235 protein-coding genes, 7 tRNA genes, 3 rRNA genes, 1 pseudogene, 1 riboswitch and 2 other annotated features (2 of these 249 cut by a window edge) are annotated in these 230,686 nt (G+C 42.2%); of the genes and pseudogenes, 47 read left to right on the top strand and 199 right to left on the bottom strand.

Translation table 11 applies throughout. From position 1 onward, the window contains the following. From AC0VYC_RS01840 to AC0VYC_RS01800, 9 genes are all read right to left on the bottom strand, one after another. Nucleotides 1–1,245 carry the 5' portion of an MFS transporter gene (locus tag AC0VYC_RS01840; RefSeq protein ID WP_268438513.1) on the bottom strand. Its footprint begins 66 nt before the window's first position, so the window shows 1,245 of its 1,311 coding nt (coding positions 1–1,245); its start codon is at nucleotides 1,243–1,245; the stop codon falls past the left edge of the window. A gap of 45 nt (nucleotides 1,246–1,290) precedes the next feature. Beyond that, nucleotides 1,291–2,493 carry a CaiB/BaiF CoA transferase family protein gene (locus AC0VYC_RS01835; RefSeq protein ID WP_475389274.1) on the bottom strand — a complete coding sequence of 401 codons (1,203 nt, stop codon included), beginning with the start codon at nucleotides 2,491–2,493 and terminating at the stop codon, nucleotides 1,291–1,293. An 87-nt stretch (nucleotides 2,494–2,580) separates the two neighbouring features. Beyond that, on the bottom strand, nucleotides 2,581–2,961 hold the full coding sequence (locus tag AC0VYC_RS01830) for a cupin domain-containing protein (protein ID WP_024718975.1): 381 nt from the start codon (nucleotides 2,959–2,961) through the stop codon (nucleotides 2,581–2,583). Nucleotides 2,962–2,984: 23 nt separating this feature from the next. Next, nucleotides 2,985–4,745, bottom strand: a complete 1,761-nt coding sequence (locus tag AC0VYC_RS01825; RefSeq protein ID WP_047945860.1) for a thiamine pyrophosphate-binding protein — start codon at nucleotides 4,743–4,745, stop codon at nucleotides 2,985–2,987. Between the two features lie 38 nt (nucleotides 4,746–4,783). Continuing rightward, nucleotides 4,784–5,557, bottom strand: a complete 774-nt coding sequence (gene aroD / locus AC0VYC_RS01820) for a type I 3-dehydroquinate dehydratase (RefSeq protein WP_426578980.1) — start codon at nucleotides 5,555–5,557, stop codon at nucleotides 4,784–4,786. A gap of 9 nt (nucleotides 5,558–5,566) precedes the next feature. Next, nucleotides 5,567–7,000, bottom strand: coding sequence for an aldehyde dehydrogenase family protein (locus AC0VYC_RS01815; RefSeq protein ID WP_335350184.1), 1,434 nt, complete (start codon nucleotides 6,998–7,000; stop codon nucleotides 5,567–5,569). After that, on the bottom strand, nucleotides 6,997–7,854 hold the full coding sequence (locus tag AC0VYC_RS01810; RefSeq protein WP_096880972.1) for a citryl-CoA lyase: 858 nt from the start codon (nucleotides 7,852–7,854) through the stop codon (nucleotides 6,997–6,999). The genes AC0VYC_RS01815 and AC0VYC_RS01810 overlap by 4 nt, the downstream gene beginning before the upstream one ends. Nucleotides 7,855–8,178: 324 nt before the next feature. Further along, nucleotides 8,179–9,000, bottom strand: coding sequence for an ammonia-dependent NAD(+) synthetase (gene nadE, locus AC0VYC_RS01805; RefSeq protein ID WP_024718980.1), 822 nt, complete (start codon nucleotides 8,998–9,000; stop codon nucleotides 8,179–8,181). A 195-nt stretch (nucleotides 9,001–9,195) separates the two neighbouring features. After that, nucleotides 9,196–9,792: a DUF1989 domain-containing protein gene (locus tag AC0VYC_RS01800; RefSeq protein ID WP_024718981.1), complete on the bottom strand. Its 597-nt coding sequence runs from the start codon at nucleotides 9,790–9,792 to the stop codon at nucleotides 9,196–9,198. An 82-nt stretch (nucleotides 9,793–9,874) separates the two neighbouring features. Between AC0VYC_RS01800 and AC0VYC_RS01795 the strand changes: the two genes are divergently transcribed. Beyond that, nucleotides 9,875–11,224 carry an amino acid permease gene (locus AC0VYC_RS01795; protein WP_475389269.1) on the top strand — a complete coding sequence of 450 codons (1,350 nt, stop codon included), beginning with the start codon at nucleotides 9,875–9,877 and terminating at the stop codon, nucleotides 11,222–11,224. On the opposite strand, the gene AC0VYC_RS01790 is transcribed toward AC0VYC_RS01795, so the two are convergent. The 7 genes from AC0VYC_RS01790 to AC0VYC_RS01760 form a co-directional block, all read right to left on the bottom strand. After that, nucleotides 11,219–11,977 carry a YqcI/YcgG family protein gene (locus AC0VYC_RS01790; RefSeq protein WP_035703119.1) on the bottom strand — a complete coding sequence of 253 codons (759 nt, stop codon included), beginning with the start codon at nucleotides 11,975–11,977 and terminating at the stop codon, nucleotides 11,219–11,221. The two genes, AC0VYC_RS01795 and AC0VYC_RS01790, sit on opposite strands and share 6 nt — an antisense overlap. A gap of 504 nt (nucleotides 11,978–12,481) precedes the next feature. Further along, entirely contained in the window at nucleotides 12,482–12,865 is a 384-nt protein-coding gene (locus AC0VYC_RS01785) for a UPF0715 family protein (protein ID WP_138278070.1), read from the bottom strand. A 121-nt stretch (nucleotides 12,866–12,986) separates the two neighbouring features. Then, on the bottom strand, nucleotides 12,987–13,616 hold the full coding sequence (locus AC0VYC_RS01780; protein ID WP_081114636.1) for a LysE family translocator: 630 nt from the start codon (nucleotides 13,614–13,616) through the stop codon (nucleotides 12,987–12,989). A 125-nt stretch (nucleotides 13,617–13,741) separates the two neighbouring features. Beyond that, nucleotides 13,742–14,929 (bottom strand): MFS transporter, encoded by a 1,188-nt coding sequence (locus AC0VYC_RS01775; RefSeq protein WP_369456767.1) that lies wholly within the window; start codon nucleotides 14,927–14,929, stop codon nucleotides 13,742–13,744. A 57-nt stretch (nucleotides 14,930–14,986) separates the two neighbouring features. Further along, nucleotides 14,987–16,033: a Gfo/Idh/MocA family protein gene (locus AC0VYC_RS01770; RefSeq protein ID WP_007498302.1), complete on the bottom strand. Its 1,047-nt coding sequence runs from the start codon at nucleotides 16,031–16,033 to the stop codon at nucleotides 14,987–14,989. Beyond that, nucleotides 16,030–16,896, bottom strand: coding sequence for an HAD-IIB family hydrolase (locus AC0VYC_RS01765; protein ID WP_203144078.1), 867 nt, complete (start codon nucleotides 16,894–16,896; stop codon nucleotides 16,030–16,032). The genes AC0VYC_RS01770 and AC0VYC_RS01765 overlap by 4 nt, the downstream gene beginning before the upstream one ends. Continuing rightward, complete coding sequence (locus AC0VYC_RS01760; protein ID WP_256688979.1) at nucleotides 16,871–18,196, bottom strand: DegT/DnrJ/EryC1/StrS family aminotransferase; 1,326 nt, start codon at nucleotides 18,194–18,196, stop codon at nucleotides 16,871–16,873. Before AC0VYC_RS01760 ends, AC0VYC_RS01765 begins: the two co-directional genes overlap by 26 nt. 109 nt (nucleotides 18,197–18,305) lie before the next feature. Here AC0VYC_RS01760 and AC0VYC_RS01755 point away from each other — a divergent pair, with 109 nt between their 5' ends. Next, nucleotides 18,306–19,295, top strand: a complete 990-nt coding sequence (locus AC0VYC_RS01755) for a LacI family DNA-binding transcriptional regulator (RefSeq protein ID WP_255816840.1) — start codon at nucleotides 18,306–18,308, stop codon at nucleotides 19,293–19,295. A gap of 52 nt (nucleotides 19,296–19,347) precedes the next feature. On the opposite strand, the gene AC0VYC_RS01750 is transcribed toward AC0VYC_RS01755, so the two are convergent. From AC0VYC_RS01750 to AC0VYC_RS01740, 3 genes are all read right to left on the bottom strand, one after another. Next, nucleotides 19,348–20,970 carry an L-lactate permease gene (locus AC0VYC_RS01750; RefSeq protein ID WP_475389265.1) on the bottom strand — a complete coding sequence of 541 codons (1,623 nt, stop codon included), beginning with the start codon at nucleotides 20,968–20,970 and terminating at the stop codon, nucleotides 19,348–19,350. Nucleotides 20,971–21,013: 43 nt separating this feature from the next. Continuing rightward, entirely contained in the window at nucleotides 21,014–21,961 is a 948-nt protein-coding gene (locus AC0VYC_RS01745; protein WP_475389263.1) for an L-lactate dehydrogenase, read from the bottom strand. Nucleotides 21,962–22,177: 216 nt separating this feature from the next. Further along, nucleotides 22,178–23,608 (bottom strand): YfcC family protein, encoded by a 1,431-nt coding sequence (locus tag AC0VYC_RS01740; protein ID WP_007498311.1) that lies wholly within the window; start codon nucleotides 23,606–23,608, stop codon nucleotides 22,178–22,180. Between the two features lie 153 nt (nucleotides 23,609–23,761). Between AC0VYC_RS01740 and AC0VYC_RS01735 the strand changes: the two genes are divergently transcribed. Continuing rightward, nucleotides 23,762–24,889 (top strand): M20 peptidase aminoacylase family protein, encoded by a 1,128-nt coding sequence (locus AC0VYC_RS01735; protein WP_144679683.1) that lies wholly within the window; start codon nucleotides 23,762–23,764, stop codon nucleotides 24,887–24,889. A gap of 47 nt (nucleotides 24,890–24,936) precedes the next feature. On the opposite strand, the gene AC0VYC_RS01730 is transcribed toward AC0VYC_RS01735, so the two are convergent. From AC0VYC_RS01730 to AC0VYC_RS01660, 15 genes are all read right to left on the bottom strand, one after another. Continuing rightward, nucleotides 24,937–25,659 carry an SDR family oxidoreductase gene (locus tag AC0VYC_RS01730; RefSeq protein WP_110487696.1) on the bottom strand — a complete coding sequence of 241 codons (723 nt, stop codon included), beginning with the start codon at nucleotides 25,657–25,659 and terminating at the stop codon, nucleotides 24,937–24,939. A gap of 85 nt (nucleotides 25,660–25,744) precedes the next feature. Then, on the bottom strand, nucleotides 25,745–26,551 hold the full coding sequence (locus tag AC0VYC_RS01725; RefSeq protein WP_475390001.1) for an alpha/beta fold hydrolase: 807 nt from the start codon (nucleotides 26,549–26,551) through the stop codon (nucleotides 25,745–25,747). A 108-nt stretch (nucleotides 26,552–26,659) separates the two neighbouring features. After that, entirely contained in the window at nucleotides 26,660–27,541 is an 882-nt protein-coding gene (locus tag AC0VYC_RS01720) for a glycine betaine ABC transporter substrate-binding protein (protein WP_024718998.1), read from the bottom strand. Next, complete coding sequence (gene opuAB, locus AC0VYC_RS01715) at nucleotides 27,541–28,386, bottom strand: glycine/proline betaine ABC transporter permease subunit OpuAB (protein ID WP_024718999.1); 846 nt, start codon at nucleotides 28,384–28,386, stop codon at nucleotides 27,541–27,543. Before opuAB ends, AC0VYC_RS01720 begins: the two co-directional genes overlap by 1 nt. Nucleotides 28,387–28,396: 10 nt before the next feature. Beyond that, nucleotides 28,397–29,662 carry a glycine/proline betaine ABC transporter ATP-binding protein OpuAA gene (gene opuAA, locus AC0VYC_RS01710; RefSeq protein ID WP_017358586.1) on the bottom strand — a complete coding sequence of 422 codons (1,266 nt, stop codon included), beginning with the start codon at nucleotides 29,660–29,662 and terminating at the stop codon, nucleotides 28,397–28,399. Nucleotides 29,663–30,062: 400 nt separating this feature from the next. After that, complete coding sequence (locus AC0VYC_RS01705; RefSeq protein ID WP_024719000.1) at nucleotides 30,063–31,157, bottom strand: toxic anion resistance protein; 1,095 nt, start codon at nucleotides 31,155–31,157, stop codon at nucleotides 30,063–30,065. A 14-nt stretch (nucleotides 31,158–31,171) separates the two neighbouring features. Then, a complete protein-coding gene (locus AC0VYC_RS01700; protein ID WP_039166379.1) occupies nucleotides 31,172–32,788 on the bottom strand; it encodes a YceG family protein in 1,617 nt (538 codons plus the stop codon). Nucleotides 32,789–32,858: 70 nt separating this feature from the next. Then, entirely contained in the window at nucleotides 32,859–33,674 is an 816-nt protein-coding gene (locus AC0VYC_RS01695) for an HAD family hydrolase (RefSeq protein WP_034647502.1), read from the bottom strand. Further along, nucleotides 33,671–34,780, bottom strand: coding sequence for a cysteine protease StiP family protein (locus AC0VYC_RS01690; RefSeq protein WP_058336321.1), 1,110 nt, complete (start codon nucleotides 34,778–34,780; stop codon nucleotides 33,671–33,673). Before AC0VYC_RS01690 ends, AC0VYC_RS01695 begins: the two co-directional genes overlap by 4 nt. Further along, nucleotides 34,773–36,104: a phosphoribosyltransferase family protein gene (locus tag AC0VYC_RS01685; protein WP_256689332.1), complete on the bottom strand. Its 1,332-nt coding sequence runs from the start codon at nucleotides 36,102–36,104 to the stop codon at nucleotides 34,773–34,775. The genes AC0VYC_RS01690 and AC0VYC_RS01685 overlap by 8 nt, the downstream gene beginning before the upstream one ends. Next, the gene (locus tag AC0VYC_RS01680) at nucleotides 36,088–37,281 is read right to left on the bottom strand and encodes an HpcH/HpaI aldolase/citrate lyase family protein (protein WP_256688975.1); all 1,194 of its coding nucleotides are present in this window, start codon (nucleotides 37,279–37,281) and stop codon (nucleotides 36,088–36,090) included. The genes AC0VYC_RS01685 and AC0VYC_RS01680 overlap by 17 nt, the downstream gene beginning before the upstream one ends. An 82-nt stretch (nucleotides 37,282–37,363) precedes the next feature. Next, nucleotides 37,364–38,143, bottom strand: coding sequence for a TerC family protein (locus tag AC0VYC_RS01675; RefSeq protein ID WP_007498342.1), 780 nt, complete (start codon nucleotides 38,141–38,143; stop codon nucleotides 37,364–37,366). Between the two features lie 140 nt (nucleotides 38,144–38,283). Then, the gene (locus AC0VYC_RS01670; protein ID WP_007498343.1) at nucleotides 38,284–38,862 is read right to left on the bottom strand and encodes a TerD family protein; all 579 of its coding nucleotides are present in this window, start codon (nucleotides 38,860–38,862) and stop codon (nucleotides 38,284–38,286) included. Between the two features lie 41 nt (nucleotides 38,863–38,903). Beyond that, nucleotides 38,904–39,485 carry a TerD family protein gene (locus AC0VYC_RS01665; RefSeq protein WP_008342133.1) on the bottom strand — a complete coding sequence of 194 codons (582 nt, stop codon included), beginning with the start codon at nucleotides 39,483–39,485 and terminating at the stop codon, nucleotides 38,904–38,906. Nucleotides 39,486–39,505: 20 nt separating this feature from the next. Next, nucleotides 39,506–40,108, bottom strand: coding sequence for a TerD family protein (locus AC0VYC_RS01660; RefSeq protein ID WP_017358594.1), 603 nt, complete (start codon nucleotides 40,106–40,108; stop codon nucleotides 39,506–39,508). A gap of 417 nt (nucleotides 40,109–40,525) precedes the next feature. Between AC0VYC_RS01660 and AC0VYC_RS01655 the strand changes: the two genes are divergently transcribed. Beyond that, nucleotides 40,526–41,518 carry an LLM class flavin-dependent oxidoreductase gene (locus AC0VYC_RS01655; protein WP_039166397.1) on the top strand — a complete coding sequence of 331 codons (993 nt, stop codon included), beginning with the start codon at nucleotides 40,526–40,528 and terminating at the stop codon, nucleotides 41,516–41,518. A 213-nt stretch (nucleotides 41,519–41,731) separates the two neighbouring features. Then, entirely contained in the window at nucleotides 41,732–42,772 is a 1,041-nt protein-coding gene (locus AC0VYC_RS01650) for an acyltransferase family protein (RefSeq protein ID WP_017358596.1), read from the top strand. A 19-nt stretch (nucleotides 42,773–42,791) separates the two neighbouring features. On the opposite strand, the gene AC0VYC_RS01645 is transcribed toward AC0VYC_RS01650, so the two are convergent. Together AC0VYC_RS01645 and AC0VYC_RS01640 are read right to left on the bottom strand one after the other, a co-directional pair. Next, entirely contained in the window at nucleotides 42,792–43,574 is a 783-nt protein-coding gene (locus AC0VYC_RS01645) for a glucose 1-dehydrogenase (RefSeq protein WP_072367531.1), read from the bottom strand. Nucleotides 43,575–43,686: 112 nt separating this feature from the next. Continuing rightward, the gene (locus AC0VYC_RS01640; protein ID WP_008342138.1) at nucleotides 43,687–44,115 is read right to left on the bottom strand and encodes a cell wall hydrolase; all 429 of its coding nucleotides are present in this window, start codon (nucleotides 44,113–44,115) and stop codon (nucleotides 43,687–43,689) included. Nucleotides 44,116–44,654: 539 nt separating this feature from the next. On the opposite strand from AC0VYC_RS01640, the gene AC0VYC_RS01635 reads away from it, so the two are divergent. Next, nucleotides 44,655–45,716: a DUF4352 domain-containing protein gene (locus AC0VYC_RS01635; protein WP_024719008.1), complete on the top strand. Its 1,062-nt coding sequence runs from the start codon at nucleotides 44,655–44,657 to the stop codon at nucleotides 45,714–45,716. A 30-nt stretch (nucleotides 45,717–45,746) separates the two neighbouring features. Here the strand turns inward: AC0VYC_RS01635 and AC0VYC_RS01630 are convergent, their stop codons facing one another. From AC0VYC_RS01630 to AC0VYC_RS01615, 4 genes are all read right to left on the bottom strand, one after another. Next, nucleotides 45,747–45,980, bottom strand: coding sequence for a hypothetical protein (locus AC0VYC_RS01630; RefSeq protein WP_427243967.1), 234 nt, complete (start codon nucleotides 45,978–45,980; stop codon nucleotides 45,747–45,749). 42 nt (nucleotides 45,981–46,022) lie between these two features. After that, nucleotides 46,023–46,178 carry a hypothetical protein gene (locus AC0VYC_RS01625; RefSeq protein ID WP_230677034.1) on the bottom strand — a complete coding sequence of 52 codons (156 nt, stop codon included), beginning with the start codon at nucleotides 46,176–46,178 and terminating at the stop codon, nucleotides 46,023–46,025. Nucleotides 46,179–46,311: 133 nt separating this feature from the next. Further along, nucleotides 46,312–47,493, bottom strand: coding sequence for an ABC transporter permease (locus tag AC0VYC_RS01620; RefSeq protein ID WP_017358600.1), 1,182 nt, complete (start codon nucleotides 47,491–47,493; stop codon nucleotides 46,312–46,314). Next, entirely contained in the window at nucleotides 47,493–48,233 is a 741-nt protein-coding gene (locus AC0VYC_RS01615) for an ATP-binding cassette domain-containing protein (protein ID WP_007498365.1), read from the bottom strand. The genes AC0VYC_RS01620 and AC0VYC_RS01615 overlap by 1 nt, the downstream gene beginning before the upstream one ends. Nucleotides 48,234–48,393: 160 nt before the next feature. On the opposite strand from AC0VYC_RS01615, the gene AC0VYC_RS01610 reads away from it, so the two are divergent. Continuing rightward, on the top strand, nucleotides 48,394–49,095 hold the full coding sequence (locus tag AC0VYC_RS01610; protein ID WP_024719011.1) for a LytR/AlgR family response regulator transcription factor: 702 nt from the start codon (nucleotides 48,394–48,396) through the stop codon (nucleotides 49,093–49,095). An 11-nt stretch (nucleotides 49,096–49,106) separates the two neighbouring features. After that, the gene (locus tag AC0VYC_RS01605; RefSeq protein ID WP_475389253.1) at nucleotides 49,107–50,072 is read left to right on the top strand and encodes a sensor histidine kinase; all 966 of its coding nucleotides are present in this window, start codon (nucleotides 49,107–49,109) and stop codon (nucleotides 50,070–50,072) included. A gap of 35 nt (nucleotides 50,073–50,107) precedes the next feature. Here the strand turns inward: AC0VYC_RS01605 and AC0VYC_RS01600 are convergent, their stop codons facing one another. Next, a complete protein-coding gene (locus AC0VYC_RS01600; protein WP_407708178.1) occupies nucleotides 50,108–51,037 on the bottom strand; it encodes an aldo/keto reductase in 930 nt (309 codons plus the stop codon). Nucleotides 51,038–51,535: 498 nt separating this feature from the next. Here AC0VYC_RS01600 and AC0VYC_RS01595 point away from each other — a divergent pair, with 498 nt between their 5' ends. Then, entirely contained in the window at nucleotides 51,536–52,576 is a 1,041-nt protein-coding gene (locus tag AC0VYC_RS01595) for a DUF4352 domain-containing protein (protein ID WP_159145364.1), read from the top strand. Nucleotides 52,577–52,624: 48 nt separating this feature from the next. On the opposite strand, the gene AC0VYC_RS01590 is transcribed toward AC0VYC_RS01595, so the two are convergent. The 3 genes from AC0VYC_RS01590 to AC0VYC_RS01580 form a co-directional block, all read right to left on the bottom strand. After that, the gene (locus tag AC0VYC_RS01590) at nucleotides 52,625–53,716 is read right to left on the bottom strand and encodes an SEC-C metal-binding domain-containing protein (RefSeq protein WP_475389250.1); all 1,092 of its coding nucleotides are present in this window, start codon (nucleotides 53,714–53,716) and stop codon (nucleotides 52,625–52,627) included. Nucleotides 53,717–53,909: 193 nt separating this feature from the next. Further along, the gene (locus AC0VYC_RS01585; RefSeq protein ID WP_058336311.1) at nucleotides 53,910–54,848 is read right to left on the bottom strand and encodes a response regulator; all 939 of its coding nucleotides are present in this window, start codon (nucleotides 54,846–54,848) and stop codon (nucleotides 53,910–53,912) included. Nucleotides 54,849–54,852: 4 nt separating this feature from the next. Further along, a complete protein-coding gene (locus AC0VYC_RS01580; RefSeq protein WP_475389248.1) occupies nucleotides 54,853–56,139 on the bottom strand; it encodes an ATP-binding protein in 1,287 nt (428 codons plus the stop codon). Between the two features lie 517 nt (nucleotides 56,140–56,656). On the opposite strand from AC0VYC_RS01580, the gene AC0VYC_RS01575 reads away from it, so the two are divergent. Next, complete coding sequence (locus tag AC0VYC_RS01575) at nucleotides 56,657–57,637, top strand: glutaminase (RefSeq protein ID WP_047945838.1); 981 nt, start codon at nucleotides 56,657–56,659, stop codon at nucleotides 57,635–57,637. Between the two features lie 33 nt (nucleotides 57,638–57,670). Further along, nucleotides 57,671–59,098 carry an alanine/glycine:cation symporter family protein gene (locus AC0VYC_RS01570; protein ID WP_024719017.1) on the top strand — a complete coding sequence of 476 codons (1,428 nt, stop codon included), beginning with the start codon at nucleotides 57,671–57,673 and terminating at the stop codon, nucleotides 59,096–59,098. 39 nt (nucleotides 59,099–59,137) lie between these two features. On the opposite strand, the gene AC0VYC_RS01565 is transcribed toward AC0VYC_RS01570, so the two are convergent. From AC0VYC_RS01565 to AC0VYC_RS01550, 4 genes are all read right to left on the bottom strand, one after another. Beyond that, nucleotides 59,138–59,998: an alpha/beta fold hydrolase gene (locus AC0VYC_RS01565; RefSeq protein ID WP_024719018.1), complete on the bottom strand. Its 861-nt coding sequence runs from the start codon at nucleotides 59,996–59,998 to the stop codon at nucleotides 59,138–59,140. Between the two features lie 113 nt (nucleotides 59,999–60,111). Next, entirely contained in the window at nucleotides 60,112–60,477 is a 366-nt protein-coding gene (locus tag AC0VYC_RS01560) for a VOC family protein (RefSeq protein WP_008342155.1), read from the bottom strand. 100 nt (nucleotides 60,478–60,577) lie between these two features. Beyond that, the gene (locus tag AC0VYC_RS01555) at nucleotides 60,578–61,960 is read right to left on the bottom strand and encodes an amino acid permease (protein ID WP_475389244.1); all 1,383 of its coding nucleotides are present in this window, start codon (nucleotides 61,958–61,960) and stop codon (nucleotides 60,578–60,580) included. A gap of 67 nt (nucleotides 61,961–62,027) precedes the next feature. Next, on the bottom strand, nucleotides 62,028–63,536 hold the full coding sequence (locus AC0VYC_RS01550) for a class I adenylate-forming enzyme family protein (protein ID WP_475389242.1): 1,509 nt from the start codon (nucleotides 63,534–63,536) through the stop codon (nucleotides 62,028–62,030). 262 nt (nucleotides 63,537–63,798) lie between these two features. Here AC0VYC_RS01550 and AC0VYC_RS01545 point away from each other — a divergent pair, with 262 nt between their 5' ends. Then, nucleotides 63,799–64,236, top strand: coding sequence for a MarR family winged helix-turn-helix transcriptional regulator (locus AC0VYC_RS01545; RefSeq protein ID WP_007498406.1), 438 nt, complete (start codon nucleotides 63,799–63,801; stop codon nucleotides 64,234–64,236). 21 nt (nucleotides 64,237–64,257) lie between these two features. On the opposite strand, the gene AC0VYC_RS01540 is transcribed toward AC0VYC_RS01545, so the two are convergent. From AC0VYC_RS01540 to AC0VYC_RS01525, 4 genes are all read right to left on the bottom strand, one after another. Then, nucleotides 64,258–65,391: a zinc-dependent alcohol dehydrogenase gene (locus AC0VYC_RS01540; protein WP_035390568.1), complete on the bottom strand. Its 1,134-nt coding sequence runs from the start codon at nucleotides 65,389–65,391 to the stop codon at nucleotides 64,258–64,260. A 161-nt stretch (nucleotides 65,392–65,552) separates the two neighbouring features. Beyond that, nucleotides 65,553–66,575: a quercetin 2,3-dioxygenase gene (locus tag AC0VYC_RS01535; protein WP_144679707.1), complete on the bottom strand. Its 1,023-nt coding sequence runs from the start codon at nucleotides 66,573–66,575 to the stop codon at nucleotides 65,553–65,555. Between the two features lie 80 nt (nucleotides 66,576–66,655). Continuing rightward, complete coding sequence (locus AC0VYC_RS01530; RefSeq protein ID WP_024719023.1) at nucleotides 66,656–67,219, bottom strand: TetR/AcrR family transcriptional regulator; 564 nt, start codon at nucleotides 67,217–67,219, stop codon at nucleotides 66,656–66,658. Nucleotides 67,220–67,262: 43 nt separating this feature from the next. Next, nucleotides 67,263–68,747: an amidase gene (locus AC0VYC_RS01525; RefSeq protein WP_475389238.1), complete on the bottom strand. Its 1,485-nt coding sequence runs from the start codon at nucleotides 68,745–68,747 to the stop codon at nucleotides 67,263–67,265. Between the two features lie 188 nt (nucleotides 68,748–68,935). On the opposite strand from AC0VYC_RS01525, the gene AC0VYC_RS01520 reads away from it, so the two are divergent. Beyond that, the gene (locus AC0VYC_RS01520; RefSeq protein ID WP_475389236.1) at nucleotides 68,936–70,549 is read left to right on the top strand and encodes a S8 family peptidase; all 1,614 of its coding nucleotides are present in this window, start codon (nucleotides 68,936–68,938) and stop codon (nucleotides 70,547–70,549) included. 37 nt (nucleotides 70,550–70,586) lie between these two features. On the opposite strand, the gene AC0VYC_RS01515 is transcribed toward AC0VYC_RS01520, so the two are convergent. After that, entirely contained in the window at nucleotides 70,587–71,123 is a 537-nt protein-coding gene (locus AC0VYC_RS01515; RefSeq protein ID WP_268373637.1) for a ribonuclease FAU-1 family protein, read from the bottom strand. A 114-nt stretch (nucleotides 71,124–71,237) separates the two neighbouring features. Between AC0VYC_RS01515 and AC0VYC_RS01510 the strand changes: the two genes are divergently transcribed. Next, on the top strand, nucleotides 71,238–71,444 hold the full coding sequence (locus AC0VYC_RS01510; protein WP_008342164.1) for a hypothetical protein: 207 nt from the start codon (nucleotides 71,238–71,240) through the stop codon (nucleotides 71,442–71,444). A gap of 57 nt (nucleotides 71,445–71,501) precedes the next feature. On the opposite strand, the gene AC0VYC_RS01505 is transcribed toward AC0VYC_RS01510, so the two are convergent. Then, a complete protein-coding gene (locus tag AC0VYC_RS01505; protein WP_008342165.1) occupies nucleotides 71,502–72,038 on the bottom strand; it encodes a GNAT family N-acetyltransferase in 537 nt (178 codons plus the stop codon). A gap of 210 nt (nucleotides 72,039–72,248) precedes the next feature. Here AC0VYC_RS01505 and AC0VYC_RS01500 point away from each other — a divergent pair, with 210 nt between their 5' ends. After that, on the top strand, nucleotides 72,249–73,466 hold the full coding sequence (locus AC0VYC_RS01500; RefSeq protein ID WP_024719029.1) for a multidrug effflux MFS transporter: 1,218 nt from the start codon (nucleotides 72,249–72,251) through the stop codon (nucleotides 73,464–73,466). Nucleotides 73,467–73,675: 209 nt separating this feature from the next. Here the strand turns inward: AC0VYC_RS01500 and AC0VYC_RS01495 are convergent, their stop codons facing one another. The 4 genes from AC0VYC_RS01495 to AC0VYC_RS01480 all read right to left on the bottom strand — a co-directional run bounded on the left by AC0VYC_RS01495 (nucleotide 73,676) and on the right by AC0VYC_RS01480 (nucleotide 76,260). Continuing rightward, entirely contained in the window at nucleotides 73,676–73,846 is a 171-nt protein-coding gene (locus tag AC0VYC_RS01495) for a hypothetical protein (RefSeq protein WP_162835678.1), read from the bottom strand. Next, nucleotides 73,843–74,430, bottom strand: a complete 588-nt coding sequence (locus tag AC0VYC_RS01490; protein WP_072367545.1) for a DUF1700 domain-containing protein — start codon at nucleotides 74,428–74,430, stop codon at nucleotides 73,843–73,845. Before AC0VYC_RS01490 ends, AC0VYC_RS01495 begins: the two co-directional genes overlap by 4 nt. Next, the gene (locus AC0VYC_RS01485; protein ID WP_008342169.1) at nucleotides 74,423–74,740 is read right to left on the bottom strand and encodes a PadR family transcriptional regulator; all 318 of its coding nucleotides are present in this window, start codon (nucleotides 74,738–74,740) and stop codon (nucleotides 74,423–74,425) included. The genes AC0VYC_RS01490 and AC0VYC_RS01485 overlap by 8 nt, the downstream gene beginning before the upstream one ends. Before the next feature lie 689 nt (nucleotides 74,741–75,429). Continuing rightward, nucleotides 75,430–76,260 carry a YitT family protein gene (locus AC0VYC_RS01480; protein WP_058336350.1) on the bottom strand — a complete coding sequence of 277 codons (831 nt, stop codon included), beginning with the start codon at nucleotides 76,258–76,260 and terminating at the stop codon, nucleotides 75,430–75,432. Between the two features lie 336 nt (nucleotides 76,261–76,596). Here AC0VYC_RS01480 and mmuM point away from each other — a divergent pair, with 336 nt between their 5' ends. Both mmuM and mmuP read left to right on the top strand, forming a co-directional pair. After that, nucleotides 76,597–77,535: a homocysteine S-methyltransferase gene (gene mmuM / locus AC0VYC_RS01475; protein WP_039166445.1), complete on the top strand. Its 939-nt coding sequence runs from the start codon at nucleotides 76,597–76,599 to the stop codon at nucleotides 77,533–77,535. 46 nt (nucleotides 77,536–77,581) lie between these two features. Further along, nucleotides 77,582–78,985, top strand: a complete 1,404-nt coding sequence (gene mmuP, locus AC0VYC_RS01470) for an S-methylmethionine permease (RefSeq protein ID WP_178896788.1) — start codon at nucleotides 77,582–77,584, stop codon at nucleotides 78,983–78,985. A 101-nt stretch (nucleotides 78,986–79,086) separates the two neighbouring features. On the opposite strand, the gene AC0VYC_RS01465 is transcribed toward mmuP, so the two are convergent. Beyond that, nucleotides 79,087–79,569, bottom strand: coding sequence for a DUF2059 domain-containing protein (locus AC0VYC_RS01465; protein WP_007498435.1), 483 nt, complete (start codon nucleotides 79,567–79,569; stop codon nucleotides 79,087–79,089). 108 nt (nucleotides 79,570–79,677) lie between these two features. Further along, nucleotides 79,678–82,344 carry a S8 family peptidase gene (locus AC0VYC_RS01460; RefSeq protein WP_475389231.1) on the bottom strand — a complete coding sequence of 889 codons (2,667 nt, stop codon included), beginning with the start codon at nucleotides 82,342–82,344 and terminating at the stop codon, nucleotides 79,678–79,680. 242 nt (nucleotides 82,345–82,586) lie between these two features. On the opposite strand from AC0VYC_RS01460, the gene AC0VYC_RS01455 reads away from it, so the two are divergent. The 6 genes from AC0VYC_RS01455 to AC0VYC_RS01430 are packed head-to-tail and all read left to right on the top strand — an operon-like array spanning nucleotide 82,587 to nucleotide 90,076. Then, nucleotides 82,587–83,045, top strand: a complete 459-nt coding sequence (locus tag AC0VYC_RS01455) for a PTS sugar transporter subunit IIA (protein ID WP_475389229.1) — start codon at nucleotides 82,587–82,589, stop codon at nucleotides 83,043–83,045. Beyond that, nucleotides 83,042–83,371, top strand: coding sequence for a PTS fructose transporter subunit IIB (locus tag AC0VYC_RS01450; protein ID WP_007498438.1), 330 nt, complete (start codon nucleotides 83,042–83,044; stop codon nucleotides 83,369–83,371). Before AC0VYC_RS01455 ends, AC0VYC_RS01450 begins: the two co-directional genes overlap by 4 nt. Nucleotides 83,372–83,407: 36 nt before the next feature. Continuing rightward, on the top strand, nucleotides 83,408–84,526 hold the full coding sequence (locus AC0VYC_RS01445; RefSeq protein ID WP_017358746.1) for a PTS fructose transporter subunit IIC: 1,119 nt from the start codon (nucleotides 83,408–83,410) through the stop codon (nucleotides 84,524–84,526). 28 nt (nucleotides 84,527–84,554) lie between these two features. Then, nucleotides 84,555–87,218, top strand: coding sequence for a mannosylglycerate hydrolase (mngB, locus tag AC0VYC_RS01440; RefSeq protein WP_475389226.1), 2,664 nt, complete (start codon nucleotides 84,555–84,557; stop codon nucleotides 87,216–87,218). Between the two features lie 57 nt (nucleotides 87,219–87,275). After that, the gene (locus tag AC0VYC_RS01435) at nucleotides 87,276–88,160 is read left to right on the top strand and encodes an ROK family protein (RefSeq protein WP_427243954.1); all 885 of its coding nucleotides are present in this window, start codon (nucleotides 87,276–87,278) and stop codon (nucleotides 88,158–88,160) included. Then, nucleotides 88,157–90,076, top strand: a complete 1,920-nt coding sequence (locus AC0VYC_RS01430) for a BglG family transcription antiterminator (protein WP_041091186.1) — start codon at nucleotides 88,157–88,159, stop codon at nucleotides 90,074–90,076. Before AC0VYC_RS01435 ends, AC0VYC_RS01430 begins: the two co-directional genes overlap by 4 nt. Nucleotides 90,077–90,137: 61 nt before the next feature. Here AC0VYC_RS01430 and arr read toward each other — a convergent pair whose 3' ends face one another. After that, complete coding sequence (gene arr / locus AC0VYC_RS01425) at nucleotides 90,138–90,554, bottom strand: NAD(+)--rifampin ADP-ribosyltransferase (RefSeq protein ID WP_041508172.1); 417 nt, start codon at nucleotides 90,552–90,554, stop codon at nucleotides 90,138–90,140. Between the two features lie 139 nt (nucleotides 90,555–90,693). Here arr and AC0VYC_RS01420 point away from each other — a divergent pair, with 139 nt between their 5' ends. Further along, nucleotides 90,694–90,861: a DUF3967 domain-containing protein gene (locus AC0VYC_RS01420; protein WP_203144059.1), complete on the top strand. Its 168-nt coding sequence runs from the start codon at nucleotides 90,694–90,696 to the stop codon at nucleotides 90,859–90,861. Between the two features lie 132 nt (nucleotides 90,862–90,993). Continuing rightward, the gene (locus AC0VYC_RS01415) at nucleotides 90,994–91,329 is read left to right on the top strand and encodes a hypothetical protein (protein ID WP_203144058.1); all 336 of its coding nucleotides are present in this window, start codon (nucleotides 90,994–90,996) and stop codon (nucleotides 91,327–91,329) included. A gap of 15 nt (nucleotides 91,330–91,344) precedes the next feature. On the opposite strand, the gene AC0VYC_RS01410 is transcribed toward AC0VYC_RS01415, so the two are convergent. The 4 genes from AC0VYC_RS01410 to licT all read right to left on the bottom strand — a co-directional run bounded on the left by AC0VYC_RS01410 (nucleotide 91,345) and on the right by licT (nucleotide 96,631). Next, complete coding sequence (locus AC0VYC_RS01410) at nucleotides 91,345–92,082, bottom strand: hypothetical protein (RefSeq protein ID WP_203144057.1); 738 nt, start codon at nucleotides 92,080–92,082, stop codon at nucleotides 91,345–91,347. 176 nt (nucleotides 92,083–92,258) lie between these two features. Further along, a complete protein-coding gene (locus tag AC0VYC_RS01405; protein WP_024719045.1) occupies nucleotides 92,259–93,680 on the bottom strand; it encodes a glycoside hydrolase family 1 protein in 1,422 nt (473 codons plus the stop codon). Nucleotides 93,681–93,698: 18 nt separating this feature from the next. Further along, entirely contained in the window at nucleotides 93,699–95,558 is a 1,860-nt protein-coding gene (locus AC0VYC_RS01400; protein ID WP_427243951.1) for a beta-glucoside-specific PTS transporter subunit IIABC, read from the bottom strand. Between the two features lie 236 nt (nucleotides 95,559–95,794). Further along, on the bottom strand, nucleotides 95,795–96,631 hold the full coding sequence (gene licT, locus AC0VYC_RS01395) for a BglG family transcription antiterminator LicT (protein WP_008343858.1): 837 nt from the start codon (nucleotides 96,629–96,631) through the stop codon (nucleotides 95,795–95,797). A 185-nt stretch (nucleotides 96,632–96,816) separates the two neighbouring features. On the opposite strand from licT, the gene AC0VYC_RS01390 reads away from it, so the two are divergent. After that, nucleotides 96,817–97,017 (top strand): hypothetical protein, encoded by a 201-nt coding sequence (locus AC0VYC_RS01390; RefSeq protein ID WP_035390601.1) that lies wholly within the window; start codon nucleotides 96,817–96,819, stop codon nucleotides 97,015–97,017. A 34-nt stretch (nucleotides 97,018–97,051) separates the two neighbouring features. Here the strand turns inward: AC0VYC_RS01390 and AC0VYC_RS01385 are convergent, their stop codons facing one another. Both AC0VYC_RS01385 and trhO read right to left on the bottom strand, forming a co-directional pair. Continuing rightward, on the bottom strand, nucleotides 97,052–98,671 hold the full coding sequence (locus AC0VYC_RS01385; RefSeq protein WP_024719047.1) for an APC family permease: 1,620 nt from the start codon (nucleotides 98,669–98,671) through the stop codon (nucleotides 97,052–97,054). A gap of 343 nt (nucleotides 98,672–99,014) precedes the next feature. Then, on the bottom strand, nucleotides 99,015–99,983 hold the full coding sequence (gene trhO, locus AC0VYC_RS01380) for an oxygen-dependent tRNA uridine(34) hydroxylase TrhO (protein WP_427243950.1): 969 nt from the start codon (nucleotides 99,981–99,983) through the stop codon (nucleotides 99,015–99,017). Between the two features lie 199 nt (nucleotides 99,984–100,182). On the opposite strand from trhO, the gene AC0VYC_RS01375 reads away from it, so the two are divergent. Continuing rightward, the gene (locus AC0VYC_RS01375) at nucleotides 100,183–101,265 is read left to right on the top strand and encodes an iron-containing alcohol dehydrogenase family protein (protein WP_327872072.1); all 1,083 of its coding nucleotides are present in this window, start codon (nucleotides 100,183–100,185) and stop codon (nucleotides 101,263–101,265) included. A 51-nt stretch (nucleotides 101,266–101,316) separates the two neighbouring features. Here AC0VYC_RS01375 and AC0VYC_RS01370 read toward each other — a convergent pair whose 3' ends face one another. The 3 genes from AC0VYC_RS01370 to AC0VYC_RS01360 form a co-directional block, all read right to left on the bottom strand. Next, nucleotides 101,317–102,144 carry an aldo/keto reductase gene (locus tag AC0VYC_RS01370; RefSeq protein WP_008343867.1) on the bottom strand — a complete coding sequence of 276 codons (828 nt, stop codon included), beginning with the start codon at nucleotides 102,142–102,144 and terminating at the stop codon, nucleotides 101,317–101,319. A gap of 180 nt (nucleotides 102,145–102,324) precedes the next feature. Beyond that, nucleotides 102,325–102,786 carry a 2-thiouracil desulfurase family protein gene (locus AC0VYC_RS01365; protein WP_041091698.1) on the bottom strand — a complete coding sequence of 154 codons (462 nt, stop codon included), beginning with the start codon at nucleotides 102,784–102,786 and terminating at the stop codon, nucleotides 102,325–102,327. 348 nt (nucleotides 102,787–103,134) lie between these two features. After that, the gene (locus tag AC0VYC_RS01360) at nucleotides 103,135–103,593 is read right to left on the bottom strand and encodes a MarR family transcriptional regulator (RefSeq protein WP_024719151.1); all 459 of its coding nucleotides are present in this window, start codon (nucleotides 103,591–103,593) and stop codon (nucleotides 103,135–103,137) included. A gap of 207 nt (nucleotides 103,594–103,800) precedes the next feature. On the opposite strand from AC0VYC_RS01360, the gene AC0VYC_RS01355 reads away from it, so the two are divergent. Beyond that, nucleotides 103,801–104,568 carry a GNAT family N-acetyltransferase gene (locus AC0VYC_RS01355; RefSeq protein ID WP_216895592.1) on the top strand — a complete coding sequence of 256 codons (768 nt, stop codon included), beginning with the start codon at nucleotides 103,801–103,803 and terminating at the stop codon, nucleotides 104,566–104,568. Nucleotides 104,569–104,706: 138 nt separating this feature from the next. Next, entirely contained in the window at nucleotides 104,707–105,084 is a 378-nt protein-coding gene (locus AC0VYC_RS01350; RefSeq protein WP_039169314.1) for a hotdog domain-containing protein, read from the top strand. A gap of 53 nt (nucleotides 105,085–105,137) precedes the next feature. Here AC0VYC_RS01350 and AC0VYC_RS01345 read toward each other — a convergent pair whose 3' ends face one another. Beyond that, nucleotides 105,138–106,310: an MFS transporter gene (locus AC0VYC_RS01345; protein WP_045034654.1), complete on the bottom strand. Its 1,173-nt coding sequence runs from the start codon at nucleotides 106,308–106,310 to the stop codon at nucleotides 105,138–105,140. Nucleotides 106,311–106,387: 77 nt separating this feature from the next. Continuing rightward, a riboswitch (purine riboswitch) is annotated at nucleotides 106,388–106,487 on the bottom strand. A 400-nt stretch (nucleotides 106,488–106,887) separates the two neighbouring features. On the opposite strand from AC0VYC_RS01345, the gene proS reads away from it, so the two are divergent. Both proS and AC0VYC_RS01335 read left to right on the top strand, forming a co-directional pair. Next, nucleotides 106,888–108,321 carry a proline--tRNA ligase gene (gene proS / locus AC0VYC_RS01340; RefSeq protein ID WP_041091701.1) on the top strand — a complete coding sequence of 478 codons (1,434 nt, stop codon included), beginning with the start codon at nucleotides 106,888–106,890 and terminating at the stop codon, nucleotides 108,319–108,321. Nucleotides 108,322–108,629: 308 nt separating this feature from the next. Continuing rightward, nucleotides 108,630–108,806, top strand: a complete 177-nt coding sequence (locus AC0VYC_RS01335) for a hypothetical protein (protein WP_017358723.1) — start codon at nucleotides 108,630–108,632, stop codon at nucleotides 108,804–108,806. Nucleotides 108,807–108,858: 52 nt separating this feature from the next. Here AC0VYC_RS01335 and AC0VYC_RS01330 read toward each other — a convergent pair whose 3' ends face one another. The 10 genes from AC0VYC_RS01330 to AC0VYC_RS01285 all read right to left on the bottom strand — a co-directional run bounded on the left by AC0VYC_RS01330 (nucleotide 108,859) and on the right by AC0VYC_RS01285 (nucleotide 114,382). Further along, on the bottom strand, nucleotides 108,859–109,635 hold the full coding sequence (locus AC0VYC_RS01330; protein ID WP_475389218.1) for a sulfite exporter TauE/SafE family protein: 777 nt from the start codon (nucleotides 109,633–109,635) through the stop codon (nucleotides 108,859–108,861). A 58-nt stretch (nucleotides 109,636–109,693) separates the two neighbouring features. Continuing rightward, on the bottom strand, nucleotides 109,694–109,924 hold the full coding sequence (locus AC0VYC_RS01325; RefSeq protein WP_008343881.1) for a sulfurtransferase TusA family protein: 231 nt from the start codon (nucleotides 109,922–109,924) through the stop codon (nucleotides 109,694–109,696). A 34-nt stretch (nucleotides 109,925–109,958) separates the two neighbouring features. Further along, nucleotides 109,959–111,086, bottom strand: coding sequence for an MBL fold metallo-hydrolase (locus AC0VYC_RS01320; RefSeq protein ID WP_475389216.1), 1,128 nt, complete (start codon nucleotides 111,084–111,086; stop codon nucleotides 109,959–109,961). Nucleotides 111,087–111,101: 15 nt separating this feature from the next. Beyond that, entirely contained in the window at nucleotides 111,102–111,662 is a 561-nt protein-coding gene (locus tag AC0VYC_RS01315) for a sulfurtransferase TusA family protein (RefSeq protein WP_024719146.1), read from the bottom strand. 46 nt (nucleotides 111,663–111,708) lie between these two features. Then, on the bottom strand, nucleotides 111,709–112,071 hold the full coding sequence (locus AC0VYC_RS01310; RefSeq protein ID WP_475389214.1) for a rhodanese-like domain-containing protein: 363 nt from the start codon (nucleotides 112,069–112,071) through the stop codon (nucleotides 111,709–111,711). 14 nt (nucleotides 112,072–112,085) lie between these two features. Continuing rightward, nucleotides 112,086–112,568 (bottom strand): DsrE/DsrF/DrsH-like family protein, encoded by a 483-nt coding sequence (locus AC0VYC_RS01305; protein WP_008343885.1) that lies wholly within the window; start codon nucleotides 112,566–112,568, stop codon nucleotides 112,086–112,088. Nucleotides 112,569–112,694: 126 nt separating this feature from the next. Then, nucleotides 112,695–112,955 carry a metal-sensitive transcriptional regulator gene (locus tag AC0VYC_RS01300; protein WP_003217059.1) on the bottom strand — a complete coding sequence of 87 codons (261 nt, stop codon included), beginning with the start codon at nucleotides 112,953–112,955 and terminating at the stop codon, nucleotides 112,695–112,697. 122 nt (nucleotides 112,956–113,077) lie between these two features. After that, a complete protein-coding gene (locus AC0VYC_RS01295; RefSeq protein ID WP_138278038.1) occupies nucleotides 113,078–113,542 on the bottom strand; it encodes a DMT family transporter in 465 nt (154 codons plus the stop codon). A 13-nt stretch (nucleotides 113,543–113,555) separates the two neighbouring features. After that, nucleotides 113,556–113,984, bottom strand: coding sequence for a DMT family transporter (locus AC0VYC_RS01290; RefSeq protein ID WP_008343887.1), 429 nt, complete (start codon nucleotides 113,982–113,984; stop codon nucleotides 113,556–113,558). 83 nt (nucleotides 113,985–114,067) lie between these two features. After that, the gene (locus AC0VYC_RS01285; RefSeq protein ID WP_008343888.1) at nucleotides 114,068–114,382 is read right to left on the bottom strand and encodes an ArsR/SmtB family transcription factor; all 315 of its coding nucleotides are present in this window, start codon (nucleotides 114,380–114,382) and stop codon (nucleotides 114,068–114,070) included. Between the two features lie 118 nt (nucleotides 114,383–114,500). Here AC0VYC_RS01285 and AC0VYC_RS01280 point away from each other — a divergent pair, with 118 nt between their 5' ends. Beyond that, on the top strand, nucleotides 114,501–115,007 hold the full coding sequence (locus tag AC0VYC_RS01280) for a hypothetical protein (protein WP_217967595.1): 507 nt from the start codon (nucleotides 114,501–114,503) through the stop codon (nucleotides 115,005–115,007). A gap of 145 nt (nucleotides 115,008–115,152) precedes the next feature. Here AC0VYC_RS01280 and AC0VYC_RS01275 read toward each other — a convergent pair whose 3' ends face one another. Together AC0VYC_RS01275 and AC0VYC_RS01270 are read right to left on the bottom strand one after the other, a co-directional pair. Further along, nucleotides 115,153–115,362, bottom strand: coding sequence for a hypothetical protein (locus tag AC0VYC_RS01275; RefSeq protein WP_217967596.1), 210 nt, complete (start codon nucleotides 115,360–115,362; stop codon nucleotides 115,153–115,155). 196 nt (nucleotides 115,363–115,558) lie between these two features. After that, the gene (locus AC0VYC_RS01270) at nucleotides 115,559–116,395 is read right to left on the bottom strand and encodes a helix-turn-helix transcriptional regulator (protein ID WP_008359338.1); all 837 of its coding nucleotides are present in this window, start codon (nucleotides 116,393–116,395) and stop codon (nucleotides 115,559–115,561) included. Between the two features lie 103 nt (nucleotides 116,396–116,498). Between AC0VYC_RS01270 and fabF the strand changes: the two genes are divergently transcribed. Further along, on the top strand, nucleotides 116,499–117,731 hold the full coding sequence (gene fabF / locus AC0VYC_RS01265; RefSeq protein ID WP_178896782.1) for a beta-ketoacyl-ACP synthase II: 1,233 nt from the start codon (nucleotides 116,499–116,501) through the stop codon (nucleotides 117,729–117,731). Nucleotides 117,732–118,119: 388 nt separating this feature from the next. On the opposite strand, the gene AC0VYC_RS01260 is transcribed toward fabF, so the two are convergent. Both AC0VYC_RS01260 and AC0VYC_RS01255 read right to left on the bottom strand, forming a co-directional pair. Continuing rightward, a complete protein-coding gene (locus AC0VYC_RS01260) occupies nucleotides 118,120–119,019 on the bottom strand; it encodes a hypothetical protein (protein WP_268414125.1) in 900 nt (299 codons plus the stop codon). Then, the gene (locus tag AC0VYC_RS01255; protein WP_475389209.1) at nucleotides 118,997–120,841 is read right to left on the bottom strand and encodes an AAA family ATPase; all 1,845 of its coding nucleotides are present in this window, start codon (nucleotides 120,839–120,841) and stop codon (nucleotides 118,997–118,999) included. The genes AC0VYC_RS01260 and AC0VYC_RS01255 overlap by 23 nt, the downstream gene beginning before the upstream one ends. 1,151 nt (nucleotides 120,842–121,992) lie before the next feature. On the opposite strand from AC0VYC_RS01255, the gene AC0VYC_RS01250 reads away from it, so the two are divergent. The 4 genes from AC0VYC_RS01250 (at nucleotide 121,993) to AC0VYC_RS01235 (ending at nucleotide 127,506) form a co-directional block, all read left to right on the top strand. Next, nucleotides 121,993–124,056: a thioredoxin domain-containing protein gene (locus AC0VYC_RS01250; RefSeq protein ID WP_475389207.1), complete on the top strand. Its 2,064-nt coding sequence runs from the start codon at nucleotides 121,993–121,995 to the stop codon at nucleotides 124,054–124,056. Between the two features lie 152 nt (nucleotides 124,057–124,208). Further along, entirely contained in the window at nucleotides 124,209–124,979 is a 771-nt protein-coding gene (locus AC0VYC_RS01245) for a SurA N-terminal domain-containing protein (protein ID WP_008359353.1), read from the top strand. Between the two features lie 218 nt (nucleotides 124,980–125,197). Beyond that, nucleotides 125,198–126,532 carry a glycerol-3-phosphate transporter gene (gene glpT / locus AC0VYC_RS01240; RefSeq protein WP_008343899.1) on the top strand — a complete coding sequence of 445 codons (1,335 nt, stop codon included), beginning with the start codon at nucleotides 125,198–125,200 and terminating at the stop codon, nucleotides 126,530–126,532. A 92-nt stretch (nucleotides 126,533–126,624) separates the two neighbouring features. Then, nucleotides 126,625–127,506 carry a glycerophosphodiester phosphodiesterase gene (locus AC0VYC_RS01235; RefSeq protein ID WP_017358710.1) on the top strand — a complete coding sequence of 294 codons (882 nt, stop codon included), beginning with the start codon at nucleotides 126,625–126,627 and terminating at the stop codon, nucleotides 127,504–127,506. 37 nt (nucleotides 127,507–127,543) lie between these two features. Here the strand turns inward: AC0VYC_RS01235 and AC0VYC_RS01230 are convergent, their stop codons facing one another. The 12 genes from AC0VYC_RS01230 to AC0VYC_RS01175 all read right to left on the bottom strand — a co-directional run bounded on the left by AC0VYC_RS01230 (nucleotide 127,544) and on the right by AC0VYC_RS01175 (nucleotide 137,226). Beyond that, on the bottom strand, nucleotides 127,544–128,932 hold the full coding sequence (locus AC0VYC_RS01230) for an amino acid permease (protein WP_041091711.1): 1,389 nt from the start codon (nucleotides 128,930–128,932) through the stop codon (nucleotides 127,544–127,546). Between the two features lie 219 nt (nucleotides 128,933–129,151). Next, nucleotides 129,152–129,934 carry a DUF4097 family beta strand repeat-containing protein gene (locus tag AC0VYC_RS01225; protein ID WP_475389204.1) on the bottom strand — a complete coding sequence of 261 codons (783 nt, stop codon included), beginning with the start codon at nucleotides 129,932–129,934 and terminating at the stop codon, nucleotides 129,152–129,154. A 3-nt stretch (nucleotides 129,935–129,937) separates the two neighbouring features. Continuing rightward, nucleotides 129,938–130,609: a hypothetical protein gene (locus tag AC0VYC_RS01220; RefSeq protein ID WP_045034667.1), complete on the bottom strand. Its 672-nt coding sequence runs from the start codon at nucleotides 130,607–130,609 to the stop codon at nucleotides 129,938–129,940. Between the two features lie 28 nt (nucleotides 130,610–130,637). Next, nucleotides 130,638–131,270, bottom strand: coding sequence for a TetR/AcrR family transcriptional regulator (locus AC0VYC_RS01215; protein ID WP_045034681.1), 633 nt, complete (start codon nucleotides 131,268–131,270; stop codon nucleotides 130,638–130,640). 129 nt (nucleotides 131,271–131,399) lie between these two features. Then, entirely contained in the window at nucleotides 131,400–132,290 is an 891-nt protein-coding gene (locus AC0VYC_RS01210) for a helix-turn-helix domain-containing protein (RefSeq protein ID WP_475389201.1), read from the bottom strand. A 93-nt stretch (nucleotides 132,291–132,383) separates the two neighbouring features. Then, entirely contained in the window at nucleotides 132,384–133,331 is a 948-nt protein-coding gene (locus AC0VYC_RS01205) for an alpha/beta fold hydrolase (RefSeq protein WP_327868384.1), read from the bottom strand. A 55-nt stretch (nucleotides 133,332–133,386) separates the two neighbouring features. Next, a complete protein-coding gene (locus AC0VYC_RS01200; RefSeq protein ID WP_327862483.1) occupies nucleotides 133,387–133,686 on the bottom strand; it encodes a hypothetical protein in 300 nt (99 codons plus the stop codon). Then, nucleotides 133,683–133,898 carry a helix-turn-helix transcriptional regulator gene (locus AC0VYC_RS01195; protein ID WP_039176085.1) on the bottom strand — a complete coding sequence of 72 codons (216 nt, stop codon included), beginning with the start codon at nucleotides 133,896–133,898 and terminating at the stop codon, nucleotides 133,683–133,685. Before AC0VYC_RS01195 ends, AC0VYC_RS01200 begins: the two co-directional genes overlap by 4 nt. A gap of 184 nt (nucleotides 133,899–134,082) precedes the next feature. Beyond that, the gene (locus AC0VYC_RS01190; protein ID WP_159145338.1) at nucleotides 134,083–134,688 is read right to left on the bottom strand and encodes an ABC-2 transporter permease; all 606 of its coding nucleotides are present in this window, start codon (nucleotides 134,686–134,688) and stop codon (nucleotides 134,083–134,085) included. After that, nucleotides 134,672–135,547, bottom strand: coding sequence for an ABC transporter ATP-binding protein (locus AC0VYC_RS01185; RefSeq protein WP_159145337.1), 876 nt, complete (start codon nucleotides 135,545–135,547; stop codon nucleotides 134,672–134,674). The genes AC0VYC_RS01190 and AC0VYC_RS01185 overlap by 17 nt, the downstream gene beginning before the upstream one ends. 5 nt (nucleotides 135,548–135,552) lie before the next feature. Next, nucleotides 135,553–135,924, bottom strand: a complete 372-nt coding sequence (locus AC0VYC_RS01180; protein ID WP_008343911.1) for a GntR family transcriptional regulator — start codon at nucleotides 135,922–135,924, stop codon at nucleotides 135,553–135,555. A 174-nt stretch (nucleotides 135,925–136,098) separates the two neighbouring features. Continuing rightward, on the bottom strand, nucleotides 136,099–137,226 hold the full coding sequence (locus tag AC0VYC_RS01175) for a DUF418 domain-containing protein (RefSeq protein ID WP_475389197.1): 1,128 nt from the start codon (nucleotides 137,224–137,226) through the stop codon (nucleotides 136,099–136,101). A 386-nt stretch (nucleotides 137,227–137,612) separates the two neighbouring features. Here AC0VYC_RS01175 and AC0VYC_RS01170 point away from each other — a divergent pair, with 386 nt between their 5' ends. Beyond that, nucleotides 137,613–140,615 (top strand): non-ribosomal peptide synthetase family protein, encoded by a 3,003-nt coding sequence (locus AC0VYC_RS01170; protein ID WP_475389195.1) that lies wholly within the window; start codon nucleotides 137,613–137,615, stop codon nucleotides 140,613–140,615. Between the two features lie 119 nt (nucleotides 140,616–140,734). Here AC0VYC_RS01170 and AC0VYC_RS01165 read toward each other — a convergent pair whose 3' ends face one another. The 28 genes from AC0VYC_RS01165 to AC0VYC_RS01030 form a co-directional block, all read right to left on the bottom strand. Continuing rightward, the gene (locus tag AC0VYC_RS01165) at nucleotides 140,735–140,932 is read right to left on the bottom strand and encodes a hypothetical protein (protein WP_073415172.1); all 198 of its coding nucleotides are present in this window, start codon (nucleotides 140,930–140,932) and stop codon (nucleotides 140,735–140,737) included. A 23-nt stretch (nucleotides 140,933–140,955) separates the two neighbouring features. Next, the gene (locus tag AC0VYC_RS01160) at nucleotides 140,956–141,375 is read right to left on the bottom strand and encodes a TlpA family protein disulfide reductase (protein WP_073415170.1); all 420 of its coding nucleotides are present in this window, start codon (nucleotides 141,373–141,375) and stop codon (nucleotides 140,956–140,958) included. After that, nucleotides 141,375–141,890, bottom strand: coding sequence for a HEAT repeat domain-containing protein (locus AC0VYC_RS01155; RefSeq protein WP_024719127.1), 516 nt, complete (start codon nucleotides 141,888–141,890; stop codon nucleotides 141,375–141,377). The genes AC0VYC_RS01160 and AC0VYC_RS01155 overlap by 1 nt, the downstream gene beginning before the upstream one ends. 18 nt (nucleotides 141,891–141,908) lie before the next feature. Continuing rightward, nucleotides 141,909–143,330, bottom strand: a complete 1,422-nt coding sequence (skfF, locus tag AC0VYC_RS01150) for a sporulation killing factor system integral membrane protein (protein WP_472594648.1) — start codon at nucleotides 143,328–143,330, stop codon at nucleotides 141,909–141,911. Beyond that, nucleotides 143,323–144,045 carry an ABC transporter ATP-binding protein gene (locus tag AC0VYC_RS01145; RefSeq protein WP_475389192.1) on the bottom strand — a complete coding sequence of 241 codons (723 nt, stop codon included), beginning with the start codon at nucleotides 144,043–144,045 and terminating at the stop codon, nucleotides 143,323–143,325. The genes skfF and AC0VYC_RS01145 overlap by 8 nt, the downstream gene beginning before the upstream one ends. A gap of 17 nt (nucleotides 144,046–144,062) precedes the next feature. Continuing rightward, nucleotides 144,063–145,553: a CPBP family intramembrane glutamic endopeptidase gene (locus AC0VYC_RS01140; protein ID WP_268360552.1), complete on the bottom strand. Its 1,491-nt coding sequence runs from the start codon at nucleotides 145,551–145,553 to the stop codon at nucleotides 144,063–144,065. Then, entirely contained in the window at nucleotides 145,546–146,781 is a 1,236-nt protein-coding gene (gene skfB, locus AC0VYC_RS01135) for a sporulation killing factor system radical SAM maturase (RefSeq protein ID WP_138278025.1), read from the bottom strand. The genes AC0VYC_RS01140 and skfB overlap by 8 nt, the downstream gene beginning before the upstream one ends. Before the next feature lie 64 nt (nucleotides 146,782–146,845). Next, complete coding sequence (gene skfA, locus AC0VYC_RS01130) at nucleotides 146,846–147,013, bottom strand: sporulation killing factor (RefSeq protein ID WP_017366484.1); 168 nt, start codon at nucleotides 147,011–147,013, stop codon at nucleotides 146,846–146,848. Between the two features lie 262 nt (nucleotides 147,014–147,275). Then, entirely contained in the window at nucleotides 147,276–147,674 is a 399-nt protein-coding gene (locus AC0VYC_RS01125) for a RidA family protein (protein WP_039169392.1), read from the bottom strand. A 127-nt stretch (nucleotides 147,675–147,801) separates the two neighbouring features. Further along, nucleotides 147,802–148,314, bottom strand: coding sequence for a PadR family transcriptional regulator (locus AC0VYC_RS01120; RefSeq protein WP_041508142.1), 513 nt, complete (start codon nucleotides 148,312–148,314; stop codon nucleotides 147,802–147,804). Between the two features lie 5 nt (nucleotides 148,315–148,319). Then, complete coding sequence (locus AC0VYC_RS01115) at nucleotides 148,320–150,785, bottom strand: FtsX-like permease family protein (protein ID WP_475389188.1); 2,466 nt, start codon at nucleotides 150,783–150,785, stop codon at nucleotides 148,320–148,322. Beyond that, entirely contained in the window at nucleotides 150,754–151,473 is a 720-nt protein-coding gene (locus AC0VYC_RS01110) for an ABC transporter ATP-binding protein (protein WP_047946097.1), read from the bottom strand. The genes AC0VYC_RS01115 and AC0VYC_RS01110 overlap by 32 nt, the downstream gene beginning before the upstream one ends. A gap of 155 nt (nucleotides 151,474–151,628) precedes the next feature. After that, entirely contained in the window at nucleotides 151,629–152,393 is a 765-nt protein-coding gene (locus AC0VYC_RS01105; RefSeq protein WP_058336268.1) for an ABC transporter permease, read from the bottom strand. Beyond that, a complete protein-coding gene (locus tag AC0VYC_RS01100) occupies nucleotides 152,390–153,307 on the bottom strand; it encodes an ABC transporter ATP-binding protein (protein WP_475389185.1) in 918 nt (305 codons plus the stop codon). Before AC0VYC_RS01100 ends, AC0VYC_RS01105 begins: the two co-directional genes overlap by 4 nt. A 14-nt stretch (nucleotides 153,308–153,321) precedes the next feature. Then, complete coding sequence (locus AC0VYC_RS01095) at nucleotides 153,322–153,513, bottom strand: PLD nuclease N-terminal domain-containing protein (RefSeq protein WP_003217265.1); 192 nt, start codon at nucleotides 153,511–153,513, stop codon at nucleotides 153,322–153,324. Nucleotides 153,514–153,673: 160 nt separating this feature from the next. Continuing rightward, complete coding sequence (locus AC0VYC_RS01090) at nucleotides 153,674–154,030, bottom strand: DUF2200 domain-containing protein (protein WP_475389183.1); 357 nt, start codon at nucleotides 154,028–154,030, stop codon at nucleotides 153,674–153,676. 482 nt (nucleotides 154,031–154,512) lie between these two features. Further along, nucleotides 154,513–156,315 (bottom strand): glutamine--fructose-6-phosphate transaminase (isomerizing), encoded by a 1,803-nt coding sequence (gene glmS, locus AC0VYC_RS01085; protein WP_008360582.1) that lies wholly within the window; start codon nucleotides 156,313–156,315, stop codon nucleotides 154,513–154,515. A 579-nt stretch (nucleotides 156,316–156,894) separates the two neighbouring features. Next, nucleotides 156,895–158,241 (bottom strand): phosphoglucosamine mutase, encoded by a 1,347-nt coding sequence (glmM, locus tag AC0VYC_RS01080; RefSeq protein ID WP_008360584.1) that lies wholly within the window; start codon nucleotides 158,239–158,241, stop codon nucleotides 156,895–156,897. A 25-nt stretch (nucleotides 158,242–158,266) separates the two neighbouring features. Beyond that, nucleotides 158,267–159,673, bottom strand: coding sequence for a CdaR family protein (locus AC0VYC_RS01075; RefSeq protein WP_335352685.1), 1,407 nt, complete (start codon nucleotides 159,671–159,673; stop codon nucleotides 158,267–158,269). Further along, nucleotides 159,666–160,487: a diadenylate cyclase CdaA gene (gene cdaA, locus AC0VYC_RS01070; RefSeq protein WP_008344027.1), complete on the bottom strand. Its 822-nt coding sequence runs from the start codon at nucleotides 160,485–160,487 to the stop codon at nucleotides 159,666–159,668. The genes AC0VYC_RS01075 and cdaA overlap by 8 nt, the downstream gene beginning before the upstream one ends. A gap of 203 nt (nucleotides 160,488–160,690) precedes the next feature. Next, nucleotides 160,691–161,317 carry an anti-sigma-W factor RsiW gene (gene rsiW / locus AC0VYC_RS01065; protein ID WP_008344028.1) on the bottom strand — a complete coding sequence of 209 codons (627 nt, stop codon included), beginning with the start codon at nucleotides 161,315–161,317 and terminating at the stop codon, nucleotides 160,691–160,693. A gap of 14 nt (nucleotides 161,318–161,331) precedes the next feature. Further along, nucleotides 161,332–161,895 (bottom strand): RNA polymerase sigma factor SigW, encoded by a 564-nt coding sequence (sigW, locus tag AC0VYC_RS01060; protein WP_007498553.1) that lies wholly within the window; start codon nucleotides 161,893–161,895, stop codon nucleotides 161,332–161,334. 185 nt (nucleotides 161,896–162,080) lie between these two features. Continuing rightward, nucleotides 162,081–162,992, bottom strand: a complete 912-nt coding sequence (gene rocF, locus AC0VYC_RS01055) for an arginase (protein WP_475389181.1) — start codon at nucleotides 162,990–162,992, stop codon at nucleotides 162,081–162,083. Nucleotides 162,993–163,128: 136 nt separating this feature from the next. Further along, a tRNA-Gln gene (locus AC0VYC_RS01050) sits at nucleotides 163,129–163,200 on the bottom strand. A 4-nt stretch (nucleotides 163,201–163,204) separates the two neighbouring features. Further along, nucleotides 163,205–163,289, bottom strand: a tRNA-Tyr gene (locus AC0VYC_RS01045). 28 nt (nucleotides 163,290–163,317) lie between these two features. Next, nucleotides 163,318–163,390 (bottom strand) — tRNA-Thr (locus AC0VYC_RS01040). A gap of 3 nt (nucleotides 163,391–163,393) precedes the next feature. Further along, nucleotides 163,394–163,469: transfer RNA gene (locus tag AC0VYC_RS01035), tRNA-Val, on the bottom strand. A 6-nt stretch (nucleotides 163,470–163,475) separates the two neighbouring features. Beyond that, a tRNA-Glu gene (locus tag AC0VYC_RS01030) sits at nucleotides 163,476–163,550 on the bottom strand. A gap of 220 nt (nucleotides 163,551–163,770) precedes the next feature. Here AC0VYC_RS01030 and murQ point away from each other — a divergent pair. From murQ to AC0VYC_RS01000, 6 genes are read left to right on the top strand one after another with little or no spacing between them, the layout of a single operon-like run. Continuing rightward, nucleotides 163,771–164,682: an N-acetylmuramic acid 6-phosphate etherase gene (murQ, locus tag AC0VYC_RS01025; protein WP_047946090.1), complete on the top strand. Its 912-nt coding sequence runs from the start codon at nucleotides 163,771–163,773 to the stop codon at nucleotides 164,680–164,682. Between the two features lie 12 nt (nucleotides 164,683–164,694). Next, the gene (locus AC0VYC_RS01020; RefSeq protein ID WP_007498558.1) at nucleotides 164,695–165,564 is read left to right on the top strand and encodes a MurR/RpiR family transcriptional regulator; all 870 of its coding nucleotides are present in this window, start codon (nucleotides 164,695–164,697) and stop codon (nucleotides 165,562–165,564) included. Beyond that, nucleotides 165,561–166,940, top strand: a complete 1,380-nt coding sequence (locus tag AC0VYC_RS01015) for a PTS transporter subunit EIIC (protein WP_017358875.1) — start codon at nucleotides 165,561–165,563, stop codon at nucleotides 166,938–166,940. The genes AC0VYC_RS01020 and AC0VYC_RS01015 overlap by 4 nt, the downstream gene beginning before the upstream one ends. A 12-nt stretch (nucleotides 166,941–166,952) precedes the next feature. After that, nucleotides 166,953–168,308 carry a penicillin binding protein PBP4B gene (pbp4b, locus tag AC0VYC_RS01010; protein ID WP_060832001.1) on the top strand — a complete coding sequence of 452 codons (1,356 nt, stop codon included), beginning with the start codon at nucleotides 166,953–166,955 and terminating at the stop codon, nucleotides 168,306–168,308. A 13-nt stretch (nucleotides 168,309–168,321) separates the two neighbouring features. Next, nucleotides 168,322–170,241, top strand: coding sequence for a glycoside hydrolase family 3 protein (locus AC0VYC_RS01005; protein ID WP_475389178.1), 1,920 nt, complete (start codon nucleotides 168,322–168,324; stop codon nucleotides 170,239–170,241). Nucleotides 170,242–170,291: 50 nt separating this feature from the next. Continuing rightward, nucleotides 170,292–171,500 carry an exo-beta-N-acetylmuramidase NamZ family protein gene (locus tag AC0VYC_RS01000; RefSeq protein WP_370539176.1) on the top strand — a complete coding sequence of 403 codons (1,209 nt, stop codon included), beginning with the start codon at nucleotides 170,292–170,294 and terminating at the stop codon, nucleotides 171,498–171,500. Between the two features lie 38 nt (nucleotides 171,501–171,538). On the opposite strand, the gene AC0VYC_RS00995 is transcribed toward AC0VYC_RS01000, so the two are convergent. The 7 genes from AC0VYC_RS00995 to AC0VYC_RS00965 form a co-directional block, all read right to left on the bottom strand. Further along, nucleotides 171,539–172,504, bottom strand: coding sequence for a bile acid:sodium symporter family protein (locus AC0VYC_RS00995; RefSeq protein ID WP_237562576.1), 966 nt, complete (start codon nucleotides 172,502–172,504; stop codon nucleotides 171,539–171,541). Between the two features lie 61 nt (nucleotides 172,505–172,565). After that, the gene (locus AC0VYC_RS00990) at nucleotides 172,566–174,005 is read right to left on the bottom strand and encodes a SulP family inorganic anion transporter (protein ID WP_047946085.1); all 1,440 of its coding nucleotides are present in this window, start codon (nucleotides 174,003–174,005) and stop codon (nucleotides 172,566–172,568) included. A gap of 362 nt (nucleotides 174,006–174,367) precedes the next feature. Beyond that, nucleotides 174,368–174,440: transfer RNA gene (locus AC0VYC_RS00985), tRNA-Thr, on the bottom strand. Between the two features lies 1 nt (nucleotide 174,441). Continuing rightward, nucleotides 174,442–174,516 (bottom strand) — tRNA-Asn (locus AC0VYC_RS00980). A gap of 43 nt (nucleotides 174,517–174,559) precedes the next feature. Beyond that, nucleotides 174,560–174,675 (bottom strand): 5S ribosomal RNA (gene rrf / locus AC0VYC_RS00975). 61 nt (nucleotides 174,676–174,736) lie between these two features. Beyond that, a 23S ribosomal RNA gene (locus tag AC0VYC_RS00970) occupies nucleotides 174,737–177,667 on the bottom strand. Nucleotides 177,668–177,848: 181 nt separating this feature from the next. After that, nucleotides 177,849–179,397 (bottom strand): 16S ribosomal RNA (locus AC0VYC_RS00965). The 16S, 23S and 5S rRNA genes sit together here with 2 tRNA genes alongside, the layout of an rRNA operon. Before the next feature lie 375 nt (nucleotides 179,398–179,772). Here AC0VYC_RS00965 and pdaB point away from each other — a divergent pair. Further along, nucleotides 179,773–180,537, top strand: a complete 765-nt coding sequence (pdaB, locus tag AC0VYC_RS00960; protein WP_039170433.1) for a polysaccharide deacetylase family sporulation protein PdaB — start codon at nucleotides 179,773–179,775, stop codon at nucleotides 180,535–180,537. On the opposite strand, the gene AC0VYC_RS00955 is transcribed toward pdaB, so the two are convergent. Next, nucleotides 180,530–181,132 (bottom strand): KinB-signaling pathway activation protein, encoded by a 603-nt coding sequence (locus AC0VYC_RS00955; protein ID WP_008345196.1) that lies wholly within the window; start codon nucleotides 181,130–181,132, stop codon nucleotides 180,530–180,532. The two genes, pdaB and AC0VYC_RS00955, sit on opposite strands and share 8 nt — an antisense overlap. A 90-nt stretch (nucleotides 181,133–181,222) precedes the next feature. Here AC0VYC_RS00955 and gerD point away from each other — a divergent pair, with 90 nt between their 5' ends. Continuing rightward, complete coding sequence (gene gerD / locus AC0VYC_RS00950; RefSeq protein WP_007496366.1) at nucleotides 181,223–181,801, top strand: spore germination lipoprotein GerD; 579 nt, start codon at nucleotides 181,223–181,225, stop codon at nucleotides 181,799–181,801. 38 nt (nucleotides 181,802–181,839) lie between these two features. On the opposite strand, the gene AC0VYC_RS00945 is transcribed toward gerD, so the two are convergent. The 3 genes from AC0VYC_RS00945 to AC0VYC_RS00935 all read right to left on the bottom strand — a co-directional run bounded on the left by AC0VYC_RS00945 (nucleotide 181,840) and on the right by AC0VYC_RS00935 (nucleotide 184,217). After that, on the bottom strand, nucleotides 181,840–182,898 hold the full coding sequence (locus AC0VYC_RS00945; protein WP_475389174.1) for an Mrp/NBP35 family ATP-binding protein: 1,059 nt from the start codon (nucleotides 182,896–182,898) through the stop codon (nucleotides 181,840–181,842). 103 nt (nucleotides 182,899–183,001) lie between these two features. Further along, a complete protein-coding gene (gene cwlD, locus AC0VYC_RS00940) occupies nucleotides 183,002–183,715 on the bottom strand; it encodes an N-acetylmuramoyl-L-alanine amidase CwlD (RefSeq protein WP_017359175.1) in 714 nt (237 codons plus the stop codon). Nucleotides 183,716–183,773: 58 nt separating this feature from the next. After that, complete coding sequence (locus AC0VYC_RS00935; protein ID WP_035389125.1) at nucleotides 183,774–184,217, bottom strand: YbaK family protein; 444 nt, start codon at nucleotides 184,215–184,217, stop codon at nucleotides 183,774–183,776. Nucleotides 184,218–184,364: 147 nt separating this feature from the next. Here AC0VYC_RS00935 and AC0VYC_RS00930 point away from each other — a divergent pair, with 147 nt between their 5' ends. Further along, nucleotides 184,365–184,934 carry a DUF4825 domain-containing protein gene (locus AC0VYC_RS00930; RefSeq protein WP_342462179.1) on the top strand — a complete coding sequence of 190 codons (570 nt, stop codon included), beginning with the start codon at nucleotides 184,365–184,367 and terminating at the stop codon, nucleotides 184,932–184,934. A gap of 37 nt (nucleotides 184,935–184,971) precedes the next feature. On the opposite strand, the gene AC0VYC_RS00925 is transcribed toward AC0VYC_RS00930, so the two are convergent. The 63 genes and pseudogenes from AC0VYC_RS00925 to gltX all read right to left on the bottom strand — a co-directional run. Then, nucleotides 184,972–185,970: a serine hydrolase gene (locus AC0VYC_RS00925; RefSeq protein WP_475389171.1), complete on the bottom strand. Its 999-nt coding sequence runs from the start codon at nucleotides 185,968–185,970 to the stop codon at nucleotides 184,972–184,974. A gap of 99 nt (nucleotides 185,971–186,069) precedes the next feature. After that, nucleotides 186,070–186,543, bottom strand: coding sequence for a GNAT family N-acetyltransferase (locus AC0VYC_RS00920; protein WP_178896493.1), 474 nt, complete (start codon nucleotides 186,541–186,543; stop codon nucleotides 186,070–186,072). Between the two features lie 32 nt (nucleotides 186,544–186,575). Then, nucleotides 186,576–187,328 carry an amidohydrolase family protein gene (locus AC0VYC_RS00915; RefSeq protein WP_178896494.1) on the bottom strand — a complete coding sequence of 251 codons (753 nt, stop codon included), beginning with the start codon at nucleotides 187,326–187,328 and terminating at the stop codon, nucleotides 186,576–186,578. Between the two features lie 97 nt (nucleotides 187,329–187,425). Then, nucleotides 187,426–187,950, bottom strand: a complete 525-nt coding sequence (locus tag AC0VYC_RS00910) for a GNAT family N-acetyltransferase (protein WP_178896495.1) — start codon at nucleotides 187,948–187,950, stop codon at nucleotides 187,426–187,428. Between the two features lie 177 nt (nucleotides 187,951–188,127). Continuing rightward, a complete protein-coding gene (gene rpsI / locus AC0VYC_RS00905) occupies nucleotides 188,128–188,520 on the bottom strand; it encodes a 30S ribosomal protein S9 (RefSeq protein ID WP_007496354.1) in 393 nt (130 codons plus the stop codon). Nucleotides 188,521–188,540: 20 nt separating this feature from the next. Beyond that, nucleotides 188,541–188,978, bottom strand: a complete 438-nt coding sequence (gene rplM, locus AC0VYC_RS00900) for a 50S ribosomal protein L13 (RefSeq protein WP_003217042.1) — start codon at nucleotides 188,976–188,978, stop codon at nucleotides 188,541–188,543. Between the two features lie 164 nt (nucleotides 188,979–189,142). Continuing rightward, nucleotides 189,143–189,886: a tRNA pseudouridine(38-40) synthase TruA gene (truA, locus tag AC0VYC_RS00895; protein ID WP_110487780.1), complete on the bottom strand. Its 744-nt coding sequence runs from the start codon at nucleotides 189,884–189,886 to the stop codon at nucleotides 189,143–189,145. 11 nt (nucleotides 189,887–189,897) lie between these two features. Beyond that, entirely contained in the window at nucleotides 189,898–190,695 is a 798-nt protein-coding gene (locus tag AC0VYC_RS00890; RefSeq protein ID WP_008345215.1) for an energy-coupling factor transporter transmembrane component T family protein, read from the bottom strand. Next, entirely contained in the window at nucleotides 190,692–191,561 is an 870-nt protein-coding gene (locus tag AC0VYC_RS00885; protein WP_024718300.1) for an energy-coupling factor ABC transporter ATP-binding protein, read from the bottom strand. Before AC0VYC_RS00885 ends, AC0VYC_RS00890 begins: the two co-directional genes overlap by 4 nt. Further along, entirely contained in the window at nucleotides 191,537–192,379 is an 843-nt protein-coding gene (locus AC0VYC_RS00880; protein WP_008345218.1) for an energy-coupling factor ABC transporter ATP-binding protein, read from the bottom strand. The genes AC0VYC_RS00885 and AC0VYC_RS00880 overlap by 25 nt, the downstream gene beginning before the upstream one ends. A 124-nt stretch (nucleotides 192,380–192,503) precedes the next feature. Beyond that, nucleotides 192,504–192,866 (bottom strand): 50S ribosomal protein L17, encoded by a 363-nt coding sequence (gene rplQ / locus AC0VYC_RS00875; RefSeq protein ID WP_003216944.1) that lies wholly within the window; start codon nucleotides 192,864–192,866, stop codon nucleotides 192,504–192,506. A gap of 75 nt (nucleotides 192,867–192,941) precedes the next feature. Further along, complete coding sequence (locus tag AC0VYC_RS00870; protein ID WP_003217009.1) at nucleotides 192,942–193,886, bottom strand: DNA-directed RNA polymerase subunit alpha; 945 nt, start codon at nucleotides 193,884–193,886, stop codon at nucleotides 192,942–192,944. Nucleotides 193,887–194,061: 175 nt separating this feature from the next. Next, nucleotides 194,062–194,457, bottom strand: coding sequence for a 30S ribosomal protein S11 (gene rpsK, locus AC0VYC_RS00865; RefSeq protein ID WP_003217231.1), 396 nt, complete (start codon nucleotides 194,455–194,457; stop codon nucleotides 194,062–194,064). A gap of 20 nt (nucleotides 194,458–194,477) precedes the next feature. Then, nucleotides 194,478–194,843, bottom strand: a complete 366-nt coding sequence (rpsM, locus tag AC0VYC_RS00860; protein WP_003217023.1) for a 30S ribosomal protein S13 — start codon at nucleotides 194,841–194,843, stop codon at nucleotides 194,478–194,480. A gap of 21 nt (nucleotides 194,844–194,864) precedes the next feature. Continuing rightward, entirely contained in the window at nucleotides 194,865–194,978 is a 114-nt protein-coding gene (gene rpmJ, locus AC0VYC_RS00855) for a 50S ribosomal protein L36 (protein WP_003156543.1), read from the bottom strand. 31 nt (nucleotides 194,979–195,009) lie between these two features. After that, nucleotides 195,010–195,228 (bottom strand): translation initiation factor IF-1, encoded by a 219-nt coding sequence (infA, locus tag AC0VYC_RS00850; protein WP_003217190.1) that lies wholly within the window; start codon nucleotides 195,226–195,228, stop codon nucleotides 195,010–195,012. Between the two features lie 310 nt (nucleotides 195,229–195,538). Then, nucleotides 195,539–196,285 carry a type I methionyl aminopeptidase gene (map, locus tag AC0VYC_RS00845; RefSeq protein WP_007496338.1) on the bottom strand — a complete coding sequence of 249 codons (747 nt, stop codon included), beginning with the start codon at nucleotides 196,283–196,285 and terminating at the stop codon, nucleotides 195,539–195,541. Continuing rightward, nucleotides 196,282–196,935, bottom strand: a complete 654-nt coding sequence (locus tag AC0VYC_RS00840) for an adenylate kinase (RefSeq protein ID WP_007496336.1) — start codon at nucleotides 196,933–196,935, stop codon at nucleotides 196,282–196,284. Before AC0VYC_RS00840 ends, map begins: the two co-directional genes overlap by 4 nt. 55 nt (nucleotides 196,936–196,990) lie before the next feature. Continuing rightward, a complete protein-coding gene (secY, locus tag AC0VYC_RS00835) occupies nucleotides 196,991–198,283 on the bottom strand; it encodes a preprotein translocase subunit SecY (RefSeq protein WP_007496334.1) in 1,293 nt (430 codons plus the stop codon). A 1-nt stretch (nucleotide 198,284) separates the two neighbouring features. Next, the gene (rplO, locus tag AC0VYC_RS00830) at nucleotides 198,285–198,725 is read right to left on the bottom strand and encodes a 50S ribosomal protein L15 (protein WP_003216888.1); all 441 of its coding nucleotides are present in this window, start codon (nucleotides 198,723–198,725) and stop codon (nucleotides 198,285–198,287) included. Nucleotides 198,726–198,755: 30 nt separating this feature from the next. Further along, a complete protein-coding gene (gene rpmD, locus AC0VYC_RS00825) occupies nucleotides 198,756–198,938 on the bottom strand; it encodes a 50S ribosomal protein L30 (protein WP_003217067.1) in 183 nt (60 codons plus the stop codon). A gap of 13 nt (nucleotides 198,939–198,951) precedes the next feature. Further along, on the bottom strand, nucleotides 198,952–199,452 hold the full coding sequence (rpsE, locus tag AC0VYC_RS00820) for a 30S ribosomal protein S5 (protein WP_007496332.1): 501 nt from the start codon (nucleotides 199,450–199,452) through the stop codon (nucleotides 198,952–198,954). A gap of 24 nt (nucleotides 199,453–199,476) precedes the next feature. Next, nucleotides 199,477–199,839 carry a 50S ribosomal protein L18 gene (rplR, locus tag AC0VYC_RS00815; RefSeq protein WP_003216951.1) on the bottom strand — a complete coding sequence of 121 codons (363 nt, stop codon included), beginning with the start codon at nucleotides 199,837–199,839 and terminating at the stop codon, nucleotides 199,477–199,479. 32 nt (nucleotides 199,840–199,871) lie between these two features. Next, nucleotides 199,872–200,408, bottom strand: a complete 537-nt coding sequence (rplF, locus tag AC0VYC_RS00810) for a 50S ribosomal protein L6 (RefSeq protein ID WP_008345395.1) — start codon at nucleotides 200,406–200,408, stop codon at nucleotides 199,872–199,874. A 31-nt stretch (nucleotides 200,409–200,439) separates the two neighbouring features. Beyond that, the gene (gene rpsH, locus AC0VYC_RS00805; protein ID WP_007496327.1) at nucleotides 200,440–200,838 is read right to left on the bottom strand and encodes a 30S ribosomal protein S8; all 399 of its coding nucleotides are present in this window, start codon (nucleotides 200,836–200,838) and stop codon (nucleotides 200,440–200,442) included. 31 nt (nucleotides 200,839–200,869) lie between these two features. Further along, complete coding sequence (rpsN, locus tag AC0VYC_RS00800) at nucleotides 200,870–201,055, bottom strand: 30S ribosomal protein S14 (RefSeq protein ID WP_008356542.1); 186 nt, start codon at nucleotides 201,053–201,055, stop codon at nucleotides 200,870–200,872. 22 nt (nucleotides 201,056–201,077) lie between these two features. Continuing rightward, nucleotides 201,078–201,617, bottom strand: a complete 540-nt coding sequence (gene rplE, locus AC0VYC_RS00795; protein ID WP_003217159.1) for a 50S ribosomal protein L5 — start codon at nucleotides 201,615–201,617, stop codon at nucleotides 201,078–201,080. 25 nt (nucleotides 201,618–201,642) lie between these two features. Then, the gene (gene rplX / locus AC0VYC_RS00790) at nucleotides 201,643–201,954 is read right to left on the bottom strand and encodes a 50S ribosomal protein L24 (RefSeq protein ID WP_007496325.1); all 312 of its coding nucleotides are present in this window, start codon (nucleotides 201,952–201,954) and stop codon (nucleotides 201,643–201,645) included. Nucleotides 201,955–201,989: 35 nt separating this feature from the next. Beyond that, nucleotides 201,990–202,358 (bottom strand): 50S ribosomal protein L14, encoded by a 369-nt coding sequence (rplN, locus tag AC0VYC_RS00785; RefSeq protein ID WP_003216882.1) that lies wholly within the window; start codon nucleotides 202,356–202,358, stop codon nucleotides 201,990–201,992. A gap of 39 nt (nucleotides 202,359–202,397) precedes the next feature. Then, nucleotides 202,398–202,661, bottom strand: coding sequence for a 30S ribosomal protein S17 (gene rpsQ, locus AC0VYC_RS00780; RefSeq protein ID WP_003216906.1), 264 nt, complete (start codon nucleotides 202,659–202,661; stop codon nucleotides 202,398–202,400). Between the two features lie 25 nt (nucleotides 202,662–202,686). Beyond that, on the bottom strand, nucleotides 202,687–202,887 hold the full coding sequence (gene rpmC, locus AC0VYC_RS00775) for a 50S ribosomal protein L29 (RefSeq protein ID WP_003217155.1): 201 nt from the start codon (nucleotides 202,885–202,887) through the stop codon (nucleotides 202,687–202,689). Next, complete coding sequence (rplP, locus tag AC0VYC_RS00770) at nucleotides 202,877–203,311, bottom strand: 50S ribosomal protein L16 (protein WP_003225801.1); 435 nt, start codon at nucleotides 203,309–203,311, stop codon at nucleotides 202,877–202,879. Before rplP ends, rpmC begins: the two co-directional genes overlap by 11 nt. Nucleotide 203,312: 1 nt before the next feature. Continuing rightward, the gene (gene rpsC, locus AC0VYC_RS00765; protein ID WP_003217241.1) at nucleotides 203,313–203,969 is read right to left on the bottom strand and encodes a 30S ribosomal protein S3; all 657 of its coding nucleotides are present in this window, start codon (nucleotides 203,967–203,969) and stop codon (nucleotides 203,313–203,315) included. A gap of 3 nt (nucleotides 203,970–203,972) precedes the next feature. Beyond that, a complete protein-coding gene (gene rplV / locus AC0VYC_RS00760; RefSeq protein WP_007496316.1) occupies nucleotides 203,973–204,314 on the bottom strand; it encodes a 50S ribosomal protein L22 in 342 nt (113 codons plus the stop codon). A 17-nt stretch (nucleotides 204,315–204,331) separates the two neighbouring features. Then, the gene (gene rpsS / locus AC0VYC_RS00755; protein WP_003216920.1) at nucleotides 204,332–204,610 is read right to left on the bottom strand and encodes a 30S ribosomal protein S19; all 279 of its coding nucleotides are present in this window, start codon (nucleotides 204,608–204,610) and stop codon (nucleotides 204,332–204,334) included. 57 nt (nucleotides 204,611–204,667) lie between these two features. Next, on the bottom strand, nucleotides 204,668–205,501 hold the full coding sequence (rplB, locus tag AC0VYC_RS00750; RefSeq protein WP_007496314.1) for a 50S ribosomal protein L2: 834 nt from the start codon (nucleotides 205,499–205,501) through the stop codon (nucleotides 204,668–204,670). 28 nt (nucleotides 205,502–205,529) lie between these two features. Then, a complete protein-coding gene (gene rplW, locus AC0VYC_RS00745; protein ID WP_003217016.1) occupies nucleotides 205,530–205,817 on the bottom strand; it encodes a 50S ribosomal protein L23 in 288 nt (95 codons plus the stop codon). Continuing rightward, on the bottom strand, nucleotides 205,817–206,440 hold the full coding sequence (gene rplD / locus AC0VYC_RS00740) for a 50S ribosomal protein L4 (protein ID WP_007496312.1): 624 nt from the start codon (nucleotides 206,438–206,440) through the stop codon (nucleotides 205,817–205,819). Before rplD ends, rplW begins: the two co-directional genes overlap by 1 nt. Before the next feature lie 27 nt (nucleotides 206,441–206,467). Next, entirely contained in the window at nucleotides 206,468–207,097 is a 630-nt protein-coding gene (rplC, locus tag AC0VYC_RS00735; RefSeq protein ID WP_007496311.1) for a 50S ribosomal protein L3, read from the bottom strand. A 37-nt stretch (nucleotides 207,098–207,134) separates the two neighbouring features. Continuing rightward, nucleotides 207,135–207,443 (bottom strand): 30S ribosomal protein S10, encoded by a 309-nt coding sequence (gene rpsJ, locus AC0VYC_RS00730; protein ID WP_003156464.1) that lies wholly within the window; start codon nucleotides 207,441–207,443, stop codon nucleotides 207,135–207,137. 218 nt (nucleotides 207,444–207,661) lie between these two features. Then, a complete protein-coding gene (locus tag AC0VYC_RS00725) occupies nucleotides 207,662–208,621 on the bottom strand; it encodes an alpha/beta fold hydrolase (protein WP_427244177.1) in 960 nt (319 codons plus the stop codon). 108 nt (nucleotides 208,622–208,729) lie between these two features. Next, nucleotides 208,730–209,920 (bottom strand): elongation factor Tu, encoded by a 1,191-nt coding sequence (gene tuf / locus AC0VYC_RS00720; protein ID WP_007496302.1) that lies wholly within the window; start codon nucleotides 209,918–209,920, stop codon nucleotides 208,730–208,732. Between the two features lie 117 nt (nucleotides 209,921–210,037). Beyond that, entirely contained in the window at nucleotides 210,038–212,116 is a 2,079-nt protein-coding gene (fusA, locus tag AC0VYC_RS00715; RefSeq protein ID WP_007496301.1) for an elongation factor G, read from the bottom strand. A gap of 54 nt (nucleotides 212,117–212,170) precedes the next feature. Next, nucleotides 212,171–212,641: a 30S ribosomal protein S7 gene (gene rpsG / locus AC0VYC_RS00710; protein ID WP_003216884.1), complete on the bottom strand. Its 471-nt coding sequence runs from the start codon at nucleotides 212,639–212,641 to the stop codon at nucleotides 212,171–212,173. Nucleotides 212,642–212,762: 121 nt separating this feature from the next. Continuing rightward, nucleotides 212,763–213,182 (bottom strand): 30S ribosomal protein S12, encoded by a 420-nt coding sequence (rpsL, locus tag AC0VYC_RS00705; protein WP_003216962.1) that lies wholly within the window; start codon nucleotides 213,180–213,182, stop codon nucleotides 212,763–212,765. Nucleotides 213,183–213,295: 113 nt separating this feature from the next. Then, a complete protein-coding gene (locus AC0VYC_RS00700) occupies nucleotides 213,296–213,544 on the bottom strand; it encodes a 50S ribosomal protein L7ae-like protein (RefSeq protein WP_008345416.1) in 249 nt (82 codons plus the stop codon). Nucleotides 213,545–213,690: 146 nt separating this feature from the next. Further along, nucleotides 213,691–217,290 (bottom strand): DNA-directed RNA polymerase subunit beta', encoded by a 3,600-nt coding sequence (rpoC, locus tag AC0VYC_RS00695; protein ID WP_007496298.1) that lies wholly within the window; start codon nucleotides 217,288–217,290, stop codon nucleotides 213,691–213,693. Between the two features lie 61 nt (nucleotides 217,291–217,351). Beyond that, nucleotides 217,352–220,933 (bottom strand): DNA-directed RNA polymerase subunit beta, encoded by a 3,582-nt coding sequence (gene rpoB / locus AC0VYC_RS00690; RefSeq protein ID WP_475389159.1) that lies wholly within the window; start codon nucleotides 220,931–220,933, stop codon nucleotides 217,352–217,354. A gap of 255 nt (nucleotides 220,934–221,188) precedes the next feature. Beyond that, nucleotides 221,189–221,794, bottom strand: a complete 606-nt coding sequence (locus tag AC0VYC_RS00685) for a class I SAM-dependent methyltransferase (protein WP_135010469.1) — start codon at nucleotides 221,792–221,794, stop codon at nucleotides 221,189–221,191. Between the two features lie 96 nt (nucleotides 221,795–221,890). Continuing rightward, a complete protein-coding gene (gene rplL / locus AC0VYC_RS00680; RefSeq protein WP_008345418.1) occupies nucleotides 221,891–222,256 on the bottom strand; it encodes a 50S ribosomal protein L7/L12 in 366 nt (121 codons plus the stop codon). Between the two features lie 42 nt (nucleotides 222,257–222,298). Then, nucleotides 222,299–222,799, bottom strand: a complete 501-nt coding sequence (rplJ, locus tag AC0VYC_RS00675; RefSeq protein WP_003217048.1) for a 50S ribosomal protein L10 — start codon at nucleotides 222,797–222,799, stop codon at nucleotides 222,299–222,301. 69 nt (nucleotides 222,800–222,868) lie between these two features. Beyond that, nucleotides 222,869–223,009: a sequence feature (ribosomal protein L10 leader region), on the bottom strand. Nucleotides 223,010–223,055: 46 nt separating this feature from the next. Continuing rightward, nucleotides 223,056–223,754, bottom strand: a complete 699-nt coding sequence (gene rplA, locus AC0VYC_RS00670) for a 50S ribosomal protein L1 (protein ID WP_017359164.1) — start codon at nucleotides 223,752–223,754, stop codon at nucleotides 223,056–223,058. 99 nt (nucleotides 223,755–223,853) lie between these two features. Next, the gene (gene rplK, locus AC0VYC_RS00665) at nucleotides 223,854–224,279 is read right to left on the bottom strand and encodes a 50S ribosomal protein L11 (RefSeq protein ID WP_003216956.1); all 426 of its coding nucleotides are present in this window, start codon (nucleotides 224,277–224,279) and stop codon (nucleotides 223,854–223,856) included. Nucleotides 224,280–224,450: 171 nt separating this feature from the next. After that, on the bottom strand, nucleotides 224,451–224,984 hold the full coding sequence (gene nusG, locus AC0VYC_RS00660; RefSeq protein ID WP_003217197.1) for a transcription termination/antitermination protein NusG: 534 nt from the start codon (nucleotides 224,982–224,984) through the stop codon (nucleotides 224,451–224,453). A 171-nt stretch (nucleotides 224,985–225,155) separates the two neighbouring features. Beyond that, nucleotides 225,156–225,332, bottom strand: coding sequence for a preprotein translocase subunit SecE (secE, locus tag AC0VYC_RS00655; RefSeq protein ID WP_008345422.1), 177 nt, complete (start codon nucleotides 225,330–225,332; stop codon nucleotides 225,156–225,158). Between the two features lie 34 nt (nucleotides 225,333–225,366). Further along, the gene (gene rpmG / locus AC0VYC_RS00650) at nucleotides 225,367–225,516 is read right to left on the bottom strand and encodes a 50S ribosomal protein L33 (protein WP_008356502.1); all 150 of its coding nucleotides are present in this window, start codon (nucleotides 225,514–225,516) and stop codon (nucleotides 225,367–225,369) included. Between the two features lie 76 nt (nucleotides 225,517–225,592). Then, nucleotides 225,593–226,249 carry an RNA polymerase sporulation sigma factor SigH gene (sigH, locus tag AC0VYC_RS00645; protein ID WP_008345424.1) on the bottom strand — a complete coding sequence of 219 codons (657 nt, stop codon included), beginning with the start codon at nucleotides 226,247–226,249 and terminating at the stop codon, nucleotides 225,593–225,595. A 63-nt stretch (nucleotides 226,250–226,312) separates the two neighbouring features. Beyond that, nucleotides 226,313–226,825, bottom strand: coding sequence for a ribosome-dependent mRNA decay endonuclease Rae1/YacP (rae1, locus tag AC0VYC_RS00640; protein WP_007496285.1), 513 nt, complete (start codon nucleotides 226,823–226,825; stop codon nucleotides 226,313–226,315). 2 nt (nucleotides 226,826–226,827) lie between these two features. Next, nucleotides 226,828–227,577, bottom strand: a complete 750-nt coding sequence (gene rlmB / locus AC0VYC_RS00635) for a 23S rRNA (guanosine(2251)-2'-O)-methyltransferase RlmB (protein ID WP_017359163.1) — start codon at nucleotides 227,575–227,577, stop codon at nucleotides 226,828–226,830. After that, entirely contained in the window at nucleotides 227,561–227,992 is a 432-nt protein-coding gene (locus AC0VYC_RS00630) for a Mini-ribonuclease 3 (RefSeq protein ID WP_008345428.1), read from the bottom strand. Before AC0VYC_RS00630 ends, rlmB begins: the two co-directional genes overlap by 17 nt. Before the next feature lie 3 nt (nucleotides 227,993–227,995). Next, entirely contained in the window at nucleotides 227,996–229,396 is a 1,401-nt protein-coding gene (gene cysS, locus AC0VYC_RS00625; RefSeq protein ID WP_024718297.1) for a cysteine--tRNA ligase, read from the bottom strand. Continuing rightward, nucleotides 229,393–230,045 (bottom strand): annotated as a pseudogene (gene cysE, locus AC0VYC_RS00620) (serine O-acetyltransferase). The gene cysS and the pseudogene cysE overlap by 4 nt, the downstream one beginning before the upstream one ends. An 81-nt stretch (nucleotides 230,046–230,126) precedes the next feature. Beyond that, nucleotides 230,127–230,356 (bottom strand) — a binding site (T-box leader). Beyond that, nucleotides 230,357–230,686, bottom strand: partial view of a glutamate--tRNA ligase gene (gene gltX / locus AC0VYC_RS00615; RefSeq protein ID WP_327872199.1) — the 3' end only. 1,122 nt of this gene lie beyond the right edge of the window; only the last 330 of its 1,452 coding nucleotides appear in the window; its start codon lies beyond the right edge, outside the window — the gene reads right to left on this strand; its stop codon occupies nucleotides 230,357–230,359.

The raw sequence follows: 230,686 nt of genomic DNA, 5'->3' as shown, positions 1-230,686 counted from the left end.
CACTAGGCTGACGAATAAAATACCGCCGTTGTAAGAGCCTGTCGCCGATACAATGAATCCGATGATCAGCGGGGTGATGATGCCGGATAAGTTAGCAAAAAAGTTGAATACGCCGCCAGCCAGCCCGACCATTTCTCTTGGTGCTACCTCAGACAGCATGGTCCAGGAGATATTAGACAGTCCTTGCGCAAAGGACGCGATGGATAAAATAGTCAGCACAAGCGGGATATTCGTTGTAAAATTCGCTAAAACAATGGTACTTGTCAGAAGCAGACCGACCACAACCGGCAGCTTTCTCGCTACATTGACCGATACACCCTTTTTAAGCAGCCAGTCAGACACATAGCCTCCAAACAGCACTCCAAAGAATGCAGCGATGTATGGCAGGGATGCCGCAAAACCCACTTTGAGAAAGGCCATATTTTTCGCCTCTGCTAAATAGGTCGGAAACCATGTTAAAAAGAAAAAGAGGGTAGACGCAACAGAAAATTGACCAATATAGAGTCCAATCAATTTACGATATTTTAAAAGTGCGGCAAAGTCTGCCCATTTCAGTTTCTCCTGTGATGCCACAGTCAGTCCTTCGCCTTGACGGATCAATTCTAACTCATCTTCATTGATCTTCGGATGCTCTTTTGGTTCGTGATAAAACTTGTACCAAAAGAAAGCAAATATAATACCGAGCGCACCAGCAGTGATAAAGACGGTTCTCCAATCGAAAGTTGTCATGATCCAAAAAAGAAGAGGTGTCGCAAATGCAAGCCCCACATACTCTCCAGCGGTATAAACCCCTGTTGCAAATGCGCGTTCCCGCCTTGGAAACCATGTGGTCACAATGCGATTATTCGCAGGAAATGCGGGAGATTCTGTAATTCCGATAAACAAACGGCAGCCAAATAAGAAGGCAAAGCTGTTCGCAAACGCCTGTAAACCGGTGAAAATAGACCAAGTAATGAGTGATATTCCATACGTTACCTTTGATCCAAACTTATCAAGAATAAAGCCGCCAGGGATCTGCATGGCTGTATAGGTCCAGCTAAATGCTGAAAAGATGAGGCCTAATAAGGCAGGGTTTAATTGCAATGAAGACTGAATCGCAGGTGCAACAATGGATACACTGGCTCGATCAATATAGTTAATAGCGGTAATAAAAAACAACAGAATCAAGATGCCGAAACGAGCTTTTGTTGGTTTCACATAAGCAGGCCGCAAGTCGTTCCCCTTCAGTTCTGAATGCACTTTCATAACCATCCTCCTTTGTTTCCGCAGCGTGCGGATCGGTTGAGTGTCTTAAATGACCCCTTTTTCTTCTAACTGTTTACACTCTTCTGCTGTGAAGCCAAGCATATTCGTTAAGATTTCATAATTATGTTCACCTAAATCAGGCGCAATATGGCGAATACGGCCGGGGGTTTTTTCAAACTTCGGAATGATTCCAGGCACCTTCACTTTTCCAAGACGTGGATGATGCACCTCGACAATATTTTCTCGTGCTTTAAATTGCGGATGCTCAAAGATATCCCGAATGCTTAGAATCGGACTCACAGGCACACCATGTGTATCTAGAATGTCTAGGACGTCATCTCTTGTTTTGGACGCAATCCACTGCGAGACGATCGCATCCATTTCATCGTTATGCTTCAGCCTGGCTGCATTCACAGAGAATTTCTCGTTCTGTAGTAAATCTAAGCGATTCATCGCCTCTGCCAATCGATTAAAGGTCGAATCTGTACTCGTCACAAGAACCAAATAATGCCCGTCCTTTGTCTCATAGGTGCCGGCAGGGCTTGAATGACCGCTTAACCCTGGTGAACGCTCACGCACCTTCCCTAGCTTGTCATATTCAGCAACCAAAAATTCTAACATGCGGAATACAGATTCATAGAGAGCCAAATCCACCATTTGCCCTGTTCCTTCTGGATGTGTGTCACGGTAATACATCGCTGTCACAGTGGCAAACGCCACATAGATTCCTGCGATATAATCCGTAAGGGAAAAGGACGGGCTGACTGGATGCCGATCTGGAAACCCTTGAATATATGTAAAGCCGCTAAATGCCGTCGCAGGTGTACCAAATCCCGCCTTGTCCTTAAATGGACCGGTTTGCCCATAACCCGAAACTCGAATCATAATTAAACGAGGGTTGATTTCTTTTAATACATCGTACCCAACGTCCCATTTTTCAAGTGTGCCCGGACGAAAATTTTCAATGATCACATCAACCTGCGCTGCAAGCTTTTTAAAAATGTCTTTTGCTTCTTCTTTGTGTAGATCGAGTGTAAGAGATTTCTTATTCCTTGAAAGCCCTGACCATCTCAAAGGTTCACCATCTGCAAAAGGGCCAACATGCCGCAGTGTATCCCCTTTTCCAGGAATCTCGACTTTAATGACCTCTGCACCGAAATCTCCTAGAAGCACCGCGCCGTATGGTGCAGCAATCATCGTTGAAACATCTAATATTTTGATTCCTTCAAGTGGTGTATTCTTATTCATTGCTTGACTCCCTTTCGTTCAATTGATAAAGGGCTAAAATGCTTTCTATTTTAGCCCCTTTTCTTCTTTCTCTCGTGCAAGGTTTCTTTAGTCCTTCGGCAGCTGCCCTTGCGGTGTATAGAGCCAAATCAGCCATAAAGGTTCGTCCCCTGTGTTCACATGCTGATGCGAGACACCGTCTGGAATAAACATAAAGTCATTTTGTTTAAATGATTGTCTTTCTCCATCGCAAATGACTTCGCCAGACCCTTTAATCACATAATCAAATTCCTCTGAACCCGGGTGATTGTGTACTGAGCTTGCTTCTCCCGGCTCAAAAATAGTGAGACCTGCCATCATATGCTCTGATCCAACGGTATCTGGTGTGATCGTTTGAAACACCTTCCGAATCATGTTCTCTTCTGGATGATCTAAACCTAACCATAATGGATGACCGTCTTGAAATGGATTTAACACTTTAATTTTCATTGTTGATTCCTCCCTAGTCATGTTTAGTTCACACTGACATGTGAACGTTTTGTATTTGGTGAATAAATATCATTAATGTTCCAATGTCCATCAGTAGGCACAGGATCATTTTTCATCGCTACATCAATGACACACGGTTCCTGAGAAGCGATCGCTTCCGCCAAAGCTTCTTTGAATTCAGAAGCCGCCGTAATTTTGATCCCCTTCATCCCATAACCTCTTGCAATGGCTGCAAAATCAGGCGAATAGCTTTCTCCATCTTTTCTAAAAACAGTGCCGTATGTCGTTTCATAGTGTGCCATTTGCAAGCCGGCGATCGTTCCAAACGCACTGTTGTTCATCACAATCCACACGACAGGAATGTTTTCTTCCATAGCTGTTGCGAGAACAGATGGATTTTGACCGAAGCCGCCGTCCCCAACAAGTGATACAACGACACGGTCAGGCTGGGCAATCTTTGCTCCAAGTGCAGCAGGAGCGCCAAATCCCATCGTCGCAAAACCACCTGGGGTTAAAATAGTGCCTGGGGTGAATACAGGAAATTGCTGTCCGACCCCATTTTTATTCCAGCCAACATCGGTTGTAATGAAGGCATCAGGCGGCAATACTTCCCGCACTTCCTGCAAAATACGTTGTGGTTTCATCGGGAAAGACTCGTCTTGAATATTCGTCAAATTGCTCTTCTGAAATTCCTCACGATATACCGCAATATCCTTTTTCAATTGAGGGCGATCCAGACCTTCTGGCAGCCTTTCTTTCGCCACACGATTGAGTACGGTCAGGGCCTGTTTGAGATCTGCTACCGCTCCAATTTCCACAGGATAATTTCGGCCAATTTCATTCGGATCAATGTCAATATGAATGAGCTTGGTTGATTGGAAATTGAACGTATACTCCGATTCCCACGAACTCGCATCTGCTTCAGCAAAACGGGTGCCTAAAGCCAATATATAGTCCGCTGCTTTACACTGATCATTGATAAATTTCGTCCCCCAAAATCCTGTCATCCCAAGGGTCATTGGATGATCATCTGGCATCGCCCCTTTCCCCATCAAAGAATGGGCAACAGGGATACTCAAATGGTCAGAAAATGCCTTTAACTCTTCTGCTGCATCGGCTAGTAAAATGCCTCCCCCTACATATAAAAGCGGTTTGTCTGCCTGCAGCAATCGATCTAATATCCGATTCGCTGTTTGATCATCAATTGATGGTTTTTCAACGGTGTGTGTATGATGAGCGATTTGTTCAAATAACGACACATCTAAGTCTTTTGAGAACACATCCATCGGAACTGAAATCAGGACTGGCCCAGGGCGGCCGCTTTCAGCTAACTGAAACGCTTTTGATAGAATTTCTGGAAATAATTCTGGAATGTCGACTCGCCATGCTCTTTTCACAAACGGGCGATAAATTTCGTATTGAGAAGCATCGGAATGAAGATTGATTTCTTGGTGTGGGTGCTTTCCGTAGTAATGACTTGGAACATCTCCTGCAATGACAACCATTGGAATGGAATCGAGTGCGGCATTCGCTACGCCTGTTGCCGCATTGGTGAGTCCAGGACCTAAGTGACTGAGCACAACAGCCGTCTGTTTTTTCGCTCGTGCATAACCGTCTGCTGCATGCGCAGCTATCTGTTCATGTCTGACATTCACAAATTGAATACGGCTTTTTTCTAGCGCTGATAAAAAAGCAATATTCGTATGACCGCACAGACCGAAGATATGCTCAACTCCTCGATTTTCTAAATACTGAATGACCTGTGTAGATATATTCTTCTTCATGTTTCTCTCCTCTCACGGTGCAGCTATGAATCTGCTACTCACTGATTCTTTGAAAACACAATCGATAGAACGGTATTCAAATCCTGTATCGCAACTTGTCCAGGTGCTGAGCTTTCTTTCCCTACAGCAAAGGTCATGATAGACCCAAAGAGTCCACCTACCATTCTTGTGAAGGCGCCATATTCCCCCATCGCCATCGAAATAACGGGGATGGACAGATGCTTGTTCGCCTTGCCCGTCGCAGAAAGCAGTGTCAATGCATCCTCATAGGAATGCGGCATGACGGCGATCTTTGCGATATCGGCGCCAACCGATTCTGCATGGGTGAATAGCTCCACGAGCCGATCCGCCGCAGGGGTACGCTGGAAATCGTGGTACGACACAATCAAGATGACCCCGTTTCTCTTAGCCGCCTGACTGACTTGCTGGATATGCGAGACATCATGCATTAATTCAAAATCAACGGCAGCCACAAGCTGAGTGGCACAAAGCTCAACAAGCAGGGAAACCTTTTCACCCTCTGAGAGTGAGATGCGTTCGCCGCCCTCTTTTTCAGAACGAATGGTGAATAAAAATGGGATGTTATCTGCCTTTTCGATCATCCCTTTTAGGGTGTCGATGACTTGTTCCTTGTCATTGAGGTGATTGAAAAAATCCGCTCGCCACTCTATCACATCAGGCTTTTTCTCAGCTAACACCTCAACTTCAAGAAACAATTCTTCCTTTGTTTGTCCAATGAGCGGCGTACAAATCATTGGCTGACCGCCTGTCTGCGCACTCTTTACCTTTTGCTGAAAGACATTCACAACCATCTGCCCCCTTTATAGCCCATTTGGCAGCACAACCATTTTGGTTTCGGTCATCTCCTCGATGGCGAAACGCGGGCCTTCCCTTCCAATACCACTTCGTTTAATCCCGCCATATGGCCAGTGATCTAGTCTGAAATTCGATGTCCCATTGATGACTACGCCGCCAGTTTCAAGCTCTTTTGCTGCGTGTAACGCAACATCTAGCTGATTCGTAAAGACACCTGCCTGCAAACCATATCGACTATCGTTTGCTTCTTTGATTGCCTCATCCAGCTCCTCATATGGGAGAATGCTGACAACTGGACCGAACACTTCTTCACAGACGACCTTGGCTTGTTTTGGCGGGTTTAGCAAAATAGCCGGTGTGATGCTTGCGCCATTTCGTTGTCCTCCAGATAGAAGCCCGGCACCCATTTTCTCTGCCTCTTGTATCCAAGCCTCCACACGTTTTGCTGCCTGTACATCAACCATACAGCCGATATCACTTTCACTAGACAGCGGATCTCCAACGACGAGCTGCTCTACTTTTTGTTTAAGTGTCTCAGTAAATGACGACATAATTTGCTTGTGAACATAAATTCTTTGAACAGAAATACAGCTTTGACCAGAGTTGCTAAAGCCCGTTTTGGCACAAAGAGATGCGGCTTGCTCGATATCTGCATCATGATGAACAATCGTCGCTCCATTTCCTCCGAGTTCCAGTAGTACCTTTTTTAATCCAGCAGAGTTTGAAATATGTTCTCCGCCCACCGCACCGCCAGTAAAAGAAACAAGATTGGTTCTTTCATCAGTGACTAACTGTCTGCCGGCGTCTACTCCTCCAATCACAAGCTGCAGGCTCTTTTCAGGAAACCCTGCTTCAAGCAGGAGCTTAACAAACGCTGTGGCAACAGCTGATGTTTGCGGTGCTGGTTTTAAAATAATGGCATTCCCTGCCGCAAAAGCTGGACCGATTTTGTGACAAATTAAGTTGAGAGGCGCATTAAAAGGCGTAATCGCCAGCACAACCCCAACCGGTACTTTAAATGTCATCGCCATTGCTCTCTGTCCACGGGAAGATACATTGCCAGGAATGGTCTCACCGATTAGTCGATTGGCTTCTTCGGCTGACTGCGCCAGCGTTTCAATTGATCGTGAGACTTCATCTCTTGTATTTTTAAGCGGTTTGCCTAATTCTAAAGAAATGAGTTTTGCAAAATGCTCTTTTTGTTCTTCCAATAAGGCAGCTGCCTTTGTTAGAAGCGTTGAGCGTTCTAATGCTGATATTGCCGCTAATTGTTTTTTAGCTTGCTGCGCAATAGAAAGCGCCTGTTCTATATCTTCTGAGGATGCAAGATAGGATGTACCGATCATTTCCCCAGAGTATGGATTGATAATGTCTTCTTTGACATGGTTTGCATCCAGCCATTCGCCGTTTATATATGACAACGCTTTCAATTCACTCAAATTCTCTCACCCTCCTTCAAGTGACGCGTCCCGACCCCCGCATAACGAACAAGTCTTTCTTCATTCGGACAAGGACCTTTCACTAGGGCACCTTTTGTCAGCTCTTCATATGCATGCGCCACGATGCCCATTCCTCTGGATAAGGAAAAGATGCCTTTTGCCGCTTCAGCTGGAATGTTTAATTCACATTGGATCGCAGCAGATACACCATCTATGTTCATCGTGATTTTTTTCCCTTTTAATTGTTCAAGTTCATGTCTAATCGCCTCAGCTAACCGTAAGTACGTTCCGCTGATATCACCTTGCTGCACATATGTTTGACTCAGCTCATACAGCCGTCTCACTCTCGGATCATCATCATGCAGCTGATGACCGATTCCCGGAATTTTTTCCTTGCGGGCTAACCACGTCTGACATACTTGCTTTGCAGCAGACTTGATATCCTCGTGTTCATCGTAGGCTGCTTTGGCTTCATATAACATACGCATCGCCTTTTCACCAGCTCCGCCATGAATATCACCTAATAGATTCACCCCTGTTGCAACAGAAGAATTAAACGAAATGCCGCACGTAACCGCCATTCTTGCCGCTGCAATAGACGGTGCTCTTGGCCCATGATCCGCACCTGCGACAAGAACACTTTCAAAAAGAGCTGCCTTCGAATCATCTAGTAATTCACCAACAAGCAGTAGATAAAGCATCTGTGGATACGATAATTGACCAATAAGCTCTTCAATTGGATAGCCCCGAAGTTCAATTGAATTTTTTTGAATATGACTAATCTCAGTCTCCCACCAAGCGCCTCCTTCTTTGTATATTTCCAGTGCACTTCGATTTTTCATTGTGTGAATCATTCCTTTAGCCACTTATTTGGAGATGAACGACTCCTTTTATTCCGTCTAGTGGAATTCAATTTCACTTTTTGGAATGTGTTTTCATTGTAAGCGCATTCGTTTTTATCGTCAATCATTTTTTCTGAAAATACTGTCTTTTGATGAGAAATTAAGTGAATCGAACTAATTATTTCACCACTTATTCTTCAATTTATCCTTTATTTAGTCAAACAGACTTATGTAGATCGTTCTACTAATTAATGAACCATTTTCGTTTCATTCTGTCAAATTCAGCTGAAATTTGACATAAAAAAACCTCTCCATCTTCTGGAGAGGTCACTTATTTTATTTCCACCAGTCATCAAACATAGAAGCTGGTACTTGACGTTTATGTTCTGATTGAACATAGCGTTTTTCAATCGCTTCTGCTGCTTGATCTGAAACTGGTTTTCCTTCTAAGTAATCATCAATTTCATTGTACGTAATACCAAGTTCTGTTTCATCCGTTTGCTGAGGTTTATCATCAAGCAGATCGGCTGTTGGTTTCTTTAAGTATAGACGCTCTGGTGCTTGCAGCGCTTCTAGTAGCGTCCGTCCTTGGCGTTTCGTCAGACCTGTAAGCGGAAGGACATCTGCACCGCCATCACCATACTTCGTGAAGAACCCAGTGACAGCTTCAGCTGCATGATCCGTTCCAATGACAAGTAAGCCTTCCTGTCCACCGACGGCATACTGTGCGATCATTCTCATGCGTGCTTTGACGTTCCCTTTATTAAAATCAGACAGCGCACCGCCTGTTTCCTTTTGATATTGTTCACTGAATGCCGTCACGGCAGGCGCGATATCATATTTCCAAGACTTGTCCGGCTGAATAAATGATAGAGCCAGCTGCGCATCGTCTTCATCTTGCTGCGTGCCATGCGGAAGGCGGACTGCAATAAAGACAGCATCCTCTTTTCCTTCTTGACGAAGCTCACTTACAGCGAGCTGAGCGAGACGGCCGGCAAGCGTTGAATCCTGTCCGCCGCTAATACCGAGAACGAATCCTTTTGCACCGGTCTTTTTCAAGTAAGCCTTTAGAAATCCAACCCGTTTTTCGATCTCCTGCTTTGGGTCAATTGAGGGCTGCACATGCAACTCTTGGCTGATTTTTTTCTGCAAACTCATACACTTTTCCTCCTAAGCATCCTCTACATGAAGAGAACAGGTTTTACTTCCATTTCAATTGATTTACCTACGATTTTAGCCACTTTATTATATCATGTTTTGAAAAAAGATATTTTTTAGACGTTCCCCTTTTTCATAAATGATCAAACATTCACAAACGAAATAGACCAAGTCTCTTTGACTGGTCTTTCCTTTTCAATCAATCTCCACCCGAATGGATGTACAGCTTGAGCCATTGCATTTTCCAATGTCGGCAGGACATGCAGACACCGCGACGATGAGGTCCATTTCTGCACGCAGACGAATGTAATCACCAGGGAGCGATTTTGGTAGCTCGACAGACAGTTTTCCTTTCTCATCAATGACTGTATTCATAAACGCATTAAAAGGATAATACATATCCTCCTTTGGAATCCCGAATGGCTCAAAAGCCGTTCTGAGATTATCGTAGCATGTATGCATGACCTCTAGGTGCGTACGCCCATATAAGAGCTGATACATTTCTTGCCGGCACGCAGGCATATATAAATCATGACATTCGACTGTATCTTCGATGACCGTAAACATTGGTTTATATAAATTAGAATAAAGCTGATCTCCCTTTTTCACCTTGGAAGAGAACAGGCTATCCATTGTAGCGCCTTGATCAAATTTTTCATAAAAATCCTTTTCATGATAGGCCATCACGTCTGCTACTTGCTGCCCTTCGACATCAACCACTCGCATACATTGTCCTTTTCCTAACCGAAAGCCAAATCCATCCTTTGGTAAAATCACGTATTCTCCGTTCATCACATGCACTCCTTTCCATGTTGACAGTATGCCCAAAACGTCCTCTTGATCATGTATAAAAAAAAGAGGCGGTCACAAGCTAATGCTATTGAATCAGAAAGGTGTTGCACACAAATTGAAAGAAGAACAATCTTTATCTTGGTGGCAGCTTTCTCTTATCGGAGTCGGCTGTACAATCGGCACTGGTTTCTTCCTTGGTTCCAGCATCGCCATTACAAAATCCGGTTATTCCGTCTGCATTTCATTTTTGCTTGCGGCAGTCGGCACATATCTCATCTTTAAACACCTGGCTGCGATGACAGCCGAGAACCCAGATAAGGGATCATTTTGTTCCTATGCCCGAAAAGCCTATGGGCGCTGGGCGGGTTTTAGTAATGGCTGGGTGTATTGGTTTTCAGAAATGCTGATCACAGGGAGTCAACTGACGGCGATTTCTCTTTTTACTCGTCACTGGTTTCCATCCATTCCACTTTGGGTATTTTCAGCGATTTATTCCGCTCTTGCCCTGCTTGTGATTATCATTGGGCTTTCTTCTTTTCAAAAGACGGAAAATGTTCTTGCCGTGCTGAAAACCGGGGCGATCCTATTGTTTGTCGTCCTTGCCGTTCTTGTTTTATGCGGCATTCTCACAGAGCATAGGCCCACCCTCCACCTGCCAAATAAAGACCATGAATGGATGCCGCTCGGCCCACTCGGTCTATGGAATGGGCTGATTTATGCGTTTTATGCTTTCGGGGGAATTGAAGTCATGGGGCTGATGGCGGTTCATTTAAAAGACCCGAAAGACGCCGCAAAATCTGGACGTGTGATGCTGATCATTCTTGCTGTCATTTATATCGTCTCCATCGGACTTGCGCTTTTGCTTGTGCCAGTGACAGCCTTTAACGAGAATAGCAGTCCATTTATTACATCACTGGAACCATTTCATTTATCGATTTTCCTTCATATCTTTAATGGCATTTTCATTATTGCCGGGTTTTCAACATTGGTTGCCTCGCTCTATGCGGTCACGACACTGCTTGGCACGATGTCGGAGCATCAGGATGCACCTGCTTGTTTTAAACAAAAAGAACCATCTCATGTCAGATGGTCTTCGATCTTGTTAACTGCTGCTGGATTGATTGTCTCGATTTTGCTGGCACTCTTTTTGTCCAAACACATATATGAGCATCTCACAACAGCAGCCGGTTTAACTCTTTTATACACATGGGTGTTTATTCTGCTTTCGAGCAAAAAGCTGTCAAAGCCATCCACTCGCCAAACGTGTGAAACGGTTCTTGCCCTGCTCTTAATTGGTGCGGCTGTTTCAGGCACTCTGACAGAGGCAAGCGGACGACCCGGCTTTTTTATAAGCATTGGGATCATCGCCGTGATTGGCATCATGGTACTCTTTATGAGAAAAAAGTGGAAACAGGATCAGGCCGCATCATAATTTCATCATGTTTTTTAAAGCAGTAAATGGGCATTTGGCGGAGGCTGGTTTCTCCGCCTCTTCATCTGGGAGAAAATATTGCTTCCATTCATGATTTGTTGGATCACCGTACCATTTTAACGATGGATGGACGTCAACTTGATCATATGCTTTGAGCCGCTTGCGAACGAGCTGGCTCATTTTTTGTCCAAACTTGGTCGATCCATTCAATTTTTCGAACACCCATCTGGGCTGAAATGCCATCATGACATATGGAAAGTGGCGGCTCTTTCTGAGCTTATGAGCTGGTGTTGAACACAGAATAAAATAAGCCTCGCCATGAAAACAGTACTCCCATTCATGGTGATGAGGGTCCAGTGGAATCTCCGCTGGCCATGGCACTTCATCTTTTTGATGTAACCGTTGAAGCAATGACCAGAACTGCTGCTCAAATTCTTCAATTGGGCTTTCCTTTAAATCCTGCGGAGTTTCAAAAAAGCAGATAAATGAAGCGTATTGACCAGTTTGTTTAGCGCAGCCTTGATATTCTTTTAGCAGCTCTGCTAACTCATTCACTGCCCCGTCTCCCCGCAGGTCACCGACAAATCCATAGCGTAAATGATCGAGAAAAAATCCTTGTCTGCCTGGTACACACGGAAATGTATCTGCCTCATCCCCTACCATCTCTCCAAACTGTGTGAAGGCATCCTGCTTCCATTCTTCGAGTGATCGTAGATTTTGATCAAGGCAACTTTTTGCATACAGCTGGGCCATTTTCTTCCACCTCGTTTTAGCGTCTTCTCCATAGCCTATGAGGAGGAAAAAGCTGTGGTGACTGTCCTTCAACGACTTTCACGGACATTCACAAGGTAGTTGATTTGCCAGATGAGGCAGGAATTCACTTCCATTTATCTAATCATGTATGAGTATGCTTCTGCATATCATCATTTAGCCGCCTCTATCTAATAGAGTTGGTCATTATAAAAGAAATGGGTGAATGACATGCGTCTTCTTTTTCTCCATCCGATGTATCTGATCTTATTTACACTACCAATGATGGCTTTCCTTTGGGGATTTGTTGGTTATCTGCTATTTAAACGGATATGGCCTGTCCTCATATTAACGTCCGTGATTTCGATGATTTTCATCTTCGCTTATACTGGATTTGACCTTAGCAATCTATATTGGGTCCTTCTGATGACGGCTTTTGCTTTTGTATCAAGCGGATTCTCGAAGGTCATACACGTTCATGTTCAAGAGAAAAAACGGGAAAAGCCTTTATGATTGTTTCTTCTTTAAAAAGGCGGAATCAAGCAGCCAATAAATGAAGGCCGCGCAAAAGCTAAATAGATAAACTTTGTAGCTAATAAAGACGACAACACCATAATCAATCCATAATGCGAGCGCCGTACAAACCACCCACGCCCCGATAAAATAAACCAATAAATCACGGCGTCGAAACTTCTCAGGATGACGGTGTAAAACCATTTGGATAGGTGTAGCAAATAGGACATAAGCGATCAAAATGAAAAGACTGGTGACCTCCACATAACTGAATCTGGATTCAGGTGGGGCAAACAACATGGTATAAACAAATGTCGCTGTGATCACAGACAAAATCAGCATACACACATAGTTGAATGCTGGCAGGAACATACGCATGGCAAAAACTCCTTCAATTTTATGTATCTCTTCCATCATTATTGAAGAGTGTCCTATTTCTGTCAAATATAAAAAAGGGCTAAAATGATTTAGATTTTAGCCCTTTTTCTTATCAACCTTTCTATCCAATGAGCGCCATGATTCCTTGATATCCAAAATAGGCACCGAAGCCAAGTAAAGAGAGACCTGCCAGAACGGATAAGCCGTGCAAAATTCGTTCATTTAAATACCGTCTAAACGTACTGGCAAGCAGCGCCATACAGAAATCCCATATGAGCATGCCGATAAAAATAGCCATGCTGTACATCAGCATTTGAGATGCTCCATACTTTTCAATCGTATTGGCCAAAATACTTCCATAAATTCCAAGCCAAAATAAAATACTAAGCGGATTGGAAAGAGAAATAAAAAATCCCGTCATGAACGAATGCCCGATCGACGTGTTTCCTCCATCCTTCTTTGGGCTTTCCTGCAAATTGATTTTACGAAGGCTTTCAATACCGGTATAGGTCAGAACGAAAAAGCCGAACAGCCACAAAAAGGTTTTCACAAGAGGTGCAGTCAAAAGCTGGGCGACACCAAAATAGATGAGGAGCATATAGACAATATCCGCAGCCATAGCCCCCACACCAAAAATCCAAGCGTGCCAAAATCCACTTTTAATTCCTCTGTCGATTTGGGCTGCATTGACTGGCCCAACAGGCGCTGAAAGTGACAACCCTAAAAAGATATAACCAAAAAACACCGCCACATAGACGTCCTCCTTTTGATGCTGACTTGTACATGTTATTCACGCTTTCGTTGTTTTAGTACAAGTCCTTCGTCACCTTTTCTGAAGATATGCTATACAAAAGGAGGAGCCACCAGGTCAGCTGTTTATCGATCGGCTTTCATCGCCGGCGGCTGTGTGGGTATGGTTTCTTTTTTCCAAGATCGATTCATTTGAATGGCAGCCGCAAAAAGGAGAACAGCTAAAAAGGCGAAAACAAAGACGGCGCTTGCCGCACCTGCCCACTCAAGGCTAAACCCAATCAAAAAGGACAAACAAGCTCCACCTAAACTAGCGGCGGCAATAAAATAACTCGTGGCCTCGTCGATGGCATTTTCAATCATTAATGCAGATGCCGTCAAGGCAATGGGGAACATGCCAGCTGCGCACAGACCGATGAAAAAGATAAGAATTAGCTGCGCGGCGATGTGGGTGGCTAGAGCAAATACGGCGAGCAGCACAATCATCAGCGCTGCGCTTAACTTTAAAAAACGCAGCGGATGCAACTGATCGGCTTTTCTCGCAATGACAGTTCTGCCAATGACGATCGCTGTCCAAAAAGTAGAGACCGCAAAAAGACCCCAGTTGTCTCCCCCTTTTTCTAGCATGATCGACGGTAAAAAGTTCGCAAAGTTCGTTTCAATTCCTGCGTAGAAACACGCAAAACAGATCATAATCACCACAATCATTCGATTCCCTCGATCAAACAGCAAAGATGGTTTCTTCATGTCTTGAGAAGGAGCTGCCATCTGTCCACGAGGGAGTTTATTCATAAAAGTAAGCCACAGCATAAGGAAAAAAGTCAGTGCACCGACTTGAAATAAAAATACATAATGCCACGTTTCCTCTGTCACAGTCAGCAGAATCAATAGTGGAAATAATAATGCACCTAATCCAAAAAAGACCTCCATGATGCTGATTCGCTTTGCACTGTTTGCCATTGAAATGACATACGCCCCGGCCGTTGTCTCAAGACTGCCAGCACCGCTCCCAAGGAAAAAACCTGCCACCACAAGAATCGTCCAACCTGGCACCAAAAGGCCAAGAAGAAGCGCTCCGATCATCAGCAGCAATCCCATCGTCAGAACAGCGCCGTAGCCTTTTTTCCTCACAAGAATGGGCGACAAAAGAACGCCTGTCAAAAAGCCAATAAACTGAAAGAAGATTAAAGAAGATAATTCCCCAGGACCCTTATCATAACTAGACAGCAAATAAGGCGTTAAACTGCCAAAAAACACATGAATGGTCCCAATAAAAAAATAAAAGATACAGCCAAAATAAAACACCTTTTTCATCTTTTCACTTCCTCTAAAAAGGAGCGGAGTCATGATATCCTCCGCTCCACCTCTTCATTAATATGCGCGGGCAGAGACGACAGCCTCTTCCCTCTCGAAGCACGTATTCAGCGCAGCCTGCGCGCGATAACCATCTTCAAAATCAGCTACCTTCATATGAGATGGATATGAGTTTGTATTTACCCAATGCATCAGCTGATCACGGAATGTATCAGACCATCCATAAAATTCATTTGGTGGATCTGTCAGCAATGTTTGCGGCATTTGATGACGCTCTACACACAAACCATCACTGATCTCATATTCGTTTTTCATGTTTGTATGGTATTTAAAAACCTTGTCATGCCCCACTACTTCTACACTAAATCCACATTCCTCCGGCTGCGTACTTTTGGACGTCACCAAATGAAAGAACACTTGATTCTCCATTTGCCCAAAAATTTCGGTATGGTCATCAACCTGTACCTTTTTCTCTTCTTTTTCCTTTACATGTGTCAGCATCTTCGTATTAAGGGATTCTTTTTTCATTTCACTGCCAAATAAGTACCACAGCATATCAATCAAATGAATCCCTAAATCTCCTAAAGCCCCGCTTGTACGCAGACTTTCGCCGCTGTCTCTCCACGAAAATGTCTTTCTTCTAAGAGCACTATTTTTCTTAAAATGTGTCCGTACTGTCAAAACGCGTCCTAATTCACCATTGGCGATCAAGTTCTTCAAAATATTCACAAAGGATAAATAGCGATAGTTAAAGCCCATACTGGCTTGAACCTGGAACTGTTTGGCTGTCTCCACCATTTCCTTCGCTTCTTTTAACGATACAGCCATCGGTTTTTCACATAAAATCGGCTGTCCTGCTCTAAGCGCCTGAAGGGCATGGTCCTTGTGACAGAAGTTAGGGGAAGCAATGATCAATCCATCTGATGCATCCGCTAGTGTTTCGATACTGGCATACACCCGTCCGCCGTACTGTTTAATAAATCCTTGTGCGACGGATTCGTGCAAGTCATAGACCCCAGATAATTCTGCACCTTTGATCGTTGATAATGCTCTAGCATGTGCTTTTGCAATATTCCCTGCTCCAACAATTCCAATTTTCTTCATGAATGTGCCTCCTCATGTTTATACATCACTGTTTTCAATGTTTCATAGATTCCTTTTGCATACCCATGATGACAAATTTGATGATGGTGCCGTTTGGCTTCGGCTGTTGCATTTTGGACAAGAAAGCCGTGCGTGACGGATTGAAGCATCCGCAGATCATTCCCACTATCACCAAAAGCAAAGCCCTTATCTTTTGACAGGTTATATTGATTCAGCATAAACCGAACGATTTCATCCTTTCCTGTTCCCACTGGTAAAAAATCAACGTCATAGCAATCCGCAGGGTCACCCGCAAGTGGGTTGCATTTGTTGATGTTCACCGCCACACCCTGCTCCTTCGCAAGTGTTTGGATGAACGATAGATGATGGAGATCTGTTCGTTCATCCTGCTCCTGATAATAGAAATTCTTTTTATACCCAGAGCTGCCTAGCTGCGTTTGCGGCCTAAGGGTGATCCCCTTTTCACGTACGGCTTGCAGAATACCTTCAATTTTTTCGTCTGAAAAGCCCTGTGCATCAAGCCGTTTCATCCATTCTGCATCCGGCTGTCCAAATTTCCCATCTGATGTATACACGATTTCAGTTCCTAAATTCGACGCAATAAAATGCGGGAATTGATAGAAACCGCCTTTCTCCATTTTGCTCGTAACAGAATCAAGGCTGCTTCCCGTCACCCAGCCCAGCATGAGCTGGCCGGCTTCGCTCTTTTCTGCCACAAAAGCTTCCAGCCGTTTTACATCCTCTCTCTGCTCCTCGGTCATTCCGTGAGAATAGTAGGTCTCATCGAAATCACAGAAGACGATCCACTGCGGATGTTGCGGTTGATGCAAAAGCTTTTTATTGAATGGAAGATTTGATAACATGATGGACCCCCTCGATGACTTTCTCCTGATCTTGCAGCGGCATACCTGGGTAAAGCGGTAAGTGGAGTAATTGCTGTACGGCTTTTTCCGTATGTGGAAGTGCCGTTTGTTTATACTTTTGAGAAACAAGATTCGTTTGATGCTGATGCGATAAAATTGGGTAATAGACGTCTGTTTCTATGCCCATTTCCAGTAATTTCTCTGCCAGCTCATCTCGGCTCCCCTTCACCACTCTGATCGGGAATAGATGCCATACATGATCGTCTGTCAGCTTCGGAAGCTTAATATAGCCTTCGTCTTCCAGCGTTTGCAGCTGATCTATGTATCTCTTTGCCAAGTAAAAGCGTTTAAAGTTTTGCAAACCTAAATATTTCATTCGTTCTAGTCCGATTGCGGCCTGTAAGTTATCAATCTTGGAATTAAAGCCATAGTCACTGCGCTTCACGTTTTTCTTTCCTGGTTCAAAACCGTGATAGCTGATTTCCATGCATTTTTCGGCTAGGGCTTCATCATTTGTCGCGATGGCTCCTGCCTTTCCGCAAACTCCAAGGTTTTTGTAAGGATTAAAGCTGAGAACAAGTCCATCCCCAAATGCCCCAAGCTCGCTGCTGCCAATCGCCTGACAGCCATCCTCAATGATCGATAGACCATGCCGTTTCGCAATTGTCGAAATGGCCTTCATATCCGCTTGCTTTCCATACAAATGAACCGGGAGAATACATACTGTCTTATCTGTGATATGCTTTTCTATTTCATTCGGCGCTAGGCAGTAGGTGTCTGGATCAATATCGGCATAGACTGGAACCGCACCAATCGCAAGCACTGCATTTTCTGTTGCAGCAAAGCTGTTGGCAGGTAGGATGACCTCATCTCCAGGATGGACGCCTGCTGATATTAAACTGATCATCAAGGCATCTGTTCCACTTGATGTGGCAATGACATATTTTTTCCCTAAGTACGCTGCGAGCGTCTTTTCAAACTTTGGAATATAAGGGCCTGATGTAAAACGGCCTGAACTTAATACTTCTTTCAGCACCTGCATAATATCATCAATCTCATCCTCTGAAATCAGTTTATCGACCGGCAGGAACGGTATCTTTTTTTCCTTATTTTGTTTATAATGGAAGAGAATTTTTTCCAAACCTGTACGCGCAATATCTTGCTCAAGGAACGCAGCAAGCTTATCATTCGCTAGATTCTTTTCAACTGAATCAGCCTTTACTTGAACACCTTGATTGATCATATCCAGCAACGGTAGATAATCCTTGCTTTTACCTGATATCTTCGTCAATATTTGCATTCCATTCCCTCCAATTAATCAATTCCATTTGTTAATATTTAACTTGTTTCACATTGTAAATGATGTTATCGATTTCAGAACAATAACTTTGTGTAAAGGATTTGTTAATATGTGTACAATTTATGAAATTGCCAAACGCTGCGGAGTTTCAACGACCACTGTTTCTCGGGTGCTGAACAACCATCCATATGTATCCGAAGAAAAGCGCCAGCACATTTTACAGGTGATGAAGGAAATGGAGTATACACCAAGCTCAGCGGCCCGCACCCTTCGGTCACATCAGACAAAAACCATTGCTGTGTCTGTTCCAGCTGTGGACCATCCTTTTTTTGCACAATTGATTAAAGGCATTTCAAAGGAAGCGCTGGATCAAGGGTATAAAGCCATCGTGCTCCAGACGTTTTATCAAGAATCAGCAGAACTTGAAGGGCTTCAATTATTAAAAAGAAAAGAAGTAGATGGTGTCATATTGGGGGCGTTAGAAAATAAGTGGGCAACAATCGAGCCATTTTTAGCAAACGGCCCGATCGTCATGGCAAATGAATTTCATCAAACAGCAGACATTCCGATTATCGGATATGATGAGCGGGAAGCTGCTTATAAAGCGGTTGACTACTTGATTCAATCAGGGCGTACATCCATTGGATTTTGCTTTGATACAGAAAGCAGTGAAGCGCAAAAACAAAGAAAGCAAGGCTATCTTGATGCGCTTTCTGATCACGGTTTGCCGCTTAAAGAAGATTGGCTGTTCGGCGAGGCTTTTACCATTGAGGACGGCTTTCGTTTAATGGACTTAATCCACCGGATGCCGGATGCGCCGGATGCGATTTTCACCGGCAATGATCAAGTGGCAGCAGGCCTCATTAAACAAGCCATTTCATATGGATATCACATTCCTAAGGATTTAGCGGTGATCGGTTATGACAATCAAGACATTTGTGAGGTGACAGCACCAACGATCACGACCATCGACATCCCCATCGTCGAGCTCGGCCAGCAGGCTGTAAAACAAATGATTCAGCTGCTCCAAGATCAAAAACCATTACAACGTGAACATATTCAGCTACCTACTCGGCTTGTCACACGAGAATCCACATAAAAAAAAGACTGAGAAATCTCTCAGTCTTCCATTTTTCAATCAATCGATCAACCTATATAAATTGAGCAAGAATGAATGTCCATATACATACGATGCCGAGCAAAATGAAGCTGTACTTCACTGTTTTTTGGAAGAGCTCAGATTCTTTACCTGTTTCTCCAACAGCTGCTGTTGCAATGGCAATGGATTGTGGAGAAATTAATTTCGCCATCACACCACCGGTCGTATTTGCCCCGATTAACAAACCTGCCTGAGAGCCGATTTGAGAAGCGGTGACTGCTTGAAGGTTACCGAATAAGGCATTGTTACTCACAACAGATCCCGTAATAAACACGCCGATCCAGCCAAGCACTGGGCTGACAAGCGGGAATAAATCGCCTGTTTTAGCAAGCGCTAGTCCGATAGCAGAACTTAGACCTGCAAAGTTCGCCAAGTTGGCAAAGCCCATGACAAAACAAATCGTAAGAACAGGGACCCAAAGCTCTTTGACCGCTGCATTTAAGCAGGCAGCCCCTTCTTTTAATGTAATATGTCTGCTGAACAATCCTGTCAGCATCACTGCAATTAGAATAGCGGTACCTGTTGCACTAATAACATCAATTTTAAAGATCGCATCAATCGGTGTTTCTGTTTGAGCAATTGGCGGTAATTTCACAATTTGCTGATGCAGAAACGGCATTTTCACTAAAATGGTTGTCCAGTTGAGCAGTCCTCCTTCAGCAAATAATGCTTTAAAAGCTGGTAGGCTCCATACAGTAATGACGGCAGTTAAAATATAAAACGGAGACCATGCTTTCAGCACCTCAACCCCGCTATACGTTTGTTTCTTCTCAATGGCTGGTGCCCCTGCTTCACGATAAATATGTTTCGGCTGCCATTTTCGAAGAAATAAAGCCAAAATTCCCATACTCGCTAAAGCTGAAATAATATTGGCAAGCTCAGGACCCATCGTGACCATTGTAACAGCCTGCAGAATCGCATAGCTTCCACTCACAACAAGCAAGGCTGGAAGTGTTTCTTTGATCCCCTTAAAGCCGTCTACAATGAGAATAAGCAGAAACGGAATACAGAAAGAAATAAACGGAATGGTGTACACAAGGGTTTGAGACAGCTCAAGCGGCGTCATATTTCCCATTTGCGCCCCTGTAATAACCGGAATACCTACTGCACCAAAAGCGCCAGACGCAGCATTTGCAATCAAGCAGAGCATGGCGGCTTTCAGTGGTTTAAACCCAAGCTCTGTTAAAAGAGCGGCACTAATCGCAATCGGTACACCGAATCCAGCGGCTCCCTCTAAAAATGCGTTAAAACTAAAACCAATTAATAAGAGCTGTAACCGTTGATCTTGAGAAATTCCTGCAATACTAGAACGAATGACATCAAACTTTCCAGACTTCACAGCAATTTTATAGAGCCATACGGCCATGATGACGATATATCCAATCGGCCACAGCCCATTAGATACACCGAGCACCACAGCAGAGAATGCTTTTTCAATTGGCATATGAAAGAAGAAAACAGCTGTTACAAAACTGACGATCAAGGTAAAACAAGCGGCTAATACACCTTTTAACTTAAATACAGTTAATGCAAGTAGAAAAAACAAGATTGGAAGCATGGCCACCAATGCACTGACGAACTCATTACCAAACGGATCATATATTTGCTGCCACATAGTGATTCATCCTTTTCTGCTCAGATAGGTTGCCTTTGATTGATTAAAAATGAGGAGCTAAAATTTCTTTTAACACATTCACACTGTGTGCGAACTTTTCTTTTTCTGTGTCATTCAGTGCGAGCTCCATCACTTCTGTTGCACCATTTCGGTTCACGAGGGCAGGTACACCAATGTAGACATCTTCTGCTCCGTATTCTCCATCTAAATAAGTGCTGACAGTCAAAATGCTGTTTTCATTGTGTAAAATGGCTCTAGTAATACGGGCTAAACTCATCGCTACACCGTAATAAGTCGCGCCTTTTTTCTCAATGATTTGGTAAGCGGCATGACGGACATTTTCCATGATGTCGTCTAAATCTTCTTGTTTGTATTGGTCATTTCTCTTCATTAATTCTGTGATCGGTACACTTCCGATATTCGCATGGCTCCAAACAGCAAGCTCTGTATCCCCATGCTCTCCAATGATGTACGCATGCACATTGTGCGCCGCTGCTTCAAAGTACTCACTAAGCATGTATCTGAATCTTGCCGTATCAAGCGTTGTTCCACTACCAACCACTCGTTCTTTTGGCAGTCCGCTGAATTTCCAAGTCGCATATGTCAAAATATCAACTGGGTTCGTAGCAACTAAGAAAATACCATCGAATCCGCTTTTCATCACATTGTCTACAATGCCTTTAAATATATTTAAATTTTTCTCAACAAGATCAAGTCTCGTTTCACCTGGCTTTTGGTTTGCACCAGCGCAGATACATACAATGTCAGCATCCTGACAATCCTCATAATCTCCATACCAAGTATTCACAGGATGCGGGGCGAATGCTTTCCCGTGGTTTAAATCCATGACATCACCCATTGCTTTATCTTGATTCAAATCGATGACTACCAATTCATCTGTGATCGCTTGATTTATTAATGTAAAGGCATAACTGCTGCCGACAAAACCTGCTCCAATAAGTGCTACTTTGTTTACTTTTTCGTTTGTCATTTATCTCATCCTCCTGAGTAAAACTAGGTTGTTTTTATATGTGAAGTATTTCACATTCTTATTGTGCAATACTTCACAAACTTTTGCAAGGGGATTGCTCAAAAAAATAATGTAGCCATTTTGTGAACACTCTTATTGTGGTTTTAAACTGCTGTCCCCATACATTTTCTCATAAGAAAAAAGCCGCCAAACACTCTTTGGCAGCTTCTTTCTTATTTAATAAGGTCCCCAATTGATCATGACACCGATACAAATAAAGACAAGGCCGATGACGAACCAAATGAGCGCAAGCGGCACCATAAAACGCAGCCATTTCACGTATGGAATCCCACTTGCAGCCAAGACAGCCATCAACACACCTGAAGTCGGATTCACGCAGTTGACCACCCCTTCACCGAGCATCACTGCTTCTACCGCTACTTGTCTCGTGATACCCATTAAATCAGCAAGCGGCGCAAGAATCGGTATAAAAACAACCGCTTCTCCTGATCCTGATGAAATCAAAAAGTGAAGGAGCGCACTGGCGATATACATGCCGATCGCACCAGCGATTGGACTAAACCCTGTCAGCATACTCGCAAGCCCATTCACCACAGTATCAAGCAGCTTGCCGTTTTCCAAAATGACTGAAATGCAGCGTGCCATGCCGACAATGAGTGCGCCGTATACAAGGCTTTGACAGCCGACAATAAACGTTTTTGCAATATCATTGGCAGCTAATCCCCCAAGCAGACCAGCAGCAATTGCCATGAAAATGAATACACCAGCCATTTCCTTATCGGTCCAGCCGAGCTGAAGCGCACCATATAAAAAACCCCCAAGCGACAAACCGCACACCGCTAAAATCAGCTTATGTCTACCGGTGAATTCAGGCTTGTCCACAGATTCCGCATCAGCTCCTCCTAGCCCTTTAGCTGGAAACCACTCGTCACCAAGCAGGCTTCCCTTTTCTTTATTTTTCAAGCGTTTTGTATATAAATAGATGTACACAATACTAGATAGGAGAAAACAAAGATAAATGATGACACGCAGCCCAATACCAGAAAAAATCGGCAGTTCTGCAATCGTTTGTGATAAACCTAATGGAGATGGAGACAAAATAGTTGCGTTAAAACCTGCATAACAGCCGATGTAAATAACCGCCGCTCCCGCCACTGCATCCCACTTTAAAGAACGTGCCACAATGATCCCAATAGGAATAAAACCAATGACCGAGTTCACCACAATTCCGGTCGTCCCAAGTACAGAAAACAATCCGCCAACAATACAAATAAACAATAGCTGTTTCGTTTGGAACCGGCTGATGACATTGTGAATCATCCCGTTAATGGCACCTGTCTTTTCTAAAATCGCAATGGTTCCGCCAGTAAAAAGAATCAGAAAAATAATAGAGGATGAACCAACCATCCCTTCTTGAATCGCTGTAAAAAAACCAACCGGACTAACTGGTGATTGATCAATACGGTGATAACTGCCAGGAACAGCTGTTGTGATCTCTCCTGACGTTTTCCGATCAAATTCACCGGCTGGTACAAAATACGTTGCGATCGTACAAATTAAAGCAATCATAAATAAGAGTACATATGCATCCGGCATCTGAAGTTTTCTTTTTTGTTTCTCAGGTGCTGATACTGTCGCTGTTTTCATCTGTCAAAACCCCTTTGTCCCGATCGGAATTTCACTTAATTTTCTGAATAATAAAATGATGTGTTATATTATAAACACTGATGATATTTAAGATCAATATTATTTCACTAAAAGAATGTTTTGGCAGATTATCTGTCAGCAAGGAGGCTTCTCATGACAACTTTGACAAACGAGATGAAACAAACCGTAACAGACATCTTTGAACATCTGCACGCCCATCCAGAAATCAGCTGGGAAGAGACAAATACGACAGCTTATATTGAAGCTCTATTAAAGAAATTAGGCTGTAAAACGAGAACATTTGAAGACTGTACAGGGGTAATCGGTGAAATTGGGGAAGGCGCACCAGTGGTTGCTGTGAGAGCCGATATTGACGCACTGTGGCAGGAAGTAGATGGTGTATTTCAAGCCAACCATTCATGCGGACACGATGCACATATGACGATGGCACTTGGGACATTCATGGCATTGAAAGAAAAAAAACTCCCAAGTGGCACGATCCGATTCATTTTTCAGCCTGCCGAAGAAAGAGGAGGCGGCGCTTTAAAGATGATCGAAAAAGGTGTGTTAGCTGACGTCGATTATTTATACGGGGTGCATGTGCGCCCAATTCAAGAAACCTTAAACGGACGCTGCGCTCCTGCCATTTTGCACGGATCAAGTAATCATTACGTCGGGACCATTCTAGGGGAGGAAGCACACGGTGCACGCCCGCACCTTGGGGTCAACGTCATCGAAGTTGCATCTACGCTTGTGCAGAGACTGGCGCATATCCATGTCGATCCACGAGTCGCCCATTCTGTGAAAATGACCAATTTAAATGCAGGCGGTGGCAGCTCCAACATCATCCCTGGCAAGGCCTCTTTTACACTCGACGTTCGGGCACAGACAAACGAAGTGATGGATGAATTAGAAAAGGAAATTGAAAGAGCATGCCATTCTGTAGCGGATGCTTTTGGCGCCTCTATCACACTTTCAACTGATCATCGTCTTCCAGCTGCGACATTAAATGAAGAAGCTGTGGAGATCATGTCACATGCCATAGAGCAAGTGCTAGGCAAAGAACAGCTCGATCCACCGATCGTGACGACAGGCGGAGAGGACTTTCATTTTTATGCAGCTGAAGTTCCGCATATTAAATCGACGATGCTTGGTTTAGGCTGTGATTTAAAACCAGGGCTTCACCATCCTTATATGACATTTGACCGCTCTGCCATTTTTACCGGCATTGAGATTTTGACGGAAGCTGTATACGAAACACTTCAGCAGCATTCATCGTAAAATAAAAAAACCACCCGTCTTTCCTGAAGAGGGTGGTCTCCTTTATTTTACGCATTCACATCTGTCATTGCCGGTACATTGATTTCTTTGACACAGGACACCCTGGATAGATGAATGACACACCTTGCCAGCTCGACAATATCTTGTACAGGTATTCTCGTTTCATCATACAGAGCAATGGCTTTTTCAGCGCCATCTTCGTACGGAACTTCTGCCGCCAGCTCTCCTGGATTGATACAGGTAACGGATATTTTATCTTTCCTCACGTGCTCTCTTAGTGCGTTCACAATACCACGAAGCCCAAATTTAGAAGCAACAAAAGAAACCTGAGACAAATTCGTATGGTCAAGTCCCGCAGTAGAACCAATGACGATGATCTTTCCATTCTCAGATGTCCTTACGTGCGGAAGCAGAGCTTGGATGTAGGTAATCGTTGAGGTAACGTTCACATTGATTAAATGAGCGATATCCTCCGGTTGATCAAAATCGAAAGAATAATCATCTTCAAAGCCGCGTTTTTCCCATAAACCGACGTTATAAATGAGTACATCAATTGTTTGATTCTTCAATGCTTCGAGCATAAAAGGGATATGGGTTTGGCTTGATAAATCGATCTTCAGCCAGATTCTACGCACTCCGTCATCTATATTCAAACTGCTTGGTTCACTTCGTGACACAATCCATACTGTATCTCCACTTGAAGGAAGACCTTTTACAAAGGCATCCCCTAATCCTTGACTCGCACCAAATATGATATAGTTTTTACTCATGCTTCCTCCTTCATGGCTCACTTACGAGCTTCCATCCATACACCCATGCATCTGTAAGCGTTTTATACCTATATCATACAATGTCTTATACATGCCTGCCCCTTTTATGCTCATCTTCACTTTCTAAATGGCCTAGCTTCCTTATTTCCTTTAATTCCGCTGGTAACGCACGCTCTTCTATAAAGCTTTTGATCATGTCGACAAAAAGTTCTTTCTTTTCAAAAGTAAACGTATGTCCAATGTCAGGAACGATGAACCCGGCTGCATTCGGGTGTGCATTCGTGATTTTCTCTGCTGACCTAGTCATAATGCTCTTTTCCTTTTCTCCCACTGTCACAAGAATCCGTGCCTTCGCTTGTTGAAACGTCTCAGGGAGCTTGTAATGAAGATTTTCTTGAAACATCGTAAGCAGCGTCTTCTTCTGCAATTGTTTGGAATCCGCTGCATAATAATCCAGTACATCGTTTGGAAGTCCCATCTTTTCTGCTTGCAGCTGGATGAACCAATCTTTTTTTAATAACGGATATGTAAGAGGTAAAATGGGCCTTACCATCAAATAGAGCCATGGTAATGGCAACACAAGGGCGCTATTGATAATGGCGATGTCTGCGATGTCTGGCTCTCTCGATAACACATCAACGGCTACCTGTGCACCTAGAGAGAAGCCAATTAGAATGACTGTACGACCATGTGCATGCTCCTTTATCCATGAAATGATTTCAAAAGCACTTTCTCGCATGGAAAACGATGTTTCATTTGCTCTTGTCCCGTGACCAATAAAATCAGGGGTATAGCATTCATACGTTTCCTTGAATATTTCCATATGCTCCTGCCACATCCAGCTGCTTACGCCTCCACCGTGCAGGAAAATCATCATTGGTTTTTCCACCATCGACAACTCATCCACCATCCTTATATATAAGAAAAAGCAGTCGCTTTTTGAGCAGACTGCTTTTTCCATATGCTCCCTTCTATTATAAGGGAACTGTTATACAATTGGCTATTTTTTCAAATCTTCGATCGAGTTGACGTTTTTCATATAAGTCGGAACAACGAGACCCATGCGAAGACCCTTCATACTTGTACCAAGATCATCATATTTTCCTTTAAACTTCGCTGCATACGTTTTATGCGTATTTGGAAGCCATGCAGATAATGATGCATCAGCACTTCCGGTTGCAATTGCTGTCCACATTGGGCCTGCTTCAACCTGAGTCAAGGTCACTTTAAAACCAAGCTCACGCAATACCTCTGCGGCCACATTGGTACTTGCAATCTCACTATCCCACGCAACGTAGGCAAGATTGATTTTGTCACCGTTTGACTTTTTCACGCCTTTTGTCCATTTCGCTACTTGATCTTTATGCTTTTTCACATATTTAACAGCAGCATCCGTTGGTTTGACGCCATCTTGAATATCAAGCATCACTTCGCCCATATCATCTTGAGACCATTTAAATTGACTGAGCATTTTGGCTGCTTCCGGCTGATCCTTCGCAAATCCTTTACGTGAAATGGTGTGAATTTCTTCTTCCTCACCATATGATTTTTTCGGATCATCTAAATATTTTAAATCGTAGCGGGAAAACATCCAGTGAGGATTCCAGCCAGTGATGATAATCGGTTTTTTACGGTCATACGATTTCTTCAATGTCGCTGTCATCGCTGCACTTGAGGCAGACACAACCGTCCAATCCTCTAAACCGTAGTCCTTTTTCGCTTGATCCGTCAGCGCCATAATACCTGAACCCGGATCAATACCGATAATGGTTTTATTCACTTGCTGTGCTGCACTCGCATTTGAGTCCGACTTTGCACCACAAGCGGCTAGTAAAAAGACAAGCAGGGCGGTCATCCCAATGTAGAGAGACTTTTTCCACATTAAGCATTCCCCCTGGTTTTTTTCGTTTTAATGTTTTGTGTAATACGATCCAGTGTAATCGCTACGATAACAATGGCAATACCAGCTTCAAAACCAATCCCTGTTTTCAGCTGCGTTACTGCACTATATACTTCCGAACCAAGTCCTGGTGCACCTACCATTGCCGCAATGACGACCATGGATAGAGCAAGCATGATACTTTGGTTAATCCCAGCTAAGATGGTTTTTGTAGCAAGTGGAAGCTGAACTTTGAACAAACGCTGGAATGTCGTTGAACCAAAAGCTTCTGTTGCTTCAATTAAATCAGATGGTACTTGTTTAATCCCGAGAATGGTCATACGAATCGTTGGCGGCATAGAGAAAATAACCGATGCCACAACGCCAGGTACTACTCCAATGTTAAAGAAGAAGATTGCTGGTAAAAGATAAACGAATGCAGGCATTGTCTGCATTAAGTCTAAAATAGGTGTGACAATTTTACGCACTGTTTCCTTCTGTGATGCCCAAATACCGATCGGAACCCCGATCACGATAGAAATGACCACAGCTGTCAGAACGAGCGCAAGTGTTTGCAGCATTGGCTGCCAGTAGCCTAAATAGTCGATCAGTAAGAATCCAATAAGTGTGAAAAGAGCAACTCCTCTTGTACTGATCCACCAAGCAATGCCGGCAAAGATAAGCGTTAAAATAATGGATGGAATGACGCCAAGTGCAGCTACAATACCATTTACTGTTCCAGCTAATCCATTTGTGATGCCATCAAAGAAACCACCAAAGGTTAATGTTAACCAGTCAACAAATTGATCGATATAATCCGCGAACGGAATTCTAGGTAAATCACTCATACTAAACATCTTATTCTACCTCCTGTGCAGAAGGCTCTTGTGCTTTAATTTCCTCTAGCTTGTTAGAAGACATGTTGATATATTCATCATTACCTGATAATGCACCAATCAATGCACCTCTGACCACAATACCCTTCATTCTGTTTTTCTCATCTACAACGGCAATTGGAATGTTCGCATCAGACACCGCGTCAAAGATCTCTGTTAAATACGTTGATTCCAATACTGTCGTAAATTCTTTATCAAGAACAGTTTCTAGCGACGCACCCGTTTCTGCCGCTTTTTTCGCTGCTTGTGCAGAAATAACACCTAATAAATGCTTTTTCTTATCTACTGCATAGATAGACGAAATACCAAGGTTCTTCATGAGCGTGAGCGCAACACGTGCCCCTTTATCAATCTGAACTGTTTCTGCACGTTTCATAATATGACCAGCGGTTAATACTTTAGAAAGGTCTACATCTTCAACGAAACGTTCAACATACTCGTTCGATGGGTTCATCAGAATTTCTTCTGGTGTTCCGATTTGAACGATATTCCCGTCTTTCATGAGGACAATGCGGTCGCCAATACGAAGCGCTTCATCTAAATCATGCGTGATGAAAATAATTGTTTTTCCTACAGACGTATGAAGCTCAAGCAATTCATCCTGCATGTCTTTACGAATTAATGGATCTAGTGCGCTGAATGCTTCATCCATTAACAAAATATCAGGGTCATTAGCTAGTGCACGTGCCAATCCAACACGCTGCTGCATACCGCCACTTAATTGATTTGGGTACTGCTCTTCAAAACCTTCAAGTCCAACAAGCTTTAAAGATTCAAGCGCTTTAGAGCGGCGCTGTTCTTTTTCTACACCTTGCAATTCAAGCCCGTATTCTGTATTCTCCAGAATGGTACGATGCGGGAACAATGCGAAGTTTTGGAAGACCATGCTGATCTTTTTCCGTCTAACTTCACGCAATTGATCCTTTGACATATTTGTTATCATATCCCCATCAATATAAATTTCGCCGGAGGTTGGTTCGATTAACCTATTTAGCAGCCGCACAAGTGTGGACTTTCCGCTCCCTGATAGCCCCATGATGACAAATATCTCGCCGTCATACACATCAAAATTTGCTCGATTGACACCAACTGTTGCGCCGGTCTCTTTTAGGATTTCTCTCTTTGTCTTCCCTTTTTCAAGCATTTGAGATGCTTTTTTAGCATTTTTACCGAAAATTTTAGATACATTATTTATCTTGATTTTGATCTTTCTCTCTTCAGAATTCATTTTTTCCCTCCAAATTAGCATCTTTATAACCGTAACATAAGCGTTATGATGCGAACAATCTTTAGAATTCGCTTATTTCCGTACAATATGTATGAATTCCATATAGAGGTCTGGTGATTACAGTTTATACGCCGTATTACTCGTAAATCCTATAGAATGCTTCATAAACTACATATTTTACGGGGTATTTTCTCTCACCAGACAATATTTTACTGGAAATTCCTTATTGTGCTAAAAAATAAGTCGAATCCTTGTGATAGCGGGCTTTTTCTTTCATGGGTGAACCATGCCCCTGAACAGGATTTACCCGAAAAAGGTCACATAAAAACCTTTTTTCTCAAATTTTAATCAAATTCATGAAAAAACTGCCTGCAACTTTCGTTACAGACAGCCTGTTTTTTTAGGACTCTAGGGCAGCTCTCTTAATATTATCTTGAAGTTCAAGCATACGTTTTGTTCCGTCCTCACGTAATCGTTTGTTTTCTTCTTCAATCTGCTTCGTCTCTTTCATCCCTTGTACAATCGTATTAAAGGATGATTCGATCGTTTCAATGTCGATGCTTGGACGACCTGATAATTTAGCAATCTCAACACTTTGACTTGAGATATTTTCAGCATTTCGTTTCAGCATTTCATTCGTTCTTCTGTCCAGCTCACTCATGGAATCAGCCACAAGCTTTTGTCTCTTCGCTGTTACCGCTTGAATGATTCCATTTTTGAAAATTGGAATCGTAATGATGAAGGCAGAGTTAATTTTCCCGATTAATTTCGTATTACCACGCTGCAGCAAACGGATTTGCGGTGCCGTTTGAAGTGCCACCATCCGTGCCATATCAAGATCATATACACGTTCTTCAAGCGCTTGAATCCCATTACGAAGCGTATCCAGCTCCATTTGTGCCAGCTGGTTTCCCCCCGCCGCTTTTTCTTCATAAGAAGGAACCAATTGTTTTAATTCTTCGATCTTCATTTGCCCTGCGACGACATACTTTTCAAGCTCCATATAGTATTGAATATTATGCTCATACATTTCTTCAAGCGTAACCGTCGATTTGGTCATTTCATCTTTGTATTTACTAATTTCCACATTGATTTTTTCAATTTCTGCACCGAGCGTTTGATATTTGCTGAAAATCTTCTCGATCATGCTGCCGCCGCGTTTAAAGATTTTTGATAACAAACCGCCCTTTGGCTCGTCAAAATCATTTTTATCAAAACGATCCATAATCTTTCCAAGCTGTGTAAGCATCGTTCCTGAGTCTGTGACACTTGTTGAACGCATCATAGAGAGGATACGGTCAGAAAACTTAGAGATTTCGACAGCCGGCTGTTTTCCGTATTCAAGCAGTTCAAGCTGATTTTTGGCATCAATCTGTCTCGCAATGTTTTGGACTTCTGGTTCATTGCGCAGTTGAACGCGAATATCGTCTGCCTTTTCAATCGTGATTTCCTCTTTATCAATTGAAATGATGTCATTTCCGTTTGTATTTGTCATAAGCTTTGATCTCCTTATCGGTTTTTAATGGATTGAAATAACTTTCTCACAATGGACGGCTCTTTAAACTCTTGGTTCATGACCATTTCATCAAGCCAATGTGTATCAAATAATTGATCGTCTATATACCGCTCTATACACTGATAGCCGGCGGGATGATACACGAAGAGATCCACACCCATTTCATTTAGGAAAATCAGGGCAGCCGCATCAGAACGAGTCAGCTCACCATTATATTCCGTATGGTATAAAATCACTTTCGGTACAGTCTGGGCATAATCAAAGGTTTGAATGAGTTCAATTACATCTTGGTTCATATGCAAAAGCTGCTTGAATAAATAAATACGCACATCTAATTCGGTCTCATGACCTTCTTTTAACAGCTTCGGATGCTGACAAATTCGAGAAATGGCCTCTGCGATCGCACGCTGCGTGCCCTCATATAAATGCGAGAACTGCCACACATTGCTTTTCATTAACAAACCAGGGTCAACCTCTCCTGCTTTAGAGAGTGCATGCTGATAATGAAATTGATAATTCGAAGACACTTCTTGTGTGAAAGGGAAATGACGGATCGTTTTCGTTTCTTTCCCCTCCATTAGCGTATGGATACGGTCCCAATATTCTCGCTTGTCTCTCGTCACCCCCATCATCTTCGCAAAAAGATTCGGAATCTGTATGGTGTCACGGTCTGCTTTGAAATTCGGGCGGATAAACGACCGTTCCTTTGCAATTAAAAACAGCTCATCATACGTTGTCTTTAGCGTAATAGAATGAGGGGTATGATCTCTGAATTGCCATGGCTTATATAGCATGGAATCTTCTGTGTGAAGTACCTCTTCAAGCTCTCTTGTCGAACGGTACGCCACCGTTGATTTCCTCTCAGGCTTTTCAGTAGGGAACGGTTCAAGCTTTGACGTCCCTGGATACTGATCAATAAAAGTCAGCTTTTCTTCTGGATCTAATTCACGAAATTGATCCTTGCCTTCTGGATGAAACAGCACCACATCACAGCCAATCAGCATGACATAGTAAAGAAAATAAAGCTGACTTTTATTCGCCTCTCCATACCAAATGACAGCTGGCATTTTTTCTTCCATATTGCCTTCCTTCAGCCATGGTCCTAGATGATTATTTGAAAACTTCACCACATCTAGCAACACACGGCGGAAATCAGGATGCTGGAATCCCCCTTCATGCAGCTGCTTGAAATGTTCAAACACCTGGATTAACGAAAGGCGGATATGCCGGTTCATCACTGGGTTTGGATGACGGACAATGAGCTGTTCACCGTCTAAGAAAGCCACAAATCGATTCACGGACAATCCCTTTTCTTCCTGATTGATCATATGAATCCGCTGGAGCGCTTGAAAGTGCTCCGGCTCAATATGCCGGTTGAGGGTTTCACTTAAAATATGCATGCCGTCAGTTTCGTATAATTCATGCAAATAAATAAAATAATCGGTTGCATCATGCGGAGTTCCAAGGACACGGGCGGCGAGACGCGGCAAGGATAAGGTGTGCTCGTCCTTGACGTAGCCGTCTCGTTCAGGGAGCGGCTTTTTCAGCAGGTTTTTCCAGGCTTCCTGTTTCGCCCGTGTCTGGGTTACGTTGATTTCTTTATAGCTCACGCCGCTCCTTCCTTTCTCCTATATTTTCTCGAAAGCTACTACTATCATATCATTCAGCCTTCTACTTCTGCTATCGAATCGAAGGCTTTTTTGCTGTGTTCATCTTCTTTGCGACAGAAGCGGCGATTTCGTCTGCCGCCGCCATGCCAGAGGCTGTCGTCGGTTCAAGCGATAGATCAACATCTAAGACTTCCCCATGACTCGGAGCGAAGCCTTTATCCGCTTGACGTATGAGATCAGCATCTAACAAGGAGTCGCCCGCACCATATACATATTCAAGGTGTAGCCTTTCTTTTAGAAAAGCAACAGCAGCCCACTTATTGAGCGGCTTTGGAATAAAATACAGCTTTCGACCCTGAAGGGAAACTTGCCAGCCTCTCTCCTCACCCCACAGCCTTAATTCAGCGAGCGGAATATGAGAAAGAAACTCGTCTTTCATAATTAAATAAAGAAATCTTCCCTCAGCTGTTCGAGTACGTTTCACCCAAGCGGCAACCGGAAGTTCAGAGATCGCCCGCAGCATATCTCTCACCGGCATACACTCTTGCAGTCTCTCATCTACAATCGCCTGCCACTCCTCAAGCGGCTTACCGTGATGAAGGATACAGCCGCCGTTTGTCGTGACGGCATACTCTGGTTTGATCTCTTGCTGAAAGAGAGTGATTCGTTCAAATTGTGCTGTCGTTCTTGTCGTCACTGGGATAAACCAGCCTGCTTGATGAATTGCCTGTAAGGAGGCTTTCGTTTCAATAGACATGTAGGAAAGCGGCCGGTCGTCCAGCACCTCAATTAATTCGTATGCTCCCTTGTATGCATACTGCTCCAGCATTCGATGTGAGTATATCAGTGTCCGGTCTAAATCACTGGCAAATGCGATATTCTTCATGACGATTGCTCCAACGGGCGGATGAGTCCGCAGCATGTGTAGGACATGTTGGCATATTCAATGACGGGCACGCCTCTGTCCTCTGCGAGTAGTAAAATGTGCTTGAGCTTCTCCCGAGATCCAGGCTGAATGAGTATTTTCCAAGGGACTCTTCTGAGCAGCACACGGGTCGTCTCACCGACACCCGGCTTAATCAAATGTGTATTGTCTATTTTGAACTCCTGACCAATTGCTTCAATGGAGGTCATCCCCCGCCAGTCAGGAGGCGTTCCTTGTGCGAGCAGAGTCTCTGCTTTCTCTTGTACATTTGCCTTAAGTTCAGAAAATGCTTCTTCAATTGTATTCACGTACAGATTAGAGACATCCTCATCAATGAGCTCTTCATAATACTTGGCCCCATGAAAATCATCGGCTTGGATCCAGCGGTTGTTTAGCACCGTTCGACTAACTAGGCCAGAGACCGTTGAATTCAAGCAGGCACTTGGAATGAGGAAATCCTCTCTCGTTCCGTAAACACTCGTACAATAACCAGGATCAGCAAGCACAGCTAGCTCACTCGAAAGACGAATTCCATATTTCTGTTCAAAATCAAGCACCGCTTTTTGAAGCTCTTTAGAAATAGCACCTTTTCCGGTCCAGCCGTCAATAAAGGCAATCTCAAAACCTGGATGTTCTTTGAGGATATAATGTAGCGCATTTTCATCTATTCCACGGTCACGAATAATAGAGATGCTATAATGCGGCAAATCGAGACCATACGTCTTTCTGATATACCGTTTAATGAGCACCCCGATTGGTGTCCCAGCCCGTGCCAAGCTGCAAAGAACGGTTTGAAATCCTCGCTTTTTCACAATTTGTTCTGCGACAACCGCTACGGCTTCCGCTACCTTTTGCTTACTTTCTTCAAGAGATTGATAGAATAAGTCCATATAAGATGCCGTCGGCTTATATTCAATTGGCAGCATTTCTGAGTAATGGGCACCGCTCTGAATAGAGCGCTCCCGCTCCTCAGTACTTTTCTCCATCTCAATCGACGATAAATCCTTGAGTAAGAAGGTTACGTCCTGCTCTGGATAGCTTCCCATCTTTGTATACACGTTAGTCATTCACCTTCACCTCATCTGATAAAGTCACAATATGCACATGCTTCACATGCCGCTCAGCAAATAAGTGGATCAGCGGCATCAAAGCTTCTTGAGACACCTTTTTCTCAAAAAACAAAAAGACATCATCGTACTGATCTTTAGGGATATTGTACACGTAGTGCTGAATGCGGGCATCTTCTGGACTCAAAAATGCGAATCCGTTTTGAACAGCGTACCCTTCCTTTTCAACCGGATGAATCGGACTTCTTGTCGTCGAATGAAAAAGGACACCTTCGCCCATATGAGCTGCAAGTCTCATCGGCACATACATCAATTCTCCTGTTCCTAAGCAGAGGGTCTGTTTTCCTTTTCGTTTTCGCTGAAGCTTCAGCCCAGCCTCAGCAGCTGCTTGATCAATGGCATCCGTGTCCGCTGCGCTTAAACCGAAACGACCTGTTTCATGGATATACGGCGAATGCCCCGCCGGATTGACTGCATGGGAAAGTGAATATGGCACTTGCTTAAAGAAGGATTGAAGAGAATGAAAAGAGAGTTCAGGTCTTTTCTCTTGCTCAGCAATTTCATACGAATAAGCAGGCTCATCCAGCGTTGTCCCCCGAAACATCATCTGCCCTTTTAATAAAGATAATGATGTGATATTTACCCCTAGCTCCTCTTGAAGCTGAAGCATCGCTTCCTCGTGCTCCTCTGTTCTCCAATCTAAAATGGATAGAATCGTATAAGAGGACCTAGGGTGCTTTGCGTGCAGATCCCGAATGATATTCATATTTGTCCGACCTGTCGTGACCTCATCATCTACTAGCACAATCGGGCGATCCGTCCGAAGTAAGGCGTCGTCTGCGTAGCAAAGCTGATCTGTCGCATGAGAATGTTCCTCTTCAAATACGAGTGAAGGATCAAGATCCAACAGCTGTTCACGTGTCGTATGAATGTAAGATGCTCCTTCTATGACGTCATACACACCATGACCAAGCGCAGTTGCCGTTTCAGCAAAGCCGATCATAATCGGCTCGTTTACCGCAGAAAGCTTCTCTTTTTTGAGCACAGCATAGGCTTCGGTTAACTTAACATGATCATTCGTTTTTAGTGCTTCTACTATATCGTCTTGATGCGGGGGCGTCTTGCCTGTTTGTTCTTTTGCATAAGCCATTGCCAAAAGACCTGAGATGAGGAGTGGTTTCAACGGGTGAACAGGCATATGTTTCCCGAGCACCTTACTAACAAATAAAAAGGCTCTCTTTTTGTTCACCCGTGCCGCCATGTCAAAAAGATGTTCTTTTTCAAGCTGAAGCGTACCCTCTTTGAGGTTAAGCTCCACCTCCATATGTTCCAAGATGTTCAGCGTATGCGGCTTCTGATTCTGTGAGTATGTCGATATAGCTTCTATTTTCATGAAACACCCCGTAAATGTCTGACTTCATTAAAATGTTTTCCGCCCAGCGATAGTGCGGCTTCGTTTCGTTCATTTTATTAGAGAAGGTACTCTTCATCACGCCGACTGTACCATCTGCATGTTCTAAAATACTTAATGCATCCATGTACTCTTCCTTTGTGACAACGTACATGCTTTGAACTGGCTTGAGATGTGTTGGATGGATGACTGTCTTGCCATGAATACCGTTTACCACATCCAGCCTTGTCTCTTTGAGCAGACCTTGCATATGATCGAGTTCAGATGAGGAAGATTCACCGCTCTTAGAAATTGCACGGATGAATGGATTTTGTTCTTTTCGTGCCGGTCCAAAATGCTCCCATACAGCTCCTGATATCACAAAAGAACGACCAAAATAATTGATGATATCTGTGATCAACTCAGCAATGACTCTAATCTCATAAATGGTGGTCTCGCGATCACGGCGAATGCCGTATAATCCACACAGATCCGTTGCCCCAATGCGAATATTCAAAATATATTCCTCATCATTCAGCATGATCTGCTTTAATTCAGACAACACCTGATATCTCGTTTCTTTTTCCAGTAAATCTGGTGTTTCTAAAATGGGCATTCCGTATAGTGTTTTCTGAGTTTGTGCTGAAGCCTGTTTCAAACTGTTCACATATTCCTTTGCATTGTGAACGGAGCACTTTGGAAACACAAAACCAGTCAGTAAATGAAGAGAGGGACCGAGCAAATCTGCCATTTTGAGCAGCTGTTTAGGCGAACGAACCCGAATAAATAAAAGCGGCAAATGCTCAGCTATTTCTGGAGAGTGATGAATTGTCTCAGAAAGGCAGGTCAATTGTGCCACTATATTCTGTTCAGCCATGTCCACTTCCTGATCACCAATGGCGTCCTCCAAGCAAAACACAACAGAGCAAAGCGCTTCATATTTCTGCGAAAGCAGCATGTCTGCTACATCCTGTCTTGTCGCAGGCATATATAAAGTAGCACCTAATGCATGCGCAAGTACATGCCTTGGCGTCAATGAATGAACTGCCGCCGGCCGCTTAAAAAAAATATCGTGCTGCCTCGTCTCTGATAAAAAACGAAAATATCGCATGCAGTGCCACCTCCTGTTGTAATGACTTGATGATTCAAAAAAGGATGGAGCCGCTAGTCAACTCCATTCCTTTTTGATCGTCCTATTCTTCTTTTGAAGCCGCAGCTTCGTTTGTTACACCTTGATGCTTCTTCTTATTGATTTTATGAACAATAAACGTTCCGATAAACGCTAGGATAATAATCGCAAAGAATGCAAGATGCGGGATTTCAATATGAGCAGCACTTAAGCCCATTTTGATGGCAATAATTCCAATGAGAATAAATGCCGTATTCTCAAGCTCTGGTATCCGGTCGATGAGCACAAGGAATAATTGTGCCACTGTACGCATCATGAGAATTCCAAGCATTCCACCTAAAAGAAGAATCCATACTTCCTCAGATACAGCAAATGCAGCAAGAATACTGTCTACCGAGAAGGCAAGGTCCATAATTTCTACAGAAATAACAGTTGCCCAGAAGACGCCAAATACACGAATCATCCAGCCTTCTTTTTTCAATTCCTTCGCTTCGTCATCTCCGTCACCTAACCAGAAGTGCTTAATGACCAGCCAAGCTAAGTATGCAGCGCCTAGAACCTTAATCCACCAAAACTTAATAAGCAGCATCCCTACGCCAATAAATAGAAAACGGAAGAAATAAGCGCCAATTAATCCGTAGGTTAATGCCTTTTTACGCTGCTTTTCAGGTAAATGTTTCACCATAACAGCTAATACAAGTGCATTATCCGCTGACAACAAACCTTCAAGCACGACAAGGGTCCCAATAAGTCCCCAAGAGACAGGGTTTGTTAATACCTCTGCCCACATATGCCAATCAAAAAACGAGGCATACGTATCCAACATATGTTTCAAAATGTCCAACTGGTTTTCCTCCTATAAGTGTAGAAGCATCAGCAGGCTTTCGCCTGCTGTTATTCTTGATCGCTGTTTCTTTCTCACTTTGGAAAATACCCTCATATGAGTCATTGGCAGCGCCTCTTGAATGAAGTTGTTTCTTCTCTTTACACTTCTAACCCATAATTTTGACAAAGAGCTGCAAGTCCGCCAGAGAATCCGCTTCCGATTGCGTTAAACTTCCAATCGCTGCCGTGTCTGTATAGTTCGCATACAACGACAGCTGTTTCAATTGAGAAGTCCTCGCCTAAATCAAAACGAATCAATTCTTCCCCGCCCTCTTCATTTACAACACGAACAAATGCATTAGAGACTTGTCCAAAATTCTGGCTGCGCGCCTCTGCATCATGAATCGTAACTGTAATTCCGATACGATCAATGTTAGCAGGAATTTTCGAGAAATCAACGAGAATTTGCTCGTCATCTCCATCTCCCTCACCCGTACGATTATCACCGGTATGAGTGACACTGCCGCTTGGATGCTGCAGATTATTATAAAACACAAAGTCTGTATCTTGTTGACAACGATTGTTTGCATCTACTAAGAAAGCCGAAGCGTCCAAATCAAATTCGGCTCCGCCTGAATATTTATTCGTATCCCAGCCAAGTCCGATCATCACTTTTGTCAGCCCTGGGTTGGTTTTCGTTAAATCGACACGTTGTCCTTTTGAAAGCTGAATCGCCATATTCGTATCTCTCCTATCTCCTGAAAATATGAAAACGGGCGTTACCCGATATCTAAGCCGAAGTCTGTTGCAATGCGAGCAAGTCCGCCTTGATAGCCTGATCCAACAGCTGAGAATTTCCACTCTCCGCCATGACGGTATAATTCACCTACAATAATCGCTGTTTCAATTGAAAAGTCTTCTGCCAAATCATAGCGAATGAGCTCTTCATTTGATGCCGCATTTAAAATACGGACGTAAGCGTTAGACACCTGTCCAAAGTTTTGGCTGCGTGCTTCTGCATCATGGATTGTAATGACGAAGGAGATTTTCTCAATACTTGCTGGTACAGTTGAAAGATCAACATTGACCTGCTCGTCATCTCCGTCTCCTTCACCTGTACGGTTATCGCCTGTATGTACGATACTTCCGCCACCGCCAGTTGTTTGATTGTAGAAGACAAAGTCAGATGGAGAGTTTGCTTTCCCTGCTGCATCTAAAAGGAATACGCTTGCGTCTAGATCAAAGTCATGTCCGCCATCATACTTGTTTACATCCCAGCCAAGACCTACGACTACTTTTGTTAAACCTGGATTCGTTTTTGTTAAATCGATTTTTTGACCTTTCGCTAAAGAAATTCCCACTAGGAACCTCTCCCTTCTAATTAAATGTAGTTTCTCGTAATATCGGCAAGCTTCGCATCGTTTGTACCATTTCCTACAGCTGCAAATTTCCACTCATTCTCGTGGCGATAAAGCTCTCCAACGATTAATGATGTTTTACCTGCATATTCATCTTTCAAATTATATTTCACTAACTCTTGATTGTTTGAACGGTCAACAATTCGGATGTAAGCATTTTGAATCATACCAAAGTGTTGGTTTCTTCTAAGTGCATCATAAATGTTCACAACGAACACCAATTTATTCACATTGCCTGGCACCTTGCTTAAGTTGACGAGGACTTGTTCATCATCTCCGTCTCCTTCACCTGTCAGGTTGTCACCTGTATGCTCAACACTGCCGCATTTGCTTTTCAAGTTACCAAAGTAAATCAAATCTTTATTTTCAACAAACTTATCATTTTTCAGCATCAGCACTGAAGCGTCACAATCAATATCAGCGCCGCCTCCGCCGCCAAACAGCTTTCCAAGAAAACCGCCGCCTTGTGACACAGGGTCCCAGCCAAGTCCAACTAGAATATTGGTTAGTCCTGCTTTTCCTTTTGTTAAATCAATACGTTGACCTTTTTCTAATGTAATCGCCAAATCAATCACTCCTCCAGCATAATAAAAATCTATTTATTAAGCGATGGACCCTATTAAAATCATCATACATGAAAATTCGACAAAATTCATGAAATGACATTGGAGCCTCTTACTCTTTTTTCTATTTACTAGTATATACGATCTATGTATAAAAGAGGTTTCAATATGATGATATTTTTTTAAAGAAAGATCCATGACAAAAATGATTCATGTCGTAAAAGAAGTGTTTCATGTGAAACATTGTCGAATGTTCCCGTTACACAGCCTCTCGCTTAAAAACAGGGCGCGCACCCACTTCATATGTTGATATAGAAAATTCATGTACATAGCTGTGATAAACCCTTTCATTTCCTTCCGTTCCTGACTTTCTTTATACTTATGAATAGAATTCAACGTATTGATGAAAGGGTGTTGATGATGCCATCACTTCATATATTAGATCAAGTCGCCATCCCTAAAGGCCAATCCGCACAAGAAACATTGGTTCATACGACAGAGCTGGCCAAGCTTGCGGAAACACTGGGGTATGAGCGATATTGGTTTGCTGAACACCACAGCACGAGAGGACTCGCGAGTACAGCGCCTGAAATATTAATGGCACATATTGCTTCACACACATCGACATTGCGCACAGGCTCTGGGGGGATTTTACTCCCGCAGTACAGCCCTTTTAAAGTAGCAGAAGTCACCCGCCAGCTTGAAGCCCTTTACCCTGGGCGGATTGAGATCGGGGTTGGTAAATCCCCAGGCGGAATTGAAAGGACGAGACTCGCTTTGACAGACGGCGTCAAGAAAGAACTGTCTCAATTTGACCGTCAGCTGGAGGACCTTCTTTTTTACTTATCTGACAGCCTGCCTTCTGGTCATCGGCATGCAGGAGTGAAAGCGGCTCCGCTCGTTGATTCTTATCCGCCAGTCTGGTTGCTTGGACTCGGGGAAAACAGTGCCATCCAGGCGGCATCACTTGGAATCAACTATATTTTCGGACATTTTATTCATCCTGCACGAGGCCGGCAAGCTTTTGAAGCGTATCGGTCACACTTTTCTCCATCCGTTTTCTCACGTCAGCCTCAGTCTATGTTTGCTGTCTTTGTGATCTGCGCAGACACAGACGAGGAAGCAAGCCGCATTGCCACCAGTACAGATTTATGGCTACTTCGGGTTGAAAAAGGGCTGGACAGCCGCGTTCCTTCTATAGAAGAAGCAGAGAACTATCATTACACTGAGCAAGAAAAGAAAAAAGTGTTACAAAACCGCCAGCGAATGATTGTTGGCTCAAAGCAAACAGTGAAAGAACAGCTACAAATCTTAATGGACCGCTATCAAACGGACGAGATCATGATATTAAACAATTCATTTGATCCAATGGAAAAACAGCGTTCCTTTGAACGAATCGCAGAACTATTTTGAAGCCAATCTCTCATTGGCTTCTTTTTTTACATTGTCATAAAAAATGGGAAATGTAACATCGAGATGTCAAAAAGCTTCCTTCTGTCATCTGATCGCAAATGTGTCTTCTAATCGTTAGCGAACTGTAAACGCATGGTAGGTGTACCTTTTATATAGTAGAGGTACATATGAAGTAACGGTTTACAATGCTGAGAAGGAAGGAGATGACTGGCCATGAATAAGCGACTCGACTGGGTGGATGCGGCTAAAGGAATCGGCATTCTGCTCGTCGTTATGGCACATGTACCCATTCCTGATTCATTCAAGCAATTTATATACTCTTTTCATATGCCACTCTTCTTTTTACTATCAGGTATGATGTTTCGATCATCCTCACAACCTGCTATGTCATTTATACAGAAAAAAGCAAAAAGCTTGCTCTTACCTTATCTCTATTTCTCCATTATTACGTACGTTTTCTGGTTCACGGTGACCCGATTTTTCGCCTTTAAGGGGCAAACAGATATTGATCCCTTCGTTCCTTTTACAGGGATTTTCATTTCAAATGCCGATGAAGCAAGACTGACGCATAACCCAGCCATCTGGTTTTTAACGACGCTCTTTTTAGTGGAAATGTTGTTTTTCTTGATGCATCGTCTGACAAAAGGAAAACCAGCTGTATTGATTTTACTGACCGTCCTTTGCGGCGGAGCCGGATATGCTTCCACGCTATTGTTAAACCAGAGTCTCCCTTGGAATGCCAACGTTGCGTTAACGGCTGTTGTGTTTTATTCAATCGGATTTTTAGCAAAACAATGGTTTGTGGAATTAAAAACAGATCCTACCCTTCTGTTATGTACAGGTCTGCTTGTACTGACTGCATATATGCAAAGCTTTAATTCACGAATTGATATGCGGGTCAATGACTATGGGGATCTATTCATTTTTTATGCTTGTGCACTGCTCGGTTCAGCTGCTGTTATTTATTTAAGCTTCAAATTGAAAACGTCCACGATATTGACGTATCTCGGACGTCATTCCATTGTGATTCTCGTCCTGCAATTTGCCGGTATCGATATCATGAAGGCATTTGTTTATTACGGACTAGGCATCAATATCTCTGATACAGCGCAGCTTTCTTGGACGCTCTTTTATACGATCGGTACATTGCTGCTCATGGTGCCATGTATCTCTTTCTTGAGCAAGTATCCTATGCTGCTCGGCAAACCAGCAAAGTCAGCACACCGCTACAAAGAAAAAACATCCGCCGGCTAATGGGGCGGATGTTTTTCTATTATTCATCATTTAATTGAGATGGATAAAGTGTCATTCCTCCATCAACAAATAATGTAGTACCTGTAATATAGGCAGCTTCTTTCGATACGAGAAATGCAGCGGCGGACCCAATCTCCTTTGGCTCGCCAAACGTTCTCATTGGAATTTTCTCAAGCTGCTTTTGTTTTTTCTGTTCATCTTGAAGGTCGTCATTTGATTCCGTTGCCATCGTACCTGGTGCAATCGCATTGACCCGAATACCCGCTTCGGCATAATCAAGAGCCAGCGTCTTCGTCATCATATTCATTCCTCCTTTAGAAGTAGAGTAATGAACATTGAACGGACGCGGGATCTCTTGATGGACACTGGATATATTCAAGATTGATCCTTTCACATCATGCTCCATCATATAGGCGATTGCTGCCTTTGCTCCTAAAAATGAGCCTGTGATATTCACATCAATGACCTTTTGCCATTGTTCCAACGTCATTTCATGCGGCATTGCTTCTTCACCATTAAATCCCGAATTATTGACGAACACATCTAGTGCGTTAAAATTCTCCAGCGCGGCATCCATTAACGCCTGAATCCCTTCCTCTTTGGAGACATCTGCGTGTACTTTCACCGCCCTACCTCCATGCTGCTGGATGGCTTGTACTGTTTCTTCAGCACCCTCTTCATCACCTTTATAATTCACAACCACGTTCATTTGTTCTTGTCCAAACCTCAAGGCGATGGCTTGTCCAATCCCTTTAGAAGAACCTGTCACAATGGCTGTTTTCCCTTTTAAATCTTGATACATCTTCATTTCCTCCAATCACGTGCTTCATCTTGTTGATACACAATGGTTACCCATTTTGAAAAAAAGAAAAACACAATCCTCTTGAATACAAAGGATTGTGCTGTTCATCAAGCTAAAAGGTGTTATAAACATTCTCGCAAGTTTCAGCTGTGGGCTGGTAAAAGCAATGTGACTTATACCTTGCCACAAACGGCTGATTGTACCAAGTGGATGGACAATTTCCAGGCGGTTTGAAATACCAAAGACTGAATTTCGCAGGCCAAAATCGTTCACCATTAATGTTCCTCCGTGCAAGTGTCTTTTCACTTTCTCGTGCTCGCTGATAAAAATAGCCATGCGTGACTGCCTCAAACGCATGCTCCTGATAAATCATTTGTGGAATCGTACGCAGCCCTTTAAAGTCAGAACAGTTGGCACGCAAACGATTGATGCCTACATTTCCTACAAGCAGCATCCCTTGTTTCCCTTCACCTTCCGCTTCGGCTCTCAGCAGTCTGGCCATTAAATCAATATCAGAGCTTGTCGCTCTTACCACTGCCATACATCCACCTCCCATTCATTTCTCTTTTATTTTATGTAGGGTTTCTGTGTAGATGACTGCCATTTTGAAGGGAAAAGACACATTCCGTGTCGAGAGCCTGTCTAAATACCTCAACATTTCGCTGGACAAGTGTCTCTATGTCAACAACACACAAACCTAGTGATCATACACATCACAGGAAAAAATATTCATTACTAACGACTCATTTACAAGTCATAAAAATCCTTCTATTTGCTACATCTTCTTCAAAAACAGTCATTTGAACCTATTCAATAATCCGACTCAAAACCTTAAAATATAAAATGTTGAGTTTTTACAGGAGATTTCAAACAATAAAATACACATTTCTCCTCTCAACATAGTGTCATTTTTACTACTTGAAGTGGATGAACCTTTCGAACGCACTGAGGTATTGACAGTACTTTCGCTTCATTCTACAGTAAAAAACATACAGTATTTTTCTTTTTGTGCAAAAAGAACGATATGAACTAAAGCTTTCCAATGAAATTCACCATAAAACCCGAGGAGGAAAACATCTCATGTTTAAAAAGAAATTATCCCTGTTTCTTCTGATTTTGTGTGTAACTGTTGTCGCTGCTGCTTGTAGTGGTGGAAAAGACAAAACTGCTGCGAAAGAAAGCGATACAAAAAAATCCCTTGATGCAGCTGAAGTAAAAGTAGAAAGTGCTGAGTACACTTTACCACCTCAATACGATACATCTGTTCAGGATGATCAATATGTCCTAAAAGTGAATGTATCTGTAAAAAACATCAGCAAAGAACCATTGAATGTGGATAAAAGCAACTTTACGCTTTACCAAGATGACGCTCAGGTGTCTACCATCTCTCCTGATGACTACAACGAAGTATTATCTTCCAGCTCTCTAAATGCAGGTAAAGTATCAAAAGGTGGTCTTTTCTTTGTGGTTGATAAAGAAAAAGACTATCAATTGGTTTACACAGAGCCTGGTACTGGATCGAAAAAAGATGACAAAACACTAGAATTCGATATTAAAGGAAAAGACTTGATGAAAAAGGCAGATACACTTCAAGCGTCTGCAAAAGCCCTTTCTTCTTATATTGATGTCATGATTTTTGGCAAGAAAAATGACGATTTCGAAAAACTAACAGGTGATAACAAATCAACTGTCGTAAACGAATTTGATAAATCATTCAAACAAGGCTACATTTCTTCTTCTGGTATTTCATCTAGCTCAGCAAAAGACGAAAACCTTGATAAGCTTCTAAAAGCTGTAAAAGAAACATTAGCTGAAAAATCAAAAGTATCAACGAAAACAAAATCAATCAGCGGTGATAAAGCTGTCGTGACTGTGACACTTACACCAATTGATGCAAGCCCGCTTGTCGATCGTTTAAAAGAAAAAGCAACTGAATTCTACAGCAAAAACCGTACAGCATCTTATGATGATGCACAGAAATATCTACTTTCTATCTATCCAGATGAATTTAAAAAATTAGGACCATCATCTTCTGAAGAAACAGTAGAAGTGAACATGAAGAAAAACGATATCGACCAATGGAAACTTGATTTGAACGACTACAAAACAAGCTCGTTGGTTGAAAAGTTCATCAAGAACTAAAGAAAAACCCCCGGTTTCCGGGGGTTTTCTTTAGTCTTTTTTTGATTGATGTCTATATTTGATTCCGACATACAAACAAGTAAGGAAGAAAATGGTGACCCACACCCACAAGACATTCACCATCAATAATGTGGTGGCTACTACAATCAAAATTGTGAGATCTAGTTTTTTTTCTAGTTTTTTATGGGTGATAACGAAAATGATTAGTAGAAAAGCGATGAAACAGATGATTCCATAACTGAAAGCTGCGGGCAATTTTCGCACCTCCTTATTGTAAGGCGTATACTGACAAAAGGATACAACATACTATGAAGATAAATTCCCCTTTTCAGCATCATATCCTTTTATGATGTCAATCGGATCAACTGCATCATCTTCTTGTATGTATTCCTCTACATAAGGAGTGATTAATTTCTCGAACCTTTGCTCATCGCCTTCATAGTCAGATTGATAAATGTGCAACAGAACCTAAAGCTCTATCAATTGCATTTCTCAATTCTATCAGCCCTTTTTTATCACTCACTTAAACATACAAAACAAAAAACTTGTAGAAAAAATCTACAAGTTCTTCATTTCTATCAATGAAATGTTCTTTCTATTTCGCAAGCATCCATTTCTCTTTCATAAACAAACTTCTCACGATGACAAACAATATCATCACTGTCAGCGCCGAGGAGCCGAGCGTCAGGGCAATCGACATCGGGTCAACGATGCCAAACATCAATTGCTTGCATAGTGCGTGAATATTAAGGAATGGGATCGCAAAGTAATACGTATCTAGCTGCGTAGCGCCTGCTCTCATGGTGAAAAACATCGGAATCACACCTAGTGTAATGATCATGGACATGTACGATTGTGCTTCTTTCACTGAGCTTGAAACGACACTGAGCAGCAGTTCAATCATGGATACCATGAATGAGAAGATAATTAATGCCGCAAACATAACGCCGATGATGCTCCACACTTGATCTCCGAAGTTCAGCGCTTGTTTCAGTTTTTCTGTAAAGAGCAATGTAGAGAGCAGCAGCATGCCAATCGCCACAATGCCACTTAATATACCAAACATAGAAACAGCTAGCCATTTTCCAATTAAAAGCTGAAGTCTGCTGGCCGGTGTCAGGAATAAAGCTTCAATTGACTTTCTATCCTTTTCACCTGCTACGATATCAAGCGCAGCTGGCAAAGCACCTGAGATCACAGACGTCACTAAAATCATTGGAAGGAGAATCGACAGCAGCATGGTGGTCACCCCGTTTTCTCCATCCCCGTCCTCTCCTTCTTGCACATCAACCGATTGTACCTCAAACGGATGAATCACTGACGATTTGATCTGATCCTGTGCCAAACGCTTTTCTACGACTTGATTTTGATATTGCTCCAGCAACGATTGCAGCATTTGAACCGCAATCACTGAATCATCATCTGTTGGATACCCATGGACTTTAATGGCAAACGATGTTTGATGCTGAAGCATATCGCCTGCATCTTTTGGCATTTCTAGATAAGCATTTGCCTCACCGTCTTTAACGGCTTGCTGCGGGTCATCAAATGTTTCAAGTTTCAGGTTTTTCACTTCTTTGATCATGTCATTCATATCGGACGGAAGCTTTTCATTGATTGCGACTGTATACGTTTTATCGCCTGGATCAGCGATCATGCTTTCGTAGAAAAACACGAGTCCGAGCATCGTCAAAAGAGGGATCAACACTGTTAAGAGCAACGTTTTCCTGTCTCTGAGCGAATCTGTCATTTCTTTTAAAAAGACGGTTTTCCACATTATGCATTCCCCCTTGCGAGCTTCGACATAAAGATGTAATTCAAGTCTTCACTTTGTTCTTGTGCATATAATTCTGGAAGCGTTCCTTTGTACACGAGCTCCCCTTGATGAATCATCATGACACTGTCACAAAGCAGGCTGACTTCTTCCATGATGTGGCTTGAAAATAGAATCGTTTTATTTTGCTGTTTCAACTGATGAATAAACTCTCTGAAAATATTACTCGATGTGATATCTAAACCTGTTGTCGGTTCGTCAAACAAAATAATGTCAGGGTCATGAATCAATGTTCTGGCAATCGCCACCTTTTGCTTCATCCCTCTTGAAAATCCTTTTACCTTGCGATCCATGTACTGCCTCATCCCGAATCGCTTTGCTAAATCCTCAATTCTTGCTTTGATCTCATGCTGATCCAAGCCATATAATTTCCCAAAGTATTCAAGGTTTTCACGAGCCGTCAAACGGTCATAAAGTCCCGTCTCGCCGCCAAATAAGACCCCAATTCGCTTCTTCACTTCAGTTGCTTCTTTGACTGTATCAAAGCCTGCAACATTGACTGTTCCATGAGTAGGCTCCAATAATGTCGCAACGGCGCGTAATAATGTGGTTTTCCCCGCTCCATTTTCTCCTAAGATGCCGACGACTTCTCCTTCCTTTACGGAGAATGTCATATGTTTCATCGCCTTTACGACTTTTTTCTTATCTGTAAACCAGCAACTACAATCGCTGAGAGTAATCATTTGGTTCGCCCCTTTCGACTATCTACGTCTATGATAGAAAAAATACCGCCTGTCTGACATAAAAATGTCGCGAAACGTCCTTTTTCTGTCTTGAAATGATCCATTTTAAAAAACAAATGGTAAAATAGACAAATAATAAGAAGAGTCATAGGTGATTTTTATGATAAAAGTAGGTCTTGTCGATGATTACCGAGTGGATTTAGAAAAGCTGCATGCCATTGTCGGCAGAATGGATGCCGTTGACATCGTTTTTGTGACGCAGTCAGCGGAGGATGCATATGAGAAGGTCAAACAGGGCGACATTGATCTATTGTTTGCAGACATTGAGATGCCTGGCATGTCAGGCTATGAATTAGCAGACCTTATTCACTCTCACGCACTGAATGTGGATGTTGTATTTGTGACGGGAAACAGTGGGTATGCTGTCCATGCCTTTGATTTGAATGTCCATGATTATATTATGAAGCCTTATCAAGCTGATCGAATCGCCAAATCCTTAGAGCGCTACATGTCCACCAAGCAGGAGAAAAGCATTCACGGACGGCTTCTCATCAAGCAGCAATCAAATATCCATGTACTGCAAAAAAAGGATGTCATCTTTGTTGAACGTACTGGCAGGTCGACGACCATTGTCACAACAACAGGAGATATTCAAACATACCAAACTCTCAACGAGTTAAAAGGTGATTTAGCTGAGAAAGACTTTATCCGCTCCCACCGCTCGTTTATCATCAATATTCATTACATTAAGAACTTTTCGGCGTATGCCAAAAATTCATTTATCGTGTCTTTTGAAGGGACTGATAAAAAAGCCATGATGACGAAGCAGCAATTAGAATACTTTAAGAAATACTACTTTTAAGGAGAACGAACGTGAACGCTTTCTATCTTGGATTTCGCATATATACGCTCATCTGGCTCGGTCTTGCAGTTCAAGCTGCTGCTAAAGCTGTTCTGCCTTTGTCATCAAGCATGGTGTGGCTTCTTACCTTTTGCATCTTGTGCCTTTACACCTTTTTCATTTACAAAAGGTTTTGGCTAGGTATGAGTGGTTACGTGATATTAGGCGCTTTTGTGCTCATCACCTGTTCAGGCATTTCACTTTTTCTCACGCACGGAAATGGACTAAGCCATCTTTTAACTGTCATCATCATTTTGACAGCCGATCTCCTTTCCTTCAAGGTGATGCAAACGGAGCAACGATTAAATGGACGGCTTCAAGAGCTGATTCATGCTGAGTCGAGGACCAATGACTTGCTGCTTGAGCTGCGAAGTAAACACCATGAAACAGCTAGACATTTAAATGCCTTTTCCGCATCGAATGACGAGCATGAGATCAAAGATTTGATTCAGCAATACGTGAAACATTTTCCTTGGATCAAAGGGGAAAATGCTTATTTGGCCTCCACCCTTCATTCCTTTTTCCAACGGGCTGAAAAAGAGGACATTGCCCTTTCACTAGATCTTCAAGCACCCTTTTCTTCTCTTCCTTTTTCTAAAGCGGATCAGGTGAGTTTTACCGGCAACCTGCTTGATAACGCATTAGACGCCGCTATTGAAGCGAAGCAAGCTGGGAACGAGGGAAGCATCTCGATCACGACTTCCATACGGAGCGGGCTCTTTTTGATTCATTGTGAAAACAGTACTAAGGGCATGGAAAAACACGTATTAGATCATCTGTTCAAGACGTTTGGCCGCTCGACAAAAGGCGGTGATCATCAAGGTATGGGTACTTATATCATTCATCAGCTTGTTGAAAAGGCAGACGGCACGCTTGATTTTACGTATCGTTCTCCAAACCTGAGGCTCGTGATCAAGATTCCTCTCACAATGGCATAAAAAATAAGGTGCTACTTGGCACCTTATTTTTTATATTATGAAAAGATCTGATCGATTTCGCTAATTTCTTCTTTTGTTAATTGAACATCGTTTGTTTTCAAGTTTTGTAAGACTTGCTTGGCTCGTTTTGCACCAGGAATAATGGCATCAATGCCATCCTGCGCCAATAGCCACGCCAGCGCTACATGGGCTGTTTCGGCATGTTTTGATTGCGCAATGGCCTTCAGTTTGTCTACTTTTTCGAGGTTTTGAAGGAAAGCATCACCTTGGAAAAGCGGGTCCTTTGCTCGAATATCATCAAATGTCGCATCCTTTGTAAACTTCCCAGTCAACAGGCCTGACGCCAATGGAAAATAAGGGATAAAGGAAATCCCATGCTCCACGCAGTATGGGAGAAGGTCTTGCTCGGCCTGACGTTTCAGCAGAGAATACTCTGATTGAAGCACGTCTAGGTATCCATCTCGATTAAAGGTTTGAAGCTGTTCAAAATCAAGGTTTGATGCCCCAATTGCCCGGATTTTCCCCTCATCCTTCAATTCCTTTAAAGTACCTGCCACTTCATCCAGCGGCGTGCGGCCGTCTGGGAAATGCATATAGTACAAATCAATATAATCGGTTTGGAGCCTCTTCAGGCTGTCTTCGACCTGCTGTCTTAAGAAATCACGGCTATTGTCCAGTTCGATTTGTCCGTTTACTTCTTTATGAGCCCCTTTTGTCGCAAGAACCAGTTCGTCTCTGCCGCCTCTTTTGGCAATGATCTCACCAATCAATTCTTCTGAACGGCCCAGCCCATAAATAAAAGCAGAATCTAAGAAATTGACACCATGATCAAGAGCAGTTTCTACTAGCTCCCGCCCTGCATCTTCACTCAGATTCGGGAATAAATTATGGCCACCTACTGCATTTGTTCCAAGCCCTATCGGATTCACCTGTAAATCAGTTCGTCCAAGCGTTACTTTTTTCAAAAGCTCATCTCCCTTATCTGCTTAATCATCCTTATTTTCCCATGAATCATTTTCAACATTCAAGTATTCTGCTCTCTGAAAATCAATCTGGAGGTGGACGCTTTGAAAGAAAAAGATTCGTATGATGAAGATATACTTAAACGAAAAGCTTTGTGATGTGAATCCTAACACATCTTTTAAAATGAAAACTACCTCCATTTCAAGATTTTTACACACAAAACATTTAAAACTTATGATAAATAGATAAATTAATTCTTATTGACTAGTATATTCTACTTATTAAATTCCGTTTTTTATAGGTATTTGTGTAAAAATCTATCAAAGATAGGGACTACAACCTATTCCTCATCACGAATGAAATTCGATAGAATGAATAGTGCAAATCGTCATTAGGAGATTTTCCCCTTTAACACCCGAATATACCATTCTATCTGTTTCTTTTTTCTCAGTCAGATAGCGGGAAGAAAATGACGAAAGAAAAGCAAAGGAGCATCAACTGTGAATCTTAAAAAAATAAGTGCACTCCTCATGATTTCATTCGTGATGATCATCTCTGCAGCCTGCCAGAGCTCAGCAAAATCAACAAAGGCTGACCAAAAATCAACAAAAACTGCAGAGGTAAAAGTGAATAGCTACGAATATACGTTACCAGAAGACTCAACAACTACCTTGCGAGACAATGAATTGGTGTTAAAAGTCAACCTGACGATCACCAACAAAGGTGACAAAGCCCTTTCACTATATAACTCTGATTTCACCCTTTATCAGGACGATGCCAAAGTCTCTGATTTAAAATTCTACGGCAGTAAAGACCGCCTTGATCTTGGGTCATTGAACAAAGGGAAATCACTATCAGGAGCGCTTTATTTCCTAGTAGATAAAGGCAAAAAATATCAGTTCGTGTACCAAGATAGCATCAAGAAAAACAGCGATTCGATCGAAATTGAACTAGATGGCGAAAAGATACTGGATTCAGCGAAAAAGCTAGATAACCCAGCAAAAGCACTATCTGCTTATACAGATATCATTGTTTTTGACAAAAAGAATGATCAATTCTCAGAATTAACAGGTGACAATCAATCAGATGTCGTTAATAAATATCACGAAATGTTTGTGAAAGACTTTAAGAGAAGTGCAGGCATATATGGAAATGAAGTCAGTGACCGCGATATTTTATCCATGTACAAACGCATGCAAAATACAATGAAGGATAAAACGAAAGTGGAAACAAGTGTGAAAACCATCTCAGATGACGAAGCGAAGGTTGTCGCTCAAGTAACCGGTATTGATGCTTCTAACTTAAAAGACAAACTAGACAAACAAAGAGATGAGTTTTACAACGGCAAAATCCGTTCGAAAGAAGAATTGTATAAGAAAAGCTTGAATATGTACGCATCTGAGTTTGAAAAGCTTCCTCCAGTCTCAAGCCCTGCTGAGTATGAAGTGAAAATGAAACGTAACGGAGATGGTCAGTGGAAAATTGACCTCAATGATTATAATACAGAGCAATACATGAGTGGTTTTATTAAAACAAGATGATGAAAAAAAGACGCTGGCTCCTTGAAAGGTACCGCGTCTTTTTTCATGCTATGATACAGTCGTCTCTTGCTCTTCTTTGACCGCTTTTTCAATGTCTTTAAATCGGCTCGATACAGTGGACGCACTAATACCATACTTTTTAGCAACTTGTGCTTGAGAAAGCGGGGCATCGCTTGCAAGTGAATGAATATAATATTCGATTCCCGCAGCAAATGACGCCGCTTTACGGATCACAGGTGCTTTCTGATCACAGTAAGCTTTCCAAACTGTTAAAGCGCCATCTGTCAGGCTTTGGTCACCGTGCTCTTTCATCCCGTCTTCAATCAGCTTGGCTGTTTCCAACTGAACGTCACTAGCCCAGTCCATCCGATCTGCTGATAGTTCTACTGTACTTCCTTCTGTTTGAGCAGGCGCTTCTGTTTCTTCAACTTCTTGCTTCGCAAACATACACTTCAGCACTTCAGGGAAGGCTTCTCTCATAAATGTACTACGTGCTCCTCCGTTTGCCTCATGTGCTTCAACGAGCTGGCGAACCTGAAGAAGAAGCGTATCAGTAAACTCTTTCGCGAACATCGTATATTGAATGAAAAACTCTGCTTTTTCTTCAAACTGAACAGGGAAACCTAGAACAAGACTACCTTTCTCTGGCAGCACGGTTTGATCCGGCTTCACATCAACTTCAACCTTCTCAGCTGTCACCATATTCTCAAAGTAAAGAGACTCGTCCGTTTTTTCATTTAATAAAAGCAAAGATGGCTCCATGTCTGTCCAAGATTCAACCACTTGTCTTGTTTTAGGACGGGTAATATCTTCTGCTTTTTTTGTCAGGAATTCTTGGAAGATAGTCTCTTTCTTATCTGTTAATGGGCGGAAGAAAATGCCCCATACACTCAAATGAAAGACTGAGATTTGTTGCGTTTCTTTATCCATATCTGCTAGGAAAGAGAACTCATTAATGAATTGATTGATCGCTCTCTGATGCTTAGAGAACGCATAATTCATTAAATCCTTTTGAACTTGTACAGCTTCCTTAAACACAAGCTCAGACGTTTGTTCTCCGCCTGACTTTTGACCACAGCAATGTTTATATTTTTTTCCGCTTCCGCATGGGCAGAGCGCATTTCGTTTAATTTTTCCCAAAATAAAACCTCCGACATTCTAGTCTAACCTCACTATTTTAACAAACGATTGCACAGGAGAGTTTTATTTTCAAGAAAAAAGAAAAATCAGAATGATCAGATAAATAACAAAGACGTCTAAAAGAGCAAGGCGGCTCATAGTCAAAAGCACTCTGTCTCTGTTTATTTTCTCCAATCATTCCAATAGATTTCCCTCAGCTCATCCCTTCGAATAGCTGCTTTGCTTCAAAATAAAAGATTTGCACGAACTTTTTCGTATTGACTCTGCCTGTTGACCCTGCGGGCGAAGAAGTCTTCTGCATTTCTTTCATTCTTTGGCTGACATCAGTGAAATCAAAAAACTTCGACGCATAGTGCTCAAATTTAGGATTTGAAAAATCTGTGAGCCCAAGTGATGCGAAATGATTTAAGGAATGATGGATGGCTCGTCTAATTCGCTGCTCTGCTGCTTTCACTTCCCGCATCACTTCCACATCCGCCGCACCACGACCAAGCTTTCGTTCCGCCGTTTTGATAAATAGCTGCTTTAATGGCGGAAAATTCACCTCATGAGAATTGGCTGTCTGCGTTTCATGTAAGTAGATCAATATCTCTAGTAAATCCTTAGAGCCACTCTCTCCGACAATTCCTAATTCAGATAGGAGGAATTCCCCTGCCTCTTTCATCGTTCTTCGCTTTGATCCAGTACCTATCTCATGAGAAATCACTGGCTCTAATGGCAGCACATGCCGAAGAGAAGCTTGAATATCGTAAATTGATTTTTCGAGCTTGATCCGCTCCATGACCTTTCGAATGACACTGACAATCTCAATTCGATTGACGGGTTTATGAATATAATATTCAATTCCAAGTTCATAGGCTTCTGCCATCATCTCTTTTGCTTCTACTTGAGATATCATGATGACCTTTCCTTTGAATTCAGGGTGAATATGACGTATGGTTTGAATGCCGTCTCTAGCTGGCATTAAAAGATCAATCAGAAGGATGTCTACTTTTTTCAAGTTCAATGAATTCGCTTCTAATCCAATGCCGTCATCAGCTTCATCCACGACCTCTCCTAGATCCTCATCCTCAATGATCTGACCTAAAATCGAGCGTATTGCACGATCATCATCTGCAATGAAAAATCGCATACACTCACCCTCTCTGTATTAAATTTTTTATCGGAAGGACAAGCTGAAAAGCTGTTCCTTTCGTTTCTTTCTGCTCAATCTGGATTTGACCGTCCAGCTCTTGAACCAGCTCTCTCACATAGGATAAGCCAATCCCAGTTGACGGTGTTCCATATGCATCAAATTTTGAGGTATATCCCGGATCAAATACAATCTCTCTCAATTTCTCAGGAATACCCGGTCCATCATCCTCAACCCGAATCTCTATTTTATCATGACTCCCTTTTAATACGAGTGAGATGGCTCCATCATCCTTGATTGCTTCAACTGCATTTGCCATTAAATTATTAATCAGCGATAAGAAAATGAACACATGATACTCATGCAAGTGAATGCCTTTTATATCAGATGTAAAGGAAATGTTCTTCCCGAGAGATAGCGCATATTTCTCTTGAATGCGAATCACGATTTGAACAAGGTCCTCTGCCCTCATATAATCTTGCATATTTTCCTTTGAAATCAGCTTTGAAAGCCCGGCGTAAATACGCTGATTGTCCTTTTTAACTTCATGTATTTCCCCTGCAAGCTTCAGCAGCTCCTGACTCACTTTCTTTCCTGCCTCATGTTCATTCAGCAGACGATAGAGCCGATAGGATTCTTGGGTTATGTGCTCTGTATGATTTAACGTTTTCTTTAAATGAATTGTTTCCTCATATAAATTTGAAATGACCATCATCATATGCTCATTTTGCTTCATGATTTGTTTCTCTCTTGATTGTGCCTCATACAGCCTCATCATATTAAAAAAGCTGATGACCACGAAGCTGTGAGCAAATGCAATGAGGATCATATCACTCAGCTTTGAGAAAGTCATGGTTGTATCAAACACTAAAAATTGTACAAACAGCTCAACAAAATCAGCAAGCAGTTCAATCATCAGTCCGATCAGCCCAATAAAAATGGAACGTTGCTTGAAACGGCCTGTACGGACAACAAAGAAAAGAAAAGCATAAGTAAAGTAAAAAAAGAAGCTCGGAAACTGCTGATAAAATGACAGAGCCAGATCAGCTTTTTGCTGAATAAGATCTAAACCTACCCGAAATAGGACAATGGCTACGCCTGTTAAAAACCCTGGCAGCAATGGTCTTGATTTTCTTAAAAGTAATAAGCAAAAGAAAAACGCAGGTGCCCCAAAACTAATACGAAATGTTTCATTCACAGGATAAAACTTCAGCTCTCCCGCAAGCGGCACAATGACGATCATAAAAATCAAAATAAATGCGTCTTTTTTGACAAGCTGGTTTAAACTCAAATGACTGACATCCCTTCCCCTGTTTACATAGCCACAGTATACAAGGAGACTCTTTGCTTCACAATGAGCAAAAAAATTATTTTCACGGCTACTTCTCTCTTCAAAATCATTTTTTATGACTATTCTCCGAGAAGGCATGGTGACCTTTCAGCTATTCTACGATTTGGAGATTGTCTACAATAATGGGAATTGTTTAGACAATTACATGCAGACTGATTTTTATTTGTAAGTTTTTCTGTAGATTTTCGTCAGATTGTGTAGTTTCCAAGATAAATTGAATGAACAATTTTAGTGAAACTATATGTAAGCGTTTTCTGAATTTTCACTAAAAACCCTTTTTGTTGTTTCGCCGCCAAAGCCTTCATTTGAACATATATTTAGGTGTAAAGGAGTGGTACAAGCAGCGCATGACAAGTTCTTTGAAGATGTGTAACATGTTTTCGTGCCTATTTGATCGCATTTTTTGTCATCCGCCAATTCAATAGGGTACTTTTTGATTTTTGATTGGAGGAATCGTATGAAAACAGCAATTTCTAATAATACACAACACGCATGCCAGTCTTCTGTTGATCAATGGGCAGAAGAAATACGTCCGTATTACAAAAACGGGCAGAACGCTGGCTACATTCCAGCACTCGGAAAAGTAAATTCCTCTCAACTTGGTATCAGCGTGATAGGCCCAGATGGATCATCTGTACGTTATGGTGATTGGGACGTTCCCTTTACCCTGCAAAGTATCTCAAAAGTCATCAGCTTTATAGCTGCCTGTTTAGGAAGAGGCGTTCCGTACGTCTTGGATCGGGTAGATGTAGAGCCAACTGGTGATGCATTTAATTCCATCTACCGCCTTGAGATGCATAAACCAGGGAAGCCCTTTAATCCAATGATTAATGCTGGAGCTATTACCGTATCCTCCATCCTTCCTGGAAAGACTTCTACAGAAAAGCTAGCATATATTTTCGATTTAATCGAAAACTTAATAGGTAAGCGTCCTTCTGTTAATGAAGAGGTTTATCAATCAGAATGGGCAACGGCACATCGCAACCGGGCACTTGCTTATTATTTAAAAGAAACCAATTACTTAGAATCAGATGTCGAGGACACGTTAGAAGTGTATTTAAAGCAATGTTCCATTGAGGTTACAACAGAGGACATCGCCTTGATTGGACTGGTTATATCAAGTGATGGCTACCATCCCTTTAAACAAGTCCAAGTCATCCCAAAAGATATCGCAAGACTAACAAAGGCATTGATGCTGACATGCGGCATGTACAATGCGTCTGGTAATTTTGCTGCATTCGTAGGTGTTCCAGCCAAAAGTGGTGTGTCTGGAGGAATCATGGCTTGCGTTCCGCCAAGCGCAAGAAGAGAATTCCCATTTCAGACAGGCTGCGGGATCGGCATTTATGGTCCTGCCATTGACGATTGTGGAAATAGTATTACCGGTGTCATGATGCTGAAGAAACTCGCCAAAGAGTGGGATCTCAGTATTTTTTAAAAAGAACAGTGATGAATTCGAAGAGGTGATGTTATGAACGAAAAAGCTTTGCTATCTTATTTAACAACTACAAATGATTTTATTTGGACTTATCTTGTCATTGCTCTGTTACTTGGAGTAGGGGTCTACTTCACATATAGATCACGCTTCCTGCAAGTTAGAATGCTGAAAGAAATGCTGCGTGTTCTAAAAGAAGGAAGAAAAGAAAAAGAGGGAATCTCACCGTTCCAAGCATTTGCCATCAGTATGGCAGCACGTGTAGGAACAGGGAATATCACAGGGATTGCCATCGCTATTGCGATCGGTGGACCTGGTGCAATCTTCTGGATGTGGATCGTCGCGATTATCGGTTCTGCCTCAAGCTTTGTTGAAAGTACATTAGCTCAGGTGTATAAAGTCAAAGATAAAACAGGATTCCGCGGGGGACCTGCTTATTACATGGAAAAAGGGTTAAACAAGCGCTGGATGGGGATTTTATTTGCCATTCTGATCACGATCTCTTTTGGGATTGTCTTTAACGCAGTGCAATCAAATACCATCACAGTTGCTTTTCAAAACTCTTTTGGTCTAGATCGCCTAACTGTCGGCATCATTATGGCTGTTATTTTTGCCGCCATTATTTTTAAAGGTATCCAAGCGATTGCAAAAGCATCTGAATATATTGTCGTTGTCCTTGCCGTTGCTTACATCGGGATTGCTTTCTTTGTGATTGTCACAAATATTACTGAACTGCCAGGTGTCATCAGTACGATTGTGAAGCATGCTTTCGGATTTGAACAGTTTGCCGGCGGTACACTAGGTGGAGCATTGTTACAAGGGATTAAACGCGGTCTCTTCTCAAACGAAGCCGGTATGGGTAGTGCGCCTAACGCAGCAGCAACTGCTGTCACGAGCCACCCAGTCAAACAAGGATTAATCCAAGCATTTGGTGTATTAACAGATACGTTAATTATTTGTACAAGTACAGCCTTTCTTGTCTTGTTCTCTGATGCGTATAAAACAACCAACCTGCAAGGAATTGAGCTAACTCAGGCTTCATTAAGCCAGCACATTGGGCCTTGGGCTTCTGGATTCCTGGCGATCATGATTTTCTTATTCGCTTTTAGTACGTTAATTGGTAACTATTACTATGGTGAAACGAACATTGAGTTCTTGGGAGCGAATAAAATTTGGCTCAACATCTATCGTGTTGCTGTCATTGGCATGGTTCTTTTCGGAGCTGTTGCGACTGTTCCTCTCGTTTGGGGTCTAGCCGACTTATTCATGGGTCTCATGGTCATCGTCAACCTCATTGCCATTACCATGTTGTCCAAAGTCGCCTTTGCAGCACTGAAGGATTACATGAGACAGAAAAAAGAAGGCAAAGATCCTGTTTTCTATAAAAATGCCGTTCCAAACAATGAAGAGATTGAATGCTGGGACGACGAACCTGTTTCCTTGAAAAAGAATCAAATCGGATAAAACAAATAAGCTCTGGTCATATGATCAGAGCTTTTTCCTTTATGCTAAAAATTCGAGAATGAGCTTATTCACGACATCTGGTTTCTCATGATTGATCCAATGAGTCGCATCATCGACAAAAATCAGCTGTCCATTTGGGCAAATTTTGATCGTTTCTTTTGCGAGCTTTCTGCTTAGAAATTTGTCCTCCATTCCCCAGATCATGCGGACAGGAACGAGAATTCGTTTGGAAATCGGTTTTTCAAAGCCGCCTTTTTTAATACCTCGATACCAATTCAACATGGACGTAATGGCTCCCGGCTGCGTCCATGCCAGCTTATAGCTTGAGACATCTTCCTTCGTGAACAGATGAGGTCTAGCAGACAGTCCAATGGCTTCATCCAGTCTTTGAAAGTGATTTTCTTGAAGGGCTGCCTCTGGTACATTTGGAAGCTGAAAGAACGCGATATAAGAGCTCTTCTTCCACTGCGGCGGATAAAACGGAAGGACCTTCATCATCACACGAGGATGCGGCATGTTGACGATGATTAATTTCTCTACATATTGAGAACGGGTTGAAGCAAGGTGCCAAGCAACCGCTCCGCCCCAATCATGTCCGCCGACAATAGCCTTTTGATTTGGGCTCAGCGCCTTAATTAATCCCACGATATCATCTCTTAATTTGTCTAAGACGTATGATTCGACTCCTTCTGGTTTGTCACTCAGATGGTATCCCCTTTGATCAGGAACAACGACACGATACCCCGCCTCAGCCAGGGGGAGGATTTGATTTTTCCAACCATACCAAAACTCAGGGAATCCATGCAGCAGAACCAGCAGTGGGCCATCTTCAGGACCAGCCATTGCCGTATGGAGTTTTATGCCGTTTGTTTGAATATATTGAAACTCAACTTGATCCATTCCTTTTCCACCCTTTCCCCATGTCTTATCATTCTTCCAACATAGCATATTTTCCATTTTTCAGAAAATAAAAACACTCACAAAAAAACCTTCACAAGGGTGAAGGTCTTTATTTATTTCATATAATTCAGCACCCATATCAAACCATTCTTCCTATCTTGTACTTGTCCATGAAGTGCGCCAAAAAACGTATCCTGTAATTCCACAAGGACATCTCCGTCAGCTTCAAGCGCCTCGTATACAGCCTTTAACTCTTCCTCATTGTCAAACTGCATGATCAATCGAAGATTCTCCGGTTTTGGTGTGCGGCCAAATGTATCTGAAAAGTGGAGCAGTGATTCTCCAAGGTGCAGCTCAGCATGCAATACACGGTCTTGATGTTCATTTAAGATACGAATATCTCCGCCAAAAATTCCTTGATAATATTGAAGAGATTCTTTGACGTCTTCTACAACAATATAAGGACTAACGCTGATCATTTCCCTCATCCTCCTCTTGTTCCGTTCATTATCTCTTATATAGCTTATCCCAAATCGTATGAAAAAAGGCACAAATCGTCAACGGATTTGCACCTTTTTCTCAAGCAGATTTCGCTAATTCACTGTGTTTGTTAGAATACGCTGCGTACATGACGACACCGATCATCAGCCAAACCCCGAAGTACAGCCATGTCCGGCCTGGTAAATTGAGCATCAGAAACACACAACACCCCATCGAGATAATTGGCAAAACTGGTACAAACGGAACCCGGAATCCCCTTTCCAGCTGTTTATGTGTCTTTCTCAAAATGAGTACGGATAAACTCACCATCGCAAACGTTAATAATGCACCGATATTGGCTAGGTTGGACAGATCCTTCAAATCAATAAACCCTGAAATAACAGCTGTCACCCCGCCAATAACCCATATACTGGAAACCGGTGTATCACTTTTGTTTGTTTTTGAAAACACTTTAGGCAAGAGCCCGTCCCGCCCCATCGCAAAAGCAATTCGAGTTGCCGCATAATTATTGGCGAAAATCACAGCCATCAATCCAATCACAGCACCGACAGAAATAATACCAGCCACGCTATGTTGATGGACACTTTGCAATACATAAGACATTGCCTCTGTCACATTCAACTTCGTATAGTGCACCATGCCTGTCATGACCAAACAAACGACAATATAAATGATCGTACAAATGAGCAATGAACCAATGATACCAATTGGCAGGTTCCGCTGTGGATTTTTCACCTCTTCTGCAGAAGCTGAAATGGCATCGAATCCTAAAAAGGCAAAAAACACAGCAGCGGCTCCAGCAATAATCCCTTCCGTACCAAACGGCATGAACGGCTGCCAATTGGCTGGCTCTACATAAAAACCACCTACTACAATGAAAAGAACAATAATGCCAAGTTTCACAAACACCATGATATTATTGAATTTTTTACTTTCTTTCGTTCCTTTAGATAGGATCCACGCAATGAGTAAAGCAATGATAATTGCTGGCAAATTCATATATCCGCCTTGTTCTGGACCAGCTAAAAATTGATGTGGAATTGAGATTCCAAACCCCTCCAGCAGGCTGTTAAAATAACTCGACCAGCCACTCGCTACAGCTGAAGCAGTCAGCATATAAACAGATAATAACGTCCACCCCATGAGATGACCTACGAGTTCACCCATTGTGGTATATGAATAAATGTACGCACTGCCGAACACAGGCAGCGCGGAAGCCATTTCTGCATAACAAAGTGCTGCTAGACTGCACACAATCGCTGCGATCGCAAAGGAGAAAATAACAGCCGGTCCTGCATCCTTAGCTGCTGTAATTCCGGTTAACACCATGACCCCCGTCCCAATCACAGCCCCTATGCCAAGGAGTGTGAGATCGAGCCCGCCCAGTGTTTTCTTTACCTTTTGCTGTCTGCTCTGTTCTAACAAATCGTGAATGTGTTTCTTACGAAGTATATGTCGCAAACCCTTTCCCTCCAAAACGTTAGAAAAACAAAAAAATCATTCAAATTTCATTATAGCAGAATAGGTCCTACGCATTCACAACCAATTCACGTAAATCTTTCTTCATGATTTTACCAAGTTTATTTTTTGGTAGATCCTGTGTGAAATGAATGGATGGCACTTTGTAATCTGCTAAACGTTCCTTGCAGTAATTCACCACATCTTCTTCGCAGAAATCGACAGATTCGTCTTTTACGATATACGCACTTGGTACTTCACCATATAAGTCATCTGGTACCCCAATGACAGCAGATTCAATTACACCTGGAATTTGATCAATGACCTCTTCCAATTGGTCAGGATAAATATTATCCCCACCGTATAGAATCACATCTTTGTATCTCCCCGTGATGTAAAGAAAACCGTCTTCATCCAGATAGCCTGCATCCCCCATATGGAACCAGCCATCTTTGAGCACTTTCTCTGTCGCTTCAGGTTGATGATAGTAGCCTAAGAAATAAAATGGGCTTCTCATGACGACCTCGCCAATTTCTCCAGCTGGCAGCGCCTCCTCTGTCTCAGGATGCACGATTTTGACTTCTACATCCGGATCCACTTTACCAGCAGAGCCCATCTTATCCTCGCCCATCGCTGGATGCCACGCACTCACAACCCACGCTTCTGTACTTCCATAGCCATGCATCATCTGAATGCCTACTTCTTTGTAATCTTTAATTAAGCGTACCGGTACCTTCGTACCACCAGAAATCGCAATTTCAAAAGATGAGAGATCGTACGAACCACGCTTCATTTCTTCTAGCATGTACGTATAAGCTGATGGGAAAGCCATCATAAACGTAATTCTTTCTTTCTCAATCGTTTCTAAAATGCGTTTCGGTGTTGCATCATGTAAGAAGACTAACGTATACCCTTCAATTGCAGCTGCAATCAGGTGATTAATTGAACTCATATGATACAGCGGATGACTTGCCAAGTACCGTTTTCCTTTCAGATCAAATCCTCGATTCCCACGTCGTGTTAAAAACTGATAGATTCGTCCATGTCCGACCATACAGCCTTTTGGATTACCTGTTGTACCTGAGGTGAATAAAATCATGGCCAAATCTTCTTCTGATACCTGTTCAGCAAGATCACTTCCATCATTAGACGCCAATATGTCTTCAAACAGCTGTGTTGTTTTCGCATTGACACCAGATTCCACCATGAGACAATCTTCTAAAGACACATTCACTGCCGCAATGATGTCACGGAATTCACGGTCAAAAAATAAAGCCTTTGGCTCTGCTTTTTTCAAGATACCTTCTAGCTCAAAAGAGGTAAGCTGCCAGCTAAGCGGTACGGCGACTGCACCTGCTTTAATGGCTGCCAGCATAATCGTAGAAAAGTGATGATGGTTTTGACAAATAAAGCACACCCGGTCACCTTTTCGAATTCCTTTACGGTGTAAGTAATGTGCCAGCTGATCAATGCGTTTTGCATATTCTTCAAATGTATAAGACACACCTCCGCCAGTTACCGCTTCAATTTGTGAAGAGCGTTCCATTCTGTCGTTTAGTAATGCCTGTAAAGTATTCAATATCTTCATCTCCAAACGTTTGATGTCCAATAGCCAATTTCCAGAGAATTGGATTGGTAGATTTTATCTCATTCACATTCTAAAATAAAAAGAGATGAAAGTAAAATCATTTCATTTTGGAATTGTTCCTTTTATTAATTGATAATATAGGTAATTTTATAGCCGTCTTCCATTTTGGTTTAAATGATGATGCTTATTATGATAATATAGACCTAGTAATTGATCGGAAAATGCGAATGCAATAGGAAAAGAGGTATGGAGAATGCAACATTTCGAGCTAGAGGCAAGTTTGTTAGACCATGCACTGACAAAGTATTTAAAGGCGACGAAACGAATAGATGAAGAGAATATCCCGAAAAACGTCACGAATGTAAAAGGGTTTATTTTACGCATCATCTACCGCCATCAATCATGTACTGTGAAAAATATTCTGCAGGAAGTTTCATTATCTCCCTCCGCAACAACAACCGCTCTCAATCACTTAGAAGATGAAGGGCTGATTATCCGCTCTAGAAATAACAATGACCGCCGTACGGTATGGATTACACTCTCTGAATCAGGTGAACAAATCGCCAGACAAATGATCGACAATCGTCAGCTGCTTGTCAATCAACTGTTCAATCACCTATCAGAAGAAGATAAAAAAACATTTTTTGAATTAATCGAAAAAATGATGGACGAGCGCACATTAAAGGCTTAGGAAATATCCTAAGCCTTCTTTTTATGGCTTTAAGATGACTTTTATACAATCATCTTGTTTTTCATTGAATATGTGATACGCATGAGCTGCGTCATCTAGCGGCAATTGATGTGTGATGATCGCTCTAGGATCAATTTCCCCGGTTGTCACTTTTTGATAAAGCTTTGACATGTACCCTCTCGCTGGCGCCTGTCCCATTTTCAGCGTGACGTTTCTTGCGAAAAAAGCACCCAATGGGAACATATTGTAAAGACCTCCATACACACCCGTCAGCTGAACAGTCCCGCATTTCCTCACGGCTTTTGTGGCAATTTGAATGGGCCCTATCGTTCCGCCTTGCAGCTTGAGCTTCTGTTCAATCTTTTCAAGCGGTGACTTTTTCCCATCCATCCCCACACAATCAATGACAACATCCGCCCCACCTTTTGTGAGCTCTTTTAGGGTTTCTCCCATGTCAGGGTCTTCTGTAAAATCAAATACTTCTACGCCGCTCATTCGTTTTGCATGGTGAAGGCGATAGTCTATGTAATCAACAGCAATGACCCGCTCTGCGCCCTTTTGCCAAGCAAATTGCTGTGCCATTAACCCAACAGGTCCACATCCTAGCACAATGACCGTATCCCCCTTTTTTACACCTGCGTGTTCTACACTCCAATAAGCAGTTGGCAGAACATCTGATAAAAACAGCAATTGTTCATCCTCTAACTCACAATCATCCGGCACCTTAAATGGTGTATAGTTTCCAAAGGGCACACGTAAATATTCAGCCTGTCCTCCGGGGTAATTCCCATATTTCTCACTGTATCCAAAAAGTCCGCCTGAATCATAATGGGGATTTGAGTGATCGCATTGACTTTCTAAATGGTGATGGCAATACTGGCATTGACCACACGCCACGGTAAATGGAATGACGACACGATCTCCCTTTTTCACCGCAGTGACATCCGGCCCGACTTCCTCTACCACCCCCATCGGTTCATGCCCAATCACATAGCCAATAGGAAGCGGGAAATTCCCTTGATATAAATGTAAATCTGACCCACAAATTGCTGTAGATGTTATCCGAACGATGACATCTTCACGATCTTGTATAGATGGTGCAGCTACTTCCTTTACCGCAATGCGGCTTTTCCCTTGATAGGTGACAGCTCTCATCTGCATTTCCTCCTTTAGTTCAAGTCATCATTTCTATAGCTTCACCTTGAATGGATGGTTCATGCATATGAATATGGATGCTGTTCCATAAAGGAAAACAAAATAACCCGCCGATTTATTCAGCAGGTTGTTTACTTCAATATGTGTAACGCGTTACACAGCTATTTTTCTTCGACAAACACCAAATCATACTGAGCAGAGGTCTCCCCACCCTCCATCATGTTCCCTTCCTGTATAAAATAAGGGCACATACCTGGACTTTGTGCTTCTTCAAATTGTTCAAACACTTGCTCAATATAGCCAGGCAGCAGCAAAACCAAAAATTTATTTGAATGAGACACTAATTCATACGAGTGAACGGTATTCGGAGGAATATAAGCAAAATCCCCCGGCATCAAGCAAATATTTTCTCCGTTTAACTGAAGATTCATTCTGCCTTCAACACAATAAAGTGCTTCTGTATGCACTTCATGATAATGCGGACGTAAGCCTTTTCCCTTTGTCCCTTCAATCACAAAATAACTGAATCCGCCTCCTGTTGTTTCTGTTGTCGCAATCAGCTCATGAAGCTGACCTTCGACCATGTATTGCTTTCCTTCACCAGCCTCCAGCACATATGGCTGCACTGCGCGCGGGAGCTGACTATGAAACAAAACAGCTGGCTTGGTTGTATTGGATAGCTCCCTAATGCCGTGCATCAACATGATATCGCTTTCTTTTTCAGCCTGATGAAAGCTGTCTGCATCAAATGGGTGATCAGTCATCGGCCATTCATTCTGCAACAGCCTCTTTCCGATTTGCAGATAGACATCTGTCATTTGCCCGCCCAGTGTATAAGAAATAAACCTTGTTTTGTGACTATGCATTCTATAGCCATGAATTGTTTTGGGCGGAATATGAATATAATCACAGGCCGTCATCATATACTTTTTACCGTCCAGTATCACTTCCAGCTTCCCTTCCAGCACAAAGATGGTTTCAAATAGCGTCTCATGACAATGCAGCGGAAAGTAAGCACCTTTCCCACCTGTGATTAAGACAAGCTCAAACAGTTGATTTGTTTGATTTGCTTCTGCCAGCACATGTACAAGCTGATTTTCCAAACCATACAGCTCCCCCGAACCGGACACGGTATAAAAAGAGGTATCTTCGGATTGCTTGATCGATTGTGGTTGCTCCGACATCCCATCACTCCTCATGACTAATTGACTATCTTTATTATATAGACCAATTGATATAATAGATAGGCAATATGCGAGAGATTTTACTCTTCTCGCATAAATAAGTGTCTAAGGTAACATTTTACGTGCTCTAAAGGTGTCGTTTGCTTTAATGCAGTAGTCATTGATAATCCGCCGATGACCATTGAATGAAGGAGAGATGCCCGCTCATCCGCTTTTGTTTCATCATATCCGCTATTCATCAGCTTTTCTTTGACAAGCTCTTGCCAGCGGATCATTTCTTGTTTACATGCAGCATGAAGTTTTGTATGTTCAGGTTTTGACTCTGCCGCTAGTAAGACAATCGGTATCCCTCTTTCACTTTCTTGCTCCATAAAACCCCGAATGATATTTGTCATAAAATGATCGACGGCGACATATGGGTCATCAGAATAGGCAAAGCTTTCTTCAATTTGATCGATGACCCTTTGACTAATATATTCAACGGCTGCTATGGCTAGCTCTTCTTTTCCATTTGGAAAGTAATAATAAAGAGATCCTTTCGGCGTGCCGCTCTCTCTAATGATTTGATTCAACCCTGTCGCATGATACCCCTGTTTACGTAAAAGAAGTGCGGCCGTTTGAATGATTTTGTCCTTCGTACTCACGTGTGACACTCCTTTCCTCCATAGACCAACGTCGATGCCATTGTTATTGATTCAGTAATGGATGCGTTCCTTTCCATAATGAGGATGATTCTATTTCTGACGCCAGTCTGAGCAGCCAGTCCTCTTTTCCTTTCGGTGCTGTCACCTGTACGCCTAAAGGCATGCCTGCTTCTGTGAGATGAACTGGCACACTCATAGATGGCTGGCCGGTTAGGTTAGCCAGCTGTGTAAATGGTGTGTAGGTCAAACTCTTGAGGAACATTTCATAAATCAGATCCTGCTGTGCTTGCATTGAAAGGGATGACACACGTAACAATGCAGCCATTTCTTGATCGTTATGCATCAGCTCGCCAACCTTTGGAGCCGAATAGGCAGTAGCTGGGGTCACATATAGATCGTAGGTTTGATGAAATGCGGCCATTTTTGCAGCGGCCATATCCCATGCATCAAGACTTTCTGTATAAGCAGCAGCTGTCACATTTTTTCCTGCTTCCGCCAGTACCCATGCCACAATATCTGTCTCCTCCGGCTTCACCGGACGCCCGAATGAACGAGCCAGAGAGGTAAATAAGGCAGACATTTCACCGCTGTTCATGACGTAATATTGCTGCATCAGATGGACACCATCAATGTCCGGCTTCACTTCTTCTATTTGATGCCCTTGTTCACTCAGACATTTCACAGTGTTCAAGACTGCCTGCTTTGCTTCCTCACTCACCTTCGTGCCTACTGGAGAGTCTACACTGTAAGCAATTCGCATAGAAGAGGTTCGTTTCACCAAATCCTCCTGATAGCTGCCGTCATATAATGGCGTTTGGAACGCAGCCTCTGGCTGAATGACTTGAAGCAAATCAAGAAGGGCAGCACTGTCTCGAACTGTTTTTGTGAGCGTAAAGTCAATGGAAGCTCCTTGCCACTGCCTTCCTGCACCCGGGCCGACCGGTGTTCTCCCCCTTGTTGGCTTGAGTCCAAATAAACCAGTAAAGGATGCCGGAATCCGAATAGACCCTCCGCCATCACTCGCTCCACCCGCAGGTACGATGCCGCTTGCCACAGCTGCTGCCGTCCCGCCGCTTGAACCGCCCGGAGAATAGTCAGCATTCCAAGGGTTTCTCGTCGGACCATATAAAAAGGGTTCTGTCACATTTCTCAATCCGAATTCAGGTGTGTTCGTATGACCGATCATGAGGAGTCCAGCCTGCTTCAATCGACGGACAAAGTGGGAATCTGTTTGCGCCTTTACATCCTTTAACAGCAAAGCACCCGCCGTCAAAGGTTCATGCTCCAGCCCCTGCGATATATTTTTCAACACAAACGGAACACCAGCAAACGGCTGATCCGCATCTAGTGCCTTCATGTCTTTGAACACTTGATCTCGTCTAGTATGAATCACCGCATTTAGTACTGGATTCACTTCTTCCAATCTAGTAAATGCAGCTTGTACAAGCTCTTCGGGCGTGACCTGCTTTTTCTGCACAAGTGACGCCAGTCCCGTCGCATCATACGTCATATACTCTTTTACATTCATCGGCATGTCCTTCTTTCTCATATTATGATCTCTCTATTGTCTACTAGAATTCTATGAAATTCAATTTCGGGATACGTGTGAAAAAAACTTTCTTTCTAGACTATGATTCTTCTAACCATCTATCTTATTTCTCCGATATAATAAAGAAAAAAAGACGGAGGTCACCTCATATGCAAGGAGCCATTGCCTTGAAAAAGAAAATCGTCGTGGTCATCGCGTTTCTTCTTGCTTTGACAACTGCTTTGCCCTTCCATTCGCAGGCAGCTGCACCACCAAAAGAAACAGATGTCATCATCGTCTATAAAAATCAAAAAGGAAAACAAACGGCTATTCAAGAAAGTGAAAAAGTGAACGCTCAATACATACATCTTCCAGCTGTAGCAGTGACAGCAGATGAGCAAGCTGTCACCTCACTTAAAAAAGATCCGAACATCGCTTATGTTTCAAAAAACGTTAGGGTCAAACTCGCTGCTGCTACCGTGAAAAAAATGGCTGCTGCTACTGGTCAGGATGCTTTGGTACAAAAATCTTATAACTTGCAGAAGCTCAATGTAAAGCAAGCAATCAAAGAAGGCGTGACAGGGAAAAATGTGAAAGTAGCCGTTCTGGATACTGGTATTTTCCCACATGAAGATTTAAAGGTAGCCGGTGGTAAATCATTCGTCGATTACACGTCTTCTTACAAAGATGATGAAGGACATGGAACACATGTCGCCGGTACAATTGGGGCGCTCAATAATGATTACGGTACGGTCGGTGTCGCTTCTGGTGTGAAGCTGTATGCTGTAAAAGTATTAGATAAAAAAGGAGAAGGCGACTTATACAGTCTGCTCCGAGGCATTGATTGGGCAATTAGCAATAAGATGGACATCATCAACCTAAGTCTAGGTTTTGAAGATAACATTCCGATTTTACGTTCAGCAGTTGATGAAGCATACAAAAAAGGACTGCTGGTCGTTGCTGCAAGTGGAAATGATGGAAAGAAGAATGGGATTAGTTATCCTGCCGCATACAATAGCGTCATTGCTGTTTCCGCAACGACTGACAAAGACAAACTCGCCTCCATCTCTAATACGGGGAAAGGAATTGAATTTTCCGCTCCCGGCGAGAACGTCATCAGTACCTATTTGAAAAATGAATATTGGTATGCCACGGGTACATCACAAGCGGCACCACATGTCACAGGAATGCTTGCGCTGTTAAAACAGCTACATCCTAAGAAAACAAATGTTCAGCTCCGTACTTTATTGCGCAGCTATACAGTGGATCTTGGCGCAAAAGGAAAAGATCCACAATTCGGCTATGGCCGCGTGCAATATGTGCCGCAGTCAACCTTTTTAAAGGCTGCGACAAGCGCAGTCAAGACAGCCGAAACATCTAAAAAACAGACAGATGTTGATCAAGCCAAAACGAAAATTGGCAGACTCACTGCCAGCAAGCAAAAAACCGCACTCACTGACCGAGTCAAAAAAGTCCAAACAGCCATTGATATTCGTGACGCACGAGCGAAGGTCAAATCAGCTGAAAAAAGTAAAACCCAAGGCTCGATTAAAAGTGCCCAAACGGCTATTAAAAAGCTATCCAAAGGCAAAGAAAAAACAAGCCTGCAAAACCGGCTCGACAAAGTCAAAAAACAAGTCGACTATCAAAAGAAAGTGACAGATGCCAAACAAAAAGTCAAAAAAGCCGAAGCCAAACGAACAAAGAAAACAAAAGCAACCGCTCAAAGTGCGGTCAAACAACTAAAAGCATCTAAAACAAAAACTGATTTACAAAAACGACTAAACCGGATCAAGGTTTGATAAAAAAACGATTCCTTTCAGCAAGGAATCGTTTTTTCTATTTCAACATCTTCTGAAAGAGGGTGTGATGATACTTCCCTTTCGCATCCAGCCTCACTTGATCGAGGATGTGCGCTAACGAATGGATGACATCACGGAGTGCTCGATGAACCGAGCCGTGTTCAAAGGAAGCTAAACTCTCCGGCAGTTCATCTTCATCCAAAACAAAGAAATCACCATTCGGCAGAACGAGTAGATCAATCAATAAATCTTCAAAAACAACCGCCCGTTCTTCAAACCATGTATGTCTGACGATATTCACATAAGAGCCAAGTTCATTGCCTTGATCATCCCGCCAAAAATAGACATTGTAAGGCCGGTCCGTCCAATAATAAGCGGTCGTATAACTCCCTTTTGGAATCGTGACAGTGCCATCACCAGCAACCATTGTAAATGGTTCTTGAATTTTATGAAACAACACGACTTGCTGCTCCTGTGCCTCTAACAGCTGACACGTATGTTCCACAACCTGATCATCGTATTTGATTTTTCTCTCAATGACGTCATCCCAAGAATTTGCATATAGCGGAAACAATCGGTCACAACCCCTTCTGCATCTACTTCTTATTCTAGTATACACTGCTTTCTTTTGAAGAAATAAAGGTTCACTGCTGCTGCCTATGGAAGACATATGGTGAGGTGAAAACAAATGAACGGAATCACAATCATCGAAACCGTAGCAGAACTCGGACAAATCATCTTGGTTTTTTGTGGCTATGCCCTTTACTGGCGGCTGGTGAAAACGAAAAGAGATCGAAAGCTGACCCCTTATGAACATGTGTTGAAATTCTTTGTCATGTTCGGATTAATCTCATGGTGCTTTTCATATATGGCACTGAACGTATGGGTATCATGAGAAAGAGGAAGAGCCCCGTCCATGCAGGACATGCTCTTCCTCTTCTTATGCAGCGTGTTATGAGCCAGCCGGCTGTTCTTTTTTGATCACATACTGATAGCTCTTCACATGCGTCCCATTTTGATTCACAAATTCTTTATCAAGTGCCCGTTCAAAGCCCATTCTTTCATATAAACGAATGGCGGCCTGCATTTTATCCGACGTATGAAGGTACAGGACGTTCTCGCCCCACGATTGCGTCAGTTCTATACTTTTACGCAACAATGACTCTGCAATGCCTTTTCCTCTCACATCAGGATCTACCCCTAAAAACCGGACAATCGCTGAAGTAATCCCCATCTCAGGCTTGTCATATGCCTGTTCTGATGATCGGAACATTTGAAGGGTCCCCACGACCTTGCCCTCAAGCTCGGCCACAAGCATCAACTCCATGTTTGGGTTATCTACAGCCGCCCGCAGTGCTGCAGAATAGTTTTGCCAGCCTTCCTCTGTAAATTGAGGCTCATACTGTGCGTATGATTTGATCAGCACATGTGTGATCGCCTCATGATCTTCACTCACTGCTTGACGAATGATCAACTCTTGCTGCTCCATGCCAGCACCTCCTGTTTGTCTATGAATGGATATACGTATCATGCAATCACTGCATGCCGATGATCTGATTCTTTTCTCTACTCATTCAATGTAAAGAGTCTTCTTTTAAAGATCAATTATTTTGCACGAAATTTCTTTGAAAATTTTGATTGAAATGGAAAGCTTGATTCATTATGCTGATTTGAGGACGTATACAAGGAGTGGCATCATATGAATTCTTTATCTTATCCCCAAGAATCGAAAAAAAATCGATTCCTCCTTGCCGCGCTTCTTGGCTCTTTAACAGCCCTTGCACCGCTGGCAATGGATATGTATTTACCTGCTTTACCTAATATCGCCCGTGACTTTGAAGCAAGCACGGCGCTGTCTCAGTTAAGTCTCATGGCTTGTTTGATTGGACTTGCGCTTGGACAGCTGATTGCAGGTCCAATCAGTGATACAGTTGGCAGAAGAAAGCCGCTGATGGTTGGATTGATCATTTTTATTGCGGCCTCTCTTTTATGCACAGTGGTCACATCAATTTGGACATTCATTCTTTTAAGGCTGATTCAAGGACTTGCTGGATCAGCAGGCATTGTCATTGCACGAGCCATCGTACGAGATCATTATGAAGGCTCAGAAATGACGAAATTCTTTGCTTTGCTCATGTTAGTCAACGGAGTGGCTCCAGCAGCGGCACCGATCGTGGGCGGACAAATGTTACGGTTCACGACGTGGCAGGGTGTGTTTGTTCTGCTAGGAATCCTCGGGGCGCTCATGCTTCTAAGATCGATGTTTTCATTGAAAGAAAGCTTACCTGTGGAACGTAGACAGACTGGAGGCTTCAAACAGATCCTAGGTGCGATGAAAATTCTAGCGAGCGATCGACTCTTTGTCGGATATGCTCTCTCACAAGGACTTGTCTTCGCCGCCATGTTTGCGTATATCTCTGGATCACCGTTTGTATTGCAGGAGATTTTCAACCTTTCTCCGCAAGGCTTCAGCGCTGCCTTTGCGGTGAATAGTCTTGGCATCATCACAGCCGGACAAGTATTTGCCCGCGTTGCTGCGAAAATTGGTGAGGAGAAAGTCCTTCGCATTGGGCTGCTGACAGCTGCTTTAGGGGGCGTCACCTTGTGTGTGATGATCTCTATTGATGCAGGGCTTTATGGCATCCTCATCCCGCTCTTTTTTGTGGTCTCAAGCGTTGGGATTGTCGGCACGTCTGCTCCTTCTCTTGCGATGCAGCATCACGGTGCGCATGCTGGAAGTGCCGCTGCCCTCATCGGTGTGGCACAAATGCTTCTTGGCGCATGCATGACACCCCTTGTCGGCTTAGCTGGAAGCCAGACTGCCTTTCCCATGGGACTGATTATTATGCTCTGTGACCTTGGCGCACTTTGCTGTTATTTTTTCTTTGTTGCCAGAGCGAAAAAAAGACCCGCATAAGCGGGTCGCAGATTGTTGACAAAGGGCTAAAATGAACTTGATTTTAGCCCTTTGTCTTCTTTTCAGCGTGATAGAAAACCTTTGCAGCTCTAGGAAGGACGAGCATCGGCGCGGAGCGAATTTGACATTCGTGAGCACCGAAGCGCAGGACTGACACCGAATGCGAGGGTTTGTCTACACGCTGAGACCCGCATAAGCGGGTCTTTCATTTATGGCTTGCTCCAATTGATCGTGCGGAACACATTGTTCTGGTCATTGTTTTGATATGCATCTAGGTCAAAGCCTGAAAGTCCAAAACCAATTGCCATGACAATTCCTCCGGCAACGGTGAAGATGATCCCCCATTTGATGCATTGCTTTTTTAAATCATTCACGTTCATACTCTCACGACCTTCTTTTTAAACATTCCCATGAATGCCTTAGTGGTTTGAACAGTCCCTTGCACAAATAGCTTTGTTAAATACGCCGTGGCTATGCCGCTTAATAATCCGACACCTAATAGAAGAATCCCAACTCCGATCTGCGTCACCACCACATGCAAACCATCCTGAAAAATAAATGGAGAACCAATGATACTCCAAAAACCACCGAGCAAACCAACTAGCGTCATTGTACCTGTCACGAGTGGAACGCACCAAATCACCATATACACAGAAAGAATCAGCAGGAAGACTGTTGCTAGAATGCTGCCCCATAACGGAAAGCCTAAAATGAGGATGGAGAGCCTTGTGGCTTTTTCTCCAAACGTCGGCACCTGAATGGTTTTGATTCCTTGTTCCTTCAAAATTCCTTCAGCGATGATGGCAGGCTGACCGACTTGATGAACTGCTTCCTGTTCACTGTAGCCATCTTCCTGATAATCCTCGATCATTTCATCGTAATACTCGATGAACCGATCACTTTCTTTTTCGCCTAGACGATGCAGGTGCTTCTCTAAGCTAGCTAAAAATTCTTTTTTATTCATTGCCCTGTCCTCCAGAAATAAAGTCGTAAATCGCCATCACTTGATCCCATTCCGCTAAAAATTGCGCGATATGCTCCCGTCCGTTCTTTGTCATCCGGTAGTATTTTCTTAATCGACTGTTATGTTCCTGTGAATAGGTCTCCACATAATTGTTTTGCTCTAACCGCTTTAATATCGGATATAATGTCGATTCTGAAATCTCAATACAATGGGACATATCTTTAATCATTTGATAACCATAGGAATCGCCTTTCTTTAATACCGCCAGTACACAGAATTCCAGTAATCCTTTTTTTAGTTGTGCATTCATGTTTACAACTCCTAACTATTTATACTATACAATACATAGTATGGTGTGACAAGAGGTATCTTTTGCAACTTTTCACTCTCAACGTCCATATAAATTTTCATACAGGAAGTTTCTCTTTCTTCAAGGCTTCACCTAATCAAGATAAATCTAGCGTGTGTCTATTGTAGACAACAAACATACACAGGAACGAATATCATAGGAAACAACTCATTTAATCTCTTTATTTTAAAGGGATAAGCTGAATTGTATGGAATTAAGAAGTTCATTCACAATGGCTTATCCTTATGAACTTCATACTAAGTTTTACGAACACTCAACTCGAATTAAAGTGATGAGAACGGCTGAAAGTGGCTAGTTCTTTTCAACCCAACCAATACCGAATAATGGTAGACCTTAAAAAACGAGGAGCTGATGACCTTGAAAAAAATGTGGAGTAATTATCTCACTTTAGTCATTACACTAACTTTGTGTTATATCGTGTATTTGTTCATCTTCAAACAACCTTTTACCATTACACCCATCATCCTGTTTGTGGTGGGAGCGGCCATTGCTGAGTGTATACGTTTTTTCGTTCTGAAAAGTAACGAGAAAAAAGATGATACCTTGAAAAAATAGTCCCTTAAACATAAGATCACTCAACATATGAAAAGACACCCCCACTTTATAGTGGAGGTGTCTTTTTTCACTTTTTATATATTCACAAATCCTTCTCCAAACACATCACGCACGTCATGGACAACAACGAATGCGTCTCGATCAATTTTCTTAATGATTTTCTTTAAACGCATAAGCTCTTGCTTTTGAATAACCGCATAGAGAATTTCCTTCGATTCCTTCGAATAATGACCGCGACCGTTTAAAATGGTCACGCCTCGATCCAAGGTGTGATTGATTTCTTCTGCAATATCATCTTTGCATGAAGAAATAATCGTCACTGCTTTTTTCGTGTTAAGCCCTTCTATGACGAAATCCATCACCTTAGTCGCCACATACAGCATCACAATCGTAAACATTAATTTTTCCGCACCAATAATAAAGTAAGAAGCAAAAACAACGATCAGATCAAAGAACAAGATGGCGTAGCTCACGTTCCAGTCTAGATACTTATTCGCAATTCGGCCAAGAATGGCAGATCCCGCTGTTGTACCGCCCGCTCTTAAAACAAGACCAATGCCAATACCAATGATGATCCCTGCGAAAATAGAACCAATGATCAATTCATGGACATTCACCACCCATGTAGTGGTCAAATGTAAAAATAGAGAGTTACTTGCGACAGCTACCACTGTGTAGATCGTGGTCTTCTTGTCCAAGTATTTATACCCCACAAGTAATAAAATCGCATTCAACACAAGGTTTGTCAGCCACGGCGCAATCTCAAACATATAGTAGAAAATGATGGACAGCCCGGTTACGCCGCCTTCACCAAACTCAAGTGGAATGACAAACATGTTCACAGCTGCAGCAAATAAAAAAGAACCAACTAGAATCATTGCAATATCTTTTAAACATTTTTTCAATTTCTTCTTTCCTCCTTTTTTAAGCATATAAAAAACCCTCTTTCTGCACGAAAGAAGACAGTCGTTGGACAAAATAAAAATCAAAAGACGGCGCCTTTTGATGAAGCTTTCTGAAATGAACCTTTCCATAATATATATCTCTTTTTAGAGGCTGTCAATGACTTGGTTTTCTATTATTTCAACTGTATGTTTATGCACTCAAACCCGCATGTTTTCAGGGTTTTTCCGTCATGTGATGCTTATTCCTCTCCTTGACAAAAACACTTTAGTCATTTAAACTACTGCCTCATATCATATCCATTATTTCCGATCGACAAAGGAGGCTGTTTGATTTATATGAATCCTATTCAAAGCCGTTTACAGGCTCACACACCTTTGATTTTAGATGGTGCACTTGCAACGGAGCTTGAACGAAAGGGCTGTGATTTAAACGACAGTTTATGGTCAGCCAAAATCCTCATTGAACAGCCAGAATTGATTCAGCAAGTACACTTGGACTACTTCCAAGCAGGTGCTGACTGTGCAACAACAGCCAGCTACCAAACGACAATTGATGGCTTTGCTGAAAAAGGCTACACAAAAGAAGATGCCATCGAATTAATGAAACGATCTGTCACGTTAGCAAAAGAAGCATGCGAGCAGTTTTGGCAGGATGAGACACATCGTAAAGAGCGGACAAAACCATTCGTCGCTGGATCTGTGGGGCCCTTCGGCGCTTATTTGTCTGACGGTTCAGAATATAAGGGGAATTACGGACTCACAGAACAGGCGCTCATTGATTTTCACAGACCAAGAATTCAAGCATTGGTAGAGGCTGGTGCAGATATTCTCGCTTGTGAAACCATCCCTTGTCTCATTGAAGCAATCGCTATCGCTAAACTGCTGGAGGATGAGTTCAGCGGTGTATATGCGTGGATTACATTTAGTGCAAAGGATGGTCAGCACATTAGTGAAGGAGATTTACTTAGAGACTGTGTACAAGCACTTGAGCCATATGAGCAGATCGCTGCTGTTGGCGTAAACTGTACACCGCCGCAATATATGTCTTCTCTTATTCAGGAGATGAAAAAAGGGACGAGCAAACCGATTGTCGTGTATCCGAACTCAGGGGAATTATATGATCCTGAAGAAAAGGTTTGGAGCGGAGATACGTCTCACCATACATTTGGTGAATGTGCGCAGCAATGGTATAAAGACGGTGCACAAATCATCGGCGGCTGCTGCCGGACGACACCAGAGGATATTACCGATATCTTAAAACAGGCAACATCGTAGCATCATGACTCAACACACATACTTTTAAGCAAAAGGGCGGGAAGACATGGAACAAGCAAAAGATCAGTCACAACAATATCAACGAAAAATGACAAGCCGTCACCTGTTCATGCTTTCTTTAGGCGGCGTGATTGGCACAGGACTCTTTTTAAGTTCAGGATATACGATCAATCAGGCAGGACCTGCGGGAACGATTTTGGCTTATCTGGTTGGGGCATTAATTGTGTACCTCGTGATGCTCTGTTTAGGTGAACTGTCTGTCGCAATGCCGGTTACAGGCGCTTTTCACACATATGCAACAAAATACATTGGGCCCGGCACTGGCTATACAGTGGCTTGGCTTTATTGGTTGACATGGACCGTGGCACTTGGTTCAGAATTTACAGCGGCAGGTCTTTTAATGCAGCGCTGGTTCCCGGACACATCAGTTTGGATGTGGAGCGGTGTTTTTGCCATTCTCATCTTTTTACTCAATGCTTTTACAGTTAAGTTTTTTGCAGAATCGGAATTTTGGTTTTCTAGCATTAAAGTCATGGCTATTATTCTCTTTATTATTCTTGGCGGAGCGGCGATGTTTGGATTGATTCCACTAAAAGGCGGTGAGGCCGCTCCGTTCTTCTCTAACTTCACTGGAGATGGGGGTCTCTTCCCAAACGGCTTTTTACCGATATTAATGACCATGCTAGCTGTTAATTTTGCTTTTTCGGGTACTGAGCTGATTGGGATTGCTGCGGGCGAAAGCGTCAATCCAGATGAGACCATTCCCCGGGCGATTCGCACGACTGTGCTACGTCTTGTCCTGTTTTTCGTCGGAACGATCGTGGTTTTAGCCGGCTTAATTCCTGTAGAAGAAGCCGGGGTAATCAAAAGTCCTTTCGTTGTGGTCTTTGACCGCATCGGTATTCCTTATGCGGCAGATTTTATGAACTTTGTCATTCTGACAGCGATTTTATCTGCTGCAAACTCAGGGCTATACGCCTCATCTCGCATGCTATGGTCCCTTTCTGAAGAACGAACATTACCTAAAAAGCTGGCAAAATTGACGTCAAAGGGAATTCCTTTGAATGCACTCATTTTGAGTATGATTGGGGGCATTCTCTCTTTGCTGTCGAGTGTCATCGCACCTGAAACGGTGTATCTGGTTCTTGTGTCAATCTCTGGACTCGCCGTTGTTGTTGTATGGATGGGAATTGCAGCTTCACAGTTCATGTTTCGCAAAAAATTCTTACAGGATGGCGGACAGCTTCATGATTTATCTTTCCGAACCCCGCTCTATCCGGTGGTTCCGATTGCTGCCTTCCTCCTATGCCTTGCATCTGTGATCGGCATTGCTTTTGATCCAAATCAGCGTATTGCTCTTATCTGCGGTATCCCTTTTATCGCACTCTGCTATGCTGCCTATTACGTGACAACATGGATTCAGAAAAAACGAGAAAAACCTGGTGTATAGCACCAGGTTTTTTGTTTGTCCCAAAAAAGGATGTCACTAGCTGACATCCTTTTTTTCTATGAAAACGACAGGGCTTGCGCCAAGTCGCCTCTTCTAGCAGATTAGTAACGTGATGTATATGCCAAATGGTACACACTTGTCACATTTGAAGATAGCGTGATGTCGTTTGAAGTGAAAGTCACTGGAACGATATCGTAGTAATGTGTAGACCAGCCTGCATTATTGTATGTACGGTAGCCTGCACCTGCAGGCACTTGAATCGTTAGTGAAAATTGTCCATTCTCGTCTGTTGTACCTGTCGCTGTTTGAGCATATGATTTGATTGCTGCTTCAAAATAAAGCTGAATTGGCTGATTCGCCATGAGTTGACCACTTGTGTCCTTTAATGTTCCTTTAAAAGTAGCTGGATAATATGAACCTACACGATATTTACTGCCAGAACCGTAATTGACCATACCACCGTCTGCTGCTGTGACGCCTGTTACTTGTACGGATGCTGGTACTGCTCCTGTTTCCTCTGCATGTGCAAAGCTTGGGAAAACGAGAAGCAATGATAGAAAGAAAGCAAACATGATTTTTTTCATCGATAAATCCTCCTTTTTTTTCCTACTATATTACTATCGACAGTTATTGTCATTTTTCCAGTAAAAAACAAAAAACTTCCCTTTTTATTCAAAAGGGAAGCTACAAGACTATTTTTTCACAACAACTTTCACTGCTTTACTTTCTCTTTTTCTCACATCTGAAGCTGTCACATACAAAACGGTTTTGGCTTTTTGCGGCTTGATTTTAGCCGTAAATGCGCCTTTGCTATTCGTTTTGACCGTTTGAATGACTTTCTTTGATTTGTTCTTCACCTTGATCGTCAAGCCTGCACCCGCAGTTCCTTTGACCGTTTTACTTTTCACTGTTACTCGATTCACCTTTGGCTTAGCTGGCACTTTGCCCTTTTTCACGACCGTTTTGAGCGAAGTCGCAGCCTTTCCTTTTGATATCTTGATGTGAAGCACTTTATTTTTGTTTTGATGCTTGATCTTCACACTAAAGGTTCCCTTTTTGCTTGCCGTGCCTTTTCCAAGCAGGGTTTTGCCTCTATACACAGAAATGGCAGCGCCGGCTTTCGCCTTTCCTGTCACCTTTTGATGCTGATCTTCTACTTTGTTAACTGATGCGTTTAATTCAACAGCACTTAACGCGGCAAAAGCATTGAGTCTGCCATGTCCTGTCATCCAATCGATACCCGGAATTTTCGGATCAACAACAGGCTCGTCATATTCATCATAGAAAATGTCATCTGTTCCATCAACAGCTTTAAATGAAATATCATCCGCTGTATTTTGTAAAATATTTCTCACTTGATTTGGTTTCAGGGTTGGATTTTTAGAAAGCAGTAATCCTGCTGCTGCTGCAACATACGGTGTAGCCATTGATGTCCCGCTCAGGTATGAAACATTCCCATCAGGCATTAAGCTTGGGATATCAGACCCTGGTGCAGACATGCTTAATCCTTTCCCATAGCTTGAGAATTCAGCGGCAATATCCATGCGATTGCTTGCACCAACTGCCATGGCGTACTTGGAAGTCGCAGGATAACCCATTTCTGGAATGCCATCGTTTCCGCTCGCCACTACCACTAATACGTTTTTTTGTGCAGCATAGTTCATCGCATATTCAATGACCTTGCTGTAGTAGCCGCCAAGGCTCATGTTAATGACCTTTGCACCTTTGTCCACTGCATGTTTAATGCCAAGAGCAATATGCTCTGTATCTCCATATCCATACGCATCCAGCACTTTGACTGGGATGATTCCTGTATGTTGATTCAGCCCTGCCATGGAGTAATGATTATCGGCTTTTGCTGCAATGATACCTGCCACATGGGTACCGTGGCCATTGTCATCAATTGCATCTTTATTACGGCCAATCAGATTGGCACCTAAGTCTGTACGAACCGTTCCGCTTAAATCAGACAAACGGCTGTCGACACCTGTATCCACAACAGCGATTAACGTTTGCTTCATTTTGCTTGTACCAATCAATGTATTCATTTGTTCAAACTTCACATCAGCGCCTTTTTTCCCACTGTTTTGGGCGCTGTTTTTCAGCGGCCACTGGTAACCATACTGCGCGTCATTGCTGAGCGCACGATACGTTTGTACAGGCTCTGCAAATTCAACATTCGGCATACTAGAAAGCTTTCTCGCCGTGCTTTTGATCACAGCTTTGCCTGCTTTCAGCGTTTTGCCTGCTGATTCTTTCCCTGCCGGTACATCATAAACATACATTCCTTTAAATAAAGGATTTACTGACTGAGATGTCACACGGTTTTCTTGAATTCCGTAGCTTTTCATTTTCTTTTTTGCGGATTGAAGCGTTTGTCCATCCTTTAATTTAAAGATGATTTTGTTTGTGTTGACCTTTTCTTCTGGAACAAGCTTTTGTTTCTCTAATACATAACCGATCGATTTTCCTTCAAGCTGATCGATTCCTACTTTTTGCCCCACTGCTTCTAATTCCTTTTTTAAATAGGCTGGACTTGCCTCTTTGAGCATATCAAAAAGGGAACGGATCGCCTGTTGCTCTTTCTCTGTGACGATATGACCGCTGAATGCACCATTTTTCTCTACGTCATTCAGCAATGATTTTAATGTCAGCAAATGATTGTACACCGTTTGCTGCTTTTTTTGATTGTTGATGAGTTTAGATTTGAGAAACGGCTTTGTTTTTTGTAGCAGACGTGTCAGCTTCTGACCATCGGCTGTTTCATTGAATCGTTTGTCTTCGATCGTACGAATGGATTGAAGAATTTCACGTCCATGCTTTTTCTCAATAATGATGATCGTTGGCTCTTCTTCTTCAGGGAAAATCGGTTCAGATGGCGGAAGATTCGCACCTTTATACCCGATTGTATATGCTGCATCCTCTTCCTCATCACGGCTGTCTTCCTCTGAACCTAAATACAGCACTTTGACATAGTAAGGACCTGACCATGCATGCGGGAAGTTGATTTCTGTCTCTCCACTTGCTGTGTCCACACGATATCTCGAATAAGTGTCATCCTTTATCGCTCTATCCTTACTTGGGTAGACCGATACAGATAACACTTGTTTGCTTTTGACAGAAATTTGCATATGTGTATGTTTTGCCACATCATCTGCAGATGGCGTAATTTGGTACCATGACTCTTCTTTTTCATTCTGTAATGTACCTGAGATGACTTCACCATCTTTCAACCCAATGGCTTCATTGACACTTGTGCCTTTACTAACAGCTGATGCCTCGTACCCAGGTAATACAGCCATACATAGAATGATGGCCATGAGTACAACTACACAGGATTTGACCTGCTTTTTAAACATGAAAAGACCCCCTTATCTTTTACAATACCTTGGAAGAATATCACAGAATCCCTTTTAGTAGAATCTGTTTTTGACATAATTAAACTCGTTTTAAGCTAGGATTTGAGATATTCAGATGGCTAGTCTGATCGCTTCATAAACTTTTTGCCATTTCAAACGGAAAATGATGCTATTTAACCATGTCGAAAAGTACATTACAATCAAATTGTAAGCGCTTAACAAACAAGAGAGAAGGGATCAGCTTGTTCCAAAAAGATCATGTTTTTACACAAGTAAACGGTCGATCAAAGAATGAGATTTTACAATACATTTCCGAGAAAGCTGAAGACCTTCACATTACAAACGATCAGTCAGGGTTATTAACAGATTTGTTGAAACGCGAAGACGAAGTCTCAACAGGACTTCAGCAAGGTTTTGCGATTCCTCATACAAAAAGCTCTGCTGTTCAAACGGCTTCACTTCTCTTTTTAGAACTTGAACAACCCATTGAATGGGGAAGCTTCGACGATTTGCCAACAAGCTATTTATTTACACTGCTCGTTCCACTTGAAGAGGCCAATGTCATACACCTCAAATTACTGTCTGGCATTGCCACAAGTTTAATGGAGCCTGCTTTCATCGAAAAGATTCAACCCGGTCAAACAGCAGACTATTATTACGAAGTCATTGAACAACAATTGAAAGAGGGGATTACACAATGAAAATTGTCGGTGTCACTTCATGCCCAGCAGGGTTAGCTCATACACCAATGGCAGCAAAAGCATTAGAGAATGCGGGTAAACAGCTTGGACACGAGATTAAAATCGAACAACAAGGAATTATGGGACAGGTGAATGGCATTACAGCAGAGGAAGCCAAGCAGGCAGACCTTTGCATCATTGCCTCCAATCAGCACATTAACGACGCTGAACGCTTCTCAGGTATTCCTACTGTTCGTGTCGAAATCGGACGCGCTCTAAAAAATGCCGAGCAAATCATCACAAAAGCCGTTGCGCTGGTTGAAAAGAAAAAATCTGAATCCCAATAAAAAAGAGCAATGCCATATAGAAAGGAGCAAAGCAGAATGAAAGCAAAATTAAAAGTCATTGAAGGCCACCTCATGACCGGTATTTCTTATATTCTTCCGGTGATCATCGGAGCTTCACTTATCGTTGGTTTAGCCAAACTAGTCGGGTTAGGTTTTGGTGTGTCAGATTTAAACGCCTATAAAGATGCAGGCGGCATTTTACATGGTGCCTATTTGATGGAACAGGTTGGCTGGACAGGCATTGGCTTAATGAACGTACTGCTCGCTGGCTTTATTGCCTATTCGATTGCGGATAAATCTGGTCTTGCGGCCGGCTTTATCGGCGGAGCTCTTGCCAGCTCAACAAATGCTGGTTTTATCGGCGCCGTCATTGCAGGTTTCTTTGCCGGATATGTCGCTCTCTTTGTGAAAAGAAAAATTCAAATTCAAGGCTCTGCAGCTGGACTCGTCCCTCTGCTCATCTTACCGCTCATTACTGTTGGCTTAACCGGACTTCTCATGTCCGTTCTGCTAGGCGGGCCATTAGGGGCTTTGAACACCGCATTAATTGAATGGATCAAAGGCATGGTCGCAGATGGAACGAGCACACTCGCACTTGCTCTCATTCTAGGTGCAATGATTGGCTTTGATCTTGGCGGCCCAGTGAATAAATCAGCTTGGATGGCTGGTAACGCGCTCTTCCTATCAGGTGTCTATCTTCCTGCCATTCTCGTCAATATCGCGATTGTCATTCCGCCGCTAGGATACGGGCTTGCGACATTGATTCGAAAACGCAACTTCTCTCCTACCTTCAGAGAAGCCGGACGAGGCGGTCTTGTGATGGGGATTATCGGGATTACAGAAGGAGCCATTCCCTTTACACTCGTCAATCCTTTGAAATTGATTCCGCTGAATGTCGTCGCTTGTGCTGCAGGAAGCGGGGTTGCTGCCTTATTAGGTGTCCATGACATCATGCCGCCAATTGGTGGACTATACGGATTCTTTTCAGTAGGAAACTGGTGGGCGTATTTAATCGGCGCACTAACTGGCGCACTTGTTATTGGAATTGGTGCCAACCTACTTGTGAACTTCTCTGAGAAAAAAGAACCCCAAAAGCCCGAACATGATCAGAAGCAGAAAGAAGAAGATGATTTTGACCTTGTGCTAGAAGGATAATTTGAACAAAGAAAGGTGTCGTTACACAATGACTGTCAATGTACATGTGATTCCACATACTCACTGGGACCGGGAATGGTATTTTACCACCTCCCGCTCCCGTATCTACTTAATGAAAAGCGTAATGGACATATTGGACACCCTCGAAACAGATGAACGGTTCCATTACTTCATGCTCGATGCACAAGCATCCTTGCTAGATGATTACTTGAAATGGCGCCCAGAGGATGAAAATCGAATCAAACAGCTCGTCACAGCAAAACGCCTCATCATCGGTCCGTGGTATACACAAACGGATCAGCTCGTTATTTCTGGGGAATCGATTGTACGGAATCTGCAATATGGGATTGAGCGCTGTCTGCAGTTTGGACATGTCATGAAGGTCGGTTATGTCCCTGATTCCTTCGGTCAATCTGCACAAATGCCTCAAATTTATCAAGGCTTTGGAATTGTGGATACAGCCTTTTGGCGCGGCGTTTCTGATCATATGACGAATCACACAGAATTTAATTGGCGTGGGGCGGATGGCAGTGAAGTGTTTGCAGTGAATCTGCCATTCGGCTACTACTACGGAGGAAATATTCCTGAGAAGGATGAAGACCTGCAAGCCTTTCTTTCTGAAAAAATCGGGGCGCTGCAAGCAAAAGCCACGACAAAGAATGTCTATTTCCCAAATGGCTTTGACCAAGCGCCTATTCGTAAAAACCTGCCTGACTTATTAGAAAAAGCCAATGAAATAGACGAGCATAACTATCAAATCAGCAGTTTAGAAGACTACATTGCAGCAGTGAAAAAAGAGCGGACTTCTTTTGAGACATTAGAAGGAGAGCTCATTCATGCCAAGCATATGCGAATTCATAAGTCCATTTTTTCAACAAGAGCAGATTTGAAAATCTTAAACAACCAAATTGAAAACTATCTTGTCAATGTGATGGAGCCGATCCTTACAATCAGCTATTCACTCGGACATGACTATCCGCATGACACGGTGCGTGATATTTGGTACCTCATGTTTGAAAATGCAGCGCATGACAGCATTGGCGGCTGTAACAGTGACACGACAAATCAAGACGTTTTCTTCCGCTACAAGCAGGCAAAAGAAATCGCCGAGAATCTTGTGGACTTACACATGCGTCTCATCGCCATCCGGCTGCAAACTGAGCAAGAAATCACGTTCACTTTATTTAATACACTGCCTTCAAAGCGCTCTGAAGTCATTGAAGTCGAAACCTTTATCACAGAACGTCCATTTACGCTAAAAGACGCTGATGGACGAACTCTTCACTACACAGTCAAAAGCAAAACCGATGTGACAGATTATGTCTTAGCACAGCAGATTTCACTTAACCCAAGCAAAGAGGTTTACATGCCAAAGCAAGTCTGGAAAGCTGTTTTACTCATTGAAGCAGTCGACTTGCCATCCGTTGGTTATACACAAGTCAGCATGGTTTTCGATGAATCTAGTGAATCCATTTTAGAAAAAACAGAAGGCCATGTCATTGAAAATACGTTTTACCGCATTACAGCAAATGACAATGGGTCATTAGAAATTACGGATAAACAGACTGGACGAACGTTCTCTGAGCAAATGATCTTTGAAGACAACGGAGATGATGGGGATTCCTACAACTATTCCCCGCCGCGCGAGGATCTGTATGTGTCATCCAAGGATCTTTCTTCGACAGACATCACAGTGTCTAAAAGCGGCTTGCAAGAAGAGCTCACCATCCAGCTTACTCTCACGGTTCCATATGACTTAGAAGAGCGCTCTCAGCAAGCAGTCACGACTTCTCTCCCGATTACAGCGAAGGTGGCATTAAACAAAGATGAGCCTGTCATCCGTTTTCATGTCGATGTCGACAATCATGCGTTAGATCATCGTCTGCGTGTCCTCTTTGATACAGGTATCGCATCAAAAGTATCATTGAGCGATCAGCAGTTTGGAACCATCGAACGCCCAACTGAGCTCACGCAAGAGCTTGAATGGTGGAGCAATGAACATTGGGAAGAAAAACCGATCACCATTGAACCGATGCAATCCTTTACTGCACTTCGTGATGAAGCATACGGTGTCGCGCTGTTGACGGACTGCGTGAGAGAATACCAGATCACAGGAGAAGACTACACAACGATCGCGTATACACTCTTCCGCTGTTTCGGAAAAATGGGGAAAGAAAACCTTCTTTACCGTCCCGGCCGGGCTTCTGGAGAAAAAATCGTGGAAACACCTGATGCCCAGCTTCAAGGATCGCTATCATTCTCCTTTGGCATGCACTATAGCCAAGAAGCGGTGAGTGAAGGACACTTGGCTCAGCTTGCTAAACGTTACACCACCCCGGTTCAGTGCTACGAGCGGGCAGACTTTTTAAACGGTCGTTTAATTTTCTCTTTCCGAGATGAAAAAGAAGACTTACAATCTACTTATAGCCTGCTTGACATTGAGACAGACGGGGTCGTTCTAAGCGCTTTGAAAAAAGAAGAGCATGGAACAGGCATTGTCATTCGTCTCTTCAATCCATATTTAACACGTCAAACAGCCGCTTCAATCAATAGTTCATCTCTACAACATGGAGAAACAGCGAATTTAGGCGAAACACCTGAAGGACATAGACTGAAAGCACAACATGGATCATTACACATTGAACCGCTCACACCTTGTCAGGTACAAACCTACATTGTAAAGAAAAAATGAACATGTAGGGGCGGGATCCATTTGGATTCCGCCTCTCTTTAATGGAGGGCATCGATCATGCGAATTGGAGGCATCGAAGCAGGCGGTACAAAATTTGTCTGCGGCTACGGAACAACAGACGGAACGATTGAACATATGACTTCCTTTGCAACAGGGAACCCAGAAGAAACATGCCGGCAAGTGATCGAATACTTTACAGAGCATCCAGTTGATGCGATTGGCATAGGCGCATTCGGACCTGTCGATGTAAAAGAACACAGCCCCAGCTATGGAACGATTCTCGAAACACCCAAAACAGCTTGGCGCCAATTTCCATTACTCTCAACCTTAAAACATGCACTCGGTCTCCCTATGAAGCTTGATACAGATGTGAACTGTGCGGCGCTCGGTGAAGCTCGTTTTTCAACAGAAACAGACAGACCAAATTCCTTGATCTATATCACGGTTGGGACGGGAATCGGCGGCGGTGCCTATATTGAAAACCGCCTCATTCACGGACTGCTTCATCCAGAAATGGGACATATCACCGTTCAGCGCCACCCTCATGACACCTATGGGGGCTGCTGCCCTATACATCATGATTGTTTAGAGGGACTGGCATCCGGACCTGCCATAGAAGGCCGCTATCATACATTGGCACAAATGCTGCCAGAGGAGCACCCTGCCTGGTCACTTCAAGCTTATTATCTTGGGCAAATGACCGCAAATTTATTACTCACCCTTTCACCAGAACGCATTATTTTGGGTGGAGGTGTCATGAAACAGCCGGCCTTGCTGCCGCTCATCCTTGAAGAAACAGACGAGCGACTTCATGGTTACTTACAACTACCAAAGCCATTAAATGAAATCGTCACAAAGCCTTCCTTTGACGGATTATCTGGTTTAATGGGAGCCATCGCCCTTGGAGCTGATGCCTTAAAGGAACAAGGAGCGGCGCAATGATGATGACGGCAGATACTCGAACCTACCAGCTCATTCAGCGGCTATTTGAAACGAAAGGGTTCGTGAAGCTGGAGGAGCTCACTGCCTCTTTTCGCTTATCTGACCGCTCCATCCGCAATTTAATCAAAGAAGCAAACGAGCTGTTAACGCAAGCTGGAGCCATGATCAAGACCATCCGCGGGAAAGGGTATACGCTCTTAACAAGTGACCAAGACGCTTTCCTGCTTTGGCTTCATCAGCAAAAGCTTCCTGCCCGCTCTCTCGTACCCGTCATGCCAGAAGAGCGCATACGATTTATGATGAGAAAACTATTGCTTCAATCAGACTACTTAAAAATTGATCAATTAGCAGAAGAATTGTTCATCAGCCGTATGACGGTCAGCAGTGATTTAAAAAAAGGACGGGAGCTGTTAGCCCGTTACGGTATGACCCTTGTCTCAAAGCCTGGGTTTGGCTTAAAAGTAGACGGAGACGAATTGCAAAAAAGGACGTGCTACGCAGACTTACTGCTTGAAGAAGAACCCGCCCTATCTCATATAACTGAGCGGGAACAGCTTCATTTCCCTGACATTTCACTTGAAACCATTCGATCCATTGTGCTGACAAATCTATATCAAGAATCACTGCTCATTAAAGATATTGCCCTAAAGAATTTAGTGATTCACTTAGCGATTGCCATTCAACAAACGCAAAAAAAACAGCGGATACCCGCCAGTACTACTCACACACAAAGACCGCCAGTGTTAACAAGAATCGCTCAAAAGATCACGCATCAAATAAGCGACACGTTTCATGTCACCTTATCAGAGGATGAAACAGATTACTTGGTGATGCATCTCTTAGCGAATCAAACGTGGAAAGAAATCGATGAGCACCAAACAACAGAAGAAGTACGTCAGGCAGTGACACGATTTCTCCAGCACATTGAAAAAACAAGCGGTCATCGTTTTGTAGATGATGATATCCTGCGTCAAGATTTGATGCTGCATATGAAGCCATTATTAAATCGAATTCAATACGGCGTGTCTTTACAAAATCCACTTTTGCATGAGATCAAAACATCTTACCCTTATCCGTTTGATTTGGCCGTCAGCGGACTCAATGCCTTACAGCTGGTGCGGACGCCAAATGAAGATGAAGCGGCATATGTTGCCTTACATATTGCTGCTTCATTTGAAAGAAGTCATCTTGACACCTCACAAAAAAAGAGGGCCATTATTGTATGCGGGTCTGGACTAGGAACGGCACGTCTGCTTGAAATTAAATTGAAGGCGGCCTTTCAACATGAGCTTGAGATTGTTGAGCTTTATTCTTATCAGGATTACGCTTTTAGCACGACTTTGCCATGTGATGTGATTATTACAACCGTACCTCTCGCACCAAAGGGGAAACCAATCATTCAAGTGAATGCTTTTTTTGAACATCATGATGTCCAGCGTGTGAGTGAGGTCATTCACCTGTTAAACGGACACGGTGCCCCTTCGCAGGAGCTGATGGCTTTTTTCCAAGAACGATTGACCTTGTTGGATGTGGACCTTTCAAGCAAGGAAGAGGTATTAGATACGCTTTGCAGCCGGCTGGAGGCGCATCAGCTTGTTTCATCTTCTTTTCGTTCCTCCGTGCTGGAGCGGGAGCAAATGTCATCTACTTATCTTGGCAAGGGGATTGCGATGCCTCACCCGCTCATCACAAATGAAGGCACCTCCTGCGTGGCAATTGCACGATTGAAACAGCCAATTGATTGGCAGGGCGATCAAGTATCTCTGATTTTCTTGTTAGCCATTCAGAAAGATGACGCTGCCTGCATGAATCAATTTTTTGAACAAGCTGTCGATTTGTTAGACAGTCCTGACCGCCTTCACTCCTTGACACATGCAAGGACATTTGATGAGCTGATGCATGTCCTGTTTCAATAGCACATAAGGCCGCCCAAGTGAAATCGGGCGGCCTTTTATTCATCTATTCCTCACATACGAATCAATCGTATATGACATTTTTTCCTTCTTCCCTTAACTTTTTCAACGACGTCAGCATATGGTTGATTTCTTCATCGGAATGTCTTTCCCAAGCGCCTAATTCTGCGACAATTTTCAAAGGGGATTTCGATCGATAGGAACGGGTCGGGTTACCGGGAAATTTTTTGTCAGTCAAATTCGGATCGTCTTCAAACTCGCCTGTCGGTTCTACAACATAAATTCTCTCTTTTGCATCAGACCGAGCTAATTCAGCTCCCCATTTGGCTGCATTTAATGTTCCGGTGAAATAGATGTGGTTCGATTGTTTATCCTGATAATTGGATAAATGCAACGGTTCAAGCAGGTCCCCAATCTTCAATTCCGCTTTCGTCCCATGAAAAAACGGCCCAGGATCTAAAACATCTTTCTTGTCATTCATACAGCCACATCCCTTATCGTTTTTGACTTGCGTATAACAGTATACGGGCTGATGCGGGCGGAAAACAGTCTATAAATGAGATGAAATTCGGGGTATAATGATAGTAGAGAGTAAGATGTGATCGGTAAACTCCAGCAAGTTGAAAAAACAGCAAGCATACATACAAAGCAGTCTTCTTGAAAGAGATAAAAAGCTGTTAGACGCCATAAAAGAAACTCAAGAAACTAAAAAATTAATTACGGCAACGGAGCAGGAGGAAAAAAAGGGCAAAAAAATGTTGGTGACAGTTTTGGAAATAGCGTATTGATGCCTAGGAAGAAACTCTGAGCAGGATTGAAGAAGATGAGGATAAAGTAGCCAATGAGACGTTTGAGGTCTTGGCATGTTGGCATCAATAATTATATAATTAACTAAATTTTACTTTGGAGGTGCTTTTTGTATGTCTATTCAAGTGGATGATGATGATGTTTTAGAGATGTGTAATATATATGCTCAAGAAACTCATCATAGAGAAGCATTGATTTTAGGAAACAGGAAAGGTCTATTGGAATTAAAAAATGCGATAGATCAGGCTTTAAAAACTGGTAGTGCTGTTGCAAATTTATACCCATCTGATTTTGAAGGATATGAAACTTGTATTGCTTTAGTAGATGATGAAAATAAGTTTGAGAAGTTGATGACTCCTTATGTAGAGCAATATGTACAAGATGATGATGCAATTGATCCAATTGAAATTATTAAAGATTACGATGCTAAAAAAGAAAAGCCCTCCTAATAGGGCTTTTCTTTTTTAGTGGAGTATTGTTCTACCTTTTACAGCTTTGTGTTTACTTGGTACTGATGCTCTCAGAGCATGGTGTATATTAATTTTTGGAGCTACGTGAAAATGCCAGTACCAGTTTGATGATCCTGGTTTTAGTGGTATGACTCCGTTATCAACTGCAAATACTCGTATTTTCTTTTTTCCTTTTTTATGGAACACTTTTACAAGACTCTCGACTTTTCCTTTTCTATTTTTTACATACCAATCGATATGATAGTTCTTCCCAAAACCTTTTATTCTGTTTTTCAAATACTTCAGTGCAACTTTTGCGCCTTTTGATCTTATGGCCCATAAAGCAACTCTTCCTACGGTCATTGCGATTGGTACGAAAAATATTGGTAGTGCTTGTGTTGTGATTTCACTCTGACTACTTTTCGAGTCAAGTTGTTTCATTCGGTTTTCTAAAGCTAAAAATTCTTCATTGTTGAAATATTGATCGATCACTTTATTTTGTTCTGACTCTGTCATGTTTTCAAATTCTTTTTCTGTAAATGGAAGGTTTTCTATGTATTCCCCCATTTTCTTTTCAAGTTCGTCTAATTCTTTGTTAGCTTGTTCATTTTGTAGAACCGTCGGTGTTACTAACGCTTTTAATTCTTGTGAATTGATAGAGTGTGTTTCTGCTGATGCTTCTGATGAAAATGGAGTCCATATTGATATGACAAGAGCTAGGGTAATTAGGGTTAAAAGTGTTTTTTTGAACATTTTGTTCATATTCCTCCTTTTGTATTAAATTCCAAAATCAAGGTTATCAAATCAAAATGAGTGTATCAATGGATTTAAGATAGATTTAAGGAAACTTCTATGATAGACAAATGACACAAGCCGTGAACGAACAAAAAAGCCAGCCACCCGTTAATAAGGTGACTGGCTTTTTTCTGTTACTTCCCGATGTTCTCTCCATTTTGCTCGATCAATGTTTCATACCAATAAGAGCTCTTTTTCCGAATTCTCTTCAGGTCTTTCAGGTCAAATTCATCACGGTTGACGTAGATAAAACCGTAACGTTTTGAGCAGCCTTGGTGTGTACTGATTAAGTCGATGGCTGACCATGGGCAGTACCCGAATACCTCAACACCGTCAGTGATCGCCCATTTGATTTGTTCAATATGTTTTTCTAAATAATCAATTCGGTAATCATCCTGAATCGATCCATCCTCTTCTAACTTGTCAAAAGCGCCCAGCCCGTTTTCCGTAATAATAAGAGGTAGCTGATAGCGGTCGTAAATCTCACGCATCGTTGATCGGAAACCGGTAGGGTCAATCTCCCAGCCAAATGCATTTTTACTTAAGAACGGGTTGTTGCCGCCTTTGTAGACGCCATCTTCACCAGATTTTAAATGCTGATCTCCGCCGCGGGCAAATTCATCATTGCCATCTCCTTTACTCGCTTCAACCGTTTGAGATGTGTAGTAGTTAAAGGCTATGAAGTCTGGTTTTGCACTTTTCAAAATATCCATATCTCCCTCTTCAATCACAGGAAGAATGTCTTTTTCCTTCATGTATGCCCATGCAAGGTTGTTATAACGACCGAATACCGCCATATCAAGATATAGCCAGTTGCGGATCGCATTGTAATTAGCCGCAGCAATGACATCCTCAGGTTTTGGAGATGCCGGGTAAATAAGGGCAATGTTTGGCGCTGGTCCGATTTTTGCCTCAGGCAGCAAACGATGACAAAGCGTCATGGCTTTCGCCTGTGCCACAAGCATATGGTGGTTCTGCTGATATAGTTCTTTTTTCGGATTTTCTAAATTTGGATCCAGTGTACCTAGAGCTGATCCATGTAAGATCATCATGTTTTGTTCATTAATGGTCAACCAATATTTTACCTTCTCGCCATACTCCTGGAACAAAACCTCCGCATAACGTTCAAACGCATCGACTGTCGAACGATTTGACCATCCGCCTTTCACTTGAAGCGCATGAGGTAAATCAAAGTGATACATCGTCACAATTGGTTCAATGTCATAGCGGCGCAATTCATCAATGAGAGAATGGTAGAAGTCAATTCCCTTTTGATTGATCTCCCCATCTCCATCTGGAATGATACGTGTCCATGCAATGGAGAAACGATAAGCCTTCAAGCCCATTTCTGCAAACATCTTCACGTCCTCTTTATATCGATGATAGTGATCGCTGGCTACCTTAAAATCAGTTGTTCCTTCAGGATAGCTTTCTCTCATATCAATGACTGAAGGCCCCTTGCCATCCTCGTTCCATGCACCTTCTACTTGATAGGCGGAAGTCGATCCGCCCCAGAAAAAGTCTTTTGGAAATGGTGCTAGTGTTGAATATCTCATGATTATGTCCTCCCTTTCTTAAACTAAGTGTAAAAATGATTGTCCTGGTGTCACTTGTTTTTCTTCTGTCTCAATGATATCGCTAAATTCACCGGAATTGGTAATAATCACAGGTGTTGTGACAGAAAGACCTGCTGCTTGAATGGCCTCAATATCAAACTCCGCAAGCAGTTCACCTTCTGTAATGGTTTGGCCCTGCTCAACCTTCGGCGTAAAATGACGGCCCCCAAGTTGTACAGTATCCAGTCCAATATGAATGAGTACTTCTGCTCCGCTTTCAGAGGTGAGACCGTATGCATGTCCTGTTGGGAATACCGTTGTCACGACTCCAGTTACTGGTGCAAACAACTTGCCTTCTGATGGAATAATGGCTGCGCCCTTACCTAATGCGCCAGATGAGAAGGCTTTATCTTGCACCTCTTCTAGCTTGATGACTTCGCCAGATAAAGGACTTTTCACATGAGCTGCTTTGACACCATGTTCATTTTCAGATGCTGGTGCAGAACTAGCTGCAGGAGCATCTTCTTCATCCACAGGGTCTTTGAATCCAATCAAATAGGTTAAGACGATTGAAAGGACAAATGAAACGGAAATTCCGATTAAGAATCCTGTAAATCCTTGACCATAGAAGATCGGAAGTGTCAGTAAACTCGGAAGACCTGACGCGATCGCAATACTTTGTGAATAACCGATAATGGCACCACCGACACCGGCAGAGATAACCGCTGCAATAAATGGTTTTTTCAAACGAAGTGTGACGCCGTATACAGCAGGTTCTGTAATTCCAAATACAGCAGAAACCGCTGTCGATCCAGCTAATGATTTCAGCTTTTTGTTCTTTGTTTTCAGCATAACACCGATTGAAGCACCGGCTTGTGAAAATACAGCTGGCGCAGTGGCCGGCTTAATATGATCTTTTCCATGAACCGCAATATTATTTAAAATGACTGGCACAAGCCCCCAATGGATACCGAAGATGACAAGAACCTGCCATGCCATCGCAATTAAAGCACCGGCAAGTGTAGGGCTAAAGGAGAATACTTTCAGCAGGACGGCTGCAATTCCGTTCCCTGCATACACACCAAATGGTCCAAATACGATCAGTGTCAGTGGAACGACCGTGACCAGTAAAATCAGTGGTGTAATAAAGTTTTTCACACTTTCATGAATGACTTTGTTAAAGAAACGTTCGATATATCCCATCACAAACACTGCCAAAATAATCGGGATAACCGTTGATGTATAAGACATTAAGACAACCGGAATGCCGAAGAACGACACATCTCCGCCGCCTTTTGTGAGCTCTTGAATAGTCGGGTAGATCAGTGCACCTGCAATCGTCACAGCGACAAATGGATTCGCTTTAAACTTCCTAGCAGAAGTGAATGCGAGCAGCAGCGGCAGGAAGTAGAACAAGCTGTCTGATGCGGCAAATAAAATTTGATACGACGTATCTTCAGGAGATAACCATTTTGCATTGATACAGATGCCTAGAAGTCCTTTTAAAATACCGGCACCCGCCATGACACCTAGAAGCGGTGTGAAAATTCCAGAAACAATGTCGACGAATTTTCCGAAAAGACTTGTACTTTCTTCACTTGATCTTGCAGATGAAGAAGTGGAATCCTCTAATAGATTCGTAAACTCCCCAATCTCTCGATATACCTCTGGTACGGTGTTGCCAATGACCACCTGAAACTGGCCGCCGCTTTCCATGACAGTCACCACACCATTTAATTTTTCAATGGCCACTTTATCTGCTTTTGATCTGTCATTTAATGTGAAGCGAAGTCTTGTGGCACAGTGAACCAATGAATGAACATTTTTCTCTGTCCCGATATGTTTGATAATGTCTTCTGCTAATTGACGATGACTCATACAAAAACCCCCTTTTTTTCAAAAAAATACGTTTTTAGGCAAAATAAAAACCTAAACGGGCACCAAAAATAGTCGCAACTTGCTATTGCGCTTTTTCAGTGAACGTTTAGGTTTTGCCTGCCGAACAGTCACAATCCTCTAAGACGATCATTGTGAAACCGTATTCTTTTATGTTTATGAGCAAATAGTACCACTCACTTTTTATGATGTCAACGCTTTCTTTTAAAATTCTATCTTTATTTTTCTCGTTTGATGAGTCGATTCAAATGAATCGATAGATAGAGCATCTCCTCTGATGTTAGATCGCGATGATATGTTTGATACACATATTCCGCGATTTTCTTTGCGCATTCGTACGCCTTCGGATATTTCACTTTAATCAGCTGATATAAATCTTGATCTTCACTGACGAGTAACGTTTCGTTGATGAGACGCTGTACGAAAAAGCGTAAATGTGTGAGAAAACGATAAAAGTTGAGCGAGTCTTCATCAAATTCCATGTTCAAGTGATATTTCACAATGGTCAGTATGGCATTCACTTCTTTTGTGATATTGACCGTTGTATTCATGTCTTCATTGAGCTCTGCATTAATGATATGCATGGCAATAAAGCCCGCTTCATCTTCAGGCAGTTCAATATGAAGACGATCTTCAATCATCTCAAGGCATTCCTTCGCCACGAGAAACTCATCTTTGTATAAACGTTTAATCTCCCAAATCAGCGAATTCTCAATCAAGTGGTTTTTCTTTAATCGTTCAATGGCGTAATGAATATGGTCTGCCAGCGATACATGCAGACTTTCGTTTAATCTTCGGTTCAGCTTTGTATGTGCGTATTGGATCATTTCCTCGGTCACCTTGACGACATCATATGGAACCTCTTGAAGCAGCATTTTCATCCGCTCATGTACGGAATGATCTTCTAGGCGGAACACTTTATCAATTAACGCCTCGTCCACCGGGTCGCCGGGACGTCTTTGAAAAGCGATGCCTCTGCCCATGACGACGATTTCTTTTCCTTGTTCATCTATCACACTAATGACATTATTGTTTAGAACCTTTTGAATCTGCATCTCCAAACACCTCCGTCTATAACCAGCCATCTACACTCAAAATATGCTCTCATCTTAACACAACTGTCAAATCACTTGGCATTTTTATCTGACTTTTGAAATAGATTTAACGATATTTTCACTTCTTTCTTGCTGGTCTGATCCTCCCTCGGCCTGCATACAATACCCCGAGGAGGTGACCTTCGATGAAGGCTTTTTTCTGGTCAGCATCTTTTTTATTCATGTTCATTCTGACTCTCTTTATTCTAGGTATTGTTTTTTGGCTTAGTGGACAAGGCTTAGATCAGCTATGGAGATATGCGCTTATCTGTCTTGTGACAGCCACCGTTCTACACGGCGTTACCACTTGGCTAAAGCAGCATGTCATGCATCATCTATCCAAATAAAAAGGCTGCCCGCAGTATTCAGGCAGCCCTTCCGTTATTCCTTAGATGAGGCGGCTTCTTTCTGAGAAGCACGCAGTTCATCATTAATTTTTTTCGCATCTTCTAAAAACTCTGTTTCAAATCCACTTTTGAGTGCCCACATATAAAATAACAACGCCACAACTGCAATGAGCGCCATATCCCAACCATAATGAATGACGTTATACCCGCCAAATTTATCACTGCCGAGACAAGAAATCGTCATCATCACAAGCAAATACACAACCATCCAAGCACCTGCTTTAAAGTGACGGCCAAAGCCCTTCCACTTCGCTTTTGCTTGATAGTAAAAATAGATTGGCAGACCGATGAGAATAATGAACAGCACCTGACCCGTCAGTGGCCATCTCGCCCAGTACAGTGTCAATGATGCAAAGACAAAACCAAGCGGAGCAATGATGCTGAGTCCTTTAATTCGCAGTGGACGATATAAATCTGTGCCCGTCTTTCTCAGCGTCATCACTGTCACAGGTCCTGTCAAATAGGAAATCAGGGTCGCCACAGAGATAATTTCAGCGAGAACCCCCCATCCTCTAAACAAAAACAGAAAGATAAACGATACGCCTAAGTTAAAAAACATCGCTGGACGAGGCACACCATAAATTGGGTGCAGACGACCAAGTACACTCGGCATGTACTTGTTTTTTTCCATCCCATAAATCATACGAGACGTCGTCGCCGTATACGTAATCCCTGTTCCAGAAGGAGAAACGAACGCATCTGCATATAAAATAAGGACAAGCCAGTTGATCCCTAGCGCAATGGCAAGGTCAGCAAATGGCGAGTTGAAATTCAAATGCCCCCAGCCATTCACAATCATTGATGGATCGACAGCGCCAATAAAAGCGATTTGCAGCAGCACATAAATGACCGTTGCAATCAAAATCGATCCAACAATGGCGATTGGAATCGAACGCCCTGGATTTTTCGCTTCTCCTGCCATATTAATCGGGCTTTGGAAGCCATTAAAAGCAAACACAATCCCTGATGTTGCGACAGCTGTCAGCACACTCGCCCAGCCGTTCGGCGCAATACTTGTTCCAGAAGTAAAATTCTCACTATGAAAACCTACGAATAAGAGCGCACCAATTGTTAATCCTGGAATGACGATTTTAAAAACCGTAATGAATGTATTCGCCTTTGAAAACAACCCAACTGTCCAATAATTGAGCAGAAAATAAATCACCAGCAGCACACTTGCCACCATGAGCCCCTCGGTCGTCAAAACCCCTTTTGTGACCAAATGGCTTGTCCACTTTGCCCACTCCCAAGGCCATGAGCTCATGTATTGAACGGAGGCCACTGCCTCAACAGGAATCACTGAGACAATGGCGATCCAGTTTGCCCAAGCGGCGATAAATCCAATAAAAGAGCCATGTGAATATTGCGTATATTTGACCATTCCGCCTGCCTCTGGAAACATCGACCCGAGTTCACTATAAGACAATGCGATAAATAAAATAACAACCATCCCGATCAACCATGACAAAATAGCAGCAGGGCCGGCGATTTGAGCAGCCCGCCACGCACCAAAGAGCCATCCTGAACCAATGATTGAGCCAAGACCTACCATCATTAAAGCGAAAGTTCCCATCCTACGATGCAAATGATTCATGTTCATAACACCTTTCGATTAAAATACAGAGCATGTGTCGAGCAAGCGCCTTTCTTTTATAGCAGCTCACCTTTCATTCCATTGGCAAATACTTTCTGATCTGAACTTTTATCTTTGTTCATTTTTTTGCCTGTTATATTATCTCTCAATTCTCCATTTTCTGAAATAGTCGAACATGCTTATTTCAAAAGAAAGCGCTTTTTCAACTGTTCAATCTATTAGACTGATTAACTACCTTTACCCTTATTTTGAAAAAAACAAAACAAAAAAGAAAGAGGAAATGACTTCCTCTTCCCTCTGAACACGTATCATTCAAAGAAAAAAGGATAAAAGGGAAACCCTCTTATCCTTGTGAGATTGCTTGTTCTTTTTCAATGACAGCTAGTCTTTCTTGAACTTCTTCTTCAGACAAATTATGTTGTTTCACATAAAGGTTACGTTCGCTTGTGCGGCATTCATGGCTGCAGCTGCGCATATATTTATGCTCGCTTTCTTCTGTTGCAATCATTTTGCGGTTACACGCAGGGTTCGCACAGTTCACATAACGCTCGCAAGGTTCGCCAGTGAAGAAATCTTTTCCTACCACGACGTGCTCTGTTTGATTGACTGGAACCGTTAGGCGGTTATCAAACACATAACATTGACCGTCCCATAGCTTTCCTTGAACTTCTGGGTCTTTTCCGTACGTGACAATTCCACCGTCAAGCTGGGATACATCTTCAAAGCCTTCACGCTTTAACCATCCTGAGAATTTCTCACAGCGTACGCCGCCTGTGCAATACGTCAGAATTTTTTTCCCTTCAAGAATCTCTTTGTTGTCACGAATCCACTCAGGTAATTCACGGAATGTCTCAATGTCAGGGCGCACAGCACCTCTGAAGTGACCGACATCAAACTCATAATCATTACGTGCATCAATCACGACCGTATCAGGTGATTGCATTTGCTCGTAAAATTCAACTGGGCTGAGATGTTTCCCCGTTAATTCTAGCGGATTCACATCATCTTCAAGACTTAAATTCACCAATTCATTTCGGTGGCGGACGTGCATTTTCTTAAACGCATGACCATCTACTTCGTCAATTTTAATTGGCATGGACGCAAAGCGTGGATCTTCTTTCAATGCTTGCATGTACTTGTCCGTCTGCTCAATGGTACCAGAAACGGTTCCGTTTATGCCTTCAGATGAAACAAGAATACGACCTAACAAACCAAGTTCCTTACAGAATGCTAGATGCTCTGCTGTAAACGTTTCTGGATCCTCAATGGGGACATATTGATAGTAAAGTAATACACGATATTGTTTTTCCATATATATAAACACCTCTTAAATTTAATCAAAACATACCATTTTATATCATACAGGAAATACATACCTTAAGGCAATGTCAGTAGTTCAATTCCATAAAACGGAAGGGTCTATGGTCTCATATTGTTCGATTATTTGACAGAACTTTCTGTAAAATGAGATGATTTAAGAACTATTTGATTTCGTAAAGGAGCATAAGTCAATGATCCAGCCAGAAGAGATCGTCAGAAGCGGTCCTAACCAGTTTATTTCTCAAAAGGGGATTTATCATGAAATCGAGTCACTTGTTACTCCCTTTCAGTCACCAGCTATAGTGACAGGATATGACTCATATCAAGCCTTTTCACAGTACACAAAGCTTCCATCCGAGTGGCCTGTTGTTCAGCATAAAGGTTACAGTTCACCAAATGCGATCACACGAATTGCGGAAGAACTCAAGAGTTCAGACGTGATCATCGGAATCGGTGGCGGCACGATTTTAGATACAGCGAAGTCTGTTGCCGACGCTCTCCAAATTGAAGTGATCATGGTGCCGACGATTCCTGGGACATGTGCGGCTTCTACACCGCTCAGCGTCATTTATGATGACAAGGGAAATTTTATGAGGGTCGACTATCATAAGCGGTCCAGCTATCTCACGTTAATTGATCATACTTTTTTGCTTTCATCTCCTCTTTCCTATCTCCAAAGCGGAATTGGGGATACGCTGGCAAAATGGTATGAAGCGGAAGCCATTATTCGTAACACAAAAAGCACCTTGCCGCTCATGGTACATGCTGCATTAAAGCAGGCAGTGTACGTTCGTGACATTCTTCTGACTCATAGTGAAGAAGCCGTTAGCAGTTTAAAAACAGGTCAGCTTTCTCAAGCCTTTGCAGATGTAACAGATACGATTATTACGTTAGCCGGAACAGTCGGCGGCTATGGAGGACGTTATGGCAGAATGGCAGGAGCCCATGCCGTTCATAATGGATTAACATTTATTGATGAAACACATCATGTGTTACATGGACAAAAAGTGGCCTATGGCATTCTCGTTCAGCTTGCCGCAGAAAACCGTATGACGGAAGTAGAAGAATTACTTGAGCTCTATCAAACACTCGGATTACCTAGAACGATGCGTGAGCTTGGCATCACAGCTCAGCTAGAGGAAGCAGCACATACAGTGGCAAACCATGCTGCACGTACAGATGAAACCTTTTGTTTGATTGGAGACTATACGAAAGAGCAAATTGTCGACGCCATTCAAATCATTGAGACCTATCAGCCTCAAAAAACGGTCTGAACTTACCGGCAAATAAAAAAGCACAGGCATCCCGCCCGTGCTTTTCTTATATTAAAAATCGAAGTTATCTGGGTCTGGACCCGTGCGCTCATCTTCATTGAGCTGATCAATGACACTCATTTCATGGGCGGACAACTCGAAATCAAATACGTTTGTGTTTTCGATGATTCGGCTCTTCGTCACAGATTTCGGAATGGTGATAATGCCATGCTGCAAGTCCCAGCGAAGAATGACTTGCGCCACTGACTTCTCATGTTTTTTCGCAATATCTTGAAGCACCGGATGGTTAAGAAGTTTCCCGCTGCCTAATGGCGACCATGCTTCTACATGAATGCCTTTTGCCTTGCAGTAGTCACGTAAAGGCTCCTGCGTCAGCTTCGGATGCAGCTCAATTTGATTGACCATTGGTACCACTTCTGCCTCTTCTAATAAATCTTCTAAATGGTGCTGATGGAAGTTACACACGCCAATGGCTTTCACGCGGCCGTCCTTATACAGCTTCTCTAGCGCTTTCCACGTTTCTTTATATTTGCCTTCAACCGGCCAATGGATTAAATAAAGATCTAATACATCCAAACCAAGTTTATTCATACTTGTTTCAAAAGCTTCAAGCGTTGACTCATATCCTTGATCACTATTCCACACTTTTGTCGTAATGAACAGATCATCGCGAGAGATGCCTGATTGCTGAATGGCTTTGCCAACACCTTCTTCATTTTGATAGGCCGCTGCTGTATCTATACTGCGATAGCCCGCTTCTAGTGCGTCTTTGACTGCATTTACAGCCTCATCCCCATCTTTTACTTGCCATACACCAAAGCCAAGCTTCGGCATTTTCACTCCGTTTGCTAATGTGACTGTATCTGTTAATCCACTCATCAAACAAACCTCCGCTTCATTTTTGCTTACCATGCACTATACCCGAATGTGCGAAAGATCATGCATGAAAATAGACCATGCAAGGGCTACTATGATCTAATTTCATTTTTCACATACTAACAACACAAAATTTTGATGTAAATATATTTGTTTTTTAATTAAATAGATTTCTACTTATCCCTACACAAACAGCGAGGTCCAATCATCCTCCTCAGAGAATACTTGAATCCCATGCTGTTTCAGCAAGGCAGACGTCACACCGTCCCCAGCCTTTGTCTTCCCGTTAAACTCTCCCCGATAGATCATCCGGCTTCCGCAAGAAGGGCTGTACTCTTTTAACACGACGGATGTTGCGCCAAGAGTCTGAACCTGCTTAAGCGTGTCTTGTGCACCATTTACATACATCTCTGTCACATCTGTTCCATGAACATCAACAACAGCAGCCTGCCCCCGTAAGACATCATGACCATCTCCACCAATAATTTCAGCGGGAGGTCTTGGTGTAGAGAAACCGCCAAGCAGCTCAGGGCAAACTGTTACCGCCTTTCCTTCCTGCACAAGCTCCTCGATACGTTGATCTAATCGATGGCTGCCATTATAACGGACCTTTAATCCCGCAAGACAAGCGCTGACAACGATCATGTATGTTCCTCATTTCTATGTATTGAACGTTTTTTGCTGACTTTAAAATAAATCCATAAAGGCAAACAGAGTATCGTGTACATCAAAAAGGGGAGAGCACAATACAAAACAGCCGCCCACATGGACCCTTCAACTCCTGTGATCCCAAAAAAATAAACAAATAATAGCAAGCTGACAAACAATCCGACGAACGGCATGATAAATACATATTTTTTGAAATTTTCCATCATCTCTTCCACCAACACGGTTCCCTCCCTCAATCATTATCACGAATAACGTCAATATATGTTAATTTTACCATAAAAAAACCGAAAGCAACTAGTTTATAGAAAGCTTTCGGTCCGTTATTTATATCTTTTCCTTCCAAGCCTTTAAGAAGCGCTCAATAACCTGTAGCTCGTCTTCATTAAATTCATGGAGGAATTCTAAATAGGAGGAGACTGCCTGTTCATGAAGCTCATCATGCAGTGCCGCAAGCTGTGTGCCTTCCTCTGTCAGTGAATAATAGACGGATTTCTTGTCACCTTGCCGGTGGCAATAGTCGACCATGCCTTTTTCGATGAGCTTTTTCACAGCCTTTGTAATGGCTGGTTTTGATAGTTTTAGTTGTTGTGAAAGAAATGTATTATTGGATTCATTAGGGTTTGCTTGAATCATAGATAAAATATGAAGCTGTGTAAGTGTCCAATCTTGCTTGAGTGTATCAGTCGTGGTAATCAGTGGATCTGTTGGATCGTTCCGTTTCTTTTCCCTATGCATAATCAAATCTTGAATCGCTTTTAAGACAATCTGCTCGTTTGTTTCCATCTGAACCTCCACTCTTAACTGGTTAATAAAATGGTACTAATAATCAATAAAGGAGTCAAAAGAAATGTGGGGATGAGGAAAAGAATGGGTCATCAGACCTGATAAATAAGAGAACTTTTTTACTAGATTACAAGAGACCGCACAATTTCCTTTTCTTTGCTATTATTTATGATAGGTAACCCTCAATCAAAAAAAGAAGGTGAGAGAATGAAAACAGAGCAGCAAATGGCCATTCGCCAGTTAGAAGAAAAAATAAATTTGTTTTCTTCTGTTGTAAACGGATCGTTCCTATCAACGGAAGATTTCGTTCTATCAAACACGCATATATCAACTGACACGTTCAATTTGTTATTACCCATTTCAGCGCACATACAAGATCAACAAAAAGTGGAAGCTGCCATCGAACAAATGCAGCAACAGCAACTAACATTCAGCACATGGATCACTCAAAGCCTGCTCCACCCCGATTGGTCGAATATCATGCAGAAATATGGGCTTCAAGAAGTGGAACGCAATACCATCATGATGCTTGAACATACAAACGACATCGATCAAAGGACCTCTCAATCGCTTACGATCAAGGAAGTGACTGACGATCAAACCTTTCTCGATTATCAACATTTATTTATCGAACTTTTCGAAGGATCACCTGAGGCAATCTCTTTAAACAGCTATTTCCAGCGCTTTTCGATTGAACGATTACACCCGAGTACCCGCATGTTCGTTGGATATGAACACAACAAACCGGTCACAACGGGCTTATTGATTGAAACAGCAGACAGCTACGGTATTTATGATGTCATCACAAAGGCAGAACACCGCGGAAGAGGACTTGGCAGTGACATGTTTCATTACCTTCTGACCCAGACAGATAACAAACAAAAGTGTGTGATGTTACAAGCCTCAAATGACGGCAAACATATCTATCAGCGTGCCGGATTTCAACCAATTGGAGAAATGGTTATTTTTGAATAGTCGATGACATTTTTCCTGACGTATCAAGGGCAAAGAAAGGCATCCTGTCTCTTCTTTGCTTCCAACATCTCACCACAAAAATGAATGTACATTCATTCACTCCTTTGGTACATTTAAAAAAAGGAGCTGAAAAAACAGATGGTTCGACCAGGCGATCAATTTCAAACAAGCAAAACCTATACGCATGAAGATGTGATTCAATTTGGTGACATGACAGGTGATCTCGGCAAACATCATACCGAGCTAGATGATCAAGGCAGGCTCATGGTACACGGCTTTCTCACAGCAAGTCTAGCCACGAAGCTTGGCGGTCAGTTTCATTTTATCGGTCAAGAGATGACATGTACCTTCATACGCCCTGTTTATACAGGTGACACCATTACCTGTCAGATGGCCGTCACCAAGGTAGAACCCCTTGAAAAATACCATCGTGTCCACCTTTTTTCCCGTTATATCAATCAGCATGGAGAAGAAGTCATTACTGGTAAAAGTGAAGGTGTGGTTTTAAAAAAATAAAAAGCTGCCTATGATGAGGCAGCTAACTAACACGAAAACGTTCTTATTCTCTTCTATTCAGCGTGATGCCCTCGATCCATATAAAGCGGCGGTCTCTTTAATGAAATCACTGCACAGCTAAAGGCAATCAGCACGAAAATAGCGCCGAATTTAGCCAAGTCAACGGATGAACCAGTCATTGTAAACATGACGCCGCCCACTGCTGATCCAATGGAAATCCCAATTTGCAAAGCGGATGTATTCAAACTCTGCTGAATATCAGACGTCACAGGGTCTGTTTGAATCAAATAGCTCTGCAAAGCCGGTGTCAGTGCCCAGCTAAGAGCACCCCATAGGACAACCATCACCATAAAGAGCATAAACACTCCCGCTGTATAAGGAAGGATAAACATCACAATGGCAAACGCGATTGTCACCAGCAAAATGGCTTTCCCTGAACCAAGCTTGTCACTAAGCCAGCCGCCAAATCCATTCCCACCAATCGACGCAAGCCCGAAGACCAAATAACAAATACTAATCCAAAACGGAGTCATATGCAGAACTTCCATCAGAAATGGCGTGAAATAAGAATACAGCATATAATGACCAGCAAGCATGAACAAACTAATCAAATGTGCACTGAAAATTTTCGGATGCCCTAAAGAACGAATTTGTTCTTTAAGCGGTGTGACTTTTTCAACAGGCATTTTCTCCAATAGAAAATAAATGAGTACCATCGATATCGCTGACAGAATACTGATTCCTAAAAACATCACTCTCCAGCCAAAGCTCTCTGTAATAAAAATACCGATCGGTACACCGAGAACAAGTGATGAGCTAATCCCAATAAAAATCAGACCTAATGCTTTCGCTCGATGCGCCGGTTCCACCAGCTTGGCGGTAATCGTCAATGATAACACCACAACAAGCGCTGTACTCATGGCAATCAAGACCCTTGAGATCATGACAAGGGCAAAGGTAGAACTAAAATATGTGAATACATTGCCTAATGTAAAGACCAATAATGCGATTAAATAAAGACGCTTTCGTTCGATTTTGGCTGTGACGGTCAGTAGCACCGGTGCTGAAATAGCATACACAATCGCAAATACCGTGATCAGCTGCCCAGCTGTCGCAAGAGACACATTGAGATCCTCTGCTAAACTTGGCAAAATGCCCCCGACCACAAGCTCAACTAATCCAACCGCAAAAGTAGAAACAGCTAATAAATAAACTCTCCAGTTCATGTCTAACATCCCTTCTCTATATCATGGCTTTCACTTTTGATACAGGGTGCAGACAAACAAAAAAACCCTGATTACAAAAAAGGAAAGCGCGCTTTTGTAATCAGGATTTATCGGATCCTGGTAGAAACCCTCAAACCATATTATTGAGGTTATACAAGTCTATTTTTTTCTTCAAATATATTAGCATAGCCTTCCATAACGTGCAAGCTGCAAAAATAGAAAATGTTTGCCAATGGCTCTTCGACATAAACGACCTCAGAAAGGCATGAAATGAACTTGCGGACCAACTTGCTTTCTCCCCCATTTACAGGTAAACTGATGAAAAATCAACGAACAAGAATCAACGTAGATCTGGAATAGTAGCTTGAATCGATCTTTACCAGAGAGGGAACGGTGCTGAGAAGTTCCTACTGACATCTTCAAGTGAACCTGCCGATTTAGTTCTGTTTCATACAGCGGTTCATACCGTTATCATGATCGAGTGTAAAGCTGTGCTTTAAATTAGGGTGGTACCACCAGGAATGGTCCCTAACTTAAAGCACAGCTTTTTTGTTTTTTTAAAAGGAGGAAAAAGACCATGTCAAAGAAACAATTTGTTGAGAAAATTACAAGCATGGAAGACGACTTTGCCCAGTGGTATACAGATGTTGTCACAAAGGCGCGTCTCGTCGATTATTCAAGCGTTAGAGGCAGTATGATTATTCAGCCATACGGTTTTAAAATTTGGGAGAATATTCGCGACGAACTTGATCGTCAAATCAAAGAAACGGGTCACGAGAATGTCTATATGCCGCTCTTTATCCCAGAAAGCCTTCTCCAGCAAGAAAAGGATCATATCGAAGGCTTTGCTCCTGAAGTGGCGTGGGTGACACATGGCGGTGATTCGGAATTACAAGAAAGACTCTGCGTCAGACCAACCTCTGAAGTGCTGTTCGCCGAGCATTATAAAAACATCATTCACTCCTATCGTGATTTACCGAAGCTATATAACCAATGGGCCAATGTCGTCCGCTGGGAAAAGACAACACGTCCATTCCTTAGAACCCTTGAATTCCTCTGGCAGGAAGGGCACACTTGTCACGAGACTGAGCAAGAAGCGATTGAAGAAACAGAAAAAATGCTCCATGTCTATGCGTCTATTTGTGAAGAGCTTCTAGCGATCCCTGTCATTAAAGGAAGAAAAACAGAGAAAGAAAAATTCGCTGGCGCTCGCTTCACCTATACGGTTGAAAGCTTGATGCATGACGGAAAAGCCCTGCAAACCGCCACTTCTCACTTCTTCGGCAACGGATTTGCCAAGGCGTTTGGCATTGAATTTTTAAATCGAGAAGGAAAATTAGAGCATGTCCAACAAACATCATGGGGCTTCACCACAAGAATCATTGGCGCTATGATCATGGTGCATGGCGATGACAGAGGGCTTGTCCTGCCGCCAAACATTGCGCCAACCCAAGTACGTGTTGTGCCAATTGCTTCCCATAAAGAAGGTGTCCTCGATCATGCCTATGAATTAAAGGATCGACTCGCCCGCATCGCACGTGCTGACATCGATGCAAGTGATAAACAGCCTGGCTGGAAATTCAACGAATGCGAAATGCAGGGCATCCCATTACGCGTAGAAGTAGGACCAAAGGATATGGAAAAAGGCCAAGTGATGCTCGCAAGACGAGACACAGGTGAAAAGCAAGCCGTCACGTTAGATGCACTTGAACAAACCATCACGTCCACGCTTGAAGACATTCAACAGACGATGTACGAAAAAGCAAAAGAACGATTACATGAAAAAACATCAAACGCCCACACAATCGAAGACATCGAGCAGCTTCTTGCCGAAGAAAACAGGTTGATCAAAGCCATGTGGTGCGGTGATGAAGACTGCGAAAACGACATCAAAGAGAGAACAGGGGCGACATCACGCTGTATCCCGTTTGAACAAGAATCCGTTTCTGACACATGTGTCTGCTGCGGGAAACCTGCTTCTGATATGGTGTTCTGGGCAAAAGCCTACTAATCATGCTTCAAATTGTTGACAAGGGCTAAAATGAACTTTATTTTAGCCCTTTGTCTTCTTTTCAGCGTGACGGAAAGCCTTTGGACTCTAGGAAGGACGAGCACTTGCGCGGAGCGAAATTAAAAATCATGAGCGCCAGCATGCAAGGCTGACAAAGAATGCAAGGGTTTGTCTATACGCTGAAGCATCTTATACGATGCTTCTTTTTTGTTAAAAAGAGCCAAATGTCCATTGACCTCCTTCACACAATCCCCTATAATTCATATTAATATAATCGGTTTTTAAGACTTTAACTGGAGTGGTGATCTATGAAGCGCTGGCTCTCAATTTTTAACGAACGCTGTCCAAAATGTAAAACAGCATTAGATGTCTCGAAGTCCAATGCCTTGCAAGGCAAAGTCGTGAAAACATGCCCCAATCTTCATTATCAAAAAGAGTACCACCCTGCACTTGAAACGTATATCGAGCACGATGACATGAAATAAAAAAGACCAACACATGGAAAAGAGCCCTTGCTCTCAGTTGTTGGTCTTTTTCTTATAATAAATCCACCCAGATTTTGATCGCTGTGGCTGTAATCATCACGGCAAGCGCCCATTGCAAATAAACGGCATTGATTTTCTGGCCAACTTTCGCCCCAATCGGCGCGGCCATCAAACTGGCTACCATTAAGACAAGCGCAGGCAAGAACATGACTTGACCAGTCAGCACTTTCCCAGCCGATGCGCCGATCGCAGAGAGAAACGTAATCGCCAGAGACGAGGCAATCGTCATCCGCACAGGGATTTTGAGAATCGATAGCATCACCGGCACTAAAATAAAGGCACCGCCTGCACCTAATACACCCGATACACTTCCGATCACAAAGGCAATACCAGCCGCCATTCCTTTATGAAAGGTCACCTCTCCATCTGCTTCTGCCCGCTGACCTTTTTTCGGAACAAGCATTAAAATAACAGCGACAATGGCAAGCAGACCATAGACTACATTGATGCCTTTCTCTGGAAGGAAATGTGATAAATAGCTGCCTAATAAACTCCCTGCCAATATACTGCTCCCCATATATAAAATCAATGGTCGATGTAAAAATCCGCTTTTTCGATACGCCAGCACACCGCCGAGTGTCGAAAATAGTACTTGAATGGCACCAATCCCTGAAACCTCGTGAGCCGATAATGCCATCACTCCGACTAGAGGCGGGATATAAAGCAGCATGGGATAGTTGATCACCGATCCTCCTATTCCGACCATTCCTGATAAGAAGGAACCAATAAATCCGATGATAAATAAAGTAATGAAAAATGCAAAATCCACGCTGGTCTCCTCCTTTGCAAAAGGAAAAGGGGCTCCCTCATAGATACCCCTCTCCCCTTTAGGACCCTTTTCTCACCCAGAACTTCAGCACATGCCCTTCATCCGTCTGCGTGATCAATTCATGTCCGCTTGACTTAGCCCATGCAGCCAAATCAGCTTTGGCCCCTTTATCTGTTGCATGTATTTCTAATACTTGGCCTTCTGCCAAGTCGTTCATTTTTTTCTTCGTCCGAATAATCGGCATTGGGCATGCAAGCCCGGTTACGTCTAAAATGTGATCTGATGTCATCTGATCATCCCTCGCTTCTTTATTTTATTGAACATTATCGAATCGCACAACGGTTTGGACCAATTTCCATGTCTCGCTGCGCTTCCTCGTCTGGATGCAGCTTCCCCATATTGGTAGACCGAATGTCTTGATAAGCGTTTGGCTGTGCAGGTAGATGCTGCGTGACCATTTGTCTAAATACGTCTTCATCTTCAATGTTCAGCCCGTGATTTTCTTCAAACAAAGCGCCTAGCGCCTTCCAAACGCTTCCGTCTTCATTAAGCTCATCCACGATCATAAAATGTGCAGGCAGCACAATCAATTCTGCCGAAAGCGCCGTATATCGTGTATAAAGGGTTTCTCTCAAATCACCTACCCAGTCCTCCGCCATACCGGCTAGGTCAGGTCTTCCGATCGAATCAATGAACAAAATATCACCTGAAAGGAGGTAACGGCCGTCTACGATAAAAGAGGTTGAACCAATCGTATGGCCCGGTGAATAAAGGGCATGAATCTCAATCTCCGTCGCTCCAATCGTCACACGCTGTCCTTCTTCAAGGTGTTTGTAATCAAATGTCACCTCTTCGGCGTCTTTTGGCGGTAGCCAATAGATAGCACCAGTCAGTTCAGACAGCTTTTTCCCGCCAGATATATGGTCCGCATGAAGGTGCGTATCAAACACATGCGTCACCGTGACTTGATGTTTTTTAGCAAATTGCGTATAGACCTCCGTCATTCTAGCCGCATCAATAATCGCAGCTTCCCCATTCGACATGATCATATAGGACAAGCACCCCTTGCCCATTCGCACAAATTGGTACAACTCTCCACCCCCAGTTAAATCACCGATCTTCACTGGCTCTAAATGCTCACTCCATGCCTTCATGCCGCCTTGCAAATAATGGACCGTTCTACCTGCCTCTGACAGCATCTCTGCCACCATAATAGAAGAGCCTTCTTTCGCACAAACGACCAGTACATCTAGGTCATCCGGTATGTTCTCCACCATATCCTCTACGCCATCAAGAAGCTCAAAGTAAGGCACATTTAAATATTCAACGGCTTTCCCTTCAATTTTCCAGTCCTGCACATCTGATTCGTTTCGTACATCCAACAAAAAGATCGGCTCTTTGTTGATGATCTTTTTTGTTAACTGTTCTGCTGTCATTGCTTTTACAGTCATTGGTTCATTCAGCTCCTATTTTTCAATCTCTCCTGTCCAGCTGTTCATGCCTGGCACTACATTGATCAATTGATGAAATCCTTTTTCTTTTAACTTTTGTGCGGCTAATTCACTTCTTCTGCCTGAATGACAGATGAGGTAAATGAGCGTCTCTCGGTTCAATTCTTCAGCACGTTGTTCCACCTCACCGAGAGGGATGTGAACAGCTCCTGGAATATGACCCGCTTCGTATTCATCTGGCTCTCGTACATCTAAAATAAACAATGACTGATCTTCTTTTACCTTCTGTTGAAACATGTTCAACGACATTTCCGAAATCATTGACTGCTCCTCCTCCTGTTTCGCTCCGCCTTTACGAATCAAATGATGAAGCACCTGTCCTTCTACTTTTGTTCCTAAAAATTCATGACCGGCGCTTTTTGACCAAGCTGCTAAATCCGCTGTAGACCCTTTATCGGTTGCTTGCACTTCAAGCACATCTCCTGGCAAGAGCTCATTCATTTGTTTTTTCGTTTTGACAATGGGCATTGGGCATGCCAATCCTTTTGCATCTAGAATTGCTGTTGGTTGCTGCATTGTTTTTCCTCCTTTTATAGGGGTGGGGGTATATTTTAAAGCCTATTTATACCTTTAATCGCCAAGCATTCATGCCACCCTTGATATTCGTAATGTGGGTAAATCCCTGTTTTTTTAACAATTTAGCCGCCTGCATACTTCTCATCCCGCTCTGGCAGATCACATACACTTCTTTGTCTTTCTCAAGCTCATGCGCTCGATTCCTTAACTGTGGTAAGGGGATATTTTGAAAGCCTTTTATATGATTTGTTTGAAATTCTAAAGGTGATCGCACGTCTATCAGCTGTTGATGCCGACTATGCAATTTAGGTTTCAGATGAGCTGCGTCCATTTGTTTCACACCCCGTACGGGAAGAAAACGGCTCACAAGCAAAGCGATCACAATAATGAGCAAAAGCATTTGAATCATGTATGGACACCCCCCTAGATAAATAAGTTCACATTCCCGATTTCTGCCTCTGCTAAATACGCTGCCACACCGGCATATTGAATGTCTGCTAGTAATTCATTCTCCTGTAGCCCTAAGAGATCCATCGTCATCGTACATGCCACGAGATTGATCTCTTGTTCCTTTGCCATATCAATAAGCTGCGGCAGGGTCATGGCATTGTGTTTATTGATCACATGCTTGATCATCTTCGGTCCCATTCCTGCAAAATTCATCTTTGACAGCCCCATTCGATCAGCGCCACGCGGCATCATTTTGCCAAACATTTTTTCTAAAAATCCCTTCTTCAGTGGCACCATCTCTTCCTTACGCAAGGCATTCAGCCCCCAAAAAGTATGAAAAATAGTCACCTCGTGATCATAAGCTGCTGCGCCATTTGCAATAATATAAGCGGCCATCGCTTTATCATAATCTCCACTAAATAAAACAATTGTTGTTCGTTTCTTTTGTTCTTCCATCATGCTCCTCCTTATATCAGTTACCCATGGGGGTATACCAAAAGCAAAAAAATATATACACATACCGGTAAGGGTATATTATAACAAGTAAAAAAATTCGTCAACCTCCAAAGGCTGAGGAATTTCTTACCGGCTTTTCACCAAGAGCTCAACCGCTTCTTTGACAAGCCCCTCTGTATCCTTGCCTTGTTCAAGACTTTCACGGACACATTGCTCAAGATTTGTACTCACAATCACACCCATTGCACGATCAATGGCATTGCGTGATGCAGATAGCTGCGTCACCACTTCACGGCAATCCTTTCCCTGCTCCATCATCGCAAGAACCCCTTTAATCTGTCCCTCAATCCGGCGAAGACGGTTCTTCATCTGCTGATTATACTCCACGTTTAACACTCCTTTCCCTTTTCCCTATGATCAGATAGTATACCCTGATAGGTATTTAGTCAAACATGATGAATCAGTATAAAAGAGCTGCTGAGAGCAAATGTCGCAGCAGCCCGTTCTCTTTAAGCACTCGCTTCCTCTCGAGAGCGCTTATTTCCTTTGTAAATAAAATAAAGAGCGATCAGCATAAAGAACAATGCCAATATGCGTTTGAGATCAAGTGAAATCACCAAGCTATGGAACCAGCCAAAATGATCAATGACCATTCCAATGACAAGCTGCCCAGCAATCCCCGCAATATTCGCAGCAATGACACCGATTTTCGGAACAGCGATCACTGTCAGAATTAAATAAGCCGTTCCAAGAAAAGCCGCACTCAACTGCCACTTCGGCGCATGCAAGAGATTCAACAGATGGCCGCTCCCAAAGAATAAAATCAGAATGGTTAAAAACATCGTACCCGTTAAAAAGGTCAAAAAGGTCGTTTCAATCGTACCCGCTCTCCTGCTAAACGTACCGTTTATGGAAGATTGCGCACTTAACGTAATGCCTCCGATTAAAGTAAATAAAATTAACAATAATGCCATATCGACTTTCCTCCTAATGAATAAGAATAAGGGCAATGATCATCGAAATGACCGCAAATACCTTCTCTTTGTTTACTCTTGTTCTCTGACTCCCAAGCCAGCCAAAATGCTCAATCACCATACTCATCAACAGCTGACCAATAATGACAGCGACCATCGTTACCCCCACACCAACGAATGGAACACTCACCACAATAGACGTTAAATACACAACCCCCATCGCTCCGCCAAGCAGTGACCATTTTGGTGCCTTCAACGTATAGGAAAGGTCACCTTTGCCAAAAAAGAGCCACAATAGCCCCATAATAATTGAACCGACAAAAAAGTTATAAAAACTCGTTTCTAACTGTCCGATCGACTTCCCAAGCTCCGCATAGATGGCTCCTTCAAAACTAAGTGCCGCACCCGCTAATAGTGCAAGCACATAAAAAATTAAACGCATCATTAAATCTCCTTTGATTCATATATTTATATATCTAGATAAACAGATATATAGAATAGAAAAAAACAGAAATCACACATCCTTTAGATCTCTGTTTTCATATATTGTCCGATCTGTTGGATAAATTCTTCATTTCGTCTATAGTATGTCCATTGTCCATGCCGTACCGATTCAAGCAGACCAGCCTTTTGCATCAAATGTAAGTAGCTAGAGACCGTTGATTGAGAAATTTGCGCCTTTTCTTGAATATCCCCAACACAAACGCCCCCCTTATAACTAACCTCCTTCGGTAAATGAGCGCCTTGCTTAGGAAAATGCTTCTCTGGTTCCTTGAGCCACTTTAAAATATTCAACCTTGTTTCATTCGATAATGCCTTAAACACATCAATAGGTTCCATGGCAGACATTGTATATCTAGAAATACCGATATGTCAAGCCATTGCATATTCACCTCTAAATTGGTAAAAAGGAAATAATCAACGCTATAAGGAATATTTCAAGGAAAGAGGGCAACCCATGACTTTACAGCATTATATTGGATCAAACAAAGAACTGCCGCTTGGTACCATTGGTCAAAATCCTACCTATAAACCATTCTCTGAACTCAATATCAGCATGTTTGATAAAAAACAAAAAAAGCCCAAAATCTATCAAAAAGATGATCTTTTGATAGAAGTATTTGAAACAGAAGAGGATTTCGAAGGCATTCACATTGATTATCTAGATCCCGTCAATGAAGCGGTAAGAAACAAATTCACGCACCCTTTTGTTTATGAATTAGACATCATTCATTCTCTTCGTGCACTTTTTAAATTCATTGAAAAAGAGCTGTCAAAAGGAGAAACCATCGAAATCTATTCTTGTCTAAATGAACTCGAAATGAAAGAAAAGGACGATCAATTGGATGTAGAAATTGACCTAAGCACAAGACGGTTTGGAAAACATATCGATTTTAAAGGGATTGATGAACTGATTGATATGTTTGAATTAGAAAACTTACAATATGTACTAGTGAAGAGGTAGTGGAGAATTGACAAGTTACATCAAAATGCTGTGTTATTAGAGATTGTAGAAGCGTAACCTTGGTTAAGCAAAGATAAATTGAAGTTATGAATAGAAAAGCGAATATAAATGTAACACGGAGGTAGTTGAAAGAACCAAAATCCCCTCAATTACCTCTTTGCAAATCATCGTAAACTTTTTCACAAATGTCTATTGGTATTGAATACTTCGTAGTCTTAGCATTACGGTAATTAACCACTTTATCAATATGATGTTGCTTTTTTTCAAATTCAATTATTGAATTCTCCCATCTATCTCTAACGGAAATAACACAATTACCGTTTTTCTTCTCCTTTTTCTGATAAACATAATCCATTTTATCTCTCCTTTCATATTATTTTGAACTAGATAAGCGAATAGGCGGCATGTCTCAAACAGCGATATCCGAAGAAGCTAAATGTCATGATTAAGTTTTAAGAAGTAAAGAAATAATTTCTATCATAAATACCTAATTTATTTACTTTCTGAACATGGAAGGATACCTCAAATCTATTCTTCTCTCCAAATAATAGCTACCCTTCAATTAAACGTTTCAACTTAAGCTCCGTTTCAGTATCCTCAACTGGAGTATAGACACTGCATCTTAAATCAGTATCCCCATACACTTGTAATGAAGTGAGATTAAACAACATTTTCCCTACCTTAGCATGACGAAATTCAATTAATACTTCAGGTGCATAACTGATCTCATTTTCATTCCATATTTTACGAAACTCAGGATATGCCTGCTCCATTTCTTCTATAAATTGCTCATACCAGTCATCCGCCACATACTGTCCATAATACGTTCTAAATATGGCGATATATCCTCTTACAAAATGCTCCCAATTCACGGCTAAACTTTTAAATTCCTTTCTTGCGAATAGTAAGCGGATGATATTTCTTTCTGCCGGGATGATTTGTTCAAAGTCCAAAAATACATTAGCTGCTGCTTGATTCCACCCAACAATCTGACTTCTTCTATCAGATATAATTGTTGGGCAATAACGAAGTTCCTGCAAAATTTTCACTAAAGCCGGACTGATTTCCTTCTCATTCTCAATGATATAGGATTGTTTCACACCTTCCTCTAACGCTAAAGCGTACAAATATCTCCTTTCATCGTTATTTAATTGTAATGCACTAGAAATCGCATCTAATACCGAAGTAGATACTTTTATATCCCTGCCTTGCTCTAACCATGTATACCAAGTAAGACTCACACCGGCTAGTTGAGCCACTTCTTCTCTTCTGAGCCCTGGTGTTCTTCTGCGGGTTCCTACAGGTAAACCAACCATTTGAGGCGTGATTTTTGAACGTTGGTTTTTTAGAAATTCTGATAATGCTTGAAGTCTTGTTTCAGGTTTCAATATGATCACCCTTTAAAATATTATTCATTATACTAGGATAAACAACAACTTGTAATAGGATAACACAATGGCTAAAGTTAATAAAAACAAGGAGGGAATGATCATGAAAAGAGTTGTCATTACTGGAATGGGAGTTATTTCTCCACTTGGAAATGATATAGATAGCTTTTGGAATCAACTAGTTCAAGGACAATCGGGAATATCTCTCATTGATTCTTTTGATACGACTGATTATAAAACAAAAATAGCTGGAATCGTTCGTGATTTCGATGCAGATGAAATATTAGGGAGAAAAGAAGCAAAACGATTAGATCGTTTTAGTCAGTTTGCCTTAGCAGCAGCCGAACAAGCATTAGAACATTCGCAATTACAGTTAGATCAAGTAGATCTTGAACGTTTAGGCGTATATGTTGGTTCAGGAATCGGGGGCATACAATCGCTTGTTGATCAGGTGAATGTATTAGATAAACGAGGTCCATCGAGAGTAAGCCCTAGCCTTGTCCCCATGATGATTTCAAATGCAGCTGCGGCCCAAATCAGCATTAAATTAGGCGCACAAGGGCCATCATTGTCACCAGTCACAGCTTGTTCTATCGGGAACACTTCTATTGGTGAAGCTTTCAATGCGATCCGAAATGATGAAGCAGATATTATATTTGCCGGTGGAGCAGAAGCTGCCGTCAACCAGATATCTTTGGCTAGTTTTGGAAACGCACATGCACTTTCTACTAGAAACCAAGACCCAAGTCGAGCTAGCCGTCCATTCGATACAGATAGAGATGGCTTTGTTATGAGTGAAGGCGCAGGTATCTTAGTATTAGAATCATTAGACAACGCAATTCTTAGAGATGCGCCGATATTATGTGAAGTAGTGGGATACGGGGCTAGTTCAGATGCACATCATATGGTCGCTTCACACCCAGAAGGTAGGGGTGCCTACTTAGCCATGAAGAAAGCATTGAGAAGTGCAGATATATCAACAAGTGAAATCGATGTTATTAGTGCTCATGCAACAAGTACACAAGTAGGTGATCGTTCAGAAGTTCTAGCCATTAAGAAATTATTTGGTGATCGTTCAGGTGAAATTCCAACAACTGCGAACAAGTCAATGACTGGGCACATGTTTGGTGCTGCAGGCGGAGTAGAAGCGATTGCTTTAGTGGAAAGTTTGAGACGAGGAATGATTCCGCCAACTATTAATGTAGAGAAACAAGATCCAGATTGCAATTTAGATGTTGTATTAGAAGCGAGACAGCTTCCATTGAAATATGGGCTATCCAATTCTTTTGGTTTTGGAGGACATAATTCAGCCATCTTGTTAAAACATTACGATTGAAGTAGTGAAAAGGTGAAATAATGACAAAACAAGGGTTTATAGCCCTTGTTTTTTTATGATGGGAATACCTCACAGACAAAATATGACGAGCCTCAGCAATCTGATATATTAAATGGAGAAAAGAAAATACTAAAAAACATTTAGAAAGAAGGTGACCCATGCCAAACAACCAACCCACTCATCACGGAAAAATCAAGTATTTTTAATCGTTGAACCAATTAATCTGACAATTCTTTATAATTCGAAGTAAATCCTATCATCTTTATAATAAGTTAGACAAGATTGATCAAATTAAGCGGAGGATTGGCTTAAGCTATTCATCAATTATTATAATGTGATAATTAGAAGTCTTCCATTATCTCACTCTTTATTGTCATTAAATTATTAATCAAATATCATTATAAATGTCACTTGTAAACTTAGAAAGTGGTCTTCTATGAAAATCAATTTCTTCTAAATAATTCCCAAAAATAGTCCTTTTCATATCTTCTTCATTAGTAAAAAGCCCCTTAAAGTCGTTTTTAATCTCACTTAACTTTACCTCAGTATATATGAGCTTTTTTTTAAAAATTTCTTGTACAACATCTTTATGTATTCTATATTGAGAATCGATCTTTAAAGTTTCGATATTGCTGATCATTCTTTTATTCGAAGATATTAAAGTAATTTCTAACTGGCTTGCATCTTTAATAAATTCAATTGATTTTATTTTAAAATTGAAATGGAGCAAGTCGCTAGATTTGAAGCGTTTATTATAAGGAGATAAATAAATAGATTTATTACTTTTAATATGATTACAACTTGGACAAGATGGGACAAGGTTATAAAAAGACATTGCTAAAAAAGGGTAATTCTCTTTACAATAATAATGATCCATCTGACTTGTTCTTTTAAGCCCACGATCTGAATAAGTAACATTATTAATAAAATTCCTATTGCAATAAGGGCAGACTATTATTCCGATTTTTTGCACTAATTTAGCAGCATTATACTCTGTATCAATTAAGTACTTCGAAGAATTAGCGAAATACTTACTATAAAGGCGGTCTTTAAGATACTTAATCTCGTCACTAATATTACTACCATAATAGGCATTTTTAATCCGAGGTAATTCCTTCATATCTGCAAGGATAACTTCCTCAAATGATAAATTAGATCCATTTCTTCTAAACCAGTTATCAATATCCTGATAAGTAAATTTTGTGCGTGGATTATCTAAATGATTCTTGATGCAATTGAAATGTTCTTGTGCTATCGTTGGTAAATTACTGTTTGTTATTGATATCATCGTTTTCCAACTCCATTATGCGAGCCTTTAGTTTCTGAATTGTTTTTTCTTTATCAAAAGCTTTTTCAGACATAACCTTTAATTTATTTTTTATTAGAGGTTCTCCAATAATACTAATGATATAATCTGTTTCTTCTTTTTCATTTGGCGTGAGATGCCCCTTGTTTAATAAACTAATAGTTTTATTAATTTTATATTTAGCAAACTCTCCAATAGTACTTGTCATAAAAAAATCGCGTGCAAGTAGGGTATGTATATTAGATGCAAAAGAATCTTCAATAGATATTTGTTGACATAAACCAGTTGAAATATCCTTTTCTAGGGCAATTATATTTTCCTTAGGAAGATCTGATATGATGAAAGGTGAATGGGTAGTTATAATTAAATGGTAATTTCGATAGCCATTTTCTAATCTATTCAAAAAGGAAGTTAATTCATTAATCAATAATCGACTCCATTCTGGGTGCATAAAGCTATCTGGTTCATCTAATAGAATAATAGCTTTATCCTTATTTGTATTGTAGTCTAAACTTAAACCATAATGAAGAGCAGAAAACAAAGATAAAAGTGCTTCTTCACCAGCACTGAATGGATGAAAATCAAGAGAAAAAACTTTTATAACTGATTGTATCTGTTCGCTCATAAAGTTTAAACTATCAAATAATTCAAGGAATTTATTAATTGATTCATTATATTTAACATTATTTAGAGGGATAATTATATTGTCTCTATTAAACCACACTGGATCAAATTCTGAGATACATTTAATATAACTTTCTATGATCTCAATAATTTGCATTCCATATTCATTATATTTTAAAATTAAAGCAATAATTTTTTTATAATAACTATAATAATCATCTTCCTCGACTTGGAAATTTTTTATATTACTAATTATATTTAAAAGTTTAGTTTCCATTTTGGGTAAGATAAAAAATTGCGATACTAAAGAATGGCATAATTTATATAAAAATAGATTGATAAAGTCTTGTTTTTCATTAAATTTAATACCAGTTTCATTAGTCATATTAAAAAAATCATTTTCAAATCCTTTTTCTAATTCTAGCTTTACATCGTCATTAACATGCATATGCGGTGAAATTGTAAGATATATATTATTTCTAAAATTAAACATAAAATTTCTTTCTTCTGTATTATCTACTTCTTTTTGAAGGTCAATAATCATTTGATATATGGCTGAGTAACCAGTGTTTTTTTTATTTAAATTTATTCTATTAAATAGATGTGAAGGTTCGTTCTCAATTATCATACTTCGGTGATGCCGGTTTACGTTACTAGTATCATTATGACGGAAACTGAAAAAATTTATATTATCCTTATAATCTATTTCCTGATCATCTTGTAAAAAACCTTTATAAAACAACTTATTTTCTTGCTTTTCAACAATAATACTATATGGTTCAGAGATATGATTTCGATTACCGCTAATTGAATATTCTTCAACATAGTCCTTAATATAATCAAAGTCACTTCCTTCAATTGCAAATTTATTACTTTCTAAATGATAAATAAAAAAATATTTTATTTTTTTATTGTTGCTTAGACTTGAACGATCATAGCGCTTTGCTCCAACAAGATCTAATATATTTGTCTTACCACTCCCATTTTTCCCAATTATTCCAGTTATGTTATCTATTTTTTGTTCAAATAACTTGGGATTCTTATTAATTTCTTGAATTGTAAGTATTGAAGAAGTGGCATCTAATTGTTTATTAAAATCAACATTAAACCTTGGTGATAAATTAAAACCCATATTATTAATATTACGGTATTTATCGACCCATACATAAATAAGCTCCATATAATTTCCTCCGACTGTGTTTGTAAAGTAAGGTTAATTATTATATTAAAGTATTTTCAGAACAACCACTTTTGTTTACATAAATATCCTATTATAAAACCTATTAAAAGTCTAACTGTTTTTGGAGTGAGATATTTCTACTTAATTTATTTAAGTAATACTACGTACAGTTGACCATAAAGTAAAATTACTATTTATTATTGCACCCTTTTTGCGTTTGTAAATATCATCAAAACTGCTTAAATGATTTCTAATATAAATCAGTACATGCCATAGCATTGTAGAGATATATTTTCAAAGAAATTTATTTCAAAAATATTATGTGCACTTATAATTCTCAAGATATACTTTAAATTTAGAGAAATACGTTTTCATTAAGAAGTCAATCGATGATTAGCAAAAGGTTTATAGCAGGTTAAAGACATTACGCACCTCTAAATCATAATCTAGATACTGCAGAAGTATTCTACAGCAAGTTTTTTTATATTTTAAGAGTTGCATAATTTTCTTAATATAGACACATATATGCAGGCAAGGGGCATTTAACTTTCAAAAAATGTGTAACAGAGGTTATGTCTTTTAAACGTCATGTTACAATGCTCAATGTGGAGGTATAAATCTGTTTTAATTTGACAGCATCCAATTCAGAAGCACCTCCTGAAAGATTACAAAGATGATACATGCTGATTTTGCCTATTCTAAATACCTCATATTAGTTTTAATTTTATGATTAATAAAATTATCAGAGCACAGATTAAATTGGTATCTTCACAAAAGAACGAAATTTAAACGAGTAAATAAATGATTACACCATTTTTGCTCATGCATAAATACTGTGTTTTTACAATCACCGAACAAATGGACTCGATTATATTCTCTCAACATTAAAACAGATATTGATGCTCATTTTTTCCCTTAAACATGGAACTTTAGATTTTCCTTCTAACAAGAATTTGATGAAATCGACTATTCTTTGATATTTGTAAGACAACATCCCAAAATAATATAAGTTTTAAAAGAACATACAGAGATTATCGAGACGTAAAACATCGTTTATCAGGCAAGATATAGGCTTTAAGTATTAAACTCTAGAATTCACTTTCCTTCATACAACAATTTCGAAGTTAATTAATTAAAAGAGCAGGTGACCCATGCCAAACAACCAAACACCCAACCCACTCATCACGGAAAAATCACCCTACCTCCTTCAACACGCCCACAACCCAGTACACTGGTATCCATGGGGAAAAGAAGCATTTGATAAAGCAAAAAAAGAAAACAAGCCTTTGCTTGTCAGCATCGGCTATGCCACTTGTCACTGGTGCCACGTCATGGCACACGAAAGCTTTGAAGATCAACAAGTCGCTGACATCCTAAACGAGCATTTCATTTCAATCAAAGTCGATCGTGAGGAGCGTCCAGATATTGACTCGATGTATATGTCCGTTTGTCAGATGATGACGGGGCAAGGCGGCTGGCCGTTGAACGTGTTTGTCACGCCTTATCAAAAGCCGTTTTATGCGGGGACTTATTTTCCAAAAAGAAGTGCTTACGGCCGTCCTGGCTTCATTGAAGCACTGACGCAATTGCTGGATGCGTATCACAACGACCGAGATCATATTGAATCATTGGCAGAAAAGGCAACAAATAATCTGCGGATCAAGGCAGCAGGGCAGACAGAAAATACGCTCACTCAGGAGTCGATTCACAAAGCCTATTATCAGCTCATGAGCAGCTTTGATACGCTGTATGGCGGCTTCGGTTCTGCGCCTAAATTTCCTGCGCCTCATATGCTCACGTTTCTCATGCGCTATTTTGAATGGACAGGGCAAGAAAATGCGTTATATGCTGTCACAAAAACGTTAAACGGTATGGCAAAAGGCGGTATTTATGATCATATTGGTTCTGGATTTACTCGATATTCAACAGATGAAAAATGGCTTGTGCCGCATTTTGAAAAGATGCTGTATGATAACGCCTTGCTGATAAATGCCTACACCGAAGCCTATCAAATCACTCAACACCCTGAGTACGAAAAGCTTGTCCAAGACCTCATTCAATTTATCAAACGAGACATGATGAATCGTGACGGCTCTTTTTATTCGGCAATCGATGCCGATTCAGAAGGAAAGGAAGGGCAATATTACGTTTGGACAAAAGAGGAGATCATGACCCATTTAGGCGATGACCTCGGCACTTTATTTTGTGCGGTCTACCACATCACAGAGGAAGGGAACTTTGAAGGACAGAACATCCCTCATACCATTTCCACCTCATTTGATGACATCAAAGCAGCTTTTTCAATCGACGACAAAACCCTTCATTCCAAACTGCAATCCGCTCGACACATCTTACTCACTGTAAGACAGCAGCGGCCTGCACCGCTAATCGATGACAAAGTACTCACCTCGTGGAATGCGCTGATGATTTCCGCACTTGCCAAAGCAGGGAGTGTCTTTCATGAAGAAGAAGCCATCTGCATGGCAAAACAGGCAATGTCTTTTCTCGAAACACAGCTCGTTCAACAGGGACGCCTCATGGTCCGCTATAGGGAAGGGGACGTAAAGCATCTAGGCTTTATCGAAGATTATGCTCACATGCTCACAGCGTATATGTCTTTATACGAAGCGACCTTTGACCTAGATTGGCTGACAAAAGCCAGAGCCGCTGCTGAAAATATGTTTGAACTGTTTTGGGATGAACAAATCGGGGGCTTTTTCTTCTCAGGCTCAGATGCAGAAGCGCTTATCGTTCGTGAAAAAGAAGTATACGACGGGGCCATGCCGTCTGGTAACAGTACTGCACTCCAACAGCTTCTGAAACTAAGCAGAATGATCGGACGTCAAGACTGGATCGAAACACTAGAGAAGATGTTCAGCGCCTTTTACGTCGATGTCTCTTCCTATCCAAGCGGACATACCGCCTTTTTACAAGGACTATTAAGCCAATATGCCGTAAAACGAGAAATCATTATTCTCGGGAAAAAGGGCGATCCGCAAAAAGAACAGCTTCTACAAGCATTGCAAAAACGATTCATGCCATTTGATCTCATTCTAACTGCCGAAACAGGGCAAGAATTAGCAAGGCTCGCACCTTTTGCAAAAGATTACAAAACGATCAACGACAGCACGACGGTCTATATTTGTGAAAACTACAGCTGCCGCCAGCCGATCACCAATCTCGACGAAGCGATGGAACAATTATTCCAAACTTGAGCTGTCATATGATGACTATGAGAAGACAAAATGAGGACAAACAGATAAAAAACATGTCAATCCGCTAACAATTCGTCTATACGGTTTTATTTTTCCTCTAAAACGGTTAGAATGCGCACTAGATGTTCTCATACCGAAGGGAGAGAAAATAATTGAAAAAAGTATCATATACACTCATTGCTTGTCTGTTATCAGTGGGGCTTGCAGCCTGCTCATCAAACGATGCGAAACAGGATAAGCAAAACGATTCAGCCAAAAGCAAGGAAACAACACAGGCTGACCAAAAAGAGCAGCAAAAGCAAATGGAAGAGATGCAAAAGAAATTAGACGCACAAAAAATTGATGATCAAAAGGTCGTTGCGACCGTCAACAAAGATAAAATCACAGGAAGTGAATACAATAGCGCCCTATCGACCATTCAAGGTCAACTTCAGCAGTCAGGACAAGACCCAACATCTAAAGAAGGCGCAAAAGCTGTCAAGAAGCAAACCATTGATGCGCTAGTAGGTCAAGAGCTCATCCTGCAAGATGCTGAGAAGAAGGGCTATAAAGCCTCTGACAAGCAAGTCGATAAACAGCTAAAAGAAGAAAAGAAACAATTTAAAGACAATGCTCAATTTGAAGAAGCACTCAAAAAGAGCGGACTGACAATGGATCAGCTGAAAAGTGATATTGCCGACAGCATCAAATACAGCCAATATGTCGACAAAGAAATTAAATCAGCCTCTGTGTCTGAAAAAGACGTCAAGGCGTACTATGACCAATACGCCGAACAAATGAAAAAACAAAAACAAAAAGCACCTGATTTCAAAGACGTCAAATCACAAATCAAGAAGCAGTTAGAATCTCAAGAAAAGCAAAAAGAAGTACAAAAAGAAATTGATCAACTAAAGAAATCTGCAAAAATTGATGTATCAATTTAACCACTATTAAAAATCCGCCATTGTGCGGATTTTTTTCATCACTTCACGAACTGTTTTTCCAAAATAATGACAAAAGCCTCATCATAAACATCTTTTCCATCCGATATGATGGGAGTACAAAAGAAAGCGTTATCAATTCTTTTGTCTCTGAAAAAGTACAAGATCAAAGACAGACCTCGTACTTTTGTTTCAGTCATATCTACAAGAGGAGGATGTTTATGTTCAAATGGTTTAAACCAGCTCCGCATATCGACAGGCTCGATGATGCCAAAACAGACGAAACCTATAAACGGCTACGGCTGCAAGTCTTTTTGGGAATCTTTATCGGATATGCGGGCTACTATTTGCTGCGCAAAAATTTCGCATTTGCCATCCCTTATTTACAGGAAGAGGGGTTCACAAAAAGTGAATTAGGCTTTGTACTGGCGGCTGTTTCAATCGCTTATGGCTTTAGTAAATTCATTATGGGGATGATCTCAGACCGGTGTAACCCAAGATACTTTTTAGCCGCTGGACTCTTTCTATCAGCTCTTATCAATATTCTATTTGTCTCATTTCCATGGGTGACATCCAGTGTATGGATCATGTTTTTATTCATGTTCTTAAACGGCTGGTTTCAAGGAATGGGGTGGCCGCCATGCGGACGAACGATGGCGCATTGGTTTTCGGTGAGTGAACGTGGTACGAAAATGTCCATTTGGAACGTCGCTCACAATATCGGCGGGGGGATTCTTGCACCGCTTATTACATTAGGAATTGTTTTGTTTGCGACGTGGAAAAGTATCTTTTTCTTCCCTGCCATCATCGCCATTATCGTCTCCTTCGTCATCATTCTTCTCGTACGGGACACCCCGCAATCCGCTGGTCTTCCGCCAATCGAAGAATACCGAAATGACTATCCGGCACAACAATATGAAGACCAAGAAAAAGAATTAACCGTAAAAGAGATTTTGTTTAAATATGTACTCAACAATAAATTCCTTTGGTATATCGCCATTGCCAACGTCTTTGTGTACTTTGTCCGTTACGGGGTCGTAGACTGGGCACCTACCTATTTAACAGAAGCAAAAGGATTCTCACCAGAGCATTCACGCTGGTCTTATTTCCTTTATGAATATGCAGGCATCCCTGGTACATTATTGTGCGGGTGGATTAGTGACCGCTTCTTTAGAAGCCGCCGCGCACCTGCTGGCGTCCTCTTTATGATTGGCGTATTAATTGCGGTTCTTGTGTACTGGTTAAACCCTGCTGGCAATCCAATGGTTGATAACATTGCCCTCATCAGCATCGGGTTTTTAATTTACGGACCCGTCATGCTCATTGGACTGCAAGCCATTGATCTCGCTCCGAAAAAAGCCGCTGGCACTGCTGCCGGGTTGACAGGATTCTTTGGATATATTGGTGGCTCTGCTTTCGCTAATGCCATGATGGGTGTCGTCGTCGATCACTATGACTGGACAGGAGGTTTCATTTTACTAGTTGGTTCTTGTATCCTTGCGATTGTGTTCCTCGCCATGACATGGAATACAGGAAAGCGCGTAGAGCAAGCTTAATGAAAATCACATAAAAGATTCATATCCGCCCAACATGCCCTTTACATCTATTTCTTATGATGGAGGCAGTTACCGTAAAAGGAGGATAAAATATGAAGAAAAGTAGATTACTTGCTTTCGTGTTACTCTCTTTTGCTTTACTGTCTTTTGGTTGGGTGCCGACCACCATATCGGCACATGAACATCTTTTATCTCCAGATCGCATTTTAACCGTTGCACACCGCGGAGCATCAGGGTATGCCCCAGAGCATACCCTAGCTTCCTACAAACTCGCCACAAAGATGAATGCAGATTACCTCGAACTCGACCTTCAAATGACAAAGGATGGACACCTCATCGTCATGCACGATGAAACGGTTGACCGGACGACAAACGGAACAGGCTGGGTCAAAGACCTCACACTTGCCGAAATCAAACAGCTTGATGCCGGTGCATGGTTTAACGAAGCCAACCCCGACAAACAAAATGCCCACTTTATTGGACAGCAAGTCCTCACATTAGATGAGGTGTTACGCTACTTCGGTAAACGAGAAAATTATTATATTGAAACCAAAAAACCAGACATCTATCCGCAAATGGAAGAAAAACTATTGGCCGTCTTAAAGAAACATCATCTTCTTGGAAAACATACGAGAAAAGGGCAGGTCATTATCCAATCTTTCAGCCAAGAAAGTCTATTAAAATTGCAGAAACTCGCCCCTCGGCTTCCAAAAGTACAGCTATTAGATAGAGCACAAATGACGTCTATTACAGATGATCAGCTCGACTTCATCAAATCGTATGCAGTGGGGGTCGGACCGAATTTTAGAGCTTTGACACTTGAAAATGTACAGCAGGTCAGAAGCCACGGACTCCTCCTTCACCCATATACGGTAAACAGCGAAGCAGACATGACACGTCTTCTACAATACGGCGTCACCGGTCTTTTCACCAACTTTCCAGATGTCTTTCAGCGTGTCAAAGCTTCTCTGTAAACGACAAAAGCCTTGCGGTTGTTCGCAAGGCTTTTGATTATTCCACCGTTTGATCAGAAGAAGCTGTTTCAATCGGTTTTCGTTTACCAATTCCAAATACAAAAAAGCTAAGCGCCACTAAAATCAAGAACCCAATTGCCACAATGAGAGAAATTCGTGTATCCTGATTAATCAGCATAAACACAAGCACCATCAGCAAGAATCCGATTGTCAAATAGTTAGAAAATGGCGCAAGCGGCAGCTTAAACGGATGATTATCAAGCGCTGCCCCCTTCGCTTTTCTGAAGCCAATATGACTAATCAAAATGACAAACCAAGGCACCATACCAGGAAGGACACTCGCACTATACACATAAACGAAAATGTTTGGCGGAGAAACGTAATTTAAGACCACCCCAACCGCTAAACCAATCAGCACAGCAAATGTCCCAAAATACGGTACACCATTCTTCGAAATTTTTGTAAAGAAAGCAGGTGCCTGTCCATTCACACCTAATGTATAAAGCATACGTCCCGCACTGAAGATTCCACTATTACAGCCGGACATCGCTGCTGTAATTACAACAAAGTTAATAATACCTGCTGCTGCCGTAATTCCAATTTTCGCAAACGTCGCCACAAATGGACTGCCGAGCGTATTCAGCTGATCCCACGGATACACCGTCACGATGACAAAGATCGCACCGATATAGAAAATCAAAATACGCCAGATGATGCTTTTGATGGCATTTGTCAGCGTCTTTTGCGGATTTTGCGCCTCACCTGCAGTAATCCCAATGAGCTCTACCCCTTGATAGGCAGCAATCACTAGGGACAATGCAAACAAGAAACCGCTAAATCCACCTGTAAAGAACCCGCCGTGCGCCCAAAGGTTAGACAAACCAATCGCTGTTCCACCATTGCCAAACCCAAAGAAAATAATGCCTAAACCTGCAATGATCATTAAAATAATCGTCACAATCTTGATCATCGCAAACCAGAATTCAAACTCACCGAATGACTTAACCGAAATCAAGTTGGCCGCACCTAAAATGATCATGGCGATTAATCCGGGAATCCACGCCGGTAACTCCGGGAACCAATATTTCATATAAGCACCTACGGCGATAATCTCAGACATTCCAACAATGACCCACTGGAACCAGTTACTCCAAGCTGTCATATACCCCGCAAGCGGATGAATATATTGATGCCCAAATGTAGCAAACGATCCCGTACTCGGTTCAAGATACAACATTTCTCCCATCGCACGCATAATAAAAAAGATAAAAATACCACACACTGCGTACGCTAGAAGAACCGATGGACCTGTCCATTGAATGGCTTTAGCTGACCCCATAAATAAGCCAACACCAATTGTGCCGCCAAGCGCAATCATTTGAATATGACGAGCACTTAACCCTCTCTTTAATTCCTTTTGAGCCACTTCTATTCCCCCTCATCAACAAACAACATAAAAAATAAAAAATCAGAATTTTCATTCTGATTCAAAATCTTCAATCTTTCGATGTATATTATCATAATAAATCTACCCTTAAAAAACAATTGTTTTTTTGAGGAAAACACTATTAACAAAATATTCTGACATAAAAAGATATTCAAATTATTTTATATTGATATATCGAATAAGAGGATCATCATCGCTTCAATGACCATCACTTAATAGAAAAGAACCTCCCCTTATATCGACCTCAAAGCTTTTCCCTCCATTTTTATAAACCATTCTCTCCTGATCATCAACACAAGGAAAGTCATTGTGAAAAGTACCTGATCTTTTCTTCACATAACAAATAAATCCATCATTTTCCGGAATTGCCACTTTGACAGATGATCCAGTTGACGTCGATTTGAGCGAATGCAACATGGCCTTTGAATGTATCTGTACCCTTCTGCCTATTAAATTCAGATCAATATCTGAAAAAGCACCTACCATCTCCACTTTTGACGAAGTAGTACGCAGGCTCAATGTCTGCGTGTTGAGCTGTTGACTAGAGATAAATCCACCCACTGTCTGCAAGTGCAGATGCTTGATTTCTCCCGTAAACATGGACTTTCCGGAAATCAATTGGCAGTCAGCCTCCTTCACCTTCAGTCCATTCAAGAATAGATTTGCTCCTTTACAATGAATAGACAAGGACTGTAACTGTGCCTGAGGGAGGTAAATCTCCAAATTCGTTTGATGAAGATGAAGCCCCAAGCTGATCGCTCGTTTTCTTTTATCTTGAATGACTAGCCTGCCTTCCTGCACTTGATGATGCAGTAAATACCGATGGGGGAATACGTGATTGGTGGTCTGCTTCATCAATAAATAAGGATGATCATGGTGATAAAGGCGAACATCTCCCACCAGCCAGTTTAACGAAAGTTCCGTTATTGCTTCTTCAATTTGAACCGTATGCTTCACATGTCTCCATCCTTTTCCCATCATGAATTACCTCGTTTGCAGCCGGCCGATGCGGCTCCACAATTCCAAGATCACAATGAGGACTGCTGCAATCATCACTCCTGACAGGATGAGGTTCATTTGATCATTGCCATAAATGGCGAGCGATACATTTCCTAAAACAGCACATAAAACAATTGCAGTCAGGACGGTCATCAAAACAGATTTCTTGCTCAACCCTATTCTCATCGCCATCATGCCAATCGCTTGAACACAAACAATCAACATAAAGAATGTTTTCATCAATTGAAACAGAGAACCTGCCGTCAGCGTATCGTGAACAATAGGGAAAAACAATTCAGTCACACTAAACACAACAAACGAAGGAATGATACTACACATCATCGCAAACGTTGAAAGGCACACCATCCATATCATATGAGAAAGGAATCTCACTGAATTGGATGTGCGTTCCTGATAAACAGTCTTGCCTACACGCCAATACAGCATAGCTGTGATGATAGAAAAAAAGATCATCCATACTGTACTCGTTAACAAATAAATATTCGTATATTGCTGAAAACCCGGTTCGCGTTCAATTTTTGCAGCAAACGCAATAAAATAGATGAATACTAGCAGCACAATACTCGCGATGAAACTAGCTTGAATATACTGCTTCATGTGGCCTTTTCTTAGCTCAACCTTCATAAAATGAATCATACGTCATCCTCCTATCAGTTGGCATTCTTTATCTTTCGGGCAGATCATACCCGCCAATTTCAGCATAGTGCGCTGTCACCTTTTGAATAAATAGATCACTCACAATATCCACGCCAAGACCCTTCATCATCTGCTTTAAAAAATACAAACGCTGGACCGTTTCTTCATGATTGCGGACAAACAAGGTGGGATTCAACCATATATTCACAAGAAGCAAAAATACTTCTGCCACTTCACCAGGAAACGCAGTTTCCATCGAACCATCCTCAATCCCTTCAATGATTAACTGTTTGATTCTCAAAGCATCCTGATTGACACCTGTCTTCATGCCTTCAATCACAAATTGCGGATTTTTCATCTGATCAACCAAGATCCCATCAATCGAATGAGACTGCGGGTCTGCCACAAGCTGCTCCAGGATAAGCTGCAGCTTCTCTTTCGCATGAGCTGCCTCCGTATGCTCAATTAACTCCTCAAGCTTCTCGGTTGCATAACGAAACTGCCGATCCATCACGCCGCGTAATATTTCATCCTTCGATTTAAAATGATGATAAATAGCCCCTTTAGACATATTCAATTCATGGATAATATCTTGCAAACTTGTCTTTTCAAATCCCTTTTCCTGAAACAACTTTGTCGACACGTCCAAAATTTGCTGCATCGTCTTTTCTGGATACTTATTTCGCGCCAGTTTAAACGCCTCCTTTTACATACCGACCGTCGGTATGTTTAATTATATTTTTCATTATAAACGGTTCATGCAGATTTGTATACAATAAAAAAAGACCGCTCACACGGTCTTCTCAAGCTCAAAATGCAAATTCATCGGCACATCTGGCAGAGCCGAAGCCTCCACCATATTCGTTGTAGGTGTTTTCTCATCCACTTCCTCAAATCGAAAACCGTCAGCCCAGACTGTTCCATGACCGCTGAGTAGCACTCCAAAATGAATGGATTCACTGTGCGTAGGAACATCTAATACGATCGCATATTGATTCCATTCCGTAGAATCTGTCACAGGTCGATTCTGCATATTATCAAACTGCACCGTATCACCCTTTCCGTCATCTACCCGCATCCAAATTCCTGCTGAAGATACATTCTCTGTTTTCAAGAAAGCAGAGAGCTTCAACCGCTTGCCTACATACTCTTTTGCTTGAAACCCCTGCATCATCGTCGCAAATTGTCCTTCTTGTACGCCTTCTTTAGATGATAAAACACCTGATTGCTTTCCCGTATGAAACTCTGCTGTATCAACACCCATCTCATACATATGCGGATGTGAACCACTCAAACCCCAGCCAGGTACTGCTTCATGTAATGTCATCAAATCTTCCTCCTTTTTCATTTGCATGTCTCTCATCATGGACCTGTACATTCCGGGAGGTAAAGAATAAAGATGCTTAAAAGCACGCGTAAAGGCTTCCTGCGATTGGAATTGTAACGAAAAAGCGATGTCTAAAATCCCCTGATCCGTATATAAAAGAAGCTGTGCAGCCGTAGCTAATCTTCGTTTCCGCACATATTCCCCCATCGACAGCCCGGTTTCTCGTTTAAATACACGCAGCAAATGAAAATGTGAATATCCTACTTTCTCATGCACCTGTCTCAGCGACAGCTCATCCATCAAATGCGACTCCAAATAAGAAATCACCTCTTGCGTCACCCGACTATACATCATCTCCCTCACCTCTTCTTGATCATAAAACAAATCAGTTCACTCGTTTTGATCAAAATTGCGATGTTTCATCTGTCCAGCTGAGGAGGAAAAACGCTAACGTGAGCGCTCGTTGTTCGATAGAAACTTCCTCACATCATCTGCGATTTCTTTTGATTTCGTATGATGCAAATAATGGCCGCCTTTGAAAGTAACGACTTTTCCGTGGTCTACATTTTTCAGCAGCTCTTCATGCATTGGTTTCCAGTTTGGTGTTTCTTTCTCCGTTTGATCCGCTAGATAGAAAGCAACAGGGAGCTTCTTAGGGAAATGTAGGCGTTGAGCGTTTTTAAAATTGTTTCTAAAGTTTTCTGCCTCACTAGCTTGGCTTTCATCCAAGAAATTTCGGAAAGTCAGCATTTTAATCTGAGCTTTCGTTTGATCATCTACTTTAGGCATCACCAGTTGATCTGGATTCATTTTCACTATCAATCTGTAAAAGCCGGATTGATGAAGCAGCTGTAAGCTGGAGACTGGCAATTCATCTGCATCCTCCTGCTTAGGAAAACTACTATCAATTCCAACAAAGGCTTGGACTTCTTTTTCGTATTGATTCACATATTCTAATCCATAGATGCCAGAAATCGAATGACCCATCAGCGTATATTTTTTAATGTTGAGTTTCTGCAAACATTCATGAATCTCATCCACAATGTTTTGACTTGTCCTTACTTTATCTGTGTCGTCACTTAAACCATAACCAAACGGTTCAATCACTACGACTCTATAATATGGCGATAACTCCTTGACTAACGGTTCAAAATCCAGCACGGGTGAAGCAGTTCCATAGCCTGGTAGAAGGACAATCGTTTCTTTCCCATCGCCTTGAATGAGCACATTCATCTGCTTCCCATCCACCAAAACCTTTTGCCCATAATCTTCTATTTTCCCCTGTTCTCTTTCATTACTAATTAGATTCACAACATAAACACTGGCTACAAATACAACCAAGACAGTCAGAATGGTACATAGAGCAATCAGCATTATTTTCAGTAATTTTTTCATTATTTTTTCTTCCCTTCATGATGAAGTACCCTAGCTTGCATCCGCAGATAAAAGATTAGTATTTTCTTTCACAATAGATAATGCCAATGGTATTTGCGCAAACACTTGATACATACATAAACGTAATCGCTATATAAAACCATTCCGTTGGAGATGATAATTCATGAACAAAAGCTTGAATGACAGCAACCAATATATAGGCTAATGCCACACCTACAATTGAAAAACTTCCGGCTTTCGCTAAAATAAATTGACCTCGTTCATCATGTTTATATTCACGGTTTTTCTTAAATTGAAAGGCCGTGCTTAAAATAGAAAGGGTAATGAGAGAATAAAGTATGATCGTCGTTATCATTGTTGTTCCTCCTTGTCGACCTCTTGAAATACGTCATACAAATCAACTTCAAATGTCCTAGCAATTTGAAATGCTAATTTTAAAGACAAAGAATATTTACCATTTTCAATCGCTGCCACAGTTTGACGAGTCACACCTAACTTCTCTGCCAAATCCTTTTGTGTCCAGTCTTTTTCTGCCCGTAATACCTTAATTCTATTTTTAATCTCCATTTCAAATTCCTTTCTTAAAGGATGATTTATTTAACATAATGTTAAAAATAATTAACATTATGTTAATTAACAATAACCTCTTTTCTTCTGTATGTCAATTTCACCGGATGCAAAAAAGAATCATCCATTTTGAAAGGCCTACCTCAAAATGAATGATTCTCTATAAATGATGTGATCATCTGATTTAAAACACTTTCCTCTGGTAAATCGCAGTAGAAAGTCCCCAAGACAGCAAGTAGATGAGCATAATCAGTACAGTTGACCCCGTATAGACAATAGGGATCGATAAATTCATGATAAAATTAGTGATCCCACTGAATTGCTCTGCTAAATAGAGAACAACAGGCGGTCCCATAGCAGATAAGACGATAAAGCCAATGATCACTGCCGTTGTGATATAACCAGGCTTTAAGATATAAAACAATGGAAACGTACATGCTGCAAACAATAAAAACAACCCGCTGCCAATCGCAATATCTGACAGCGAAAACAGCTTCCCAAACACAAATAATGCAGCACTTGTCAGCACGATCGCAATACTCATATAAAAAATGGCGCCAAGATAACGTGATGCGATAATTTCTTTACGTGTATAGGGCAAGGAATTTAATAGAATATTCGTTTCTGCCTTCTCATCATAAGCATATGTGTTAAATGGAATAAAGACACTAGCGACTAGAAACGTTAATACTGGATGGACATCCATGAAAATGAAAAATAAGATAAACGGAATAAAAATAAGTAACTGCTTCTTTTGCAAAATCACATCACGCTTAATTAAATGAAACATGCGCAACCCCGCCTTTCAAATAAAACATGATATCCTCAAGCGACGCCGGTTCAATCACAACAGCATCCCCGAAAATAAGTTTCACCTCATCAATCCGATCTGTTAATGCTTCAAATCCGGCTGCCGTACGCTGAATATGGATAAACGCCTTTTCTGTGTCTCGATCCAGCAAATCCAGGCTCCCCTTCACCAGCGCATAATTCTCCGCCACCTCATGAATCGACTGTTGAAAGACCAATCTTCCATTTTGTATAAACGCAATATAATCCGCGATGCGATCTAAATCAGTCGTCATATGCGTTGAGAAAAAAATCGTTCGATTTCCATCAATCATCAATTCTTGTAACGTGCCGAGCAGCTCTCTTCTAAATACCGGATCTAAACCAGCAGTTGGTTCATCCATGATAATCAGCTCTGCATGGTGCGACAGCGCAATCGCAAGCGATGCCTTCATCTGCATCCCTTTTGAAAATGTTTTAATCGCTTTATTCAGCGGCAGACCAAACTGTTCAATATATTGATAAAATAGTCTATCATCCCAGCGTTTATAGGCAGGTGCCACAATTCGTTTGATGTCTTTTAAATTCAATCCTGGAAAAAAAACGTTAGCATCGTAAACAAAGCCAATTCGTTCCTTAATCTCTTTTTCATGGGTGCGATAATCTAATCCAAAAATTTTAACCTCACCAGAATCTGGTTTTAACAAATTCATGATCATTTTAATCGTGGTCGACTTACCAGCTCCATTTTCTCCAATAAACCCAGTAACAAAGCCCTTTTTGACCTGTAAATCGAGATTCTGCACAGAAAAGCCTTTGAACCGTTTTGATACTCCTTTGAATTCAATCACATGCTCCACTCATCTCACTCCTCATACAAGAACTTTAATAACTGCTGCAATTCATCAAAAGATAAGCCTAATTCCTTGCCGTTTGTAACAACCGCTCCAAGCTGTTCCTCAATCACCTTCAATTTTTTCTCTCTCATGACCTCTAGGTTTTGCTCGGCAACAAATGATCCCTTACCGACAATCGAATAAATAAATCCTGCCTTCTCTAACTCTTCATATGCACGTTTTGTTGTGATGACGCTGATTTGTAAATCCTTCGCCAGCTTTCGGATAGACGGCAGTCCCGCACCTTCTGCAAGCTCACCCGTTAAGATCAACGATTTGATTTGTGTCGTAATTTGCTCATAGATAGGCTCCTTAGAATGGTTAGAAATCGTAATTTGCATATAAAAAACCTCTTTTTTCTGTACTGGTATTCGCAATGAAATATTGTATATACACTATATATACATTATATACACACTGAAAAAATATTCAACTCCTTTTATTAACTTTTTTGAATGCGATCCAACTAAAAAACCGCACAGCTCTTCAGCCATGCGGTTCCTCAACAAATCAATTTATCTCCAATATACCCATTTTCCCATAAGCCATTCCACAGGCCCTCTTCTCCACTTTTTCAAATAGAGATAGCTGATGAACAGCTGAGCTGTGTAAAGTCCAACAGCAAGTAGCAGTCCAAACATTGAGCCCATTTGTCCGAATAACCCAAGTCCGTAAGAATAGAAAATCGTTGTACAAATAATAGATTGAGCCAAATAGTTTGATAAAGACAATCGGCCAAGTCCTGCAAGCAGACGTTTCAACCCTTGTGCAGCCTTTGAATAGTAGAAGACAATAAAAGCTTGAATATAACCGATCGTCAGAACATAGGCTCCTAACGTCAACACCATTTCACTCCAAGGAGCATCACTGAACGTCGCACATTTTAAAGCGAGCCCGATGATAATCATCCAAACCCAGCCTTTACGATAAGCCATGCCTCGATCTTCTTCTGTCAAATGACCTTTTTTCCCGATCGCCATGCCAAGCAGTGCAAATGGACCGATCATGATAGGAGCATAGAGAAGACTTAAAATTGGTGTCAGAGTAAGTGTTACAATTGCCATCATGATGGAGACGATTACCATATCATCTTCGATTGTAATCCGGCTCAACACAATATCGCCATATGTACCAGTTCCATATACATTTGTTAATAATTCAGAATTTCCGTAAATAAAATTCATTAGAGATGGATAAATCACTAAAGATATGGCACCTAAAATACCCGACCATATAAACACTGTTTTGATTCGGCTGTGTATAAACATCATTAGGAAAAACGTACAAGCTCCATAATAGAGAAGAATGTCGCCACTCCAAATAAAGATTAAATGCAGCATCCCAAGCACAATAAGACCAAAGCCGCGGCGGACGACGATGGCATTCGTATTCAGCCCCTTGGCCTTTGTAGATTCAATCAACTTGATAAAAGAATACCCAAACAAAAAGGAGAAAATCGGATAAAATGACCCCTGGAACAAGATTGCCGTCACATATACCCCAAACTCCTGTCCCCATATGCTCGGATCAAACATCTTCTCAAAATCATAATCATATTGAAAATTAAGCATATTCACAATCAAAATACCTAATAAACTAAAACCACGTAAACTATCAATAAACTCAACCCTAGATCCCTTCAACACGACAGCTCCTTAAACAATATATAACAAATTTAAGATATACCTGTATATTTTACCAAATGTTTTTCGAAATAGTATATATATTTCTAATAAAAAAGTGATCTTTCATCCTATCAATGAATCCAGCCTATCTTATGATTCAATTTCCCCCTATTTTCATCTCATCTTGATCATCAAAACGCTCATTCAAGGAAAAAGCCGAGGGTCCCATACATTTTATCTCTAAATAGGACAATATATCTGCATATTATTTCAATTATTATATAAATTTTACATTTCATTGTTAATATAACCTTCATTGACAATGAATATTTCTTCATATACACTTTGGGTGGATTTAGGAATAACATTCCTAATCTATCAAATTCTAGAGGGGGAATATCATCATGAATGATCAAAATTTATGTGATATCATGAGACACCACGCCACTCACACGCCGCATCATCCAGCTTTAGCGTGCAACCATCAGAACATCACATATGCTGAACTTGAGAAACAAAGTAACCAGTTCGCCAATTACCTTATCAAAATGGGCGTAACGAAAGCTTCTCATATTGGCCTAGCCTTAGAAAGATCACCACAATTGATTGTCTCTATTCTCGCTATCACCAAAATAGGAGCCGTATATGTGCCTATAGATATAAATTACCCTAGTGAACGTATTCAATTTATGATTGAAGATGCCGAACTATCGTTTTTACTCACAACATCCCATGTCACTCAAAGCCTAACCTCCTTGCCTATTCCTACTATCTACTTAGATAAAGAAAAACATCTCATCCTTACACAATCAATGTCAAACCCGTCTTTTGATGTCAAACCTTCTGATGCCGCTTATATCATGTATACCTCTGGCACAACAGGAAAACCAAAAGGTGTTGTCATTACACATAGATGTATCATGCACCTAACGCATAACCCTTCCTTTCTGCCCGTTAATTCTTCTGATACCTTAGCATTATTATCTACCATCTCTTTTGATTCCTCTACATTTGAAATATGGTCCGCTTTATTAAATGGAGCGACACTCGCTATTCCTCCTTCTGGAAAACTGACTCCTGAACTCGTCAGTCAAACCATTAAAGACTATGATGTATCGATTCTTTTTTTAACTACTGGATTGTTCAACTTGATGATGGAGTCACACCTGAACGATATCAAATCAGTTAAATACATCGTCTCTGGCGGAGATGTCATGTCTCCTCAAGTCGTTCATCAAGCATTAAAGGAGCTCCCACATACGACCATCATTAATGGCTATGGCCCGACAGAAAATACAATCTTCACAACAACTTTTCAACTGCCAGACACCTGGGATGATCTCGTCAGTATACCAATTGGCAGACCTGTAGCAGGAACCATCATTGACATCACAAATGAACAAGGTGAATCTGTCTCTCAAGGACAAATAGGGGAACTCATCACTTCGGGAGATGGACTAGCATTAGGCTACTGGCGAAGAGAAAACCTAACAAAGGAACGTTTCATCGAACGGAATGGAAGAACCTATTACAAAACAGGGGATCTTGTTCGACAACAACCTGATGGGCTGATTGAATATATTGGTAGAAAGGATGACCAAGTCAAAATTAGAGGCTTTCGTATTGAGCTTAGCGAGATTGAGCATGTGTTGATTCAGCACCCAAGTGTTAAATCCTGTTTGGTGACAGCAACAGAAGTGATACCTGGGGATAAACGCATCATTGCATACATCATTCCGTCCAACAAAAAGACATGGGATCTATATACCATTCAAACTTATGCAAAGAAAACATTCCCTGATTTCATGCGCCCTGCACATTATGTTCTATTGACAAACTTCCCTACGACCACAAATGGAAAAGTCGATCGAAAAGCACTACCAAGACATCATTTCGACAGACCCAAACTGCAAACTGAATATGTCGCACCCACTAATCAAACCGAAGAAGCACTCTGTGAAATATGGACAGACCTATTAAAGGTAGAGCCCATTGGCACAAACGATCACTTCTTCGACTTAGGAGGAAACTCCATCCTTGCCGCCAAAACCTTAATGCGTATGCAGGAAACATTACACGTTGAACTACCTGCCAGCACCCTTTATGAACATCCTACGATTCAACAAGTTCATCTTATGCTACAAAATCAAACACCTGAGCCGAAACAACAGCTCACATCAGAGGGATTTTTAGATGAAAAGATTCAGCCAAAGCACCTATTCGATTCTAAATCCTTTAAGCAGAATGCCGTGTTATTAACAGGAGCCACCGGCTTTCTAGGCGCTTATCTCATTAAAGAGCTTGTTCGAATGAATCCCTCCATCCAAATCTATTGTGTCATCAGAGCAAGGGACAAACAGCACGCAAGACAGAGAATACAAGTAAATATGGAGAAGTATCACCTATGGGACGAACATTATCTGAAACAACTAAAACCGATTGTAGGTTACTTGGACAAGCCTCAACTAGGACTCTCAACAGAGGAATTTCAACAACTCGCCCAAACCATTGATGCCATCTATCATAATGGAGCAAAAGTCAATTACGTTCAGCCCTATCACATGCACAAGGATACAAATGTCACCGGCACAGAAAATATCATCAAACTCGCCTGCACAGAACAGGTAAAGCCTGTTCATTTCTTATCGACCATTGCCATATTCGGACCTGCCGGGTATCTAGATGGCACGACCGTTCTTTTTGAAGATACATCCATCGATGCTTATCTTCCTATTGTAGAAAAGGACATTGGGTACTCTCAAAGTAAATGGGTGGCAGAAAAAATCATGTGGGAAGCAAAAAAACGTGGCGTGCCGATCACAGTCCTTCGCCCCGGCTTCATCATGGGCGACAGTCAAACAGGCGTTCATAATACAGAGGATTACATGGCGAGACTAATCAAAGGATGCATCCAATTAAAGGCTTACGGTGAGCTACCGAATCAACGAAAAGAATTCGTACCCGTCGACTTTGTTTCAAAAGCCATTACAACCATATGCAAGGATCCAGCCAACTTCGGCAAAGCCTATCACCTCGTTCCACCTCAAGAAGAAAGCATGGAATTAGGTGAATTTTTTCAAAAAATCACAGAAGAAATAGGCTATCCATTAGAAAAGAAAGCATATAACGATTGGGTAGAAGCTCTCATTCAAGCAAGCGACCAACACGCAGACAACGCCCTTACGCCATTTCTTCCAATGCTCACTGAAAAGGTAGAACGAGACAAAACAGTCTGGGAATTATACGAAAACATGGCGCACTTTGACTCAACAAATACTCAAACGGTTCTCCAAGCACATGGAATGACCTATCCCCCTATGGACGATCATTTAATCAAACGCTATTTCAAATACATGGAGGACATTGGATTTTTAAAATTTGATTCAAACACTGCTCTGAGAATATAAAAGCATTCCCTTGTTTTTAAACTCAATACAGGAAGTAATAAAAGGTTGGATGCAACATCCAACCTTTTATTACTTACCTTTCATCAACTGTACCTTTCTAGATCACCTCGGTAGAAAACTTATGCCTTATGATCTTTTTCTTCTTTAAAAAGCACACGCTTCACATAAAACAAAATCCCCAATCCAAACAAAATCAACGGCAACTCCCAGTCTGCAGAAATCGGCAGCCATTTCAACAGCATGAGAATCAGCAAAACAGCTCCCACACCTGCATAAAAGACCACCGTTTTTTTAAATTCTTGGTTTGATTGAAACAAAACGCTCTCCTCCATAACCCTAATTATGATCGTTTTTCTAGTTTTTTTAATATTTTTTCCCAGCCGGTATCTCCCATTTTCCGATCAATTAATTGCCCCTCTTTATCTATGAGGCAAAAACTTGGCAACCCTTGAATTTTATATTTTGTGACAATCTCATAATCTTGATCCAACACAATGGGAGCAATGAGATTCTTTTCCTCCGCATATTTCGAAACAACCTCTATCGATTTTTCTTCTTCCGTATATGGAACATGGACACAGGTTAAATGGATACTCAACTGATCCACACTATGTAGAATGTGATCGGTTAATTGTTCACAATGCGGACAGTTAACTGACCAAAAATAAAGAAGTTGAGTATGCTCTTCAGGTAAACACCGCTGATGTGAAGAATGAATCCAAGGAAGGTGCTCAGGCCATTTAAGTATTTGCGTTTCCACTACTCATCCCCCTTTTCTTTTAATTGAAAAGCGATGATTTTTCCTAGTGCCTCTTCTGCGGCAAAAGGGGCCACATTTCCTGATGGATTCTCTTGTTCCTGTTTTAGGCACTCGTACATATTTTTTTCGATTTTTGATGGGTCAATCCAAGAGATACACCACGACGCCCAAAAACAAGTAGGACCCTTATAGCGTTTTGCCAAAGGCAGAAGAAATGGCAAACTAGGCTGACCAATTCTCATGAGTGAGATCGCAGCCGCCATTCTTGTCTCCTCTTCTTCACTTTCTAACAGTTTGGCAAGAGCTTCTGCTGCGTCCCCTGCATCTGCTCCAAATTCACCAAGAACCGCTGCTGCAATATTCCGCAAAGAACCCTCTTCTTTTAAGGCTTCAACAAGCACTGGCACTGCCTCTTTTCCTGATTTCCTTAACTCCCCCATGGCTTGAACGATCGTTACTTCATTGGTATTGACTAAACGTTGAACCGATTGGGATAGCTTATCTTCTGGTTTCATGACAATCAACTCCTCTTTTTAATGAGTCCCACGGCATCGATAACACATCACATAACATACACATCCAGCAAATACACATGTCATCGTTGTAAACCAGCCATCAGTGAACAGATGAATCCCAATGATGACCGCAGCACTTATGACAGATCCGATGAGCAATGATCGATAATAGATGCCCAAAGAAAGACTCGCTTCTCGTCTCAAAGGCTGCGTAAAGGCAAAGAGCCGTATGGTCAAAAACCAAATATAAACCCCTACCCCATAAATGGCCCAATACAATACATCATGAATCTCTAACAAGATAAGAGAAATCAAGTAGACACCATATAACCAAAAGGTTTGAAACACTTCCAATAGAAGAATTTTTTGATATAAAGCACCCGGAAAAAGATACAGCAATCCCGTTTGCCCGTGTCTTACAATCCCAGCGTAATATGAACTGAGCAGGACAGATGCACCAATGACCAAAAAGAATAGAGTCAACCAATCTGAAAAATAAGAACTGACGACATAGTAAGTACCGATCAACAGCATGGTAGATAACAGATGGAAGGTAGCATACTTTTTGATCATCAATATTTCTAGCCAAAGGAAAGCCCAGATGCCCGTTAATGTTGAAAGCCCCCACCACGTCTTGCTTTTCTTTGAACTTATTGGATTTGCATGAACCTGCTTCCCCTCAAATTCCTCCCAAAATGCCGCCTCTTTGACTAACGACTCCATCATCTCTATACGATGACTCGACCTGTACATCATCATGAAAGATAAAATCATCACTCCAAGTAATATCAATACAGAAATGAATGAAAACTCCTCTATCATGCGTCCGACTTGATACATCAAAGAAGCAGATATCTCCATTATTGACGGCTGTTTCAATATCAATTGATTCAAAGTGAGCAATGAAAGACAACCAAACATCAGTATAAAACCAATGAAGAGCACTCGCTTATATACTTGAATGGTTCTTGCACAAGATACCGCAATCATCCATGTTTCGATCATACATAACAGCGCTGTTAACAGGAGTGATTTACCAAGTAGAAAAAAGTACTGCTGCGTTAAACAAAGAAGGAGGATATCAGCCATCACAGCAGAAACAATGAGAAGAGCACATCGCCAAAAAATGTGATATACCCATACACTCATCACAACTGTCCATAAGGAAGCACCACTTCCATACAACCACATGATATCGTTCATCTGACTAGGCAGCCTATTCGAAAACAAGCCAAAGCCAGTATAAAGAACAAATAAAACGACAATGATCCATCCAGCTGTACTTGCATTCCAATCGCCCATACTTGAGACTGCGCTCAGCTGAAAACCGATGGCAGCCATCATAAGTAGCAAGATCAGAAAGGGCATTTTCTTTTCTTGATTTTTACTGATCAAGCGCCTTTGGGATTTCATCCATAAAAGGGAAAGCGTGTTATTCACTAGACCACTCCCCTAGAAGTTGAATGACTTCTGTCCGCCACTTCATTTGTTCTTCCTGCTGCTTAGGAACAGCGATACTTTTCATGATGGAACCGTCTCGAATCAATATCACCCTACTAGCCGTATCAAGAACAAACTCTAGACTATGAGTGGACACAAGAACCGAACCACCTTGAAGGCTCTTCTGTATCAGCCAATCTGACAGCCATTGTTTCGAAGGGATGTCTAACCCAACAGTCGGCTCATCTAAAATAAAAAGGGAGGCATCTTGCACAATGGCCCCTGCTAAGACGACACGCTGTTTTTGACCTCTTGAAAGCCTTCCGCACAATTCGTTCATCTTCATTTCGATATGTACTTCTTTCAACGCCTCAAATACCTTTTCTTTGATCTGTTTTAAACCTTTATGATAGCCCCTCGCACGGAATTGAACATGTTCAGCAACCGTTAAATCTGGGTACAAATATGGCTGATCTGGAATAAGAGCTACTTGTTTTTGGACATGGGAATGACCAGGAGGAAATCCCTCTATGAGTATTTCCCCTTGATCAGGTTGATAGAGACCTGTTAAACATCGAATGGTTGTCGTCTTCCCCGCACCATTAGGCCCAAGCAGCGCCACAACCTCCCCTGCTTCAATGGAAAATGAAAGGCCCTCTATCCCATCACCATTGCTATATCGTTTGCTTACATTCTGAACCTCCATGAATGGCATCAAATCTCTCCCTTTTATTAGAGTGATGTATGCTGAGGCTTTTTGGTATGTAGATATCTTTGAAGTTTAAATTGCCATAAGGGCATACAAACGAGCACAAAATTGTGAATAAAATGTGCCGCCAGTACACAAATAAATCCATAATGCATAAAAAGAAAACCAAGAAAACATCCAAAAATAAAAAGATGCGCCCAGCGAATCCATCTTGGATCATAACCAGTAACCTGATGCATAATTGCCCATAAAAAAGATGATATTAAAATGGACAATATCGCATTCCCACTAAACCAAAATATAAGAGAAATCATTAAGAGTCGGTATATTACTTCTTCCCCAATAGAACTTTGTAGACTCATATTAAGCCCTTGTCTTAAAGTAAATCCAGATAAAAACATACTTCTATTCGATAGTTCCGGAGAAATACGTAATTTATTCATTCTCTCTAACAGGTAAAAGACCAGTGATGTGATGCCTAGACTAATTAACCCAGCGCTAAGACCAATAAAAGTTTGTCCAACGATTTCATCTAAAAATTTTATTTCTAATTCATTCGCAAGAGCGCCTCCTGCCAATGAACATATAAATACTACAAATCCTGTCAATAATCCTGCAAACAAAGTAGAGAGTATACCAAGTAATTTAACAGTTTGAACACTCATCCTAGCATCGTAAGCATTTACTATCGTTAACTGTATATCCTCCTTAATTGTGAGAGATTGCACTAGTACAATCATGAAACCCAGCATAAAACTTAATGTGAGGTTAATTTGAACATTCATTAAGACTAAAACTAATATAGCCATGATCATCGCAGCAGCTGATCCTAACATACCTGAGAGACCAAAAGTAGACTCAACTTGTTCATCTCTTATTACTTTATTCATCTGATCCGTTAAAATCTCTGTATCTGTGCCGATATATGTGATCACACCAGATTGCATTTCAACTGTTACCTTAAGTCGGATATCTTCCTTTTCAGCGAGATACCAATATGTTTTAATTTCACGAAAATCCTCTTCTTTTGAACCAGAACCAGTTGGTTTTGTCTTAGCCCATAATCCCTTTGAAGAACAAGTCAATTGATCTTTTAAACCTTCTAGTGAAATCTGACCGTCTTTTTTAGATAATGAAGTTTGCCTTACATCTGCATAAAAAAAGGTCACTTCCCGTTTAGCGTTTACTCCTATCACGAATGATTGGTTTTGGTGAACAAAACGAACACGCCAAGACTCAACCAATCCCATTTCATGAAGTATATGTCGATTTTTTTTAAGTAAACCTAAATGATGTAACTTATTCACTGTTTCATGATCATACCAATAGACTGAATATACATCCCAAGCTTCCACGTCTATGCCCACAAACTCTCTAATAAAATCGATACCAACTTTTCTTGCCTCAATTTTATCTAAAAGGTTTGATTCTATTGTTGACACTCTATACTTCGCAAACAGGAAGAGCCCTATCACTCCAAGACCTGACCACAAAATAAAAGTCATACTATTCATGAGTGATGCCTGCTCTCTTTTCATTTTCAAAGGGGAGATCTGGCTCGGATAGTTCAACTTTCCCTATACATTTACAGTTTTTCGCTTCACATTTCAATTTCAATAGACGTGTTGGTGAACCAATATCAGAAAAAGAATCAGTTAGAATATGACCTAAAGGAATATCCTCTAATTGACAAGGTGTCACATAACCGTCTGCCCTTATATACCAAGCCAAATAACCCGGTGTACAAAAATCAGTTGTAAAAGAACTCTCTTCATGCTCCCAATCAATTATATTCAAATGGTGTCCCCACTTAGAACGTGCCTGCTGTAACTGGCTTTGAACACGATGTTCAAATGAAGTTTCTAGCGCTTTAAAATTCTTTGTAGCACGTCCTACGGATAATGTCTTACCCGCACGGAAAATAGAGGCATTTGCTTTTGCACAATGATCAACAACCTCCGCTACTTGATCAGCGTTCATTTCATTGATGGTCATTGCAACAATTACAGGAACATTCACTTCTGTTAACCGCTGGATGGTTTCCATACTTTCCTGAAAAGCACCTTTTCTTCCCCTTAAGGAATTGTGAGTGTCGCTCGTACCGTCAATACTAATTTGTACAGATACATTTCCTAGATGACTGAGTAATTCCACTTCTTCTTGTCTCCAGTTTAAGCCATTGCTAAAAACATTTACGTTCGTAAATAATGAACTCGCAACCATCACAATTTCTTTGAAACCCTTTATGAGCTTGGCTTCCCCCCCTGTTAAAGTCACATCAGCCACACCTTGCGCAGCTAGTTTTTGCATCACATTAATCCACTGGGAACATGTTAACTCTTCAGGATAGGGCTTACCGGAACTAGCATAGCAAAAGGAACAACCTAAGTTACAAGCGTTTGTTAATTGGAGAGTACAGCTAATGGGCAAATAGGACTGTAAAGATCCTGTAAATTGAATAGGTTGATCCAATAACCCCTGTGTCCAAGCTTCTGTAAAAGGATGAGCACTCAATTCTTCACGCAACTGATCAGCTGTTAGCTTTTCCTTTTTAACGATTTCCCAGATACGAGCAGTTTTGCTCACGTCTTTATTCTTAGATAATAAAAATGCAAGCTGAGCCCCTCTTCCACTTAATCTAAAGTAATACATTGATTTTCTATCTATCATGACTGCGCCATGAGGCTGCAAATGAATCGCTAGTTCAGGTAAATCGTATTCTGTTAGTTGATTACTTGACATAAATAGACACCCCTTTTATAGAATAAGGAGCTAGCAATATATGCTTAACTCCCTATGTTATTCATTAAATAGCTCTCATTGCAGGATGTGGTAGTGCACAAACTCGTGTCATTGCAATACTCTTTGAGGCCCAGCACCCCATACATCCAGCTGCCTTAACAATTGAAGTACCACCTGGACGCTTAAGGCTTTTTTTACTCACAGATTCCCATTCTTTTTGGTTTCTTGTCATAAGTAAAACCTCCTCTAGAAATTTGCATAGTGTCAATAGACCCAATCTCTATGCACCCTGATATTACCATATGAAAAATGTCGAAGTAAGGGGAATTGTGTAAAATATTCTAAAAAAATACTTAAAAGGTATTTATATCAATAAATTAGAGAGAACTAAATATAAAAAAGATTGGATATGAAAATCCAATCTTTTATCCATACTTCCCTTATGCAAAAATTTTTCATTATCTACCTCATCAAGACAATCATTAAGCCAACTCTTAAACCGAATCCATATCCCGACAAGCCCAAGCATCCACCTCTACCTTTAAAGCAGGTGAAGCCAAAGCCACCACATAAATCATCGTCATACAAGGGAGGTGGTCTCCTAAAAACTGACCCATGATTCGTTTTCTACTCTCAGCATCAAACTCACCTACCAAATAAAACACAAGCTTCGTTATATCTTCCACTTTCATATCTGCCGCTTCTACATTGCGTTTTACATTCTCTAACGCTAGCTCGAGCTGTTCCATCGGGCTAGCTGGGATGGTCCCATCGACTTCCATCCCCACTTGTCCTGATAAGGTTAACCAACGCTGCGGCCCTGTTGTCTCTATTTGATGGATGTACGGTGCAACTGGTGCGTGAATGGTCTCAGGATTACGTGATGTTTTCATTGATCAAACCCCTTTTCTGAAAATACAATCAATTTACACCTATCATACCAAACTTTCTTCCCATCCTATCTGCGTATGCTCCAAACGAAGCCAAAAAAAAAGACCTTTCTTCAAAAGAAAGATCTCTCTAAAATGATGCTCCGCTCCGATGCTCAATTTGATGAATCCAATTCAAATCCGCCTCTAAATGAAGCAGCGTGCCAGAAATCAATAAGTACCGACTCTCATCACCTTGCACAAGACATTCCGTTTTCAGCTTCGTGAGTTCCATCACATCTTTCATGATGACGGCTTTCTGCTGCTGAAGCATTTCTTTTTCTTGATGAAATCTGATTTTCCGTGCACAGCCCCATTTAAAGTGAAAATCATCCTTTACAGCATGATACGGAACAGGCGCCAACAGCCATGATTCCAGCTCTTGTCTGCCTTCTTCCGTCACGTCGTACAGCTTTCGATCTTGGTCATCTATTCCCACTGCTGTCACCAATTGATCACGAATTAACCGATCAAGCGTCGTGTAGATTTGACCCGGGTTGATTTTTCCTTTTATTCCGAGCAATGACTCCAGCTCTAGCTTTAATTCATATCCATGATGTTGCTGCTGACAGAGCGATGTTAAAATTCCGTATTTCACTGACATATGATTTAACCTTCTTTGAGAGATGATATCATCTCTATTTTACTCGCTGTCGCACTAGAAATCCACGAAGCCGCTAAACTGAGTGCAATTCCTGCAATCACTGCCAGCAGCACATGCACAAGCGGCAATTGAAATGAAACAAATCCACCGAGCCAATCAGATTGGCTTGAGACATATAGAAGAATCACACCAAATAAAATGCCGCCAATCACACCTGATAACCCAATGAGCACACCTTCTCCGACGATCATTTTTCTCACCTGCTGCTTTGTCAGCCCAAGCGCCCGCATGGTGCCAATCTCAGATGTACGTTCAAGCGTATTCATCAGCAGTGTATTGGCTGTTCCAATGCTCGCGAGCCCCATAATGAAAATGAGCATCATAGAAATTAACTCGTTCATACCAGTTAAAGCCGATGTCGTTGATTCAATCTCATCCTCTACTGTTTTCACCTTTGAAAGCCGCTGCCCAAAGTCTTCCCATAGCTGATCTCGTAAAGACTCACCGGCACCTTTGTCTTTTAACGTAAGGAGGATATCAAGAGGCTGCGTCCAGCCTAAATTCTCTTGTAAAAATGTCTGATCGACAAATGCCACATAACCCGAATGATGAGAAGTCTTGACCACATCAATGACTTGTAACTGCTGCCGGCCAGAAGGTGCATTGAGATACACACTCTCTCCAATACGCCCACCCCATTCATCAAACGCACGCTCTCCTAACACGATAGAGGGCTTTTCTGCTAAATGTTGATACAAATCGCCTTTATTGTCATCTTCTATAAAAGACGGTCCCTTTTCCTCTACGCCGATCAGAGAAAATTGTCTTTTCTCTCCATCAGCCGTTTCCCATGTCAAAGGAGCCGCTTCCATCATCGGTTCCACCCGCTCAACAGCCTCATAGGATGACAGCTTTTCTTGATCCGCTTTCGTCCATGGGGCTTCAGAAGTAACCCTGAGATCGCCTCCATACGTTTGACGAATCTCTTTTTCGTAGCCATTTGGAGCCGATTCAATGACCGCACTTAAAAGCAAGATCACAGCAATCCCAACAGCTAGAATCGCCGCCGTATTAGCATTTCGATTCAGTTGCTGCGTGACATGCTGCGCTGATAGATGACCTGGATAGCCAAAAACAAGCTTCAAAAGAGGCGCCAACAACCGGTTCAAAAAGAGCAGGAAAAATGGGAATAACAGAACCATGCTGGCTAAAATGGCAAGATAAGCAGCCGGATGATCCACCCATATGAATGAAAGCAAGCCTACCCCTATCGCCGCTCTAATGACCGATTGTTTCTTCGGTGCAGAAGTTTGGGTGGTGGATTTTAAAGTCAGCAGCACAGACGTTTTCCCTGCATGATAGATCGGAAATAACGAAAACAGCACAGGGAACACAATACCAACGATCACTGCTATTACAACAGGCACTTGCCAATCTAACGAATACACCATATCAAAAGCAAACACACCAAGCAGTGTTTGCATGAACACATCCCCAAGCCAAACGCCAATCGGTACCCCAATGACGGTTCCAATACAAGCCAAGATCAAAACCTCAATCAACATCAGCTTAGAAACAGAGCCCTGTGTATAACCGAAGCTCTTCATAATCGCAAATTCTTTTTTTCGTTCCATCACACTCGTATAAATCATATTAAACACGATAAAACCGCTCATAAACATCGACAAACCTGCGATGAGGTAAAAGAACGTGTACAACCCGCCAATGTCATTACTTTGCCGGTCATCCGCCACCACAGGCTGGACAAAAACATCGGCATCCTTGAACTCTTTCTGTAAAGATTGAAAGAGCTGTTCCCCGCCTTCATTTGTCTGAAATCTCATATAAGAAAGCTGATCATCCATTCCCGTCCAGTCTCTCAATATATCAAGCGGCGCCATCACACGAAAGCTCGATGATTCTGCACTCTTCCAGTCACTCGGACTTGAAAGCAGCTGTGTATATTCCACAATGGCAGATACCTTCGCTTCGCCCAAATCAGAAAAACGAATGGTATCTCCCACTTTTTTATTCAACAGCTTTGCCACAACATCTGGTATGACCAACCCCTGATTATCCAAACGCCCTTCAATCACAGGCAGCTTCAGTAAAGAGCTCGTTTGATCTTGCACCCCGGTAATTCGCACCGCCCGTTGGTTAAGAGAGTGATCACCTTCTACATCAAAAAACGTCTGTTTATCCAGCGCTAATAATGATCCTGTCACATCAGGATGCTTTAAAATGGAGGAGATCTGTTCCTCATCATATGTATGATCATCACTCAACACCCAATAATCTGCATCAGCGACATACATTTGCTCATAGTAATGAAACACATCATTTGTCGTTCGATCGGCAATGAGCATTGACGTGACAAAAGCGATCCCCACCATGATGCCTAAGACAGAAATGGCGAACCTCTTTTTATGCTGAATCATGTTACGCCATGAAATTCGCCACATACTGAGCATAATCATCATCCTTTCTAGAAATCACTTGATCAATAACACCGTCTTTAAAAAGGATGATTCGATCCGCAAACCCCGCTGCGAAAATATCATGCGTCACCATAATAATCGTCTGCTTGCTTTCTCGATTGAACTTGCACATTAACGCCAAAATATCCTCCGCTCTATGTCGGTCCAAGTTCCCCGTCGGCTCATCTGCTAACAGCACTGACGGCTGATTGACTAGAGCTCTTGCAATCGCTACACGCTGCTGCTGCCCGCCGCTCAGCAAACTAGCCCGTTTCCGTCCAAGTCCATTCAAGCCAACAGCCTCTAACAGCTCTACAACCGTCTGTTGATTCTCCTTTGTTAAACGTCCATCTGCATGCAGCGGAAACGCCACATTTTCTTCGACAGTTAACGTAGGCAGCAGCTGATAATTTTGAAACACAAACCCAATCTGTTTTCTGCGAAAAATCGTTCTCTCTTTCTCATTCATCTCACTCAACTGATGCTCATCTATCAAAATCTCTCCATCAGTAGGCAGATCAAGCCCGCCTAACAGCTGAAGTAATGTACTTTTTCCAGAACCACTCGGTCCCATCACCGCTACAAACTCCCCTTCTTCTACCGTCAAATCAACGCCCCTCAACACCTCAGTCCGCTCCTGGCCTTGAAAAAATTCCTTCTTCACATGCTTGATCTGAATCATCTGCAAACTCCTCCCATCCCTTTACGGAGTAATTATATACTAAGTATATATTATTTCAACATTTAAATCATGATAATATGTATTTATATCTTATTTATTACTTACTAAATATATAAAAAACCCTTTAGATTTTCATATCCAAAGGGTACACCATGCTACAATTCTTGTTTTCTAAAAAGAAACCATCCGATGAGAAAAAAGAAACCAATCAATACCGATACACCTAGAAAGCTAGTAAGTGCCTGATCTGAATAAGTCCCTCTATGAATCATCTCCTCAGCCGCACTTGTGACGCCTTTAGGTGCAAACTTCCCTAATGTATCCTCATAAAACGAAGGAACGGTAAACAGGATGAGGTTGATCAAAAGGGAAACGCCGCCCGCAGTCACTGAGCGCTTAAAGAATGCCGATGCACAAATGGTCGACACCACAATAAGCAGTAGGTTTGGATAATACAAAAGCGTTCCTTTTAACACATCGCCCCAAGCCACATGCCCAAATTGAATGTCCACATAATATACGGAAGCAAGCACCGACACTATCAAACTAAACAAAGTTAAACAGGCATAGGCACATATTTTTGAGGCATAATAACTCATTCGACTGATCGGTTTCACCATAATCATCGCCGTCACCCCAGAGGCACGCTCTCCAGCAATCGTCCCCATCACGATCATAATCAGGATAAACACGCCGAGCGAATCAAATTTACTCAATGCACTGGCTAAAGCTTCTCCAGCACTAGGCTCTGGTATATAAAATGTAGACCCTTCAGGTAAATTCGCTGATTTCGACAAAAGATCTGGCAGCATTTTGAGTGTAATAGGCTGTGTGATCATTAAAATCGTAAAAATGATCGGCAAAAACAACATTTTATAACTAGTGAATAACTCCCTAAATTCCTTTTTCAACATCATCATGCCGTCACAACCTTCATGAAAATATCTTCAAGCGTTAGCTTAGATAGTCGATATTGGAGAAGAACACCGCCAGCTTCAGTGATGAGAGCCGGCAGTTCCTTCAATGCCGTTTGTTGATTGTTGACTCGCACCTGATAAGCGTCTCCTGTTTCCATACATTCCTCCACCCAATCCCGTTCTTTTAACAAAGCCACTAGTTTCGTATTCTGTTGTTCTAATTGAAATTCAATCACGGGCTGGATATAGTCTTCTTTGAGCTGTTTCATCGAAGAGGACATCTCAATTTTGCCGCTGTTGATCATGATAATATGATCGGCCACCCTTTCAATGTCATCTAAAATATGGGTCGACATAAAGATCAGCATCTCATGCTTTAGACGCTCAATCAAAGTCAGGACGTCTTTTCTCCCCATGGGATCAAGTGCCGACACTGGTTCATCTAGTATGAGGACCTTCGGGCTGTTGATCAATGCCTGCGCAATGGCAAGTCTCTGCTTCATGCCTCCACTATAGCTGCCAATAACGCGATCCTTCGCCTCATACACACGGCAAAGCTTCAACAGCTCCTCTGTTTTGGAACGAATGATGTTTTTCTCTAAATGAAATAATCCGCCAACCCAATGCATCCATTCCTGCCCCGTCATATCCTGATAAAATGCAGGATGCTGCGGACAGTACCCAATCACCTGACTGATTTGATCCATGTCCTTTGTGACATCAAAACCTGCCACCTTCACAACGCCAGACGTAGGACGAGCAAGCCCCGTCAAAATCCGGATCGTCGTTGTCTTCCCCGCTCCATTGGCTCCTAAAAAACCAACACATCCAACCTCCCCAACAGAAAACGAGACATCTTTTAACACTTCATGCCGCCCATACGATTTCGTCAGCCCGTGACACTCCAACATATTCAAGCGAATCCCCCCTACTAAGATTGTTTACGACCAAAAATGAAATACGCAATAGGACCAGCACTCGCCACAAACACAATCACCAAAGCCCAAACCCACTTCACCTCTCCCCTAATCCTCGATGGATCTCTTTTCAACAAATCAAACAAACCAATCACCATTAAAATCGCTTGCAGCAAAATAAGAGGTAAAATCATCTTCATATCCATCCACGCCACTCCTTTTTCAAACGTTAATTTGTTTTGGTATTACTTCTTTTGACGACATGAAGAGAGAATTCGTTCAAATGGATTTTATTTTTATTGGTCGAATGGTCTATAAATATAAAAAAGCCCAGTGAAGGTTATTCACTGGGCTTGCTTGTGATGATCATGACGAATCTCGCAAAATCTTTTCCATTTTCTTTCCCTTGGCTAACTCATCAATCAACTTATCTAGATACCGAATATTTTTCATCGTTTCTTCCTCAATGTCCTCTACTCTAACACCACAGATGACTCCTTTAATTAAGCTGCGGGAAGGATGGAGCTCAGGGGCGTCAGCAAAGAAGGTTTCAATGTCTATCTGCTTGTCCAACTGTTCCTGTAACTCTGCGAGACTGTAACCCGTTAACCAACAAATAATCGTATCAACCTCAGCCTTCGTTCGTCCTTTTCTCTCTGCCTTTGCGATGTAGAGAGGATAGACTTTTGCGAAACTCATTGTGTAGATTTTAGGTTTGGTCATATGTCTGCTCTCTTTCTTCGTTATATATTTTACCTATAATGCTTTCTCAAGGAGCCGCTCTCTCATTATGTATTTAGTATAATGTGTTAAAAATACAACTTATAAACGATGATATATGCCTTTATTATTTCTTTCATCTTTCTTGAAAGCTCTATATTTAAGAAATTGAACAATACAAAATCCAAGGAATACACCTATTGGTCCTCCACTTGAGACAGGACCACCAATTAAACAAAAAGAAATGATAAACAATGCAATATAACCAATGAAGAAAAAAACAATTCCCCATTTTTCTTTTTTTACGTATCGAATAAAAATAATATTTCCCCCTAAGAATATTTATCATAATAGCAACATGGAAATAGTATCTATCAATCAAAGTTCAGCTTAGATCTTTCAACTGCTAGTTCTATTGACACAAAAATACCCCTTTAGACAATTATATCTAAAAGGGGTATCAAAAAACCGATTTTATTTAAAACCTACTCCACCGTCACACTCTTCGCAAGGTTACGTGGTTTATCCACATCACACCCGCGGTGAAGGGCTGCGTAGTAAGCGATTAGCTGTAATGGGACAACAGATGCAAGTGGTGCAAGTGCTGGGTGTACAGCTGGAAGGACGAAACGGTCGCCTTCGTCTTCTAGGCCTTTTAGTGAGATGACACATGGGTTTGCACCACGTGCAACGACTTCTTTGACGTTACCGCGAATGCTGAGGTTCACGTGCTCTTGCGTTGCAAGGGCAATGACCGGTGTGCCTTCTTCAATTAAAGCAATCGTGCCGTGTTTGAGTTCTCCGCCAGCAAAGCCTTCTGCTTGGATGTAAGAGATCTCTTTTAATTTTAGTGAACCTTCAAGGCACACATAGTAATCAAGTCCTCTTCCGATAAAGAATGCGTTACGTGTCACTGTGAAGAAATCACGAGCGATTTGTTCCATTTCATCCTTTTGATCGACAAGGGCTTCCATTGCGTTTGCTACAATTCCAAGCTCTTTCACAAGATCAAAGTCAAGAGATTGACCATTTAATTCAGCTGCAACGGATGCAAGGATCGCAAGAACAGCGATTTGTGCTGTGTAGGCTTTTGTTGAAGCCACTGCGATTTCTGGTCCTGCATGAAGAAGCAATGTGAAGTCCGCTTCACGAGAAAGTGTAGATCCTGGTACGTTTGTGATCGTTAATGCTTTATGACCAAGCTCTTTGACTTGAACAAGTACAGCACGGCTGTCCGCAGTCTCTCCAGATTGAGAAAGGAAGATGAACAATGGCTTTTTCGATAGAAGCGGCATGTTGTAAGAGAATTCACTTGCTACATGGACTTCTACAGGTACTTTCGCCCAGTCTTCAATGTATTGTTTACCAACAAGTCCAGCATGGTAGCTCGTTCCACAAGCCACGATGTAAATGCGGTCTGCTTCTGCTACTGCGCTTGCGATATCGCCAGCGACTGACAACTTGCCGTTTTCGTCTTGATATTCTTGGATGATTTTGCGCATAACAAGCGGCTGCTCATCCGTTTCTTTTAACATGTAGTGAGGATATGTGCCTTTCTCAATGTCGCTTGCATCCAGCTCAGCGATATAAGAAGGACGTGTCATGATATCACCGTCAAGGTTTTTGATGATAACCTCGTCTTTTGTGACAATGACCATTTCTTTATCCATTAATTCCGCATATTCGTTTGTTACTTGAAGCATCGCCATTGCGTCAGAAGCCACAACGTTGAAATCTTCGCCGAAACCAACCAATAATGGGCTTTTGTTTTTCGCCACATAGATTGTTTCTTTGTTTTCGTTATCGAAAAGGGCAATTGCGTAAGAGCCTTTTAGTTGAAGAAGCGTTTGACGGAAAGCTTCCTCTGTATCAAGACCTCTATTCACAAATTGTTCGATGACTTGAACAACAACCTCTGTATCTGTGTCGCTTTTTAGTGTGACGTCTTGTAAATATTCGCGTGTCAATTGTACATAGTTCTCGATGACACCGTTATGAACAAGCGTAAAACGGCCAGAAGCACTTTGATGCGGATGCGCATTTAGATGGCTTGGTACACCGTGTGTTGCCCAGCGTGTATGTCCAATTCCTGCTGAAGATGCCACGTTTGCATCAACGACTTCACGAAGCTCAGCGATACGTCCTTTTTCTTTGAACACATGCACGCCTTCTTCGTTTGCCACAGCGATACCTGCTGAGTCATACCCACGGTACTCAAGCTTCTCTAAACCTTTTAATAAGATTTCCTTCGCATCATTCTGACCAATATAACCTACGATTCCACACATAAATATTCTTCCTCCCGATCATGTGAAAGGGACAAAGAAAGCCTACTAAAATAGAAGGGACATTTCTTCGTCCCTCTCTACATGTTTAATTTGGGAGATCATGTGTATTCCCTTTGTACAAAGAGTCACCTCTTTGCTTTAAAGAAACACTTACGGCTGTGATCTCTATATTTGATCAGCCGGGAGGCATCCGCCGAAAAATTCGATAACCTCCATCCTCGTCAACTAAGCATCTGTCTCGTTCGATCGCTTAGTTCGGGCGCTATAATTATAAGAGTGGCTGAACATCTACCCTGCCTTTCCTGCTAGAATAAAAATCCAGTAACACAAGGATGATTGTACTATAAGGTCTGACCTCCGTCAATCACAATTTAGCGGGTGATCCCTTTCATGTTAGAAAGTGAGACCTCCCTACACTATATGCGATGAGGCTTGTCACGTTCTACCTTTGATGTGCTCTCTTATGTATGAAAGCAAGCAGCAAATTGCCCTCGCTTATATCATTCGTATAGAACTTTCCTCTTATGACGTTTATTCGAAAAAAAGCAAACCGCTGCTTAGCGATTTGCTTTACATCAATTACTCAATACCCATTTCTTCTTTGACAACAGCCGTAATGCGAGCCACGTATTCATCACACAGCTCTTTTGTTTTCGCCTCTGCCATGACACGTACAAGCGGCTCTGTTCCTGATGGACGCACAAGGATACGTCCGTCACCGTTCATCTCTTTTTCAACCTCTTGGATCACAGCTTTTACTTTTTCATTTTCTTCCACTTTATACTTATCGGATACCTTCACATTCACTAGAAGCTGCGGGAATTTCTCCATTTCAGCTGCAAGCTCTGATAATGTTTTTCCTGTTGCTTTTAGTGTATTCACCAGCATGATCGCAGAAAGCATGCCGTCACCTGTCGTATTATAATCAAGGAAAATCAAGTGGCCTGACTGCTCGCCTCCGACATTATAGCCATCCTTTTTCATCGCCTCGACCACATAGCGGTCACCAACAGCGGTTTGAATGCTCTTAATGCCTTGCTTCTCAAGCGCTTTATAGAAACCAAGGTTACTCATGACCGTTGACACGACCGTGTCATCCTTCAATCGGCCTTCACCCTTTAGATAACGTGCGCATATGTACATAATTTGATCGCCGTCTACAATATCACCTTTTTCATCGACTGCAATTAAGCGGTCGCCGTCACCATCAAACGCAAGACCAATATCCGCTCCTTTTTCTTTCACAAAAGCAGAAAGTGCTTCTGGATGAGTAGAACCTACGCCATCGTTGATATTCAATCCGTTTGGTGATGTTCCCATTGTTGACACATCTGCATCTAAATCTGCAAATAAATGTGTTGCAAGAGAAGATGTTGCACCATGTGCACAGTCAAGCGCTACGTGAATACCTGTGAAATCCTCGTCTGCTGTCTGTTTCAAGAATTGCAAGTATTTCTGACCGCCTTCAAAGTAGTCATTTACTGTTCCAAGGTCCGCTCCAACTGGGCGTGGCAATTGATCGACCGGCTGATCCATCAGCTGCTCGATTTCATTCTCCTGTTCATCTGACAGTTTAAAACCGTCACCGCCGAAAAATTTAATTCCGTTGTCTTGAACTGGGTTATGCGAAGCTGAAATCATGACACCTGCTTCTGCATCCATTGCCTTCGTTAAATAAGACACACCAGGTGTTGAGATCACACCTAAACGCATGACTTCAGCCCCAATTGAAAGTAAGCCTGCTACGAGTGCTCCTTCTAACATATGACCAGATACACGCGTGTCTCGTCCAACGAGTACCTTTGGACGTTCTTTATCCTTCGTGAGCACATAGCCGCCAAATCTCCCAATTTTAAATGCGAGCTCTGGCGTTAATTCGCTATTAGCCACACCCCTTACACCATCAGTTCCAAAGTACTTGCCCATGTTTCAATCGCTCCTTTTTTACCATTCAAGAGGACGCTGCGTCCTCTTTATTATCTTCTTTGACCCGCTGTCTTTGACTCGATTCTTTTTTTGCTTTATCTTGTGTTGATTCCTTTTGACTCTTCTCTTCCTGATCATCATCGGATGATTGATCTTTCCGATCATTCGTAGAAGCCGGCTGATCTTCTGTATCAGTAGAAGTCAGTTTCACTTTGACCTTCGATCTAGATAATGTCCACGTCACATTTTGAGGGCCATTCACTTGTACTTTGACCTCATGTGTTCCTTCGTTTAAGTCCCCGACATTGATATAGGCTTCAATATCTGAAGCCTTTAGTTTATCAATTGCACTCTTTGATCCTTTTGCTGTTAGTGTGAGACGCCCAGAAGACGGACTCACAAATGCAGAGCTAAGATCCTTACTCAGACCCACGACAGAAATTGGGACATTATCGATCTTTTTTTCTTCAGCTGTTGCAACCTTCACTTTGATTTTAACAGTTTCAGGCGATACCTTTTTCACACCATCTGGCAGTGGAATGTCGGCATCAATCTCTGTATCATCTTTAATCTTGCTTAGGTCGAGCTTAACGCCGTCAATAAAATCAAGTGCATCCAACACCTTTTGAGAACCGTAGACTGTAACCTCACTTGGGCTTGTCTCGATGCTTGAGATACTGATCCCATCTGGCAAGCTGCCCGTCCGCTCAATCTTAAACGGAACTTTCTTGCTTGGACTCGTAATCGGGACCGTAATATCTACCACAGACGGACTCACTTCGACCGGCAGCTCATTCCCACTGCTATCATACACAGTGAGTTTCGCTTCTTTCTCAATTTGCTGATCGACATCCTCTAAGTTCACAAATGCTTTAATGACAGAAATTTTGTCGATCACGTCTTTTGAGCCAGTAACCGTGACATTTTTCGGATTCACAATAGGTTGCTCTGGTGAATAGCCGTCTTTAATTTTATTTTGATTATAAAATTCAGTTTCAACAGGGAATTCAGCTGTCGTTTTTTCTTGTATCGTCACAGTCGTCACAGACGGATTAATCGTTAATGTAATTCCTTTCGATACATCTCTTGCCTTCAATTCGACTTTATGTGTACCTGTCGTCAGGTTTTGCATATTTGCGTAAATTTCAAAATTTTTCGTTTGTCTTGCTGTTTTCACAGCACTAGTTGATCCTTTAATCGTGACATTGACTGTCTGCGGCACACCAGTGACTACATACTTTTCGTCGTCATAATATGCTTTAACAGGTATGTCCGTTAAGGTTGCTTCGTCTGTTGTCGATGTTGGGAAAAAGGATTCACCGATTTTTTTCGGCGTGGGCGCTTGCGCTGAATTGACTGCACCATACAGCAATAAAGCGAAGACCAATGCAAGAAACTTAACGGCCCAGCGATTATTCAAAATCTTATCCATTTTTCTTGCCCCTCCAATACCATTTGGTCGAGGAAGCATCTTTGCTGTTCTTACTAAACTCAGCAATCAGCATTTCTTCAAGCGCTTCTTCTGTCAATTCTCGATGGAGATCACCATTTCTTGCGACACTAATGCCGCCTGTCTCCTCGGAGACAATGACGGTTAAACTGTCCGTTACTTCACTAATACCAACTGCCGCGCGGTGACGTGTACCGAGCTCCTTAGAGATAAAAGGACTTTCAGACAGCGGTAAATAACACGCCGCAGCTGCAATCTCATCACGCTTCATAATCACAGCGCCGTCATGGAGCGGTGTATTCGGAATGAAGATATTAATCAGCAGCTCAGAACTGACCTTTGCATTTAAAGGAATTCCGGTCTCTATGTAATCATTCATTCCAGTGTCGCGCTCAATCGTTAACAGCGCGCCTATTCTTCGTTTTGCCATATAGTTAATTGCTTTTGTAATTGCCTCGATCGTTTTCTGCTGCTGTTCCTCTACAGGTGTTCCGCTTCTAGAGAAGAAACGGCCGCGCCCAAGCTGCTCAAGCGCTCTCCTTAGCTCTGGCTGAAAAATAATAATGATCGCAAGGAACCCCCACGTAATCGCTTGATCCATCAGCCATTGAAGTGTGTTAAGACCGAGATACGCACTTCCCATCCTGACGAGAACAATGACGACAATTCCCTTTAAAAGCTGAACCGCTTTTGTTCCGCGGATGACCATCATTAATTTATATATCACATACCAAACAACGAGAATATCAACAGCATTACCGAGGTACTGCAAAAAAGGAATATCCCCTAAAGCCATTTCCTCGTCCTCCAGAATTTTCAGTTATTCTTCGTTCGATTCATTTTTTATAAAAAAAGAGCCTATGTGTAAGTACATAGCGTGGCTATTATACCACATTTTGTTTCAGCAAGGAAAATAGTTGCCATATCTGGCTGGCATTCAAGTCTATCCATCAATAGAAAAAGAGCAGTCCCTTAGAGACTGCTCTCAAACTGTTTGATTTACTTTTGCTCCTCTGGCCCAATGACCCGCATCACGTCTTGTGCTGTAGACTTCATTTTGTACCAAACCCAATCAAACACTTCATTAATTTCATTGATTTGACCAGTGACTTGTCCGGCAGAAGCAGTCAGCTGTTCTCCATTGACGACTGTTACGTTTCCATCAACCTTGCCTTCTACAATCAGCTTGCCATTTTTCACAGTGACATCACCTTTGACGGTTTCCCCTTTAGGTACCGTCACTGTATCATTTTCAACCACGAGATTCGGCTGCTTTGACACACTGAAATTATGATCCGTATTCCAGCTAGTAAACAGACTGCCTCCCATCAATATGACAAAGAGGGCAGCGGCGACCATTAGCGGATGAGCTTTGATCCATCTTTGAATCGACACACGCTTTTTCTCCTTTGGAAGACCTGCCATCACCTTTGCAGTAAAATCAGATGGTGCTTCTATATGAGATGTACTCTGCACGAGCGCGATGGATTTCTCAATTTGTTGAAAATGAGTACGGCATTCCTCACACGATTGCAGATGGCTCTTTAATTCTTTTTCATCTTCGGGCTCAATGTCCCCGTCTAAATACTGATGCATAAGCAGGACGATTTTTTCCTGACAGCTCATCAAAATCACCTCACTCAAAGGTCTCTCAACTGTTTCCGGAGAGCCTCTCTACCCCTGTGTATTCTCGTTTTCACCGTACCAACTGGTATATTCAGAATCTCACTAATTTCTTTTAACGAGAGTTCATCAATATACTTTAATACGATGACCGAGCGATATTTATCGGGTAATCTTAAAATTTTTTGCTGAATGGTGCTCGATAATTCAAGCGACACCACCTCGTCCTCTGGCAAAATGCCGTCAGCCGCAATTTGAGAATACATATTCAGTCCTTCTGTCCCTGCCACCTCTGCATCTAAATAATAATCCGGCTTTTTTTTACGAATACGGTCGATGGTCAGGTTGGTTGCAATGCGGTACAGCCACGTGGAAAACTTACGATTCACATCAAAGCTCTCAATATTCACATAGGCACGAATAAACGCCTCCTGCGCAATATCTTCTGCTTCATGTGCATTCCCAAGCATACGATAGCACAGCTGATAAATTTTGTCTTTATACAGGTCTACGATGTCTGCAAATGCGTTCTGGTCGCCTTTTTTCACTTGCTTAATTCTCTTTTTAATCATTGTTTCCATAGTATATTCAACCTCTGCCTTCACCGGTCTTTATGTATACGAACCTCGTTCCAAAAGGTTTCATTCTCCTCTAAAAAATAGTGTAACAAATTTTTGACAGCATGTTACGCTTATCAGCCGGTAAAAACCTTAACATATCCTTAAATTTCCCCAAAATTAAAAAAAGAACGGGAACAAGTCCCGCTCTATAATAGCTTTTCACCCATTAAAGAACCAATTAATGCAACTGCCGCTTCTGCTGTTTTATTTTTCTCATCTAATACCGGATTCACCTCAACAAACTCAGCAGAAGTCAAAATCCCTGCTTCCTCTAAAAGCTCCATTGCAAGATGACTCTCTCTATAACTGATGCCGCCAACAACCGGCGTTCCCACGCCAGGGCACTCCGCTGGATCAAGGCCGTCTAAATCAAGCGACAAATGAACACCATCTGTTCTTTCTTTTAAATACGCAATGGCTTCCTCCATCACTCTCGTCATCCCTAATCGATCTATTTCATGCATCGTATACACTTTAATACCTTTTTCTCTAATCAATGCCCGCTCTCCTTCATCTAAAGAACGAGCACCGATCAAGATCACATTCTCAGACTTTACTTTAGGTGTATAACCGCCAATATTGATTAGATCAGCATGCCCAAAGCCGAGACTGACAGCGAGCGGCATCCCATGAATATTTCCAGAAGGAGAAGTTTCCTCTGTATTTAAATCACCGTGCGCATCATACCAAATGACACCCAAATTTTCATAATGTTTGGCTACACCGGCTAGTGTACCAATTGCAATGCTATGATCCCCGCCTAAAATCAGCGGAAACGAACCTGACTGCACAATACCGCTAACCTTTTCAGCAAGAAGCTGGTTTGCGCCAGCATTCTCCGTTAAGTTTTTCAGTTTTTCACTTGTATAGAGACCTTTCTCATCATCTCTTTGCTCAACAGGAATATCCCCTAGATCTTCGACATCAAATGAAAGCGATTCCAATTTTTCTTTTACACCAGCACAGCGAATGGCACTCGGCCCCATATCGACGCCCCTTCTCATTTGACCGAGATCCATCGGCACCCCGACAATTGTGACCTTCTTTTGATCTCCCATATGTACATCCCCTTTCCGTTCATGCTTATATTTTACTTTCTCGGTGCCTTCTGACTCAACTCAACAATATTTTGAATAGTTATACATTCCAATCGTCAAAATAAAAAAAGACACCTTTTTAAAAAAGGTGTCTTAACTGGGCTAGCTGGATTCGAACCAACGCATGACGGAGTCAAAGTCCGTTGCCTTACCGCTTGGCTATAGCCCAAAAATGGTGGAGGGGGGCGGATTCGAACCGCCGAACCCGGAGGGAGCGGATTTACAGTCCGCCGCGTTTAGCCACTTCGCTACCCCTCCACATATGGAATTGATAAAAGAAAAACAGTGCCGGCAAGAGGACTTGAACCCCCAACCTACTGATTACAAGTCAGTTGCTCTACCAGTTGAGCTACACCGGCATATGGTGGAGGATGACGGGCTCGAACCGCCGACCCTCTGCTTGTAAGGCAGATGCTCTCCCAGCTGAGCTAATCCTCCACATGATGGTGACCCGTACGGGATTCGAACCCGTGTTACCGCCGTGAAAGGGCGGTGTCTTAACCGCTTGACCAACGGGCCAGTTTGTCAAGTTTACTGTTTCCGTGAAGCTGACAAAAGTTATTATATACAGGTTGTCCCCCTTTTGTAAAGGGGATTTTTATTTTTTTTATTTTCTAACTATTCAACCCTCATCAGCACAACATTTCGACTGAAATATAATTTCAGTATTTAAATATAATATTGAAATTTCATGTCATACTCAATATACTGAAAATGAAGAAATAAGGAGGTATGTCACATGCAGCCATCTCAACTGCGTTCTTTGACAACAGAATCAAGAAACCCTAACACCATGAGAATTTCACAAGCCAGCCCGCTAGAAATACTCCAAATGATCAATGCGGAAGATATGAAGGTCGCTGAAGCCGTCAACCGTGTCCTTCCAGACGTAAAGACAGCAAGTGACTTTGCCTTTGAATCCATCTCGAATGGGGGCAGACTCATTTATCTAGGCGCTGGAACAAGCGGCAGAATTGGGGTAATGGATGCGGTCGAATGTCCACCTACCTATAGCATTTCACCTGATGTCATCGTAGGCATCATGGCCGGTGGCGACTCTGCCTTTTCACATGCAGCAGAAGATGTGGAAGACAGTGAAGAAGCTGGTCAAAAAGATTTAGAACACATCCACCTGACATCAAAAGATACGGTTGTGGGTATCGCGGCGAGCGGTAGAACACCCTATATCATTGGCGCTTTAAACTATGCTAGAACCATTGGAGCAAAAACAGTAGCCCTCAGCTGCAATGAACAAGCAGAGATTAGCGAACTAGCAGACTGCGCCATTGAAGTCGTCGTAGGAGCAGAAGCCATCACTGGGTCAACACGAATGAAAGCCGCATCCGCTCATAAAATGATTTTAAATATGCTTTCCACCTCTGTCATGATCAGACAAGGCAAAGTATATGAAAACCTGATGGTAGATGTAAAAGTAAGCAATCATAAACTGAAAGAACGCGCCATCACCATCATTCAGCATGTGACCAATGCTTCCTACGAACAAGCCGTAAAAGCCCTTGAAGCAGCCGATTTAGAAGTTAAAACAGCCATCGTCATGCTCCAAACCAAAACAGATAAAAAGACAGCCAAAGACCTGCTCAACAAAGCAGATGGTCACATCGACAAAGCCATCTTACGTCATCAATCTTAAAGGAGGAAACTCATGTCAGCAGGCGGACTCACCCTACTACACACAATGAAATCAAAGCTTCCCCAATCTGAAAAAATCATTGCAGACTATATCCTTGCCCATCCTGACAAAGTCATTAAAAGCACAGTGCATGAAATCAGTCAGGCTGCCGGTGCAAGCAGCTCTGCCGTCATCCGCCTCTGTAAGTCTCTCGGGCTGGATGGCTATCACGATTTGAAAATGCGGATCGCTGGAGATTTAATGCACACTGATAAACAAGGCTACCGGGATATCGAACAAGATGAACCACTTCAATCCATTATTCAAAAGACAGCAGGAAACACCATTCAATCGATCAAAGATACAGCCTCTATTTTAAATGTAGAAGCTTTAGAAAAAGCTGTTCAACTGCTGCTGAATGCAAACCAAATCCATTTTATCGGTGTGGGTGCATCTGGCATCGTCGCAGCTGATGCCCAGCAGAAATTTCTCAGAATCAATTATGCAGCTACAGCCTTTACTGACATGCACATCGCATCTACGGTCATCGCAAATGCTGGAAAGAATGACATTGTGTTCGGTATATCCTTTTCTGGAGAAACGTTAGACATCATCCAAGCCCTTCAGCTCGCCAAAGAAAATGAAGTAAAAACCATTGCTTTAACGCATCCAGGGCATACAAGCGTTTCTGCATTGTGTGATGTCCATCTATCAACGTCCGGTTCCAATGAAGCACCTTTTCGCAGTGCTGCCACTTCCTCTAGAATGGCACAGCTCTATTTAATCGATGTCTTGTTCCTCAGTTTAGCCTCTCGTCAATATGAACAGACAGCACAATATATTGACAAAACAAGGCATGCCATCCGCTCCATGAAACGAAAAACAAAGGGGGATTCAACATGAGTCATCAAAAAAAATATCAGCAGTTGGCGAAAGACATCCTTTCACTCTGTGGTGGTTCTGAAAACATCTCTTCCCACACACATTGTATGACACGTCTCCGAATTACACCCATTGATCGTGAAAAAGTGCAAACCACCGCGATCAAAGAACTCGATGGCGTCATTGGCGTCGTCGAAGCGGAAACACTGCAAATCATTTTAGGCACAGGTGTTGTCAACCAAGTATCAAGTGCGTTTGAACAGCTGCTCAATGCCTCAGGTTCATATGACTTAAACAACGAAGCACAGAAAAACAAACAAGCCATTTCACAAAAGAACCGCACACCATTCAAGCTGTTCTTACGGCGGATCGCCAGCATTTTCATTCCCATTATTCCAGCACTCGTTGCATCGGGTCTTATAACGGGTATTACAAAAGCGGTCGTGCAAGCAGGCTGGCTCGATGAAAAATCTCAAGCTGCGATTATCCTAACCGTTATAGGCTCAGGCTTGTTTGCTTATCTCGGTATATTAGTAGGAACAAACGCCGCAAAAGAATTTGGTGGCTCTCCTGCATTAGGCGCATTAGCAGGTATTCTCATCATTAACCCAGCTGCCGCTGATATTATGTTATTTGGCACTAATATTCTACCAGGTAGAGGCGGACTTATCGGTGTTCTTCTTGCAGCTATTTTTATGGCACTTGTTGAGACCCGGATCAGACGCTTCGTCCCGCAATCACTCGATATCATCGTCACACCAACCATCACACTACTCATTACAGGCATTTTCACGTACGTTATCTTCATGCCAGTCGGCGGATTTATATCTGATGCCATCACCTCTGGACTTACTTATCTATTAAACATTGGCGGTATTTTTGCCGGATTTGTTCTTGGTGCTACCTTCCTTCCTCTTGTTGTCACTGGACTTCACCAAGGCCTAACACCTATTCATATGGAACTGATTAATTCAATTGGAGATGACCCGCTTCTGCCAATCCTCGCTATGGGAGGCGCAGGACAGGTCGGTGCTGCTTTTGCCATTTATATGAAAACAAAAAAGAAAAAGCTGAAAAGAGCCATTGCAGGCGGACTTCCTTCAGGAATGCTTGGAATTGGAGAACCGCTCATTTTCGGTGTCACACTCCCGCTCGGAAGACCCTTCCTCACTGCTTGTCTCGGCGCAGGAATCGGCGGAGCATTTCAAGCCTATTTCCAAATCGCCACTAAAGCAATCGGGGTTTCAGGTCTCCCATTAACCTTTATCGTTCACACACATCAAATGCTGCTTTACTTAATAGGTCTCTTCATTGCATATGTCGCTGGATTTATCTTCACATACTTATTCGGATTTCATGATGATATGGCTGTTGAATTCGAGGAAAATAAGCAATAGGAGGTCTAGCTCTTGAAGAAATATTTTCTCATCATCACAAGTCTGTTCATGCTCCTAGGGTTACCAGTACAAACATTTGCAACTAGCTCCCATCCTGTATCGTCTTTGTCTAAAACAGCACCTGAAGAATATCCCGTCTTAAAAAAAGCAAAACGACCGGAACAAGTAGGTTTTTCTTCTAGGCAGCTTAGGAAGGTTGATCACATGATTCAAAACGATATCAAAGCAGGGTTTCCAGGGGCAGCACTCATCATTATCAAGGATGGTCAGATCGTCCATCAAAAAGCCTATGGCTACAGACAAAAATATAAAGGGACAACAGAACTCAAATTCTATAAGAAAATGAAAAAGAACACACTGTTCGATTTGGCATCCAATACAAAAATGTATGCCACCAACTATGCCCTGCAAAAGCTAGTATATGAACAAAAACTAGATGTAAATGAAAAAATACAAACCATCCTGCCTGACTTTCAAGATGAACCAGATGCAAAGGTAACCGGCAAAGATCAGCTTCGAGTCAAGGATCTTCTCACCCATTCTGCCGGACTGCCTTCCAGTGTTTTATTTTATAGCAAAGAGCAAGCGGGCTCTTTTTTCTCTCAAGATAGACAAACAACCATGAAATGGCTACCAAAGGTGCCTCTGCAATACAAGCCAGGCACTCAGCATATTTATAGTGATATTGATTACATGCTGTTAGGCATGATCATTGAGAAAAAAACCGGTATGCCTCTTGATCAATATGTAGAGTCGACGATTTATCGACCGCTTGGTCTAAAACATACCATGTTCAATCCGCTGAAAAAGGGATTCAAGCCAAAGCATTTTGCAGCAACCGAGCGTCTAGGCAATACACGCGACGGTGTCATCGATTTTGAAAACATTCGCAGGTATACCTTGCTAGGTGAAGTCCACGATGAGAAAGCCTATTACTCAATGGCAGGTGTCTCCGGACATGCTGGACTTTTCTCTAATACATCAGATATGGCCGTACTGCTTCAGCTGATGCTCAATAAAGGAGGCTATGGGAAAACAACCATCTTTGACCAAGCTTCTATCGATCTCTTTACGGAATCATCAGACACGAACCCAACTTACGGGCTAGGCTGGCGGAAAAACGGCAATACTGACATGGAATGGATGTTTGGGAAATACGCAAGTAAAGAAGCGTATGGACACACAGGCTGGACCGGAACGATGACATTGATTGATCCAAAACACAATCTAGGCGTCGTCTTGCTGACAAATAAAAAACATTCACCCGTCGTTTCACCTGAAGTCAACCCAAATCAATTTGAAGGTGACCTTTTCCCAACTGGTACTTATGGAAGCATCATGACTGCAATCTACGAATCTTTTAAGTAAAAGGAGGAATTCGATGTTAAAAGCTCTGTTCCCCGCTGCACTCGTTTTGGGCCTGCTCACCTCTTCCATTCCAACGGAAAAGGTGAGCTCCGCCTCTCTCCCAACTGCCAAACAAATGGTTCAGGACATGTCCTTGGATGAAAAAATTGGCCAAATGCTCATGCCAGACTTTCGCAATTGGCAAGCAGAAGGTGAATCCGCTCCTACAGGCTTCACAAAAATGAATAAAGAAGTTTCTCACCTTGTAGAGAAATATCATTTAGGCGGTGTCATCTTATTTGCAGAAAATGTCGTTGATACGAAACAAACCGTCAAACTCACACATGAATTTCAACAAGCATCACCCAACATTCCTTTACTCATTTCCATTGATCAAGAAGGCGGAATCGTCACAAGACTACAAAAGGGAACACATTTCCCAGGAAATATGTCGATTGGTGCCTCTCGAAGTAAGAAAAATGCTTATGACACTGGTAAAATCATCGGCAAAGAATTAAACGCTCTAGGTATCAATACAAATTTCTCTCCTGTTCTTGATGTAAATAATAACCCGAATAACCCCGTCATCGGTGTCCGTTCCTTTAGCTCTGACCCTGAACTTGTCACGAGACTCGGTCTGCAAACCACGAAAGGACTTCAAAAGGAAAAGACCATTTCCACATTAAAGCATTTCCCGGGACATGGTGATACAGCTGTTGATAGTCACTACGGTCTTCCGCTTGTAGAACATAATCTAGATCGTCTTAAAAAGGTGGAGCTGTATCCATTTCAACAAGCAATCAACGCAGGGGCAGATATGGTCATGACCGCTCATGTTCAATTCCCAGCCATTGATGACACAACGTATAAAAGCAAAAAAGATGGCGAGGACATTATGGTACCAGCAACCTTATCAAAAAAAGTCATCACAAACTTATTAAAAGAAGACATGGGCTTTCAAGGAGTGGTTGTAACAGACGCCCTCAATATGAAAGCGATTGCAGATAACTTCGGACAGGAAGAAGCTGTGGTAATGGCTATTAAAGCAGGCGTCGACATTGCCCTCATGCCAGCACCTGTCACGTCCTTAAAGACAGAAAAAAACCTAGAGAATGTGTTCAATGCTTTAAAAAGAGCAGTTCTCACAAACGAAATTCCGATATCTCAGATCAATCAATCTGTCGAAAAAATCCTTCAATTAAAGATCAAACGCGGCATCATTTCCGCCAATAAATCAGTAAGCCTTGAGAAGAAAATCAAAAAAGCCACACAGCTCGTTGGTCAAAAGTCGCACCGAAAAGCAGAACAAAAAATGGCACGCGAAGGAATCACTCTCCTTAAAAACAACGACAAAACCTTGCCTTTTAAGCCTAAAAAGAATGACAAAATCGTACTCATGGCACCGTACGAAGATCAAACAAAAGCAATGTCCGTCACAATTGAATCTCTGATCAAACAGAAAAAGATCAAACCTGTGCAAATCCAATCATACGCATTTGCAGATAAGAGCTTCTCCAAAGAAACAGCCAAACTCATTCAAAATGCTGACTATGTCATTACCGGCTCTTACGTTGTCCAAAATGACCCGGCTGTGAATGATGGCGTCATTGATGACGGTGTACAGGATCCGAAAAAATGGGCAACGGCCTTCCCTCGTGCTGTCATGAAAGAAGCAGCAGCACAAAACAAAAAATTGGTCATCATGAGTCTCCGAAACCCTTATGATGCGGCAAATTTTGAAGAAGCCGATGCCTTACTAGCTGTGTACGGTTTTAAAGGGTACTCAAACGGACAATTCAATCAACCGAATATTCCTGCGGGACTAGAAGTGATTTTTGGAGCGGCCTCACCTAAAGGGAAATTACCCGTCGCTATCCCATCAGTCACTCATCCTAATCAAACCCTTTACCCATTTGGCTATGGACTCAATTTAAAAGGAAAACAGATCAAATAGGAGGGATTCTCTTGAAAAAGACAGCAAGCTTGATACTCGCTAGCATTCTCATGATCAGCACATTGACCGCCGCCTCCCCCGCAGATTCAGAACGAACAGATACAAAAGGAAAAAAAGCAACAGTCAAAACAGGTATCGAAACATTACTCTCAAGTAACCTCTCTTGGCTTAAAGGGAAAAAAGTAGGGCTTATTACGAATCCTACAGGCATTGATGCAAACATGAAAAGCAGTGTCGATCTGCTATTTGAACACCCCGATATTAAACTGACTGCCTTGTATGGGCCTGAACATGGCGTCCGCGGTGATGCACAAGCAGGAGAAGGCGTCGAATCGTATACTGACGAAAAAACAGGCCTGCCTGTTTACTCTCTTTATGGAAAAACAAGAAAGCCAACTCCTGAAATGCTCAAAAATGTAGATGTCCTGCTATTTGATATTCAAGACGTTGGTACTCGTTATTACACCTATATTTACACGATGGCGTATGCAATGGAAGCAGCTAAGGAAAACAACATTCCATTTGTTGTCTTAGATCGTCCAAACCCAATAGACGGGCTAAAAGTAGAAGGACCTGTATTAGAGCCAGAACACGCCTCTTTTGTAGGTCTCTATCCCATCCCATTAAGACATGGGATGACAACTGGAGAACTTGCATACATGTTTAATAAAGAGTTTCATATCAACGCTGATGTAAAAGTGATCAAAATGAAACATTGGAAACGATCCATGACGTTCGATGACACGAAGCTGCCGTTCGTCCTCCCTTCACCTAACATGCCGACCGTTGATAGTACCTTTGTTTACCCAGCAACAGGATTAATCGAAGGCACAAACGTTTCTGAAGGCAGAGGAACGACAAAACCGTTCGAACTCATTGGCGCTCCATATATCAATAGCAACGAGCTAGCAGATCATTTAAATGGGTTAAAACTAAAAGGCGTTCAATTTAGACCTGTTTCATTTACCCCTACCTTTTCAAAACATGCCGGGACTTTGTCTCACGGGGTACAGCTTTATGTCACAGACCGAAAATCATTCGAAGCAGTCAAAACAGGTCTATCCATCATCAAAGCAATACATGACTTGTATCCTAATGACTTTCAATTCCTACAAACAGGCAGCTTTGATAAACTCATCGGGAATAGCTGGATCAAAGAAGAAATCAATAAAGGCACTTCCATTAAACACATCATGAAACAATACCACCATGACCTGAAAACGTTCGAAAAGAAACGAAAGAAATACCTCATCTATTAATCGCAAAAAAACCTCCATCTTAAAGGATGGAGGTTTTTTCATGATAAAGACTTAGTCACAGCAGGTACTTTCAGCTCGAAACGATGAAGTAAAAAGCCAAACAAGGCTGCAAGCACTTGCTGAAACAGCATGCCAATCACAACAGGAACAGCAACAGCAGGCGGGAAAAAGCTAATGGCAAGCACAGCACCCGCGCTAATGTTCCGCATACCGCCCGTATACACAATCGCCACAATTTCTCCTTGGGTACATTTCATCGCCTTTCCAATCAACCACGCAAAAGCATACCCACTCATCGCAATGAAAAAGACAGTCGCTGCTTTGCTAAAAAATGCAACATCCAGTTCACGCAAATATGGGGCGACAACAGAACTGTTAATCGATACGACAACAAACAAGCCTAATTTTGAAAAAGGAGCCAAGGTCTGACTCATTGCTTTTGTCACCGATGGCTTTGCATACTGACGAACGAGCATCCCTAAAATAGAGGGCAGCACCACCATACCGAATAGTCCTTTCATGATCGCCACCATGTCCATATGGACCTGTGTACCAACGAAGATTGACAAGCTTACTGGCACAATCAATGGCGAAAGCAATGTATCAATTAATATGATAGATAACGTTAACCCCACATTCCCTTTATACATTGCCGCCCATATTAAACTAGACACACCTGTCGGAATCACCATCGCAAGCGTCAAACCGGTGATCGTCATAGCATCACCTGCAAATATCAAATGCCCCGCCGACCATGCATAAAGGGGCATCAGCACATGCAAAATCATAAACGATAAAATCAAAGGCAATGGATGCATCACCGTATGCTTTAAAGCTGAAAAAGTAGATGACAAGCTCCCTGAAAATGTCATCACAGCAAACACCCAAGGCACCAAAAAGGTGAAATCTTTTAAATACGCCGCCAATAATACACCAAGTAGCACGCTGACAGGCGTAATGAGCGGCATCATCCGGCCGAGCACCTGATTCAAACGGACAAGCATGCCGGCCACCTCCATCCTTCACTTTCTTCCTTGTTCTATTGTAACAAACAGAAAAGTCTCTTTAAGATCCGATCACTTGTTTCATAAGTTTTTGACTAGACGTATCCATTCCAACTACGTCCACCTCTACACCAGCTGTACGATATTTTTCCTTCACACGTTCAATTGCGGCCACACCTGATTCGTCCCATATACGCGCTTCAGACAAATCAATCACAACCGTTTTCAGGTCGTTTCCATGATGGAAGGCTTGAATCAATTCAGTCACGGAAGCAAAGAAAATTTGTCCCTTAATTCGATAAATCCATGTACCAGCTTGGCTTTCTGTAGAGGTGATATGAAGTTTTGATATTTTAGCCACAAAGAATACGGCACTAAGCAGCACCCCTGCAAAAACACCCTTGGATAAATCATGAGTGAACACCACCGTCACGACCGTGACAAGCATCACAAGAGAATCTGTTTTGGGGTTCTTTTTTAGCTGCTGGAATGAACTCCAATCAAAGGTACCAATAGAAACCATGATCATGACAGCAACAAGAGCAGCCATCGGAATTTGAACAACCACATCACCCAAAACAAAAATCAATACCATTAAAAATGCACCAGCCACAAAGGTAGAAAGCCTGCCTCGTCCCCCTGCCTTTGTATTAATCACAGATTGACCAATCATCGCACAGCCAGCCATACCGCCAAAAAATCCTGCCACCACATTGGCAATTCCTTGGCCTCTCGCTTCCTTATTTTTACGACTAGACGTTTCCGTCATATCATCTACAATCTGTGCTGTTAATAAAGATTCAAGTAAACCAACCATCGCAAGTGCTAAGGAATAAGGAAAAATGATAGCAAGTGTTTCCCAGCTAAACGGTACATTGGGAATAAGAAAAGTTGGTAAAGAGCTAGGAAGCTCTCCCATGTCCCCAACCGTTCTGACATCAATATGCCCAAATACAGCAATCATCGTCATCACAATAATTGCAATAAGTGGAGAGGGAATAACTTTTGTGACCATCGGCAATACATAAATGATCAACAATGCTCCACCTGTCATGACATACATAGCCATGGATTCCCCAACGAAATGCGGCAGCTGTGCCATGAAGATCATAATTGCCAACGCATTGACAAAACCAACCATCACAGACCTCGGAATAAATTTCATCAGACGAGAAACACGGCACAATCCAAACACAATTTGAATCAAGCCTGTTAAAATCGTAGCTGCGAACAAATACTGCAATCCATGATCTGCAATCAAATTGACCATGACCAGCGCCATAGCCCCAGTAGCGGCAGAGATCATACCTGGCCGTCCACCAACAAACGAAATCACAATCGCAATACAAAACGAAGCATACAAACCGACCTTAGGATCAACGCCCGCAATAATCGAAAACGCAATCGCCTCAGGAATCAAAGCCAAGGCCACTAAAATACCCGCCAGCACATCCTGACGCACATGTCCAAACCATTCTTGCTTTACAAATAAATCTTTCAAACCATCTACTCCTTTTTATATACATACCGTACAAGGAAAAAGAAGGCGAATAAAAACCGGAGATACAGAAAGGGAAAAACAATAACCATTCAATTTCGGGGAAAAAGAGGAACGTACAGAGTCTTTTGTAAGAGAGGAAGTCATCACTTTAGTAAGGATAAAAGAAATACGCCGAAGAATCAAGAACAAATAGAAGGGGTATGTAGAAAGCTAAGGCAAAGCTTCCATCAAAATCGCTCGAGTCATTTTCTATTTTCATGAGCCGAACCAAGATCAATAAACGTCAACTTATTTTAAAACAAACAAAAAAAGCCTTCTCATCAACGAGAAACCTTAACATTTACCATTATCATATAGAGGAAAGCTTCCAAGCGGGCTCGAACCGCTGACCTCTTCCTTACCATGGAAGTGCTCTACCTACTGAGCTATGGAAGCATGGCTCCGCAGGTAGGACTCGAACCTACGACCGATCGGTTAACAGCCGATAGCTCTACCACTGAGCTACTGCGGAATGGATAAAGTAACTTCTTCCATTGGAAGGATATAAACAAAAAGCTTGGCGGCGTCCTACTCTCACAGGGGGAAACCCCCAACTACCATCGGCGCTGAAGAGCTTAACTTCCGTGTTCGGTATGGGAACGGGTGTGACCTCTTCGCTATCGCCACCAAACCTGATGGAGAGAATGTTCTCTCAAAACTAGATAACAATGTTCATTTTTCACATTAGAATATAGGTTAAGTCCTCGATCTATTAGTATCTGTCAGCTCCACGTGTCACCACGCTTCCACCTCAGACCTATCAACCTGATCATCTTTCAGGGATCTTACTTCCTTGCGGAATGGGAAATCTCATCTTGAGGGGGGCTTCATGCTTAGATGCTTTCAGCACTTATCCCGTCCGCACATAGCTACCCAGCGATGCCCTTGGCAGAACAACTGGTACACCAGCGGTGCGTCCATCCCGGTCCTCTCGTACTAAGGACAGCTCCTCTCAAATTTCCTGCGCCCGCGACGGATAGGGACCGAACTGTCTCACGACGTTCTGAACCCAGCTCGCGTACCGCTTTAATGGGCGAACAGCCCAACCCTTGGGACCGACTACAGCCCCAGGATGCGATGAGCCGACATCGAGGTGCCAAACCTCCCCGTCGATGTGGACTCTTGGGGGAGATAAGCCTGTTATCCCCGGGGTAGCTTTTATCCGTTGAGCGATGGCCCTTCCATGCGGAACCACCGGATCACTAAGCCCGACTTTCGTCCCTGCTCGACTTGTAGGTCTCGCAGTCAAGCTCCCTTGTGCCTTTACACTCTGCGAATGATTTCCAACCATTCTGAGGGAACCTTTGGGCGCCTCCGTTACATTTTAGGAGGCGACCGCCCCAGTCAAACTGCCCACCTGACACTGTCTCCCTGCCCGATAAGGGCAGCGGGTTAGAAGGTCAATACAGCCAGGGTAGTATCCCACCGATGCCTCCACCGAAGCTAGCGCTCCGGTTTCCAAGGCTCCTACCTATCCTGTACAAGCTGTACCAACATTCAATATCAGGCTGCAGTAAAGCTCCACGGGGTCTTTCCGTCCTGTCGCGGGTAACCTGCATCTTCACAGGTACTATAATTTCACCGAGTCTCTCGTTGAGACAGTGCCCAGATCGTTGCGCCTTTCGTGCGGGTCGGAACTTACCCGACAAGGAATTTCGCTACCTTAGGACCGTTATAGTTACGGCCGCCGTTTACTGGGGCTTCAATTCGCACCTTCGCTTACGCTAAGCGCTCCTCTTAACCTTCCAGCACCGGGCAGGCGTCAGCCCCTATACTTCGCCTTACGGCTTCGCAGAGACCTGTGTTTTTGCTAAACAGTCGCCTGGGCCTATTCACTGCGGCTTCTCGGGGCTTTAACACCCTAAGAAGCACCCCTTCTCCCGAAGTTACGGGGTCATTTTGCCGAGTTCCTTAACGAGAGTTCTCTCGATCACCTTAGGATTCTCTCCTCGCCTACCTGTGTCGGTTTGCGGTACGGGCACCTCTCACCTCGCTAGAGGCTTTTCTTGGCAGTGTGGAATCAGGAACTTCGCTACTAAATTTCGCTCGCCATCACAGCTCAGCCTTCACGGGAAACGGATTTGCCTATTTCCCAGCCTAACTGCTTGGACGCGGATATCCAATACCGCGCTTACCCTATCCTCCTGCGTCCCCCCATTGCTCAAATGGTGAGGAGGTGGTACAGGAATATCAACCTGTTGTCCATCGCCTACGCCTTTCGGCCTCGGCTTAGGTCCCGACTAACCCTGAGCGGACGAGCCTTCCTCAGGAAACCTTAGGCATTCGGTGGACGGGATTCTCACCCGTCTTTCGCTACTCATACCGGCATTCTCACTTCTAAGCGCTCCACCAGTCCTTCCGGTCTGACTTCACTGCACTTAGAACGCTCTCCTACCACTGTTCGTAAGAACAGTCCGCAGCTTCGGTGATACGTTTAGCCCCGGTACATTTTCGGCGCAGAGTCACTCGACCAGTGAGCTATTACGCACTCTTTAAATGGTGGCTGCTTCTAAGCCAACATCCTGGTTGTCTAAGCAACTCCACATCCTTTTCCACTTAACGTATACTTTGGGACCTTAGCTGGCGGTCTGGGCTGTTTCCCTTTCGACTACGGATCTTATCACTCGCAGTCTGACTCCCAAGGATAAGTCATCGGCATTCGGAGTTTGACTGAATTCGGTAACCCGGTAGGGGCCCCTAGTCCAATCAGTGCTCTACCTCCGAGACTCTTACCTTGAGGCTAGCCCTAAAGCTATTTCGGAGAGAACCAGCTATCTCCAGGTTCGATTGGCATTTCACCCCTACCCACACCTCATCCCCGCACTTTTCAACGTGCGTGGGTTCGGGCCTCCATTCAGTGTTACCTGAACTTCACCCTGGACATGGGTAGATCACCTGGTTTCGGGTCTACGACCACGTACTCATGCGCCCTATTCAGACTCGCTTTCGCTGCGGCTCCGCATCTTCTGCTTAACCTTGCACGGGATCGTAACTCGCCGGTTCATTCTACAAAAGGCACGCCATCACCCGTTAACGGGCTCTGACTACTTGTAGGCACACGGTTTCAGGATCTATTTCACTCCCCTTCCGGGGTGCTTTTCACCTTTCCCTCACGGTACTGGTTCACTATCGGTCACTAGGGAGTATTTAGCCTTGGGAGATGGTCCTCCCGGATTCCGACGGAATTTCACGTGTTCCGCCGTACTCAGGATCCACTCTGGAGAGAACAACATTTCAGTTACAGGGCTGTTACCTTCTTTGGCGGGCCTTTCCAGACCTCTTCGCTTATATCGTTCCTTTGTAACTCCGTATAGAGTGTCCTACAACCCCAAGAGGCAAGCCTCTTGGTTTGGGCTGTTCCCGTTTCGCTCGCCGCTACTCAGGGAATCGCATTTGCTTTCTCTTCCTCCGGGTACTTAGATGTTTCAGTTCCCCGGGTATGCCTTCTCATACTCTATGTATTCAAGTATGGATACTACTCCATTACGAGCAGTGGGTTTCCCCATTCGGAAATCTCCGGATCAAAGCTTGCTTACAGCTCCCCGAAGCATATCGGTGTTCGTCCCGTCCTTCATCGGCTCCTAGTGCCAAGGCATCCACCGTGCGCCCTTTCTAACTTAACCATTTCTTACTTTAGAAAGAATCACTATGTGTGATGAACTTTGCATTGCATTCAATGTGAATGTATTACTTATTGTTATCTAGTTTTCAAAGAACAATCCTGTCTCGCTAGAGACATGTTTGAAGGAATGATCCTTCAAAACTAAACAAGACGAAAACGCACACTGCTCCATATATCCTTAGAAAGGAGGTGATCCAGCCGCACCTTCCGATACGGCTACCTTGTTACGACTTCACCCCAATCATCTGCCCCACCTTCGGCGGCTGGCTCCATAAAGGTTACCTCACCGACTTCGGGTGTTGCAAACTCTCGTGGTGTGACGGGCGGTGTGTACAAGGCCCGGGAACGTATTCACCGCGGCATGCTGATCCGCGATTACTAGCGATTCCAGCTTCACGCAGTCGAGTTGCAGACTGCGATCCGAACTGAGAACAGATTTGTGGGATTGGCTAAACCTTGCGGTCTCGCAGCCCTTTGTTCTGTCCATTGTAGCACGTGTGTAGCCCAGGTCATAAGGGGCATGATGATTTGACGTCATCCCCACCTTCCTCCGGTTTGTCACCGGCAGTCACCTTAGAGTGCCCAACTAAATGCTGGCAACTAAGATCAAGGGTTGCGCTCGTTGCGGGACTTAACCCAACATCTCACGACACGAGCTGACGACAACCATGCACCACCTGTCACTCTGTCCCCGAAGGGAAAGCCCTATCTCTAGGGTTGTCAGAGGATGTCAAGACCTGGTAAGGTTCTTCGCGTTGCTTCGAATTAAACCACATGCTCCACCGCTTGTGCGGGCCCCCGTCAATTCCTTTGAGTTTCAGTCTTGCGACCGTACTCCCCAGGCGGAGTGCTTAATGCGTTAGCTGCAGCACTAAGGGGCGGAAACCCCCTAACACTTAGCACTCATCGTTTACGGCGTGGACTACCAGGGTATCTAATCCTGTTCGCTCCCCACGCTTTCGCTCCTCAGCGTCAGTTACAGACCAGAGAGTCGCCTTCGCCACTGGTGTTCCTCCACATCTCTACGCATTTCACCGCTACACGTGGAATTCCACTCTCCTCTTCTGCACTCAAGTTTCCCAGTTTCCAATGACCCTCCCCGGTTGAGCCGGGGGCTTTCACATCAGACTTAAGAAACCGCCTGCGAGCCCTTTACGCCCAATAATTCCGGACAACGCTTGCCACCTACGTATTACCGCGGCTGCTGGCACGTAGTTAGCCGTGGCTTTCTGGTTAGGTACCGTCAAGGTGCAAGCAGTTACTCTTGCACTTGTTCTTCCCTAACAACAGAGCTTTACGATCCGAAAACCTTCATCACTCACGCGGCGTTGCTCCGTCAGACTTTCGTCCATTGCGGAAGATTCCCTACTGCTGCCTCCCGTAGGAGTCTGGGCCGTGTCTCAGTCCCAGTGTGGCCGATCACCCTCTCAGGTCGGCTACGCATCGTCGCCTTGGTGAGCCGTTACCTCACCAACTAGCTAATGCGCCGCGGGTCCATCTGTAAGTGACAGCCGAAACCGTCTTTCATCCTTGAACCATGCGGTTCAAGGAACTATCCGGTATTAGCTCCGGTTTCCCGGAGTTATCCCAGTCTTACAGGCAGGTTACCCACGTGTTACTCACCCGTCCGCCGCTAACATCCGGGAGCAAGCTCCCTTCTGTCCGCTCGACTTGCATGTATTAGGCACGCCGCCAGCGTTCGTCCTGAGCCAGGATCAAACTCTCCGAAAAAGTACAAAACCGAAGTTTTGCTTTTCGCCAGTTTGACTGACTACCTATGATGTATCATAGGATTTTTTTATAAAAACTCGAATTAACAGGTACGTTTTGTCTTGTTTAGTTTTCAAAGATCATCTTCGCCGTTCTTAGCGGCTTTAATAATATAACATTTCGCTTCATCTTATGTCAACAACTTTTTTCAAGTTTATTTCCCGAAGCGTTTGTGTTTGTCACTGTGTGTCAGCGACGATTAATAATATATCACGAAAACATTCTGTTGGTCAACGCCTTTTCAGAACTTTTTTTAAAATAGTTTTATCATGCATGTTAAACCCTTGTCCTGCATACAATCAAGTAACAATCTTGGACAAGGCGGGAGTGTTTGAATTGAGTCGATTATATGTGTTGCCTATTAAACGGCTGAAGCAAGTAGTCATTATTCTTGTAGCAGCCCTTGCAGCTGCAACCTTTTTTTATGTACAAAAGGCACCGCCGCTGTCGGTATTTAAAACAGAACAAGGACCCCGAGCAATTTATAAAGGAGAGACCTCATCAAAACACGCATCCCTTACGTTTAATATTGGCTGGGGAGACGAGAAGGCTGTTCCTATTTTAAATGTCCTCCGCGAGTACGATATAAAGAACGCCACTTTCTTTCTGTCTGCTTCTTGGGCTGAGCGTCACCCGGATATTGTGAAAAGGATTAAAGAGGACGGCCATCAAATCGGCAGCCTTGGCTATGCATATAAAAATTATAGCCAGCTTGAAGAAAACGAAATTAAGCGAGATCTTGTCCGTGCACAAAATACATTTCAAAAGCTTGGACTGGAAGACATTCAATTATTAAGACCGCCAACTGGGCAATTTAATGAAACGGTATTGAAAATTGCAACACAGTATGGCTATACAGTTGTCCATTACAGCATCAATTCTCAAGATTGGCTGAACCCGGGCGTCGACCAGATTGTTCATAATGTAAATGATCGAATGAAAAGCGGAGACATCATTCTCCTTCACGCCTCAGATTCAGCCACCCAAACCGCTCAAGCCTTACCAGCTATTTTAAAACACTTAAAAGATCAAAATTTAAGAAACGTCACGGTTGGCGAGCTTATCTCTAATACAAAAACAAAGTCAACTGAGGTTAAGTAGCTTTTGCTTTTGAAAACCGCGGCATAGCTAATAACTGAAACGCATTACAACCTAATAACGGGAATAGCATTAAATATAGCCAGTCCTCTTCATTGACTCTAAGCGCCGGAAACCATTCTAACGACGTGATGACGACCATGAGAAACATTGCAGAAATAAATGTTTTCTTAGAGGACTGCTGCTGTTTAAAATAAGACACGATCAATGCAAACACACCGATAAAAACAGGCAGCCACAAGTATGGAAGAAATGATTCATTCTCCCCGAAAAACAAAAACCGCAAATAAGCTAAATCAAACAGCACGAAAATCACAAGGAATAACTGAATGGTATTCCATAAAGAATGCGACCTGAAAATCTCCAGCGCAAACCGGTGCACTGTCAAAAAGACAACAAACCCCATCTGACTGATTACACTAAAGATCATCCCCACACCAATAAACCAAAATAACACAGACGCAATCTCTAAAATCTCAAACGATACAAACAGCTTCTGATATTTCCCCCACTCCAGCGCAAAACCTACCACGCTTGTAATGACCGCTCCAACAGCCAGCACAGAGAAGAAAAAACGAACTAAATCCCGACTTTTCATTGAAATGACCCAACCCCTATTTTTGTTATGTATAAATTCATGTGAAACATTCATATTAAAAGTAAGACATGTAACGAAAGGAGCCACAGTATGTCAAAAGGCATCTTGCGTATAATGAGCTGTTTTCTTCTTTTATCTCTAACAGCTTGTGCTCCCAAAACCCAATCCTCATCTAATATGGACTATGACGAAACGAAAAAAATGGTCGTCGATATTTTGAAAACAGATGACGGTAAAAAGGCCATTCAACAGTTATTAAATGACGAGGCAATGAATGAAGCTTTGGTAATGGATGAACAAACTGTGAAAAAAACAATAGAGAAAACACTAACTTCTGATAAAGGCAAAGAGTTCTGGAAGAAGGTCTTTGAGGATTCTAAATTTGCCGAGACTTTCGCAAAATCCATGCAGCAACAGCATGAAAAGATGTTAAAACAATTGATGAAGGACCCTGACTATCAACAAATGATGATGGATATTCTCAAGGATCCTGAAATGGAAAAGAAATACGGTGAACTGGTCAAAAGCAAAGAGTTCCGAAAGCACTTAGAGAAAGTTATTACAGAAACATTAAGCAGCCCTCTCTATAAGAAGAAATTCGAAGATGAGCTAAAAAAAGCAGTCTCTGAAAGCAGCAATGATTCCGGTTCACAAGGAAGCGGCAGTTAAACATCACCCGAGTGGCACAAGGTCCACTCGGGCTTTCATTATGCTTTCACTGTTAATTGTTCAATGACTTTATTGGCAATGTGTTGATACACTTCCCCTGTCGGATGACTCGCATCATAGACAGAAGGTGCAAAATCGTCCTCATTCCAATCAGGCTGTCTTAAAGGGATTTGACCAAGAACTGATACACGCAGTTCCTCCGCCAGCTTATCCCCGCCGCCCTTACCAAAGACATATTCCTTCTCACCTGTTTTTTTGCTTTCATAGTAACTCATATTCTCAACGACCCCTAGCACCTCGTGATCTGTTTGCAGTGCCATTGCGCCTGCTCTAGCAGCAACGAAAGCCGCTGTTGGATGCGGTGTCGTCACAATGATTTCTTTACAGCTCGGAAGCATCGTATGAATATCAAGTGCCACATCACCTGTTCCAGGCGGAAGGTCTAATAGTAAGTAATCTAATTCTCCCCACTCTACTTCGTGGAAGAAGTTATTTAGCATTTTACCAAGCATCGGTCCTCTCCAAATGACCGGTGCGTTTTCTTCAACAAAAAAGCCCATTGAAATCACTTTGACGCCAAAGCGTTCCACAGGAATAATTTTTTCCCCTTTAACTGTCGGTCTGACGGTGATTCCCATCATATCCGGTACGCTAAAGCCGTAAATATCAGCATCGATCAGTCCCACTTTTTTCCCTAGACGAGCCAGTGCCACAGCCAGGTTAACGGAAACAGTTGATTTCCCAACGCCGCCCTTTCCACTCGCAATCGCTAAGAACACAGGCGGATTTTTAGAGTTGAGCAGGTTTTCATCCTCATCTTGTGACGGCATAAACTTTTCAAGCGTTTCTTGAGGCAGTTCTTCAAAACGAAGTCCTACAGTGTTCGCGCCCGCTGCTTTTAAAGCTTGTACGATGTCTTGCTGCAGCTTCATCTGCTCAGCAGTGCCTGTTTTGGCAATCGCCACTTTTAAGCTCACATGCTCTTTTTCAGGCTTTAGGCTGATTTCCTTGATGGCATCCAGCTCACCAAGCGGTATATGAAGGAAAGGTTCGTCCATCTTCCCAACTAGTTTTCTCACATCATCTTGTCCGATCATAGCAGAACCTCACCCTTTATTGAATTCGTTTACAATTCAAGTATATCATACATATCCTTACAATGTCTGTCCTCTTTGCCTGCGATAAACAGGAAAAAGCCCCTTATTCAGGCGGCTCTTTTTGCTCTGTTAAATATCTTAAAATGCCTTTATAAATCGAAGCAGCAATTTGATCCTGATATTTAGGAGTCGCCAGCTGACCAGCCTCTTTTGGATTCGATAAAAATCCGATTTCGACAAGCGCTCCTGGCTTCGTGACATTTTGCATTAAATAAATCCCGTTGATTCGCTTCGCCTTGCGATCTGTGTTTTCAAGGTTGTTGCGCAATTCATCTTGAATGAACTTCGCTGCTTTTTCATTCTCTTCATACTTTCCGTAAAAGAACGTCTGTGCCCCGCTCCATTTGTTCGATGGAATCGCATTTAAATGAATGCTTAAATAGAGATCCGCTTCAGATTCATTGATGACTTTCACACGGTTTCTCAAATCCTCCGCTTTCTTTCGGGCATAACCCTTTGTATTCTTTGATGATAAATCAGAGTCATCTTCCCGTGTCATGAGAACAAGCGCTCCCTGCTCCTGCAAATAGTCTCTTATCTTCATGGACACATCCAGTGCAATCTCTTTTTCGAGCAGCTCTCCTCCTACGGCCCCGCCATCTGGACCGCCGTGACCCGGATCTAAATAGATGATCTTGCCGCTCAAAGGCAAGTTCCACGATTTCCACGAATCATCATTTAGAAACTGAAATCTGAATAAGAATAAGAGGACAATAAACCCGATTAAAAACCCTGTCCATTTCAGCTTTCTTTTCATCCCTGTCCCTCCCATACACCATTATTTTATAGATATGGGACAAGGGCTGGAAATATGCTTAGTGCAGTCGAAGCTTATGCCTTTTTTCTGATTCCCGAAAGCCTTCCTGCCACCACTTACTTAAAAATTCCTTCGCAAATGGATACAGACACGACATCTTACGCTCCATTCGGAACATATTCCCCCATGATTGCAAACACCCTGCTAGCTCCTCAACCAGCTCATCTTCTTCATGAACTGACCGCTTTTTTATATCATCGAAGGATTCACCATACTTACTCGACTCACCGTATCTCCCACCTGCTAAAAAAGCCTCAATGGCGAAATCGATACAGCCATCACTCATAATCCCAGCTGGATCATCTGCAAATGGGAACAGCTTCCTCGTGAATTTCTCGGAAGCGACCGTCACCTGTTGAAGAGACAATGTACGCAACAGCTTCTTTTCAAGCGTGACATCTCGTTTTGTTTTCAATTGATAAAATGAAAGAACTTCTGCCATGGACTGAACTCCTTTTTTTCTTTGTATTGTTCGTTGGTTTGAACAAAACATGCAGTTCAGTAAATGGAAATCAATGCGCTAACGGATTGGGAAATTGTGATAAAATGAACATTTATATATAGAAAGAATAGAAAAGGGGCAAAATTCATGAAGAAGTGGATGTATATCCTGTTGCTACTAACAGTCGTCTTATCTGGATGCGGCAGTCAAGCGACCGAGCAGAAGAGCGACATAAAAGGAATAGAAGACATATCATTAAAACAGCTCTCCAAACACAAAAATTCTTATATTGGAGACAATGGAGCAGTCGGCGCTATTTTATCAGATCTTCCAGGTAACGTGATTCGCGAGTATGAAATCGTAGATGAAAAAGCGCTAAAAGTGACATACGGCGTGAAAGAAAATACCAATGATACAGAAGAACAGTTTGATACATTTTGGTTTGATAAGAAGGATACCATTGAAAAAAACTACTTATATAATGCATTGGCACTTTTTATTCTTATCGATAATGTGGAGCAAGTGACACTCAAGATGAACGCTAAAGACGAGCCATCCGTCACGTTTAAAAGAAAACAGCTAGAAAAAAAGCTGCCTCACTCTTTTAAAGAGTACAAAGACGATACAGCGCTTTGGCAAAAGGAACTGGTTGATGGAGTTGTGAAGTCAAAAGATAAACGTCAAGATGTATACAAAGCGTTTCCCATCAAGAAATAATAAAAACAGAGGGGCGTCACCCTCTGTTTTTTGATAATTATGTAGTAAAAGCTTGAATCAATCGTTGTCGAAAGTTTTGATCTGCTACTACGGTAAGTATAAATTCATCGAACACTTCCCCCATCCAGTGAGAATTCTCCGCTTTCAGGTCATTGATGAATAGAGAAATCGATATAGTTGATGTATCCGTTTTTCGATATAAAGCAGCAGTGACAACAAACAACGTCGATCCCCCTTTATACCAAATATATTGATCTGTTTCCGTCTTCAATATTTCTCCCAGCACAATTTGGCTAAAAAGACGCTTTTCTTCTGTTGTTAACAGCTCATCCTGTAGACGTTTCATAAAATGTGCATATTGATTCGTTGTAGACCTTGTCATCTTTTGCGTCAGTAAAGATTGAATACGCAAGCTTAACAAGTTCTTTTTCATCAATTTTTCTTCTAACGCCTTTTTATGCTCCGGGTCATTTTTCATGATATGAAAAATCTCAATCATCAGAGATTTGTATTGTTCATCAGTTACATCGCTTATTTGCTTTAATGCATCCTGCTCATGATCAGATACATAGGCTGGCCACAACACCTTGGGTGTCAGCGGCATGAGTTCATCATGTTCTGTAAGACCTGCTTGTTTCATCTGATTATTGATCTTCTCTAAGCCCAGCAGGTCAATCAAATAATCAGTACAAGCATTCGAACTGAATTGCATCATCCCTTTGGCAACATCTAATAAAGTTGCATGCTCAGAAAAATCGTTGACCTCCAGCCAGTATGTGTGCGCACCGCCATCGGTTCTATCAATATAAAACCGCTCTATATCAGACAATGCCACTTTTTCATCTAGCTTGATGTCACCGCTGGATACAGCTTTAACAAAATGAAACAAAACCATTAATTTCATCGTACTTGCAAGTGGTGTTTTTTGAGCACCATTCCAATCTAATACCACATCTTCATTTTCAATAATTGTTACTGATACGTCCTTTTTGTTTTTCGTGACAAATGCCAAAAGATCCTCTTTTGTTTTCTTCAAATGTTTCTCCTTTCCAAACCACTATAGATTCTCGTCTCCAATATGAAACAAAGGCACAAAAAAGCAAAGGATTGTGAATACCTTTGCTTCTTGGTGTGTTTATTTACGAAGAAGATGCAGTTTCATCCCATCATGCGTAGCTTCAAATCCCAACTTTTCGTAAAGACAGCGTGCTTCTGGCCTCTGTTTGTCAGTTGTCAGCTGAATCATATGACACCCGCGGTCACTTGCGCGTTGAATAGCCCGTTTGATCAACAATGTGCCAATTCCTCTTCCTCTATGAGTCGAGGCTGTACGAACTCCTTCTATTGAAGCTCTCCATCCTCCTTGATACGTTAGAAATGGAGTCATTGTTAATTGGAGAACACCGACTACCTCTTCCCGATCACAAGCGACGATTAGTTCAATATTGGAATCCGCTTCGATCGAATGAAAGGCATTGAGGTAGCTTTCTAATAATGGACGAGTGTAGCGTTCTCTCTTTTGGCCTAATTTATCATCTGAAAGCATCAAAACGATGTTGTCGAGGTCTCCTTGGACGGCTTCCCTAAATGTCAATTGATTCAGATTCAATGAACACACCTCCTATCACGGAATGGAAGCCTTTATTCATTTTTGCCAAAATACCAATTGATAGCGTTCTCATATAAAATTTTATCCGCCGCTTCCTCATCAAACATCTGTTGAATCAATTCAATATCACCGTATTCAAATGGACGTTTCGCCCTTGTAGATGGAAGATCTGTACCAAACATCAGTGCATCAGGATTCGTTTGATAAATAGACGTCAATGCATGTTCGACCTTTAAATCAACACGCCCAAAGCCAGTCGCTTTCACACGAACACCTTTTTCAACCAGCTTGAGCAAATGCGGCAAACCTTCTTCAGATAAGCCTAGATGATCAATGGAAACGGCCGGCAGCTGTTCAAGCGTTGATGAGATGTCAGGAAGATGCTTAGCGTCTATGTAAATCTCACTATGCCACCCAGCCAGCTCATACACCCTTCTCGCAAAATAGTCGAGCTTTGAAATATCCTCCGAACCGCCCCGCTTCACATTAAAACGTAAAGCCTTGACCCCATGTTGATCCAAATGAACAATCTCATCGTCAGTTGCTGTAAAAGGTAATTGTGTCACACCGCAAAAAGCTGGTCCCATTTCATCGAGGGCTTTCAACAAATAACCTTGATCAAAACCCTGAAATGACCCTGACACAATCGCTCCACCTACAATCCCCAAATCAGCCGTCTCTCTCCTATAATCATTCACCACATAACTCGGCGGCGTATATCCTTGGTTTTCTTGAATAGGAAAATCAAAATCAATGATATGAAAATGTGCATCAAAGATCCTCATGCCCGCGCCCCTCTTCTGCTTATTTGACCTGATTATATCAATTAAAAAAGCCAGAAAATATTCGAGATGATGAATCACTTCATATTATAAAAACTTATTAATCCTTCTTTACAAACCATTCCTCTCGTAAGATGGCATAATAAAACTCATCCCACCACTCATTTCCTTGTGGTATACATTTTTTAAAATATCCCTCTCTTCTCATCCCCATTTTCTCCATCACTCTCCATGACGGCACATTTTCAGGCTGACAAGTGGCAATGATTCGATGTAAATTCATTGTGTGAAAACCATGATGCAGGACAGCAAAAGCAGCTTCTGATGCATAGCCTTTGTTTTGATATGCAGAATTAAAGACCCAGCCAATTTCATATGTGTGCTCACCAAAGTAAGGATGAAACACGATATGCCCGATGCATGTATGATCTTCTTTTAATAGAACAGCAAAATTCTTGCCCGTCTCAAGACGATTATTTTTGACAAATTGCTGCGCCTCTTCTCTAGAAAAAACACCTTCTGGCATATACCTCATCACCACCGGATCAGATGTATATGCATAGACACCCTGCCAATCATCCTCATTAAACGGTCGAATGAGACATCTTTCTGTTGTTAGATTCATAAATGCCATCCCCCTTTAACATCATTTTTTAAACAGAAACCTGACTATGATCCTATTTTATATGTTTCCAGACAGAAAAAAACACAAATAAAAAAGCACCAGCAGGATGCTGATGCTTTTTTATATAGGGTTTGTCTGTACAAACCTTTGTAAAACGTCCATACAATATAATATTGATTAACGTTTTGAGAACTGAGGTGCGCGACGTGCGCCTTTAAGACCGTATTTCTTACGCTCTTTCATACGAGAGTCACGAGTAAGAAGTCCAGCACGTTTAAGTGGTGTACGGTACTCAGGATCTACTTCTAGAAGAGCACGAGAGATACCGTGACGAATTGCTCCAGCTTGACCAGAGAATCCACCACCGTGAACATTTACAAGAACATCGTAGCTGTTAGCTGTTTCTGTGATGTTCAAAGGCTGTTTCACGTCTTCGATTAAAGCAGCGAATGGAATGTATTCAGTAATTTCACGATTATTAACGACGATACGGCCTTCACCTGGAACTAAGCGAACGCGCGCTACAGAACTTTTACGACGACCTGTACCGTAATATTGAACCTGTGCCAAATTGTTAACCTCCCTTATAATTAACCGCGAAGTTCGTAAACTTCAGGTTGTTGTGCTTGATGTGGATGCTCAGAACCACGGTACACATTTAATTTTTTGAACATTTGACGACCTAGTGGACCCTTTGGAAGCATACCTTTGATAGCAAGCTCCAACATTTTTTCAGGGTAGTTTGTACGCATCTCAAGAGCAGTTCTTTGTTTCAAACCACCTGGGTGCATCGTATGACGGTAGTAAATTTTGTCCGTCAATTTCTTACCAGTTAATTCGATTTTCTCAGCATTGATGATGATCACGTGATCACCTGTATCAACGTGTGGTGTATAAGTTGGTTTGTGCTTACCGCGCAAAAGTGATGCTACTTCAGTAGAAAGACGACCTAGAGTCTTACCTGCCGCATCAACCACTAGCCATTTGCGCTCAATTGTGCTTGCGTTCGCCATTGGTGTTGTACGCATGAGTTTCCCTCCTAAATAAATCAATGAATTTTCCTGAATCAAATGCTACGTTCTATTTCAAAACACAGATAAGTCTTCCGGGGCTTATTTGTGGGGTTGAAATACATACCATATGATATCTTATAACTTTCTGCTTCCTGTGTCAAGAACATGTTACACCTGGTTTAGTTGTCATAGAAAACTTCCCATAAATACAGTCCGTGACTGGGCGCAGTCTTGCCTGCCGCTTCGCGATTTCGGGCGGCAAGCATGGCTTTTATCTCCTCAGGGTGAAATTTACCAGAACCAATTTCAAGTAACGTGCCGGCTATAATTCGCACCATGTTGTATAAAAAGCCATTCCCTCTCACACGCATTTCAAGCCCGTCTGAGACGTTCTTCCACTCAAGGGCGTAAATCTCCCTCACCTTGTCTTGAACCTCTGTATTGGCCGCACAAAAGCTTGTGAAATCGTGTATGCCAATGAGGTGCCCAGCAGCTTCTCTCATTTTGTCTGCATCCAGCCGGTAAGGAAAGTGGCAGGCATACTGTCTCGTGAACACATTTTGGTGCGTTTCCGTTGAGACCTTATAACGGTACTCCTTCGAAACGACACTAAAACGTGCATGAAACGATTCATCCACTTCCTCAGCCTTTAGAACCCTGATGTCATCAGGCAGGAGACTATTGAGGGCAAAAGGCCATCTTTCCATCGGGATGGCAAGCGGAGTGTCAAAATGGATGACCTGCCCCTTTGCGTGAACGCCACTGTCTGTCCGGCCAGAAGCCACAATCGGAATCAGTTCATCTTGTTTATGCATTCTAGCAAGAGCAGATTCAATCTCCGTTTGTACAGTACGCTGTCCTGGTTGCACTTGATACCCTTTAAAATGTGTCCCATCGTATGATACGGTACATTTTACTTTCATCTAGACATCACCTAATTTCTAAGCAGCACAAGGAGTGCTGTTAACAGGATGAATAGAAGCAGCGTGAACGTGTCTTTCATTCCCCAGACAAGCTGACGGTATTTCGTGCGCCCTTCTCCACCGCGGTAGCCTCTCGCTTCCATAGCGGTCGCCAATTCCTCCGCACGCTTAAACGCACTGACGAAAAGCGGGACAAGCAACGGAACAATCGCTTTTAAACGATCTTTCACGGGTCCGCTTGTAAAATCAACACCTCTTGCCATTTGGGCTTTCATGATTTTGTCTGTTTCTTCGAGTAAAGTCGGAATAAATCGAAGAGAAATTGACATCATAAGAGCAAGTTCATGAACAGGTAGCTTGATTTTACGGAAAGGATGCAGCAGCTTCTCCATACCGTCTGTCACTTCAATAGGCGTTGTGGTCAACGTCAGAAGTGTTGTCATCATGATGAGATAGACAAAACGGAGTGAAATGAAAATCCCCTGTTTTAGACCTTCTTCATAAATATTCAGAAAACCAAAGTGAAAGAGCAAAGCGCCATCCTTTGTCATGAAGATATGCAGAATAAAGGTAAACAGAACAATCCAAAGGATGGGTTTCATTCCTTTGAGAATAAAGTACAGCGGCACCTGAGACACCATCACCACAAGGATCGTAAAGACCCCTAAAAGCCCGTAAGTGATGTAGTTATTCGCAAAAAAGACAATAAAGACAAAAAAGAAAATTGATAACAGCTTTGTCCTTGGATCAAGACGATGGACAAAGGATGTACCTGGCACATATTTGCCGATAATCATACTATCCATCATGATGTCGTGTCCTCCTGATATAAAGCTGTTAAGGCTTCTGCCATTTCATCCATGGTCAGAAGCGGTCTTGGAAACGTCATCCCAAGCTTTTCTTCGACAGCCTGCTGGAATTTGATCGTTTCCGGGAGGTCCAGTCCGAAAGAAGACATGTCTGTACGATTGGCAAATAGCTCCCTCGGCGTACCTGTCGCTTTTACTGTTCCTTTGTGCATCACAATCATTTGATCCGCATAATGAGCGGCATCTTCCATACTGTGTGTCACAAGGATCGTCGTCAGGTTGGCTTTTTGATGAAGCTCATAGAACATGTCCATGATTTCTTTACGTCCGCGTGGATCTAATCCCGCAGTCGGCTCATCAAGCACAAGCACTTCTGGCTCCATCGCTAGAACACCTGCAATCGCCACACGTCTCATTTGACCACCGCTTAATTCAAAGGGTGATCGAGATAACAAGGATTCAGGAAGGCCTACAAGCTTCAGCATCTCTTTAGCCTTGGCTTCTGCCTTTTCTTTTGGAACACCGAAATTCATCGGACCAAAGCAGATATCCTTTAGAATCGTCTCCTCAAAGAGCTGATGTTCAGGAAACTGAAACACGATGCCGACCTTTTTTCGAAGGGGTTTCATATCCTTCTGCTTTTTATTGGCTTGTAAGACCGTATCTCCAAGCGCAATGCTCCCCTTTGTTGGTTTGAGCAGTCCATTTAAATGTTGCAGCAATGTCGACTTGCCAGAACCCGTATGACCAATGACAGCCACATAGCTGCCTTCTTTGATGGAAGCATTGACATCATACAAAGCGAGACGCTCAAACGGCGTTTTCATTTGATAACGATGCTCTAATTCTTTGATCGTAATGTCCATAGCTCTTTCACCAATCCTTCTTGTGTCAAATGGGCATTTGCAAGCGGCACACCTTGCTGCTTCAATTGCTTACTCAACCGGTAGGAAAATGGCAGATCAAGTCCAATCTGAACCAGCTGTTCATCTAGTTCAAATACTTCCTCTGGTGTTCCCTCGGCAAATTTCTTCCCACCATTCATCACAATAACGCGGTCTGCCTTCGCAGCCTCGTCTAAATCATGTGTGATGGAAATGACCGTGACCGTTCCTTGTTCCTTCAGCAGTCTGACGGTTTCTAGCACTTCTTCACGGCCAATCGGATCAAGCATTGATGTTGCTTCATCCAAGATCATGATGTCAGGGCTTGCGGCAAGTACACCTGCGATTGCTACTCTCTGCTTTTGCCCGCCTGATAGATGGTGCGGCTCTTGATCAAGAAACTCCTGCATATTGACCTGTTTGACAGCCCAATCTACACGCTCTATCATCAATTCCCGCTCAACCCCGTTATTTTCTAAACCAAAAGCCACATCATCACGAACCGTTGAGCCAACGAATTGGTTGTCTGGGTTTTGAAAGACCATGCCGACCTTTTTGCGAATATCCCAAACACTTTCTTCTTTCAGCTCAATCTCACCAACCTTGACCGTTCCTGCATCCGGTAAAATGAGCCCATTCAGTACACGGGCAAGTGTGGATTTACCTGAACCGTTGTGGCCAACAATGGCAAGCCATTCATTTTGATTCACATGCAATGACACTTGGTCTAAAGCGGGCTTGTCCGCATCTTTGTGATAACGAAATACAATGTCTTTTACGTCAATTAATGTCTTCTCCATCTCTACCGGACCTCCTCTCAGCTCAACCTCTACTTTGCCTGTTGCTAAAAAGCCGTAGTATCTAAAAAAGGGCATAGATCCAGTTATGAACTGTCCCGCCCTTTCTTAGATACACGATATGTGATTAAACTAATTCAATGACAGCCATTGGTGCGCCATCGCCGCGACGAGGTCCAAGCTTCATGATACGAGTGTATCCACCTTGGCGATCTTCGTAGCGAGTTGCAACGTCAGCGAATAATTTTTGAAGTGCATCTTGGTTTGTTTCAGCGTTAGCTACTTCGTTACGAATGTAAGCTGCAGCTTGACGGCGAGCATGAAGATCTCCGCGTTTGCCAAGAGTGATCATTTTTTCAACTACAGAGCGAAGTTCTTTCGCACGTGTTTCAGTTGTTTCGATGCGTTCGTTGATGATCAAATCAGTCGTTAGGTCACGAAGCATTGCTTTACGTTGTGCACTAGTGCGTCCTAGCTTTCTGTATGCCATGTGATGTCCCCTCCTTAATTAGAGATGCTGTATGAATAAAAAACACACGAAAATCCTAGTTCACAATGAAACTAGTCAATCGTCTTTACGAAGACCCAGTCCAAGTTCTTCTAGTTTCGCTTTCACTTCTTCAAGAGATTTACGTCCAAGGTTACGAACTTTCATCATATCCTCTTCTGTCTTGTTAGCAAGCTCTTGAACAGTGTTAATACCCGCACGCTTCAAACAGTTGTAAGAACGAACAGAAAGATCAAGCTCTTCAATTGTCATTTCAAGCACTTTTTCTTTTTGGTCTTCTTCTTTTTCAACCATGATTTCTGCATGCTGAGCTTCGTCAGTTAACCCAACGAAAATATTTAGGTGTTCAGTTAAAATCTTAGAACCTAGAGCGATCGCTTCTTTCGGTCCTGTGCTTCCATCAGTCCATACATCTAGTGTTAATTTATCATAGTTTGTGATTTGCCCAACACGGGTGTTCTCCACTTGATAAGTTACACGAGATACAGGTGTATAGATTGAGTCGATCGGAATCACGCCGATAGGCTGATCGTCTCTTTTGTTTGCATCAGCAGGATTATACCCGCGACCTCTTTGTGCAGTCAAACGAACACGGAAGCTCGCATTTTTGCCAAGAGTTGCGATGTGGAGATCTGGATTTAAGATTTCAATATCGCTGTCGTGTGTAATATCAGCAGCTGTTACAGTTCCTTCATCTTGTACATCAATTTCAAGCGTCTTCTCTTCTTCAGAGTAGATTTTGAGTGCAAGCTTTTTAATGTTTAAGATAATCGTTGTAACATCTTCAACCACGCCTTCGATCGTTGAGAATTCGTGTAAGACACCATCTATCTGGATCGATGTTACAGCTGCACCAGGAAGTGAGGATAAAAGGATACGACGAAGGGAGTTCCCTAAAGTGGTACCATATCCACGCTCAAGTGGCTCTACGACAAACTTGCCATACTTGGCATCGTCGCTGATTTCAACCGTTTCGATTTTTGGTTTTTCAATTTCGATCATCTAATAAAACCCTCCTTCAAAACGTCGAAACCTCGAATAGAATCATATGAGATTCCATCCGAAATTCCTCATTGTTTAGTCCCGTATGTGCTCAGGCAACGAGTCGTGTATTCGTCTCATAAATAACTGTATCATAACCCATTATTGACAGGGACACAAAATCTATACAAACAAATTACACGCGGCGACGTTTTGGTGGACGGCATCCGTTATGAGGAACTGGAGTTACGTCTCTGATTGCAGTAACTTCAAGACCTGCAGCTTGAAGCGCACGAATTGCAGCTTCACGACCAGAACCAGGACCTTTAACAGTTACTTCAAGTGTTTTAAGACCATGTTCGATAGAACCTTTAGCAGCAGTTTCAGCAGCCATTTGTGCAGCGAAAGGAGTAGATTTACGAGAACCTCTGAATCCTAATGCACCAGCACTTGACCAAGAAATTGCGTTTCCATGAACATCAGTAATCGTTACAATCGTGTTGTTGAAAGTGGAACGGATATGAGCGATTCCAGCTTCAATATTCTTTTTCACGCGACGTTTACGCGTATTTTGTTTACGAGCAGCAGCCATTCTTTAACTACCTCCTTTACTTATTTTTTCTTGTTAGCTACAGTACGACGCGGACCTTTACGAGTACGCGCGTTGTTTTTTGTGTTTTGTCCACGAACAGGAAGTCCTCTACGATGACGGATTCCGCGGTAGCTTCCGATTTCAATTAGACGCTTAATGTTAAGTGAAACTTCACGACGAAGGTCACCTTCTACTTTAAGTTTGTCAATGATATCACGGATTTTACCTAGTTCGTCTTCAGTTAGATCGCGAACGCGAGTGTCTTCAGAAACACCTGCTTCTTTAAGGACTTGTTGAGCCGTCGTACGACCAATTCCAAAAACATATGTTAAAGAAATGACAACACGCTTATCACGTGGAATATCTACACCAGCAATACGAGCCATGATTTGGGCACCTCCTTGTTATTAGCCTTGTTTTTGTTTATGTTTTGGGTTTTCACAGATCACCATTACTTTTCCTTTTCTGCGAATCACTTTACATTTTTCACAGATAGGTTTAACAGATGGTCTCACTTTCATGTGTTTCCAACCTCCTTCTTCCGGAGTTGCTTTATTTGTAACGGTACGTAATTCTACCACGAGTTAAGTCATATGGAGATAATTCTACCGTAACTTTGTCTCCAGGTAAAATGCGAATGAAGTGCATACGGATTTTTCCTGATACATGAGCCAAAACTGTATGACCATTCTCTAGTTCAACTTTGAACATTGCATTTGGCAAAGTTTCTGCTACAGTACCTTCCACTTCAATTACATCGTCTTTCGCCATTCAAGTGTTCTCCCTTCTTCAAATCAGTAACTTGCTCTCTGATAAATGTTCAAATGAGATGTTCTCAATTGTCCATCTATCACCCGACCTGTTTTGAATATACTGTTCTGAACTTCCGGAGATACGCAATCATAAAAGGTTAAATGATTGATATTTTTTCTTAGGAGAATGAATTTACGCTTTTCTCCGTCTGCGATTAGTACATGGCAGCCATCGAACACGCCGATGACAACTGTATACTGATCTTGTTCTTTCCTTGGACTATACAGACAACCTGCCCGATTTGGGCCTGAAAGGCTTCAGTGAAGACCTAAATCTTAGTCAGTATATCAAAACCTGTATCTGTAATCGCAATCGTATGCTCAAAGTGAGCACACTTTTTCCCATCAACCGTTACAACCGTCCAGTTATCAGCCAGTGTTTTCACATATCGGCTGCCTGCGTTCACCATCGGTTCGATGGCCAACACCATTCCAGGTTTGAGCCGTGGGCCTTTGTTCGGCGGACCATAATGAGGAATTTGAGGGTCCTCATGAAGATCCTGTCCGACCCCATGTCCAACATATTCTCTAACAACTGAGAAATTCTCACCTTCAACATACGTTTGTATGGCATGGGAAATGTTTGACAGACGTTCACCTGGCTTTGCTTCCTGTAAGCCCTTATATAGAGATTCCTCTGTGACTTCCAGTAGTTTGCGGTCCTCATCACTGATTACCCCAACTGGATAAGTCCAAGCAGAGTCACCATGATAGCCATTTAACTTTGCGCCGATATCGATACTAATGATGTCTCCATCACGTAAAACCCGTTTACCAGGAATACCGTGAACGAGTTCTTCATTCACCGAAACGCAAATGCTCCCGCGAAAACCATTATACCCTTTAAAAGATGGGATTGCACCCTGCTTTGTAATAAAACGTTCGGCAATTTGATCCAATTCTTTTGTCGAAATACCTGGTTTTATATGTTTCTTCAGCTCTTCATGAGTCAGTGCGACAATGCGTCCAGCTTCTCTCATAATCTCAAGCTCGCGAGGAGTTTTACAGATAATCATTTATTTAATCCCCCAAGCAGGTCCTTGATATCAGCGTAAACATCGTTAATGTGCTTCGCACCATCAATGTTAGCAAGATATCCTTTTTCTGAATAGAAGTTCAGTAAAGGTTCAGTCTGCTTTAAGTTCACTTCAAGTCTTGTCGAAACGGTTTCTGCATTATCATCTGCACGTTGATAAAGCTCGCCTCCACACTTGTCACAAACATTTTCTTTCGCAGGTGGATTGAATACTAAATGATATGTTGCTCCGCAATCTTTGCAAATTCTTCGGCCAGTCAGACGCTCCATCAAAGCATCTTTATCGACTTTAATATTAATGACATAATCAATCGTTCTGCCAAGGTCCTTTAGAATGTCTTCTAAAGCTTCAGCCTGAGCGACTGTTCGCGGAAATCCGTCCAGAAGAAAACCTTGTTCACAATCATTCTTGCCAAGTCTTTCTCTAACAATACCGATTGTGACCTCATCAGGAACAAGCTCTCCTTTATCGATAAAGGATTTTGCTTCGAGTCCAAGTTGTGTCTCCTCTTTCATAGCAGCACGGAACATATCTCCTGTTGAGATATGAGGGATCCCATAATCATCAACAATTCGTTCTGCCTGAGTGCCTTTACCAGCACCCGGAAGCCCCATTAAGACTAAGTTCATTTCGGATTTCCCCTTCCTTACTTAGAGAGGTTGGGCAGGAGCCCAGCCCTCTGTTTTATTTCATAAATCCACGGTAGTTTCGTTTCACTAATTGGCTTTCAAGCTGTTTCATTGTTTCAAGTGCAACACCTACAACAATGAGAAGACTTGTGCCGCCAATTTGTGCAGCGGAAGGTAATCCAGCGAATTGAATGAAAAAGATAGGAAGTATTGAAATCACGGCTAAGAAAATGGCGCCCACAAACGTGAGTCGGTACAAAATGCTCGTAATTCTATCTTGAGTCATTTTCCCTGGACGAACTCCCGGGATATAGCCACCCTGCTTTTGCAGATTTTCAGCCATTTGTTCAGGGTTTACTTGGACAAAGGCATAAAAATATGTGAAAGCAACAATCAGTGCTACATAAATCGTCATACCGATTGGCTTAGTATAGTCAAAGTTGTTAGTTATCCAGGTTGTCACATTATTTGTTCCGAAGAACGATGCGATCGTCTGCGGAGTAATAATGAACGAAACGGCAAAGATGACTGGAATCACCCCTGCTGGATTCACTTTCAATGGAAGGTGCGTTGCTTGACTAGCAGACATTTGTGCACGGCCAGTTCCCTTTGAATACTGAATCGCAATCTTTCTCACTGCCATTTGAATGTAAATAACACCGATAACAATGACAAGAATAGCAATCACAATAAGGGCAATTTTCAGGATTTGCATGAACAGCTGTCCATCTCCTCCTACAAATTGCTGAGCGTACACTTGCTTTAATGTTTGAGGGATACCTGCGATGATACCGGCAAAGATAATAATCGAAATACCGTTACCAACACCGTGAGCAGTAATCTGCTCTCCCAGCCACATTAAAAATGCTGTTCCCGCAGTGAGTACGACCGCAATTAAGAGATACGTTGAAACACCTGGGTTTTCAATCAGCATGCCTCCTGCCATATTGTTAAATCCATATGACATTCCTAACGCCTGGATAAATCCTAGAACAATTGTAAAATACCTTGTGAATTGTGCTAATTTTCGGCGGCCAACCTCTCCTTGCTTTGACCACTCAGTAAACTTCGGTACAACATCCATCTGCAAGAGCTGGATGATGATCGAAGCAGTGATATACGGCATAATCCCCATTGCAAGAATGGAGAATTGGAAAAGTGCCCCGCCCCCAAACGTGTTGAGGATTCCGAAAACACTCATTTGATCCTGTGCCTGGAGAACTTCGGCGTTCACATTAGGCACAGGGATGAAAGCACCTATACGAAAGACGACTAACATTAAAAGTGTAAATATAATCTTATTCCGTATATCTTTCACGCGCATAAAATTGGAGATTGTCTTAAACAAGTTAGATCACCTCGGCTGTACCGCCAGCAGCTTCAATCGCTTCTTTAGCAGAAGCAGAGAATTTATTGGCTTTTACAGTTAATTTTTTTTCTAATTTACCGTTGCCAAGAATTTTTACTCCTGCTTTTAACTTGCTTATTGCACCAGTCTCTAGAAGAAGTTCAGGAGTGACTTCCGTTCCTTCGTCAAAACTGTTTAATCTGTCTAAGTTGATTACCGCGTAATCTTTACGGTTGATGTTTGTAAAACCACGTTTTGGAAGGCGTTGGAATAAAGGCATTTGACCACCTTCGAATCCAGGGCGTACACCGCCGCCAGAACGAGCGTTTTGACCTTTATGACCTTTACCAGAAGTTTTACCGTTACCTGATCCAATACCACGACCAACACGGTTGCGTACTTTACGTGAACCTTCTGAAGGCTTCAATTCATGAAGTTTCATTTGGGCACCTCCTTATCGATTAAAAATGTTTTATTGTTCTTTAACAGAAACTAAATGAGACACCTTGTTAATCATGCCGCGGATCGCTGCATTGTCTTCATGTACGACTGTTTGGTTTGTTTTCTTTAGACCAAGAGTACGAACAGTGACACGCTGATCTTCCGGGCGACCGATTACACTGCGTTTGAGGGTAATTTCTAATTTATTTGCCATTATTGTTCCCTCCTTATCCTAACAGGTCTTCTACAGATTTTCCACGAAGCTTCGCTACATCTTCAGCACGTTTAAGTTCACTTAAACCTTGAAGTGTTGCGCGGATCATGTTGATCGGTGTATTAGAACCTAGAGATTTAGAAAGGATATCAGCTAGACCAGCAAGCTCAAGTACCGCACGCACTGGGCCTCCAGCGATAACTCCTGTACCTTCTGAAGCAGGCTTCAATAGAACGTTTCCTGCACCGAATCGACCGATGATTTCATGTGGAATTGTAGTTCCAACCATTGGTACTTCAATTAAATTCTTTTTCGCGTCTTCAACAGCTTTGCGGATCGCTTCTGGTACTTCTTGTGCTTTACCAGTACCGAATCCTACATGACCGTTTTTGTCACCGACAACAACTAAAGCTGCAAAACGGAAACGACGTCCACCTTTAACAACTTTCGCTACCCGGTTAACCGTAACTAAGCGTTCTTCTAACTCTAATTTGCTTGGGTCAATACGACTCATTCGGATGTGTCCCTCCTTCTTTTATTAAAATTTAAGTCCAGCCTCACGAGCAGCTTCAGCTAGAGCTTTTACACGTCCATGATATAAGTATCCTCCGCGGTCAAATACCACGTTAGAGATGCCTTTTTCAACAGCACGTTTTGCAACAAGTTCGCCAACTTTAGTAGCAGCTGCAGCGTCAGAACTATTCTCGATCTTTAACTCTTTATCAAGAGTAGAAGCACTTACAAGTGTTACACCGTTAACATCATCAATTACTTGAGCGTAGATGTTCTTGTTAGAACGGAAAACGTTAAGGCGAGGTCTTTCAGCAGTACCTGAAAGTTTCGCACGAACACGAGCGTGTCTTTTAAGACGAGTAGCGTTTTTGCTAGTTTTCGTAATCATCCGAGTCACTCCTTTCTTCACATTAAGCGATCTTACTTACCAGTTTTTCCTTCTTTACGGCGAACGAATTCACCTTCGTAACGAATTCCTTTACCTTTGTAAGGCTCTGGAGCACGGACAGCGCGGATGTTAGAAGCTAGAGCTCCTACACGCTCTTTATCGATACCTTTAACGATTACTTTCGTTTGAGATGGAACTTCTACTTCAACTCCAGCCTCAGGAACGATTTCAACTGGGTGAGAGTATCCAACGTTAAGAACAAGTTTGTTTCCAGATTTAGCTGCACGGTAACCGACACCGATTAGTTCTAAACCTCTTTCGAAACCTTTAGATACACCTTCAACCATGTTTGCAATTAAGCTACGTGTTGTACCATGTAATGCACGGTGTTCTTTATTTTCAGACGGACGGCTTACAGTTAAGACGTTGTCCTCAATTTTAATTTCCATATCAGGGTGAAATGCACGAGTTAGTTCACCTTTTGGTCCCTTTACTGTCACTGTGTTATCGTTGTTTGTCACAGTTACTCCTGAAGGGATCTCGATTAGCTTTTTACCTATACGAGACATACCAAGCACCTCCATTCATCTTAAACTTTTTTTACCATACGTAAGCAAGTACTTCTCCACCAGCTTGTTTAGCACGGGCTTCTTTGTCCGATAAAACACCTTGTGATGTAGAAATAATTGCGATTCCAAGTCCGTTAAGTACACGTGGTACTTCATTTGATTTCGCATATACGCGTAAACCAGGTTTACTGATTCTTTTAAGACCAGTGATAACACGTTCGTTGTTTTGGCCGTATTTAAGGAACAAACGGATAATTCCTTGTTTGCTGTCTTCGACGTACTCAACGTCACGGATAAAACCTTCACGCTTTAAAATTTCAGCAATTTCTCTTTTGATTTTTGAAGCCGGTACTTCTAGCTTCTCATGACGTACCATGTTCGCATTGCGAATACGAGTCAGCAAATCTGCAATCGGATCTGTCATAACCATTATTTAATAACCTCCTTCCCATTTATGGGGATTACCAGCTGGCTTTTTTAACGCCAGGAATTTGTCCTTTATATGCAAGTTCGCGGAAACAAATACGGCAAAGTTTAAACTTGCGAATTACTGAATGTGGACGTCCACAACGTTCGCAGCGCGTATACTCTTGAACTTTAAACTTTTGTTTGCGTTGTTGTTTCGCAATCATAGACTTTTTAGCCACGATTTCGCCTCCCTTTCATTGATTATTTCTGGAACGGCATACCTACTTGAGTTAATAACTCACGTGCTTCTTCATCCGTGTTGGCAGTCGTAACGATAACGATATCCATACCGCGGACTTTTGTTACTTTATCGTAATCAATTTCTGGGAAGATTAACTGTTCTTTAATACCAAGCGTGTAGTTTCCACGACCGTCGAAAGATTTCTTAGAAATCCCGCGGAAGTCACGTACACGTGGTAAAGATACAGAAATAAGTTTATCAAGGAAATCGTACATGCGCTCTCCGCGAAGTGTTACTTTCGCACCGATTGGCATTCCTTCACGTAGACGGAATCCAGCAATAGACTTCTTCGCACGAGTAACGACAGGTTTTTGACCAGCGATAAACGTTAATTCTTCAACAGCAGTATCGATTGCTTTAGCGTTTTGAACGGCGTCACCAACACCCATGTTGATCACGATTTTTTCGATTTTTGGCACTTGCATTACTGATTTGTATTCAAACTTAGAAACTAATGCAGGTGTAATTTCTTTTACATACTTTTCTTTAAGGCGGTTCATGAGAAAGACCTCCCTTCCTTATTTACTATTTATCTAGAACTTGCCCAGATTTTTTCGCTACACGGACTTTCTTTCCGTCCTCAACTTTATATCCAATACGTGTCACTTCACCCGTTTTAGGATCAAGCGGCATTACGTTTGATACGTGGATCGGCGCTTCTTGTTCAGAAATTCCGCCTTGAGGGTTAGCTTGGGTTGGTTTAGAGTGTTTTTTCACAAGGTTAATACCTTCTACTAAAACACGGTCCTTTTTAGGGAAAGCAGCAAGGATGACACCTTGTTTACCTTTATCTTTACCAGAGATAACCACTACTTTATCGCCCTTTTTAACATGCATTTAATCGCACCTCCTTGAGTCGCGGATTGTATTCATTAAAGTACTTCTGGTGCTAAAGAAACAATTTTCATATAGTTGTTTTCACGAAGTTCACGTGCTACTGGTCCGAAGATACGAGTTCCACGTGGGCTCTTGTCGTCACGGATGATGACACATGCATTTTCATCAAAACTGATGTAAGATCCATCGTTTCTGCGAGCTCCGCTCTTCGTACGAACGATAACTGCTTTCACAACTTCACCTTTTTTGACAACGCCTCCTGGTGTTGCTTGTTTAACCGTACAAACAATGACATCACCGATGTTAGCCGTTTTACGTCCAGAGCCACCAAGAACTTTAATCGTTAGTACTTCGCGTGCGCCAGAGTTGTCAGCTACTTTTAAACGAGTCTCCTGTTGAATCATTAATGTTACCTCCCTTCGGAAAAAGAAATCCGAACTTTATTAGATAATAACAGCTTCTTCGACAACTTCAACTAGACGAAAGCGTTTAGTCGCAGATAATGGACGAGTTTCCATGACCTTTACGATGTCTCCGATTTTTGCTTGGTTGTTTTCATCATGTGCTTTGAACTTTTTAGAGTATCTTACACGTTTGCCATAAAGTGAATGCTTTTTGTATGTTTCAACTACAACAGTGATGGTTTTATCCATTTTGTCAGAAACAACACGACCTTGATACACTTTACGTTGGTTACGTTCGCTCATGTTTGCGGGGCCTCCCCTCTAATTATTATTTATTAGCAGCGATTTCTCTTTGACGAATCACAGTTTTCATGCGTGCGATTGATTTACGCACTTCACGAATGCGAGCAGTGTTTTCAAGCTGCCCAGTCGCTAATTGGAAACGAAGATTGAAAAGTTCTTCTTTAAGAGACTTTACTTTTTGTTCAATTTCAGCAGTGGTAAGGTCACGAATTTCATTAGCTTTCATTTGATTCACCACCAATTTCTTCACGTTTTACGAACTTCGTTTTAATTGGCAATTTGTGAGATGCAAGACGAAGAGCTTCACGAGCAACTTCTTCAGACACACCAGAAATTTCAAATAAAACTTTGCCCGGTTTTACTACAGCTACCCAGCCTTCTGGAGCACCTTTACCGGAACCCATGCGGACCTCTAGAGGTTTAGCTGTGTATGGCTTAGAAGGGAAAATTTTAATCCAAACTTTACCGCCACGTTTCATGTAACGAGTCATAGCAATACGAGCAGCTTCGATTTGACGGTTAGTGATCCAAGAAGCTTCAAGAGCTTGGATACCGAACTCACCGAAATGTACTTCAGTGCCGCCTTTTGCACGACCACGCATTTTTCCACGATGTTCTCTGCGATACTTCACGCGTTTTGGCAATAACATATTATTTTCCTCCTTCCGCAGTATTCTTCTTAGTTGGAAGGACTTCTCCACGATAGATCCATACTTTTACGCCAAGCTTACCATAAGTAGTATCAGCTTCAGCAGTAGCATAGTCGATGTCAGCACGAAGTGTGTGCAATGGAACAGTACCTTCACTGTAATATTCAGAACGAGCAATATCTGCACCGCCAAGACGACCAGAAACCATTGTTTTGATTCCTTGTGCTCCAGCACGCATTGTGCGTTGGATTGTTTGTTTTTGTGCACGACGGAATGAAATACGATTTTCAAGTTGACGAGCGATGTTTTCAGCAACTAGCTGAGCATCAAGATCTGCTCTCTTGATTTCAAGAATGTTGATGTGTACACGTTTGCCAGTTAGGCTGTTAAGAGCTTTACGAAGTGCTTCAACTTCAGATCCGCCTTTACCAATTACCATACCTGGTTTAGCCGTGTGGATTGTGATATTTACGCGGTTTGCAGCACGTTCGATTTCTACTTTAGAAACAGACGCGTCAGACAAACGCTTGCTGATGAATTCACGGATTTTCAAGTCTTCATGTAAGAAGTCAGCGTAATCTTTTCCTGCGAACCATTTAGATTCCCAATCACGAATGACGCCAATACGAAGACCTACTGGATTTACCTTTTGACCCACGGATTATCCCTCCTTCTTTTCTGATACAACGATTGTAATGTGGCTAGTACGTTTGTTAATTGCGCTCGCACGACCCATAGCACGTGGACGGAATCTCTTAAGTGTTGGACCTTCGTCAACGAATGCTTGAGTAATCACTAGGCTGTTAGCATCCAACTCGTAGTTGTGCTCAGCATTTGCGATAGCAGATTTTAATACTTTTTCAATAATTGGTGAAGCAGCCTTAGGCGTAAGGTTTAAGATAGAAACTGCTTCTCCTACTTGCTTACCTCGGATCAGGTCCATTACTAGACGTGCTTTACGAGGAGCAATACGGACTGTTCTTGCGACAGCTTTAGCTTGCATTTAAAAGCCTCCTCTCATTAGCGTCTTGTTTTTTTATCGTCACTAGCATGACCTTTGTAAGTACGGCTTGGTGCGAATTCGCCCAATTTGTGACCTACCATATCTTCAGAAATGAAAACAGGTACATGTTTGCGTCCGTCATAGACAGCGATTGTGTGACCGATGAATTGTGGGAAAATTGTAGAACGACGAGACCAAGTTTTTACGACTTGCTTTTTGTCAGTTTCATTCAATTTCTCGACTTTAGCCATCAAATGATCATCAACAAATGGTCCTTTTTTTAAGCTGCGAGCCATTGTGGAACCTCCCTTCGTGATTGAACTACGGTCCTAAATGAACCGTAGACAACCCCGTTACTTGTTTTTACGACGACGTACAATGAATTTATCAGACTTGTTGGTTTTCTTACGAGTCTTGAATCCAAGAGTCGGTTTACCCCATGGAGACATTGGTGATTTACGTCCGATTGGAGCGCGTCCTTCACCACCGCCGTGTGGGTGATCGTTAGGGTTCATTACAGAACCACGAACTGTTGGGCGTACGCCTTTCCAGCGAGAACGTCCAGCTTTACCGATGTTGATTAGTTCGTGTTGTTCGTTTCCAACTTGACCGATAGTCGCACGGCAAGCAGAAAGGATCATGCGTACTTCACCAGAGTTCAAACGTACAAGAACGTATTTACCTTCTTTACCTAGAACTTGAGCAGAAGTACCAGCAGAACGAACTAATTGTCCACCTTTACCTGGTTTTAATTCAATGTTATGCACAACTGTACCAACTGGAATGTTGATAAGTGGAAGAGCATTACCTGGTTTGATGTCAGCTTCTGGTCCAGAAGTAACTTCAGTACCAACTTGGATTCCTTTCGGAGCAAGAATGTAACGTTTCTCACCATCTGCATAGTTTACAAGAGCGATGTTCGCTGAACGGTTTGGATCATACTCGATTGTAGCAACGCGTCCAGGTATACCGTCTTTATCACGCTTAAAGTCGATGATACGGTATTGACGTTTGTGACCGCCACCTTGATGACGAACAGTCAATCTACCTTGGTTGTTACGTCCGCCTTTTCTGTGAAGCGGTGCAAGCAACGATTTTTCTGGTTTGTCAGTCGTGATTTCAGCAAAATCTGAAGTAGTCATGCCACGACGACCATTACTGGTTGGTTTATACTTTTTAATCGCCATTTTGAATTTCCCTCCTTCTTTTTAAGATTTACGCTTCAAAAATTTCGATTTCTTTGCTGTCAGCAGTTAATTTCACGATCGCTTTTCTGCGACGGCTAGTCATACCAGTGTAGCGTCCAACGCGTTTTGATTTACCTTTGTAGTTTTGAACGTTGACTTTCTCAACTTTCACTCCAAAGATTTCTTCAACAGCGTCTTTCACTTCTGTCTTGTTAGCTCTGACATCAACTTCGAACGTGTACTTCTTCTCTGTCATTAGATCAGCAGAACGTTCAGTAATGATAGGGCGCTTTAGAACATCACGAGGATCTTTCATTATGCAAGTCCCTCCTCTACTTTTTCAACCGCTGCTTTAGTGATCAGAAGTTTGTCGTGGTTGACAACGTCAAGAACGTTGATACCGTTAGCTTCAACAACTGTTACTCCAGGGATGTTACGAGCAGATAAAGCAACTGTTTCGTTTGCATCCGCAGTGACGATCAACGCTTTCTTCTCAACAGATAACCCTTTAAGGATGCCTGCGAATTCTTTCGTTTTCACTGCATCAAGAGTAAGATCTTCAAGAACGATGATGTTGTTGTCGATTACTTTAGAAGACAATACTGACTTGATAGCCAAGCGGCGAACTTTTTTAGGTAATTTATAAGAATAGCTGCGTGGTGTTGGACCGAATACGATACCGCCTCCGCGCCATTGTGGTGAACGGATAGAACCTTGACGAGCACGACCTGTACCCTTCTGTCTCCAAGGTTTACGACCTCCGCCACGTACTTCAGAACGAGTTTTTACTTTGTGAGTTCCTTGACGTAAGGAAGCTCTTTGCATAAGAATAGCATCGAATACTACGCTTTCGTTTGGCTCAATTCCAAACACAGAAGCGTTTAATTCGATTTCACCGTTAGTAGAACCGTTTTGGTTAAATAATGCTACTTTTGGCATGACTTGTTTCCTCCTTTCCTAAGAGAGTTATTTAGTTTTAACTGCACTCTTTACAGTTACTAGAGATTTTTTAGCTCCTGGTACGTTTCCTTTGATCAATAGAAGATTGCGTTCTGCATCAACTTTAACGATCTCAAGATTTTGAACAGTGATTTGCTCTCCGCCCATACGTCCTGGAAGAAGTTTACCTTTGAATACTCGGTTTGGATCAACAGGTCCCATTGAACCAGGACGACGGTGGTAACGTGAACCGTGAGTCATTGGTCCGCGTGATTGTCCGTGGCGTTTGATAGCCCCTTGGAATCCTTTACCTTTTGATGTTCCTGTTACATCTACGATATCTCCATTTGCGAAAATATCAACTTTGACTTCCTGACCAACTTCATACGCATCTAACTCCACACCGCGTAATTCTTTTACGAAGCGCTTAGGAGCAGTTTCCGCTTTAGCAACGTGGCCTTTCTCTGGTTTGTTAGAAAGCTTCTCACGTTTGTCGTCAAAACCGATTTGGATTGCTTCATAGCCATCCGTGTCAGTAGTCTTCTTCTGAAGAACAACGTTAGCAGCAGCCTCAACAACAGTTACAGGGATAAGATCACCGTTTTCTGCGAATACTTGCGTCATACCAATTTTTCTACCTAAGATTCCTTTGGTCATTCGTCACACCTCCTATAATATGTGTTTTCTATTTGAATTAAAGTTTGATTTCGATATCTACACCGGATGGTAAATCTAAACGCATAAGTGCATCAACTGTTTGCGGAGTTGGATTCACGATGTCGATTAGACGTTTGTGAGTACGCATCTCAAATTGCTCACGAGAATCTTTGTACTTATGCACCGCACGAAGGATTGTGTAAACTGATTTTTCAGTTGGAAGCGGGATTGGACCAGATACACTAGCACCAGAACGCTTAGCCGTTTCAACAATCTTCTCAGCAGATTGATCAAGAATTCTATGATCATATGCTTTTAAACGAATACGAATTTTTTGTTTTGCCATTATTTTCCCTCCTTTTCGCCTACTTACGTTAGACAGTTCTCCGTGAGAAAAACCTGATCACCTTGCCATGGCAAAGCGGCCGGGTGTGTCAGCAACCTCTCACTTCATCGCAGTCAAAGACCAACATGCACTATTGTACCAAATTGGCCTGCGTGTTGCAATAATAAATCGGATAAATTTATGATTTGCACACTTTTCATATTATACAGGGGTTCAGCCTATAAATCAAGCTTTCCCTGAAGATGATGTGTAGCTGTCTTCCTGACGATACGAATAAATTCTTCTGGCTCTTCAATATGCGGAGAATGCGCAGATTCTTTAAAAGTAAACCACTCTTTTATTGGTGCTGTAAGTTGATCAACATATGGTTTTGATACAGCAGCTGGTGTAATCATGTCATGTTCCCCGATGATAAAGTAGCAGGGTATTAATATAGAAGAAACTCGGTATTGAATGCTTTCGTTCATCAGCTCGTCCCACAGCATATCCTGGCTATACTTCTGTCCCATAAGGAATTTCCACTTATCTTTTAGCTGATAATGCTTACTAACAAGAAATGCATACAGCATTTGAAAAAGTGGCTTCCACCTATGCGTGAGCCCTACTTTTGCGAACTCTTTGTATAGAGAGAACAAAGCATGAGCAGAGGTGCGATTCCAAGGGGGTGGTGTCAGCAATCTTAGACATCTAGTGAAGAAATGCTTGCCTTGATATTTTTTTAGAAGAAGTTCGTACGATACAATATCCTCTTTTAATACATCAACCACCTGACTAATTCCATAATAGGCATGATACAAATCTGGTCGTTTATGCACAGCTTGTATCGCTATTAATGATCCCCATGAATAACCTGCAATGTATATTTTCGTTTGATCATTATAAGAAAGCAGTTTTTCTGTAAGCTCAATCGTATCCTCTACGAATTGCCCAATGGTCATAGAAGACTCAGGAATGTTTTTTTGATAAGACAATCCTGCACCGCGCTGGTCCCAATGAACAACAGTGAAGTCTTGATCAAGTTCCTTATGAAAGGAATCGATATAACTCATTTGAGCTGAGCCTGGGCCACCGTGTAAAAATAATAAAACAGGTTTTGTTTTTTCTGCTTGATCTTCTTTTATCATAATCCATTGATCAAGCCCGCCAATCGGCCACTTTTTCAACATTGTCTTCGCCATTCCAGTGATCCTCTCGGTTCCATTTAGATTCTATAGCTTATAGTAGCCGTTATGCACTGGAAAAGCAAAAAAAGAGACCCTTTTGCAAGGAGTCTCTTTTAACTGTTATTACTTAATGATAGTAGAAACGACGCCAGAACCTACAGTACGTCCACCCTCACGGATAGAGAAACGAGTTCCTTCTTCGATAGCGATAGTAGAGATAAGTTCAACTTCCATCTCAGTGTTATCGCCAGGCATTACCATTTCAGTACCTTCTGGAAGATGTACGATACCAGTTACGTCAGTTGTACGGAAGTAGAACTGCGGACGGTAGTTAGTGAAGAATGGAGTGTGACGTCCACCCTCTTCTTTAGAAAGTACATAAACTTCAGCTTTGAAACGGCTATGTGGAGTGATTGTACCTGGTTTAGCAAGTACTTGACCACGTTGGATATCTTCACGAGATACACCACGAAGTAGTGCACCGATGTTGTCACCAGCTTCAGCATAGTCAAGAAGTTTACGGAACATTTCAACACCTGTAACAGTTGTTTTACCGTTTTCTTCTTGAAGACCGATGATTTCAACTTCGTCACCGACTTTAACTTGTCCACGCTCAACACGACCAGTAGCAACTGTTCCACGACCAGTGATTGAGAATACGTCCTCAACTGGCATCATGAATGGCTTCTCAGTGTCACGCTCTGGAGTTGGGATGTACTCATCAACCGCATCCATAAGTTCGAAGATTTTTGCTTCGTAATCAGCATCACCTTCAAGAGCTTTAAGAGCAGAACCTTTGATAACTGGTACATCGTCACCAGGGAAGTCATAGTCAGAAAGAAGGTCACGAACTTCCATTTCAACAAGTTCAAGTAACTCTTCATCGTCAACCATGTCACATTTGTTAAGGAATACTACGATGTAAGGAACACCTACGTTACGAGAAAGTAGGATGTGCTCACGTGTTTGTGGCATTGGACCATCAGCAGCAGATACTACTAAGATCGCGCCGTCCATTTGAGCAGCACCAGTGATCATGTTTTTAACATAGTCAGCGTGTCCTGGGCAGTCTACGTGTGCATAGTGACGAGTTTCAGTTTCATACTCAACGTGTGCAGTTGAGATTGTGATTCCACGCTCGCGCTCTTCTGGAGCACCATCGATTTGGTCATAAGCCATAGCTGTACCTTTACCAGATTTCTTATGAAGAACTGTTGAGATAGCAGCAGTTAGAGTTGTTTTACCATGGTCAACGTGTCCAATTGTACCAATGTTAGCATGCGATTTGGAACGGTCGAATTTTTCTTTAGCCATTCTAAAAATCCTCCTTAAAGGTTCATTGTATTTGGTATGAGTGATAGAAAGTGAAGAGTTACCTCCCACTTTCTGATCTTCAATAGTAGTTATACTTTAGTTTAAAGGCAAAATCAATTATTCACCTTTATTTTTTTTGATGATTTCTTCACTGATGCTCTTAGGCACTTCTTCGTAGTGATCCATGTGCATAGTGAAAGTACCGCGTCCTTGTGTGTTAGAACGGAGTGCAGTTGCATATCCGAACATTTCAGAAAGTGGAACCATAGCGCGAACAACTTGAGCGTTACCGCGAGCTTCCATACCTTCTACACGTCCACGACGAGATGTGATATCACCCATGATGTCTCCCATGTATTCTTCTGGGATAACGACTTCTACTTTCATCATTGGCTCAAGTAGAACTGGGTTACATTTGCTGACAGCATTTTTCAATGCCATAGATGCAGCAATTTTAAACGCCATTTCGTTAGAGTCAACATCGTGGTAAGATCCATCGAATAATTTTGCTTTGATGTCGATTAATGGGAATCCAGCTAATACACCATTTTCTAGTGAATCTTCAAGACCTGCTTGAATTGCTGGAATGTATTCACGTGGAACAACCCCACCGACGATTGCATTTGTGAATTCGAAGCCTGCGCCTTCTTCGTTTGGTTCGAATTCGATCCAAACGTGTCCGAACTGACCGCGTCCACCAGACTGACGTACGAATTTACCTTCAACTTTTGCACTAGAACGGAATGTTTCACGGTACGCAACTTGAGGAGCTCCTACGTTAGCTTCAACCTTGAACTCACGCTTCATACGGTCAACAATGATATCAAGGTGAAGCTCACCCATACCAGAGATGATCGTTTGACCAGTTTCAGTGTTTGTTTGTGTACGGAATGTTGGATCCTCTTCAGCTAGTTTAGCTAAAGCGATACCCATTTTATCTTGGTCAGCCTTAGATTTAGGCTCGATAGCTACATCGATAACTGGCTCTGGGAATTCCATAGACTCAAGGATAACAAGATTTTTCTCGTCACAAAGAGTATCACCAGTAGATGTATCTTTAAGACCAACAGCTGCTGCGATATCTCCTGCATATACAGTAGAGATTTCTTCACGGCTGTTTGCGTGCATTTGAAGGATACGTCCAACACGCTCACGCTTGTTCTTAGAAGAGTTCTTCACGTAAGAACCAGAATCAAGTGTTCCAGAGTATACGCGGAAGAAAGTTAGTTTCCCAACATAAGGGTCAGTCATAACTTTAAATGCAAGAGCTGCGAATGGTGCGTCATCAGTAGACTCACGTACAACCTCTTCATTTGTATCTGGCAATGTACCTTTGATTGCAGCAACATCAGTTGGTGCAGGAAGGTAGTCAAGCACAGCGTCAAGTACAAGCTGAACACCTTTGTTTTTGAAAGCAGATCCAACAAGAACTGGGTAGAATTCAACATTCAAAGTTCCTTTACGGATTGCAGCTTTCAATTCAGGAATTGTGATTTCTTCACCCTCAAGGTATTTTTCCATAAGCTCTTCATCAAGCTCAGCGACAGCTTCAATCAAGCTGCTGCGAAGCTCTTCAGCTTTGTCTTTATACTCAGCAGGGATTTCTTGTGCATCAGAGCGAGTTCCAAGGTCATCTTCGTAGAAGTATGCTACGTTTTCTACAAGGTCGATGATTCCTTCGAATTGATCTTCAGCGCCGATCGGCAATTGAATTGCATGAGCGTTCGCTTGAAGACGATCTCTTAATGTGCTTACAGAGTAAAGGAAGTCCGCACCGGTTTTATCCATTTTGTTAACGAATACGATACGAGGTACTCCGTAAGTTGTTGCTTGGCGCCAAACTGTTTCAGTTTGAGGCTCTACACCTGATTGTGCATCAAGAACAGCAACCGCACCATCAAGTACACGCAAAGAACGTTCAACTTCAACAGTGAAGTCTACGTGTCCTGGTGTATCAATGATGTTTACACGGTAACCTTTCCATTGTGCTGTAGTAGCAGCAGAAGTGATTGTAATACCACGTTCTTGCTCCTGCTCCATCCAGTCCATTTGTGAAGCTCCTTCGTGAGTTTCACCAATTTTATGGATACGACCAGTGTAGTACAAGATACGCTCAGTCGTTGTCGTTTTACCGGCATCGATGTGAGCCATGATACCAATATTACGAGTTTTGTCTAAGGAGAACTCTCTTGCCATTGGGTAATTTCTCCTTCCTTATTAGGGAATAGTTTTTTTAGTTTGGTATAAATCCTACCAGCGGTAGTGAGCGAATGCTTTGTTCGCTTCTGCCATTTTGTGTGTATCTTCACGTTTCTTAACAGCAGCACCAGTGTTGTTAGCTGCGTCAAGGATTTCGTTAGCAAGACGCTCTTCCATCGTTTTTTCTCCACGAAGACGAGCGTAGTTTACTAACCAGCGAAGACCTAAAGTCGTACGACGATCTGGGCGAACTTCTACAGGAACTTGGTAGTTAGCTCCACCTACACGACGTGCTTTAACTTCAAGAACTGGCATGATGTTTTTCAAGGCTTGTTCGAAAACCTCCATCGCTTCATTACCAGTACGTTCTTTGATGATATCAAATGACTTGTAGAGAATAGTTTGTGACTTTCCTCTTTTACCGTCGATCATCATTTTGTTGATCAAACGAGATACAAGTTTAGAATTGTAAATTGGATCTGGCAAAACGTCTCTTTTTGCTACAGGACCTTTACGTGGCATCTGAATAGCCTCCCTTCTCTTTTAAAAGGATTTCTATCTGTCTTTCATCTCAATTTCATTGTCAGCTGCCTGACTCCACTGATCTGAACTCAACTTCTAAAAACCCTTATGTTTGTTTATATTATTTGCTTTGTTTAGGGCGTTTTGTTCCGTATTTAGAACGTCCTTGCATACGACCGTCAACTCCGGCAGTATCAAGCGCACCACGAACGATGTGGTAACGTACACCCGGTAAGTCTTTTACACGTCCGCCACGGATAAGTACTACACTGTGCTCTTGTAGGTTATGTCCGATACCAGGAATGTAAGCTGTTACCTCAATCAGGTTAGACAAACGTACACGAGCATATTTACGTAGTGCTGAGTTTGGTTTTTTCGGTGTCATTGTACCGACACGAGTACAAACCCCGCGCTTCTGTGGAGATGTTACGTTAGTGTGCTCTTTTTTGAAACTGTTGTATCCTTTGTTAAGTGCAGGAGACTTTGAGTTTTCAACTTTACTCACGCGTCCTTTGCGTATTAGCTGATTAATTGTAGGCATGTTGTTATTCCTCCCTTCATTACTTTTTTTATAACCCACATACCCAGGTGGTTCATCAAAAGGCAAAAAACAATGCTTTTGCATTTTAAGCATGCAAAAACAAAACAAGTACGCTATAACATAATGGCAACAGCTGCTGCCCCAACTTCAATTCCGCAGGCCTTGCCGAGCTTTTTCATGGAATCTACCACTAAAATGTCTACACCCTTCTCTTGCGCTAGTTTCATTACACTAGCGGTTAAAGCAGGATCAGCATCTTTCGCTACGACGATTTCCTTCACTGAATCTCGTTTCAGAGCTTTTACTGTTTGCTTCGTACCAATAATAATGGATTGAGCCTGTGATACTTTATCATAAGACATCGAATATCCTCCAAAGTAACAGGTTTTATTTTGAGCACCTTGGTTATATTATCATCATGGCAGAAGGATGTCAATATCGTTTGACAGATAATCTTGACATCCTTCACCATTTTTTGATGATTTTTATAGAAATCTTAAGAGAGAGATTACTCTACAGGAACCATATCGTCAGACGGCTGCACTTGTGAAACCGGCTTAACTTTACGGTAGTTTGGCATTCCAGTTCCAGCAGGAACAAGTTTACCGATGATGACATTCTCTTTCAAGCCAAGCAGTTCATCACGTTTTCCTTTGATCGCCGCATCTGTTAGGACACGAGTCGTTTCTTGGAAGGATGCTGCAGACAAGAATGAGTCTGTTTCAAGCGATGCTTTTGTAATACCAAGAAGAACTGGACGGCCTGTTGCAGGACGTTTGCCTTCGAATAGTACTTTTTTGTTCGCTTCTGTGAATTGGTGTACATCAAGAAGTGTGCCTGGTAATACATCTGTATCCCCTGCATCAGCGACACGCACTTTACGAAGCATTTGGCGAACCATTACTTCTACGTGCTTATCTCCGATTTCTACCCCTTGCATACGGTATACTTTTTGTACTTCATGAAGCAGATATTCTTGAACAGCTGTCATGTCAGTCACTTTAAGAAGTTCTTTCGGATCGATTGAACCTTCTGTCAGTACTTGACCACGAGTGACTTTGTCACCTTCAACAACTTTCAGACGTGCATTGTAAGGAGCTGTGTAAGAGCGAGTTTCAACTTCGCCTTGAACCACAATTTCCTGTTGCTTGTCACGAACATCGTTAATTTCAGCAACGACACCATCAATTTCAGAAATGGTTGCCTGCCCTTTCGGATTACGCGCTTCAAATAACTCTTGGATACGAGGTAAACCTTGAGTGATATCGTCTCCTGCTACCCCACCGGTGTGGAACGTACGCATTGTAAGCTGTGTTCCTGGCTCACCGATCGATTGTGCAGCGATGATTCCAACTGCTTCACCGACTTCAACGTCAGTACCAGTTGCAAGGTTACGGCCGTAGCATCGTTTACATACACCATGAGGCGTGTTACATGTAAATGCAGAACGGATCCATACTTCCTCGATTCCTGCTTCAACTACTTCAAGTGCTTTATCTTCATCAATTAGTTCGTTTTCGCCAACAATGACTTCGCCCGTTTCAGGATGAACAATTGGTTTTCTTGCAAAACGTCCGATAAGACGTTCTTCAAGTTTCTCAATAATTTCATTTCCTTCTTTAATGGACTTCGCCAAGATTCCACGGTCTGTACCGCAATCTGTTTCACGGATGATAACATCCTGCGCAACGTCAACGAGACGACGCGTGAGGTAACCTGAGTCAGCTGTTTTAAGAGCTGTATCGGCAAGACCTTTACGCGCTCCGTGAGTAGAAATAAAGTATTCCAATACGGTTAAACCTTCACGGAAACTAGATTTGATCGGAAGTTCAATGATACGTCCAGCCGGGTTGGCCATCAGACCACGCATACCAGCCAGCTGAGTGAAGTTAGATGCGTTACCACGCGCTCCAGAGTCACTCATCATGTAGATAGGGTTGACTTCATCAAGGGACTTCATCAGTTTACCTTGGATGACATCTTTAGAAGAACTCCAGATCGAAATGACTCTCTCGTAACGCTCTTCTTCAGTAATCAAACCACGTCTGAATTGCTTCATGACGTTATCTACTTTTGCTTGCGCTTCTTCGAGGATCTTCTGTTTATCATCTAATACGACGATATCAGACACCCCAACCGTAATACCCGCTTTAGTAGAGTATTTGAAACCAAGATTTTTCATGCGGTCAAGCATTTTAGATGTCTCAGTGATATGGAATCTCTTAAAGATTTCCGCAATGATTTTACCTAAAATACCTTTTTTGAACGGCGCATTGATTTCTTGTTTCTCGATCGCAGCTTTGACATCTTCACCTTTTTCAAGGAAGAAGCGGTCAGGCGTTTTTTCTTCAATATTGCTCTTTGTCGGCTCATTCATGTAAGGGAATGATTCCGGTAAGATTTCGTTAAAGATTAGTTTTCCAACTGTTGTAATCAACAATTTAGAACGCTGTTCATCAGTGAATGTCACATTCTTCAACGAGTTAGCTGCAACAGCTACACGTGTATGAAGATGCACATACCCATTTTGATAAGCTAGAAGGGCTTCGTTCGTATCTTTGAAGACCATACCTTCTCCGATAGCACCTTTACGCTCAAGTGTAAGGTAGTAGTTACCTAGCACCATATCCTGAGATGGCGTAACAACAGGTTTTCCATCTTTCGGGTTCAAAATGTTTTGAGCAGCAAGCATTAAGATACGAGCTTCAGCTTGAGCTTCAGCAGATAATGGTACGTGAACCGCCATTTGGTCACCATCAAAGTCAGCGTTGTAGGCAGTACATACAAGTGGATGCAGACGAATTGCGCGTCCTTCCACAAGTGTAGGTTCAAACGCTTGAATACCAAGTCTGTGAAGAGTTGGTGCACGGTTTAGTAAGACTGGATGCTCACGAATCACTGATTCTAAAACATCCCAAACTTCCGGCTGCACGCGCTCAATCTTACGTTTCGCGCTCTTAATGTTGTGAGCTAATCCTTTTTCAACAAGCTCCTTCATCACGAATGGTTTGAATAGTTCAAGAGCCATTTCTTTCGGAAGTCCACACTGATACATTTTCAAATGTGGTCCAACGACGATAACGGAACGTCCAGAATAGTCAACACGTTTACCAAGCAAGTTTTGACGGAAACGCCCTTGTTTCCCTTTCAGCATGTGAGAAAGAGATTTCAATGGTCTATTTCCTGGTCCTGTTACTGGTCGGCCTCTACGTCCATTATCAATCAAGGCATCGACAGCTTCTTGAAGCATACGCTTCTCGTTCTGAACGATGATGCTTGGCGCGCCAAGATCTAATAAACGTTTCAGACGATTGTTACGGTTGATGACACGACGATAAAGGTCGTTCAAGTCAGAAGTAGCAAAACGTCCACCATCAAGCTGAACCATTGGACGTAATTCTGGTGGAATAACCGGAAGTACATCAAGGATCATCCAAGACGGTTTGTTTCCTGAGTTACGGAAAGCTTCCAACACTTCAAGGCGTTTGATCGCACGTGTACGACGCTGTCCTTGAGCTGTTTTCAGCTCTTCTTTGAGTGTATCTACTTCTTTCACAAGATCGATATCTTGAAGAAGTTTGTTAATTGCTTCTGCACCCATAGCTGCTTGGAAGGTGTTACCGTATTTATCTAAATAAGCACGGAATTCTTTCTCAGAAAGAAGTTGTTTCTTCTCAAGTGGTGTGTTGCCCGGATCAGTCACGACGTAAGAAGCGAAGTAAATCACTTCTTCTAACGCACGTGGTGACATATCTAGAACAAGACCCATACGGCTTGGGATACCTTTGAAATACCAAATGTGGGAAACTGGGGCAGCCAGTTCGATATGCCCCATTCTCTCACGACGGACTTTTGCCCGTGTTACTTCTACACCACAACGGTCACATACAACACCCTTATAACGAACGCGTTTATACTTTCCACAATGACATTCCCAGTCTTTTTGCGGTCCGAAGATACGTTCACAAAAGAGACCATCTTTTTCCGGTTTCAGTGTACGATAGTTAATCGTTTCAGGCTTTTTCACTTCACCAAAAGACCAAGAACGGATTTTATCAGGTGATGCGAGACCGATGTTCATATACTCAAAATTGTTCACATCTAGCAAGGGGCCTACCTCCCTTTTAATCTTCGGGTTATACCCTAGTCACTTGCTCTAATCGTTTCTGCTATTCTTTTGTGACTGCGTCACGTTCAATATCGACAGGTGCGAGGTCTGCAGCATCTTCGTCATTAGATAACGCTAATCCGTCTGCTTTCTTCGTTTCCTCATCGTCTTCTAAATCTCTCATTTCTATCTCTTCTTCATCGCCAGATAGGATTTTCACATCCATACCTAAACTTTGAAGTTCTTTAATTAATACTTTGAATGATTCAGGGACACCTGGTTCAGGTACGTTATCCCCTTTGACGATCGCTTCGTATGTTTTCACACGACCCACAACGTCATCCGATTTTACAGTTAAGATTTCTTGAAGTGTATATGCTGCACCGTAAGCTTCAAGTGCCCATACTTCCATCTCTCCGAAACGCTGTCCACCAAACTGTGCTTTACCGCCCAGTGGCTGCTGCGTAACAAGTGAGTATGGTCCAGTTGAACGAGCGTGAAGTTTATCGTCAACCATGTGAGCCAGTTTGATCATGTACATGATTCCGACTGATACACGGTTATCGAATGGTTCACCAGTTCGACCGTCATAAAGGACTGTTTTCGCATCACGGGACATACCTGCTTCTTCAAGCGTTTCCCAAACATCTTCCTCACGCGCACCATCAAATACTGGTGACGCAATGTGGATGCCTAGGTAACGTGCAGCCATACCCATATGAAGCTCAAGTACCTGACCGATATTCATACGAGATGGTACCCCTAGAGGGTTTAACATGATATCAATCGGTGTTCCATCTGGAAGATACGGCATATCTTCTTCTGGAAGAATCTTAGAGATAACACCTTTGTTACCATGTCGTCCGGCCATTTTGTCACCTTCAGAAATTTTACGCTTCTGAACGATGTATACACGGACTAACTGGTTAACACCTGGTGGTAATTCATCTCCATCTTCACGGTTAAAGACTTTGACATCGTGGATGATTCCGCCGCCGCCGTGTGGTACACGTAGAGACGTATCACGTACTTCACGAGCCTTTTCACCGAAGATTGCATGTAATAGACGTTCTTCAGCTGTTAGTTCTGTTACACCTTTAGGCGTTACTTTCCCGACAAGAAGATCTCCGTCTTTTACTTCTGCACCAATACGGATGATTCCACGCTCGTCAAGGTTGCGTAAAGCATCTTCCCCAACGTTTGGAATATCACGCGTAATTTCTTCTGGTCCAAGCTTTGTATCACGAGCTTCTGATTCATATTCTTCAATATGAATAGAAGTGTAGACGTCATCTTTTACAAGGCGCTCACTCATAATGATCGCATCCTCATAGTTGTAACCGTCCCAAGTCATGAAGCCGACCATGACGTTACGTCCTAGAGCCAATTCACCTTTTTCCATAGAAGGACCGTCTGCAAGGATTTCTCCTTTGACGACTTCATCTCCAACACTTACAATTGGGCGCTGGTTGTAGCAAGTCCCTTGGTTAGAGCGGACAAATTTCAGCAAGCTGTATTTGTCTAGGTTTCCTTTGACTTGTTGTCCGTCAACGTCTTCATAACGGCGAACCCAAATATTCTTCGCTTCAACACGTTCTACAACACCTGGGTAACGACAGATCACAGCAGCACCAGAGTCTTTACCTGATACATACTCCATACCTGTACCAACAATCGGTGATTCCGGCTGCATCAAAGGCACAGCCTGACGTTGCATGTTCGCTCCCATTAGAGCACGGTTAGAGTCATCGTTTTCTAAGAATGGGATACATGCTGTCGCTGCAGAAACAACCTGCTTCGGCGAAACGTCCATGTAGTCAACGCGGTTTCGAGGAACAACGGTGTTTTCCCCTCTGAAACGAGCGATAATGTTATCATCGATAAACGAACCATCATCAGCTAGCAGAGCGTTCGCTTGTGCTACAACGTAGTTATCCTCTTCATCAGCGGTTAAGTAATCGATTCTCGGCGTCACTTTACCTGTTTCAGGATCAACCCGACGGTAAGGTGTTTCGATAAATCCGAAGCGGTTCACTTTCGCAAATGAAGATAGAGAGTTGATCAAACCAATGTTTGGACCCTCTGGTGTTTCAATCGGACACATACGACCATAGTGAGAATAGTGAACGTCACGAACTTCCATTCCTGCACGCTCACGTGTCAAACCACCCGGTCCAAGCGCTGATAGACGACGTTTGTGTGTCAATTCAGCAAGCGGGTTTGTTTGATCCATGAACTGAGAAAGCTGAGAGCTACCAAAGAACTCTTTGATAGAAGCGATCACAGGACGGATGTTGATCAGCTGCTGAGGTGTGATCGTGTTCGTGTCTTGAATAGACATTCTTTCACGAACAACACGCTCCATTCTGCTTAAACCAATACGGAATTGGTTTTGCAGAAGTTCACCTACAGAACGCAGACGACGGTTACCAAGGTGATCGATATCATCTGTGTCACCTACTCCATGAAGCAGGTTAAAGAAGTAACTGATTGAAGCAATGATGTCAGAAGGCGTGATGTTCTTCACAGCTTCCTCTACATATGCATTACCAATCACGTTGATCACTTGCTCGCCTTCTTGATCAGTTGGTGCATAAATCTTGATAGATTGAAGTTCTACTTCATCCTCTACTACGCCACCGTTTGGATAAAGCTTTCTAAATCCGATGCCGTTTTCTAAGTATGGAAGAACTTTATCAAGCACTCTTCTATCTAAAATTTGACCTTTTTCTGCTAGGATTTCACCTGTTTCAGGATCAACTAGCGTTTCAGCCAATTTTTGATTGAATAGTCTATTTTTAATATGAAGCTTCTTATTAATCTTGTAGCGTCCAACATTTGCTAAGTCATATCTCTTCGGATCAAAGAAGCGAGAGTCTAGCAAGCTTTTCGCATTTTCAACAGTTGGCGGCTCTCCGGGACGAAGACGCTCGTAGATTTCGAGAAGTGCTTTATCGGCATTCTCTGTATTGTCTTTTTCCAACGTGTTGCGTAAGTATTCATTCTCGCCAATGAGGTCAAGAATCTCTTGATCAGAGCTGAAGCCGAGAGCACGCAAAAGAACCGTAACCGGCAACTTACGTGTGCGATCGATGCGTACATAGACTACATCCTTCGCATCAGTTTCGTATTCTAACCATGCGCCACGGTTTGGAATGACAGTCGCAGTAAAACCTTTTTTACCGTTTTTGTCTACTTTACCACTGAAATATACACTTGGAGAACGTACTAACTGAGAAACGATTACACGTTCCGCACCATTAATGATAAAAGTACCTGTGTCTGTCATGATTGGGAAATCACCCATAAACACATCTTGGTCTTTTACTTCTCCAGTTTCTTTGTTAATTAAACGAACTTTTACTCTTAGTGGAGCAGAGTAAGTTACATCACGTTCTTTTGATTCTGCTACAGGATACTTAGGATCCCCTAGGCTGTAATCAATGAATTCAAGAGAAAGGTTACCAGTAAAATCCTCAATTGGGGATATATCTTGAAACATCTCTCTAAGACCCTCATCAAGAAACCACTGATAAGAAGAGGTTTGAATTTCAATGAGATTTGGTAATTCTAACACTTCGCTTATGCGTGCGTAGCTTCTGCGCTGGCGGTGTCGTCCATACTGAACTAGTTGACCTGTCAACTGATTCACCCCTCAAATCATGCGTATTATATGTGTAAAAAGTATTTCTGTCTTTCAAATGTCAGTAAAGAAATACTTTTACAAGACAAAAGAAAAAAGGGTTTCTAAAATAAGAAAACCACATCCAAAAACAAATACCGATTTTATTAGTTTTCCCAAGTATGCATAATTTATACAAAATAGTTGTTTTTTAAGCCTATCAAGCAAAATATACACATTGGCATTTTATAATGTTAACACAGCTAGGAAACTGCGTCAAACTTTTTTAGCTTTGATAATATAGTAGCCCTTTTTTTTCATAACGACCGTCACTTCTCCAAAAAGCTGCTCTAATTTCTCAATCGCAGATGGTCCACCTTGTTTTTTCTGAATAACCACCCACAACTCACCTTCCGGCAATAAATGATCAACACTTTTTTCAAAGATCGCATGTACTACTTTCTTCCCTGCCCGTATTGGGGGATTGGTCAGTATAGAGGCAAAAGCAGCTGATGAATGAACATTCGAGAACAAATCACTTTGATAGATGCGGACATTATCAATGCGATTATGCTTAGCGTTTTCCTTTGAAAGTTCGACTGCTCTTTCGTTCACATCAATCATATGAATGGTGCGGCCTGTCATTTCGTTTGCTAACGATAAGCCTATTGGTCCATAACCGCAACCGACATCTAAGACGTCGCCATCCAAGTCAGGTTCTTCAAAAGCTTCAATTAAAAGCCTCGAACCATAGTCGACTTCTTTCTTAGAAAACACTCCACTGTCACTTGTAAAAGTAAAGCTACGGTTTCTCAAGGTGAAGTCCCATGTCTGTTTATTGCTTTTCACTGATGGCTTTTCCGTATAATAGTGGTCACTCATGGCGAATGGACCTCCTCTGGATTCAATCGTTTCAGGAGATAAGAAAAGAAAAAGCCCGCCAGTAAAAGCGAGCTTTCCCAAAAGATTAGGCGAAGATTACTTAACTTCTACAGAAGCGCCAACTTCTTCAAGCTTAGCTTTAAGTTCTTCAGCTTCTTCTTTAGCAATACCTTCTTTAAGTGGTTTTGGAGTGTTGTCAACAAGTTCTTTAGCTTCTTTCAAGCCAAGACCAGTGATTTCACGAACCACTTTGATAACTTTGATTTTTTGGTCTCCAGCACCAGCAAGTACTAGATCAAAATCAGTTTTTTCTTCAGCAGCAGCACCGCCACCAGCAGCTACAGCTACAGGAGCAGCAGCAGTTACGCCAAATTCTTCTTCGATTGCTTTTACTAAGTCGTTTAACTCAAGTACAGTTGCTTCTTTAACTGAAGCAATGATTTCTTCGATATTTAAAGCCATTTGTAATTCCTCCATTTTAAGTTTTTTTACGTCAAGTACGCATTAAGCGCCTTGTTCTTCTTTTTGATCTGCAACTGCTTTAGTAGCAAGAGCAAGGTTACGAACTGGAGCTTGAAGAACGCTAAGCAACATAGAAAGTAAGCCTTCGCGAGACGGAAGTTCCGCAAGAGCCTTCACTTCTTCTACAGTCGCTACGTTTCCTTCGATAACACCAGCTTTGATTTCTAAAGCTTCGTGGCTTTTCGCAAATTCGTTGATGATTTTCGCAGGTGCGATAACATCTTCGTTACTGAATGCGATAGCGTTTGGACCTGTTAAGAAATCGTTTAAACCCGTTAGTTCAACTTGTTCAACTGCACGGCGAGTCAAAGTATTTTTGTAAACTTTGAATTCTACGCCAGCATCACGAAGCTGTTTACGAAGTTCAGTCACTTCAGAAACTGAAAGACCGCGGTAATCTACGATTACAGTAGACATACTGTCTTTAAATTTAGAAGTAATTTCATCAACGACAACTTTTTTAGTATCGATTGCATTGCTCATGGTTACACCTCCTGTACATTCTTTGTGTAACACTTATACCGATCAGGCCATCACGTTCCTAACGAACGGTTCTCCATATAAAAAGCCTCCATTAAGACATGGAGGCTGTATATACAAGCATACGTTAACGTAAGACTGTGACATATACACCTCGGCGGGTTAATTAAGCCATAAGGCCCCTGCTGTCTACGGTATAAATGATTATTCTATTTTACAACATTTTGATATTATCAAAACGATTGTGATAAGTCAAGAATTATTTTGCAGAGAAAGAAGATGGATCCACTTTCACGCCAGGGCCCATAGTAGATGTAACAGAAACGTTTTTCACGTATACACCTTTAGCCGCTGCAGGTTTTGCTTTAAGGATTGTGTCATAGATTGTTGCAAAGTTCTCAACAAGCTTTTCGTCCTCGAAAGAAACCTTTCCGATTGGCGCGTGGATGTTACCAGCTTTATCAACGCGGTATTCTACTTTACCAGCTTTGATTTCATTGATTGCTTTTTCTACTTCGAAAGTTACAGTTCCTGTTTTAGGGTTTGGCATAAGACCTTTTGGTCCAAGTACACGACCGATCTTACCAACTTCACCCATCATGTCAGGTGTCGCAACGATTACATCGAATTCGAACCAGCCTTGTTGGATTTTAGTGATGTAATCAGAATCTCCAACGTAGTCTGCTCCAGCAGCTTCTGCTTCTTTTGCTTTTTCGCCTTTAGCGAACACAAGAACGCGTTGAGTTTTACCAGTTCCGTTAGGAAGTACAACTGCACCGCGGATTTGTTGATCGTTTTTACGAGGGTCTACGCCCAAACGAAAAGCAACTTCTACAGTCGCATCAAATTTCGCTGTATTTGCTTTTTTTGTAAGAGAAACAGCTTCAGCAACATCATACGCTTTTGTACGATCGATCAGCTTAGCAGCTTCTACATACTTTTTACCTTTTTTAGCCATTATAAAAATCCTCCTTATGTGGTTTTAGCGGAATAACCTCCCACGAATAAGGGTTGCGAACTTGTCAAAACCAAACTCGCAACCCAACAAGACAAAAAATTAATCTTCGATGACAATACCCATACTGCGTGCAGTACCTTCAACCATGCGCATAGCTGATTCAACGCTAGCAGCGTTTAAGTCAGGCATTTTTGTTTCCGCGATTTCGCGTACTTTATCACGCTTAACAGTTGCCACTTTATTACGGTTAGGTTCACCAGAACCAGACTCAATACCAGCTGCTTTTTTAAGTAATACTGCAGCAGGTGGAGTTTTAGTAATAAATGTAAATGAACGGTCTTCAAAAACCGAAATTTCAACAGGAATGATAAGACCAGCTTGGTCAGCTGTACGAGCGTTAAACTCCTTACAGAATCCCATGATATTAACACCGGCTTGACCTAGTGCAGGTCCAACTGGTGGAGCTGGGTTAGCTTTTCCAGCAGGAATTTGCAATTTAACAACTTTTACTACTTTTTTAGCCACGAGACACACCTCCTTAAAGTCCGTGATGTGGTAATAGGGGAATCCCCCTCCCACTCAACAACTTCATTCTTTATATGAATGACGAAATAACTAGCTAGCGATCTTGAGCGAACTCAAGACGTACCTTTGCTATATTACCACTTCTATACACTCATTTCAAGCTCTTTTAAATTACAATTTATCGATCTGTGTGAACTCAAGTTCCACAGGAGTTTCTCTACCAAACATATTAACGAATACTTTGACTTTGCTTTTATCATAATCAATCTCTTCGATAGAGCCTGTGAAGTTAGCAAATGGTCCATCGATGACCTTGACTGTTTCTTTTAGTTCGAAGTCGATTTCTGTCTTGCGCTCTTCAAGTCCCATTCTCTTCAGAATGGTTTCCGCTTCGCCAGGTAATAACGCTGTCGGCTTAGAGCCTGATCCAGCTGATCCAACGAATCCTGTCACACCTGGTGTATTACGAACGACATACCAAGAATCGTCAGTCATGACGATTTCTACTAGCACATATCCAGGGAATACTTTCTTTTTCACTACTTTTTTCTTACCGTTTTTAATGTCCGTTTCTTCTTCTTCTGGTACAACAACGCGGAAAATTTTATCCTGCATGCCCATTGATTCAACACGCTTTTCCAAGTTCGCTTTCACTTTGTTCTCATAGCCAGAGTACGTATGCACAACATACCAATTCTTTTCCATTTTCGTTCAGGACTATTTAGTCCTTCCCTCCCCACATTTCGTAATGTCTATTTGACGAATCTCGAGTACCGGTAAATATTTTCAAGCAATTGAAAAAACCCGTAAAACGGGTTTTTTGGCAAGTCATATTATGATCTATTATAGCACGTTCAGCAGACCATTATTCAAGTATTAATGAATTAATTCGATTAATTGTGAGATTCCTATATCAAGAAAAGAGAAAAAGATGGCAAAAAATACGACTGTTAAAATAACAGTGATCGTGTAGCGGACCATTTCGTTTTTCTTTGGCCAGCTGACCTTTTTCATTTCTTTCCCGACACTTTTTAAGAAACTGATAATACGCATGTAAAAGACCTCCACAGATTAAAGAACGCAAATCCTACTTCGTTTCTAAATGTGTTTTATGTGAATTACAAGTCTTGCAATATTTCTTAACTTCTAATCTTTCAGCTGCTGAAGCAACACTTTTCATTGTCGTATAATTGCGGCTTCCGCAGTCTTTACAGGCTAGAGTAATCTTTTTCCTCATATTTACACCTATTTTCTCGACATCATTTCCTTAGTACCTTATCACAGTGTCGAAAAAGCTGTCAATATAGGTTTGATTAGAGACTGATCTCGCGCAGCTCTAAATATTTCTCTAATTTTCTCTTTACTCTTTGGAGTGCGTTATCAATTGATTTCACATGACGGTTTAAATCTTCAGAAATCTCCTGATAGGACCTGCCATCAAGATAAAGCACAAGTACCTTTCTTTCCAGCTCGCTTAGTAATTCACCCATTTTCATTTCAATATCATCAAATTCTTCTTTGCTAATGATTAAATCTTCTGGGTTAAGCGCTTTAGCACCGGAAATGACGTCCAATAATGTTCTGTCCGATTCTTCATCGTATATCGGCTTGTCTAATGATACATAGGAATTTAACGGGATATGTTTTTGGCGAGTAGCTGTTTTAATTGCGGTGATAATTTGGCGGGTAATACATAATTCTGCAAAAGCCTTAAATGAAGTAAGCTTGTCCTCTCTGAAATCGCGGATAGACTTATAAAGTCCGATCATCCCCTCTTGGACAATGTCCTCTCGATCCGCTCCAATCAAGAAATAAGATCTTGCTTTCGCACGTACAAAATTGCGGTATTTCGTTATTAAATAATCTAGCGCATCACTATCTCCGACATGAACCCTTTCAATGACTTGTTCATCTTCCAACTGGCAAAATTGCTCTCTGATGGACTTACCCTTGCTGTTGTTTAGATTCACTTCGATCCCCCCGACCGCACCTAGATAGAAATATTATACAATAATGGTTGAAATATCGTCAAGCTATTCCAAGTTTCCCCGCCGCCATTTTTCAAACGTTTTCAATACATCTTCTGACAATTCAATTTTGGATGCTGGTTTATCAGAAGTAATCTTTTTGACACGTGTTTCAATCTTTCGTTCAATCACTTCTATCTCTCTTAAGAGCTCTCGTGCTGACTTACGAAGTGCACCCTGTCCAAAAATCGCCCATTGTTCTGTATAATCAGAGGTCGCCACATGAATTTGCGTCCGAATGTTATTTAAGTCTTGTGCCAGTTTTTCAATCCGCTCATCAGCCGTTTCATTTTCTCTTGTAAAGATGACCTCTACTCGGTGGTTTGTCCGCTTCTTTTCGATTCCTTTGACCATATGGGCATCGAATACGACAATGACTCGATACCCTGTATATGCTTGATATTCTGCTAAATGTTGAATCAGCACGTCTCTGGCTTCTTCAAAGCTGTTTTCTTTTAAGTGCTGCAAACGAGGCCATGCACCTATCATGTTGTATCCATCGACTAAGAGGATGTCCATCTCTATTCTCCTAACGGATAACGTTTTCGATACACTTCATACATCAATAGACTAGCGGCAACTGATGCATTTAATGAAGTGACCTTCCCGGCCATTGGCAATTTAATCAAGAAATCACATTTTTCCTTAATCAATCGGCCAATACCTTTTCCTTCACTGCCGATGACAAGAGCGAGAGGCATCGTGCCATCAAATTGTCTGTAGTCCTGCTTCGCAGATGCATCTGTTCCTGCGACCCAGATTCCTCTTTCTTTCATTTCATCAAGAGCTCTGGAAAGATTGGTTACTTTTGCGACCGGGATATGTTCAATGGCTCCAGTAGATGCTTTCGCAACAGTTGTCGTCAAGCCTACCGCTCGTCGTTTTGGAATGACGATTCCATGTGCACCAACAGCATCGGCCGTACGCATGATCGACCCTAAATTGTGCGGATCTTCAATTTCATCTAAGATGATGAAAAATGGTTGTTCATTCCGCTTTTCAGCAATTTGATACAAATCGTCCAATTCTGCATATTCATATGCTGCTACTTGTGCAACGATTCCCTGGTGCTGACCTGTTACCATCTGATCAAGCTTTTTCCTCGGAACATACTGAATGGTGATATTTTGCTTTTTCGCGAGTTCAATGACCTGCTGGGCTTGTCCTTTTACAGTGTTTTCTGCCATCCAGAGCTTGTATAACTCCCGATCTGACTTCAGTGTTTCAATCACTGCATTTTTCCCAATCACATAATCATGTTGCTGACTCATTTGTCTTCCTCCCTGACGTTCCGATTTCAATCGCCTGACTAATCAACTCTTCTAAGCGTTCGTCCTGCTTCTCAATAAATAAATAACCCATGAGCGCTTCAAACGCTGTACTATAACGATACGTTTGAACGTCTGTGTTTTTAGGCACTGTGCCTGATTTTGCATTTCTTCCTCTTTTCAGCACCGCTTCTTCCGCTTCTGTGAAAAAGCCCTTCTGCTGAAGCTCAAATAAAATAGCGGCCTGAGATTTAGCTGAAACGATTTTACTTGCACGTTTATGAAGCTCATTTGGTTTGGTCGCCCCCGTTTGGAGGAGGTGATGCCTCACGTATACTTCAAAAATGGCATCACCCATATAAGCAAGTGCAAGTCCGTTCAACTGTTTTCCGTCTTTCAGCTTTTCAAAATTCAACATGACCTATTCTCCTCTTTTCCAGCGCGTACCTTGAGGAGTGTCCTCCAATACAATATTCATGCTCTTTAACTGGTCACGAATTTGATCAGACAATGCGAAGTCACGATTCCTTCTAGCTTCATTCCGCTTCTCAATTAATGCTTCTACCTCTTCGTCAAGCGTGTGCTTTTCTTCTAGTGAGAAGCCGAGGACTGATGTGATTTCTTGGAACAAGCCAATAAATGCCTTGATCACTTCCTCGGAAGTATGATCATTTTCCATATAGTAATTCGCTTGTTTCGCTAGTTCAAATAAAACAGAGATGGCATTTGCCGTATTGAAGTCATCATTCATTTCAGAAATAAATGTCGCTCGCTGCTCTTCAATCTTTGTCAACCATTCAGTGTTATCTTCTGTGATATTCGTGCTGCTTTCAAGGCGATGATGTAAATTAGCATACGACGTTTTGAGTCGGTTAAACGCACTCTTTGTACTCTCTAGTAAGTCCATTGAGTAGTTAATTGGATGACGGTAGTGAACCGACAACATAAAGAATCGAAGTACGTCAGGATCTTGTTCTTTCACAATGTCATGCACGAGCACAAAGTTACCTAGTGATTTTGACATTTTTTCATTCTCAATATTAATATATCCGTTATGCATCCAATACTTTGCAAAAGGTTTGCCTGTCAAAGCCTCAGATTGAGCGATTTCATTTTCATGATGAGGGAAGGTTAAATCCTGTCCGCCTGCATGAATATCGATCGTATCACCTAAATATTTTTTAACCATGGCTGAGCATTCGATATGCCAGCCTGGGCGTCCTTCGCCCCACGGGCTATCCCATGAGATTTCTTGGTCCTTTGCAGCCTTCCATAAAGCAAAGTCCAGCGCATCTCGTTTCTTCTCACCTACACGAATACGGGCACCTGTCTTTAATTCATCAATCGATTGGTGAGACAGTTTTCCGTAGCCTTCAAATGAGCGTGTGCTGTAATACACGTCACCATCTGCTTCATAGGCGTAGCCTTTTTCAATCAATGTGGCGATAAACGCAATGATATCATCCATATTTTCTGTCACTCGCGGGTGAAGGTCTGCTTTTTTGCAGCCTAATGCACTGACGTCCTCAAAGTATGCTTGGATAAATCGATCAGCAATCGTTGGGACATCTTCGCCTAATTCATTTGCTGCTTTGATGAGTTTATCATCCACATCAGTAAAGTTGGATACGAAATTCACATCATAGCCGCTATATTCTAAATACTTACGTACCGTGTCATATACAATGGCAGGTCTTGCATTCCCGATATGAATGTAGTTATACACGGTTGGTCCGCATACATACATTTTCACCTTTCCTGGTTCAAGTGGGACAAACTCTTCCTTCTTACGTGTCAATGTATTATAAATATTGATTGTCATGATTGTTCTTCCTTTCTGCTCAATGAAGCCAGCTCACGTTTTAGCTTTTCCATTTCTCGCTCCAATTCTTTGAAACGATCAGAAACGGGATCTGGCAAATCTTGATGATTGAGATCACGATTGATTTTCTTTCCATTTTGAACGACCACTCGCCCAGGTATACCTACAACAGTGGAATGGTCTGGTACGTCTTTTAACACAACAGACCCCGCACCAATCTTGGACCCTTTTCCTACGGTAATGGAACCGAGCACCTTAGCACCAGTCGCAATCAGGGCATCGTCCAAAATAGTTGGATGCCGCTTTCCCTTTTCTTTCCCTGTTCCCCCTAATGTCACGCCTTGGAAAACAGTGACGTTATCGCCAATTTCACATGTTTCCCCAATCACGACGCCCATGCCGTGATCAATAAAGAACCGCCGGCCGATGGTTGCTGCTGGGTGAATCTCAACCCCTGTGAAAAACCGGCTGACCTGAGAAATGATCCGCGCAAGAAAATACAGCTTACGCTTGTAAAATGCATGCGCAACACGATGAGCCCAAATCGCATGAAGCCCTGAATAGGTTAGCACTACTTCAAGATAGCTTCTAGCAGCAGGATCTGATCAAACACAGTATCAATATCTTCTTTCAGCATTTTGAAAAACACATGCTCCCCCCGTTCTTCCCCATCAATCTCTCTTAGGACTTGCTCTCTTTTTTGGACAAATAAAAAACGCCTCTGCCATATGACAGAGACGTTTTGAAAACGCGGTTCCACTCTGTTTAGAAAGCCCTCATTTCGCAGCCTTCTCAACTTCATCCCATAACGGAGGGTACCGCCCTTGCATACTAACATACGTGTTCCTCAAGGGTCTTGAGGGTGCATTTCCAACGTCTGCCCATAAGTCTCTTTCAGCCGGTGAAGACTCTTTCTGTGATGGACGATAACATTGTACTTCTCCCTCGCAACGATTTTCCTTATATTTGTTTAATGCGGTTTAATACCGTCTCTTTACCTAGTAGTTCAATACTTTGCGGAAGCTCTGGGCCATGCGTTTGTCCAGTGACAGCCACACGAATTGGCATGAATAGTTTCTTACCTTTATGCCCTGTTTCTTTTTGTACCGCTTTAATGGCAACTTTGATTTCATCAGGTGTGAAAGACTCAAGACGTTCAAGCTGACCTGCAAACGAAGCCATCACTTCTGGTACTTGCTCTTCTGCAAGAACTTCCTTTGCCTCTTGATTATACTCAATTTGTTCCTTAAAGAACAACTCTGTTAACTCAACAATTTCTGCTCCGTAGCT

It is taken from the genome of Bacillus sp. iso_77, assembly GCF_056173625.1.
The sequence above is the reverse complement of the archived record's forward strand: the minus strand, read 5'-3'. Positions and strand labels throughout refer to the sequence as shown.

What these genes read in the sequence shown, in the direction of transcription:
- AC0VYC_RS01835 (WP_475389274.1), bottom strand. Translation starts at nt 2,493, where the DNA reads ATGAATAAGAATACACCACTTGAAGGAATCAAAATATTAGATGTTTCA.
- AC0VYC_RS01830 (WP_024718975.1), bottom strand. Translation starts at nt 2,961, where the DNA reads ATGAAAATTAAAGTGTTAAATCCATTTCAAGACGGTCATCCATTATGG.
- AC0VYC_RS01825 (WP_047945860.1), bottom strand. Translation starts at nt 4,745, where the DNA reads ATGAAGAAGAATATATCTACACAGGTCATTCAGTATTTAGAAAATCGA.
- aroD (WP_426578980.1), bottom strand. Translation starts at nt 5,557, where the DNA reads ATGGTTGTGAATGTCTTTCAGCAAAAGGTAAAGAGTGCGCAGACAGGC.
- AC0VYC_RS01810 (WP_096880972.1), bottom strand. Translation starts at nt 7,854, where the DNA reads ATGATTCACACAATGAAAAATCGAAGTGCACTGGAAATATACAAAGAA.
- nadE (WP_024718980.1), bottom strand. Translation starts at nt 9,000, where the DNA reads ATGAGTTTGCAGAAAAAAATCAGCCAAGAGTTGCATGTGCAGCCCTCA.
- AC0VYC_RS01800 (WP_024718981.1), bottom strand. Translation starts at nt 9,792, where the DNA reads ATGAACGGAGAATACGTGATTTTACCAAAGGATGGATTTGGCTTTCGG.
- AC0VYC_RS01795 (WP_475389269.1), top strand. Translation starts at nt 9,875, where the DNA reads ATGCTATTGAATCAGAAAGGTGTTGCACACAAATTGAAAGAAGAACAA.
- AC0VYC_RS01790 (WP_035703119.1), bottom strand. Translation starts at nt 11,977, where the DNA reads ATGGCCCAGCTGTATGCAAAAAGTTGCCTTGATCAAAATCTACGATCA.
- AC0VYC_RS01785 (WP_138278070.1), bottom strand. Translation starts at nt 12,865, where the DNA reads ATGCGTATGTTCCTGCCAGCATTCAACTATGTGTGTATGCTGATTTTG.
- AC0VYC_RS01775 (WP_369456767.1), bottom strand. Translation starts at nt 14,929, where the DNA reads ATGAAAAAGGTGTTTTATTTTGGCTGTATCTTTTATTTTTTTATTGGG.
- AC0VYC_RS01770 (WP_007498302.1), bottom strand. Translation starts at nt 16,033, where the DNA reads ATGAAGAAAATTGGAATTGTTGGAGCAGGGAATATTGCAAAAGCACAT.
- AC0VYC_RS01765 (WP_203144078.1), bottom strand. Translation starts at nt 16,896, where the DNA reads ATGTTATCAAATCTTCCATTCAATAAAAAGCTTTTGCATCAACCGCAA.
- AC0VYC_RS01760 (WP_256688979.1), bottom strand. Translation starts at nt 18,196, where the DNA reads ATGCAAATATTGACGAAGATATCAGGTAAAAGCAAGGATTATCTACCG.
- AC0VYC_RS01755 (WP_255816840.1), top strand. Translation starts at nt 18,306, where the DNA reads ATGTGTACAATTTATGAAATTGCCAAACGCTGCGGAGTTTCAACGACC.
- AC0VYC_RS01750 (WP_475389265.1), bottom strand. Translation starts at nt 20,970, where the DNA reads ATGTGGCAGCAAATATATGATCCGTTTGGTAATGAGTTCGTCAGTGCA.
- AC0VYC_RS01745 (WP_475389263.1), bottom strand. Translation starts at nt 21,961, where the DNA reads ATGACAAACGAAAAAGTAAACAAAGTAGCACTTATTGGAGCAGGTTTT.
- AC0VYC_RS01740 (WP_007498311.1), bottom strand. Translation starts at nt 23,608, where the DNA reads ATGAAAACAGCGACAGTATCAGCACCTGAGAAACAAAAAAGAAAACTT.
- AC0VYC_RS01735 (WP_144679683.1), top strand. Translation starts at nt 23,762, where the DNA reads ATGACAACTTTGACAAACGAGATGAAACAAACCGTAACAGACATCTTT.
- AC0VYC_RS01730 (WP_110487696.1), bottom strand. Translation starts at nt 25,659, where the DNA reads ATGAGTAAAAACTATATCATATTTGGTGCGAGTCAAGGATTAGGGGAT.
- AC0VYC_RS01725 (WP_475390001.1), bottom strand. Translation starts at nt 26,551, where the DNA reads ATGGTGGAAAAACCAATGATGATTTTCCTGCACGGTGGAGGCGTAAGC.
- AC0VYC_RS01720 (WP_024718998.1), bottom strand. Translation starts at nt 27,541, where the DNA reads ATGTGGAAAAAGTCTCTCTACATTGGGATGACCGCCCTGCTTGTCTTT.
- opuAB (WP_024718999.1), bottom strand. Translation starts at nt 28,386, where the DNA reads ATGAGTGATTTACCTAGAATTCCGTTCGCGGATTATATCGATCAATTT.
- opuAA (WP_017358586.1), bottom strand. Translation starts at nt 29,662, where the DNA reads ATGAATTCTGAAGAGAGAAAGATCAAAATCAAGATAAATAATGTATCT.
- AC0VYC_RS01705 (WP_024719000.1), bottom strand. Translation starts at nt 31,157, where the DNA reads ATGACAAATACAAACGGAAATGACATCATTTCAATTGATAAAGAGGAA.
- AC0VYC_RS01695 (WP_034647502.1), bottom strand. Translation starts at nt 33,674, where the DNA reads ATGAAGAATATCGCATTTGCCAGTGATTTAGACCGGACACTGATATAC.
- AC0VYC_RS01690 (WP_058336321.1), bottom strand. Translation starts at nt 34,780, where the DNA reads ATGACTAACGTGTATACAAAGATGGGAAGCTATCCAGAGCAGGACGTA.
- AC0VYC_RS01685 (WP_256689332.1), bottom strand. Translation starts at nt 36,104, where the DNA reads ATGGAGGTGGAGCTTAACCTCAAAGAGGGTACGCTTCAGCTTGAAAAA.
- AC0VYC_RS01680 (WP_256688975.1), bottom strand. Translation starts at nt 37,281, where the DNA reads ATGCGATATTTTCGTTTTTTATCAGAGACGAGGCAGCACGATATTTTT.
- AC0VYC_RS01670 (WP_007498343.1), bottom strand. Translation starts at nt 38,862, where the DNA reads ATGGCGATTCAGCTTTCAAAAGGACAACGTGTCGATTTAACGAAAACC.
- AC0VYC_RS01655 (WP_039166397.1), top strand. Translation starts at nt 40,526, where the DNA reads ATGCCATCACTTCATATATTAGATCAAGTCGCCATCCCTAAAGGCCAA.
- AC0VYC_RS01650 (WP_017358596.1), top strand. Translation starts at nt 41,732, where the DNA reads ATGAATAAGCGACTCGACTGGGTGGATGCGGCTAAAGGAATCGGCATT.
- AC0VYC_RS01645 (WP_072367531.1), bottom strand. Translation starts at nt 43,574, where the DNA reads ATGTATCAAGATTTAAAAGGGAAAACAGCCATTGTGACAGGTTCTTCT.
- AC0VYC_RS01640 (WP_008342138.1), bottom strand. Translation starts at nt 44,115, where the DNA reads ATGGCAGTGGTAAGAGCGACAAGCTCTGATATTGATTTAATGGCCAGA.
- AC0VYC_RS01635 (WP_024719008.1), top strand. Translation starts at nt 44,655, where the DNA reads ATGTTTAAAAAGAAATTATCCCTGTTTCTTCTGATTTTGTGTGTAACT.
- AC0VYC_RS01620 (WP_017358600.1), bottom strand. Translation starts at nt 47,493, where the DNA reads ATGTGGAAAACCGTCTTTTTAAAAGAAATGACAGATTCGCTCAGAGAC.
- AC0VYC_RS01615 (WP_007498365.1), bottom strand. Translation starts at nt 48,233, where the DNA reads ATGATTACTCTCAGCGATTGTAGTTGCTGGTTTACAGATAAGAAAAAA.
- AC0VYC_RS01610 (WP_024719011.1), top strand. Translation starts at nt 48,394, where the DNA reads ATGATAAAAGTAGGTCTTGTCGATGATTACCGAGTGGATTTAGAAAAG.
- AC0VYC_RS01585 (WP_058336311.1), bottom strand. Translation starts at nt 54,848, where the DNA reads ATGCGATTTTTCATTGCAGATGATGATCGTGCAATACGCTCGATTTTA.
- AC0VYC_RS01575 (WP_047945838.1), top strand. Translation starts at nt 56,657, where the DNA reads ATGAAAACAGCAATTTCTAATAATACACAACACGCATGCCAGTCTTCT.
- AC0VYC_RS01570 (WP_024719017.1), top strand. Translation starts at nt 57,671, where the DNA reads ATGAACGAAAAAGCTTTGCTATCTTATTTAACAACTACAAATGATTTT.
- AC0VYC_RS01565 (WP_024719018.1), bottom strand. Translation starts at nt 59,998, where the DNA reads ATGGATCAAGTTGAGTTTCAATATATTCAAACAAACGGCATAAAACTC.
- AC0VYC_RS01560 (WP_008342155.1), bottom strand. Translation starts at nt 60,477, where the DNA reads ATGATCAGCGTTAGTCCTTATATTGTTGTAGAAGACGTCAAAGAATCT.
- AC0VYC_RS01545 (WP_007498406.1), top strand. Translation starts at nt 63,799, where the DNA reads ATGCAACATTTCGAGCTAGAGGCAAGTTTGTTAGACCATGCACTGACA.
- AC0VYC_RS01540 (WP_035390568.1), bottom strand. Translation starts at nt 65,391, where the DNA reads ATGAGAGCTGTCACCTATCAAGGGAAAAGCCGCATTGCGGTAAAGGAA.
- AC0VYC_RS01535 (WP_144679707.1), bottom strand. Translation starts at nt 66,575, where the DNA reads ATGTCGGAGCAACCACAATCGATCAAGCAATCCGAAGATACCTCTTTT.
- AC0VYC_RS01525 (WP_475389238.1), bottom strand. Translation starts at nt 68,747, where the DNA reads ATGAATGTAAAAGAGTATATGACGTATGATGCGACGGGACTGGCGTCA.
- AC0VYC_RS01510 (WP_008342164.1), top strand. Translation starts at nt 71,238, where the DNA reads ATGAACGGAATCACAATCATCGAAACCGTAGCAGAACTCGGACAAATC.
- AC0VYC_RS01505 (WP_008342165.1), bottom strand. Translation starts at nt 72,038, where the DNA reads ATGGAGCAGCAAGAGTTGATCATTCGTCAAGCAGTGAGTGAAGATCAT.
- AC0VYC_RS01500 (WP_024719029.1), top strand. Translation starts at nt 72,249, where the DNA reads ATGAATTCTTTATCTTATCCCCAAGAATCGAAAAAAAATCGATTCCTC.
- AC0VYC_RS01495 (WP_162835678.1), bottom strand. Translation starts at nt 73,846, where the DNA reads ATGAACGTGAATGATTTAAAAAAGCAATGCATCAAATGGGGGATCATC.
- AC0VYC_RS01490 (WP_072367545.1), bottom strand. Translation starts at nt 74,430, where the DNA reads ATGAATAAAAAAGAATTTTTAGCTAGCTTAGAGAAGCACCTGCATCGT.
- AC0VYC_RS01485 (WP_008342169.1), bottom strand. Translation starts at nt 74,740, where the DNA reads ATGAATGCACAACTAAAAAAAGGATTACTGGAATTCTGTGTACTGGCG.
- mmuM (WP_039166445.1), top strand. Translation starts at nt 76,597, where the DNA reads ATGAATCCTATTCAAAGCCGTTTACAGGCTCACACACCTTTGATTTTA.
- mmuP (WP_178896788.1), top strand. Translation starts at nt 77,582, where the DNA reads ATGGAACAAGCAAAAGATCAGTCACAACAATATCAACGAAAAATGACA.
- AC0VYC_RS01465 (WP_007498435.1), bottom strand. Translation starts at nt 79,569, where the DNA reads ATGAAAAAAATCATGTTTGCTTTCTTTCTATCATTGCTTCTCGTTTTC.
- AC0VYC_RS01460 (WP_475389231.1), bottom strand. Translation starts at nt 82,344, where the DNA reads ATGTTTAAAAAGCAGGTCAAATCCTGTGTAGTTGTACTCATGGCCATC.
- AC0VYC_RS01450 (WP_007498438.1), top strand. Translation starts at nt 83,042, where the DNA reads ATGAAAATTGTCGGTGTCACTTCATGCCCAGCAGGGTTAGCTCATACA.
- AC0VYC_RS01445 (WP_017358746.1), top strand. Translation starts at nt 83,408, where the DNA reads ATGAAAGCAAAATTAAAAGTCATTGAAGGCCACCTCATGACCGGTATT.
- mngB (WP_475389226.1), top strand. Translation starts at nt 84,555, where the DNA reads ATGACTGTCAATGTACATGTGATTCCACATACTCACTGGGACCGGGAA.
- AC0VYC_RS01435 (WP_427243954.1), top strand. Translation starts at nt 87,276, where the DNA reads ATGCGAATTGGAGGCATCGAAGCAGGCGGTACAAAATTTGTCTGCGGC.
- AC0VYC_RS01430 (WP_041091186.1), top strand. Translation starts at nt 88,157, where the DNA reads ATGATGATGACGGCAGATACTCGAACCTACCAGCTCATTCAGCGGCTA.
- arr (WP_041508172.1), bottom strand. Translation starts at nt 90,554, where the DNA reads ATGAATGACAAGAAAGATGTTTTAGATCCTGGGCCGTTTTTTCATGGG.
- AC0VYC_RS01415 (WP_203144058.1), top strand. Translation starts at nt 90,994, where the DNA reads ATGTCTATTCAAGTGGATGATGATGATGTTTTAGAGATGTGTAATATA.
- AC0VYC_RS01410 (WP_203144057.1), bottom strand. Translation starts at nt 92,082, where the DNA reads ATGTTCAAAAAAACACTTTTAACCCTAATTACCCTAGCTCTTGTCATA.
- AC0VYC_RS01405 (WP_024719045.1), bottom strand. Translation starts at nt 93,680, where the DNA reads ATGAGATATTCAACACTAGCACCATTTCCAAAAGACTTTTTCTGGGGC.
- AC0VYC_RS01400 (WP_427243951.1), bottom strand. Translation starts at nt 95,558, where the DNA reads ATGAGTCATCGTCAATTAGCAGAAGACATTATCAAACATATCGGGACA.
- licT (WP_008343858.1), bottom strand. Translation starts at nt 96,631, where the DNA reads ATGCAGATTCAAAAGGTTCTAAACAATAATGTCATTAGTGTGATAGAT.
- AC0VYC_RS01390 (WP_035390601.1), top strand. Translation starts at nt 96,817, where the DNA reads ATGAAGGCTTTTTTCTGGTCAGCATCTTTTTTATTCATGTTCATTCTG.
- AC0VYC_RS01385 (WP_024719047.1), bottom strand. Translation starts at nt 98,671, where the DNA reads ATGAATCATTTGCATCGTAGGATGGGAACTTTCGCTTTAATGATGGTA.
- trhO (WP_427243950.1), bottom strand. Translation starts at nt 99,983, where the DNA reads ATGGAAAAACAATATCGTGTATTACTTTACTATCAATATGTCCCCATT.
- AC0VYC_RS01375 (WP_327872072.1), top strand. Translation starts at nt 100,183, where the DNA reads ATGATCCAGCCAGAAGAGATCGTCAGAAGCGGTCCTAACCAGTTTATT.
- AC0VYC_RS01370 (WP_008343867.1), bottom strand. Translation starts at nt 102,144, where the DNA reads ATGAGTGGATTAACAGATACAGTCACATTAGCAAACGGAGTGAAAATG.
- AC0VYC_RS01365 (WP_041091698.1), bottom strand. Translation starts at nt 102,786, where the DNA reads ATGATCGTTGTCAGCGCTTGTCTTGCGGGATTAAAGGTCCGTTATAAT.
- AC0VYC_RS01360 (WP_024719151.1), bottom strand. Translation starts at nt 103,593, where the DNA reads ATGGAAACAAACGAGCAGATTGTCTTAAAAGCGATTCAAGATTTGATT.
- AC0VYC_RS01355 (WP_216895592.1), top strand. Translation starts at nt 103,801, where the DNA reads ATGAAAACAGAGCAGCAAATGGCCATTCGCCAGTTAGAAGAAAAAATA.
- AC0VYC_RS01350 (WP_039169314.1), top strand. Translation starts at nt 104,707, where the DNA reads ATGGTTCGACCAGGCGATCAATTTCAAACAAGCAAAACCTATACGCAT.
- AC0VYC_RS01345 (WP_045034654.1), bottom strand. Translation starts at nt 106,310, where the DNA reads ATGAACTGGAGAGTTTATTTATTAGCTGTTTCTACTTTTGCGGTTGGA.
- proS (WP_041091701.1), top strand. Translation starts at nt 106,888, where the DNA reads ATGTCAAAGAAACAATTTGTTGAGAAAATTACAAGCATGGAAGACGAC.
- AC0VYC_RS01335 (WP_017358723.1), top strand. Translation starts at nt 108,630, where the DNA reads ATGAAGCGCTGGCTCTCAATTTTTAACGAACGCTGTCCAAAATGTAAA.
- AC0VYC_RS01325 (WP_008343881.1), bottom strand. Translation starts at nt 109,924, where the DNA reads ATGACATCAGATCACATTTTAGACGTAACCGGGCTTGCATGCCCAATG.
- AC0VYC_RS01320 (WP_475389216.1), bottom strand. Translation starts at nt 111,086, where the DNA reads ATGACTGTAAAAGCAATGACAGCAGAACAGTTAACAAAAAAGATCATC.
- AC0VYC_RS01315 (WP_024719146.1), bottom strand. Translation starts at nt 111,662, where the DNA reads ATGCAGCAACCAACAGCAATTCTAGATGCAAAAGGATTGGCATGCCCA.
- AC0VYC_RS01310 (WP_475389214.1), bottom strand. Translation starts at nt 112,071, where the DNA reads ATGATTCAAATGCTTTTGCTCATTATTGTGATCGCTTTGCTTGTGAGC.
- AC0VYC_RS01305 (WP_008343885.1), bottom strand. Translation starts at nt 112,568, where the DNA reads ATGGAAGAACAAAAGAAACGAACAACAATTGTTTTATTTAGTGGAGAT.
- AC0VYC_RS01295 (WP_138278038.1), bottom strand. Translation starts at nt 113,542, where the DNA reads ATGGCATTATTGTTAATTTTATTTACTTTAATCGGAGGCATTACGTTA.
- AC0VYC_RS01290 (WP_008343887.1), bottom strand. Translation starts at nt 113,984, where the DNA reads ATGCGTTTAATTTTTTATGTGCTTGCACTATTAGCGGGTGCGGCACTT.
- AC0VYC_RS01285 (WP_008343888.1), bottom strand. Translation starts at nt 114,382, where the DNA reads ATGGAACCTATTGATGTGTTTAAGGCATTATCGAATGAAACAAGGTTG.
- AC0VYC_RS01280 (WP_217967595.1), top strand. Translation starts at nt 114,501, where the DNA reads ATGACTTTACAGCATTATATTGGATCAAACAAAGAACTGCCGCTTGGT.
- AC0VYC_RS01275 (WP_217967596.1), bottom strand. Translation starts at nt 115,362, where the DNA reads ATGGATTATGTTTATCAGAAAAAGGAGAAGAAAAACGGTAATTGTGTT.
- fabF (WP_178896782.1), top strand. Translation starts at nt 116,499, where the DNA reads ATGAAAAGAGTTGTCATTACTGGAATGGGAGTTATTTCTCCACTTGGA.
- AC0VYC_RS01260 (WP_268414125.1), bottom strand. Translation starts at nt 119,019, where the DNA reads ATGATATCAATAACAAACAGTAATTTACCAACGATAGCACAAGAACAT.
- AC0VYC_RS01255 (WP_475389209.1), bottom strand. Translation starts at nt 120,841, where the DNA reads ATGGAGCTTATTTATGTATGGGTCGATAAATACCGTAATATTAATAAT.
- AC0VYC_RS01250 (WP_475389207.1), top strand. Translation starts at nt 121,993, where the DNA reads ATGCCAAACAACCAAACACCCAACCCACTCATCACGGAAAAATCACCC.
- glpT (WP_008343899.1), top strand. Translation starts at nt 125,198, where the DNA reads ATGTTCAAATGGTTTAAACCAGCTCCGCATATCGACAGGCTCGATGAT.
- AC0VYC_RS01235 (WP_017358710.1), top strand. Translation starts at nt 126,625, where the DNA reads ATGAAGAAAAGTAGATTACTTGCTTTCGTGTTACTCTCTTTTGCTTTA.
- AC0VYC_RS01225 (WP_475389204.1), bottom strand. Translation starts at nt 129,934, where the DNA reads ATGATGGGAAAAGGATGGAGACATGTGAAGCATACGGTTCAAATTGAA.
- AC0VYC_RS01220 (WP_045034667.1), bottom strand. Translation starts at nt 130,609, where the DNA reads ATGATTCATTTTATGAAGGTTGAGCTAAGAAAAGGCCACATGAAGCAG.
- AC0VYC_RS01215 (WP_045034681.1), bottom strand. Translation starts at nt 131,270, where the DNA reads ATGCAGCAAATTTTGGACGTGTCGACAAAGTTGTTTCAGGAAAAGGGA.
- AC0VYC_RS01210 (WP_475389201.1), bottom strand. Translation starts at nt 132,290, where the DNA reads ATGATGTATAGTCGGGTGACGCAAGAGGTGATTTCTTATTTGGAGTCG.
- AC0VYC_RS01205 (WP_327868384.1), bottom strand. Translation starts at nt 133,331, where the DNA reads ATGAAAAAATTACTGAAAATAATGCTGATTGCTCTATGTACCATTCTG.
- AC0VYC_RS01200 (WP_327862483.1), bottom strand. Translation starts at nt 133,686, where the DNA reads ATGATAACGACGATCATACTTTATTCTCTCATTACCCTTTCTATTTTA.
- AC0VYC_RS01195 (WP_039176085.1), bottom strand. Translation starts at nt 133,898, where the DNA reads ATGGAGATTAAAAATAGAATTAAGGTATTACGGGCAGAAAAAGACTGG.
- AC0VYC_RS01190 (WP_159145338.1), bottom strand. Translation starts at nt 134,688, where the DNA reads ATGTTTCATTTAATTAAGCGTGATGTGATTTTGCAAAAGAAGCAGTTA.
- AC0VYC_RS01180 (WP_008343911.1), bottom strand. Translation starts at nt 135,924, where the DNA reads ATGCAAATTACGATTTCTAACCATTCTAAGGAGCCTATCTATGAGCAA.
- AC0VYC_RS01170 (WP_475389195.1), top strand. Translation starts at nt 137,613, where the DNA reads ATGAATGATCAAAATTTATGTGATATCATGAGACACCACGCCACTCAC.
- AC0VYC_RS01155 (WP_024719127.1), bottom strand. Translation starts at nt 141,890, where the DNA reads ATGAAACCAGAAGATAAGCTATCCCAATCGGTTCAACGTTTAGTCAAT.
- AC0VYC_RS01145 (WP_475389192.1), bottom strand. Translation starts at nt 144,045, where the DNA reads ATGCCATTCATGGAGGTTCAGAATGTAAGCAAACGATATAGCAATGGT.
- AC0VYC_RS01140 (WP_268360552.1), bottom strand. Translation starts at nt 145,553, where the DNA reads ATGAATAGTATGACTTTTATTTTGTGGTCAGGTCTTGGAGTGATAGGG.
- skfB (WP_138278025.1), bottom strand. Translation starts at nt 146,781, where the DNA reads ATGTCAAGTAATCAACTAACAGAATACGATTTACCTGAACTAGCGATT.
- skfA (WP_017366484.1), bottom strand. Translation starts at nt 147,013, where the DNA reads ATGACAAGAAACCAAAAAGAATGGGAATCTGTGAGTAAAAAAAGCCTT.
- AC0VYC_RS01125 (WP_039169392.1), bottom strand. Translation starts at nt 147,674, where the DNA reads ATGAAAACATCACGTAATCCTGAGACCATTCACGCACCAGTTGCACCG.
- AC0VYC_RS01120 (WP_041508142.1), bottom strand. Translation starts at nt 148,314, where the DNA reads ATGTCAGTGAAATACGGAATTTTAACATCGCTCTGTCAGCAGCAACAT.
- AC0VYC_RS01115 (WP_475389188.1), bottom strand. Translation starts at nt 150,785, where the DNA reads ATGCTCAGTATGTGGCGAATTTCATGGCGTAACATGATTCAGCATAAA.
- AC0VYC_RS01110 (WP_047946097.1), bottom strand. Translation starts at nt 151,473, where the DNA reads ATGATTCAGATCAAGCATGTGAAGAAGGAATTTTTTCAAGGCCAGGAG.
- AC0VYC_RS01105 (WP_058336268.1), bottom strand. Translation starts at nt 152,393, where the DNA reads ATGATGATGTTGAAAAAGGAATTTAGGGAGTTATTCACTAGTTATAAA.
- AC0VYC_RS01095 (WP_003217265.1), bottom strand. Translation starts at nt 153,513, where the DNA reads ATGGATATGAAGATGATTTTACCTCTTATTTTGCTGCAAGCGATTTTA.
- AC0VYC_RS01090 (WP_475389183.1), bottom strand. Translation starts at nt 154,030, where the DNA reads ATGACCAAACCTAAAATCTACACAATGAGTTTCGCAAAAGTCTATCCT.
- glmS (WP_008360582.1), bottom strand. Translation starts at nt 156,315, where the DNA reads ATGTGTGGAATCGTAGGTTATATTGGTCAGAATGATGCGAAGGAAATC.
- glmM (WP_008360584.1), bottom strand. Translation starts at nt 158,241, where the DNA reads ATGGGCAAGTACTTTGGAACTGATGGTGTAAGGGGTGTGGCTAATAGC.
- AC0VYC_RS01075 (WP_335352685.1), bottom strand. Translation starts at nt 159,673, where the DNA reads ATGGATAAGATTTTGAATAATCGCTGGGCCGTTAAGTTTCTTGCATTG.
- cdaA (WP_008344027.1), bottom strand. Translation starts at nt 160,487, where the DNA reads ATGGCTTTAGGGGATATTCCTTTTTTGCAGTACCTCGGTAATGCTGTT.
- rsiW (WP_008344028.1), bottom strand. Translation starts at nt 161,317, where the DNA reads ATGAGCTGTCAGGAAAAAATCGTCCTGCTTATGCATCAGTATTTAGAC.
- sigW (WP_007498553.1), bottom strand. Translation starts at nt 161,895, where the DNA reads ATGGAAACAATGATTAAAAAGAGAATTAAGCAAGTGAAAAAAGGCGAC.
- rocF (WP_475389181.1), bottom strand. Translation starts at nt 162,992, where the DNA reads ATGGGAGATCAAAAGAAGGTCACAATTGTCGGGGTGCCGATGGATCTC.
- murQ (WP_047946090.1), top strand. Translation starts at nt 163,771, where the DNA reads ATGCAGCCATCTCAACTGCGTTCTTTGACAACAGAATCAAGAAACCCT.
- AC0VYC_RS01020 (WP_007498558.1), top strand. Translation starts at nt 164,695, where the DNA reads ATGTCAGCAGGCGGACTCACCCTACTACACACAATGAAATCAAAGCTT.
- AC0VYC_RS01015 (WP_017358875.1), top strand. Translation starts at nt 165,561, where the DNA reads ATGAGTCATCAAAAAAAATATCAGCAGTTGGCGAAAGACATCCTTTCA.
- AC0VYC_RS01005 (WP_475389178.1), top strand. Translation starts at nt 168,322, where the DNA reads ATGTTAAAAGCTCTGTTCCCCGCTGCACTCGTTTTGGGCCTGCTCACC.
- AC0VYC_RS01000 (WP_370539176.1), top strand. Translation starts at nt 170,292, where the DNA reads ATGATCAGCACATTGACCGCCGCCTCCCCCGCAGATTCAGAACGAACA.
- AC0VYC_RS00995 (WP_237562576.1), bottom strand. Translation starts at nt 172,504, where the DNA reads ATGCTTGTCCGTTTGAATCAGGTGCTCGGCCGGATGATGCCGCTCATT.
- AC0VYC_RS00955 (WP_008345196.1), bottom strand. Translation starts at nt 181,132, where the DNA reads ATGAAAAGTCGGGATTTAGTTCGTTTTTTCTTCTCTGTGCTGGCTGTT.
- gerD (WP_007496366.1), top strand. Translation starts at nt 181,223, where the DNA reads ATGTCAAAAGGCATCTTGCGTATAATGAGCTGTTTTCTTCTTTTATCT.
- AC0VYC_RS00945 (WP_475389174.1), bottom strand. Translation starts at nt 182,898, where the DNA reads ATGATCGGACAAGATGATGTGAGAAAACTAGTTGGGAAGATGGACGAA.
- cwlD (WP_017359175.1), bottom strand. Translation starts at nt 183,715, where the DNA reads ATGAAAAGAAAGCTGAAATGGACAGGGTTTTTAATCGGGTTTATTGTC.
- AC0VYC_RS00935 (WP_035389125.1), bottom strand. Translation starts at nt 184,217, where the DNA reads ATGGCAGAAGTTCTTTCATTTTATCAATTGAAAACAAAACGAGATGTC.
- AC0VYC_RS00930 (WP_342462179.1), top strand. Translation starts at nt 184,365, where the DNA reads ATGAAGAAGTGGATGTATATCCTGTTGCTACTAACAGTCGTCTTATCT.
- AC0VYC_RS00915 (WP_178896494.1), bottom strand. Translation starts at nt 187,328, where the DNA reads ATGAGGATCTTTGATGCACATTTTCATATCATTGATTTTGATTTTCCT.
- AC0VYC_RS00910 (WP_178896495.1), bottom strand. Translation starts at nt 187,950, where the DNA reads ATGAATCTAACAACAGAAAGATGTCTCATTCGACCGTTTAATGAGGAT.
- rplM (WP_003217042.1), bottom strand. Translation starts at nt 188,978, where the DNA reads ATGCGTACAACACCAATGGCGAACGCAAGCACAATTGAGCGCAAATGG.
- truA (WP_110487780.1), bottom strand. Translation starts at nt 189,886, where the DNA reads ATGAAAGTAAAATGTACCGTATCATACGATGGGACACATTTTAAAGGG.
- AC0VYC_RS00890 (WP_008345215.1), bottom strand. Translation starts at nt 190,695, where the DNA reads ATGATGGATAGTATGATTATCGGCAAATATGTGCCAGGTACATCCTTT.
- AC0VYC_RS00885 (WP_024718300.1), bottom strand. Translation starts at nt 191,561, where the DNA reads ATGGACATTACGATCAAAGAATTAGAGCATCGTTATCAAATGAAAACG.
- AC0VYC_RS00880 (WP_008345218.1), bottom strand. Translation starts at nt 192,379, where the DNA reads ATGGAGAAGACATTAATTGACGTAAAAGACATTGTATTTCGTTATCAC.
- rplQ (WP_003216944.1), bottom strand. Translation starts at nt 192,866, where the DNA reads ATGGCATACAGAAAGCTAGGACGCACTAGTGCACAACGTAAAGCAATG.
- AC0VYC_RS00870 (WP_003217009.1), bottom strand. Translation starts at nt 193,886, where the DNA reads ATGATCGAAATTGAAAAACCAAAAATCGAAACGGTTGAAATCAGCGAC.
- rpsK (WP_003217231.1), bottom strand. Translation starts at nt 194,457, where the DNA reads ATGGCTGCTGCTCGTAAACAAAATACGCGTAAACGTCGCGTGAAAAAG.
- rpsM (WP_003217023.1), bottom strand. Translation starts at nt 194,843, where the DNA reads ATGGCTCGTATTGCTGGTGTAGATATTCCACGTGATAAGCGTGTTGTC.
- rpmJ (WP_003156543.1), bottom strand. Translation starts at nt 194,978, where the DNA reads ATGAAAGTGAGACCATCTGTTAAACCTATCTGTGAAAAATGTAAAGTG.
- infA (WP_003217190.1), bottom strand. Translation starts at nt 195,228, where the DNA reads ATGGCGAAAGACGATGTAATTGAAGTGGAAGGTACTGTAGCAGAAACT.
- map (WP_007496338.1), bottom strand. Translation starts at nt 196,285, where the DNA reads ATGATTATCTGTAAAACTCCTCGCGAGCTTGAGATTATGAGAGAAGCT.
- AC0VYC_RS00840 (WP_007496336.1), bottom strand. Translation starts at nt 196,935, where the DNA reads ATGAACTTAGTCTTAATGGGGCTTCCGGGTGCTGGTAAAGGCACTCAG.
- rplO (WP_003216888.1), bottom strand. Translation starts at nt 198,725, where the DNA reads ATGAAACTTCATGAATTGAAGCCTTCAGAAGGTTCACGTAAAGTACGC.
- rpmD (WP_003217067.1), bottom strand. Translation starts at nt 198,938, where the DNA reads ATGGCAAATAAATTAGAAATTACCCTCAAACGCAGTGTAATCGGTCGC.
- rpsE (WP_007496332.1), bottom strand. Translation starts at nt 199,452, where the DNA reads ATGAGTCGTATTGACCCAAGCAAATTAGAGTTAGAAGAACGCTTAGTT.
- rplR (WP_003216951.1), bottom strand. Translation starts at nt 199,839, where the DNA reads ATGATTACGAAAACTAGCAAAAACGCTACTCGTCTTAAAAGACACGCT.
- rplF (WP_008345395.1), bottom strand. Translation starts at nt 200,408, where the DNA reads ATGTCTCGTATAGGTAAAAAGCTAATCGAGATCCCTTCAGGAGTAACT.
- rpsH (WP_007496327.1), bottom strand. Translation starts at nt 200,838, where the DNA reads ATGGTTATGACAGATCCGATTGCAGATTTGCTGACTCGTATTCGCAAT.
- rplE (WP_003217159.1), bottom strand. Translation starts at nt 201,617, where the DNA reads ATGAACCGCCTTAAAGAAAAGTATGTAAAAGAAATTACACCTGCATTA.
- rplX (WP_007496325.1), bottom strand. Translation starts at nt 201,954, where the DNA reads ATGCATGTTAAAAAGGGCGATAAAGTAGTGGTTATCTCTGGTAAAGAT.
- rplN (WP_003216882.1), bottom strand. Translation starts at nt 202,358, where the DNA reads ATGATTCAACAGGAGACTCGTTTAAAAGTAGCTGACAACTCTGGCGCA.
- rpsQ (WP_003216906.1), bottom strand. Translation starts at nt 202,661, where the DNA reads ATGAGCGAACGTAACCAACGTAAAGTGTATCAAGGTCGTGTTGTTTCT.
- rpmC (WP_003217155.1), bottom strand. Translation starts at nt 202,887, where the DNA reads ATGAAAGCTAATGAAATTCGTGACCTTACCACTGCTGAAATTGAACAA.
- rplP (WP_003225801.1), bottom strand. Translation starts at nt 203,311, where the DNA reads ATGTTATTGCCAAAACGCGTGAAGTATCGCAGAGAACATCGTGGAAAA.
- rplV (WP_007496316.1), bottom strand. Translation starts at nt 204,314, where the DNA reads ATGCAAGCTAAAGCTGTCGCAAGAACAGTCCGTATTGCTCCTCGTAAA.
- rpsS (WP_003216920.1), bottom strand. Translation starts at nt 204,610, where the DNA reads ATGGCTCGCAGCTTAAAAAAAGGACCATTTGTTGATGATCATTTGATG.
- rplB (WP_007496314.1), bottom strand. Translation starts at nt 205,501, where the DNA reads ATGGCGATTAAAAAGTATAAACCAACCAGTAATGGTCGTCGTGGCATG.
- rplW (WP_003217016.1), bottom strand. Translation starts at nt 205,817, where the DNA reads ATGAAAGATCCTCGTGATGTTCTAAAGCGCCCTATCATTACTGAACGT.
- rplD (WP_007496312.1), bottom strand. Translation starts at nt 206,440, where the DNA reads ATGCCAAAAGTAGCATTATTTAACCAAAACGGTTCTACTAACGGTGAA.
- rplC (WP_007496311.1), bottom strand. Translation starts at nt 207,097, where the DNA reads ATGACCAAAGGAATCTTAGGTAGAAAAATTGGTATGACGCAAGTATTC.
- rpsJ (WP_003156464.1), bottom strand. Translation starts at nt 207,443, where the DNA reads ATGGCAAAACAAAAAATTCGTATTCGTTTAAAAGCATATGATCATAGA.
- AC0VYC_RS00725 (WP_427244177.1), bottom strand. Translation starts at nt 208,621, where the DNA reads ATGGCGAAGACAATGTTGAAAAAGTGGCCGATTGGCGGGCTTGATCAA.
- tuf (WP_007496302.1), bottom strand. Translation starts at nt 209,920, where the DNA reads ATGGCTAAAGAAAAATTCGACCGTTCCAAATCGCATGCTAACATTGGT.
- fusA (WP_007496301.1), bottom strand. Translation starts at nt 212,116, where the DNA reads ATGGCAAGAGAGTTCTCCTTAGACAAAACTCGTAATATTGGTATCATG.
- rpsG (WP_003216884.1), bottom strand. Translation starts at nt 212,641, where the DNA reads ATGCCACGTAAAGGTCCTGTAGCAAAAAGAGACGTTTTGCCAGATCCA.
- rpsL (WP_003216962.1), bottom strand. Translation starts at nt 213,182, where the DNA reads ATGCCTACAATTAATCAGCTAATACGCAAAGGACGCGTGAGTAAAGTT.
- AC0VYC_RS00700 (WP_008345416.1), bottom strand. Translation starts at nt 213,544, where the DNA reads ATGTCTTATGATAAAGTATCACAGGCTCAATCCATTATTATTGGTACG.
- AC0VYC_RS00685 (WP_135010469.1), bottom strand. Translation starts at nt 221,794, where the DNA reads ATGAGTGACCACTATTATACGGAAAAGCCATCAGTGAAAAGCAATAAA.
- rplL (WP_008345418.1), bottom strand. Translation starts at nt 222,256, where the DNA reads ATGGCTTTAAATATCGAAGAAATCATTGCTTCAGTTAAAGAAGCAACT.
- rplJ (WP_003217048.1), bottom strand. Translation starts at nt 222,799, where the DNA reads ATGAGCAATGCAATCGATACTAAAAAAGTTGTCGTTGATGAAATTACT.
- rplA (WP_017359164.1), bottom strand. Translation starts at nt 223,754, where the DNA reads ATGGCTAAAAAAGGTAAAAAGTATGTAGAAGCTGCTAAGCTGATCGAT.
- nusG (WP_003217197.1), bottom strand. Translation starts at nt 224,984, where the DNA reads ATGGAAAAGAATTGGTATGTTGTGCATACGTACTCTGGCTATGAGAAC.
- secE (WP_008345422.1), bottom strand. Translation starts at nt 225,332, where the DNA reads ATGCGTATTATCAGTTTCTTAAAAAGTGTCGGGAAAGAAATGAAAAAG.
- rpmG (WP_008356502.1), bottom strand. Translation starts at nt 225,516, where the DNA reads ATGAGGAAAAAGATTACTCTAGCCTGTAAAGACTGCGGAAGCCGCAAT.
- rae1 (WP_007496285.1), bottom strand. Translation starts at nt 226,825, where the DNA reads ATGGACATCCTCTTAGTCGATGGATACAACATGATAGGTGCATGGCCT.
- rlmB (WP_017359163.1), bottom strand. Translation starts at nt 227,577, where the DNA reads ATGAGTCAGCAACATGATTATGTGATTGGGAAAAATGCAGTGATTGAA.
- AC0VYC_RS00630 (WP_008345428.1), bottom strand. Translation starts at nt 227,992, where the DNA reads ATGTTGAATTTTGAAAAGCTGAAAGACGGAAAACAGTTGAACGGACTT.
- cysS (WP_024718297.1), bottom strand. Translation starts at nt 229,396, where the DNA reads ATGACAATCAATATTTATAATACATTGACACGTAAGAAGGAAGAGTTT.